Origin of the sequence: Pseudomonas sp. NPDC087804 (genome assembly GCF_044742965.1) — a bacterium.
Taxonomy (GTDB): Bacteria; Pseudomonadota; Gammaproteobacteria; order Pseudomonadales; family Pseudomonadaceae; genus Aquipseudomonas; species Aquipseudomonas rustica.
The window spans coordinates 411714-642399 of record NZ_JBIUVN010000001.1 but is presented as its reverse complement, the minus strand read 5'-3'; the positions used below and the strand labels follow the sequence as shown (position 1 = coordinate 642399).

The 230686-nt window shown below is 59.3% G+C and carries 164 protein-coding genes, 1 tRNA gene and 1 pseudogene (2 of these 166 only partly in view); 74 read left to right on the top strand and 92 right to left on the bottom strand.

Translation table 11 applies throughout. The features are described from left to right. The 3 genes from treS to ACIOMO_RS02800 form a co-directional block, all read right to left on the bottom strand. Positions 1 to 1007: the beginning of a maltose alpha-D-glucosyltransferase gene (treS, locus tag ACIOMO_RS02810; protein ID WP_401239410.1), read on the bottom strand. 1060 nt of this gene lie to the left of the window's left edge; only the first 1007 of its 2067 coding nucleotides appear in the window; its start codon is at positions 1005 to 1007; the stop codon falls past the left edge of the window. Between the two features lie 144 nt (positions 1008 to 1151). Further along, the gene (locus ACIOMO_RS02805) at positions 1152 to 2267 is read right to left on the bottom strand and encodes a Rieske 2Fe-2S domain-containing protein (protein ID WP_401237921.1); all 1116 of its coding nucleotides are present in this window, start codon (positions 2265 to 2267) and stop codon (positions 1152 to 1154) included. A gap of 87 nt (positions 2268 to 2354) precedes the next feature. Further along, positions 2355 to 2603, bottom strand: coding sequence for a CsbD family protein (locus ACIOMO_RS02800; RefSeq protein ID WP_401237920.1), 249 nt, complete (start codon positions 2601 to 2603; stop codon positions 2355 to 2357). A 243-nt stretch (positions 2604 to 2846) separates the two neighbouring features. Between ACIOMO_RS02800 and ACIOMO_RS02795 the strand changes: the two genes are divergently transcribed. Both ACIOMO_RS02795 and ACIOMO_RS02790 read left to right on the top strand, forming a co-directional pair. Next, positions 2847 to 4385, top strand: coding sequence for a cryptochrome/photolyase family protein (locus tag ACIOMO_RS02795; protein WP_401237918.1), 1539 nt, complete (start codon positions 2847 to 2849; stop codon positions 4383 to 4385). Beyond that, complete coding sequence (locus tag ACIOMO_RS02790; RefSeq protein WP_159811761.1) at positions 4382 to 4510, top strand: DUF2256 domain-containing protein; 129 nt, start codon at positions 4382 to 4384, stop codon at positions 4508 to 4510. Before ACIOMO_RS02795 ends, ACIOMO_RS02790 begins: the two co-directional genes overlap by 4 nt. Here the strand turns inward: ACIOMO_RS02790 and ACIOMO_RS02785 are convergent. After that, positions 4477 to 5103 carry a dTMP kinase gene (locus ACIOMO_RS02785; protein ID WP_401237916.1) on the bottom strand — a complete coding sequence of 209 codons (627 nt, stop codon included), beginning with the start codon at positions 5101 to 5103 and terminating at the stop codon, positions 4477 to 4479. The genes ACIOMO_RS02790 and ACIOMO_RS02785 overlap by 34 nt on opposite strands. 191 nt (positions 5104 to 5294) lie before the next feature. On the opposite strand from ACIOMO_RS02785, the gene ACIOMO_RS02780 reads away from it, so the two are divergent. Further along, complete coding sequence (locus ACIOMO_RS02780; protein WP_401237915.1) at positions 5295 to 6428, top strand: aminotransferase class V-fold PLP-dependent enzyme; 1134 nt, start codon at positions 5295 to 5297, stop codon at positions 6426 to 6428. Between the two features lie 63 nt (positions 6429 to 6491). On the opposite strand, the gene ACIOMO_RS02775 is transcribed toward ACIOMO_RS02780, so the two are convergent. The 4 genes from ACIOMO_RS02775 to ACIOMO_RS02760 all read right to left on the bottom strand — a co-directional run bounded on the left by ACIOMO_RS02775 (position 6492) and on the right by ACIOMO_RS02760 (position 14025). Further along, on the bottom strand, positions 6492 to 7058 hold the full coding sequence (locus ACIOMO_RS02775) for a DJ-1/PfpI family protein (protein WP_401237913.1): 567 nt from the start codon (positions 7056 to 7058) through the stop codon (positions 6492 to 6494). Between the two features lie 173 nt (positions 7059 to 7231). Next, positions 7232 to 8224 (bottom strand): DUF1254 domain-containing protein, encoded by a 993-nt coding sequence (locus tag ACIOMO_RS02770; RefSeq protein ID WP_401239407.1) that lies wholly within the window; start codon positions 8222 to 8224, stop codon positions 7232 to 7234. A gap of 226 nt (positions 8225 to 8450) precedes the next feature. Further along, positions 8451 to 12824, bottom strand: coding sequence for a response regulator (locus ACIOMO_RS02765; protein ID WP_401237911.1), 4374 nt, complete (start codon positions 12822 to 12824; stop codon positions 8451 to 8453). A gap of 43 nt (positions 12825 to 12867) precedes the next feature. Beyond that, a complete protein-coding gene (locus ACIOMO_RS02760; RefSeq protein WP_401237909.1) occupies positions 12868 to 14025 on the bottom strand; it encodes a two-component system response regulator in 1158 nt (385 codons plus the stop codon). 310 nt (positions 14026 to 14335) lie between these two features. Here ACIOMO_RS02760 and ACIOMO_RS02755 point away from each other — a divergent pair, with 310 nt between their 5' ends. The 9 genes from ACIOMO_RS02755 to ACIOMO_RS02715 all read left to right on the top strand — a co-directional run bounded on the left by ACIOMO_RS02755 (position 14336) and on the right by ACIOMO_RS02715 (position 22856). After that, positions 14336 to 14527 (top strand): PLD nuclease N-terminal domain-containing protein, encoded by a 192-nt coding sequence (locus ACIOMO_RS02755; RefSeq protein WP_102899049.1) that lies wholly within the window; start codon positions 14336 to 14338, stop codon positions 14525 to 14527. 197 nt (positions 14528 to 14724) lie between these two features. Continuing rightward, complete coding sequence (locus ACIOMO_RS02750) at positions 14725 to 15870, top strand: AI-2E family transporter (RefSeq protein WP_102899050.1); 1146 nt, start codon at positions 14725 to 14727, stop codon at positions 15868 to 15870. Between the two features lie 32 nt (positions 15871 to 15902). Further along, on the top strand, positions 15903 to 17393 hold the full coding sequence (locus tag ACIOMO_RS02745) for an efflux transporter outer membrane subunit (RefSeq protein ID WP_401237907.1): 1491 nt from the start codon (positions 15903 to 15905) through the stop codon (positions 17391 to 17393). Next, positions 17390 to 18508 carry an HlyD family secretion protein gene (locus ACIOMO_RS02740; RefSeq protein WP_401237906.1) on the top strand — a complete coding sequence of 373 codons (1119 nt, stop codon included), beginning with the start codon at positions 17390 to 17392 and terminating at the stop codon, positions 18506 to 18508. Before ACIOMO_RS02745 ends, ACIOMO_RS02740 begins: the two co-directional genes overlap by 4 nt. After that, positions 18498 to 19550, top strand: a complete 1053-nt coding sequence (locus ACIOMO_RS02735; protein WP_401237904.1) for a DUF2955 domain-containing protein — start codon at positions 18498 to 18500, stop codon at positions 19548 to 19550. The genes ACIOMO_RS02740 and ACIOMO_RS02735 overlap by 11 nt, the downstream gene beginning before the upstream one ends. Then, positions 19544 to 19990, top strand: a complete 447-nt coding sequence (locus ACIOMO_RS02730) for a potassium channel family protein (protein WP_401237903.1) — start codon at positions 19544 to 19546, stop codon at positions 19988 to 19990. Before ACIOMO_RS02735 ends, ACIOMO_RS02730 begins: the two co-directional genes overlap by 7 nt. Before the next feature lie 143 nt (positions 19991 to 20133). Beyond that, positions 20134 to 20670, top strand: a complete 537-nt coding sequence (locus tag ACIOMO_RS02725) for a family 16 glycosylhydrolase (RefSeq protein WP_401237901.1) — start codon at positions 20134 to 20136, stop codon at positions 20668 to 20670. A gap of 118 nt (positions 20671 to 20788) precedes the next feature. Next, positions 20789 to 21838 carry an acyltransferase family protein gene (locus ACIOMO_RS02720; protein ID WP_401237899.1) on the top strand — a complete coding sequence of 350 codons (1050 nt, stop codon included), beginning with the start codon at positions 20789 to 20791 and terminating at the stop codon, positions 21836 to 21838. A 115-nt stretch (positions 21839 to 21953) separates the two neighbouring features. Further along, on the top strand, positions 21954 to 22856 hold the full coding sequence (locus tag ACIOMO_RS02715; RefSeq protein ID WP_053120153.1) for a bestrophin family protein: 903 nt from the start codon (positions 21954 to 21956) through the stop codon (positions 22854 to 22856). A 6-nt stretch (positions 22857 to 22862) separates the two neighbouring features. On the opposite strand, the gene ACIOMO_RS02710 is transcribed toward ACIOMO_RS02715, so the two are convergent. Continuing rightward, positions 22863 to 23882 (bottom strand): LacI family DNA-binding transcriptional regulator, encoded by a 1020-nt coding sequence (locus ACIOMO_RS02710; RefSeq protein WP_401239405.1) that lies wholly within the window; start codon positions 23880 to 23882, stop codon positions 22863 to 22865. 187 nt (positions 23883 to 24069) lie between these two features. Between ACIOMO_RS02710 and ACIOMO_RS02705 the strand changes: the two genes are divergently transcribed. From ACIOMO_RS02705 to ACIOMO_RS02695, 3 genes are all read left to right on the top strand, one after another. Further along, positions 24070 to 25263 (top strand): Gfo/Idh/MocA family protein, encoded by a 1194-nt coding sequence (locus ACIOMO_RS02705; protein WP_401237897.1) that lies wholly within the window; start codon positions 24070 to 24072, stop codon positions 25261 to 25263. Positions 25264 to 25282: 19 nt separating this feature from the next. Beyond that, positions 25283 to 26335 (top strand): sugar phosphate isomerase/epimerase family protein, encoded by a 1053-nt coding sequence (locus ACIOMO_RS02700; protein WP_401239402.1) that lies wholly within the window; start codon positions 25283 to 25285, stop codon positions 26333 to 26335. 69 nt (positions 26336 to 26404) lie between these two features. After that, positions 26405 to 27637: a nucleoside permease gene (locus ACIOMO_RS02695; protein WP_401237895.1), complete on the top strand. Its 1233-nt coding sequence runs from the start codon at positions 26405 to 26407 to the stop codon at positions 27635 to 27637. Between the two features lie 36 nt (positions 27638 to 27673). Here the strand turns inward: ACIOMO_RS02695 and ACIOMO_RS02690 are convergent, their stop codons facing one another. Next, positions 27674 to 28150 carry a MarR family winged helix-turn-helix transcriptional regulator gene (locus ACIOMO_RS02690; protein WP_400748239.1) on the bottom strand — a complete coding sequence of 159 codons (477 nt, stop codon included), beginning with the start codon at positions 28148 to 28150 and terminating at the stop codon, positions 27674 to 27676. A gap of 292 nt (positions 28151 to 28442) precedes the next feature. Between ACIOMO_RS02690 and ACIOMO_RS02685 the strand changes: the two genes are divergently transcribed. Further along, positions 28443 to 29396, top strand: coding sequence for a PDR/VanB family oxidoreductase (locus ACIOMO_RS02685; RefSeq protein WP_401237893.1), 954 nt, complete (start codon positions 28443 to 28445; stop codon positions 29394 to 29396). Positions 29397 to 29432: 36 nt separating this feature from the next. Next, positions 29433 to 30506 carry a Rieske 2Fe-2S domain-containing protein gene (locus ACIOMO_RS02680; protein WP_401237891.1) on the top strand — a complete coding sequence of 358 codons (1074 nt, stop codon included), beginning with the start codon at positions 29433 to 29435 and terminating at the stop codon, positions 30504 to 30506. A gap of 57 nt (positions 30507 to 30563) precedes the next feature. Here the strand turns inward: ACIOMO_RS02680 and ACIOMO_RS02675 are convergent, their stop codons facing one another. From ACIOMO_RS02675 to ACIOMO_RS02615, 13 genes are all read right to left on the bottom strand, one after another. After that, positions 30564 to 32195, bottom strand: coding sequence for an arylsulfatase (locus ACIOMO_RS02675; RefSeq protein WP_401237890.1), 1632 nt, complete (start codon positions 32193 to 32195; stop codon positions 30564 to 30566). A 45-nt stretch (positions 32196 to 32240) separates the two neighbouring features. After that, positions 32241 to 33035 carry a cyclase family protein gene (locus ACIOMO_RS02670; protein ID WP_341637468.1) on the bottom strand — a complete coding sequence of 265 codons (795 nt, stop codon included), beginning with the start codon at positions 33033 to 33035 and terminating at the stop codon, positions 32241 to 32243. After that, entirely contained in the window at positions 33013 to 34014 is a 1002-nt protein-coding gene (locus tag ACIOMO_RS02665; protein WP_401237888.1) for an NAD-dependent epimerase/dehydratase family protein, read from the bottom strand. Before ACIOMO_RS02665 ends, ACIOMO_RS02670 begins: the two co-directional genes overlap by 23 nt. A 9-nt stretch (positions 34015 to 34023) precedes the next feature. Next, complete coding sequence (locus ACIOMO_RS02660; RefSeq protein ID WP_401237886.1) at positions 34024 to 35007, bottom strand: fumarylacetoacetate hydrolase family protein; 984 nt, start codon at positions 35005 to 35007, stop codon at positions 34024 to 34026. Continuing rightward, a complete protein-coding gene (locus ACIOMO_RS02655) occupies positions 35004 to 35585 on the bottom strand; it encodes a cupin domain-containing protein (protein WP_401237884.1) in 582 nt (193 codons plus the stop codon). The genes ACIOMO_RS02660 and ACIOMO_RS02655 overlap by 4 nt, the downstream gene beginning before the upstream one ends. Positions 35586 to 35598: 13 nt before the next feature. After that, entirely contained in the window at positions 35599 to 36846 is a 1248-nt protein-coding gene (locus tag ACIOMO_RS02650) for an MFS transporter (protein ID WP_401237883.1), read from the bottom strand. Further along, positions 36836 to 39310 carry an RND family transporter gene (locus ACIOMO_RS02645; RefSeq protein WP_401237881.1) on the bottom strand — a complete coding sequence of 825 codons (2475 nt, stop codon included), beginning with the start codon at positions 39308 to 39310 and terminating at the stop codon, positions 36836 to 36838. Before ACIOMO_RS02645 ends, ACIOMO_RS02650 begins: the two co-directional genes overlap by 11 nt. Positions 39311 to 39314: 4 nt before the next feature. Beyond that, a complete protein-coding gene (locus ACIOMO_RS02640) occupies positions 39315 to 40418 on the bottom strand; it encodes a WD40/YVTN/BNR-like repeat-containing protein (protein ID WP_401237880.1) in 1104 nt (367 codons plus the stop codon). Positions 40419 to 40478: 60 nt separating this feature from the next. Continuing rightward, entirely contained in the window at positions 40479 to 41867 is a 1389-nt protein-coding gene (locus tag ACIOMO_RS02635) for a DUF1329 domain-containing protein (protein WP_401237878.1), read from the bottom strand. A 12-nt stretch (positions 41868 to 41879) separates the two neighbouring features. After that, positions 41880 to 43577 (bottom strand): DUF1302 domain-containing protein, encoded by a 1698-nt coding sequence (locus tag ACIOMO_RS02630; protein ID WP_401237876.1) that lies wholly within the window; start codon positions 43575 to 43577, stop codon positions 41880 to 41882. 57 nt (positions 43578 to 43634) lie between these two features. Beyond that, a complete protein-coding gene (locus ACIOMO_RS02625; protein WP_401237875.1) occupies positions 43635 to 44771 on the bottom strand; it encodes an FAD-dependent oxidoreductase in 1137 nt (378 codons plus the stop codon). 134 nt (positions 44772 to 44905) lie between these two features. Further along, positions 44906 to 45268 (bottom strand): Rieske (2Fe-2S) protein, encoded by a 363-nt coding sequence (locus tag ACIOMO_RS02620; RefSeq protein ID WP_401237873.1) that lies wholly within the window; start codon positions 45266 to 45268, stop codon positions 44906 to 44908. Between the two features lie 14 nt (positions 45269 to 45282). Beyond that, positions 45283 to 46224 carry a VOC family protein gene (locus tag ACIOMO_RS02615; RefSeq protein ID WP_401237871.1) on the bottom strand — a complete coding sequence of 314 codons (942 nt, stop codon included), beginning with the start codon at positions 46222 to 46224 and terminating at the stop codon, positions 45283 to 45285. Between the two features lie 257 nt (positions 46225 to 46481). Between ACIOMO_RS02615 and ACIOMO_RS02610 the strand changes: the two genes are divergently transcribed. From ACIOMO_RS02610 to ACIOMO_RS02595, 4 genes are all read left to right on the top strand, one after another. Then, positions 46482 to 47444 carry a LysR family transcriptional regulator gene (locus ACIOMO_RS02610; protein ID WP_008077512.1) on the top strand — a complete coding sequence of 321 codons (963 nt, stop codon included), beginning with the start codon at positions 46482 to 46484 and terminating at the stop codon, positions 47442 to 47444. Between the two features lie 59 nt (positions 47445 to 47503). Next, positions 47504 to 48661 carry an alpha/beta hydrolase family protein gene (locus tag ACIOMO_RS02605; RefSeq protein ID WP_401237869.1) on the top strand — a complete coding sequence of 386 codons (1158 nt, stop codon included), beginning with the start codon at positions 47504 to 47506 and terminating at the stop codon, positions 48659 to 48661. Between the two features lie 188 nt (positions 48662 to 48849). Beyond that, on the top strand, positions 48850 to 50199 hold the full coding sequence (locus tag ACIOMO_RS02600; RefSeq protein ID WP_401237867.1) for an amidohydrolase family protein: 1350 nt from the start codon (positions 48850 to 48852) through the stop codon (positions 50197 to 50199). Between the two features lie 11 nt (positions 50200 to 50210). Continuing rightward, positions 50211 to 50657 (top strand): heme-binding protein, encoded by a 447-nt coding sequence (locus ACIOMO_RS02595; RefSeq protein WP_401237865.1) that lies wholly within the window; start codon positions 50211 to 50213, stop codon positions 50655 to 50657. Here ACIOMO_RS02595 and ACIOMO_RS02590 read toward each other — a convergent pair. Continuing rightward, positions 50612 to 51577: a LysR family transcriptional regulator gene (locus ACIOMO_RS02590; RefSeq protein ID WP_401237864.1), complete on the bottom strand. Its 966-nt coding sequence runs from the start codon at positions 51575 to 51577 to the stop codon at positions 50612 to 50614. The genes ACIOMO_RS02595 and ACIOMO_RS02590 overlap by 46 nt on opposite strands. 154 nt (positions 51578 to 51731) lie before the next feature. On the opposite strand from ACIOMO_RS02590, the gene ACIOMO_RS02585 reads away from it, so the two are divergent. Next, the gene (locus tag ACIOMO_RS02585; RefSeq protein ID WP_401237862.1) at positions 51732 to 52856 is read left to right on the top strand and encodes an ATP-binding protein; all 1125 of its coding nucleotides are present in this window, start codon (positions 51732 to 51734) and stop codon (positions 52854 to 52856) included. A gap of 24 nt (positions 52857 to 52880) precedes the next feature. On the opposite strand, the gene ACIOMO_RS02580 is transcribed toward ACIOMO_RS02585, so the two are convergent. The 4 genes from ACIOMO_RS02580 to ACIOMO_RS02565 form a co-directional block, all read right to left on the bottom strand. Further along, positions 52881 to 54224 carry a c-type cytochrome gene (locus ACIOMO_RS02580; RefSeq protein WP_401237860.1) on the bottom strand — a complete coding sequence of 448 codons (1344 nt, stop codon included), beginning with the start codon at positions 54222 to 54224 and terminating at the stop codon, positions 52881 to 52883. Positions 54225 to 54241: 17 nt separating this feature from the next. Next, on the bottom strand, positions 54242 to 56494 hold the full coding sequence (locus ACIOMO_RS02575; RefSeq protein ID WP_401237858.1) for a molybdopterin cofactor-binding domain-containing protein: 2253 nt from the start codon (positions 56492 to 56494) through the stop codon (positions 54242 to 54244). Further along, positions 56494 to 56949 carry a (2Fe-2S)-binding protein gene (locus tag ACIOMO_RS02570; RefSeq protein ID WP_053120137.1) on the bottom strand — a complete coding sequence of 152 codons (456 nt, stop codon included), beginning with the start codon at positions 56947 to 56949 and terminating at the stop codon, positions 56494 to 56496. Before ACIOMO_RS02570 ends, ACIOMO_RS02575 begins: the two co-directional genes overlap by 1 nt. 87 nt (positions 56950 to 57036) lie before the next feature. After that, positions 57037 to 57957, bottom strand: a complete 921-nt coding sequence (locus ACIOMO_RS02565; RefSeq protein ID WP_401237856.1) for an AraC family transcriptional regulator N-terminal domain-containing protein — start codon at positions 57955 to 57957, stop codon at positions 57037 to 57039. A 230-nt stretch (positions 57958 to 58187) separates the two neighbouring features. On the opposite strand from ACIOMO_RS02565, the gene ACIOMO_RS02560 reads away from it, so the two are divergent. Next, a complete protein-coding gene (locus tag ACIOMO_RS02560) occupies positions 58188 to 59396 on the top strand; it encodes an MFS transporter (protein WP_401237854.1) in 1209 nt (402 codons plus the stop codon). Between the two features lie 5 nt (positions 59397 to 59401). Here ACIOMO_RS02560 and ACIOMO_RS02555 read toward each other — a convergent pair whose 3' ends face one another. Then, positions 59402 to 60181 carry a MetQ/NlpA family ABC transporter substrate-binding protein gene (locus ACIOMO_RS02555; RefSeq protein ID WP_156316147.1) on the bottom strand — a complete coding sequence of 260 codons (780 nt, stop codon included), beginning with the start codon at positions 60179 to 60181 and terminating at the stop codon, positions 59402 to 59404. Then, positions 60178 to 61356 carry an N-methyl-L-tryptophan oxidase gene (gene solA, locus ACIOMO_RS02550; protein WP_401237852.1) on the bottom strand — a complete coding sequence of 393 codons (1179 nt, stop codon included), beginning with the start codon at positions 61354 to 61356 and terminating at the stop codon, positions 60178 to 60180. Before solA ends, ACIOMO_RS02555 begins: the two co-directional genes overlap by 4 nt. Before the next feature lie 373 nt (positions 61357 to 61729). Between solA and ACIOMO_RS02545 the strand changes: the two genes are divergently transcribed. Further along, positions 61730 to 64135, top strand: coding sequence for a glucose/quinate/shikimate family membrane-bound PQQ-dependent dehydrogenase (locus ACIOMO_RS02545; RefSeq protein ID WP_401237850.1), 2406 nt, complete (start codon positions 61730 to 61732; stop codon positions 64133 to 64135). A gap of 89 nt (positions 64136 to 64224) precedes the next feature. Continuing rightward, positions 64225 to 65523, top strand: coding sequence for a carbohydrate porin (locus ACIOMO_RS02540; RefSeq protein WP_401237848.1), 1299 nt, complete (start codon positions 64225 to 64227; stop codon positions 65521 to 65523). Between the two features lie 118 nt (positions 65524 to 65641). Here ACIOMO_RS02540 and ACIOMO_RS02535 read toward each other — a convergent pair whose 3' ends face one another. From ACIOMO_RS02535 to ACIOMO_RS02500, 8 genes are all read right to left on the bottom strand, one after another. Continuing rightward, entirely contained in the window at positions 65642 to 66826 is a 1185-nt protein-coding gene (locus ACIOMO_RS02535) for a DUF2252 family protein (RefSeq protein ID WP_159811796.1), read from the bottom strand. Positions 66827 to 66909: 83 nt separating this feature from the next. Continuing rightward, on the bottom strand, positions 66910 to 68256 hold the full coding sequence (locus ACIOMO_RS02530; RefSeq protein ID WP_053120123.1) for a glutamine synthetase family protein: 1347 nt from the start codon (positions 68254 to 68256) through the stop codon (positions 66910 to 66912). 25 nt (positions 68257 to 68281) lie between these two features. Further along, positions 68282 to 68839, bottom strand: a complete 558-nt coding sequence (locus ACIOMO_RS02525) for a helix-turn-helix domain-containing protein (RefSeq protein WP_401237846.1) — start codon at positions 68837 to 68839, stop codon at positions 68282 to 68284. A 25-nt stretch (positions 68840 to 68864) separates the two neighbouring features. Continuing rightward, positions 68865 to 70154: an NAD(P)/FAD-dependent oxidoreductase gene (locus tag ACIOMO_RS02520; protein ID WP_401237844.1), complete on the bottom strand. Its 1290-nt coding sequence runs from the start codon at positions 70152 to 70154 to the stop codon at positions 68865 to 68867. Positions 70155 to 70210: 56 nt separating this feature from the next. Beyond that, entirely contained in the window at positions 70211 to 72862 is a 2652-nt protein-coding gene (locus tag ACIOMO_RS02515; RefSeq protein ID WP_401237843.1) for an RHS repeat-associated core domain-containing protein, read from the bottom strand. A 72-nt stretch (positions 72863 to 72934) separates the two neighbouring features. Beyond that, positions 72935 to 75175: a TonB-dependent receptor gene (locus tag ACIOMO_RS02510; RefSeq protein WP_401239400.1), complete on the bottom strand. Its 2241-nt coding sequence runs from the start codon at positions 75173 to 75175 to the stop codon at positions 72935 to 72937. A 161-nt stretch (positions 75176 to 75336) separates the two neighbouring features. Next, a complete protein-coding gene (locus ACIOMO_RS02505) occupies positions 75337 to 76455 on the bottom strand; it encodes an aryl-sulfate sulfotransferase (protein ID WP_159811801.1) in 1119 nt (372 codons plus the stop codon). Between the two features lie 61 nt (positions 76456 to 76516). Next, positions 76517 to 77494 carry an ABC transporter substrate-binding protein gene (locus tag ACIOMO_RS02500; RefSeq protein ID WP_401237841.1) on the bottom strand — a complete coding sequence of 326 codons (978 nt, stop codon included), beginning with the start codon at positions 77492 to 77494 and terminating at the stop codon, positions 76517 to 76519. Positions 77495 to 77541: 47 nt separating this feature from the next. On the opposite strand from ACIOMO_RS02500, the gene ACIOMO_RS02495 reads away from it, so the two are divergent. Then, positions 77542 to 78654, top strand: a complete 1113-nt coding sequence (locus ACIOMO_RS02495; RefSeq protein WP_401237839.1) for a GlxA family transcriptional regulator — start codon at positions 77542 to 77544, stop codon at positions 78652 to 78654. Here ACIOMO_RS02495 and ACIOMO_RS02490 read toward each other — a convergent pair. Both ACIOMO_RS02490 and ACIOMO_RS02485 read right to left on the bottom strand, forming a co-directional pair. Continuing rightward, a complete protein-coding gene (locus ACIOMO_RS02490) occupies positions 78643 to 79989 on the bottom strand; it encodes an ATP-binding protein (RefSeq protein ID WP_401237837.1) in 1347 nt (448 codons plus the stop codon). The two genes, ACIOMO_RS02495 and ACIOMO_RS02490, sit on opposite strands and share 12 nt — an antisense overlap. Next, the gene (locus ACIOMO_RS02485; protein ID WP_282351685.1) at positions 79986 to 80708 is read right to left on the bottom strand and encodes a response regulator; all 723 of its coding nucleotides are present in this window, start codon (positions 80706 to 80708) and stop codon (positions 79986 to 79988) included. The genes ACIOMO_RS02490 and ACIOMO_RS02485 overlap by 4 nt, the downstream gene beginning before the upstream one ends. Before the next feature lie 147 nt (positions 80709 to 80855). Between ACIOMO_RS02485 and ACIOMO_RS02480 the strand changes: the two genes are divergently transcribed. Further along, positions 80856 to 81170: a hypothetical protein gene (locus ACIOMO_RS02480; protein WP_282351683.1), complete on the top strand. Its 315-nt coding sequence runs from the start codon at positions 80856 to 80858 to the stop codon at positions 81168 to 81170. Then, entirely contained in the window at positions 81170 to 81832 is a 663-nt protein-coding gene (locus ACIOMO_RS02475; protein ID WP_400645536.1) for a DUF3313 domain-containing protein, read from the top strand. The genes ACIOMO_RS02480 and ACIOMO_RS02475 overlap by 1 nt, the downstream gene beginning before the upstream one ends. A gap of 366 nt (positions 81833 to 82198) precedes the next feature. Here ACIOMO_RS02475 and ACIOMO_RS02470 read toward each other — a convergent pair whose 3' ends face one another. From ACIOMO_RS02470 to ACIOMO_RS02460, 3 genes are all read right to left on the bottom strand, one after another. After that, entirely contained in the window at positions 82199 to 82780 is a 582-nt protein-coding gene (locus tag ACIOMO_RS02470; protein WP_159811806.1) for a hypothetical protein, read from the bottom strand. Position 82781: 1 nt separating this feature from the next. After that, complete coding sequence (locus ACIOMO_RS02465) at positions 82782 to 83552, bottom strand: DUF2092 domain-containing protein (RefSeq protein WP_401237834.1); 771 nt, start codon at positions 83550 to 83552, stop codon at positions 82782 to 82784. 146 nt (positions 83553 to 83698) lie between these two features. Beyond that, a complete protein-coding gene (locus ACIOMO_RS02460; protein WP_401237832.1) occupies positions 83699 to 84196 on the bottom strand; it encodes a hypothetical protein in 498 nt (165 codons plus the stop codon). Positions 84197 to 84437: 241 nt separating this feature from the next. Between ACIOMO_RS02460 and ACIOMO_RS02455 the strand changes: the two genes are divergently transcribed. Genes ACIOMO_RS02455 through ACIOMO_RS02435 form a run of 5 tightly spaced genes read left to right on the top strand, consistent with a single transcriptional unit; the run spans position 84438 to position 101537 of the window. After that, complete coding sequence (locus tag ACIOMO_RS02455; protein ID WP_401237830.1) at positions 84438 to 95783, top strand: VCBS domain-containing protein; 11346 nt, start codon at positions 84438 to 84440, stop codon at positions 95781 to 95783. 25 nt (positions 95784 to 95808) lie between these two features. Beyond that, a complete protein-coding gene (locus ACIOMO_RS02450; RefSeq protein WP_053120049.1) occupies positions 95809 to 97344 on the top strand; it encodes a TolC family protein in 1536 nt (511 codons plus the stop codon). Beyond that, positions 97325 to 98098 carry an efflux RND transporter periplasmic adaptor subunit gene (locus tag ACIOMO_RS02445; protein ID WP_401237828.1) on the top strand — a complete coding sequence of 258 codons (774 nt, stop codon included), beginning with the start codon at positions 97325 to 97327 and terminating at the stop codon, positions 98096 to 98098. Before ACIOMO_RS02450 ends, ACIOMO_RS02445 begins: the two co-directional genes overlap by 20 nt. Next, a complete protein-coding gene (locus tag ACIOMO_RS02440; protein WP_401237826.1) occupies positions 98095 to 99441 on the top strand; it encodes an efflux RND transporter periplasmic adaptor subunit in 1347 nt (448 codons plus the stop codon). Before ACIOMO_RS02445 ends, ACIOMO_RS02440 begins: the two co-directional genes overlap by 4 nt. Then, complete coding sequence (locus ACIOMO_RS02435; protein ID WP_282351662.1) at positions 99441 to 101537, top strand: HlyD family efflux transporter periplasmic adaptor subunit; 2097 nt, start codon at positions 99441 to 99443, stop codon at positions 101535 to 101537. Before ACIOMO_RS02440 ends, ACIOMO_RS02435 begins: the two co-directional genes overlap by 1 nt. A gap of 1659 nt (positions 101538 to 103196) precedes the next feature. On the opposite strand, the gene aspT is transcribed toward ACIOMO_RS02435, so the two are convergent. From aspT to ACIOMO_RS02415, 4 genes are all read right to left on the bottom strand, one after another. Further along, positions 103197 to 104888, bottom strand: coding sequence for an aspartate-alanine antiporter (gene aspT, locus ACIOMO_RS02430; protein WP_401237824.1), 1692 nt, complete (start codon positions 104886 to 104888; stop codon positions 103197 to 103199). Positions 104889 to 104913: 25 nt separating this feature from the next. Further along, the gene (locus tag ACIOMO_RS02425; protein ID WP_401237822.1) at positions 104914 to 106527 is read right to left on the bottom strand and encodes a mechanosensitive ion channel family protein; all 1614 of its coding nucleotides are present in this window, start codon (positions 106525 to 106527) and stop codon (positions 104914 to 104916) included. A 72-nt stretch (positions 106528 to 106599) separates the two neighbouring features. Further along, positions 106600 to 107610, bottom strand: coding sequence for a helix-turn-helix domain-containing protein (locus ACIOMO_RS02420; protein WP_401237821.1), 1011 nt, complete (start codon positions 107608 to 107610; stop codon positions 106600 to 106602). 55 nt (positions 107611 to 107665) lie between these two features. Continuing rightward, positions 107666 to 108781: an AI-2E family transporter gene (locus ACIOMO_RS02415; RefSeq protein WP_401237820.1), complete on the bottom strand. Its 1116-nt coding sequence runs from the start codon at positions 108779 to 108781 to the stop codon at positions 107666 to 107668. A 351-nt stretch (positions 108782 to 109132) separates the two neighbouring features. On the opposite strand from ACIOMO_RS02415, the gene ACIOMO_RS02410 reads away from it, so the two are divergent. The 3 genes from ACIOMO_RS02410 to proP all read left to right on the top strand — a co-directional run bounded on the left by ACIOMO_RS02410 (position 109133) and on the right by proP (position 113577). Further along, a complete protein-coding gene (locus tag ACIOMO_RS02410) occupies positions 109133 to 110398 on the top strand; it encodes a mechanosensitive ion channel family protein (protein ID WP_282351649.1) in 1266 nt (421 codons plus the stop codon). Positions 110399 to 110603: 205 nt separating this feature from the next. Continuing rightward, the gene (locus tag ACIOMO_RS02405; RefSeq protein ID WP_212549484.1) at positions 110604 to 111881 is read left to right on the top strand and encodes an OmpP1/FadL family transporter; all 1278 of its coding nucleotides are present in this window, start codon (positions 110604 to 110606) and stop codon (positions 111879 to 111881) included. Positions 111882 to 112071: 190 nt separating this feature from the next. Then, positions 112072 to 113577, top strand: a complete 1506-nt coding sequence (proP, locus tag ACIOMO_RS02400; protein WP_401237817.1) for a glycine betaine/L-proline transporter ProP — start codon at positions 112072 to 112074, stop codon at positions 113575 to 113577. On the opposite strand, the gene ACIOMO_RS02395 is transcribed toward proP, so the two are convergent. Together ACIOMO_RS02395 and ACIOMO_RS02390 are read right to left on the bottom strand one after the other, a co-directional pair. After that, on the bottom strand, positions 113567 to 114160 hold the full coding sequence (locus tag ACIOMO_RS02395; RefSeq protein WP_401237815.1) for a nucleotidyltransferase domain-containing protein: 594 nt from the start codon (positions 114158 to 114160) through the stop codon (positions 113567 to 113569). The genes proP and ACIOMO_RS02395 overlap by 11 nt on opposite strands. Before the next feature lie 1046 nt (positions 114161 to 115206). Then, positions 115207 to 115812, bottom strand: coding sequence for a TetR/AcrR family transcriptional regulator (locus ACIOMO_RS02390; protein ID WP_401237813.1), 606 nt, complete (start codon positions 115810 to 115812; stop codon positions 115207 to 115209). A gap of 157 nt (positions 115813 to 115969) precedes the next feature. On the opposite strand from ACIOMO_RS02390, the gene ACIOMO_RS02385 reads away from it, so the two are divergent. Both ACIOMO_RS02385 and ACIOMO_RS02380 read left to right on the top strand, forming a co-directional pair. Beyond that, a complete protein-coding gene (locus ACIOMO_RS02385; RefSeq protein ID WP_401237811.1) occupies positions 115970 to 117352 on the top strand; it encodes an aspartate aminotransferase family protein in 1383 nt (460 codons plus the stop codon). A gap of 281 nt (positions 117353 to 117633) precedes the next feature. Then, positions 117634 to 119337, top strand: coding sequence for an amidase (locus ACIOMO_RS02380; protein WP_401237809.1), 1704 nt, complete (start codon positions 117634 to 117636; stop codon positions 119335 to 119337). Between the two features lie 149 nt (positions 119338 to 119486). On the opposite strand, the gene ACIOMO_RS02375 is transcribed toward ACIOMO_RS02380, so the two are convergent. Continuing rightward, positions 119487 to 119552 (bottom strand): hypothetical protein, encoded by a 66-nt coding sequence (locus tag ACIOMO_RS02375; protein WP_401239397.1) that lies wholly within the window; start codon positions 119550 to 119552, stop codon positions 119487 to 119489. Between ACIOMO_RS02375 and ACIOMO_RS02370 the strand changes: the two genes are divergently transcribed. From ACIOMO_RS02370 to ACIOMO_RS02360, 3 genes are all read left to right on the top strand, one after another. After that, a complete protein-coding gene (locus ACIOMO_RS02370; protein ID WP_401237808.1) occupies positions 119524 to 120789 on the top strand; it encodes an OprD family porin in 1266 nt (421 codons plus the stop codon). The genes ACIOMO_RS02375 and ACIOMO_RS02370 overlap by 29 nt on opposite strands. A gap of 196 nt (positions 120790 to 120985) precedes the next feature. Continuing rightward, positions 120986 to 121231 carry a type II toxin-antitoxin system ParD family antitoxin gene (locus tag ACIOMO_RS02365; RefSeq protein WP_053120009.1) on the top strand — a complete coding sequence of 82 codons (246 nt, stop codon included), beginning with the start codon at positions 120986 to 120988 and terminating at the stop codon, positions 121229 to 121231. Next, a complete protein-coding gene (locus ACIOMO_RS02360) occupies positions 121224 to 121514 on the top strand; it encodes a type II toxin-antitoxin system RelE/ParE family toxin (protein ID WP_401237807.1) in 291 nt (96 codons plus the stop codon). The genes ACIOMO_RS02365 and ACIOMO_RS02360 overlap by 8 nt, the downstream gene beginning before the upstream one ends. Before the next feature lie 64 nt (positions 121515 to 121578). On the opposite strand, the gene ACIOMO_RS02355 is transcribed toward ACIOMO_RS02360, so the two are convergent. From ACIOMO_RS02355 to fdnG, 7 genes are all read right to left on the bottom strand, one after another. Continuing rightward, a tRNA-Sec gene (locus ACIOMO_RS02355) sits at positions 121579 to 121674 on the bottom strand. A gap of 6 nt (positions 121675 to 121680) precedes the next feature. Further along, entirely contained in the window at positions 121681 to 123597 is a 1917-nt protein-coding gene (gene selB, locus ACIOMO_RS02350; protein WP_401237806.1) for a selenocysteine-specific translation elongation factor, read from the bottom strand. Further along, positions 123594 to 124997, bottom strand: coding sequence for an L-seryl-tRNA(Sec) selenium transferase (selA, locus tag ACIOMO_RS02345; RefSeq protein ID WP_401239395.1), 1404 nt, complete (start codon positions 124995 to 124997; stop codon positions 123594 to 123596). The genes selB and selA overlap by 4 nt, the downstream gene beginning before the upstream one ends. Positions 124998 to 125042: 45 nt before the next feature. Further along, positions 125043 to 125969 carry a formate dehydrogenase accessory protein FdhE gene (fdhE, locus tag ACIOMO_RS02340; protein WP_401237805.1) on the bottom strand — a complete coding sequence of 309 codons (927 nt, stop codon included), beginning with the start codon at positions 125967 to 125969 and terminating at the stop codon, positions 125043 to 125045. Between the two features lie 3 nt (positions 125970 to 125972). Beyond that, complete coding sequence (locus tag ACIOMO_RS02335; RefSeq protein WP_053120000.1) at positions 125973 to 126638, bottom strand: formate dehydrogenase subunit gamma; 666 nt, start codon at positions 126636 to 126638, stop codon at positions 125973 to 125975. Beyond that, a complete protein-coding gene (fdxH, locus tag ACIOMO_RS02330) occupies positions 126635 to 127570 on the bottom strand; it encodes a formate dehydrogenase subunit beta (protein WP_401237803.1) in 936 nt (311 codons plus the stop codon). Before fdxH ends, ACIOMO_RS02335 begins: the two co-directional genes overlap by 4 nt. A 14-nt stretch (positions 127571 to 127584) precedes the next feature. Then, positions 127585 to 130650: a formate dehydrogenase-N subunit alpha gene (fdnG, locus tag ACIOMO_RS02325; protein ID WP_282358414.1), complete on the bottom strand. Its 3066-nt coding sequence runs from the start codon at positions 130648 to 130650 to the stop codon at positions 127585 to 127587. A 288-nt stretch (positions 130651 to 130938) separates the two neighbouring features. Between fdnG and ACIOMO_RS02320 the strand changes: the two genes are divergently transcribed. From ACIOMO_RS02320 to ACIOMO_RS02305, 4 genes are all read left to right on the top strand, one after another. Beyond that, positions 130939 to 132087, top strand: coding sequence for a MalY/PatB family protein (locus ACIOMO_RS02320; RefSeq protein WP_401237802.1), 1149 nt, complete (start codon positions 130939 to 130941; stop codon positions 132085 to 132087). A gap of 182 nt (positions 132088 to 132269) precedes the next feature. Next, a complete protein-coding gene (locus ACIOMO_RS02315; protein ID WP_401237800.1) occupies positions 132270 to 133127 on the top strand; it encodes a glucose 1-dehydrogenase in 858 nt (285 codons plus the stop codon). A gap of 169 nt (positions 133128 to 133296) precedes the next feature. Continuing rightward, positions 133297 to 134640 (top strand): cation:proton antiporter, encoded by a 1344-nt coding sequence (locus ACIOMO_RS02310; protein WP_401237799.1) that lies wholly within the window; start codon positions 133297 to 133299, stop codon positions 134638 to 134640. A 187-nt stretch (positions 134641 to 134827) separates the two neighbouring features. After that, entirely contained in the window at positions 134828 to 135124 is a 297-nt protein-coding gene (locus ACIOMO_RS02305) for a hypothetical protein (RefSeq protein ID WP_159811295.1), read from the top strand. Between the two features lie 254 nt (positions 135125 to 135378). On the opposite strand, the gene ACIOMO_RS02300 is transcribed toward ACIOMO_RS02305, so the two are convergent. The 5 genes from ACIOMO_RS02300 to ACIOMO_RS02280 form a co-directional block, all read right to left on the bottom strand. Next, entirely contained in the window at positions 135379 to 135915 is a 537-nt protein-coding gene (locus ACIOMO_RS02300) for a hypothetical protein (protein WP_053119988.1), read from the bottom strand. A 74-nt stretch (positions 135916 to 135989) separates the two neighbouring features. Next, the gene (locus ACIOMO_RS02295) at positions 135990 to 137909 is read right to left on the bottom strand and encodes a PAS domain S-box protein (protein WP_401237797.1); all 1920 of its coding nucleotides are present in this window, start codon (positions 137907 to 137909) and stop codon (positions 135990 to 135992) included. 97 nt (positions 137910 to 138006) lie between these two features. Beyond that, positions 138007 to 138915, bottom strand: coding sequence for a zeta toxin family protein (locus tag ACIOMO_RS02290; RefSeq protein ID WP_401237795.1), 909 nt, complete (start codon positions 138913 to 138915; stop codon positions 138007 to 138009). Between the two features lie 161 nt (positions 138916 to 139076). Next, a complete protein-coding gene (locus tag ACIOMO_RS02285; protein ID WP_401237794.1) occupies positions 139077 to 141344 on the bottom strand; it encodes a helicase C-terminal domain-containing protein in 2268 nt (755 codons plus the stop codon). Further along, positions 141341 to 142993 (bottom strand): VRR-NUC domain-containing protein, encoded by a 1653-nt coding sequence (locus ACIOMO_RS02280; protein ID WP_401237793.1) that lies wholly within the window; start codon positions 142991 to 142993, stop codon positions 141341 to 141343. Before ACIOMO_RS02280 ends, ACIOMO_RS02285 begins: the two co-directional genes overlap by 4 nt. A 195-nt stretch (positions 142994 to 143188) precedes the next feature. Between ACIOMO_RS02280 and ACIOMO_RS02275 the strand changes: the two genes are divergently transcribed. Further along, positions 143189 to 143413 (top strand): YgdI/YgdR family lipoprotein, encoded by a 225-nt coding sequence (locus ACIOMO_RS02275; RefSeq protein ID WP_053119977.1) that lies wholly within the window; start codon positions 143189 to 143191, stop codon positions 143411 to 143413. Positions 143414 to 143524: 111 nt separating this feature from the next. Here the strand turns inward: ACIOMO_RS02275 and ACIOMO_RS02270 are convergent, their stop codons facing one another. From ACIOMO_RS02270 to ACIOMO_RS02205, 14 genes are all read right to left on the bottom strand, one after another. After that, positions 143525 to 143899, bottom strand: coding sequence for a hypothetical protein (locus tag ACIOMO_RS02270; RefSeq protein ID WP_053119975.1), 375 nt, complete (start codon positions 143897 to 143899; stop codon positions 143525 to 143527). Positions 143900 to 144185: 286 nt separating this feature from the next. Next, entirely contained in the window at positions 144186 to 146039 is a 1854-nt protein-coding gene (locus tag ACIOMO_RS02265; RefSeq protein ID WP_401239392.1) for a polyurethanase, read from the bottom strand. Between the two features lie 215 nt (positions 146040 to 146254). After that, positions 146255 to 147943, bottom strand: coding sequence for a polyurethanase (locus ACIOMO_RS02260; protein WP_401237791.1), 1689 nt, complete (start codon positions 147941 to 147943; stop codon positions 146255 to 146257). Between the two features lie 55 nt (positions 147944 to 147998). Beyond that, positions 147999 to 151085: an autotransporter domain-containing protein gene (locus ACIOMO_RS02255; RefSeq protein WP_401237789.1), complete on the bottom strand. Its 3087-nt coding sequence runs from the start codon at positions 151083 to 151085 to the stop codon at positions 147999 to 148001. A gap of 165 nt (positions 151086 to 151250) precedes the next feature. Continuing rightward, positions 151251 to 154202 (bottom strand): autotransporter domain-containing protein, encoded by a 2952-nt coding sequence (locus ACIOMO_RS02250; protein WP_401237787.1) that lies wholly within the window; start codon positions 154200 to 154202, stop codon positions 151251 to 151253. A gap of 369 nt (positions 154203 to 154571) precedes the next feature. Then, complete coding sequence (locus ACIOMO_RS02245; RefSeq protein WP_401237786.1) at positions 154572 to 155942, bottom strand: TolC family outer membrane protein; 1371 nt, start codon at positions 155940 to 155942, stop codon at positions 154572 to 154574. Positions 155943 to 155944: 2 nt separating this feature from the next. Further along, entirely contained in the window at positions 155945 to 157294 is a 1350-nt protein-coding gene (locus ACIOMO_RS02240) for an HlyD family type I secretion periplasmic adaptor subunit (RefSeq protein WP_401237785.1), read from the bottom strand. After that, positions 157291 to 159066 (bottom strand): type I secretion system permease/ATPase, encoded by a 1776-nt coding sequence (locus tag ACIOMO_RS02235; protein ID WP_401237784.1) that lies wholly within the window; start codon positions 159064 to 159066, stop codon positions 157291 to 157293. Before ACIOMO_RS02235 ends, ACIOMO_RS02240 begins: the two co-directional genes overlap by 4 nt. A 203-nt stretch (positions 159067 to 159269) precedes the next feature. Beyond that, on the bottom strand, positions 159270 to 159692 hold the full coding sequence (locus ACIOMO_RS02230) for an AprI/Inh family metalloprotease inhibitor (RefSeq protein WP_401237783.1): 423 nt from the start codon (positions 159690 to 159692) through the stop codon (positions 159270 to 159272). A gap of 92 nt (positions 159693 to 159784) precedes the next feature. After that, the gene (locus ACIOMO_RS02225; protein WP_053119957.1) at positions 159785 to 161251 is read right to left on the bottom strand and encodes a serralysin family metalloprotease; all 1467 of its coding nucleotides are present in this window, start codon (positions 161249 to 161251) and stop codon (positions 159785 to 159787) included. A gap of 475 nt (positions 161252 to 161726) precedes the next feature. Further along, positions 161727 to 162812: a polyamine ABC transporter substrate-binding protein gene (locus ACIOMO_RS02220; protein WP_053119952.1), complete on the bottom strand. Its 1086-nt coding sequence runs from the start codon at positions 162810 to 162812 to the stop codon at positions 161727 to 161729. A 55-nt stretch (positions 162813 to 162867) separates the two neighbouring features. Then, positions 162868 to 163212, bottom strand: a complete 345-nt coding sequence (locus ACIOMO_RS02215) for a cupin domain-containing protein (RefSeq protein ID WP_053119950.1) — start codon at positions 163210 to 163212, stop codon at positions 162868 to 162870. A 42-nt stretch (positions 163213 to 163254) separates the two neighbouring features. After that, positions 163255 to 164661: an NAD(P)/FAD-dependent oxidoreductase gene (locus ACIOMO_RS02210; protein ID WP_401237781.1), complete on the bottom strand. Its 1407-nt coding sequence runs from the start codon at positions 164659 to 164661 to the stop codon at positions 163255 to 163257. A 52-nt stretch (positions 164662 to 164713) separates the two neighbouring features. Next, positions 164714 to 165529 carry a helix-turn-helix domain-containing protein gene (locus ACIOMO_RS02205; protein ID WP_401237780.1) on the bottom strand — a complete coding sequence of 272 codons (816 nt, stop codon included), beginning with the start codon at positions 165527 to 165529 and terminating at the stop codon, positions 164714 to 164716. Between the two features lie 264 nt (positions 165530 to 165793). On the opposite strand from ACIOMO_RS02205, the gene ACIOMO_RS02200 reads away from it, so the two are divergent. After that, positions 165794 to 166066, top strand: coding sequence for a DUF1652 domain-containing protein (locus ACIOMO_RS02200; protein ID WP_053120469.1), 273 nt, complete (start codon positions 165794 to 165796; stop codon positions 166064 to 166066). A gap of 58 nt (positions 166067 to 166124) precedes the next feature. Here the strand turns inward: ACIOMO_RS02200 and ACIOMO_RS02195 are convergent, their stop codons facing one another. Continuing rightward, entirely contained in the window at positions 166125 to 168599 is a 2475-nt protein-coding gene (locus tag ACIOMO_RS02195; RefSeq protein ID WP_401237778.1) for a UvrD-helicase domain-containing protein, read from the bottom strand. A gap of 235 nt (positions 168600 to 168834) precedes the next feature. Between ACIOMO_RS02195 and ACIOMO_RS02190 the strand changes: the two genes are divergently transcribed. Next, a complete protein-coding gene (locus ACIOMO_RS02190) occupies positions 168835 to 169530 on the top strand; it encodes a pirin family protein (RefSeq protein WP_400748500.1) in 696 nt (231 codons plus the stop codon). Between the two features lie 142 nt (positions 169531 to 169672). On the opposite strand, the gene pgm is transcribed toward ACIOMO_RS02190, so the two are convergent. The 4 genes and pseudogenes from pgm to ACIOMO_RS02170 all read right to left on the bottom strand — a co-directional run bounded on the left by pgm (position 169673) and on the right by ACIOMO_RS02170 (position 175908). Then, positions 169673 to 171319: a phosphoglucomutase (alpha-D-glucose-1,6-bisphosphate-dependent) gene (gene pgm / locus ACIOMO_RS02185; protein WP_053119941.1), complete on the bottom strand. Its 1647-nt coding sequence runs from the start codon at positions 171317 to 171319 to the stop codon at positions 169673 to 169675. Positions 171320 to 171425: 106 nt separating this feature from the next. Next, complete coding sequence (locus tag ACIOMO_RS02180; protein WP_401237777.1) at positions 171426 to 172826, bottom strand: PLP-dependent aminotransferase family protein; 1401 nt, start codon at positions 172824 to 172826, stop codon at positions 171426 to 171428. 49 nt (positions 172827 to 172875) lie between these two features. After that, positions 172876 to 174339 carry a hypothetical protein gene (locus ACIOMO_RS02175; RefSeq protein WP_212549455.1) on the bottom strand — a complete coding sequence of 488 codons (1464 nt, stop codon included), beginning with the start codon at positions 174337 to 174339 and terminating at the stop codon, positions 172876 to 172878. Positions 174340 to 174884: 545 nt separating this feature from the next. Further along, positions 174885 to 175908, bottom strand: a pseudogene (locus ACIOMO_RS02170) (zinc-dependent alcohol dehydrogenase family protein). Between the two features lie 270 nt (positions 175909 to 176178). On the opposite strand from ACIOMO_RS02170, the gene ACIOMO_RS02165 reads away from it, so the two are divergent. The 7 genes from ACIOMO_RS02165 to ACIOMO_RS02135 all read left to right on the top strand — a co-directional run bounded on the left by ACIOMO_RS02165 (position 176179) and on the right by ACIOMO_RS02135 (position 187352). Further along, on the top strand, positions 176179 to 177093 hold the full coding sequence (locus ACIOMO_RS02165; RefSeq protein WP_053119932.1) for a LysR family transcriptional regulator: 915 nt from the start codon (positions 176179 to 176181) through the stop codon (positions 177091 to 177093). Positions 177094 to 177259: 166 nt separating this feature from the next. Continuing rightward, the gene (locus tag ACIOMO_RS02160) at positions 177260 to 177781 is read left to right on the top strand and encodes a sigma-70 family RNA polymerase sigma factor (protein WP_401237775.1); all 522 of its coding nucleotides are present in this window, start codon (positions 177260 to 177262) and stop codon (positions 177779 to 177781) included. Next, positions 177778 to 178743, top strand: coding sequence for a FecR domain-containing protein (locus tag ACIOMO_RS02155; RefSeq protein ID WP_401237774.1), 966 nt, complete (start codon positions 177778 to 177780; stop codon positions 178741 to 178743). Before ACIOMO_RS02160 ends, ACIOMO_RS02155 begins: the two co-directional genes overlap by 4 nt. 175 nt (positions 178744 to 178918) lie before the next feature. Continuing rightward, entirely contained in the window at positions 178919 to 181255 is a 2337-nt protein-coding gene (locus ACIOMO_RS02150; RefSeq protein WP_401239389.1) for a TonB-dependent siderophore receptor, read from the top strand. 230 nt (positions 181256 to 181485) lie between these two features. Next, positions 181486 to 182739 carry a multidrug efflux RND transporter periplasmic adaptor subunit MexE gene (gene mexE, locus ACIOMO_RS02145; RefSeq protein WP_401237773.1) on the top strand — a complete coding sequence of 418 codons (1254 nt, stop codon included), beginning with the start codon at positions 181486 to 181488 and terminating at the stop codon, positions 182737 to 182739. A gap of 15 nt (positions 182740 to 182754) precedes the next feature. Next, positions 182755 to 185934 carry an efflux RND transporter permease subunit gene (locus ACIOMO_RS02140; RefSeq protein WP_053119927.1) on the top strand — a complete coding sequence of 1060 codons (3180 nt, stop codon included), beginning with the start codon at positions 182755 to 182757 and terminating at the stop codon, positions 185932 to 185934. Then, the gene (locus tag ACIOMO_RS02135) at positions 185931 to 187352 is read left to right on the top strand and encodes an efflux transporter outer membrane subunit (RefSeq protein WP_053119925.1); all 1422 of its coding nucleotides are present in this window, start codon (positions 185931 to 185933) and stop codon (positions 187350 to 187352) included. Before ACIOMO_RS02140 ends, ACIOMO_RS02135 begins: the two co-directional genes overlap by 4 nt. Positions 187353 to 187542: 190 nt before the next feature. Here ACIOMO_RS02135 and ACIOMO_RS02130 read toward each other — a convergent pair whose 3' ends face one another. From ACIOMO_RS02130 to ACIOMO_RS02120, 3 genes are read right to left on the bottom strand one after another with little or no spacing between them, the layout of a single operon-like run. Further along, positions 187543 to 188490: a biotin/lipoyl-binding protein gene (locus tag ACIOMO_RS02130; RefSeq protein ID WP_401237771.1), complete on the bottom strand. Its 948-nt coding sequence runs from the start codon at positions 188488 to 188490 to the stop codon at positions 187543 to 187545. 4 nt (positions 188491 to 188494) lie between these two features. Beyond that, complete coding sequence (locus tag ACIOMO_RS02125) at positions 188495 to 188695, bottom strand: DUF1656 domain-containing protein (protein WP_053119922.1); 201 nt, start codon at positions 188693 to 188695, stop codon at positions 188495 to 188497. Then, the gene (locus ACIOMO_RS02120; protein WP_401237770.1) at positions 188685 to 190832 is read right to left on the bottom strand and encodes an FUSC family protein; all 2148 of its coding nucleotides are present in this window, start codon (positions 190830 to 190832) and stop codon (positions 188685 to 188687) included. The genes ACIOMO_RS02125 and ACIOMO_RS02120 overlap by 11 nt, the downstream gene beginning before the upstream one ends. A 161-nt stretch (positions 190833 to 190993) precedes the next feature. Here ACIOMO_RS02120 and ACIOMO_RS02115 point away from each other — a divergent pair, with 161 nt between their 5' ends. From ACIOMO_RS02115 to ACIOMO_RS02105, 3 genes are all read left to right on the top strand, one after another. Continuing rightward, positions 190994 to 192049: a tetratricopeptide repeat protein gene (locus ACIOMO_RS02115; RefSeq protein WP_159811321.1), complete on the top strand. Its 1056-nt coding sequence runs from the start codon at positions 190994 to 190996 to the stop codon at positions 192047 to 192049. Positions 192050 to 192323: 274 nt separating this feature from the next. Further along, on the top strand, positions 192324 to 193826 hold the full coding sequence (locus tag ACIOMO_RS02110) for an ATPase domain-containing protein (RefSeq protein ID WP_053119916.1): 1503 nt from the start codon (positions 192324 to 192326) through the stop codon (positions 193824 to 193826). After that, positions 193823 to 195493, top strand: coding sequence for an ATP-binding protein (locus ACIOMO_RS02105; protein ID WP_401237768.1), 1671 nt, complete (start codon positions 193823 to 193825; stop codon positions 195491 to 195493). Before ACIOMO_RS02110 ends, ACIOMO_RS02105 begins: the two co-directional genes overlap by 4 nt. A gap of 15 nt (positions 195494 to 195508) precedes the next feature. On the opposite strand, the gene ACIOMO_RS02100 is transcribed toward ACIOMO_RS02105, so the two are convergent. The 7 genes from ACIOMO_RS02100 to ACIOMO_RS02070 form a co-directional block, all read right to left on the bottom strand. Continuing rightward, positions 195509 to 198496 (bottom strand): RHS repeat-associated core domain-containing protein, encoded by a 2988-nt coding sequence (locus ACIOMO_RS02100; protein ID WP_401237767.1) that lies wholly within the window; start codon positions 198494 to 198496, stop codon positions 195509 to 195511. A gap of 136 nt (positions 198497 to 198632) precedes the next feature. Further along, entirely contained in the window at positions 198633 to 201521 is a 2889-nt protein-coding gene (locus ACIOMO_RS02095) for an RHS repeat domain-containing protein (RefSeq protein WP_401237766.1), read from the bottom strand. A 118-nt stretch (positions 201522 to 201639) separates the two neighbouring features. Further along, positions 201640 to 202017, bottom strand: coding sequence for a response regulator (locus tag ACIOMO_RS02090; protein WP_053119909.1), 378 nt, complete (start codon positions 202015 to 202017; stop codon positions 201640 to 201642). Positions 202018 to 202061: 44 nt separating this feature from the next. Further along, positions 202062 to 203276: a hybrid sensor histidine kinase/response regulator gene (locus ACIOMO_RS02085; protein WP_159811323.1), complete on the bottom strand. Its 1215-nt coding sequence runs from the start codon at positions 203274 to 203276 to the stop codon at positions 202062 to 202064. After that, the gene (locus tag ACIOMO_RS02080; protein WP_053119905.1) at positions 203270 to 203863 is read right to left on the bottom strand and encodes a chemotaxis protein CheB; all 594 of its coding nucleotides are present in this window, start codon (positions 203861 to 203863) and stop codon (positions 203270 to 203272) included. Before ACIOMO_RS02080 ends, ACIOMO_RS02085 begins: the two co-directional genes overlap by 7 nt. Then, positions 203860 to 204693: a protein-glutamate O-methyltransferase CheR gene (locus tag ACIOMO_RS02075; RefSeq protein ID WP_053119903.1), complete on the bottom strand. Its 834-nt coding sequence runs from the start codon at positions 204691 to 204693 to the stop codon at positions 203860 to 203862. The genes ACIOMO_RS02080 and ACIOMO_RS02075 overlap by 4 nt, the downstream gene beginning before the upstream one ends. After that, positions 204693 to 208184 carry a response regulator gene (locus ACIOMO_RS02070; protein WP_401237764.1) on the bottom strand — a complete coding sequence of 1164 codons (3492 nt, stop codon included), beginning with the start codon at positions 208182 to 208184 and terminating at the stop codon, positions 204693 to 204695. Before ACIOMO_RS02070 ends, ACIOMO_RS02075 begins: the two co-directional genes overlap by 1 nt. 252 nt (positions 208185 to 208436) lie before the next feature. On the opposite strand from ACIOMO_RS02070, the gene ACIOMO_RS02065 reads away from it, so the two are divergent. From ACIOMO_RS02065 to ACIOMO_RS02005, 13 genes are all read left to right on the top strand, one after another. Continuing rightward, complete coding sequence (locus ACIOMO_RS02065; protein WP_401237763.1) at positions 208437 to 208805, top strand: response regulator; 369 nt, start codon at positions 208437 to 208439, stop codon at positions 208803 to 208805. 68 nt (positions 208806 to 208873) lie between these two features. Beyond that, entirely contained in the window at positions 208874 to 210163 is a 1290-nt protein-coding gene (locus ACIOMO_RS02060) for a glycosyltransferase (protein ID WP_401237762.1), read from the top strand. 140 nt (positions 210164 to 210303) lie between these two features. Beyond that, complete coding sequence (locus tag ACIOMO_RS02055) at positions 210304 to 211152, top strand: phospholipase (RefSeq protein WP_401237760.1); 849 nt, start codon at positions 210304 to 210306, stop codon at positions 211150 to 211152. A 193-nt stretch (positions 211153 to 211345) separates the two neighbouring features. Then, complete coding sequence (locus tag ACIOMO_RS02050) at positions 211346 to 212239, top strand: phospholipase (protein ID WP_053119892.1); 894 nt, start codon at positions 211346 to 211348, stop codon at positions 212237 to 212239. Between the two features lie 67 nt (positions 212240 to 212306). After that, positions 212307 to 213212: an AraC family transcriptional regulator gene (locus ACIOMO_RS02045; RefSeq protein ID WP_159811328.1), complete on the top strand. Its 906-nt coding sequence runs from the start codon at positions 212307 to 212309 to the stop codon at positions 213210 to 213212. Between the two features lie 332 nt (positions 213213 to 213544). Beyond that, a complete protein-coding gene (locus ACIOMO_RS02040; protein ID WP_401237758.1) occupies positions 213545 to 214855 on the top strand; it encodes an ABC transporter substrate-binding protein in 1311 nt (436 codons plus the stop codon). Positions 214856 to 215009: 154 nt separating this feature from the next. Further along, on the top strand, positions 215010 to 215936 hold the full coding sequence (locus tag ACIOMO_RS02035; RefSeq protein ID WP_053119886.1) for a carbohydrate ABC transporter permease: 927 nt from the start codon (positions 215010 to 215012) through the stop codon (positions 215934 to 215936). 8 nt (positions 215937 to 215944) lie between these two features. After that, complete coding sequence (locus ACIOMO_RS02030; RefSeq protein WP_159811330.1) at positions 215945 to 216775, top strand: carbohydrate ABC transporter permease; 831 nt, start codon at positions 215945 to 215947, stop codon at positions 216773 to 216775. Positions 216776 to 216903: 128 nt separating this feature from the next. Next, a complete protein-coding gene (locus ACIOMO_RS02025; RefSeq protein WP_159811331.1) occupies positions 216904 to 218007 on the top strand; it encodes an ABC transporter ATP-binding protein in 1104 nt (367 codons plus the stop codon). 19 nt (positions 218008 to 218026) lie between these two features. Beyond that, on the top strand, positions 218027 to 219499 hold the full coding sequence (locus ACIOMO_RS02020; protein ID WP_401237756.1) for a mannitol dehydrogenase family protein: 1473 nt from the start codon (positions 218027 to 218029) through the stop codon (positions 219497 to 219499). 247 nt (positions 219500 to 219746) lie between these two features. After that, on the top strand, positions 219747 to 221243 hold the full coding sequence (gene xylB / locus ACIOMO_RS02015; protein WP_401237754.1) for a xylulokinase: 1497 nt from the start codon (positions 219747 to 219749) through the stop codon (positions 221241 to 221243). Between the two features lie 13 nt (positions 221244 to 221256). After that, entirely contained in the window at positions 221257 to 222195 is a 939-nt protein-coding gene (locus tag ACIOMO_RS02010; RefSeq protein ID WP_401237753.1) for a carbohydrate kinase, read from the top strand. A gap of 45 nt (positions 222196 to 222240) precedes the next feature. Continuing rightward, positions 222241 to 222861 carry a hypothetical protein gene (locus ACIOMO_RS02005; RefSeq protein ID WP_053119875.1) on the top strand — a complete coding sequence of 207 codons (621 nt, stop codon included), beginning with the start codon at positions 222241 to 222243 and terminating at the stop codon, positions 222859 to 222861. 143 nt (positions 222862 to 223004) lie between these two features. On the opposite strand, the gene ACIOMO_RS02000 is transcribed toward ACIOMO_RS02005, so the two are convergent. Beyond that, on the bottom strand, positions 223005 to 224306 hold the full coding sequence (locus ACIOMO_RS02000) for an OprD family porin (protein WP_401237751.1): 1302 nt from the start codon (positions 224304 to 224306) through the stop codon (positions 223005 to 223007). Positions 224307 to 224682: 376 nt separating this feature from the next. On the opposite strand from ACIOMO_RS02000, the gene ACIOMO_RS01995 reads away from it, so the two are divergent. The 3 genes in view from ACIOMO_RS01995 to ACIOMO_RS01985 are tightly spaced (at most 35 nt apart) and all read left to right on the top strand, a layout consistent with a single transcriptional unit that may run on beyond the window. After that, positions 224683 to 226737: a type VI secretion system tip protein VgrG gene (locus ACIOMO_RS01995; RefSeq protein WP_400748562.1), complete on the top strand. Its 2055-nt coding sequence runs from the start codon at positions 224683 to 224685 to the stop codon at positions 226735 to 226737. Then, positions 226728 to 227591, top strand: a complete 864-nt coding sequence (locus ACIOMO_RS01990) for a DUF4123 domain-containing protein (protein ID WP_401237749.1) — start codon at positions 226728 to 226730, stop codon at positions 227589 to 227591. The genes ACIOMO_RS01995 and ACIOMO_RS01990 overlap by 10 nt, the downstream gene beginning before the upstream one ends. Before the next feature lie 35 nt (positions 227592 to 227626). Continuing rightward, a protein-coding gene (locus ACIOMO_RS01985) for a hypothetical protein (RefSeq protein ID WP_401237748.1) crosses the window boundary here: on the top strand, positions 227627 to 230686 show its 5' portion. 237 nt of this gene lie beyond the right edge of the window; only the first 3060 of its 3297 coding nucleotides appear in the window; its start codon is at positions 227627 to 227629; the stop codon falls past the right edge of the window.

Here is a 230686-nt window from a genome sequence, read left to right as displayed (position 1 = left end):
AAACTGAAGCCGCCGGCCTTGCGAATCGCCCCGCCCAGCAATTGGTTGCCGGTGATCGACAGCGGATGGCTTTCCGACCACGCAGTGCCGTCGAGCTTGCGCTCCACACCGAGAAAACCGTTGGCATCGAGACGGAGGATTTTCGCGCCCATGACGTCGATGGCGTGCAACGCATCGCCGATGATCATCTGCTGCGCGGCAAAGGTCGGATCCAGCCAGTTCAACGATGGCTGGCCTTCCTTGAAATAATGCAAATACACCCAGCGGCGCGGCTTGCCATCGACACCCATGACGATCGACGTCGCGCTCCAGTCGGTTTCCTTGACCCCCGGCTCGAAGAAGATCACCCGTTGCAACTGGCCGACGATGTAATGCTTGTCGCGCAGCGCATCAACCTGCTGCGGGCTGAGGTTTTGCGCGTCACGCCCCTCTGCGACATCAGGCAGCAGCGGCCAGTCCTCCTCGCGGATTTCGACCATGTGATAGAGGCCCGGATAATCTTCATAGGCCATCTCGGCCAGTCGAAAATCCGCGCCCTTGCCGGTGTGTGACGGGATCACATCATCGATGACTACGGCGTTGTGCGCAGCGGCCATGCGGGTCAGCGCCTGCAGCTGCGCCTCGGTGCCGAGTTGCGGGTCGATGTCGAAACTGATGCGGTCGAAATTGCCGTCGATGGTCGGCGTGTGTTCAGTGCCCCGCAAGCCCCCGGATTTTTTCAGCGGCCCGTTATGGATGCCCTGAATGCCGATTTTCGAGAGCAGGTGCCACAAACCTTCATCGCCCAAGGCCTCCAGCACGGTGCCGTTTTCACGGGTAACAATGGAAGCGGGATACGCGGTAAACCAGACCGAGGCCAAAGCCGAAGCGTCCCGAGGCCGGGTATGGGCGTAGGGCTGCTGCCACAAGCGGCCCTGTCCCGAATAGAGTTTGGCCCGCTGCCTTGCGGCATGCAGCATGGATTGTTCGACCAACCACGCCACTTGGTTCTGTTCAACCGTCGTCATGAAAACCATTGCCTCTCGTTGGAGTGAGCCTGCGATCGGTCCTTGCATCCAGCACAGCGACACCGCCCGATTCATTTATGTATGAGGCCCGGAGGTGGATTTCGTTGCATTGGTCTTGGCGAAGGCGTCTCGATCCAGACTGGACTATTCGTGTTTGTCGGCAACGTCCACCAGCGGGATCGGTTCAATTGCCCAGGCACGGATCTGACGACGCTCGGGACTCGGCACCGCACAAGCCTTACGCCCGGTGAACGTTCGCGCAAGGCGTTCTTCATCGATGCGCCAGCCACGCTGTTCCAGTGCCTGAACGTCTTTGCGGAAGGCGATTTGCAGCGCGTCGGATTTCAACGAGACCTCTTGCTGAAAGGAGTCCGGCACGCGCTCGGGCCGTACGTTTTTCAGCACCGCATGATCCTGTTCAAAGATACGAATATTGCTGGCAATGAACCGACGATCCAGCAGTCGCGAGCGCAGGAATGTTCTGCCCATCATCCACCAGGTTCGCGTGCGGTTGGCATCAATCGGCACGTGCGCCGAGACGATGTAGATCCGCCAGCCATTGGGTAATTCGAGCTCCAGCGTTGTGCACGGCCCGGACAAATGAAAACCCGGAACGGTGACCACACTGACAAACTCGGTGGAAGATTTGCGTCTCAACAGCCCTTTGCGCGCGGGCCTGCGCATGAGCATTTGTGCGCTGCCGCTCCACGCATCGCTTTCCACATCGAACGCTTCAATCTCGGGATGATCCGGATCGCCGAAGGTCGAGCCATGCACAAAGGGAGCGTGGGCGAAGTCGAGTCCGTTTTCGATAATCCGATCCCAACTGGCCTGCCAATCGAAATGACCACTGACCACCCGAATGGCCGGATCGTCGATCCAGTTGAGCGTTGGTAGAGGCGGACGTTCCGCTTCTGGAAGATCACCTAAAAACGCCCAGATCCAGCCATAGCGTTCCAGCGTTGGATAGGCGTCGACGCGAGCCTTCGCCGGAATCCGCTGGTCTGGCTGCGCGGGTATGTGCGTGCAGACGCCATCCGCACCAAACCGCCAGCCGTGATACGGACACTGCACGCTGTTGCCAACCTTGCTGCCGGCCGACAGCGAACCGCCGCGATGCACGCACACATCTGAAAGCAGATGCGCGACGCCCGCCTCATCACGGAACGCCACAAACGGTTGCCCGAGCAATTGCACCGGCATCAATCCTTCAGTCAATTGCGACGAGGGGAGAACGACATACCAGAGGTTCGTGAGCATGGGGCGCGGGTGATTCCGTCAATTCGGTTAGCTGAGATCATAAAACGAAAGCGGCTCCGAAGAGCCGCTATGTCTGCCTTTCGTGATTCAACGACGCAGAAAGCGGTTGACCAACAGCAGCACTGCCGCACCGATGACCAGTGCAGCCACTGGTTTTTCTTTAACAAACGTCGAGACGTTGTCCAACGTGTCGCCGTAGGTTTTGGTCAGTTGGCCCGAGGCCTGACGTGCAGCGCCTTCAGCGTCCAGCCGTGAATCACCGATCAATTTCCCGACTGCGCTCTGCGCCTTGCCTGCGAGTTTTTCTGCAACGCCTTCAACTTGTTCACTTTTCATAATTCATCAAACCTTCGTCTGTAAGTGGAGAGTTCAGAATCGACCTGAGCGTGTGCCGAGAGGCTATCTGCACTGCGTTAGGGGAACGGGCGTGGTGATTGGTTCCATCGAGATGAGCGTCAGCAGCCGAAAACCCGTGTTTGCTGACCTCCTGCTGGACTCGCAAATACCTATACAGAAGACTACCATTGTATAACTAATTGCCGGCCTGGCGATGACCTCGAATTTAACGGACTCCGATTGATGAATGCGACGCGGCGCTTGTGCCTGGTCTTGGGCGACCAATTATCTTTCGACCTCGCCTCCCTGCAAGGCCTCGATCAGGATCACGATGCCGTGCTGCTGGTCGAGGTGATGGAGGAAGCCAGCCATGTCCCCCACCATCCGCAAAAAATCGTCCTGATCTTCAGTGCCATGCGGCATTTCGCCGAGGCTTTGCGTCAGCGCGGGTTGCGCGTGCACTACGTCACCCTGACGGATCCGGACAACAGCGGATCGGTGCCGAACGAATTACAGCGCTGGCACGCACTGCTTAATCCCAGTGAGATTCACCTGACAGAGTGCGGTGACTGGCGGCTCGAGCAATCGATCAAGGATTGCGGCTTGCCCATCCAGTGGCATAGCGATGCTCGCTTTCTTTGCACACGGAGCGAATTTTCCGACTGGGCGCAGGGCAAAAAGCAGCTGCGCATGGAGTTCTTTTACCGTGAAATGCGCCGCAAAAGCAGGCTGTTACTCAACGGTGACGGCAGCCCGGTCGGAGGCGCCTGGAACTTCGACGCCGACAATCGCAAAGCCTTGCCCAAAGGCGTGCGGCCCCCGCCTCCCGTGCGCTTCAAACCCGACGCCGTTACCCAAGAGGTGCTTGCGTTGGTGGCCGAACACTTCGCCAGCCACTACGGCGCGCTCGACACGTTCGACTACCCGGTGACGCACGCCGACGCACAGGCATTGTGGGAGTACTTTCTCGATTGGGGACTGGCCGCGTTCGGCGATTATCAAGACGCCATGGCCAGCAACGAACCCTTTCTGTTCCATGCGCGGATCAGCGCGGCGCTCAATATTGGTCTGCTGGATCTTCGGCAGATTTGCAGCGATGTCGAATCAGCCTATTGGTCGGGCGGCATTCCGCTCAACGCGGCTGAAGGTTTTATTCGGCAACTGATCGGCTGGCGCGAGTACGTCCATGGCGTCTACTGGCTGAAGATGCCCGACTACGCGCAAGGCAATGTCTTCGGCAACACCCGCGTGCTTCCAGAGTTTTACTGGACAGGCAAAACGCAGATGAACTGCATGCGCCAGGCCATCGGTCAAAGCCTTGAACATGCTTATGCGCACCACATCCAAAGGCTGATGGTCACCGGCAACTTCGCCCTGCTCGCGGGTATCGCACCCAGCCAGATATGCGACTGGTATCTGGCGATCTACATGGACGCCTTCGACTGGGTGGAACTGCCCAATACACTGGGCATGGTCATGCACGCCGATGGCGGTTATCTGGGTTCAAAACCCTATTGCGCGAGTGGCCAGTACATCAAGCGCATGTCTGACTATTGTCGTGGCTGCGCCTACAAAGTCAGCGAAAGCACCACCGACGACGCCTGCCCTTTCAATTCTTTGTATTGGCACTTCCTCATGCGCCACGGCGACCTACTGCGCGGCAATCAACGCATGAGCATGCTCTATAAAAACCTCGACCGCATGCCTGAAGCCAAGCAGCAGGCGCTATGGCAACGCGGCGAGTTCTTGCTCGCCAAACTGGATCACGGTGAGTCGTTGTGAAAAAGAGCGAGCTGCCGGTCAAAACCTGCGTGACCTGCGGCCTTCCGTTCACTTGGAGAAAGAAATGGGCGCGCTGCTGGGAGCAAGTACGCTACTGCTCGGAGCGCTGCCGAAGAACCCGATAGATCTCGCCAACCACCTGCGCCACGGCCTCTTCAATCGTGCCTTCATTGCGGCACAACACCCAACCCTCATCCGCCACCGCTCGCGCGAACGCCTCGGTACACGCGACGTGTTCTTCGCGCTTGTGGATCACCGTGCTGCCCAACCCCCGGGAGCGTGCCGCCGCCCTTGCCCAGGAAATATCAGGATCGGTCACGACGCCGACATGCAGATCCGGCACGCGCACGTCTCGCGTCATGTTCAGTTGGAGAATCTCTGCAAACGGGACGGTTCGGCGAAACGCCGCGTCTGACGGGTACCAACGGTCGATCAGGACGATGCTGTCCAGCGGTTGCTTGGGCAGCACATGCTGTGAAATCCAGCTGCGGCTATCCGCCAGACGCTGACAAATAGCCCACTCAAGATCCGTGGACGGGTCTCTTGCGAATTGATTGACGAGGGCCATGGTGCCCGCCCTGTCGGGATCGTTTTTTCTCTCGCACAGGCGAATGACTTTCTTGTTGTCGGCCCTCAGGGCTGTCGTCACGGCTTCCAGCAATGTGGTTTTGCCGGTGCCTTTGGGGCCATCGAGAGAAATAAACAGCGCGGGATTCATCGTTCACACGTTGGTGGAGACATTGGTGAGCACTTTAACCGTATTGATGACATTCAATCAGCTCATAGCTGTCCTTTGCCTACACTTCTTTGCCTGACCCGAGGCTGCATTTCAATCTCTGCAATCTTGTCATTTGCCAATACTTGAGGCACGGTCGAACCCACTGACATCTCTGCCAAAGGAATTACGCCATGTCGAAGCTCTATCCCAGTATCGATCCCGAGGGGTTGGTCGAGTACTCCGTGGTCTACACCGACCGCTCGCTGAACCACATGTCGCAGTCCTTTCAAGCGGTGATGAAGAACATTTCCCAGACCCTCAAGCAGGTCTACAACGCCCAAGGCGTTGCGGTGGTACCGGGCAGCGGCACGTTCGGCATGGAAGCGGTGGCGCGGCAGTTTGCGACTGGCCAGCAATGCCTGGTGATACGCAATGGCTGGTTCAGTTATCGCTGGAGCCAGATCCTTGAGATGGGCAACATCCCGGCGGCCACCACGGTGCTGAAAGCTCGCCCCGTCGATGCCGGTCACCAGGCTGCGTACGCCCCGCCGCCGCTGGACGAAGTGCTGGCAGCGATCGCCGCGCAGAAGCCGAAGATAGTCTTTGCTCCCCACGTTGAAACGTCCTCCGGGATTATCCTGCCCGACGAGTACCTGCGGGCCGTCGGCGACGCCGTGCATGCGGTGGGTGGTCTGTTCGTGCTGGACTGCATCGCCTCGGGCACGCTTTGGGTTGATATGCACAAATGCGCGGTCGACCTGCTGATCAGCGCCCCACAGAAAGGCTGGAGCGCCTCTCCTTGCTGCGCACTGGTGATGTTCAGCCCTTTGGCCCTTGAGCGCATCGAACACACGCAAAGCAGCAGCTTCGCCTGCGACCTGAAAAAGTGGCTGCAAATCATGCAAGCCTACGAACAGGGCGGCCACGCCTACCACGCGACCATGCCCAGCGATTCCCTCGCACGGTTTAACGACGTGATGAAAGAAACCCAGGCCTACGGTTTCGCCAAGATTCGCGACGAGCAACAGGTGCTGGGTGATCGGGTGCGCGCGATGTTGACCGGCAAGGGCTTCAAAAGCGTCGCCGCTGAAGGCTTTCAGGCCCCAGGTGTGGTGGTGAGTTACACCGACGATGCCGACATCAAAAACGGCAAGAAATTTGCCAACCACGGTCTGCAGATCGCCGCTGGCGTGCCGTTGCAATGCGACGAGCCGGCCGACTTCCAGACCTTCCGCATCGGGTTGTTCGGGCTGGAGAAGCTGCACAATATCGAGCGTACGGTGAGCACGCTTGAGCAGGCGCTGGATGAGGTGATGGTTGATTGAGACTTCATCGGCCTCGCGAAGCCTGCCCACTGCAGACTTTCGATTACCCGGCCGAAGTGGTCATCAATGTTCCGCTGCCAACATTGATCTGAACTGAGAAACAATCTCTGAGGACAGTCCGGCGCTTTCGAACACTGCGCAGGTGAAGCTAATGGGTGCAGGGCCGGGAGCCGTTATGATTCGGTCTGCCACCACAGCTACCGGACTGTTTCTATAAAGGGTGCTCGCTTCATAATCCACGGCATTCTGTTGCAAAAAATCGGCACTGTTCGAGGTATGAGGAACGGTGTCGAGAAGGCCAGCCCTCGCTAGTGCCGACGTTCCCCCACAGATACCGGCAATTGTTGCGCCACTTGAGCGACTGGCACGAAGAAAGTCTCGAATGTCCGGAGCGTCTGATCGCTCCCAGGCCATGCCTCCAATGAAGACGACAACGTCGGGCGTCCAGTCTAGACAATGTTGCAAACTGCTCTCGACCGTTACAGCCAACCCTCCCTGCGACTTGAACTGTCCCGTAATCGTGGCAAAAAACCTGACGTCGATCCCGTAAAACGGGGACGCAGTTCCAGCAATAAAAGCGTATTCCCAGTCCGCAAAACCGGGCGTCAGTATCAATCCAATGCGTGCCATTAGTCAGACTCCTCCATGAATAGCCGTAAAAACGGTGACAACAAACATACATCAGGAGGGGAATTTTGCCGATTTCTATGATTTACGACAGTCTGCAATCGGCCAGAAGCAGACCGTCATCAACCACCGTTTTTGCCCCATGGCAGACCAATGCAATAGCTCCATGTGACTGTTTATTTGATTGGTTGCGGATCAGGAAAATTCCAAGTGTTTGCGAGTATCTCTTGCCTTGGCCGGTAGAGGCGAACCGTGTAGTTCCAGCCCTTCATAATTGGTAAGCAATTTGTTGGATTCGAGTCGCACCCGCCGAATTGAACGGTGATTGAGCCGTCATCCGATTTTTTACCGGTAAGATTATTCAGGGTGTAGGCGTTGGCAGCATTTTTTTCAAAATATCCCTGTGCGTTGTAAACGCTGACAGACCAGAAGCCATCAACAGGCACATCCCTTACGGTAAGGCGGTAGTTCGTTTTTCCGTCGTTGTTAGTAGGGGCGAAGCTCAGATAGGTTGCATCCTTGTCCGGATTGCCCCCCCAGCCCGCAGCGGTGCCCAGCAAATGGTGAACGGGGTCAACTTCCTCTCGTGTGCCGAAAGCTTTCTTGAAATCAGTGATCGTCGATGAGAGAACCAATAGCGCATCACGCACTTTCTTCTGACTGGTTGCCTCCCAGTGAGGAAGCTCCAGAGCACCGGGACTCTTTTGGCTGGCGCTAATCGCGTCCTGCAAAGCGTGGACTTGCTTGATGTCGTCTGGGTTGTTGGGATCTACCAGCGTACGGATAGCGGTGAACACATAACGTGTACCGACATTTTCGCGGGTTAGTGTGTGGGATCCCGCGCCGTAAAAGACATTGGGGGTGTAGTGATCTTGATTGACGACCTGCAACGACATGAAGCGTTTGCCTGGGTCAGGTAGCGTGATGTTCACCGGCCCCGCATCGAGATCGAAGACCCCTGAGGTATAAAGCGTGTCGCGATTGAGGCGAATAACGGTCTGTTTATCAATAGATGCTGGTTCGCGGCGATGATAGAGCTTGCCCAGTCCCCCTTCCTTTGCCATGGATTCAATGTACGTGTCCGACTCAGCCCTCACGAAGTTATCGACTGTGACTGGCGTAACTGCTGTGTCTGTCGCCTTCTCTAAGGCATAAACCGGATCAGTCATGGCGGCGGCACCACTGATGAAGAGGGCCAGCATTGCTATCTGCTTCATACGATTCCTTTCAGTTCGCGAGTAAACACGTTCTATTTAGCAGTTACCTGCACCTCTCGACAACACATAGTCGCGATCTGTCGAATGTCCGCTTATGGCCGTTAACGGACACCCGCGAGCCGCGTCTATCGGTAACAAACGATCAACTGCAGTTAAAACCCACTAACCCAACTCATATTTACTGAAGCAGCTTCAAGGCGCGATCAAAGTCGAACAATTCCACCTGCGCCGCGGCGAGTGTCAGACGTTCTGCCATGGCGCGATCAAGTGGCATATTGCGCAGTGCCGCCAGTACGTCCAAAGCCGTCGTATCCCCCTCCTCCAATAGTCTGATCAGCCTATTCAGTTGCTCGCCGATTGCCGAGTCGTCCGGCAGGTAACCCTCCGTGGAGGCCAGTGAGTCCGCCCTAAGGTCGGTCAGAGCCGCCAAGGTCGGGAGCAAGCAATGCTCGACCTGCATCGCCAGCGTCTTCAGCACCGTAGCGGGCTCGCCATCCTGGCAGGCCTGCTCGAGTAAAGCGCTGGCATGCGCCACGTCCTTGGCGCCGATGTTGCCGGCGGTGCCGCGCAAACTGTGCGCCAGTCGTGCGGCGGCGGCAGGATCCGGATCGGTTTGTGCGGCCTGGAATTGCTCGGCAAAGTCTGTCTGGGTATCGCGAAACTTGCAGAGCAGACGTAAGTAGAGATCCCGCCGCCCCATGCAGGTGGCGAGCCCCGCAGCCAAGTCAATGCCCTCAAGACGATCTGGGAATCCATCGGCGAAACCTGCGTTCAACGATGGTTTAGCCGCTCTAGGTTTGATCCACTTTGCCATTGTGGCGAACATGCTTTCGACATTGAGCGGCTTGGAGATATGGTCGTTCATCCCGCATTCGAGCGCGCGCTCGCGGTCGCCGTCCATTGCGTTGGCGGTCATGGCGATCACTGGCAGCGTGCTGAAGCGCGGTTGCTGGCGAATTTTCCGCGTGGCCGTGTAGCCATCCATCACCGGCATCTGGCAATCCATCAGCACGCCATCGAAGTCGCCATCCTCGGCGAGGATATCCAGGGCCTCCTGGCCGTGCGTAGCGAGTCGCAAGCGGATGCCGACACTTTCCAGCAGCTCGCTGGCTAGTTCTTGATTCAGCTCATTGTCTTCGACCAAAAGCAGCCGGGCTCCGTTGAGACTGGCAACGGTACTGGCATTCTGTTGTGAACGTTCGCCAGCCCGCGTATCGCTGTGGGTGTCTCTGCCCAGCACGACACCGATGGCTTCGAGTAATGAAGACGGCGTGACCGGTTTGGTCAGTACCACCGGTAACTGGATGCCCTGGCGTTCGGCTTCTTCGCGGGCTTCTTCGCGGCCGAAAGCGGTAATCATGATCACCGATGGTGTGCGCATCAGACTGGCGGAATGCATTCTGCTCACGGCTTCCATGCCATCCATGCCCGGCATCCGCCAGTCCATCAAAACCAGATCGTAAGGCAGCGCCTTATGCTCTGCGTCGGCCAACATGCGCAGCGCCATGCTACCGCTCTGCGCGACATCCACTTCCAGGCCAAAGCTGCGCGCCATGCCCGAGAGAATTTCACGGGCACTCGCGTTGTCATCCACGACCAGAACCCGCATGCCGAGCAGTTCGCCGGCCTTGAACATACGACGCGGTTGCAGGCCTTGCTGCACGCCGAGTTGCACCTGGAAATGGAACGTGGAGCCGACTCCCGGTTGGCTTTCAACCCAGATTCGGCCGGCCATCAGTTCCACCAGCTTCTTCGAGATGGACAATCCCAGGCCGGTGCCCCCGTACTTGCGCGTGATCGAACTGTCAGCCTGACTGAACGACTGGAACAAGCGTGAACACTGCTCGACGGTCATGCCGATGCCCGTGTCGCGCACCCAGAAGTGCAGCTGCACGTGTTCGTTATGAGAAGCCATTTCTTCAACGCCGACCACGATGTCACCGTGTTCGGTGAACTTGGCCGCGTTGTTGCCCAGATTGATCAGCACCTGCCCCAGTCGCAGGGGATCGCCAAGCAGAGCCGTGGGCAGGTCAGGCGGGATCTGAAACAACAATTCCAGACCCTTGTCCTCGGTCTTCAGGCCGATCATGGCAGCGAAGCTGTCGAGTACATCTTCCAGACGGAACGGAATCTGTTCGAGACTCATCCTGCCGGCTTCGATCTTTGAGAAGTCGAGAATGTCGTTGATGATGCCCAGCAGGTTCTCCGCCGAGCGATGGACTTTTTCAATGTAATTGCGCTGGCGATTATCCAGCGAAGTACGCAGCGCCAGATGGCTCATCCCGATGATGGCGTTCATCGGCGTGCGGATCTCATGACTCATGTTGGCAAGGAACTCACTCTTCGCTTGAGTGGCCTCTTCGGCCACTGCTCGAGCCTCCGCCAGAGCCGTCACGTCGATGTTGATCCCGGTTGCGCGCAATGGCTTGCCGTCCGGCGTGCGTGAAAAACGGTTGAGCGAGCGGAACGTGCGCACCCGACCATCATTTTTGCGCACGATGCGAAAGTCGAATTCGGCCCGATCATCGCCACTCTGGACGGCACTTTCGAAGGTGCTGCTGACCCGTGCGACATCGTCGGGATGCACCAGCGCCTGCCAGTGCGCCAGCGTGCCACCGAAGCCGCCAGGCTCCAGACCAAACAGGGTTTCGAGTTGGGGAGTCCAATAGTTTGTGCCGCTGACCAGATCGACGTCGAACAGACCGATGTCACCCGACTCCTGTGCCAGGTTCAGGCGATCGCTGGCAGTGCGCAACCTGGCTTCCATCGCCCTGCGCTCACTGACATCGCGCACCGAGGCGCACACGCAGACGCCACGCCCCTCCAGACGGGGCAAGTGGGAAAGGCCGATTTCCACGGAGAACAGGCTGCCGTCCTTACGCACGCCGCTCAGATCGTCCAGATCGCCGCCCATCTGCCGGGTTCCGCCGCTGGCAATGAAGCCATCACGTAACTTGACGTGCCGCTCGCGGGCAGCCTGCGGTACCAGACGCTCAATGCTGGCGCCAATCAGCTCGCCGGGGGCGTAGCCAAACAAGGTGTCCATTTGCGGGTTGGTCATCAGGATGCGGCCATCGGCTCCCAGCACCAGCATGCCGTCCGGTGCGGCCTCGATGATGCCGCGGTACCAGGCCTCGGTGGCGCGCAGTGCGGCCTGCTGGGCCTCCAGCTCGCTGGCCTGATGTTCCAGTTGCAAGGCTTGCGCGCCCATTTCGTCTGCCTGACGGCGAGTTTCCAGGAGCAGCGCCTGGGCTGCCTCACTGCGCTCCATAATGGCCATGGCACCGGCCAGTCTGGGCAGGACTTCTTGCAGCAGCAGCGCTTCGTTCTCTTCCAGTTGACGAAAACCGGCCATTTCCATAACCCCGAGCAGGCGTTCGCCACGCAACACGGGCTGAACCAACAGGACGCTGGCGGGGGCTGCGCCCAACGGCGTGCGCACATGCCAAAACGGTTCGGGTAGACCCTCAAGCTGACGAGGTTGGCGATCCACTGCGCACTGGCCAAGCAACCCTTCCCCGAGATCGAGTTCTGTGGGCAGCGGGTGAGCACTGTCCACCGCATAACCGCCCACCAGGCGCAGGCGTGCCGCGCCTTCATAGAGAACGTAAAGCGCTCCCTGGCACATGCCCAACTGCGGCGCGATGTGGCTGAAAAAAGCCTGGGCCAACTGCTGCGGCGTCTCCGCCTGTTGCAGGCCCACTTGCAGAAGTGAGGTGTGGTTTTTCACCCAACGCTGGCGCTCAAGCTGACAAGCCTCCAGCTGCAGCGTGGCGATGGCACGCGCCAGGTCGCCGGTTTCGTTGCGAAGATCGGTGTGCGGGATCTGGCCGTCCAGCTTGCCGGACGCCAGTTCGTCCACCGCCACGCGGACGCGATTCAATGGCACGCGAATCGAATAACTGACCAGCCAGGTCAACAGCAAGGCCAGCGCCGAACCACCCAGCAGCAAGATGTAGGTGATCGCAGTACTGCGCTCTGCGTATTCCGCCAGGTTCTTCGCGGTATCGTGGATGTCGGTTTCCTTGTTTTTCTCGATCTGCGAGAGCAGCCCGTCGCCGCCCTGCTCCAGCGCAAGAAAATCCTTACTGTTGAGCAACATCAAGGCCTGTCCCAAGGAGCCCTTGCCAGCCAGTTCCAGTGCCTCATCGCCATTTTTTTGCAGACGCTGTAATAACACTTCGAATTCCACCAGGCTGCTGATGCTGCTCTGTCGGCGCAGTGTCGGACGAACCTGCTCGAGCGCTTCATGCAGTCGCTGTTGGGCCATATCCATCTGGGCTCTGGCGCTGATACGGATGTCCGCGTTGTTGGTAGCGATTGCACGTTGCATGGCGAGCAACAGATGCGGCAACTGCACCCGAACTTCCTGCACATGCTCGATACCCACCAAATCCTGCTGGTACAACTGCTGCATTTCATTTTTGAGCGAATACTGAGTGCGCAGGCTTTGCACACCCAATATCAGGATCAATATCAGCAGCGCAGCGAAGCCGATGATCAATTTACTGCGCAGAGACAGGCGCTCGAGCATCTCGAACAGTCTCTTCATAAACGGCCTCTTTCAACGGAATGTGCAAACGGATGCGTGGGGCTCAGGGACGGTCGGCGATCTGCTCAAGCAGGGCTAACTGCTTGGCCATGTCCTGGTCGCTGTCGGCAAATTGTTCAGCAATGGCGCGGAACTGCTCGGCATTGGCGAGAAACGCGTCGCAGATGTCCGGATCAAAGTGCGAGCCCCGGCCTTCGCGGATGATTGCCACCGCCTGCTCATGGGACATGCCGGGCTTGTACACGCGGCGGCTGATCAGTGCATCGTAGACATCTGCCACGGCCATCAACCTGGCGCTGATCGGGATGTCGTCGGTGGCCACGCCTTGCGGATAGCCACTGCCGTCCCACTTTTCCTGATGACCGTAGGCAATTTCCTTGGCCAAATGAAGGAAGTCGACGTTGATGCCTAATTGATCCTCGGCGTGCTGGATGGCGTCGCGCCCCAACGTGGTGTGGGTCTTCATGACCTCGAATTCTTCCGGGGTCAGGCGTCCCGGCTTGAGCAGAATGCGATCGGGAATACCAATCTTGCCGATATCGTGCAGCGGCGCCGATTTGAACAGCAGTTTGATGGTCTCGTCGTCAAGGAAGTGCCGGAAGCGCGGGTGATTGCGCAACAGTTCAGCCAGTTGTTTGATGTAGTGCTGAGTGCGGCGAATGTGGTTGCCGGTTTCGTTGTCACGGGTTTCCGCCAGCGAAGCCATGGCGTGGATCGTGACATCCTGGATGGCGATCACCTCGCGGGTGCGGCGCTGCACTTCCTGCTCGAGAAATTCGTTCTGATTGCGCAGGAAATCGGCAACGGACTTGAGCTTGATCTGCGTCTCGACCCTGGCCATGAGCACGGGGGGAATGATCGGTTTGGTAATGTAATCCGCAGCCCCCAGGCTCAAGCCGCGAATCTCGTCCTCCGTGGCGGCCATAGAGGTCAGGAAAATGATCGGTATGTGGCGAATGCGCGCATCACGTTTGAGCTGCTCGGCAACGTCATAACCGGACAGGCCCGGCATCATGATGTCCAGCAGGATCAGGTCGGGCAGTGGATCCGCCTGCAGAAGACGCAAGGCCTTCTCGCCGCTATTGGCGGCCTTGACCCGATATTTGTCCTTCAGCAACTCGGCGATCAACATCAGGTTGTCGGGGGTATCGTCGACCACCAGCACGGTCGCTGATGGATAAACGCCCTGAGTGCTATCCATGTTTGTTGGCTCCCTTGCCAGACAATTATTGAACGGGCGGATTTACGCCATTCTTGCCGGTAAGCGTAACCAGAAAAACTGTAATTGCCAGTTGATGATTTGAAGGTCGGTTTGATGAATTAAAGGAACCCATTCGCCGAAAGCACCTACTCATTCGCGCCTGTTTTCGGCCAGAAGCAGAGCCGCGCAGGTCTGTCATGCCCATTTACGCGAGAAGCAAAAAGCCTGACCCGTTTTTTTTGCAGGCCCGACACTGCGTTGCGTTTTATGGCCTATCTTGAAGCGTAACTTCACTCGCAGGACTGCATGCATGGGCTCTTTCTTGTACGACCTTATCGCCTTCGTCATTTTCGTTCTGGATATCTGGGCAATCATCAATGTGGTGAAAAGCTCGGCAGAAACACCGAAAAAAGTTTTATGGGTGGCGCTGGTCGCGCTTCTGCCGGTGATCGGCCTGATCATCTGGGCAATAAAAGGCCCTCGTAGCGAAACACGGGTATGAGCCTCCAAAACGTTCAGTAGCGGGATCACCCCGCTATGAGGGGGCATAAGGTCTCCGGTATTCCTTTAAAAAAACACTCAAGCGATCCCCCCGACGGTTATAAATCTGCGGTCATGGGGATGGTTTTCTGATCGCCCAACCTTCGAAAAATCAGCGTCTATACTGCCTCCACGCGACGAACAGCAAGGGATTAGGCAATGTTAAACACAAACATTTCTGCAAGGGCGCTATCCGGTGGTTTGCTCGATGTGTTGATTCGCGCCGGACTGATCACGGTACTGGTGCTGTTCTGCTTTCAGATCTTTGAACCCTTCCTCAACCTGATGCTTTGGGCAGTGATCCTGGCGATCACCCTGTACCCGCTGCACACCCTGCTTAAGCGCAAATTGGGCAATAAAGATGGCCGCGCCGCGACGCTGATCGTCGTGGTCGCCCTGGCCTTGCTGATGGTGCCGATTTATCTGCTGGGCACCTCAATCACTGAATCGGTCGAAGGCGCCCTGGCAATTCTCAAGTCCGACACCGTGACCATTCCGCTGCCCAACGAAAAAATTGCCACCCTGCCGCTCATTGGCGAACGGCTCTATGCCTTCTGGTTGCAGTCGGCGACCGACATGAGCAGCGTGGTGATGAAGTTGATGCCGTACATCAAAACAATCGGCTTGACCTTGCTGGGCAAGATGGCTGGAGTTGGCGTGGGCTTTCTGTTGTTTATCGGTGCCCTGATCATCGCCGGTGTGCTGATGGCCTACGGCGACAACGGCGAACGCAGCGCCATCGCCATCGCCACCCGCCTTTCCGGCCCGGAACGCGGCCGGCGCATTGCGACGCTGTGCACCGCGACCATCCGCGCGGTAGCTCAGGGCGTGGTGGGTATCGCCTTTATCCAGATGCTGCTGGTGGGCGTCGGCTTCGTGCTTATGGGAGTGCCCGGTGCCGGACTGCTCGCCATGGTTGCGCTGTTGATGGGGATCATGCAGTTGCCGGTAATTCTTGTGACGGTGCCGGTAATCGCCTATGTCTTTGCCACTGACGGCACCACGCTCGGTACCGTCGTGTTTTGCATCTACAGCCTGATCGCCGGGATGTCCGACAACGTCCTCAAGCCATTGATGCTCGGTCGCGGCGTCGACGTGCCGATGCCGGTGATTCTGATCGGTGCACTGGGCGGTATGGTCAGCGGCGGGTTTATCGGTCTGTTCATTGGGCCGGTGATGCTGGCGGTCGCCTATCAACTGTTCTGGCAGTGGATCGACGACCAGCCGCACATCGAGGTTCTGGATGAACTATTGAGCGTTGAGCCACCGCAACGTGGGTCAGCGAACGAGCTCCCGCCGGTCTGAGGCGCATGCGCTTGAAGGCATGTCCTGCCCGCATGAGCCGGTTACTGCTGTGTGCCGCCTTTGGCCTGAGTGGTTGTGTGCGTCTTGGCCCGGACTTCCAGTCACCGACCCAACCTTGGGTTGAGCACTGGAATACGCCGGCCTTGGCGCTGGCCAGCCAGCAACAGACGCAACCCGATAGCCGGCAGTGGTGGCACGTGTTTACCGACCCGGTGCTCGACCACCTGATCGCCGAGGCGGACGCGCACAATGCCGACCTCGAAGTGGCCGGCCTGCGGGTGATGGAGGCGCGCGCACAGTTGGGCATCGCGCTAAGTGGTCGCTACCCGCAAGTGCAACAGGTCAGCGCCGACAGCGCCTATGTCAAACGTCGCCAATGGGGCGGTGACAATCCGCAGGACAGCCATCTGTGGCAACACAGTGCGGGGTTCGACGTCGGCTGGGAACTGGATTTCTGGGGCCGGTTCAGCCGCGCCATCGAGTCGGCTGATGCGGCCTGGTTCGCCGCGCAGAGCAACTATGAAAACGCGCTGGTGCTGCTGCACGCGCAAGTGGCGCAGACCTACTACGCACTGCGTACCGCCGAGGCGCGCCTGCTGATCGCAAAGAACAACGCCACACTGCAGAAGCGCAGCTATGAGATTACCGAGCGCCTGTTTCTCAGCGGCAACAATGCCGAACTTGATCTGCAACAGGCCAAAACCCAGTACCTCGCGACCCTCAGCACCATTCCCGATTTCGAAGCGCAAGTCGCCAGCACACGCAATGCCTTGGCCACCCTGATCGGTCGCCCGCCGGGCGCAATGGCTGAACTGCAATCCAACACTGGCGTGGTGCCTTTGGTTGATCGTGCTGTGCTGCAAGACGTGCCGGTTGACCTGTTATTGCGTCGTCCGGATGTCCGTAGCGCAGAAGCCCAGGTCGCGGCCCAGTCGGCGCTGATCGGTGTCGCCGAGGCCGACCTTTATCCTTCTATCAGCCTGTTCGGCAGCATCGTCTGGTCCGCGAACTCCCTGGACGGCACGTCGAATACATTGGATCTGATCGGCGGCCCTAGCCTGCGCTGGAACGTGTTTGACCATGGCCAGATCACCAACAACGTGCGTGTTCAGGATGCCCGTCTGCAGCAGTTGATCGTCGTCTATCAGGACAGCGTTCGCCAGGCGGCGCGCGAGGCCGACGATGCGGCGACCGGCCTGATCAAGGCGCTGGAGCGCGACCGGATCCTCAGCGAAGCGTCGATTGCAGCCAGGCGTTCGGTATCTCTGGCCAATACCCAGTACCGCGAAGGCTATTCGGATTTCCAGCGGGTACTCGATGCCCAGGCCGCCCTCTTCGCCCAACAGGATAACTACCTGGTCAATCGCAACACGGCCATCAACAGCCTGATCGCGCTGTACAAGGCCGTCGGCGGCGGTTGGTACAGCGACCGTCCGCTGATCGATCCCGCCACCCGCCAACAGATGGAACAACGCACCGACTGGGGCAACTTGCTTGATGAAGGGAAGGAAGGTGTCAATTGAGTGACCGCCAAAACGAGAAAGAACAAGCCGTGCCCGCGCCTGCGGCGGATCCGGCAAAAAAAGCTGTCAGCGCTGTTGCCGCGCTCATTCTCCTGAGCCTGGTCTGGTACCTGATGGCCGACCGCTACACACCTTATACGCAGCAGGCACGGGTACAGACGTTTGTGGTTCCGGTGGCGGCGGAAGTCGCAGGCCGGGTCACCAAGGTCAACGTGCGCAACAACCAGGAGGTCAAGGCTGGCGACGTTTTGTTCGAGGTGAACCCGCAGCAATACCAGATCGCTGTCGACCGGGCGCGTGCTGACTTACAGACCACCCGCAGGCAGATCGGCGCCAACACTGCTGGCATCGACTCCAAGACGGCGTCGCTGAAAGCGGCCCAGGCTAACGAAGTCATGTCCCGCCAGGATCTGCAACGCCTTGAGCGTTTATACAAGGAAGACGCCGGAACCATCTCTCTGCGTCGATTGGAGGTTTCCCGTTCCACTCTGGATGCGGCCGTCGCCCATGTCGCGGCGGCGCGGGCAGAGGTCGAACGCGCCCGCGAAACCCAAGGGGGCGGCGACGAAAAAAATGCGCTGTTGCTCAGCGCAATCGCCACGGTGGACAAGGCCGAACTGGATCTGGCCAACAGCGTCGTGCGGGCCCGCTCCAACGGTCTGGTCACTGACCTGCGCACCGATGTCGGCCAGTTCGCCACCGCTGGAGCGCCCTTGATGACTTTGATCGCCATCCACGACGCGTGGGTCTCGGCGGATATGACGGAGAACAACCTCGGGCAGGTAAGGCCCGGCACCCCGGTGCGCATCGTGCTGGACGCACTGCCCGGCAGCGTATTCGAAGGCCATGTGCGCAGCGTCGGTTATGGCGTCAGTACGGGTCAGAGCACGCCAGCCGGCACCTTGCCCACGGTGCAGAACAGCCGTGACTGGCTGCGCCCGGCCCAGCGCTTTCCGGTGATCATTGAGCTTGAGCCAGGCCAGTTGAGCGATCTCAGTGGCATCCGTGTCGGTGGCCAGGCCGAGGTGATGGCGTTTCCCAACGAGGGCAATCCGCTGAACGTTCTCGGTCGCCTGTTTCTGCGTGTGATGAGCTGGATGTCGTATGCCTACTGAGCAACAGATCCGCGCCCGGCGTGCCCTGCGCCTGGCCACGGGTACGGCGCTTTGCCTGGCCGCAAGCTTCGGCTTGGCCCTGCCTATCCCTTTTATCGCACCGATGCTGGCGCTGACGATCCTGGCGGCGATGAACCGACCGCTGCCGTTCAAGGCCAGCCTGGGCCTGGCCCTGGTGCTGATTATCACCACCGGCAGCGGCTTGCTGCTGATACCGTTGTTGCAGTATTACGCGGCGGTCGGCGTGATGCTGGTTTGCCTGGGCCTGTTTCTGGTGTTCCGCTATGGCATGCGAGGCGGCAGCGCGCTGGTCGCGACCTTCATGGTGGTTGGCTTGACGATGATCAGCGCGGCCGGCGCCACCGACTTCGACCTGGCCCTGCAGGTGGTGGTCTCGTTGGTCAAAGGCATGCTGCTGGCGCTCACGGCGGTGTCGATCAGCCACTGGCTGTTCCCGGATCCCATCGATACACGACCACCCGCCCCCGCACCGACCCTGTCGGCAGATGAGGTCAACTGGCTGGCGTTGCGCGCCGCGCTGGTGGTGATGCCTGCCTTCCTGTTGGCGCTGATCGATCCGGCCAGCTACATGCCGATCATCATGAAGTCGGTCAACCTCGGCCAACAGAGCACCGTCACCAGCGCGCGATCTGCCGGGCGGGAACTGCTCGGCTCAACCCTGCTCGGCGGCCTGCTGGCGATTATCTTCTGGTTCGCCCTGGGCCTGTTCGTCAATCTGTGGATGTTCTTCCTGTGGATGCTGCTGTTCGGGCTGCTAGTGGCCCGAAAACTCTATGGGCTGAGCCCTGGCCGCTACACGCCGGGTTTCTGGCTCAACAGCCTGATGACCATGATCATTCTGCTCGGCCAGTCGGTGCAGGACAGCGCCGCCGGCAAGGATGTCTATACCGCTTTCGCGATCCGCATGGGGCTGTTCATTCTGGTCACGCTGTATGCCTGTGCGATGGTTTATCTGCTTGATAATCGCCGGCAACGTCGCAACGCCTCTAACCCAACCTCTACAGAGGATCGCACATGCTGATCAATTTCCTCGTGGGCCTGCCGGTGATCGTGCTCTGCGTGGTTTTGCAGGCGGTGTTCCTGGCCCTGTGTGCGCGGCGTTATGCGTCGCAGCGGCGCAAGATGAAGCTGTGCCACTCCAAGACAGATGACGTGCGTTTGTTGTCGATGGTCATGGTGGTGATGCTCATCGGCAACTATGTGCAAATGGCCCTGTGGGCCTTGCTGTTCCTGCTGCTAGGCGAGTTCAAAGACTTCACCAGCGCGCTGTATTTTTCTGGCGTGACCTTCTCCACGTTGGGCTATGGCGATGTGGTTCTGAGCCCGCAATGGCGCTTGCTCAGCCCGCTGGAGGCGGCTAATGGCATTCTTATGTTCGGTGTTTCCACGGCAATCATGACCGCTGCCGTCATGGACATCATCAAACATAACGCGACTGGCGAACAGGAGCGTTCGCCTTGAAACATCGCGCGATGCTGGCCTGCGCTACAGCGAAGACCGCTTCATGTGGACGCGAATCGCGGAAAACTGGGAGATCCACACGGTGTCGACGCCGGTAACGACGTGACGTTGCCAACCTGAACATCGTCTTCCGCAAAGAAAGCTTGCCCGACAAGTACGTCAAACTCGGTTTCAAGGACTACACCTCAGCGATGGTTCGCACCCTTGAACGCGGTTTTTACGGTTACTACGAAGCACGGGCCAAGCCGATGAATTCCGCTGGTTCCAGCGCTTTCTGGCTGGCGTGGACGGGCATGATGGACAACGCCACCGAAATCGACATTTTCGAAATCGGCGGCAAAACCAAAAATGCCGCCCTCGACCGTTCGTACAACATAAACGCCCACTTATGGGCCACGCCGCAAAGCAGCGAACACATCGCCGACGGCAGCATCTGGCTGAGTCCATGGCGCCTGGCCGAGGACTTCCATGTCTACGGCTTCGACTGGCAGCCCGACACCCTGCGCTGGTACGTCGATGGCGTGCTGGTGCGGGAATCGAAGAACAGCCACTTCTTCTTCCCCATGGAGATCGTCTTTGACAGTGAGGCGATGTGGAAGTGGTTCGGCATCGTCGATGACGCTGACCTGCCCTCCACCTTCGAAATCGACTACATCCATATGTGGCAACGCAGTCCATAGCCGTCTCATCAAACCGGGGGACGAATCGCCACGGCTTCAATCGCTTTCGCCTGGGGTCAAGTGTCAGTGACCAGAGTCGTCAGTTTCAATCAGCGCGAAAAAGTCTGGAGCGCCCTATATGAACAACCGACGGCTGCAGGAACTGGATTTGCTGCGCTTCCTCGCCGCTATCGCCGTCGTGATTTTTCACTATGCGTTTCGCGGCTATGCAAAAGGCGACATGTCGACGATGCCCTATCCCTGGTTGGCCGAGCCTGCCAAATACGGTTATCTGGGCGTCGAACTTTTTTTCATGATCAGCGGATTTGTCATCCTGATGACCGCGTCGAGCAACAACCTCAGCGTATTTTTCATCTCCCGCGTCGTGCGCCTCTGCCCGGCGTTCTGGGTGTGCTGCACGCTTACGTTTTTGTTCACGTTAGCCATCGGCCAGCCACGCTTCTCGGCCGATCTTTACCAATATTTGATCAACATGGCCTTTCTGAGCGAGATGCTGAATGTAGAGCCGATCGATGGGGTGTACTGGTCACTGTTTGTAGAAATAAAGTTCTACTTGATGATTTCCGTCCTGTTGAGCGCGAAGAAAATAGACAAAATCGAACCGTTCCTCGTGGCCTGGCTGCTGGTTTCTGCAACAGCGGAAATACTGGTGTTGGAAAAACTACGCTCGCTATTGATCACTGATTACGCCGCCTACTTCATCGCCGGAGCCACGTTCTACCTCGCGTGGGTCAAGGGTTTTAACACAACCCGGGTTCTGCTACTGCTGGGCGCGTTGGCGTTAGCCTGCTTTACCGCGCTGGTGTGGGCCGAATCGATCGAAACCAAATACTCGACTGAATACAACCCGCTGATCATCTGCGGTCTGATCGGCCTGTTTTTCATCCTGTTCTACTTGATCACGACCAACCGAACGCCTGCGATCAGTCGGCGCAACTGGACGGTGCTGGGCGCGCTGACGTATCCGCTTTATCTGCTCCATCAAATGATCGGCTTCATGATCTTCAACATCGCTTACCCGGCGGTGAACCCGCACCTGCTGTTCTGGGGCACCATCATCCTGATGATTGCCGCGTCCTGGTTCATCAACAAGAAAATCGAAACGCCGATTGCCCGTTTCATCAAAAGATACCTTTCAATCTCCTTCAAACGTGTCAGAGCCGATTAGCCGGCTTCCTGCACCCCTATCTATCATGCCCCCCCGCCGCCCTCATCGAACCTTGCAGCGAAAACACCGTCCGAGCTAAGGCATCAATGCTTCCCGCTCGCCACGAGGTTTCCGTTTGAAAGCTGCCATCGTCAAAAAATACCGTTTGATCATCAAGACCCTGGGCTATGTCGGCTGGGCGTTGTTCTGGCTGTTGCTGTGGGACATCGCTGTCACGGTCGACTTCATGTTGTTTCTCAACGCCAAGCTGAATTTGCCGCTGATGCCCCTGACGTTATTGGGTTCGGCATTGATCGTGCTGATCAGTTTTCGTAACAGCAGCGCTTACAACCGCTGGTGGGAGGCGCGGACGCTGTGGGGTTCGATGATCAACAGTTCGCGCAGTTTTGCCCGGCAGGTGCTGACGTTGCTGGATGATCCCGGCACCGAGGTGAATCCGGTCAAGTCGACGTTGCTGCGCCGTCACGTTGCTTACGTGAATTGCTTGGCGGCGCATCTGCAAGGTTTGCCTTGCCCTGAGGAAGTCCGGGCGTTTATTCCTGCTGATGAGTTTGCGCGAAGTGGCACCACCAATAACTTTGCCAACGACATTCTTACTGGCTCCGCTGCCTTGTTGGCGCGGGAATACAAGGCCGGGCGTCTGGACAGCATTCGTCTGGCGCGCTTGGAGTCGACGCTGGTGGATCTCTCCAACAGTCAGGGTGGTATGGAGCGGATCGCCAATACGCCGCTGCCCTACCCTTATGTGTATTTTCCGCGGCTGTTTATTTCGCTGTTCTGTCTGATCGTGCCGGTGGGCCTGGTGGAATCGCTGGGCTGGTTCACGCCGCTGGCTTCGACCGTGGTTGGTTTTATGTTGCTGGCCATCGAGCGGATTGGCACCGATCTGCAAAGTCCGTTTCGTCATAGCGAGCATCAGATTCAGATGGAAGCGCTGTGCGAAACCATCGAGAAAAACCTGCAGTCGATGCAGCGCGATTCGTTGGGCGACGTGCGCCGGCACGGAGAAATTGCTTGAACCCTGCTAAACCGGCTGCGCTTTGCTAGCCGCGCAAGGGCCTGAACTGGCGCGGCCGGTGAACTCGAACGGCAGCACGACGTGGCGCTTGGGCAACGGTTTCTTATCGATCAGCATGATCAGCATTTGCACGGCTTTCTCACCGAACGCCTCAGCGGGTTGCGAGATGGTCGTCAGGGGTGGATCGCAGTAGGCGGCCATCGGAATATCGTCGAAGCCCACCAGTGAAATATCCTCAGGCACGCGCAAACCCGCTTGCTTGATGCGTTTCAAGGCACCGATGGCCATCTCGTCGTTTTCACAGAAAAGCGCAGTTGGCCTCGTCGCCATCGAGAGCATTTTCGAGGCGCCGACGAACCCGGCATTCAGGGTGAAGTCGCCATGGCAGACCAATTCCTCGTCGAAACCGATTCCGGCTTCGCGCAAAGCGGCCTGATACCCGGCCAGTCGGTCGCGTGTCAGAGGACTGCTTCTTGAGCCTTTGATCAGTCCGATCCGCTGATGTCCGAGCGCGATAAGGTGTTGCGTCATCGCCTTGGCGGCCGCGAAATTATCCAGGCTGATGGTGGCGTGACGCCCGTCACTGATGACTTCGCAGGCATTGACGATCGGCGGCAAAACCGCGCTCGAAGCCGCGGTATCAAAGGGGTCAAACGCGCGCAGTTGAATCACGCCGTCCGCCTGGTGGGCATACACCAGTTCGGCGAATTGCCGCTCGACGGCTTCTTGCCCTTGAGTATCGCAAAGCAGCAGACGATACCCGGCCGCCTGAGCCGCCTTCTGCGCCCCACTGATCACCCGTGCGAAAAATGTATTGGCGATTGCCGGAACGAGGATCACCAGGTTGCCGGTTTTTCGCGAGCGAAACTGCACGGCCATCAGGTTCGGCCGGTAGTTGGCTTGTTCGACGGCAGCGTTGACCTTGTCGCGGGTCTCGGGGAGCACCCTCTCCGGTGATTTCAGTGTTCTGGACACCGTCGCCACGGATACACCTGCCAGTCGAGCCACCTCACGGATATTTGACACAAACGCCTCGCGTGTTCGGAAGATCGAGTGCGGCAGCTTACCGCACGTCGCGACAGGCGGAAATGTCCACTCCACATCGTCGCAGGATTTGACACTGCCGGAATTGAAGCCTAAATTTCCGGGCAGATGTAACCGGTTACATCACCACTCAATCATAGTAAACAATTAACCCACCGAGACGAGTGACATGAGTTCAGCAGGTCGAAAAATAAGAATGGGTTTTGTCGGCGGCGGTGAAGGCGCCTTCATTGCTCAGGCGCATCGGCAGGCGGCACGCCTGGATGGCCAGTTCGAGCTGGTCTGTGGTGCCTTCAGTCGCACGCCTGAAAATAACCAGCGCACCGCCGCTGCACTGGGTGTGCCTACCCAGCGCTGCTACGACACCTGGCAGGCGATGCTCGATGCCGAAAGTGTGCTTGCGTCTGAGCAGCGCATGGAATTGCTGGTGATCGTCACGCCAAACCATCTGCATGCACCGATTGCCAGTCAAGCGCTGCGCGCCGGTTTCCATGTATTCAGTGAAAAACCTGCTGCGCTGGATCTTGCTGAACTGCAGTCGCTCCGACACGACGTCATCCACAGCGATCGAATCTACGGGCTGGCTCACACCTACCTCGGCTATGCGATGGTCTGGCAGGCCCGCGAAATGGTACGCAGCGGTGTGATCGGCCGCCTGCGCAAGGTGCTGGTCGAATATCCTCAAGGCTGGCTCAGCGAAGATGTCTCCGGACGCGGCAATAAACAGGCGGACTGGCGAGACGACCCCGCGCAGTCCGGCATCGGTGGCTGCATCGGTGATATCGGCACTCACGCCTTCTCTCTCGCGGAGTTTGTCGCCGACCAGAAAATTCAACACGTCAGCGCAATGCTCAGCGCTCACTTCGATAACCGTCAGCTGGATGACGACGCCTCGATGCTGTTCAAAATGGCTGATGGCGCCAGCGGTGTATTGATCGCCAGTCAGGTCTGCGCGGGAGAGGAAAACCCGCTGAAGATCCGCCTCTACGGTGATAAAGGCGGGCTGGAGTGGCGCCAGGAAGACCCGTCCAGCCTGATCCATCGCTCGATTGACCAGCCGATCCGCCTGTTGCGCTCAGGCGTCGGGCAACCCTGGTTGTGCGCCGACGCCACATCGCGGATGCGCCTGCCCGCCGGGCATCCGGAGGGTTATCTCGAAGCCATGGCCAATCTTTATCGCGCGCTGGCGCAGTCGATTTTGCACAAAGTGCCTGGCCACGATGCGCCGGGCGTTCCCGGAGTCAACGTTGGTTTACGCGGCATGGCGTTCATCGAGACGGCCATCGCCAACCATCGGGGTGACGCCAAGTGGAGCGAAATCCCCGACACCTACACCGCAGGAGAATCCTCAGATGAACGCTGAGTTGCGACAGACCAAAGGCATGCGCGGGCCGGGTATTTTTCTCGCCCAGTTCATGTCCAGCGAGAGCCCGTTCCATACGTTATCCGACATCGCGCAATGGGCCGCCTCCCAAGGCTACAAGGCGATCCAGATACCGACCCTCGGCACGCAATTCATCGACCTTGAGCGAGCAGCCGAGAGTCAGGATTACTGCGACGAACTCATCGCCACCTGTGCGCGAGCCGGCGTGGTGATCAGCGAACTGTCGACGCACCTGCAAGGCCAGTTGGTCGCCGTGCATCCCGCGTTCGACGCCATCTTCGACGACTTCGCCCCTGAACATTTACGCGGCCAGCCTAAGGCTCGCACAGAGTGGGCAATTTCCCAGCTCAAACTCGCCGCCCGCGCCAGTCAGCGCTTAGGCTTGACGGCTCACGCGACATTCTCCGGCGCCTTGCTCTGGCCGTTTCTGTACCCGTGGCCACAACGCCCGGCCGGGCTTGTCGATGAGGGGTTTGCCGAGTTGGCGCGGCGCTGGTTACCGATCCTCGATTGCTTTGAAGCAGCGGGCGTTGATCTCTGCTACGAGATCCATCCTGGGGAAGATCTGCACGATGGCGCCTCGTTCGAACGCTTTCTCGAAGCGGTGAATCATCACCCTCGCGCGGCGATTCTTTACGATCCAAGCCATCTGCTTTTACAACAAATGGACTATCTGGGTTTCATCGATCGCTATCACGAGCGCATCCGCATGTTCCACGTCAAGGATGCCGAGTTCCGTCCCGACGCCCGCTCTGGCGTGTACGGCGGGTATCAGGGCTGGATGGATCGGCCCGGCAGATTCAGATCGCTGGGCGATGGCCAGATCGATTTCAAGTCGATCTTCAGCAAATTGACCCAATACGATTTCAGCGGCTGGGCCGTGCTGGAATGGGAATGCTGCCTGAAGGACGCCGCCCAGGGCGCCGCAGAAGGCGCGGCATTCATAGAGCAACACATGATCAAAAAGACCGAGAAGGCTTTCGACGATTTCGCCCGTGTGACGGCCGATCAGCAATCCAATCGACGACTGCTCGGCCTGGGCGATGACTGACGCCACAGCGGCTGGCCACTAACGTCTATCCAATAACGTCTATCCAATAAGAATAATAGGGTGACTGACATGCCTGGAATTAACGCGCGACTGAGCGCGATGATGTTTCTGCAATTTTTTATCTGGGGTGGCTGGTTCGTCACCCTCGGGACGTTCCTCACTACGACGCTGGCTGCCAGCGGCGGTCAGGTGGGCATGGCCTTCTCCACGCAATCGTGGGGAGCGATTTTCGCCCCGTTCGTGATTGGCCTGATTGCTGACCGCTTTTTCAACGCGGAACGCATTCTGGCGGTGCTGCATCTACTGGGCGCCGCGCTGCTCTACCGGCTCTATCTCGCTGATGATTTCAGCGCGTTTTACCCTTACGTCCTCGCCTACATGATGGTCTATATGCCGACCCTGGCATTGGTCAATGCCGTCGCGTTCAGGCAAATGAAAGATCCCGCGCTGGAGTTTTCGCGGATTCGCGTTTGGGGAACGATCGGCTGGATTATCGCCGGGCTGGTGATCAGCTTCGGCTTTGCCTGGGACTCTCAACAGGCCATCGCGGACGGAGCGCTGCGCAACACGTTTCTGATGTCCGCCGTCGCCTCGTTGATCCTTGGTGTCTACAGCTTCACTTTGCCCGCGACCGCGCCGCTCGAGCACGGTGAAAATACCGGTGGGCTCAAACAGCTGCTGGGGGTGGAGGCTCTAGGTTTGCTGAAGGATCGAGGCTACCTGATCTTCTTCATCGCCTCGATTCTGATCTGTATTCCTCTGGCGTTTTACTACCAGAACGCCAATCCGTTTCTGTCTGAAATCGGTGTCGAAAACCCCACCGCAAAAATGGCCATCGGGCAGGTGTCCGAAGTGCTTTTTATGTTGCTGCTGCCGCTGTTCATCCATCGTTTCGGCATCAAAATCGCACTGTTGATCGGGATGTCGGCGTGGGCATTGCGGTATTTGCTGTTCGCCTATGGCAGTAACGGTGATCAAGCCATGATGCTGCTGGCCGGCATCGCCTTGCACGGCGTCTGCTATGACTTCTTTTTCGTCTCAGGGCAAATCTACACCGACGCCAAAGCCTCAGAGCGCTTTCGCAGTTCCGCGCAGGGACTCATTACACTGGCCACCTACGGCTTTGGCATGCTGATCGGATTCTGGGTTGCGGGTCAGGTGACCGACCACTTTTCGACAGCGGGCGTTCACGACTGGCGAAGCATCTGGCTGTTTCCGGCAGCCTTCGCCATCGCGGTGTTTATTTTGTTCTGGCTGACGTTCACCGGGCGGAACGAGCGCGATATGAAACCTGCGATATAAATGCGAGCCACCGTTCGCTGCGTGTGCCAGCGGTGGTCAGACTTGATCGTCACTCGGGTCATAACTGTTCACATTGGGCACCTGCAGATGCAGGCGCCCAAGCAAGTCAACCAGCGTGTCGACCTCGCCCGGGGTCAATCCGCTGAGCAGACGCGACTCGCGCTCCAGTGCCACTTTAAGCACACGGTCATGCAGCTCCTTGCCGCTGGCCGTCAATCGCACGGTGTAACGCCGCGCGTCCTTGGGATCCAGCTGACTGGTGATCCGCCCCGCCGCTTCCAGCGTTTGCAATGAACGACTGACAGCGCTCTTGTCGAGCCCGATCGCCTGGCAGATTCGATTGGCGGTGATGTCGGATTCAACCGCCAGCATTGACAGCATCCGCCATTCAACCACGCCGATGCCGAAGTGTTTGCGGTAGCACTGGGAGGCTCCGGTGGCGAGTTTGTTCGCCAGGAATGTCACCAGGCCAGGTACATAACGCGACAGGTTCAGTTGTGTATCGGTAGCCATCGAGAAAACACCGTAGATCGAAGATCTGGCAATTTGGTTGACACCGCAACCAATTTATCTGAGGATTCACTCAGCCAACCATTGCGGACAATGCGCCGCATGATACGCCGTAGCACAACCTCAAAAAAATAATTATCAGGTCTTGCTTATGAACCTCCGCCAGTCGTGCCCGTCCCTGGTACCCGTGATTACCGATCCTCTCTATTTCCTCGCGCCCGGCTGATTCGTCACTCGCTCGCAGCCTTTTTTCCGTTCGTTTTTCAGCAGCCACTTCAATGTGGAGGGAGAAGTCATGCTTGAAGTCAACGTCACCCGCAAAGTCGTTGAGGCCGAGGGTATTTGCAGTTTCGAGTTGTGCGCAGCAGACGGTAGCCCGTTACCACCGTTCAACGCCGGTGCTCACATCGACATCCACATTGGCGGCGGCCTCACCCGGCAATACTCGCTGTGCAATGACTCCAAAGAGCGTCATCGCTACGTGATCAGTGTGTTGAAGGATCCCGCCTCCCGCGGCGGTTCTACCGCGATGCACGACACCATCAGCGAGGGCCAGACACTCAGTATCAGCGAGCCGCGCAACCTCTTCCCACTCGCTGATTCAGCCACGCGTCACCTGCTGTTTGGCGGTGGTATTGGCATTACGCCGATGCTGGCAATGGCCCACGAACTTCATCATCAAGGCGCGGATTTCGAGCTGCATTACAGCTTTCGATCCAGCGAACGCGCCGCGTTTATCCAATACCTGCGGCAAGCACCGTTCGCCAGCCACGTGCATTTGCATGACGACAGCGGATCGCCCCAACAGAAACTCGATGCAACCGCCCTCCTCACCGCGCCAGACAGCGCGACTCACCTCTACGTCTGTGGCCCGGCCGGTTTCATGAATTTCATCCTCGACACCGCGCAGACCGCTGGCTGGCCCGAAGATCGTGTGCACAGAGAGTTCTTCGCCGCCGCACCGGTCGATGCAAGCGCTGATTCGCCGTTCGAAGTTCAGTTGGCGAGCACGGGGCAAATTTTTTACATCCCCGCCGATCGCACTGTTTTTGAAGTGCTCGATGAGGCCGGGATTGCCATCGAATCATCCTGCGAGCAAGGCGTCTGCGGCACCTGTGTCACGGGCTTGCTCGAAGGCATTGGCGATCACCGCGACCAGTTCATGACCGCCGCCGAACACGCGGCCAATGACCGCTTCACGCCGTGCTGCTCACGTGCCAAATCGCCCCGCCTGGTATTGGACCTTTGACCTGAACCGAGCCTTGACCGCTCGCCGGAGAACATCATGACGACCGCTGCCCAACCCCTTGCACACGAAATTGCCCCGGCCAATGTGCCAAGTTTCCCACTCGATCAATGGTACGTCGCCGCCTTGAGCCGGGAACTGAAAGACCAGCCCCTTGGCCGCACGTTACTGAATAAACCGGTGGTGCTTTTTCGCACGGCGGATAACCAGGTCGCCGCGCTGGAAGACCGCTGCTGCCATCGCGCACTGCCGCTGTCCGGTGGCACGGTGGAGGAACGCGGCTTGCGCTGCGGTTACCACGGCCTGCTATTTAATGAGGGCGGTAAATGCATCGAAATTCCGGGCCAGGACAAGATCCCGAGCAAAGCCAAAGTCCCTGCTTACCCTGTCCGGGAGCAGGATCAGATCATCTGGATCTGGTTCGGCAGCGCAGAGCATCCAGAGCCGACATTCGCGCCACCGGTCTATGACGTGCACAGCAGCGGTAAGTACCTGTTCGACGGTGATGTCTACCACTACGACGCGCCCTATCAACTCATCCACGACAACCTCATGGATCTCAGTCATCTGGGTTACGTCCATTTGCACACCATTGGCGGCAACGCCAGCATTCACATGAACGCGCAGATGAGCGTGGACGGCGATGACTCGATGGTTCGCGTGGTTCGACACATGCCCGATTCCGTTCCGCCGCCGACCTACACCGCGGCCTACCCGTTCAAAGGCAACATCGACCGCTGGCAGGAGATCGAATTTCACTTCAATCACCTGCGCATCTGGACCGGCGCGATAGACGCAGGCACGGACGATCTGCACAACCCGGATCGAGGTGGTTTCCATATGCGTGGTTTTCACGGTGTGACGCCGGAAACCGACACCACAAGCCACTATTTCTGGACCATGGCCACCAACCCTGAGCATGATCCCGAAGCCGTCACAGCCAAAGTCCTGCATCAGACGCGATTGACGTTCGATGAAGACAAAGTGGTGATCGAAGCGCAGTACCAGAACATGTGCCGGTTCGGTACGCGCCCGATGATTGATATTCATGTCGACGTCGGTGCCAATCGTGCCCGCAGAATCATCGAGCGACTGCGCAATCCGACAAGTTGATGGCCGCAACACAGTGGCGGCGGCAAATGCCGTCCACTGTGTTAAGCCTCTGCCGTGCTAGCGCGGCGGAAAAGCGACGCCGACCCGCTCGGCGTACTTGAGCCACGCGGCTTTGAGCCGTTGAACCGTCTGCGGTTGAGCCGCCGCCAGGTCATGGGTTTCACCACGATCCTGGGCAACATCAAACAACTGCCATTGCGGCGGCTGCGAGTTATCGCCGAAACCTGCTGGCGGGCGCATGCCCAACAATTTGAGATTGCCCTCACGATAATAAGCATTGCCGAACAACTCTCCGGCCAGACTCTCAGCGTTGTGAGGGCTGCCCTTGCCTTCGAGCATTGGCAGGATGGAAGTGCCGGTAATCGGGTGTTTGTCCGCTTCGCTCGGCAAGGCGATACCCGCCAAATCAAGGAATGTCGGCGCCAGATCATCCACCCGCGCTACGCCTCTTTCCACACCCTGACGCCGCAGTTTCTTGGGCAGTTGGATGATCGCCGGCACACTGATTCCGCCTTCGGCCGTGGTGCCCTTGAACAAGTGGAAAGGCGCGGCACTGACTTCCGCCCAACGCAAACCATAGTCGATCTGCGAGCCGGGCTGGCCCAGATTGGCCAGGCTGTTATCCGTGTTCGCGCCGGGTGGATAGAACTGCGCGTGGTTTTCCGCCGCCGCGCCGTTGTCGGACATGAACACGATCACCGTGTTGTCGTACTGGCCGCTTTGGCGCAGATAGTCGATGACCCGGCCAATGTTGTGATCGAGGTTGTCGACCATTGCCGCGTAGATCTCCATTTTCCGCGCTTCGACTTTCTCCTGCTCGGCCGTGAGTTGCTGCCAACCGGGCAGCCGTGGGTTCACAGGCAACGGTTGCGCTGGCTGAAAGTCCTTGTCCACCAGGCCGAGTTTTTTCAGCCGGTCAATGCGCGACGAGCGCACGGTGTCGTAGCCCTGATCGAAGCGGCCGCGGTATTTGTCGAGGTATTCCTTGGGCGCTTGCAACGGCCAGTGCGGTGACGTGTAGGCGGCATAGGCAAAAAACGGCTTGCCCTCACGCTGGGTGTTTTGCAGATAGCCAATCAGCTTGTCGGTGTAAAAGTCTGTTGAGTAGAACGTCTCGGGAACCTCTACCGACTGGCCGTTTTCACGGTAATGCACTTGCTCCAACGGCGCCGGTGCAACGCTGGCGGGTTTGAAGTGCGTCGCCCCGCCTTCCAGCAACGTGAACGACTGTTCGAAACCACGCCGATCCGGGCCTTGATCGGCTTCCAGACCCAAGTGCCATTTGCCGACCATCAGCGTGTTGTATCCGCCCGCTTGGAGCAGTTCGGCAACCGAGTAGGCGCGCCCGTTCAGGAACCCTTCATACCCCGGTTTACCCCGTTGAAACGGTTGCAATGCTTCGGCCATGGTGCCCAGCCCGACAAGGTGATTGTCAGTGCCGGACAGCAACATCGAGCGGGTGATGGAACAGGTCGGCGCCGCGTACATGCTGGTAAATTGCACGCCCTGTTGGGCCAGTTCATCCAGTCTGGGCGTGTGAATCTCGCCGCCATAGCTGCCCAGATCCGAGTAGCCGAGATCGTCCGCCACGATCAGCAGAATATTCGGTTGGCTGGCCGCCAGGGCCACGCCACTGGCCATAGCCAGGGCGCAAAAAAGTGCCGTCAGCGGTAATCGCGATAGAGCCATCGGTTTTCTCTTATTGTCGTTGAAGGAATGCCTCGAACAGCCCGATCACTCTTCGAAAATAGCCACCGCACGCACAAAACCTGCAGACGCATGGCGGATCTTGTAGGGAAAGCACGACACGGTGAAGCCGCTCGCTGGCAGGGATTCGAGGTTGGCCAGTTTTTCCATTTGCCCATAGCCGATATCGCGCCCGGCCTTATGCCCTTCCCAGATGATCGAGGCATCGCCGCTGGCAGCAAAACGCTCACGGGTGTATTTGAACGGTGCATCCCAGCTCCAGGCATCCGTGCCGACCACGCGCACGCCACGCTCCAGCAGATACATCGTCGCTTCGCGCCCCATGCCGATGCCGGCATCGAGATACCCCGGCTGGCCAAACAACGCCCCGGCGCGTGTGTTGACCAGCACGATATCCAGCGGTTGCAACGTGTGCTCGATACGCGCCAGCTCCGCTTCGACCTCTTCTGCCGTGACCACGTGACCGTCGGGCAAATGGCGAAAATCCAGTTTGACCCCCGGCTGCAAGCACCAGTCCAGCGGCAACTCATCGATGCCAAATGCCGGCTCGCCGCCATCGGTGGTCGAGGCGTAATGCCACGGCGCATCCATGTGCGTGCCGCTGTGGGTGGTGATCTGCAAGCGCTCGGCGGCCCACGATTCATTGCCGGGCATCTGCTCAAGCTGCAAACCCGGAAACATTGCGGCCATTTCCGGCCAGCCTTGCTGGTGATCCATGTAATCGATTTTCGGCAACAGCGGCGGCGGGTCTGTATACGGGTTGTTATCGAGGGTCACCGAAAGGTCGACCAGACGACGTTTACGCTGGATGGGCTGTGACATGAGGCGTGTCTCCGTTCAACGGCAGATGCCGATAAGGGGCTGGGTTGAGGGCGTTGCGAATAAGCGTGGCGACGTTGCCGTCATGGCAGAAACCGGCAGCGCGGGCCTGCGGGGTTTTCAAGGGCGGCATGCGCCCGAACAGGGTTTCGAGGTCACGGTCCGCGGCAAAACTGATCAGCGCACGGCGTTGCTCGCCGTAAGTTGCCGCCAGTGCATCGATGACCTGGGCGATGGACAACTGCAGCACCGGCAGTTGCCAGACCCGCTGTTGCGCGGCGGCCTCATCCAGTTCGGCGGCGTGAATCAAGTTGTTCACGCAACAGCGGGCCGACATCCACCACGCTGTTGCTTGCGGTGACACCGGGCAGCAATAGTCAGCGCCCTCGGCAAAGGCACGCATCAAGTCGCTCATGAAAGCCGAGCGCAAACCGTTGGGTTCACGCGGGCGCGCGACAATGCCCGGCAGACGCACCGCGCGGCTGTCGACTTCAGCGCGCCGACCCAGATCAATCAGCGCGCGCTCGACCATCAACTTGTGTGTGCCGTACGACAGTTGCGGGTGCAGTTCAGCCTGCTCGTTCATCTTCGCCGGCAGATCCGCGCCGTACACTGCGACGCTGCTGGCATACACCAACACCGGAGGTCGCGCCTTGTTGCGCAGTTGATTGAGCAGTTCGAGGCTGGCCAGCAGGTTGACCTGATAACCCGATTCGTAATGCGCCTCCGCCGCCCCACCGGGGATGCTGACCAAGTGAAACACCACATCGATGCCATCGGCCAAGACCCGGCGCATCAACGCCGCATCCGTCACGCTGCCGCTGTGCCGACGCAGGCGCGGGTCGTCTGGCAGGCCTTGGACGTCAGTGTCGAGCACCAGCAACGAACGAATGACTTGCCCACGTAAGCTGCCGCGCGCGAGCAGACAGCGCAGCAGTTCGCGGCCGACAAAGCCATTGGCTCCGGTAATCAGTACACGCATGGGCGTTCCTTAGCCGTTGGCTTTGACGACGCGTTGATCGATCGCACCAAACAGCGACCGACCATCGCTGCCGGTGACGTCCATGCGCACGCGATCACCGAAACGCATGAAGCCTGTGACCGGCGCGCCCTGCTCGATCATCTCAATGGCCCGACGTTCGGCGATGCACGCCGAGCCGACGTTGCGCTCGGCATTCGACACCGTGCCGGAACCGATCAGGGTGCCGGCGCGCAAGCGACGGGTTAAGGCCGCGTGGGCGATCAGCTCACCAAAATGAAAGTTCATCTGCGCGCCGTGCGGCTGGCCAAACCACTCGCCGTTCCACTGCACTTGCAGGGGTAAATTGACGCGGCCATCGCGCCAGGCTTCGCCGAGTTCATCCGGGGTAATCGCCAGCGGGGCAAAACTGGAGGACGGTTTGGCTTGCAGAAATCCAAAACCGGTGCGCATTTCACGCGGTGCCAGCGCACGCAGGCTGACATCATTGATCTGCAGAATCAGCTTGATGTGCTGCAACGCGTTTTCCGCCGAACAGCCCATCGGCACATCATCGACCAGCACGACAAATTCGCCTTCGAAATCGATGCCCTGGCTTTCGCTCGGCAGTTGGATGTCATCGTGTGCGCCGATGAAGTCATCACCGGCGCCCTGATACATCAACGGCGTACGGTCAGCGCCTTCGATCGGGTCGAGGTTGAACGCCTTCTGCATCAGCGCGCCGTGACTGAGAAACGCCGAGCCGTCACACCATTGATAAGCACGCGGCAACGGTGCCATCGCCTGCGCGGGGTCGAAGGCAAAGGCCTCGCGGCAATCGTGGTTTTCAAGTTCACGCGCCAGGGCCTGCAACCGCGGCTCGGCTTCAGCCCAGTTTTCGATGGCTTGCTGCAAGGTCGGCGCCACCAAACGGGCGTCGATAGCCCGGGCCATGTCACGTGAAACCACCACCAGTTGGCCGTCACGGCTGCCGTTTTTCAGGGTTGCGAGCTTCATGCTTTTTCTCCCGGGCAGTCCTGCAGTTCAGCGGCAAAGCGCCCGTCCAGCAGAATAAACACCATGCGCGCCATGGCCTCGGTGCGGTTGCTCCACGCGTGATTGGTGCCGCGTTGAACCACCACATCGCCGCGCTTGAGGTGGACTTCCGTATCGTCGAGCACTAGCCAGACTTCGCCTTCGGTGACGATGCCGTAATCAAGGGTTTCGGTGCGGTGCATCAGTTTGTGCCGCGAGTTCGCCTGGCCGGTGCCGGCATGCGCCTGGCCAATCTCGGCAAATGCGGCTGCTGCAGCGGCAGCGCTGACCTGGTTCTGCACGCTGTCTGGTGGAATGTCGACGACGCGAATCACGCTGCCCTGCGGGCCAGGACTCAGCTGTAAGGGTTTGCGGGTTGGATCATCGCCATTGTCGAGCAGTGCCGGACTGCCGCTGCTGTTCCATATTTCATGAAACACCGTGCCTGGCACCGCTTGCAGTGCGAAGACGTTGGCGGTTGCGCCGAGACTGGCGACGACCGCGCGGCCGTGGGCATCATGCCCGGTGACCACGCGTTTGAAAGGGGGAAGCGTTTGCATGGAAAATCCTCGTTCAATGGCCGTTGCCGATGGAGTCGTGACCGCCAACATTGGGGCGGGTCAGCAGACCACCGAGCCTCGGCACGGACAGACAAAACAGTGCCACGACCAGTTGCAGCCAACCGATCATGGCCAACGCTTGCGGCAACGCCGTGGAAGCCCCGGCAGTGATGGCGAGTACCACCAGCGGACTGATGAATTCGCCCGCGAAAATCGCCGCGGTGAAGCACCCCGCCGCTCGCCCACGCTGAGCAAAACCGACTTGCGCCATGATCCAGGTGATCAACGTCGGCAACATCAGGCCGATGCCCAGCCCGTTGACCAAGACCGCGACCACCACTTGCGCGTGGCTGCCGGCAGCGGCCATCAACAGGCCGCCGATACCCGCGAGGCCATAGGCAATCAGCAACACATGCTGGCTGCGCAGACCGCTCAACAGACGAAAACTCAAGGCCCCGACAAGCACGCCGAGTTGATTGGCGCCCATGGTCATGCCGATCTGCTGCGGCGCATCCACATGCAACAAGTTGAGCAAATAACCGGCTTGCACCGGCACGATGAACAGGCTCAGGCCCGCGAGCAGCGATAATCCATACAGGGGCGTCAGTGCGCGCCACGGAAAAACGCGCAGGGCTGGCACCGGCAATGTTGCTGTCGGTTGCACGCGGGGTTGCGGCTCCCAGAGTTTCCACGCCATCAGCGGCAGGAAAATCAGCCCGACCGCGTACAGCGCAAACGGTGTACGCCAGTCGTCCTGGCCAAGAAAACCACCCAGCGCGATAAACACCGCAGCAGAGAGCGACGTTGCGACCATTTGCAGTGCAAACAGGCGTTCACGGCGTGCGCCGCTGTAGTAGTCGCCCATCAGCGTTGTGCAGCAGGTCATGATCCCCGCCTCCGCCAGACCAATTCCGGCGCGGCTGGCGACGATGGCCGGCAGCGAATCCAGCCACAGCGGCAACACACCGCAGAGCGTGTACAGGGCCATGCTCGCCAACAACAGCGGTTTGCGCCCGAGCCGGTCGGCGATGACCCCGGCAAACGGCGCCAGTAGTGCAATCATCAATGCCGGCAGGGTCAGCACGATCGGCACCAGCACGGTGCTGCCGGCGACCTCGGCAAAATGTGCCTGCATGCGCGGCAATACCGGTGCGAGCAATACTGCGCCGAGCACGGGCAGACAGCTGCCGAACAGCAACAGCAACGATTGCGTCAAACCGGCGCGGCGGTCGCTGTTTCCCAATGAAGACTCAACGGCCATGACAGGTCTCCCGATGACGCGATTGAACAACATCTGCCGCCACAGCTCGCGACGGCACGGCCACATCGGCTGCCTCCGCCGGCGTTTCTGCGTCGGTGTTCGTCCGCCGTGCAGGCAGCAGAAAGTACGCCAGCGCTGGCAACAGCAGCAGCGCCCCGACCATGTTCCAGACGAACATGAACGCCAGCAGCACGCCCATGTCAGCCTGGAATTTGATCGGCGAGAAGATCCACGTGGCCACACCAATGGCGAGCGTGATGCCGGTGAGCATCACCACTTTGCCGGTGGACACCAGTGCGCGGTAATAGGCTTCTGACAGGCTCGCACCCTGGCGCAGATGACCGAGCAGGATGCTCATCACATACAACGCATAGTCGACGCCAATGCCGACCCCCAACGCGATCACCGGCAACGTCGCGACCTTCACGCCGATGTTCAGCCAGACCATCAATGCTTCGCAGAGGATCGAGGTGACCATCAGCGGAATCACCGCGCACAGCGTGGCGCGCCACGAGCGGAAGGTGATCAGGCACAGCACGATCACTGCGCCGTAAACCCAGAACAGCATCTCGCGGTTGGCCTGTTTGACCACGATATTGGTCGCCGCTTCGATGCCGGCATTGCCCGCCGCCAGCAGGAACTGCACATCCTTGTCGTTATTGGCGGCGGCGAATTGCTCAACGTGCTCGACCAGCCGCGTCAGCGTTTCTGCCTTGTGGTCGGTGAGGTAGGCGTACAGCGTGAGCAGGCTGCAATCCTCGTTGTACAAGCCGCGTGGCGCACTGGCGGTGATCATATTGAGCATCGCCTGATTGTTCTGCAGCTCGTACCACTTGGCGCTGCCTTCGCTGAGGCCAACCAACATGCGCCGGTTGAGCAAGGCCAGCGAGTTGGTCGAATCCACCCCCGGCAGCGCACGCAGTTGCCAGTCCAGCGCATCGACTCTGGCGAGGATGTCGTAACGCGCACATTGCCCGGCCGGGGTCTTGACCATCACCGCGAACAAATCGCTGCTGGCGCCGTAATGCCGGGTCAGAAACGCATCGTCCTGGTTGTAGCGTGAGTCGGCCCGCAGCTCCGGCGCGCCGGCATCGAGATCACCGATCTTCAATTGCAGGCTGACCACAAAGCCCAATGCCGCCAACGCCAGACTGATGACAATGCACAGGCTGGCCCAGCGACGTTGGGTAAACAGATCGAGAAAACGCCAGAAGCCATGACGCCGCGCGCCGGCCTGATCGTTCTGCTCGCTCTTCAGACTCAATTGCGCCGCGCGTGGCGTTACGCCGACATAGGACAGCAACACCGGCAGCAGAATCAGGTTGGTGAAAATCAGCACCGCCACACCGATACTGGCGATCACGGCCAGATCCTGAATCACCTGGATCTTGATCAGCATCAGCACGGCAAAACCCACTGCGTCGCACAGCAACGCCGTGAGCCCGGCCAGAAACAGCCGTCGAAAAGTGAAGCGTGCGGCAACGACCCGGTGCATGCCGCGACCGATGTCCTGCATGATGCCGTTCATTTTCTGCGCACCGTGGCTCATGCCGATGGCGAACACCAGAAACGGTACCAGCACCGAGTACGGATCCAGCTGATAGTCGAGCAACGGCAACAGCCCCAGTTGCCAGACCACCGCCACCAGCGAGCAGAACACCACCAGCACCGTGCTGCGCAGGCAGCGCGTGTACCAGAACAGCACGGCGGTGGTGATCAGGATTGCGACGGCGAAGAACAACAGGATCTGCTTGAGCCCGGCGATCAGGTCACCGACCTTTTTCGCGAAACCGGTGATGTGAATGTCGATCTTTTCGTTCTGATACTGGCTGCGCAACGCCTCCAGTTGCTCGGACAGCACCGAGTAATTCAGCGCCTGACCGTCGGCAGTCGTGGCCAGCAACGGCACGTAAATGATGCTCGAGGTTTGATCGAACGCTACCAGTTGGCCGAGCTCGTTGGAGCGCTGCACGTTGCGGCGCAAGGCCTCGAGACTGGCCGGTGTGCCGGCATAATCGTCCGGAATCACCGGGCCGCCATCCAGTCCGTCTTCAGTCACTGCGACCCAGCGAGTTGCCGGCGTCCACAGCGATTTCATGTAGGCGCGATCAACGCCCGGCAGCAGGTAAAGCTTGTCGCTCAACGCCTGCAGGGTTTTCAGATACTCAGCGTCGTAGATATCGCCCTGGCGATTGGCGACGACGATGCGCAGAGAGTTGCCCAGACCGCTGAGTTGCTTTTGATGTTGCAGATAATTGGCGATGTAGGGTTGTTGCGTGGGAATCATCTTTTCGAAACTGGCGTTCAGCTCGACGCGCGTGGCCTGATAGCCCAAAAAGAGCGTGGTCACCAGGCACACCAGCAACACCCACAACCGGTGATTGAACAAAGTGCGTTCCACGACCGAGCCGGAGCGCGGGTCGAAACTCGCCAGGCTGGCCGTGGCGTTGTCGAATGGTTTCATAACCTCACTCCGAAGCTGTAGCGGTGGGCGACGCCAGGCGCGTCAACCCGGTAAAACCGGCCAGCACCAGGCTGCCATCGGCGGCCTGCACGACGCTGGCAATCGGTTTGCCCAGCGGTTTGCCGAAAGGCTGCAGGGTTGGTGCATCGCCCGTGGTGCGAAACATCGCGCCCGCCTGATTGACCACCAACAGCTGGCCGTCAGCGGTGCGAATCGCTTCACTGAAGGACACTGGCATCGGTACGGGCGCAGGCACGAAGCTGTTGCCGTCGTCGGTAGAAATGAACGCGTTGCCTTTCAGGCCTGCCGCCAGCAGCGCGCCGTCATCGCGTACTTGCAGGGCGAAGAAACTGCCGCTGTACGGGCTGTCGAGCGCGACGAAGGATTGTCCGCCGTCCTCGGAACGCGCCACATAACCTTGCTCGCCGGCGATGAACCAACGCTCGCCTTGTTGCGCGATGGCATACAGGTGCGCGCCCATCGGATTGTCGATCTGGCCCATCAGCGAGTGCCAGCTCACGCCGCCGTCTTCGGTGGTAAACGCGAGGCCGTAGGCGCCGACGATCAGGCCGTGACGTGCATCGGTGAACTTGAGGCTGAGAAACGGTTTGTCCGCACCTTCGCTGACCATCCGTTCGGCGGTTTGCACGCGCGCCGCCGCTGCGTCGGGGTCAGTGGCTGTCGGCACTTGCTCGCGTGCGGCGTGCAATTCCAGTTGCGCCGCGCGGTTGCCGTCCAGCTGCAACGCCCAGTTTTCGCCACCGTCGTGGCTGACCAGCACCGCACCGGCATGACCGACCGCCCAGCCCGTGTTGGCATCGACAAACTGCACCGCGGTAAGGCTGACGGACACCGGCACCTGCGCCTGCCGCCAATTGATCCCGTTGTCATCGGAGAGCAAGACGATGCCGCGTTCGCCGACTGCCACCAACCGCGCACCTGCCCGCGCCAGATCAAGCAAGACCGCTTGCCGGGCCTGCGGCGCGCGCATCGCCGGCGTATTCAATACATCGCCGACGGCAGCGGCCTGAGCCTGGCTCACGGTTAATACGCAAGGCAGCGCCAGCAGCGCTAACAACCGCCCGAGCACCTGACAGATTCTGTTCATACCGACCTCGAAACCACCTGTGAAACCGGATCGCCACACCGTGTCGCGATCCGGCCCGATTCAACGAACCCCGGCACCCGCCATCGCCGCCGGCGAGAATTCCGACGCCTTGTAGCGATCGACCACGCCGTATTGCTCAGGCAGGCCGGTGTAGACGTTCTGGATAAACCAGGCGCCGGAGGTCAGGTCGTAGAAACCCGAAGACAGCTGCGCCTGCGCTGGCAGATCCGGCAGCACGGCGGGCAGCGACCACAAGGTTTTGGCGAGTTGGCCGTTGGCGTCCCAGCGATCGCCGAGCATGGCCTGCCAGGTGTCTTCGTCGAGGTAGTAACGGCCCTTCGGCAATTGGTGACGCTTGCCCGGCGCAAGTTCGGCGTCCACCACCCACACGCGATGCAATTCCCAGCGCACGTAATCAGGATTCATGTGATGGGCCAGAAACAAGTCTTCCGGTTTGCCTGCCGTCAGGACTTTGTTGGTGTTGTAGGGGATGTATATTTCCTGCTTGCCGACCAGCTTCCAGTCGAAGCGATCGATGCGTCCCTGGAACACGCTCAACTCATCGAACGACATCACCCCGGCGGTTGCCGGCGTCGGTGTGTCGCAGCAGGCATTCGGCAACTTGCGCACGCGGCGCTGGCCGGTCAGATAGACGTGGGCCTGGGACTTGTCGCCGTTGATATTGGTGCGCCCCATGATTTGCTCACCGGCACGCAACGGCGGGCCGACGTTCAGCAGGCGGAACAGCCAGTAATCACCGGCGAAACTTTCCGGCGTGCCGTCCTGGTAGTAATACGGCATGTCCTGAATCGCCTGGCCGTCGGTGGTCATCACCTGTTTGCCATCTGCGGTCATCAGGTAATGGCGAAAGTGCATGGCCAGTGACGTGCCGCGCCAGTTGAGGATGTGGTTCCACATGGCTTCCGCGCCGTTATGCGGAATCGGGAATGGAATACCGCCAAACGCACCTTCGGGCACCGGCCCGGCGCTGCTGTCGACCAGCTTGGCGCGGGTGGCATTTTTCAGAGTGTTGTCGTACACCCATTGCGGTGCGGCGGCCGTGCGACGGGTCGGATAGACGTCGATGCGATAGGTGTCAGGAAAACGCTTGAACATTTCCTTGGTGCCATCGCTGAGCTTGGCGGCGTATTGCGCCAGATTTTTCGAGGTGATGCTGAACAGCGGTTTGTCGGCCGCAAACGGATCGCTACGTTTGCCGCCCTCCTTGAAGGCCGGATCGACCTTGGTGTAGCCGCCGTCCCAGGCTGGAATCGAACCGTCGGCATTGCCGGCGCGCTCGGCACCGAACGGCGTCAGCGATTTGTTCAATTTCGCCGCTTCGTCAGCCGTGGCTGCTGCGGCACCCTGACTCAATATCGCCAGGCTTGCGAGCAACGCGAAGCACAAGGCTTTGGGTGTGAACGCGGCATTTTTGTTGTTATAGGTCATGCGCAAGTCCTCTTAAAACGTGGTCTTGACGGAGAAGGCGAGGTAATCCCGATCCTTCAGCGATTGCTGGAAATTGAATTGGCTGGTCGCGTTGAGGTTGGTGTTCTCGGGGCCGTAGTAATGCGTGTATGTCAGGCCGGCGGTCACACGGTCGAGGTAGGTCGCGGTAATACCGATATTCATGTCACCGCCGTTATCCGCGCCGAACGAACTGACAACCGCCGACTTGCCCAGCGGGAAATAGCTCAGGCCAACGGGAATGCTGATATCCACGCCGGGGAAAAACTGCCGATAAGTCGGGGTGTAAACCATCTTGAAGCCGAGACCGTCATCGGTGGCGTTGGGGTCTAGTGCGGCACGGTTTTTCGTGACGCTGAGCAGACGGTTCCAGGCGACCTCACCGACGAATCCGGACTCCTTGGCAATGAAGTTCGGTCCGAACGAAGCGATCACGTTGAGGTTGATGTGCGCGGTGCGCCCGACGGCATAAAGCGCATCGTCGTCGTTGTCGGCAGCAACCCCCGGTAGCACCGTGACGCCGTTGGACACCAGTGGCATGTTCCAGCGCATCGAGGCTTCACCGGCAAAGCTGTAGGCATCGACGGTGGTGGAGAAACTGGCACCCAGCGCGCGGATGTCTTCCGGATAAACCCCGTAGTAATCGCCGATTTGGCCCGTGCTGAAGTTGGGTGCGCCAGTGGAAGGCCTGAGGTACAGCTTGGGGGTCTTGTCGTGGTACTGAATGGCATAGAGACCGTACTCCACGGTCTCTGCGCTGTATTTCAGTTGCAGGCCACCCTGCCCCGAATCTTTGGCATCTTTGTCTTTGCCATGGAAAAACGCCGCCGGACTGCTGGCGTTGCCACCCAGAAACGCCGGAAACGGCGCGCCGACGATCAGGCGTTCATTGCCTTCACCGATGGTGTCGCTGGTAGAGAAGTAACTGCCTGCGCCAGGCAAGCGTGTTTCTTCCCATTCCAGTTGGTAAAACGCACCGAGGGATACGTCATCGGTCACTTGGAAGGTGCCCGACAGTTGATTGACCGGACGGGTGATTTCCTTGAACTGCGTGTTCGGCACCGACTGAGCCTTGACCACGTCCACCGGGGCCATGCCACCGGCAATGCCGTTGGCGCCGAAGAACAGGCTTTCACCCCAGATCAGGCCATGACGGCCGGCGCGCACCGATGTTGCGCGGTCGGCCAGTTCACCGTTCCAGTAGACGAACGCGTCGAGGATTTCGCCGTCACCACCGTGCAAATGACGGGTGTCGTCGGTGAACTCGTCGTAGCCCACCGAACGTGCGTTGGCGCGGGACGGATCGTTATTGTCGTTGTTGCCCTGGTACTCGCTGTCGTACCACGCTGCACCGCTCAAGCGTGCGCCGAAATCCTGAAACGACAGATCCAGCTCCGAGAGGATGTCGGTGCGATTGGAGATCAGGCCTTTTTTGAACGCACGATCGCCATCGTCCTGATTGAGCGCTACCTGACCCTCGGTCAACTTGCTGCTCGGATTCTGCGTGCGCCAGGCAGCGCTGTACTTGATCGTATTGTCCCAGCGCAGCTTGAAATCCGGGTTGCCGGTATCGATGTCGAAAGCGAAAGCGGCCTGGCTGCACAGCACCAGCAGCGCAGCGACGCTCAAACCAAAGGGTGCAGACGAGCAGACCGGGCGACGCGCGAGCGCCGCAGTCGTAGAACTAACCATCGCGTTAACCTCTTGTTTTTATGGTGGTAACTGCTGTGGATGAGGCGCAGGTGTGGCTTAGATTGGCTCGGCAGTGCGCGCGAGCATTTGCTTGACCAGGCCAATGCGATCGAAGGCGCGGTCGTGTTGCATCTCCTTGTCGCCGGCCAGCACCGAGCTTTCGCTGATGTACTTGCAACGTTCGAAGCGCCGCGCCATGAAGCGCTGCAACTGCTGCTCGACGCTGGTGGTCGCGGACTGCTCGTGAGTCAGTTCTTCGCTGAGCACAATCGCGTCTTCGATGGCCATGCCGGCGCCTTGACCGAGGTGCGGCGTGGTGGCGTGGGCCGCATCGCCGATCAGCAGGACGCGTCCGCGATGCCATGGTTCATCGACGAACACCACTTCCATCGGCTTGTAGACGACCTGGCTGTTGTCAGTGATTTGCTCGCGCAGTTCGCCAATCAGCCCGGTGAAGCCTTGCAGGCGCTGGCGCATCTGCGCGGCCAGATCGGCAGGATCCATCCACGGATTGGAGGGCTCGTGGGACGTCAGAAACAGGTACATCAAGTCGCCGGCCAGCGGCACCAGCCCGGCGTTGCCGTCAGCGCTTTGATAGTTGGCCAGATGGTCAATCTGTGGCGCGCGGGGAAAGTTGTAGCGCCATACCGACTGGCCAGTGAAACGCGGGGTGTAGGCATCGCCGAAGACCAGGCTGCGCACTTTCGAGAACAGTCCGTCGGCACCAACCACCAGGTCGTAGCGGCCGCGACTGCCGTCGGTAAACAACACGTCGACCTCTGCGCCGTTGTCGTCCAGCGTTTCCACGCTCAGGCCCAAACGCACGTTGGCACCGAGTTGCAGCGCGGTTTCGCTGAGGACTTTGTGCAGCGCCAGGCGAGAAATGCCGACGTTGGCGGGGTACTGCGGGCCGGCCAGTCGCTGACCCGGAATGCGCGCCAGTTGCTGCCCGCCGGGGCCGTAGATGGCGACGTCTTCGAAGGCATAAGCGGCGTCCAGATAACCGTCGAGAACGCCGAGCTTGGCCATTTCACGGACGACGTTGCTCTGCTGAATAATCCCGACGCCATAGACTGTCCATTCGGACTTGAGCTCGATCAGGTCGACCTCGATACCTTTACGCCGCAAGGCGATGGCCGCACACAAGCCGCCGATACCACCGCCCACGATCAGAACGTTGTTCACTGCACTCATGGTGTTCTCTCTTTTTATTCTTGTGATCGATGCTGCGTCGGGCACGGCATCGTTGGATGAAGCTTCCCGGCAAAGCAGGGATTTGACTAATCGCGAGTAAGGATGCGATGTATCGCCGTACGCGATACCTCGATTTATCCCGGCAGCGGCACCCCTTCAGGCATTTGCACCAGCAGCCAGCCGTCCTTTTCGCAGAACGGCAGCGCCTCCAGCGTCTGGCCCAGACACGGGCCGTAGATACACTCGCCGGTCGCCGGCAGAAATTGCGCACCGTGGGCGTAGCAGACGATCAACTGGCCATCGGCGGACAGGAACTTGTCCTTGCGATACTCAAGGCGCACGTCCAGATGCGGACAACGGTTGCGATAGACCCGCACCTGATGGTCATGACGCAGGGCAAACACGCTGTCGCGGCCCTGCGCCAACGGATCGAACCCGCGCGCCCGGCCCTCCTCCAGTTCGTCCAGCCGACACAGTGGCTGCGCAATAGAGCCCATGATCAGCGCCGGCCTCAACCGAGTTTTGGCGGCGGCCCACCGGGGGCCCATTTTTCTTTGGCGCTGAACAGGAACAGCTGCGAGTTATCCGCCGACAGTGGCGCGCGACGGGCCTCCCAGGCGTCATCGTGCTTGTCCATGTCAGCGTCGTATTCGATGTGGCAGCCCAGCGGACTGTTGAAATACCAGAACCAGTTGGAGCCAAACAGGTGACGGCCCGGCCCCCAGAAACTGGTCCAGCCTTTTTGCTCGAAACGCGTCCCGGCCAGCAGCACTTCGGTGCCACTGCCCATGTGGAAGGTGAAATGTTCGCAGCCTTTCATGTGCGGCGGGGTCTGGATCATGAACAGGCAATGGTGATCATCAGAGCCTGCCGGGCGCATGAACGGCCCGGCGCCAATGAAGGTGTCGGTGGTGCGAAAACCCAGACGCTCGGCGTAAAAGGCTTCCGCTTTCGCCGCGTCGGGTACGAAATACACCACGTGCGACAAAGTGCGCGGGACGGCGCCCATATCGAGGGTAATGCCCGGCTGGTTAAGTGGCCGCTGTGGCGCATGGCCGGCGGCGTTGGTCAGGTCATCCGGTGCGCTGTAAGGCTTGCGCACGCTGACCTGAAACGCGATGGCGAAACCCATGTCGTCAACGCTGTGCAACACGCCGTGCTGATCGCGACGGACGGAGCGGTCACGGGCCAGCGCATCTTCGATGGCATCCAGATCGCTGATCGCAGCGACCCCGTAGACCGTCTCGCGAATCGACGGCGCCGGGCCGATCGCCGCCGGCAAATCAGGGTCGTCGGCTCGACGGATAATTACGGCGGTACCGTCCAGCGCTTCGAAACGCCCGCCGTTGCTGTCAACGCCGACCGGCGCAAGGCCATAGTCGCGCAGGCAATCGGTGCAGGCTTGAATGTCATCGACGCCAAAGATAAGGGCATCAAGGCCAATGATGTTCATGGCTTACCACTCCATTGAAATTATGATCCGGTGACTGTCGCCATGGACGCCTTACAGCGCGCCGGGCCTGACTGGAAACCGGTGGTGGTGTCGGCTGCAGGGCCGACTGCGGCGAAGATTGGCGCAAGGGCTGACACCTGACTAATCGCGAGTCGGGATGCGACCTATCGGCAAACGCGATACCTGCGACGAAGGTTGACGTGTCGATGGATTCGTTCGAATGTATTGCGAAAATAAATACAAGAACGGACCTGCCCATGCGTTTCAACCATCTGGATCTGAACCTGCTGGTCGCGCTTGATGTATTGCTCGAAGAGCAGAACATCACCCGCGCGGCTGAACGCCTGCACATGACCCAATCCGCCACCAGCGGCGTGCTCGCGCGATTGCGCACCTACTTTGAGGATGAGCTGCTGGTCCAGGTCGGACGCAAGATGCAGCCCACGCCCTATGCCACGGAACTGGCAAAACCGGTGCGTGAAGTCCTGCTGACGATCCAGTCTTCGATTACCGCCAAACCGGTGTTCGACCCGGCCACCAGCAAGCGGCATTTTCGCTTGGTGACCTCGGACTATCTGATCAGCGTGCTGTTCGCCCAGGTGATCCAGAACATTCACCAGGAAGCGCCCAACATCACCTTCGAAATGCTGGGCCCCAGCGACAATTCCGGCGAATTGCTGGTGCGTGGCGAAGTCGACCTGATGATTGTTCCCGAGCGCTACATCATTGACGGCCACCCTTCGCGCCTGCTCTTTGAGGAAGAACATGTGTGCGTAGTGTGGCAAGGCAATACGCAAGTCGGCGACACCCTGACCCTTGAGCAGTACATGCAGATGGGCCATGTCTCGGTGGGCTTTGGCCGTACCCGGCACATGAGCATCGAAGAATGGTTCATGAATCAATACGGTTTCAATCGGCGCATTGAAGTGATCACCAGCGACTTCAATACCCTGCCGCAACTGATTGTCGGCACGCAGCGCATCGCCACGATGCACCAGCGTCTGGCGAACCTCTACGCGCACTATCTGCCGCTGCGCATCCTGCCGCCGCCGGTGAAAATTCCGGTCATGCGCGAGTACATGTTGTGGCACCGCAGCGTTGACGGCGACCCGATGCACCGCTGGCTGCGCGAACGCATCAGCGAATCCATTCAGCATCTGCAACACGTGCCCATCGTATCTCGCGATACCTCGTATCCGCCGTCACGATTGGCCAATTAGTCGGGTGATCCTTAACGTGCCTTGGGAATGCCAAGGCAACCATAAGGACAACAATAATCATGTTTCGCTATTTCCCGACCAACTACGTTTGGAATCTCTCTGTCGACCTGGCCATTGAAATGGGCGCCCGCATGGGTGAAATCGAAGAGATGTGCGCCCCGCTGCAAGAGGCTGCGAAACAGCCAGACGCGGCGGGCACCCGTGCCTTTCGCGAAACCTGGGCGAAAATGGCCGACAAGCTTTGCGGTCTGGCCGAAGAAGACGAAGGCAACGGCCGGATGCTCTCGGCTGGCGAAAAATACAACCGCGCCGCCACCTATTATTTGACCTGCGAGCGCCTGCAAGCCCACGGCGCACCGGGGCGTACCGAGCTCTATCAACGCTTCCTGCAAACCTTCAAGCGCGGCATCGAACTGTCGCGAGAAAACTGCGAACGGGTGGAAATTCCGTACGAGGGCAAACATCTTTCCGGCTTGCTGGTGCGCGCCGAAGGCGTCGAGGGGCCGGCACCGATTCTGGTGCAGGTCAACGGTCTGGACTCGACCAAAGAAATGAAATACCGCGTGGGCCTGCCAGCGTGGATGGCGAAACGCGGCATCTCTTCACTGATCATCGACCAGCCGGGCACCGGCGAAGCGCTGCGCCTGCATGGCCTGACCGCACGATTCGACAGTGAACATTGGGCCAGTCGCGTGGTGGATTGGCTGGAAACCCGAAGCGACGTTGATGCCAAACGTATCGGCCTCGAAGGAGTCTCGTTGGGCGGCTATTACTGCCCGCGCGCGGTTGCATTCGAACCACGCTTCGCCTGCGGCGTGGTATGGGGCGCCAACCACGACTGGCGTGATGTGCAAAAACGTCGACTGGAAAAAGAAGGCAGCTTCCCGGTGCCGCATTATTGGGCGCATGTCTGCTGGGTGTGGGGCGCCAAGGACGTCGAAGAGTTCATGACCATCGCCGAAAACGTGCACCTCGATGGCGTGCTCGACAGGATCAAGGTGCCCTTCCTCGTGACCCACGGCGAGCAGGATTCACAGATCCCATTGAAGTGGGCGCATCGCACCTACGAGCAACTGGTCAACAGCCCAAAATGTGAACTGAAAATTTTCACTGAACGTGAAGGTGGCGTGCAGCATTCGAGCTTCGACAACAGCATCAATGCCGGGCAATACATTGCTGACTGGGTTAGTGAAACCCTAGGTGGTCGCACCGCCTGACACGTTTTTAAAGCTCACCCGAAACGCCGGGCAGCCTTGCGCTGCTCCGGCGTTTTTGCGTACCGCCCAACGCCATTCGCCGTACAGCCATCGACGCCATCAATACCCGGCCATCGATGCAATCTGTTGGTCTGCCAACCTCCCCCGCCCTAGCCTCGTCGGTACAACCACAACAAAGTGAAGTCACCATGAGCAGCCTGCACCTCAAATGTCAGACCTTGTTCGACGGCACTGGCCGCGACACGCGCCAGCAGCAGACGCTGATTGTCGAGAACGGCTTGTTCAGCTACGTCGGTCCTAGCGTTTCAGCGCCGCAGCCTCGCGCCGGCGACAACGTGGTGGATGCCGCAGACGCTTTTGTCATGCCCGGGCTGGTGGATGTGCACACCCATCTGGCCTTCGGCAATGCGCAAAGCGAAGAGGACATCGACATCTGGACCAGCGACGAATTTCGCGCGCTGCGGGGCATGTTCTTCGCCCAGCATGTCCTTGCGTCTGGGGTCACCAGCATGGTCTGCCCCGGCGACAGCGGCCAACTGAGCATCGCCGTGCGCAATGCGATCGGCGCCGGTTTGTTTGAAGGGCCACGGATTGCCGCCAGTAGCCGGGTCATCACCAATCGGCAGAGCCTCAACGACTGGTTTCCGAGTCGCATGGGCGCACCGGAGTTTTTCACCGCCCGCCTCGTCACCAGTCGCAGTGAAGCGCTGGCGGAAATCCGCAAGCAGGCCAAGGACGGCGTCGACCTGATCAAAATTGCCATGGACGGCACGCATCGCCGGCCCGATGGTGAAATCATCGCTGCATTCACCGCCGATGAAACCCGGGAAATGGTCGAAGAGGCGCATCGCCTCGGCTGCAAAGTCGCCACCCATGCCTACGGTCGCGAAGCGGTGATGTACGCCGCGCTGGCCAAGGTTGATCTGGTCTTTCATGGCTTTTACATGGATGACGCCTGCATCGAAGCGTTGCTCGAAGCTGGCAGCATTCTGGCGCCGACAATGACCTTTCCGCAAAACACCGTGGACTTTTGCCAGCCCCACGACCCGGCGATTACCACCGGATACGCGGGTTATTGCGCACGCACGCTGGAGGTCGGTTCGGCGGTACTCAAGCGCGCCAAAGCTGCCGGAGTACCGTTCGCCTGCGGCAGTGACAGCGGTTTTGCGGTCACACCTTATGGTGAATGGCACGCTCGCGAACTGGAGCTGTTGGTGACCCGTCTCGGCTTTACCCCGGCCGAAGCACTGCATGCGGCCACGGCCGTCGGCGCGCGCTGCATGCCGCGTGGCGAAACCCTCGGCACATTGGAGGTGGGCAAACAGGCGGATTTTCTGTTGCTCGATGGCTCACCGCTGCAGGACATCCGCATCCTCCAGGATCGCTCGCGTCTCAAAGCCGTGTACAAGGCAGGACAGCCGATGCGCATGGAACGCAGCCCCTACAACCCCAAGCAAGTGTCAGATTTCAACTCGTTGAAATGGACCGACCTGTATACCCGAGACCGCGTTTCCCAACTGGGCAAATGGACCCTGTGAGGACGATCGACATGCAAGCAATCGACCTGACCACCGCCACGCTTATCGCCAGCCACGCCATCGAGATCGCCCGGCAAGCCGGATTCAAACCCATGGCGGCCGCTGTCCTCGACGCGGCAGGACATCCGCTGGCAGTGCTGCGTGATCAGTACGCCAGTTTTCTGCGCCCACAGATCGCCACCGGCAAGGCCCGTGGTTGTCTGGGCATGGGGTTTGGCGGTCGTGAGCTGGCACGGCGGGCGCAAGCGATGCCAGCGTTTTTTGCTGCAATCAACAGCCTCACCGACGGTGAAGTGATTCCTGTGGCCGGCGGCGTGCTGATCCGCAATGCCGACGGCGAGCTGCTCGGCGCCCTCGGCATCAGTGGCGACACCTCGGACAATGATGAGCACTGCGCCGTGCAAGCCATCGTTCAGGCAGGACTTGAAGCCGACACCGGGGATTGTGTGACTGGCTGATCGAGTAACCCGGCCTGTTCCAATAGCAGGCTGCGAAACCACCTCATTGCCGGATCAAGATCCTGATAAGGATGCCACTGCAGCACCTGTACTGCTTCGGGAAATACCAGCGGTGCGGCGAGGATGCGCAAGTGATAGCGCTGAGCGAAACGCTGCGCCTGACGCCGAAACACGGTAGCGACCCGCGCCGTGCCGACGATGAATTCAGGGATCAGCGCAAAGCTTTCAACCGATACCGCGATGTCCCGCTCAATGCCCTGTTCCTGCAAGTGAGCTGAGTCCATCGACAGGTTCCGGCCGTCGGCGAAGGCTCGCACCACATGCTCGGCCGAGCGGTAGTCGTCGAGGTTCAGGCTTTCGACAAACCGCGAATGCTGCGCACAGACAATGCAGCACAACCGGTCGCTAAGGATGGCTTCGTGCGGATAAGCCGCGTTTCGGCGCCGCTCGGGCACGATCACCCAATCGCTACGCCGATAATCGAGCGCCTCGCTGACAACATCGTCATCGCGCGGTGCTGGCAAATCACGCAGATTCAAACGTACGCCGGGCGCGATGCGCGCAAGTTCGCGACTGACCGCCGGCATCAGCACGCCGATCACGTAATCAGAAGCCACCAGCGTGAATTGCCGCGTACAGGTCGCGGGGTCGAATTCCACCGGGGCATCGACAATCTCACGCGTCAGCGCCAATGCTTCGCGAACTTTGGGCAACAATTGCAAGCCGAGCGCAGTAGGCTCCAAACGCCGCCCCACCTGCACCAGCAACGGATCGTTGAAATGCTCGCGCAAGCGCCCGAGTGCCGAGCTGGTCGCCGACTGCCCGAGATGTAATCGCTCAGCCGCGCGGCTGACGCTGCACTCGCTTAACAAGGCATCCAGCGCCACTAAAAGATTCAGATCGAGTCGTCGATAGCGCATGGCACAGTTCCTGGAAAAGTAGCAGGATCAAACCCGACTGATGGATGCTGCGATCGGAGTGCGCAGTGTCGGACGAAAGTGAGCATACTGGATCGTTCATGCTGTGAAACGAACGCTCGGCGACTTTTCATAAGCCCTCACCAGGATTACCGACATGCGCCTCCCCGATTTCATCATTGAACATATCGAGCCTATTCTTCAGGCGTGGGAGGATTTCGCCAGAACCATCGAGACGCCCGGCGCGGCGCTGGATCGTGAAGCCTTGCGCGATCATGCCGGCCAGATGCTCGAAGCCATCGTTATAGATCTACGCACCCAACAGACACGCTCGGAACAAATCGCAAAATCTCTGGGGCATGGGCCCAGCAGCGCTGAAGAAACGCCCGCCGAAACCCACGCCGTCACCCGGTTGATGGCGGGGTTTACCATCGATCAGATGGTGTCGGAATACCGGGCGTTGAGAACCAGCGTGCTCAATCAGTGGATGGTCAAAGTGAAGTCCGGCACGCCCTTCGATGCTGACGACATGAACCGCTTCCACGAAGCCATCGATCAGGCGCTCGCCGAATCCATTGCCAGTTATTCAAGAGCCGTAGACGCGTCGCGCAATATCTTTCTGGGAATCCTCGGCCATGATTTGCGCACACCGTTAGGCGCCATTCTGCTGGGTGCGGACAGCCTGCGCCGGTCTGCCGATGTCGGAGAACGCGGTACCCGACTGGCGAACCAGATTTTCACCAGCGTGAGACGCGCGAATCAGATTGTGGACGACTTGCTGGACTTGACCCGTTGCCAGATGGGGCCAGGCATTCCTGTTAAAAAAACGGCGTTGGATCTAGCGCCGCTGTGTGAACGCATCGTCGATGAAATACGAGCGTTTCACCCTGACGCCAACGTTGTATTCACGGCGAAAGCACCGGCTGCAGGCAAATTTGATGGGCCGCGCATGGAGCAGGTGTTCTCCAACATCATCGGCAACGCTGTCCAGCATGGCGATATTCAGACGTCCATTGAAGTGCAGCTGGGGGTCTCTGATCGCTCGGCAATCTTTACCGTGCACAACCGCGGAGAGCCTATTGCCGAGGATGTACTGCCGTTTATTTTCAATCCCATGGGGCGTTTTTCGCAACGCTCGGTCGTTGATCACCCGCCTTCAGAGGGGCTGGGTCTGGGGCTGTTCATAGCTTCCGAGATCGTCGCATCACATCAAGGAACAATCGAGGTTGTCTCCAACACCGAGCACGGCACCTCTTTTTTGGTAAAGGTGCCGCTGGCCTGACGGCGAGTTCTACGTTTGACTCCTCTAGCGCATGTGCAAAATGATCGGGCTGCTGCTGGCTGGATCAGTGTGTTCACGCAACTTGCCAACGGCTTGTGCATCAACAGCGCTGGCCTGATTGCCCCATGTGCTGCGCATGAATGTCAGCACCTCGGCGATCTGCTGATCCGACAACTGCTCACGGAATGCCGGCATGCGATAGGCGTCCGGTACACCGGCAGCGACGATGCGCTGCGAGCCGTTCAAGGTGATGTTGATTGCCGAGGCGCTCTCTTTGGCCAGTGCAGAAGTGGCGCCTGCCAGCGGCGGCATCCATTGCGCTTGCCCCTTGCCGTCGAGGCCGTGGCACGAGGCACAGCGCGTCACGTAGGTGTGACCACCCGGAGAATCCAGACGCGTCGCTGCCTGGTATTGCCATGGCTGGCCGTCGCGCTCGGGGTCGCCAGGCAACGACTTGAGATAGCGGGCGATGGCCGTCAGATCTTCGTCGCTCATGAACTGCGTGGAGTTGTTGAACGCCTCGGTCATTGAGCCGTAGACCACCGCGTGGCGATTGCGACCAGTCTTGAGGAACTGGACGATTTCCGCCTCGCTCCATCGGCCCAGCCCGGTGTTGTGGTCATCACGCAGACTCGGCGCGTACCAGCCGTCCAGCAAGGCGCCCGCGAGGAACGGCGCAGCGGAATCATCCAGCGCCTTTTCGTTGAACGCCAGGCCGCGAGGCGTATGGCAACTGCCGCAGTGGCCGGCGCCCTGCACCAGGTAAGCGCCGCGATTCCACACTTCATCTTGAGACGATTTGGGCAGGTAGGATCCGGCGTCGACAAACACACCGTTCCACACGGCAATCGGCCAACGCAGGTTCAGCGGCCAGGGAATCGAGCTCGCAAGGTTCGCTTGTTTGACCGGCGCCACGCCTTTCATGAAGAACGCATACAGCGCACGCACATCGTCGTCACTGAGCCTGGCGTACGACGGATAAGGCATCGCCGGGTACAAACGGCGACTGTCAGGTGCCACGCCGTGACGCACGGCACGGTCGAAGTCGGCCAGGCTGTAACGACCAATCCCGGTTTGAGGATCCGGGGTGATGTTGGTCGCGTGAATCGCGCCCAGCGGCGTGGCCATTTCCAGGCCGCCGGCGAACGGGGCCGCGCCCGGTACGCTGTGGCAAGCCACGCAATCGCTGAGCCTGGCGACGTATTCGCCCCGAGCCAGCAGCGCCGGGTCGACGTCGGCGGCAGTGATCGTGTGATCTTCAAAAGGCGAGACAGGCTCGCGGGTGACATACCAGGCCAGCAGGCCTGCCGCGACCAGGCACGGCACTGCCAGCCAGCCAGCGGTTCTTGCGAATCGGCTGTTATTCATGGACGCTCCGGCGCTGATCAAGTGAAGGTGTGTCGGCTCATGGGCAGGCTGCGAACCCGTTGCCCGGTCAGGGTTGCCACTGCGTTCGCCACGGCTGGCGCGACGGCGGGCAATGGCGGTTCACCGATGCCGCCCATTTTTTCCCCGCTCTCCACAACACGCACATGCACCCGCGCCATCCGCGCAGGCGGCAGGATCGGGTACAAGTCGTAGTTACGCGCGCGCGGTTTGCCATCCAGCCAAACGGCCTCTTCCACCAGTGTCTGCGATAACCCCAACGCCACGGCACCATTGACCTGCGCCTCGACAATCGCCGGATTGACGATGCTGCCCGGGTCAATCGCCTGCCAGATGTCATGCACTTTGACCTGGCCGTTTTCGATCGACACCTCGGCGATCACCGCCGTGTGCGTTCCGAACGGCGAAGCCATTGCCACGCCTCGCGCACGGCGGCTGCCATCCTCGGCGGTAAACGGGCCGCGCTTCCAGCCACCTGATAACTCACCCGCCGCTTGCAGCAAGGTGGTCAAACGTTTGTTGTCGCGCAGCAAATACAGGCGCAGTTCGAACGGGTCTTTACCGCCCTTATCGGCCAGTTCATCAAGGAACGATTCGTAGAAGAAGTCGTTGAGGGAATTGCCCACGGAACGCCAATAACCGAGCATCGCCGGGCCTTTGACGTAGATTTGCGCGATGCGCTTGTTGGCGATTGCATAGGATTTGCCCGACAACCCTTCAAGCGCGGTGGGGTCGAGTTTTTCGCCCTGCTTGCCAGCGAGGGCCTCGGTCGGGCCTTCGGTGGCACTGATCGCCTCGATTGCCAGCGGCCAGCCGTCCTTGTCCAGCGCGGCGCGGAAATTCACCGCCGCAACGGGGCGGAGCACGTCACGCAGAAACTCTTCCTCGCGACTCCAGATCAGTTTGACCGGGCGACCCACCGCTTTGGCCAACTCGATCGCCTGCGGATAAGGACTGGCGGAATCGTAGAGAAAATGCCGACCGAAGAAGCCCCCCAGCAGCGGCGAATGCAAGGTGATGCGCGACGGATCCAGACCGGTGCGCTTGGCGATGTCCGCGCGGAACATGTCCGGCGCCTGATTGGGCAACCAGACCTCCAGCGAACCGTCCGGATTGAATCTGACCAGCGCCGAGGGCGGCTCCAATTGACCGTGGTTGAGGTATTGATTGTGGTAAGTGGCGTCGATCCGCGTCTTTGTATCAGCAAGAATGGTCGCGACGTCGCCTTCATGTTCATCATCTTTGGCGGGGCTTTTATCTTCAGCGAGGCGCTTGAGCCAGGCATCGCTGGAAAAGTCGGCGGGCATCGGCCGGACTTTGCTGTCGGCTGATGGTTCTTGCCAGTCGACCTGAATCGCCTCGACCGCGCGTTTCGCGTGCCACCAGCGCTCGGCAACCACTGCCACGGCGCCCGGCAGACGGTGCACGGAATGCACGCCTTGCATCGCCTGCACCTGGTCTTCATTGCGCAGCTTGCCCACCGTCATGCCCAAACGCGGGGCATGCTGAACGGCGGCGTGCAGCATGTCGTCGACCTTCAGATCGATGCAGTACACAGCCTTGCCCGTGGACTTGTCATAGGCATCAAGGCGCTTCACCGGTTTGCCGATCCAGCGGAACTGGCTCGGATCTCGTAGTGTTATTGAGGCGGGATCGGGAACCGGCAGATCCATCGCACGCCCGGCCAATTCACCATATGTCAACGACCGGCCCGACGCGGCATGCAGGACTTTACCGGGTTCGGTCGTCAGCTCGCCGACCGGCACGCCGAGTTTTTCCGCGCCGGCCTGCAACAACATGGCGCGGGCCAGTGCGCCGAGGCGGCGCATCACCGGGTAACTCATGCGCACCGACATGCTGCCGCCGGTGATGCGCATGCCGTTCTCCAAAACCACGTAGGCTTCACCGGGCGGTGCGGCTTCGACGAGGAAGGTCGCCGGGTCGGCATCGAGTTCTTCTCCGACAATTTGCGCCATCGCGGTGAACGTGCCCTGCCCGCCTTCCATAAACGGGCACAGCAAACGCACGCGGTTGTCCGGGCGAATTTCCAGAAACGCCGGGACCTGCGTGCCACGCTCGGCAGTCGCCGCAGCCGTTGCGGCCTGCACGCGGGTCGAACCGAGCGGCAGACCGAAGCCAAGCACCAACGCACCGACGGCGGTACCGGTCAGAAAACGTCGGCGCGAGACATTGATCGGCTCGTGCAGCGCGAACGCGAATGCCTCACTGGACGGATCGATACGGATGCTCATCAGGCGTCCCTCTTGCCGGCCAGCTCATGCACGGCGGCATGAATGGCGTTGTAGGTGCCGCAGCGGCACAGATTGACCATCGCCGCGTCGATTTGCGCGTCACTTGGCTGCGGGTTTTGCTTGAGCAACGCCGTGGCGGCCATGACCTGCCCCGACTGACAGTAACCACACTGGGCCACCTGGAGATCGACCCAGGTCGAGACCACCCGTTTGCCGACTTCGTCAGCCTCGATGGCTTCAATGGTGGTGATTTCGCGGCCGACCACGCCGGCCACCGGCGTCACGCACGAACGCACCACATTGCCGTCGACCAGCACGGAGCAGGCGCCGCACTGCGCCAGTCCGCAGCCGTACTTGGTGCCGGTCATGCCGAGGTCATCGCGGATCACCCACAGCAAGGGCGTATCGGCGTCGGCATCGACCTGATAGGTCTTCTGGTTGATTCGTAATTCCATGGCTCACCCGCTCTATCATCGGTTGACGTGCATTGTATGAGCGGTGACGCGCGGCGAGGCGCATCCCCGGTAAAGCGTGTCTGTGGTTTAACTTGCCGCTTCTGCTTCGATTGGCTGGCCACGCAGCAGCGCCATGTCGCGACTGGGCGCGGTACCGAACAGGCGGCCATATTCACGGCTGAACTGCGAAGGACTTTCATAACCGACCGCAAACGCCGCGCGCGAAACGTCCAGACGCTCGACCAGCATCAGCCGACGCGCCTCGTTGAGCCGCAGCCACTTCTGGTACTGCAGCGGGCTCATGCCGGTCAGTTGGCGGAAATGCAGGTGAAAAGTCGGCGCACTCATCTGCACGCGTGCGGCCAGATCGTCGATGCGCAGTGCAACGGTGTAGTTGAGTTTCAGCCAGTCGATGGCTTTGGCGATGCGATAGCCCTGACCATCCACCGCAGTGATCTGCCGCAGGCGTGAACCTTGATCGGTACTGAGGAGCCGGTAATGGATTTCGCGCAGGATCAGCGGCGCCAGCACCGGGATCGCCTCGGGTTCATCAAGCAGGGCCAACAGCCGATCAAGCGCGCCTTCCAGCGCCGAGGACACATTGCCAATGCCGGCGCCGGTGCCTGTCGATGGCTTCCGCTTGGCGGGCAGGCCACTTTTGGTGATCACCTCGGCGAGCATGCCGATGTCCAGTTTCAACACCAGACCGACACAGGGCTGCTCAGGGCTGGCGAGCAGCACTTCGGAGTTGGCGGGTAAATCCAGCGACGTGACCAGAAACCGCGAAGGGTCGTAACGATAACCCTCCCCTCCGACCCACAAGCGTTTCTCGCCACGGCCGACCAGAATCAGGCTCGGTTCGATCATGCACACGGCAGGTGGCGCTGGCTGGTCGCGGCGAAACAGCGACAGCCCGGGTATGCAGGTCGCGAAGTCACCCGGTGCGCTGATGCGCGGGTCAATCTGCAACGCTAACGGCGATTCATGGCGATGGGGGGTGTGGATCATGGTCGGTCACTCCTGTTGACCGAACTGTAGTCCGCGCAACCGAGCTTTCCTATCCACAACCCTGCATCCTCAGAGGATCAGGCAAGCATTCAAGAGGAATGCACTAGAGCAGCGGCGGATCGACCGGGAGAATGTGTCGAACTGTTACAGGGGCATGCCCTTGCAGGCATCCATCACTTCAACCCCTGCGCATCACCTCCTACGCTTTTCGCGCAACACAGGTAGTTTCCATGACAACCCCTCTTACCGATCCTTCTACAAAGAAAAGCGGCTGGAGCGCCGTGCTGGCCATGTCCCTGGCCGCGTTCGCTTTAGTTGCTTCAGAATTCATGCCGGTCAGCCTGCTGACGCCGATTGCCGCCGATTTGCACATCACCGAAGGCCAGGCGGGTCAGGGCATTTCCGTGTCCGGTGCGTTCGCGTTGATCACCAGCCTGCTGATTGCAAGCATCGCTGCTCGCGTTGAACGCAAGAAATTGCTGTTGAGTCTGACCTTGCTGATGATCGTGTCAGGCACGATCGTCGCGCTCGCGCCGGGCTACCCGTCATTCATGATCGGACGTGCCTTGATCGGCATCGCCATCGGTGGTTTCTGGTCATTGTCGGCGGCGACGGCCATGCGTCTGGTGGCGCCTGATCAAGTATCGCGCGCACTGGCCATGGTCAACGGTGGCAACGCGCTCGCAACGGTGATCGCCGCCCCGGGGGGCGCCTTCCTCGGTTCGTTGATCGGCTGGCGCGGTGCGTTTTTTTGTGTGGTGCCGGTGGCAGCGCTGGCCGCGGTGTGGTTGATGATCAGCCTTCCGTCCTTCAAGGCCGAACGCAAGGCCGGCGGCGCCAACGCCCTGCAACTGATGCGTCAGCCGCCCGTGGCCTTGGGCATGATCGCCGTCAGCGTGTTTTTCATGGGCCAGTTCATGTTGTTCACTTACCTGCGCCCGTTCCTTGAGGGCGTCACCGGCGTCAGTGTTTCAACACTGTCTTTGATGCTGCTGGGGCTGGGACTCGCAGGGTTTATCGGCACCTTTCTGATCGAAAGATTCATGGGCCGCGGCCTCTACCGCACCCTCACGGTTATCCCGTTGATCATGGCCTGTATCGCTTTGGCGCTGGTGAACTTCGGCGAGTCGGCAATGCTGACGGCCGTGCTGCTCGGACTGTGGGGATTGGTCGCCACGGCCGCGCCGGTCGGCTGGTGGACATGGCTGGCGCAGACGCTGCCGGATGATGCGGAAGCCGGTGGCGGCATGCTGGTGGCGATTGTTCAACTGGCGATCGCCGGCGGCGCCATCGTCGGCGGTTTGGCCTTTGATCTGAGCGGCTACAAAGCCACATTCGAGCTGAGCGCTGCCGTGCTGGTCGTCGCGTCCGTACTCGCGTGGCTGGCGGGGCGCGCAGCCACTGAAGTGCATTTTGCCGAATCGAACGTGACGGCCTGACGTGGTCAGAACGCCGGCACTACATCGCCGTGATAACGCTCAAGAATAAACTGCTTCACTTGCGGCGAGTTAAGCAATGCGCCGAGCTTCTGCACCGCCGGCGCGTTGGCCTTGTCGCGGCGCACGTACAGGTAATTGGCGTACGGCGATTCTGAGCTTTCGATAAAAAGCGCATCTTTGTGCGGCACCAGTTTGGCTTCCAGCGCGTAGTTGGCGTTGATCAGAGCCAGATCGACCTGATTCAACACGCGCGGCAGCATCGCCGCTTCAAGCTCTTGAAACTTCAGGTGCTTGGGATTGCTGACGATATCCAGGCGCGTCGCCATGATGTTGTCAGGGTCTTTGAGGGTGATCAGGCCTTGTTTGGCGATCAGCAACAGTGCACGACCGGAGTTGGTCGGGTCGTTGGGAATGGCAATGGTGGCGCCATCCTTGAGTTCGCTGATGTTATTGATCTTCTTCGAATAGGCGCCGAACGGTTCGATGTGTACCGCGACGACGGGCACCTGATCGCTGCTCGGGCGATCCTTTTTGTAGGCTTCGTAATACGGTTTGCTCTGGAAGTAATTGGCGTCGAGCAAACCTTCATCCGTCTGCCGGTCGGGCTGAATGTAGTCAGAGAAGACTTTGACGTCGAGCGTCACGCCTTCTTTTGCCAGCTGAGGTTTCAGGAACTCGAGAATCTCGGCATGGGGCACGGGCACCACAGCAATTTTCAAAGTTTCCGCATAGGCAGAACCCATGGCGGCGACCAGCAGTGCGACGGAGAGCGCGACACGTTTCACGATAGTGTTCCTTCGAAGCGTTTCAGGGAGAAAGAGGACAGATCCAGGTCGGTCGAGCCACGCATGCACCACTGTGCAAACGCCTCGCCCAGTGCCGCGGAATGCTTGAAGCCATGGCCCGAACATGCCGACACGAACAGCGTGTGTTGCAGCGACGGATGCTCGTCGATGATGAAGTGGCGATCCGGCGTGACGGTGTAGGCGCAGACGGCGGACTTGCTGACCTTTGCGGTCACGCCGGCGATGCGCTTGTGTACTTGCTGCTCGTACATGTCCTGCGCTTCGGCTGCTGAAACCGTGCGGTCGATGGCCTGCGGCGCCGATGCGGTGTGGTACTGCGCGGTGGCGATTTTCAAACTGCCCTCGCCGGGTAATGCGGGGAAGCCGTAGTTGATTTTGTCGTCGCCACGACCGTGGGTCAGGATAAACGTCGGTGAATGGCCCACCAGTCCGGCGTTCTCTTCCAGTTCGAACCAGAACAGTTTCTGCCGGTAAACACTGAGCAGATGTTCAAACGGTTTGCTGAGCAACTCACCGCTCCAGTTGCCTGCGCTGATCACCAGTTTGTTGGCAAACAGCGTGCGTCGGTCGGTGGTAACGGTGACACCGTCCGCGTCCGAGGTGATTGCGGTGACGGTCTCGCCTTTATAAAGCGTCGCCCCGTGCTGCTCGGCCAGTTTGAGCTGCACATCGATGCAGCGCTCCGGACGCACGAAGCCGCCACCGGGTTCGAAATAACCGATGGCCGAGTCGTGCACGTGGGCGAATTGAGGAAAGCGCTGGCGAATCTGCTCGGCGGACAAGACTTCGTGCTCGATGCCGTAGGTCTGCGCCAGCCCGATGGTGCGCAAGGTGAAGTCGCTCTGATCTGCAGGATCGAACTCGGCGCTCGACCTCAGCACCAGCAACCCGGACTGCTCGAACAGTGACTCACCCGACAACGCCTCAAGCTCACGCCAGATGCGATGCGAATTACGCACGATCGGTACATATTGCGCGCCCTCGCCAACCGAAAGCCTTGTGATTCGGGTATCGCCATGACTGGAGCCGAGGTTATGCGGCGGGTGATGACGGTCAATTCCGACGACGTTCACCCCCGCTTTCGCCAACTGGTAAACCGTGGCGGCGCCCATCGCGCCCAAGCCTAAAACCAGCACCTCACATCGCTCGGACATAAATAGTCACCGATCAAAAAGGCGCCAGTTGAGCGGTAAAGGAATCGGAATTCCAAGATTAAAAAAGCATATCCATATAGCTCGACGCGTCCACCGGAGGCTCTGGATCGGGCTACCGGGTGGTTATTCGTCGCATTTACAACCTGGCGCAAATGATTTACGCCTTGCGGCGCGACATTCAGTATCTGTCACAAATCACAATAGAGCTGACATAACAGCGTTTTTTTGCACATTTCGACAGACATTTCAGCGTCTAAGCTTCACCTCAGGCATGAGCCAAAACCGCGAACTACGCTTCACGGTGAAATTTGTGATTTAACTAGGTAGTTACCTAACTATATAATGCGCGCCTCATTTCAACGGGACACTCAACGTGAAGCAGAGTCAACGCCTCTCGGGCATATCAAAATTCATTCTGGTCGGGCTGGGCGTCGTCATCGCCCTGCTCGGCTTGGCGCTGGCTGCGGGCGGCGTGAAGTTGGTCAGCCTGGGAGGCTCGTGGTACTTCCTGGTGGGTGGCTTGGTCATGGCCGTTTCCGGTCTGTTGATCGCGCGCTTCAAGCTGAGCGGTGCCTGGTTGTTCGCGGCGTTCCTGGTCGGGACGGCGATCTGGGCTGTCAGTGATGCCGGTCTGGTGTTCTGGCCGGTGTTCTCGCGCCTGTTCATGTTCAGCGCGATCGGCTTGGTGGTGGCCTTGGTCTACCCGATGCTCAAGCGCGCCAACGGTGGCGTTGCGGGTCGCGGCGCTTACGCCGTTGCCGCTGTATTGGCGGTCGGTTTGGCCGTTGCTGCCGGCAACATGTTCGTCGCGCATCCGACCGTTGCCGCCACCGGCACTGGCCCGGGCCTCACTCCGGTTGAGCCGGACAAGGCGCAGAAGGATTGGGCGCACTACGGTAATACCGAAGGTGGCAGCCGCTTCGCTGCGCTGGATCAGATCAATCGCAACAACGTCGACAAGCTCAAAGTCGCGTGGACCTATCACACTGGCGACATCGCCGAGAGCGATGGCAACGGCGCCGAAGACCAGCTCACCCCGCTGCAAATCGGCAACAAAGTGTTCATCTGCACCCCGCACAACAACCTCATCGCCCTCGATGCCGACACCGGCAAAGAGCTGTGGAAGAACTCGATCAACGCCCAGTCGAAAGTCTGGCAGCGCTGCCGTGGCATGGCCTATTTCGATGCGACTGCCGCCATTGCCCAGCCGAGCAATTCGAGCATCATCGAAGCCAAACCGGTGCCGGCCGCCAATTGCCAGCGTCGTCTGCTGACCAACACCATTGATGCCCGCCTGATCGCGGTCGATGCCGACACTGGCGAGTTCTGTCAGGGTTTCGGCAACAACGGTCAGGTCGATCTGAAGGCCGGTCTGGGTAACGTCCCGGACAGCTACTATCAGTTGTCCTCCGCACCGTTGATGGCCGGCACCACTGTCGTGGTCGGCGGTCGCGTGGCTGACAACGTGCAAACCGACATGCCGGGCGGCGTGATCCGTGGTTTCGACGTGATGACCGGCGCCATGCGCTGGGCGTTCGACCCGGGCAACCCGCAGGATCGCAACGCGCCGGCAGACGGCAGCACCTACGTGCGCAGCACGCCGAACAGCTGGGCACCGATGTCGTATGACCCGGCGACCAACACGGTCTTCCTGCCGATGGGCAGTTCGTCCACCGATATCTATGGTGTCGAGCGCAGCAAACTCGATCACACCTACGGTGCTTCGATTCTCGCGCTGGACGCCACCAGCGGTGAAGAGCGCTGGGTGTTCCAGACCGTGCACAATGATCTCTGGGACTTCGACCTGCCAATGCAGCCGAGCCTGATCGACTTCACCAAGGACGGCAAAACCGTTCCGGCGCTGGTCATCGGCACCAAGGCCGGGCAGATCTACGTGCTCGACCGTGCCACCGGCAAACCGTTGACCGACGTAAAAGAAGTGCCGGTCAAAGCGGCGAACATCCCGAACGAACCGTACTCCCCTACCCAGCCGAAATCGGTGGGCATGCCGCAGATCGGTGCGCAGCACCTGACCGAATCCGACATGTGGGGCGCCACCCCGTACGATCAGTTGCTCTGCCGCATCGACTTCAAAGGCATGCGTTACGACGGTTTGTACACCGCGCCGGGCATGGATAAATCGTTGAGCTTCCCGGGTTCGCTGGGCGGCATGAACTGGGGCAGCATCTCGACTGACCCGGTACACGGTTTCATCTTCGTCAACGACATGCGTCTGGGTCTGTGGATTCAGATGATCCCATCGCAGAACAAAGGCCAGGCCACGTCCGGCGGCGAAGCACTGAACACCGGCATGGGCGCCGTTCCGCTGAAGGGCACGCCTTACGCCGTGAACAAGAACCGCTTCCTGTCGGTGGCCGGCATTCCGTGCCAGGCACCGCCGTTCGGCACCCTGACCGCAATCGACATGAAGACGCAGAAAATCGCCTGGCAGGTTCCAGTCGGCACGGTTGAAGACACCGGTCCGTTGGGTATCCGCATGCACCTGCCGATCAAGATCGGTCTGCCAACCCTCGGCGGCACGCTGTCGACCCAAGGTGGCCTGATCTTCATCGCTGGCACGCAGGATTTCTACCTGCGCGCGTTCAACAGCGGCAACGGTGAAGAAGTCTGGAAAGCGCGTCTGCCGGTGGGCAGCCAGGGCGGCCCGATGACTTACGTCTCGCCGAAAACCGGCAAGCAGTACATCGTCATCACCGCGGGCGGCGCTCGTCAGTCGACCGATCGTGGCGACCTCGTCATGGCCTACGCGTTGCCGTAAGCCGTCGTCACTTCATCCAGTCAAGCGCGGCACCTAAGGGTGCCGCGCTGCTTTGCTCCATTGCCCAAGATTCCAGCAGGAAGATTCACATGCAATCGGCTGTTCGTTTTTCTCGTTCCGACCTGTTCAAAGGCCTGTTGATCGGCCTTTCCTGCACCACTGCCCTGCCCGCGCTGGCCGCCGGCGAATCCGATCTGTTAACCCGCAGCACGCTCACTGGCGACTGGGGCGGATTGCGTCATCAGATGGATGAACAAGGCGTCAAATTCACCGGCGACTACAGCGGCGAAACCGCTTACAACGCTGACGGCGGCCTGCACCGTTCGGCGCGTTACTCGCAGAACATCAAGCTCGGCGTGCAGTTCGATCTGAGCAAACTGTACGGCGTCGACAACGCCGGCAAAGTGCAATTGACCATTAACGACCGCCGTGGCAACAGCGCTTCAGAAGACCTCGTCGGCAACCGTTTGCCGATTCAGGAAAACTACGGCGGCCTGTACACGCGCCTGACCGAACTGAGTTACGAGCGCAGCCTGTTCACCCCGGCGCTTAACGTCAAACTCGGCTACATGGCGATGGGCAACGATCTCGGCGGCCTCGACAGCGGCATTCTCTGCAACTTCATGAACGCCGGGTTCTGCGGTCATCCGCTGAACATGTCCGGCGGCAGCGGCTGGACCAACTACCCCAACGCGCATTTGGGCGTGCGGGTGAAATACGACCTGTCGTCCTCCTGGCAATTGCGCGTGGCGGCGTTCAACGTCGACCCGCAAAGCAACGGCAACTCCAGTCGCGCCTGGCACCTTGGGCCGAAACACACCACCGGTACGGTGGTGCCGATCGAGCTGGTGTACAAGCACGGCGGCGAATTGCCTGGCGAATACAAGGTTGGTTACTACTACGACAGCTCCGACGTGAAACGCATCGGCAGCGACGATGAAGTGTCCGGTCGCGGCGGTCATTATTTGCTGGTTGATCAAGCGGTGTGGGCTTCGCAGACTTCCACCGGCCGCAGCCTGCACGCGTTCGGTCAGTATTCAGCGGCCAGCGACGCGGCTTCGCCGTTCAGCAAGTGGTATGGCACTGGCGTGGTGTTGTACAAACCGTTCGACAGCCGCCCGCATGACACCGTCGCGCTGGGTTATGGTCGCGCCGTGCCTAACCCGCGCAGCCGTGATGTGCAGCAAGACGCCGCGCTGGCCAATGGCACCGCGTTCCCGAATCTGGACAGCGCCGAGCAATTAATCGAACTGGGTTACGGCTATCAAGCCACGCCATGGCTGACGCTGCGCCCGAATGTGCAATACATCATCGAACCAGGCGCGTTCTCGGGGCAAGACATCGACAACGCACTGGTCGTGGGCCTGCAAGTAAAAGCCTCGCTCTAACACCACACCTTGTAGGAGCTGCCGAAGGCTGCGATCTTTTGACGTTGTTTTTTAAGATCAAAAGATCGCAGCCTGCGGCAGCTCCTACAAGGGTTCAGCGTTGCAGTGTGTAAGGGGTTTAGTGTTGCAGGGCGTAGCGGCGACAGTGTTCGAGATAGCCTTTCTCATGACTGCCAACCAACTGCACAACACTCGACCAAAGCCACGACGGCGCATCCAGCGTCTTCGAGCGGCAGTTTTGCAGTTCGCTGATCCATGATGACCGCGTTGCCAGGTCCATCTGCCGTGCGTGGGCAATCCCCACCACTCGTGCCAGATACCCCGCCGCCAACATCGCATCACGCTGACTCAACTGATCGAGTTCCAGCTTCATGTCTTGCGGCAACAATTCGCGGACAAAAAAGCCATGATCAAGCACGCGCGTCGCAATCATACGGTTACCCAACCCCGGCGATAGAAACCGCGCGCCTTCTACGACACGTTTACCGTTATCGCGCGGCATCGAAGACCTGGCCGCACGCGGTGCTGCAGCCGTTACCGCTTCTTTGACATCGAGCAGGCAGAAATCCTGATCATCGCCCTCGCCCACGCCCAACAACACCGCGTAACGCTTCAATCCGAGCGAGCTGCAGCCTTTGACCCAATACGCCGAGTCGAGCAGTTTGACCCGGTCATCCTTCGACCGGCCCTTCAACGAAGTCACTAACGTATGAATATCGTCGGTAGCGCACAGGGTTTTCAGCGCCGCACGCTCTGCCCGCGAAAGCGACCAGAAGTGTTTGCCCAAGGGAATCGTCGGTTTGGTGTTCTCGATACGCTCCTGCGCCAGATGCTTCCACGTGCGCTGCACCGCACTGCGCATGCCCGCCTTGACCTGCGCCGGGCGTGGCGGTTCTTTATCGACGTCGTCGACAAAGGCTTGCTCGTAGCCGCGCATCATTTCTTCGAGCATGCGCGCGGTCGCGACACCGGGCAGATCGGAACCGCGTGCCGCCGTGGCCAATGACAGGGCAAGCCTGACCAGATCGTGCGCAGGATTGCCGATAACGGTCTGATCAAGGTCGCGGATATGGATGTCGATCTGGCCTTTCAAATCCCCGGTGGGCCCGAGGTTGCCGGCGTGGCAATCACCACAGATCCATACGGCAGGCCCGTGGGGAAGGCGCCGGCCGGGTTGGCTGTGCAGCCATTCATAAAATTGAACCGTGCTGCCGCGAACATAAGCATGCGCTGACCTCGCCATCTTGAAATTTCGCAGTTGCGAAAGGGTTTCCAGGCGTGCGGATGGACGAGGTGTTTTCATGGGGACTTCTGGCAGGGGATGTGCTCTGTTGACCCCTGCCATCCGGAAAATGTTTCAGAATGTTTCTGGTTTCTTATAAATCTTCACAAATACCAACGATACTCCCGCGCGCTGATCTCCTGCATAAACGCCAAATGATCCTGACGTTTGTTCTCGCAATACACATCCACAAACTCGGCGCCCAGCCCTTCACGCAGTTGCGGCTGCTGCTGCATGGTTTTTACCGCTTCAAACATTTCAGTGGGGAAACCGATACCGCTGTCACGGTCTTCATTCAGCGGTGCGATGGGTTCCTTGCCCGCTGCCAAGCCGTGTTCCAGTCCCACCAGAATCGCTGCCAACACCAGATACGGATTGGCATCCGCGCCGGCCAGTCGATATTCAATGCGCAGGTTTTTCGCGTCCGATTCAGGAATGCGCAAACACGCATCACGATCCTCAAAACCCCAGCTTGCCTTGGTCGCCGTGTTGACCGTACCGCCCAAGCGGCGCATCGCATTCTGGTTCGGGGCGAAGATCGGCATGCTGTGCGGCAGCAATTCCAGACACCCCGCCACCGCATGACGCAACGGCTGTTGTTGATTCGCCGCCAGCAGATTATTGCCGTCAGCATCGTAAAGACTGACGTGCACATGCATGCCACTGCCCGGGTGCTGCAAATACGGTTTGGCCATGAAACTGGCGCGATAACCGTGTTTGAGCGCCACGCCACGGGTGCTGCGGCAGAACAGCGCCGCCCAATCGGCAGCACGCAATCCATCGTCGAGATGCCCGAAATTGATTTCAAACTGACCGGGGCCGAGTTCCGCCGTGATTACCGTGGCGTCGATACCCTGCGCTCGTGTCGCCTCGACCATCTCATCCAGCACCGGCGCAAACCGCGACAAGCGCTCGATGTGCATGTTCGGCTGATCATCGGCATCGTCGGTCAGGTCATCACGAGGGAATTGCGGGAGGCCGTCGCGCAGCTTTTTATCGAACAGATAAAACTCCAGCTCGAACGCCACCACCGGGTGAATGCCTTTACGCGCCAGTCGATCGAGCACCTGCGCCAGCACTTCACGGGGTTCGAATTCGATGGGTTTTTCAGTGCCGTCCGAGGTAATCAGCATCTGCCCCAGCGGCTGCGCTTCCCAGGTCACCGGCTTCAAAGTGCCCGGCACCAAACGCCGTACGGCGTCCGGATCGCCATCGTTAAAGCAGTAATCGCCAATCTTGAACAACCCGCCCTGCACGCCCAGCAGCACGCAGTTTTGCGGCAACTTGAGCGCGCTGCCCGCCGCGACTTTTTCGAGCATGTCGATCGGGTAGCGCTTGCCGTAAAAGTGCCCCGGAATATCCAGAGAAATCAGGTCGACATAACGCACTTCGGGGTGTTGTTGGCGAAACGCGCGCACTTCAGCCAACAGGTCGGCGCAGACAGCGTCCATCGTGTTCATCCTTTATTTGTTGTTATCAGGTGTAGACCCACAGCACGCGTGTGAGCTGATCGGTGAGATTGCCGTAGCGGCAAACGGTGTGGCTGTCGAACTGGAAACTGTCGCCGGCCTTGAGCGTTGCCGGCTCTTCGTCGTCGCCCAGCCACAGCGTCAACTCGCCTTCGAGCACGTAACCGCCCTGCTCCGAACTGTCCGTCATATGTCGATCGCCGCTGCTGGCGCCCGCCTCCAGATGACTCTCAAGCATGGAGAACGAGGCGCGCATCTGCGGCGACACCAAAATGTCGGTGATGCCGTTGGCGTAATACAGCGTGCGGCGCTCGTCCGGGCGCGTGACCCACGGCAGCTCTTTGGGCTTGGGCAAACTGTAGAAATACGTGGTCGGCACGCCAAAGGTTTCGCTGATCGCGGTGAGGTCTGCCACGGTTGGCCGCGACAGGCCGCGCTCGACCTGCGAGAGAAAACCCACCGAGCGGCCGATGTTGTCGGCCAACTCCTTCAAGGTCCACTTCTTGTGCTTGCGCAGGTCATGGATGAGGATCGCCAGTGCGGCGATTTCTTCTTGCTTGTTCATGATTCAACTTCCGGAAAATGACGCATCAGACGCTGTCGCGCAGTCGATACCAGGCCTTGCCGATGGCTTCCAGCGGCGCGGCGAAATGTTTACCGCCGGGGAAACGGCCGTTGCTCAGGCCTTGGTACAACGCCAATTCATCGCTCTGACCGAGAATGGCTTCGGACACCGCGCGGGCGGCGGCCAGTGTCGGCAACACGCCATGCCCCGAGTAACCCTGAAGCCAATAGCGGTTGCCCTCGCTGCCGACATCCGGCGTGCGCTTCAACGTCAGATCGATATGGCCGCCCCAGGCAAATTCCACCTCGACGCCTTTGAGTTGCGGGAACACTCGCTGCAGAAACGGCCGAGTGGCCGCCGCAATATCCTTGGGCATGCCGCCCAGATAGGTGCAGCCGCCGCCGAACAACAAACGGTTGTCCGGTGTGCGGCGGAAGTAATCGAGGACGAATTGGTTGTCGGTCACGCAGACGTTGCTCGGCAGCAATGCCGTGGCTTGCTCCGGCGTCAGCGGCGCGGTGGCGACCTGATAAGTGCCGACCGGCAAAATGCAGGCGGCCAGTTGCGGATCGAGTTCATCAAGATAAGCGTTGCAGGCAAGGATCAACACATCAGCGCGAACTGATCCGCGCGCAGTGTTGACCCGAAAACCTGCGCCCTCCTCCTGATAACTCAGCGCTTTGCTTTGTTCGTAGATGTGGCCACCGGCACGTTCTATCGCAGCGGCAAGGCCGAGGGCCAGTTTCAAAGGATTGAGGTGTGCGCCTTGCGGATCGTAGAGCCCGGCCTGATAGCGATCGCTGGCGACCCACTCGGGCAACTGTTCACGCGGAATGAACTGCAAAGCATCGTGGCCCCATTTGTGGCTGGCCTCGTGTTGCCATTCGGTCAGCAATCCAACCCGGCGCGGCATCACCGACGTCCACAAATGGCCCGGCCGATAGTCACAATCGAAACCATGACGACCCGGCAATTCACGCAACTCCTGCGCCGCCCAACGCATACCGTCCCACAGACGTTTGGCGCGTTCATGGCCGAGCGCGGCTTCCAGCGGCGGCATGTCGCACGACCAGCCAAGAATCGCCTGCCCGCCATTACGCCCCGAAGCCGCCCACGCCACCCGACTGGCTTCCAGCAACGTCACGCGTTTACCGGCCAAGACCAGACGCAACGCGGTGTGCAGACCGCTGAAACCGGCGCCGATGATGACGACGTCGGTGTTCTGCTCGCCTTCCAGCGCAGGTCGCTCACGCAAAATATCGGCGCAACTGTGGGCGTAATAGCTGTCGACGTGCTGCGTGGATTGCTGAAACATTCGCGACCTCATGAAATTATCTTTTTATAATTTCATGAAAATCTACAGAATTAATTTCATAAGAACAACCCGCCGACGTCAAACACAGCACGTCTAGCCGTTCGCCATACTGCGTGCGCGGCTCGTGAAGTCGGGTTGCGGCTTGCTCGTCGCTGTTCTTTCTCGGCATTTGCCTGCAAGGCTTCATTGGCCCAATCCCGATATTCAGGTTTTGGCTCGACATGCACAGCAATAATGACTATGTCTTTCTTGGGATCGGAAAGCTCAATATTTACTCTCTCGACTCTGGTTGCCTGCAGGCCGAACGCGTCCAGGATTCTCTGTGTTGATCGACCATTTCCTTTACTGGCCAAAAAACGCTCGCGTATGCCTTCTGGTTTTTCGGTAGCGAGTAAAGCGTCCTCGTTGATGACGTCCCAACGCAGAATGACTTTCGGCATCACCCCGTAAAAATTATTCAGTTTTGAAACCTGCTTGTATTGATACCAAGTCACATCGGTTGCACTGAGCTCGTTGCCGGCACTGCGATAATTTGCAAGCATTCTCCAACGTCCCGGCAAATACTCATTATCAAAATAATCACGAGATTCGGGGCGATTGCCGTCTTCAGTGACGATTCTGTGCGCGTTGTCCAGACTGTAATTGTAAAAGCCGTCCTCGACTGCTTTCTCACGCTCTGCTGCTGTCTGCTCATTTACGTCACGACGCCTTAATGCTTTCGGATTCAGGTCATACCCCGAAACCATCGCACTCGGCGCATATTCTGAATACTCCTCCGGCAGCCGCCCATCCCCATCCCGGTACCGCAGCGGATTGTTCCTGACCATCCGAAACAGATTCAAACCATCAACAACACCCGCCGGATCCGGATTGATCCAGCGATTCAACCACGGCGCGTAATACCGGAATCCGAAGTAATACAGCCCTGTCGCATCACGTTCATTGCCCGAATAACGAACGGTCTTGTACGACGTCTCGACCTCGCTGCGACTCGCCCACCAAGCGGTTGCGCCGTCAGGGTAATAACCTTCCTGACTGATCAATCGCCCTGCCGCGTCCAACTCCAGACTGCTGCTGCCCAAATGGTCGCTCAAGCTGTAGCTCAATCGATCATTGGTCATCTCGGCGGGCGGCTCACTCTCCCAGTGCAATACCCTCACCCCGCTGCGCCCGGCAGAGATGCTGATGACATGCAGGACTTCGCCAGTCGCGGTATTAGTGCGCAGTTCCAGGCCCGGCAAATAGCGCACTTCGGCCTGGTGAGTTCTGTTACGAGCCTGGGTAAAGCGAGTTTTACGAACGCGCTGACCTGCACTGTCATAGGCATACCGTTCGGTGTCGTTGGCTGCCTCGGTTCGCTCGACCGGTGTGACTTGCCGCAGTTGATTACGCAGATCCCAAGCCAATGCCTGACCCGGTTGTAATTTCTGCACATTGCCGTTGGCATCGAACGCTGCGTCTGGATCACCCTGATTTTTGAAAACACCGCGATTGCTGAACGCCGCAATCTGCATCTCGCGGGTATGGGAGTGCGCGCCGACATGCTGCAGCCGAACCAGGTTGCCGCCGGCATCGTAGTTGTAGCGTTGGGTGTAATTGGCGAACTGATCGGGGCTGGATGCCGCAGCCTCTCGCCCGGTGGCTTCGATGAGTCGGGACAGACTGTCATAGCGGTAGGCACTGACGGAATCGATCCGTTGGTTATTGAAAAAACGCACCGTTTGTACACCGTCCTCAATGCTCAGGATATTGCCCACCGGGTCAGAGGTGTACGTCAGATCTTGAAGGCGAGTGCCGTCGGGCTTCAGTGCGAGCAATTGTTCCAGACGACCATCGATTGGCGAATAACGTGCCGTGGTGATGGCCGCATCGCCAGCGACTTCCCGCTCGATCTGGCCAGAGGTGTTGTAACTGATCGTTGACAGCAACACCGCCTCAGCCTGACCCGCCAGTTGCAGATTGCTTCGGTGCAATTGACCCGCCACGTCATAGGCAGAACGGCGGCAATGTCCCCGCGCATCGGTCAGGCTAAGAAGATCATTCAGTGCGTTGTAATGCTGAAGGGTGACTGCGCCGCCTCCTGGCTCCAGTAACGCATCGCATTGCGCCACAGACTTCGGCCAATCCGGAGCAGTTGCCAGCGCCAAAAAGTGCTGTGATTGCCGCAAAACTGCACCTTGCAGGCTGGCCTCATGAATGTGCAATGAACCCGCAGGATCGTCGTGACGCATCAACTGTCCGCACAAATTGCTCGCGGATGCTTCAGTGCCTGCATAACGCAAACGCTCGACACAACGCTCGCTTTCGCCGTGGACCTGTTCAAACACCGCGACCGGCCGCAAGAGCAAGTCGTACTCAAAGCGCGATTGATTTTTGCGGCCGTCCCAACGACAGATCGTCTGCCCGGAATCTTTTACCAGATTGACCCGCCAGCCGGCGTCGACGTTGCTGCTGGCCAAGTCCTGACCGGATAAAGAGCAAACCGTCGACTGGTTTGCCGGCGTCTCAACATCAGACTCAGCCAACGCCCACAATCGCGGATCCCACTGTTTCACCGCACGGCCGCCAGCGTCATGCAGCTGACGATCCACTCGCACTTCTGCCGCATCGTCGATCTGCGTTCGGCAATAATTGACCGTTCTGACCAGAAGACGTCGAGCATCAACGACCGCCAAAATCGGTGTGTTTGAGTTGAGCGTTTGCTTCATAAGCGTTGCCATCGGATGCGCGTCCCTGCGGTGATTTCTCGCAGTGTAGTCGGCGACGTGACGCTGGCCGGTTCAAAAATCGTAACGCGCCGTCATCCCCAGCGTCCTCGGTGTGCCCAACACTCCCGTATACGCGCCATTCGGCGAGTTCCACAGCGTGGTGTAGTAAGTCTTGTCGAAGGCATTTTTCAGCCACAACGACACGTCCCACTGACCTTTGCCCCAATCGCCGCGTACACCAGTGGACAGGTTGACCAGTCCATAGCCCGGCAACTGCGCTTCACTGGAATCATCAACGGTGCCGACCGCATGCGAGCGCCAGGCGTAGTTACCGTTGACGTAGGGTTGCAGGCCGCCCTCCAGATTCCATTGATAACTGGCGTTGGTGTTGAAGATCCATTTCGACGCGCCCACCACCGCGTGGCCACTGAGGTCGCAGGATGCCGGGGCGCCGGGGCGCAAAGCCACTTCGGCGGGACACGGTGCATCGTCGTAAGACAGGTAACGCACATCGTTGAACGAGCCGTTGGCGTTGATCGTCAGACCCGATACCGGCCGCCAGCTGCTGTCGAGTTCCAGGCCTCGACTGCGCACCGTGCCGGCGTTGGTCAAATAGCTGGTGAGCGAGACATCGTCATAGGCGTTGGTCTGGTAGCCATGCACCACCGTCCAGAACAGGTTGGCATTGAGCAGCAAGCGCTGGTCGAGCAGCGTGGTTTTGATGCCCAGTTCGGCGTCGTTGGCGCGTTCGCTGCCGATCAACAGTGAATCGGCACCCGCGACGGGGGCGCTGGCCACGCCGAGATTGACGCCGCCGGATTTCTCGCCGTGCGACAACGAACCGTACGCCAGCACTTGATCACTGACATGCCAGGCCAGACTGGCCAGCGCCGAGGGGCTGAAACTGTAGAGGCTCAAGTCGCCGGAATCGTAAGCACCGACCCTCGCATCTCTGACGCGCAATGCAGCGGCGCTGGCCGCATCGCCACCGAGCGGCGCGTTGCGGGTGACCTCTGCGAGTTTGCGTTCATAGGTGCCGCGCACGCCCAGGCTGAAATCCACGGTTGGCGTCAGGTGCCAGGTGCCTTGGGCAAACGTGGCGTAACTGTCGGTGTCGACATCGCCATGGCCGATGCTGGTGACGTTGTTCAGCGCGCCCTGCGGGGTACCGTTCCACGTGTCCGCCAACGGGCCGTAATCGGTGAACACGGTGTTGCTCATTTCCTGGCGGAAGTAATAGGCGCCGAGCACGTAGTCGAAATGTTCACCCACCGGTGAGGCCAGACGAATCTCTTGCGAATACTGTTTGTCGCGCGCGGATTGCCCGACGTTGTGCATCACGTCGACGTTCAGCTCATCATCATTGCGCGGGGTGAAATCCCACCAGCGATAGGCGCTGATCGACGTCAGCGTGTAATCCCCGGCCAGATTCCAGTTGGCTTCCAGCGAGGTGCCGCCCTGAAACACTGTGACGTTCTGATCGGCATCCAGATTGACCCGACGGCCGTCCACCAGCGTCGCGCCGACCGCCGCTGCACGCTGTTGGTAACGGTTGACGCCGTTGATCACCGGCCCGGTGCTGAACAGCGAACGCGTGCCGGCACTGGAATCCTCCTCGTGATAATCGGCGAGCCAGCGCAGATTGAAATCCTCGTTGGGCTGAAACTCCAGTTGCCCACGAACGCCTTGGCGCATGCCGCCGCCGAGTTCATGGCCGTCGTACTCGTTTTTCACGTAGCCGTTTTCATGAGTCTTGTAAGCGGCGATGCGCCCGGTGAGCGTGTCATTCAACGGCCCGGAAAAACTCGCTTGAGTCTGCGAGTAACCGTCCTCGCCGACCGACGTCGCGAGGGTGCCTTGCGGTGTCGCTGAGGGGCGACGCGTGGTGATGTTGAGCACGCCAGCCGTGGTGTTCTTGCCGAACAAGGTGCCTTGCGGGCCGCGCAGCAATTCGATCTGCTCGACATCGAGCAGGTCGAATACGGCCATGCCGGGGCGGCCGAGATAGACGTTGTCCAGATAGATCCCGGCGCTGCCTTCCAGACCATCGCTCGCCGGATTGTTGCCCAAGCCACGAATCGACAAGCTCGACTGCCGAGCGTGCATAAACGCGACGTTGACGCTCGGCATCGCCTGCTGCAAATCCTGCAGGCGATACAAGCGCTGTTCCTCAAGGGTTTGCGCGCCGAGCACGCTCATTGCCGTGGGCACTTGCTGTGCATCTTCGCTACGACGACGGGACTCGACCGTTACCGTTTGCAGAACATCGCTGTTGCCGGGTAAATCATTGGCGATCGCCGGCAGCAGCGGCATTAACGAACACAAGCCCAGAGCGGTCGCAGAAAAATTGCGCGAATAAAGAAGATTCATCGGTGGTTCCTGGAGCTGCATCACGCAGCTCTTTGAGAGGAATCGATACTTCGCTGCGCGTGGCCTGCGTGAGCGTGATCGTTGCGGTTGAGGTTTATGGGTTTTCAGTCACGCAGCCATGGCAGGTCTTCGCGTTGATAGCGGTGAGCGCGGAAGATCGCGTTGTTTTCCCCCGGCAGGTAGCGTCGCGAGGCGGCATCGGGGTACGTGGCGAAGTGTGGATTGACGTATTCCCAGACCACATCGCCGGCTGGCGTCACTTCAAACAACCGGCCGAAATTGGCCTCGGTGACCAGCGTGTTGCCGTTATGCAACCGCTGCGCGCCGCCCATGAACGGGGTGAAAAACGCATAGCCCGGGGTGTCGGCGTATTGCCATTCGATGCGCTGAGTCGACGGATTGATTTCGAGGATGCGCGAGTGCGGCATGCTCACGTGCGGGCGGAAGATGCCGTTGTCGAACACCAGCACGTTGCCGTTTTCCAGTTCGCTCGGGCAATGTTGCTGGGCGACCAAATCGTGGCCCAGACGCCACAACACCTCGCCGCTGCCACGTTGCACAGCGATCACCGAAGACACGCTGCGCAGGCTGAGAATCACCTTGCCGTCACGGCCCGGCGTCACCGCGTTGGTCATTGGCCAGTGATGCCGCTCGAAGGCTTCGTGCAGCGGATAGTCTTCGGGTTGCAGGTGTTCCCAGCTGCGCCATTCCCACACCGTGTTGCCTTGGCGATCGACTTCCTTGACCACGTCGGCATAAATCACCCCGCCCGGCGCCTCGCTGCCGGGAATGCCGCCGACCACGCGCTTCGCCAGTTCCGGCGGCAACGGCTCGGCGGTGGTGTAGAGCAGATGGCCGTTATCCAGCCATTGCGCATCGTGGTGATGAAGCAGATCGGTGTGCTGCCAGACCACTTCGCCGTCCGGGGTGACTTCGCTGAACGCGCCGCCGTGCCACACCGACCAGCCCGGAAACAGATCCGGCGAATCCGGGTGATTGCCGTTGTAGCCGAGGTTGCCGTTGCGCAAGATTACCGCGTCGCGACCGGGGCGTTGCGGGAGTTTCCAGCGGTGCACGACTTCGCCATCGAGGTCGATGAGGAACACATTGCCGTCCGCCGTTTGCGGTGCGAATAGCGTATAGCCGCCGGCGCTACGGGCGTGATCGACGGCGATGAGGCCGGTTTTGCGACGCTTGAGTGTGGTGGGATGCAGTTGAGGCATGACTTTTCTCCAGGCGAGTAAATCCCGGCCGCGAGCAACGCGGCACGGTCAGTTCAAAGGGTTATTGAGGGTTGGGCAGCAAGCGGTTAAAGCGGTCGTCGAAGATTTGCTCGACCTGCAGCGGTCGCGGAATCAAGCGCTCGGCGACGAACATGTCGGCCAGATGCTGCTGCGAATCGATGACGGTTTTTTCAATCGGCACATAACGCAGATCCTGATGTGCAAGCATCTCTTGCACCAGCGCGACCGGCAGGCGCGTGGTTTGCGCGAACACCTCAGCCCACGCTTGTGGATGCGCGGTGGCCCAGGCTTGAGCGCGGGCAAATCTGCCCAGCAGGTCACCGAGTTGCGCTGCCCGCTGCGGGTCGTTCAGGGTTTGCAGGCCGGCGACGGTGAAGTTCAAACCGGTTTCCGGCCAGCCGCTGCCGTCCAGCAACACTCGGGCGCCGCGAGACGTCGCTTGCCCCACAAACGGATACCACACCGCCCAGCCATCGAGTTTGCCGCTGGCGAAAGCGTTTTGCGCATCCACCGGGCTGACGTAAGCAATGTTCACATCACGCGGCGTCAGCCCGGCACGCTGCAGGGCCGCGAGTAAAAGGTAATGGCCGCTACTGCCTTTGGCCACGGCCACGCGTTGACCTTTAAGGTCGGCAACTTGCGTGACGGTGGAGCCTTCCGGCACCAGCAGTGCATTGTTGTTTTGCGCGCCACTGGCCACACCGACGATGCGCACATCGTAGCCGCCGGCCTGAGCGAATACCGGCGGCGCATTGCCGACCACACCGACGTCGATGGCCCCGGCACTCAGTGCTTCAAGCATCGTCGTGCCGGCCAGGAATGGATGCCACGACAGCGAATACGTGATGCCCTCGTCCTCGCCGGCGGCGTGCAGCAGCGCCTGAGTCAAACCGCTCTGGTCACCGACTTTCAGCCCCTCGTTCGCCGCCCAAAGCGGATGTGCGATCAACAACGCAGCGCAGCACAACAGCGCTTTCAGAGTGAGCGATGGCTTGGCAGCAGAAGGTTTTACCGGCATTGTCGTGATCTCATTTTTGCGTTGAATTCAGTATGTCGAGGCCCGCCGTGCCGCTCCATGCCAAACACCCCTCCTTTCCTGCCATCCCGGACATCGCGCCGCAGCCCGTGCGTACCGTGGTGGTGTTGGCGTTCGATGATTTGCTGTTGCTCAACGCCGCCGGACCACTGGAGGTGTTTGCGGCGATCCCGCGCGTGCTCGGCGGAGCGTTTATCGACAGCCCGCCCTACCGACTGTTGATCGCTTCGGCGCAGGGTGGTCAGGTGATGTCGATTTCGGGGATCAGCGTGAGTACGTGCTCGCTTGAGCAAATCGATCAAAAGGCGCCGCAGATCGATACGCTGATTGTCGCCGGCGGCCCGGGCATGGCGGCACTTGAGGCTGACGAGCGTGCTTGCGACTGGTTGCGGGTTCGCTCTGCAAACATCCGCCGGCTCTGCTCGATTGGCACCGGCACCTTTGCCCTCGCGGCTGCCGGATTGCTCGACGGGCGCCAAGTGGTGACGCACTGGAAATTCGCCGCTGAATTGCAGGCGCGTTATCCGGCGGTGCGCTGCCAGACCGACGCGCTGTACCTGCACGACGACAATCTGTGGACGTGTGGCGGCGCGACGGCGGGCATCGATTTGGCATTGGGGCTGGTTGAACAGGATTTGGGCGCGCAAGCGGCGCTGTCACTGGCGCGTTATTTCACGGTATTCCTCTGGCGCGGCGCGGCACAACCGCAGCTAAGCGCCTCACTCAACGCACAATCGAGTGCTTTGCGCACTGATCCGGACGTGCGTGTGGCGCGGCTGCACGCGTGGATTGCCGGGCACCTCAACGAAGATTTACGCGTGGAACGACTGGCCGAGCAATTCGGCATGAGTCCTCGGCACTTCGCCCGCGCCTATGTCGCCGCGACCGGGCAGACACCGGCGCAAGCGGTCGAACAATTGCGTCTTGAGGCGGCCTGCCGATTGTTGAAAACCAGCCATGAACCGATCAAGCGAATCGCCGAAACCGTCGGTTTTGGTCGCGAGGAACGCATGCGCCGCACCTTCCAGAAGCATCTCGCTACGAGCCCGAATGGCTATCGCAACCAGACCGACGCACCTGAGCCGTTAGATCGCCGGCAATCCTCCCGCGTCGGCATCGCGCTGGAGTGGTTAGCCCAATAGCGTCGGCGCGACGGCCAGCTCGACGCGCGCCACCAAACCTTTGCGGCGCTGATTGCGCAACGTCAGATCACCGCCCTGCTCCCGTATGATCGCTCGCGCCGCCGACAGTCCGAGGCCGACGCCACCGGTGCTGCGGTTGCGCGAAGTCTCCAGACGGAAGAACGGGTCGAAGACCTTTTCCAGCGCCTCTTCCGGAATGCCCGGCCCTTCGTCGCTGACCTCGATGCGAATCGCGTAATCATCACGGTTCAAAGTGATGCGCGGGTTGCGCGCGTACTTCACGGCGTTTTCCAGCAGATTGACGATCACCCGTTTGATGCCCAGCGGCCGGCCGTTGTAAACCAGATGCGCCGGGCCGTTGAAGTCGACCTCGATATGCTGGTCGCGGTAATCGTCGACGATGGTTTGCAGCAACTCGGACAGATCGAACGCCGTTGTCGCCTCGCGATGGGTGTCTTCGCGGAAGAACTCCAGCGCCGCGTTGATCATCGATTGCATCTCTTCGACATCGCGGATCAGTTTGCGCTGATGGTCGAGGTCTTCCATGAATTCGCTGCGCAGACGCATGCGTGTCAGCGGCGCGCGCAAGTCGTGGGAAATCGAAGCGAGCATGTGCGTGCGCTCGGCAATGAAATGCTGAATCTGCGCCTGCATGGTGTTGAAGGCGACGATGGCCTGGCGAATCTCGTGCGGCCCTTCGACCTTGATCGGCGGTGCGCGCAGGTCGGTGCCGAAACGTCGGGCGGCAATGGCGAAGCGTTGCAGGGGATTGGCCAATTGCCGAGTGGCGACCCAGGCGACGAGGAACGTTGCGATCAATCCCAGCGCGATGATGATCGCGATCCGCGTGCCGATTTCCAGGCCCCAACTCCTTTCAGGCGGGGTGAATGACAACCAGCTGCCATCGACCAATTGCACCAGCGCGGCGTAATGCGCCTGAGGATTGTCCCGCGTCCAGTCACCGGGGTTGAACGCTTCGATGTTTCGATCACCCCCCAACAACTGCTCCAGCACCGGCACCCGACTCGCTTCAACGCGGGCGCCGTCGTTGGGCAAACCAAAATCGGCGCGCTGCGCCTTCCACACCACTTGCAGCATGTCGCTGCTGGCGGCTTGCGCCAGTTGCGGGCGCAAGTCAGCGGGCGCGACCTCGATCAACCGCGAGGTGACGGCGATCTGCTCGAGCAGGCCGGTGCGTTCGATGGGCGGACGCGCCCAGATGCCGGCGACTTGAATAAACAAAGCATTCAACGCCACCGAAGCCAACATCGCCGCGACGATGGTCAGGGCAATGCGTCGCCGCAGCGTGTCGCCGCGCAGTAGCCGCCCGATCACGTGCGGCTGACCTTGGCAGTGAACATATAGCCGCCATTGCGCACCGTACGGATCAAATCCGGACGTTTGCAGTCCGGCTCGATCTTGCGGCGCAAACGGCTGACCTGCACATCGATACTGCGATCAAAGGCATCGTGACCCTGGCCGTGCGTAAGGTCGATCAACTGTTCGCGCGTGAGGATGCGCTGCGGGTGATCAAGGAACACCACCAGCAGATCGAACTCGCCGCCGGACAGCGGAATCATCACGTTTTCGGGTGAGCGCAATTCGCGGCAAGTGATGTCCAGATGCCAACCGGCAAAGGCAATCACCGGTCGCGACGGCTCAACCGGACTGGCCTGTTCACCGGCGCGGCGTTGCAATGCGCGGACACGAGCAAGCAATTCCTGCGGGGCGAACGGTTTGGTCAGGTAGTCATCGGCGCCCAGTTCGAGGCCGACAATGCGATCGCTCAACTCGGCCATGGCCGTGAGCATGATGATCGGAATGCCCATCTGCGCACGAACCTTCTGACACAAACTCAGGCCACCTTCGCCGGGCATCATCACGTCGAGAATGAGCGTGTCCGGGCGGCTTTGCGCAATCGCCGCCCACATGGCTTCACCGTTCTCCGCCACGTCCACGTCATAGCCGTGCTGGGTGAAGAACTTCTTCAACAGGGAGAGGATTTCCACGTCATCGTCGACGAACAGCAATTTGCTCACGGGTACAAAATCCATGGACCGAAAGCCGCCAATCTAAAGCCATTTGCCGCTGCGGGTCATTTATTTCAATCGAGCAACATTTCGTCCGGAGCGACATCAAGCGGACATCGTCCGGCAAAAACCCTCGGGCACCCTGTGCGCATTCCAATCCAAAGGGTTTGCATGATGGATTTCAACAGCGGCCATAACAGCAAAAGCCACACCGCCAATCGCCCATTGATTCTGAGCCAGCGTACCGGCGCGCTCGGGCACGATACGCCGATCGTTTTTCAGGAGTCATGCCTGGGGGTTTCCAACGATCAGACCCGGGTCGTCCTGCGTCGTTATTTCGAGCACTTCAGCCCGACCAATGCGCACTGGGTTGAGTACGTTCACAGCATTTCCACCGCGGACCTTATCGAGTGGGTCATGAGCCACGGTCATCTGCACATCGAGTGCTCGGACAACACCCCGTCTCACCAAAAGGAAGCACGTTGATGATGCGCATTCGCTCACTCTCGCTGGTCATGGCGACCACCCTGAGTCTGTCAGCCTGCAGCAATAACAAAGTTGAACCGAAAAGCGGATTTCTGCAGAGCTACAGCGTGCTGACGGAGCGCCACTCGCCTTCGGGTCAACCGGTGCTGAGCTGGGTCAGCCCGGCGTTGGCCAGAGCGCGCTATACCCAGGTCTACCTTGCGCCGAGCCAGTTTTACCCCAGCGCCGTCCCGACTGAACGGATACCCCTCAGCACGCTGGCCGGCGTCACCGATTACTACGACGCGGCGCTCAGGCTCGAATTGGGCAAGGTGCTGCATATCGTCAACAAACCCGGCCCGAACACGTTAATTGTCAGACCCGCCATCACCCGGGTGGCGACCAGCACCCAGGGTTTGCGCTTCTATGAATGGCTGCCGGTGACTCTGGTCGCCGCTGGCGTGAGCACGGCCACCGGGATCCGTGATCAGGACAGCGAGATCAGCACTGAAGTGTCGTTTGAGGATGGCTCGACCGGTGAAGTGGTTGCCGAAGTCGTGCGCAAAGGCACCGGGGTGCCGCTGGACAATGACAAGCAAATCCTCAAGGCCGATGACATCAAAGTGGTGCTCGATGGCTGGGCCAGTGATTTGAGCCAGTCCTATACCGCCCTCCATAAATAGCTTGCTCGCGAACGCATCCGGTCATTCAACATCGACGCTGAATGAACCGGCCCCTTCGCGAGCAAGCCCGCTCCCACAGTGGTTTTGCGGTAAACATCAAGTTTTTTGGTGTACTCAAAACCTGTGGGAGCGGGCTTGCTCGCGAAGAGTCCGCCATGGCCTGCCCAATTTGCATCGAGTAGTAGACGTTTTTGACCTCTGTAGGAGCTGCCGAAGGCTGCGATCTCTTGATCTTTAATAGCAAGATCAAAAGATCGCAGCCTTCGGCAGCTCCTACAGGGATTGAAGGGGCTTCTGCTAAAAAACCGTCGTTCCGGTTGATCGGGACGGCGGTTTTTTTGCGGGCACGCTTTGCTCTTGCAAGGGTTATGGCGCGTTGACCACCACGTAGGTCACGTCGCTGCCCTGATACTGCGGTTGATACCAGGTTGAGCCGCATTGCATGTAGGCGACGTTGTAACGGATGACCTGCGTACAACTGCTGGGCATTTGCGCAGGCGTCATTATGGAACCGACTACCGCTGCCGTCACCGCGACGGTGGCCGTCACGGCGGCGGCGGTTGCTATCGGGTGGTAATGGTCGTCGTAGCCGTAGCGACCATGGCCATCCACGTCGATGTCGACGTCACGGTGGTTATTGACGTTCACATTGCGTGTGCTGTTGTTGACGTAATTGCGATTGCCGACGTTGTTACCGGCATTGACCCGGTTGCCCGAGTTGACCCGATTACCCGCGTGCGCCCGATTGCCGGCGTTCACATTCGCCCGCTGCGGCGGGTTGATCCGTTGCGCGCGATGTACATTCGGCGCAGGGGCGCGGTTGACCGAGGCTCGCGCATGCCCTTGGGCGCGCATGGGTCTGGCGTCCGCTTCAGCGATCAGGCCGGCGGTCAGCAGCGCAGCGGTCGCCAGTGAGATGCACAAACTCCACGACATTGACTTGATCATGTCACTGCCCTCCCTGATCGCTGGCTTTCTTCATCGCGATCGCCACGTCGCCCTTGGCCGGTTTGAAGGTGAAGATCGAATCTGCAATCGTCGGTTTGAGATTCCAGTGGTACACGGCACTGTATTCAGGCGAGCTTTTTTCGTCGGTGGTGGTAATCACCAGTTTGCACGGCAACGGCTTCTCGGAGCGGGTGATCCACAGTTGCCAGTCAATGCCCTCCTGCCGAAACGCCAGGTGATCGCACAGTTGCCCCTTAATCGTCGACGGCCCGACGTACAACGCCGCTTTCAGCGCATCAATCTGCGACTGGTCGCTGCCGAACAAAAACAGATCTTCCATCGGCACTTGCACGCCGTAGTGATCCTCGATCATGTGCAGCGCCTCGGCGACCTTCGGCGGCGCATCGACGGTGGTGTAGTACTTGAGGTACGGCGAATACTGAGTGAGTTTTTTGCCGTTGTAGAAAAACTCGCGAGTGCGCACGTCGCCTTCGGTTTTGGCGTACATGCGGTCATGGCCGACGACCTTCAGGGTATTGGACGACTCGGTTTTGATTTTCTGCCCGGACTCCAGAACGGTGTCCCGCGACACATCGGCATCGACCTGAAACTTCGGCAGGCTGCGCAGGTAATTGCCCATGTCGATGAGTTTGTCGACCACCTGCGGGTTGACCGGCGGGCTGTCGTCGGTTGCCGGCGGATCGTCGGCATGCACCACGGGGCTGAGGATCAGGCTGAAGAACAGGCACAAAACAGGTGTTCCGGCTTTCATGGATCCCACTCCTGGCCCGGTCGGGCCGTCGCTCCCGGTAAATTGCGACGCTGCGATTGAGGGTTTTCGCCAAGGTTCGCGCGCCGGAAAGTTCAGCCTAGACCGCTGTCTTGCAGTGCGCCAATGGCCCGCCCTGCTCAAGCGCCTTAGCCGGGCGTCTGAATGCCGGCCAGTTTGAAGAATTCAAGTTGAGTCAGTTGAACCTGTTGCGAGAGCTCCTGGAGTTTTGCGTGCGCAGTGTTAATTTTTGTCAGCAACATCAACCCGTTGAAATTACCCTTCTTCTGGATGTAGCGCTTTACCCACAGATAGTAGACCGCCTCAGTCTCGTAGTAGCGCGCCAACGCCTGAGAAAAGCCGTTGGCGTGGGCACTGTGGGGCAGGTTATAGACCTCTGCCGTGGCCTCCCGCGCGGCTTCACTCAAGCGTTGCATCGTCCGGTACTTCAACGAGTAGTAATCGAAGGTAAATTCCCCGCTTTCGACCCTTTGTTGAACCTCATTAACCTTGTCCCGGTGCGCAAGGTATTGCGGCATGACGCGCTCGTTGTAATCGAAATCCTGATCGCCGTGGCAACCCGCCACTATCACCAAAACCAAAGCAACCAGTAGTCGAGTCGTCTTCAAAACCATTTCCTGCAGCATTCCATCTTCACGTTCACTCCTGTAAGGCCCTGCTGTTGATACCCGGAATTTCTCCGAATGGCTTTGTTGCCCGCGCCCGACCCTACACACCCGCCAACGACTTGGCCAACCCAATCCGCTTCTGCATGGGCTACAGTCTCAACAAACTGGAAAATCACAAGAAAGCCCCTACGCTGAATCTGTTCGTAAAGGACTTGATACGGACGAAATTTCTGACCACGCAGTTAGAGGTATGGAAACGATGCAAGAGTCTCCTCGTTCGCAGTTTGGCTCCCATTTGCGCCCACAACGTCAGGCCCTTGCGCTGGAGCCAAGGATTCTCTTTGACGGCGCCGCCGCGTCTGCCGCTGTCGACCAGCATCACAGCGACCCTGCTGCGCCGCCGGCAGCGGTCGATGCACAAGTCCCGCATGCCACGCCCACCGAAGCCCGCGCCACGCCAGAACAGGCGCCTTCTGCCGCGCGCAGTCTGTTGGTGATCGACAGTCGAATCGAAAACCGCGACCAACTGCTGGCGCAATTGCCCGGCAATGTCACCGCCATCGTAGTCAACGTCGGTGAAGATGGCCTGGCGGCGATCTCGGCGGCATTGGCACAATTGGGCAAGGTCGATTCGATTCAGGTGATGTCCCACGGCGCATCCGGCCAGTTCACCCTCGGCAATCGCACCATTACCTCGGACAACGTCGACTCCCTCAGCAAAACCCTCGAACAATGGCGCAGCAACCTGACGCAGGGTGCGGACATTCAACTGTACGGCTGCGACGTCGGCGCTGGGGCTGCCGGGCAAACGCTGGTCACCGAACTGGCGCGCTGGACAGGTGCCGATGTCGGCGCCTCCAGCAATGACACCGGCAGTGCCAAGGCTGGCGGCGACTGGACGCTGGAAACCAAAGTCGGCGACATCGACAAAAGCATCGCCATCAGCGGCCTGGCCATGAGCCACTTCGATGGCTTGCTGGCCGACGCTGCGCCCACTGCGACCGTCACCACCGCCGGCACCGATGTACTGATCGGCGAGCGGTTTACCTTTACCGTGAATTTCAGCAATACCTCGGGCCAAACCGGTTTCGCGCCCTTCATCAACCTGGCCATGCCGGCCACCGGCAAGGACGGCGATGACGGCGTCAACTTCATTTCCGCCACGTTCCTTGGTCAGAACCTGACCGCCCAAGTGTTGACGTTTGACGCCAATGGCAACGCGACCCACCCGCTGGCAAAAGACGCCAGCGGCAACTTTCTGATCATCAATGCCGCCAGCTACGGCATGCGCGCCGGCGACAAACTGGTGGTGATCGAACTGCCGTTTGCCAGTGTTACCAACCAGCAACCGCTGATCAGCGTGCAGGTCACCGCCAGCCTGAGCAATCTGGCTGACACCTCGTTTTCCAACGGCACGCCTGACCTGACTTTACGCGCGAGCGGTGGCTTCGAGTTCGGTAACGATGCGCTGGACAATCCGACCAACGACCCAAGCCTGATTCAAGCCGGTACCGCAGCGTTTGTCGTGCATCCGACCGTCATCACCGTCAGCGAAATCATCAATGCTCCCGAAGGCGAAACGGTCAGCGGCCCCAACTACGCGCGCACGCTGACGCTGTCGGCCACACCCGCGCCGGGGCAGACCCTGACCAATGTGGTCATCACCCAACCGCTGCCGGACAACATTCAGGTCAATTCGATTACCCCGGGGGCCGGTGGCCGTCTCGCGTCGATCACCCTGCACGACGGCACCGTGGTCAGCAATCCTGCGCAAATTGCCGTGTTGCTGGCCGCCAATGACGTGTACATCAATTCGTTCACCGTCGAGTACGCCACCCTCACCGGCAAGACCGACACCGTGGTCGCGTTTTACGTGCCAGAAGTCGATGCCAATGGTCAGCCAGTGATCAACCCGGTCACCGGTGATGCTGTGACGATCACCATGGGCCCTCCGACCGCGTCCGGGCAATGGACGCCGCTTGATCCGCGTGACGTGACCGCACCGAACACCACCATTGATTTCAGCGGCACCGGCCTGGGCACACAGTTTGTGGCCAAGTCGATCACGCTGCTGAAAACCGTGTCGATGCAAACCGATATCGGTCACGTCGGCATCAGCCCCGGCGACACGCTGCAATACAGCCTCAATGTGGCGATTTCCGACTACTTCGCCTTCGGCAAGGACTTCTTCAACGAAGGGCAATTGGTGGTGCGCGATCAACTCAGCGACGGCCAGACCCTGAGCGGCACGCCGACCGTCACCGTGACCATCAATGGCGTTGCGCAAACCATTAACCTGGTGACCACGCCAGTGGCCAACGCTGACGGCAGCACCTCGATCGTGTTCGACATCGGCCAGTCGCTGCGTAATTCATCGAATAATATTCGCGGCTGGCTCAACGGCGATCTGGCCTTCGACGACACGCTGCAAGGCGCCGTGCTCGCGGTGTTGAGCTATTCGGCCGTGGTCGGTCAGACCTACAAGCCACCGTCGGGCAACCCGCAACCGGACATCAATGAAGGCGATGAGCTGGGCAACACGGCCACCGTCGATGGCACGTTGCTGGTGGATCAGTTCAACCTGACCGGTCAGAGCGAAACCGACGGTTCCTCGACCACCAGCGTGATTCCGACCAGTACCGTCGACATCAGTCTGGTCGAGGTCAATAACGGCACACCACCCGGCAACGGCGAACTGCGTCCGGGCGATGAAGTGACGTTCGAGCTGAGCTATGACCTGGTCACCGGTGACTACGAGCAATTCAAACTCACCGCGTATCTGCCATTGCCGCTGTTCAACGTAAACGGCGTGACCTGGGGCAGCGGCAGCGATGTCGGCCAGTGGCAACTGGGCCCGGGCAATACCAATGCCGGCGGCGTCGTCAGCGTGACCAGCGCCAATGGCAATTCCGTGGTGTTCGACTTCGGCAGTTTTGCCACCAACACCACCACCGGCAGTCGCATCGTCATTCGCTTTACCGTGCGCGTCGGCGATCAACCATTTGCCGACCAGCGCTCGCTGGATGTGCTGGCGCAATCGACCCAGCAAACCACCCTCACCGATCGCACGTTGATTTCCTCGGACGTGGTGGCGATCGTCTCCGTCGCAGAGCCAGTGTTGAACATCAAACACGGCGTGGTTTCAGGCACCAACGGCACCGTCACCGGCACCACCGGCAGCTGGAATCCACCGGGCAGCACCGGCGTACCGTTCAATGGCAGCGTCACCGATCTGAGCGCCGTGGATGGCAACATCAGCAACATTGACGGCGCTGATCGCCTGCGCCTGGTCACCGCGATTGAAAACACCGGTGGCGGCGGCGCGTTCGATGTCGGCACCAGCATCACCCTGCCCACGGGGCTGAGTTTTGTTGGCGGCAGTCTGGCCGCGGCCAATCTGCAGATTTATCGCGGTGACGGCACCCTGTTGGTACTCGGCACCGATTACAGCGTCAGTGGCAACCAGATTACCTTCCTCGATGCCGGCGGACAGGCGACTTTGCTCGCCGGACGCGCCGGCACCGCCGCTGACACCAGCGGCGCCAACGTCGTGGTGATCAGTTATGACGTGGTGGTCAGCAGCACCATCGAAGCCAATCGCACCCTGCAATCGAGTGCGACCCTGAACAACTACGCGAGCGTCAACAATGGCACCGATTTCACCCCGACCGATCTGACCGATCTGGCCAACCAGCAAATCGCCGCGCCGGTGATCAGAAAAGGCTTCGCCGACGGCTCGCTGGATAACGGCGATTCCAGCGCCACACACACCACCGGCAGCGATCTGGTGGTCGGCGAAAGCATGCGTTACGACATCGTCATCAGCCTGCCCGAAGGCACTACGCAGAACCTGCGCATTCAGGATCTGATTCCACCGGGCATGCGTCTGGACACCAGCTTCAACGGCGGCCTCGGTTATCAGATCATCACCACCCGCGCCGGCAGCGGCGCACTTGGAGCCGATTTCGCCGGTAGCGTGTTGATCAGCGGTTTCGCCGGTGTCGGCGGCGCATTGGGCGCTGACGGCGTCGATGCGCGCTGGACCTTCAGCGTGTCCAGCGTTTCGGCCGACAACGTGACTGGCAACAACACCTTCGTGATTCGCCTGCAACTGGTGGCCAATAACGTCATCGCCAACCAAGCCAACGTCTCCCTGCAAAACAATGCGCAACTGACCTACAGCGACCCTGATGGCAGCACGCCGAATGGCACGGTCGCGCAGGATCGTAACGTCGCGCTCACTGGTGGCCAGCCCACTGTGACCGTGCGCGAACCAACGCTGCAGATCAACCAGGTGATCACCTCGACCTCTGGCCTCGGTGGTTACGATCAGGGCGATACGGTGACGTTCACCATTACCATCAGCAATGGGAATGGCAGCAACGATTTCACCGCGTTCGATATCAGTTTCCTCGACAACCTGCCGACCCAATTGAGTAACGTGACGCTGGTGGGCGTGTTGTATCAGAACGGTGCCACCAACAACGGCGGCGTCGATTTCCAGATCATCAATGGCCAGTTGGTGACCGCCAACGGCGCCAATATCGACATCGCCAAGGGTGGCAGCATCGTCTTGCGCCTGTCGGGCGTCGTCAACGCCAGCGCTGCCGCGCAATCGAATGTCGCCAACGTCGCCAGCGTGCAGTGGACCAGCCTTGATGGCACCAATGCCGGTGAGCGCACCGGTGTCGACGGCACACTTAATGGCGGCACACTCAACGATTACCGCAACCTCTCGACATTGATTATCCCTGTGGCCCAGGCCATCGAGATTTCCCGGGTCGGCGGTCTGCCGGACACCGCCGCGCCCTCGCCGACCACGGCAATTGTCGAGCAAGTGACGGTCGGCGAAGTCATCCGCTACCGTGTCGTGATGGTCGTGCCCGAGGGTGACAACCCCAATTACCAGATACAGATCACCCTGGCCAACGGCTTGCAATTCATCTCCCCTGACGCCTTGGTCAATGCGCTGCGCATCGCCTTTATTTCCAACGGTGGACTCAGCAGTGATGCCAACCTGATCGTCGGGGGCACGCTGAATATCGATGGCAACGAAAACAGCCCGGAAGCCCTGCCGATTACCGCCAACCTTTCAGGTGCCGCCCCGCAAGGCGTGTTCGACCCGAGCCGCGTGACCGTGATCACCAATCCCGACGGCAGCCAGGTGGTGACGTTCAATCTGGGCAACGTGGTCAACGCCGGCGACGATGACGATCTGGAAGGTGTTTCCATTGAGTTCAACGTCAGGGTCACCAACATTGCCAGCAACGTTGCCGGCGTTCAGTTGGGTGCAACAGCCCGGGAAATAGTCAACGGCGGCGGACGGGCCGTCAGCGATACGGTGCTGGAGCGGATCGTCGAGCCAAGCTTCAGCGGCCTCGACAAACAGATCGTTGCGTTCGATCCCAATCCAACCGGCACCACCGGCAACGCCACGGTGCAACTGAGTTTCACCCAGAACGGCGGCCTGCCGGCCTTCGACGCGCAAGTCAGCGACAGCTTTGCCGGCGGCAGCAACTACACGCTGGTCAGTATCAGCATTAACGGCGTGACCTACGGCCCGGGCAACCTGCCGGCCGGTGTGAGCTTCAGTACCAGCGGCGGTTTGAGCGTGAATTTCGACCAACTCGACGTCGGCGCGCAGATTCAAGTGCGCTATCAGGTCACCCTGCCCAACTCGACCATCGTCGCCAGCAGCAACGCAACACTGACCTGGAGCAGCCTGCCGGAAGATTTCACCAGTTGGGGCGGCAACAGCGTCGGCGTTGACGGCACCACCACTGGCGAACGTGACGGCAGCGCCGTTGGTCCGAACCAATACATCTTGCGTGACAACGCCGGGCTCGGCGTGATCAGCGGCACGTTGTGGAACGACACCGCCAGCCCGACCGCCAGCGCCACACCGGACGGCGCAGGCCTCGCCGGACAAACCGTGACCCTGACGTGGGCCGGTGCCGACGGCAATCTGGCGACCACTGCCGACAACCTGATTTTCTCCACCCTCACCGATGCCAACGGTCAGTACCGTTTCGGCGTGCTGCCGCTGGGCGTGTTCCGCATTGATGTGCCGGCCGGCCTGGTCAGCTATCCGCAACCGATCGGTGATTTGCGCGTGCGTGTCGACAGTGATGCCGGCACTCTTGGTCAGATCACCATCAGCCTCGGCGATGCTGCCGCGCAAAGCGCCAACGCCGGTTATGTCGAACAGAACGACGCGCCGGTCAACACCCTGCCCGGCACGCAAAACGGTCAGGAAGATATCGTGCTGGCGATCGGCGGCATCAGCGTTGCCGACGTCGACGCCAACCGCGATCCGAACGTCAACGACCGTGCGATCAGTGTGATCCTGCAAGTGACGCAGGGCACGCTGTTCCTCGGTGCAACCGTGCCGGGCGTGACCGTCACTGGCGCCAACACCGCTACCTTGACCCTGACCGGCAACCTCGCCGACATCAACACCGCGCTGGCCGGTTTGCGTTATCTGGGCAACGCCAACTTCAACGGCATCGACACCCTGACCGTGATCAGCAATGACCGTGGTAATTACGGCGATGCGGATGGCGACGGTATTCCCGGTACGGCAGCGGATGCACTGACCGACACCGACACTCTGCAAATCGTCCTCGCTGCGGTCAACGACAACCCGGTCGGCGTCAACGACAGCGCCACAGCCGTCGAGGCCGGCGGCACCAATAACGCCTCGGCCGGCGTCGACCCGCGCGGCAATGTGCTGGACAACGACACCGATGTCGACATCGCCACCAACGCCGATTCGCTGCAGGTAGTGTCGGTTGGCCCCGGCGCCGGGATCCCGATACCGAGCAACGGCGTGGTGGTCGTCAACGGTCTGTACGGCCAATTGCTCATCGGTAGCAATGGTTCCTACGAGTATGTCGTCGATAACAACAATGCCACCGTGCAGGCGTTGCGGCTGTCCGGCCAGACCCTGCAAGACACCTTCAATTACGTGCTTGCCGACCTTGCCGGGGCGACGTCAACCGCCGTGTTGACCGTAACCATTCAGGGCGCCAACGACACGCCGCTGGGCATCAATGACGACGGCGTGGCGGTTGAGGCTGGTGGCATCAACAACGGCACCCCCGGCAGCCCTGCCGCCGGCAACGTGTTGACCAACGATCAGGACGTCGACAGCGTGGCCAATGGCGAAACCCGCACCGTGACGGGTATCCGTGCGGCGGCCGAAGCGGGCTCGGGTGATTTCACGGCGGTCAGCGGGCCGACCAATATCATCGGCGCGTACGGCACGTTGACCATCAACCCCGATGGCACTTACACCTACGTGATCAACAACGCCAACACCACGGTGCAGCGCCTGAGTGCCGGCGAACAACTGATCGAATTCTTTAGCTACCGCCTCACCGACACCGGTGGTCTGGACGATGTCGCGCAACTGCGCATCACGATTCAGGGTGCTAATGACAATCCGGTGGCCAGCGATGATGCTGCTGAAGCGCAAGCCGCCTCAACCAACGGCAACGCGGTAGAAAGCGACCCGAGCGGCAACGTCATTCTCTTTCCAAGCCGCCCCGGCAGCATTGATCAACCCGGCGGCAACGGCGTCGATCAGGACGTCGATGACAACGATCGGCCCAGCAGTCAGTTGGTGGTCAATGGTGTCATCAATAAACCAGAAGCCAGCTACAACCCGGCCGTCGATGTACTGAGCGGCGTCGCTACCGGCACCACCTCGGGCAACGGCACAGTCGTGGCAGGACTTTACGGTACGTTGCGCATAGGCGCCGACGGCTCGTACTTCTACGATGTTGACAGCACCAACGCCGACGTACAGGCATTGGCCACCGGCCAGACCCTGACCGAAGTATTCACTTACCGCATCACCGACACCACCGGCCTGACTGACACCGCACAACTGGTGATCACCGTGCGCGGCGTCAACGATCCACCGGTAGCGCAGAACGTGGTGAGCATCGCCACCGAAGCCGGTGGCATCAACAACCTCACGCCGGGCGTCAATCCGGCGGGCGATGCAACGGTCAACGACTTCGATCCGGACGGCGATCCGCTGACCGTCACGCTGATCAAGGCAGGTCCGGAAGGCAGTGCTGGCACGCCGGTCGCAGTCAATCTCGGCGGCACTGTCGTTGCCGGGATCTACGGCACACTGACCATTTTCCCCGACGGCAGTTATGTCTACGAAGTCGACAACAACAACGCCGACGTGCAGGCCCTGCGCCGTGGCAGCGATCTACTGCTGGAGCGCTTCACCTACACCATCAGCGATGGCGTTGGCGCGCCCCCGGAAACCGACTCGGCGGAAATCATCGTGTTGATCCGTGGGCAAAACGACAACCCGGTAGCGAACGATGAAAGCGGTCTGGCTATCGAGGCCGGTGGCGTCAACAACTCGCTTCCAGGCCAGGATCCGGTCGGCAACGTGCTGGACAACGACACCGACGTTGACGGCGGCGAAGTGCCTGGCGATCTGCCCAACCATGACTATGACGAAACCAAAGCGGTCGCCTCGGTGCGCACCGGCAGCGAACTCGACACCGGCACCGCCGGCGCCTTGGGCACCGAACTGCGCGGCACTTATGGCTGGCTGACCCTGAATGCCGACGGCAGCTACAGCTATCGCCTCGACAACAACATGGCTGAAGTCCAGGCCTTGCGGGCTGGCAACAGCCTCCTCGACTCGTTCAGCTACGAGGTCGTCGACAGGACAGGCGCCACTGATCGCGCCACGCTGAATATCAATATTCAGGGGCGCAACGACGCGCCGGTGGCGCAGAACGATAGCGCCACGGCCGTCGAAGCCGGAGGATTGAACAACGCCACGCCGGGCGTCAACCCGACCGGCAACGTATTGACCAACGACACCGATGTGGATGGCAACGGTGAAGTCATCAGCGTGGTCGGCTTCAATCAAGGCAGCTCGGTGGGCCTGGTCGGCAGTGCCTTGAATGGCACCTACGGCAGGCTGACCCTGAATGCCGACGGCAGTTACAGCTATCTGGTCGACAACTTCAATCCACAGGTTCAGGCACTGCGCAGTAATGCCGACACCCTCAGCGAAACGTTCACCTACCAGATCCGCGACCTCGCCGGCGCTACCAGCACCGCGTCGCTGACCATCACCATTCGCGGTGCCAACGATAACCCGCTGGCGACGGATGACAGCACGGTTTCGGTCGAGGCCGGTGGCACGTTCAATGGCACGCCGGGGGTGAATCCAACCGGCAATGTGCTGATCAATGACAACGATGTCGATGCCAACGACGCGATGCTGGTCACTGGCATTCGCAGTGGTACCGAAGCGGCGGGCGGGACGTTCACCACCATTGGCGTCACGCAATCGTTCGCCGGTCTGTACGGCACCCTGACCATCAACGCCAACGGCACTTACAGCTACGTGCTCGACAACAATCTGGCGGCGGTTCAAGCATTGAAGGCTGGCGATTCGCTGGTGGAAACCTTCACTTACCGCATGCGCGACATCGCCGGTGCCACCGATACCGCGCAACTGAGCATTCGTATCGACGGCGCATGGGATGCCCCGGTCGCGGCAGACGATCTGGCTGTCGCCGTGGCCGATAACGGCAATGACAACGGGGTCAATCCGAGCGGCAACGTGCTGCCCAACGACACCGATGTCGATCAGGGTGACAGCAAAACCGTCACCGGTATCCGCTTCGGTGCTGAAGGGGCCAACGGCACCCTGACCGACGTCAATGCCGAGACCGACAACAGCAACGGCACGTTGATCAACGGCCTCTACGGTCAGTTGATCATCGGCGCTGACGGCAGCTACACCTACAACCTCGACTCCAGTAACCCGACCGTTCTGGCGCTGGGGCCACTGCAATTTCTCAACGAGCGTTTCACCTACCAGGTCACCGACAGCGGTGGGCAGAATGATCTGGCGGAAATCCACATCATCATTCGCGGACGCAACTCGGCACCGGTGGCCAATGGCGACACAGCGACGGCGGTCGAGGCTGGCGGGGTCAATAACGGCCAAGCGGGGGTCAACCCGAGCGGCAACGTCCTCAACAACGACACCGATGCTGAAAGCGATCCGCTGACGGTGATCGGCATCCATACCGGCACCACCAGCGATATCGGCACGGTCGGCACCGTGGGCACAACCTTGCAAGGACAGTACGGCACTCTGTTGCTCAACGCCGATGGCGGCTACACCTATACCGTCAATAACAGCCTCGCCGCCGTGCAAGCCTTGCGTCAAAGTGGCCAGACCCTGTCGGAAGTGTTCACTTACACCATCGTCGACAAGTGGGGTGACACCAGCACCGCCGAATTGCGCGTGACGGTGGATGGCCGCAACGACACGCCGACCGCCGTCAATGATGGATCCGTGGCCGTCGAAGCTGGCGGCGTCAACAACGGTACTCCGGGCAGCAACGCCACCGGCAACGTGCTCGACAACGACAGCGATGTCGACAGCGTCGCCAATGGCGAAAGCAAACACGTCTTGAGCGTCAGCAATCAGGCCGGTCAGTCGGCAGGCGCCGGGCAGGTATTGATGGGCCTTTATGGGCAACTGACGATCAATGCTGATGGCAGCTACACCTACGTCATCGACAATAACAACCCGGTTGTTCAAGCCTTGCGCACGGCCGGTGAAACCCTCAGCGAAACCTTCACCTACCGCATGGTCGACACCGCCGGTGCAACTGCCGACGCGCGTTTGACCGTGGTCATTCAGGGTGCCAACGATGCGCCGATTGCACGCAACGACAGCGGCTTCGCCAGCGATCAGATCGCCGGGCCACAAACCACTGGCAACGTGCTGCCCAACGATGGTGACATCGATGCCAATGACAGCCTGGTCGTGGTTGGCGTACGCACCGGCGCCGAAGCGGGTTCAGGCGCGGACGGTGTGATCGGTCAACCGATCAAAGGCCTCTACGGCACGCTCGTACTCAACGCCAACGGCAGCTACACCTACACCATCGATCAGAGCAACCCGGACGTGCTCGCCGCAGCCGGACTCGGCCGGGTACTGCGTGACGTGTTCACCTACACCATCAATGACCGCGCCGGTGCCAGCGATCAGGCCGAACTGGTGATCACCCTCGACATCGCCACGCCGTTCATTCCGGCACCGGATGGCGGCAACCGTTTCAGTCGCGACAGTGATCTGGATTCCAGCGATTTCCTGATCCCCGATCCGCAACCAGCAATCTTCATCACCCCGGTGGTCGAGCGTTACGCCGAGGTCAACGAGCTGACCAGCTACGGTGTCGATGGCAGCAATTTGCGTCTGGCCTCGGTGGGGGAATTCGAGGTTGATTCGTTGGGTAACGGCTTGGGTCTGGTGCCGGGGCAATTCGTGGCGCAAGCGGTGCGCGAAAGTCGCCGCGCCAGCGAGTTCGACCAGCTCTGGGTGCAAGGCCGGCAGGGTCGCACTAATTTGAGCGCCGACGGTTTGCTCAGTGATCCATCGTTGTTTGCGCTCGATCCGGCAAACATGACGAAACATCCGATCAACGCGGAAAAACCGCAAGAAACGCGTCACAGCAAAGGCTTCTCGGCGCAGTTGCGACACGCGGCCCAGCGCTTGCATACCAGCAATCCCAGCGGTAACAGCAGCAGATCCGAATAAATTCCAAGAATGCAAAGGAATGAACATGCGTAAAAACGCGACCCGGCTTCTCAGTACCGCCATCGCCTCCGCACTGCTGCTCAGTGCCTGTTCGTCGACGGAACCGAAACCTTCCACCGACGAGGAAAACCGCCAACGCATCATTGCCGATCAGTCGCGCATGTACTCCGGGCAGGAACCGGTCACAGCGCCGATCACCTTTTACGACGCAGCAGCCCGAGCGCTGAAATACAACCTCGACTATCGACTGAAACTGATGGAGAGCGCGCTGGCCTCAGACCTGCGCGACGTGTCCAGCCATGAAATGCTGCCAAAACTGGTGGCCTCGGCCGGTTATGCCGGACGAAACAACGACTCCGGCGGCACCTCAATCGGCATCGAGGATCGTCAGGTCAGCTTGCGGCCATCGACGTCAGAGGAACGCTACCGCGAAGTCTACGGCCTCGGTTTGAGCTGGAGCCTGCTGGACTTCGGCGTCGCCTATTACCGCACGCAACAGAAATCCGACCAGATTCTGATGGCCGAAGAACGCCGGCGCAAAGTCGCGCAAAACGTCCTGCAGGATGTGCGCAACGCGTACTGGCGAGCACTCGGCGCGCAACGTTTGATGCCGGAAGTCGACAAACTGCTGATGCGCACCCACACCGCGCTGACCTCCGCGCGAGAAGCGGAAACCCGCGGCCTGTTGCCGCGTCAGGAGATCCTCGCCTATCAACGCGCCCTCCTCGACTCGATCTACTTGCTGACCGTGCGCCGTCAGGATCTGGAGTTCGCCCAGGCCGAATTGTCGGCGCTGATGTCGCTGCCACCGGGCTCGAAAATGGTGCTGGCTGACGTGCCCGATCCACCGCTGCCGGAAGTGCGTCAGAGCATGGCGCAGCTTGAACAGCTGTCGCTGGAGAACCGCCCGGAAATCATGGAAGAGTGGTATCGCAAACGCGTCAACCAGAAGGATCTGGAGATTGCCAAAGCGCAGCTGTGGCCGAACGTCAGCGTCGATTTCGGCTACAAATACGACTCGAACAAATACCTCTACAACAACGACTGGATGAGCACCGGCCTGCAAGTGTCGACCAACCTGCTGCGCTTGCTGCAACTGCCTTCGTTGAACGCCGCAGAAAAATCCCAGAGCGAAACCGATGACACCCGCCGCGTGGCGCTGTCGATGGCGATTCTCACGCAAGTGCGCGTTGGCACCCTGCGCTATCAACTGGCGCGTCAGGAAGTGGAGTTTGCTGAAGACAGTCTGCGCGTCGACCGCAGCCTGCTCGACTATGCGCAAGCCGCAAAGACCGGCGCACTTGGCTCGGAGCTGGAAGTGATCCGCTCCGAAGGCCGTTATCTGCTCTCGCGTTATCAGCGTGAAGCGGCGTTCTCCAGTGCTCAAGCGGCGTGGGGGCGGATGTACAACTCGGTCGGCCTCGATGTGCTGCCGAAGGAAATCGACCAACACGACATCAAGACCCTGTCGCGGGAAATCCAGCGCACCCTGAACCAACAAGAACAGCAACGCCTGCTCGTCACTTCGCAAGGAACGCCGAATGCGCAAAATCGCCCTTGAACCCCGTTTCGGGGTTCTGTTGTTGGCCAGTCTGATCGTCAATGCCCACGCCGAAGACGCACCTTCGGCCCCGTCCCTGGAAAGCGCGAGCGCCATTCGTGTGTTGCTCGCTTCGGAGCTGGAAACCACACTATCGAGCCAAATGAGCGGCACCCTCGGCGAATTGAAAGCCGGGTTCGGCGAACAGGTCGGCAAGTCCGAACTGCTCGCTCGCTTCAACTGCAACGAGGCCGAAGCGCGGGCCAAAGTCGCGGCGGCAGAACTGGCCATGGCCAAACAGAATCTGGAGGCGAAAAAGCAACTGCGCCAACTCAATGCCGTTGGCGATATCGAAGTGTCGATGGCCAACACCGAAGTGCAAAAGGCCGACGGCGCGCGGGCCATGGGTGCCGCGCAAAGCAGTTATTGCCAAGTGCTCGCGCCTTTTTCCGGGCGCGTCGCCAAGGTGTACGTCAAGCCGTATCAGACCGTCACCGCCGGTACGCCATTGTTTGATTTGGTCAGCGATGGCGCGCTGAAAGTGCGTTTGAACGTGCCGTCCAATCTGCTGAAAAATCTGAAACCCGGCCTGCCGCTGCAAGTCAGCATTCATGAGACCGGCAAGACCTATCCCGCGCATGTCAGCGGGATCAACTCGCGCGTCGATGCGGTGGCACAAACCGTCGAACTCGAAGCGCGCCTCGACAACAAATATCCCGACTTGATGGCGGGCATGAGCGGCACGGCGCAATTTGATCAAGCTGCGCAACCATGACCATGAACGAGCAACTGCCGCACCCTCACCTGCTGCTCGAACTCGACGCGCTGCGCGACAAGGCCATGGCGGCCGAATCGCTCAACGCGTTGGCATTCAGCATGGCCAACGACTTGTATCCGTTGTTGCAATTTCATCAGGCGCTGGTGTTTGCCCAGCGTGAATCATCACTGGAGTTGTTGAACGTCTCGGGATTGTCCCGGCCCAGTGAAGACTCGCCGTACCTGGTGTGGCTGCGCCGCGCCAGTCGCTGGATCGCCACGCAAGTCCCTGCTGGCGAACCGGTGTGGCTGACGCAGGAAACGGTCGACGCACCGGCCGACATCGCCGAAGGTTGGGGCGAATGGTGGCCGTCGGGCGTCTGGTGCGTGCCGATCCAGGATCGCGATGAGCAGCGCCTCGGTTTGCTGCTGTTGCTGCTGGAACAGGAACCGCCGGCGGTGTTGTGGCAGCACCTTAAAGGTCTGGTCGGTACCTGGGCGTATTGCTGGGCGGCGCTGACCAAGCGCAAGCGTTTCAATCGCTGGCGGCCCAGTCGTAAGCAATTGCTGCTGACCGCGATTGTGCTCGGTGCCCTGCTGCTGTTGCCGGTGCGACAAACCGCGCTGGCGCCGACCGAAATCGTCTCGCGCCAGGCACAGATCATCAGCTCGCCCATCGATGGCGTGATCGAGAAGATCGAGGTTCGCCCCAATCAACCAGTCGATGCCGGCACGCTGCTGTTTTCCCTCGACGAAACCACATTGCGCAGTCGCGCCGAAGTGCTCGGCAAGGAAGTCGCGGTGGCCGATGCCGAGTTGCAGGCGGCCAGTCAACGCGCGTTCGACAACCCGCAAAGCAAAAGCGAATTGACCCTGCTTGAGGGCCGCTCGCAGCAACGGCGCGCAGAACTGGCGGCGGTCACCGCGCAGTTGAAGCGCACCAAAGTCCTGTCGCCGAGAGGCGGTGTTGCGGTGTTCAGCGATCCCAACGATTGGCTGGGCAAACCGGTGGTGACCGGCGAACGCATCATGCAAGTCGCTGATCCGACGCAACCGGCGATGCTGATTCAACTGGCCGTAGCCGACGCGATCGCGCTGGAACCGGGCGCCGAAGTGACGCTGTTTTTGACCGCTTATCCGCTGACGCCGCTCAAGGGCAAGATCCTTGAAACCAGCTATCAGGCACGGCCGAGTGACGAAGGCGTGGTCGCCTATCGCTTGCTGGCGAGCATCGACGGCGCACCGGAACACGCGCGACTGGGCTTGCACGGCACCGCGAAACTGTATGGCGGTCGAGTGATGCTCGGTTATTACTTGCTGCGTCGACCACTGGCGACAATGCGGGCGTGGAGTGGCTGGTAATGCTCGATCCGGCCGATCTGCCCCTGCCCCCGCTGCGTGAAGACCTGCGCCTGAGCGAGGCTGCCGATGGCAGCAACGGTGAACCGGCGTGGGTGATTCAAGACACGGTGATCAATCGTTTCTACCGCATCGGCTGGCTGGAATTCGAGTGCCTGCTGCGCTGGGGCCAATCACCCCGGCAGATCAGCGAGCAGATTGCTGAAGGCACGGCGCTCAAACCCGACGTCGAACAGATTCTCGATTTCCGTCAGTTTCTTGAACAGCATCAGCTGCTGCGTGCCGGCCCGGCGGCGCTGGAAAAGCTTAAAGCCAAAGGCGAAGAAGGCGGCTGGCTGACCTGGCGCTGGTGGCTGCACCATTACCTGTTTTTCCGCATTCCGCTGCTACGCCCGCAACAACATTTACAGCATCTGGCGAAGGCGTTGGGTTGGCTGTTTCATCCGCTCACCGGCATGCTCGTGCTCGGTTTGAGCCTGCTCGGCATCGTTCTGGTGTTGCAGCAGTGGGACACATTTACCAGCGCGGTGGTCGAGTCGTTTTCCACCGAAGGCCTGTTGAGTTTTGCCTTGGCGTTGATCGTCGCCAAGACTCTGCATGAACTAGGGCATGCCTTGGTCGCGACGCGGCTGGGCTTGCGCGTCGGGCACATGGGCATCGCATTTGTGGTGATGTGGCCGATGCTCTATACCGACACCGGCGAGAGCTGGAAACTCAGCCGTTCGCGGCAGCGTCTGGCGATTGCCTCGGCGGGGATCATCACCGAACTGTCGCTGGCCGGGTTATCGACGCTGGGCTGGGCGGTGTGCGATCCGGGGGCGCTGCGCAATGCCTTGCTGTATCTGGCGACCACCAGTTGGTTGCTGTCATTGGCGTTGAATGCCAGCCCGTTCATGCGTTTTGACGGCTACTTCATTCTTTCCGATTTGCTTGATTTCCCCAATCTGCATGAGCGTGCTTCGGCACTGGCGCGGGTGACGTTGCGGCGCAATCTGCTCGGTTTGCGCGAGGACTGGCCCGAGACGTTTCCGACCGGTCAGCGGCGACTATTGGTGACGTTTGCGATTTTCACCTGGATATACCGTCTGGTGCTGTTTCTGGGGATCGCGCTGGCGGTCTATCTGTTCTTCTTCAAGGTCTTGGGGATTTTCCTGTTCATGGTCGAACTGTCGTGGTTTATCGCCCTGCCCGTCATGCGCGAACTCGGTCACTGGTGGAAGCACCGCGCGGCGGTGCCGAGCCGGCGCAAGGTGCAACTGTATCTGGTGTTGCTGGCGATTCTGGCGGGGCTGGCGATCCCATGGCGCACGCAGATCGATGCGGTGGGTGTGGCGCGGGCAGAGCATCAGATGCGCGTTTACGCGCCCTACCCGGCGCGGCTGCAATCGATTCACGCCGATGGCCCGGTCGAGGCTGGCACCAATCTGGTGGTGCTGGATGAGCCGGACATCGCCTCGCGGGTACGCAGCAGTGAAGCCAATGCACGTAGCTATGAGGCCCGGCTGTCCGGGCTGATCGCCGATCCCGGTGGTTTGGCTGAGGATGCCGTGACCCGTCAGCGCCTCAACGTGCAATTCGAAGAAGCCCGCGCGGCGCGTTCGGAAATCGCCCGGCTGAATCTGCAAACACCGTTTGCCGGGGTGTGGCTGGACGTCAACCCGGACTGGAAACCGGGGCAATGGGTCGGTCGTCAAGAGTCGCTGGGCATGCTGGTTGACCCGCGCAGCTGGCAGGTGGATGCGTATGTCGCGCAGGATCAAGTGCACCGCATGGCTATCGGCGACCACGTACGCTTCTACCCTGACGGCCAGACCACGCCACGTAGCGGCCGCGTCCTGCAAATCGGCAGCACCCGCGCGAGCCAGTTGTCCCACCGCATGCTCTCGTCACGCTTCGGCGGCCCGGTACCCACCACGACTGCCGAGCACTCGTTGATCCCGAGCAGCGCGTTGTTTCAGGTACTGATCCAACTCGACGAACCCATGCCCACCCTGCGCGAAACCCGTGGGCATCTGAAAATCGAAGGCGAACGGCGCAGTTTGCTGGCCGATGGTGCAACGCATGTATTGGCGGTGCTAATGCGCGAAAGTGGCTTCTAACCCCCAAGCTCTCAGTCCATCCCCCTCACCACAAGCAAAGGCTGTCCTCCAGACACACCCCAACCCTTGAGAACACATCCAACCCTGTGGCGAGGGGATTTATCCCCGTTGGGCTGCGAAGCAGCCCCAAAACCTAAAATTCCAGTACATCAGACACACCGCATGCACTGGATTCACGACTGCTACGCAGCCGAACGGGGATAAATCCCCTCACCACAGGGGAATGGGGGTCACCTCAGAAAACTGCACTTCTGCGAACCCCAACCAGCCATCAACCCCATCCCAACTGACACACTACAAACCCTGTGGCGAGGGGATTTATCCCCGATGGGCTGCGAAGCGGCCCCAAAACCTGCAGTCCCGGTACACCAGACACACCGCAGGCAATGCTTTGCGACTGCTGCGCAGCCGATCGGGGATAAATCCCCTCACCACAGGGGAATGGGGGTCACCTCAGAAAATTGCACTTCTGCGAAACCCAGCCAGCCATCAACCCCATTCCAACTGACACACCACAAACCCTGTGGCGAGGGGATTTATCCCCGTTGGGCTGCGAAGCGGCCCCAAAACCTACAATCCCCGCACATCAGACACACCGCATGCACTGGCTTCACGACTGCTGCGCAGCCGAACGGGGATAAATCCCCTCACCACAAGGAGAGCTGGGTTACCCAGGAAAATCTGCACTTCTGCTGACCCCAGCCAGCCATCAAACCCAATTCCACTGACACGCTACAAACCCTGTGGCGAGGGGATTTAACCCCGATGGGCTGCGAAGCGGCCCCAAAACCTGCAATCCCGGTACATCAGACACACCGCATGCAATGGATTCACGACTGCTACGCAGCCGGTCGGGGATAAATCCCCTCACCACAGGGGAATGGGGGTCACCTCAGAAAACTGCACTTCTGCGAAACCCAGCCAGCCATCAACCCCAATTCCACTGACACACCACAAACCCTGTGGCGAGGGGATTTATCCCCGTTGGGCTGCGAAGCGGCCCCAAAACCTGCAATCCCGGTACATCAGACACACCGCATGCACTGGCTTCACGACTGCTGCGCAGCCGATCGGGGATAAATCCCCTCACCACAAGGAAAGCGGGTTACCCAGGAAAATCTGCACTTCTGCTGACCCCAGCCAGCCATCAAACCCAATTCAACTGACACACCACAAACCCTGTGGCGAGGGGATTTATCCCCGATGGGCTGCGAAGCAGCCCCAAAACCTACAATTCCAGTACATCAGACACACCGCATGCAATGGCTTTGCGACTGCTGCGCAGCCGGTCGGGGATAAATCCCCTCACCACAAGGAAAGCGGGCTACTCAGAAAAATCTGCACTTCTGCTGACCCCAGCCAGCCATCAAACCCAATTCCACTGACACGCTACAAACCCTGTGGCGAGGGGATTTATCCCCGTTGGGCTGCGAAGCGGCCCCAAAACCTGCAATCCCGGTACATCAGACACACCGCATGCACTGGATTCACGACTGCTGCGCAGCCGGTCGGGGATAAATCCCCTCACCACAAGGAAAGCGGGTTACCCAGGAAAATCTGCACTTCTGCTGACCCCAGCCAGCCATCAAATCCAATTCCACTGACACACCACAGGGAATGGGGAGCTTCAAGGTGGTGTGTAGGTAGCTCTGGGGAAATTCAGCCCGCCACCACAAAGATGATGATCGGCCCGCACACCGCCAGCAGCACATTGGAAATGGCATAACACACGGTGAAGCCAATCACCGGTGTATTGCTGCCGGACTGCTCAATGATCTTGTTCATCGAAGCCGCCTCTGTCTGCGCCCCAGCCAATGCGCCAAAAAGAATCATCGGGTGCAAGCGCAGCACGTAGCGACCGAAGTACAGCGCCACCAGCGGCGGAAGGATCGTCACCACCGCGCCGGACAGCAACAACGCCAGCCCTTGCTCTTTCATCGCCGCGAACGCCGCTGGCCCGGCCAGCAGGCCGACCACCGCACCAAACGCGGTCAGGCCGAACTCGGAAAACGCCCATTGCGCCGCCGGTGGCAACGCGCCGATTTCCGGGTGGCGCGAGTTGTACCAGCCGATCACCAATGCCGCGACCAACACCCCGCCGCCAATACCCAGCTCCACCGGGATCATGCCGATGTGCGTCGACAGCAAGCCGATCAACGAGCCCACGACCATGCCCAGCGTGTGCATGGCGATGTCACTTTTGTAATTGTTCTTGCGAATGCGCCCCAGCCGTTTGGCGATCATTTCGACGCTGGCGGTGCGCCCGGTCAACGTAATCACATCCCCCCGGCGCAACACCGTGTTCGGCAACAGCGGCAAGTCATAGCCCTGACGCGTGATGTTGTTGACGAAGCAGCCCAGGCGGTTTTCATTGGCTAAACGGCTTTTCGCCTGATGAATCGTCTTGCCGGCGAACTCCGCCGAGGTCAGCACAATGTCCACCTCACGGGTCGGAAACGACAGCGACTCAGGATGATCGATCTCCGGCCCGACCCAATGGCTCAGCGTGCCCACCGCGTCGCGCAAGGCATACACACCGACCACATCCCCCGCCATCAACACAAAGTTCTCATCACGCTCGATCACCTGCCCGGCGCGCACCACGCGCTCGACCGTCAGCGATTCGTGCAGCTTTTCGATGTCGATGATCCGCTGCCCATCGGCCTGGCCGTTACTCGCCACCTGATGCGCACGCACAACGATTCTCGTGTACGGCACAGTGATCGCCTCTTCTTCCTTGGCGATCCCCAGTTCCAGCTCCAGTTCACGCGCGGACTCGCGCAGATTCACACCGAGCAACTTCGGCGCAATGCTGCCGACAAACACGATTAAACCAATGGTGCCGAACAGGTAGGTGATCGCGTAGGCAATCGCCATGTGGCTGTTGAGTTTCGCCACGGATACCGCGTCGAGATTCAACTGATTGATCGCGCTGGTCGCGGTGCCCATGATCGCCGTATCGGTGAGCGCACCGGCACCGAGTCCGGCGGTGAAACCGGCGTCGAAATCAAACAGCCAATACATCGCCAGAATCGCCACCAATGCCGTCGCGCACAACACCACCGACAACAACACCAGTTTCAGCGTGCCGCGATTGAGGCTGCCGAAAAACTCCGGCCCGCTCTTGAAGCCGACGGCGTAGATGAACATCACGAAGAACACCGACTTCAACCCCGTCGGCACTTCCAGACCGATCTGGCCGATCAGCAAACCCATCAACAGCGCGCCGGCCACCGAGCCCAAATGAAAGCTGTCAATGTGAATGCGCCCGACAAATACGCCCAGCGCGATCGCCAGAAACACGGCGATTTCCGGATCAGCGCGTAACGCGTGAAGGACAAAATCGAGCATGGTGCGGACTCCCTTGCAGCGACGGTCACTGATCCTTCGGTTCTTGCGCCGGCGAGGTAAACCACTTCTCTCGCGGCACCCACTTCTCGGCCTGCGGATCGCCCAGATAATGCGGCGACATGATCTGCACGCCGTACTCGTTGAACACGTCCTGAATATTGGCGTGGAGCATGCTCAACAGCACCGCGCGTGGCCGTGGCTGACTCGGAATCGCCTGCGCCACCAATCGGTACTCGGGATAGAAATCCGACAGCGCGGTCTGAAACACCTGCGCCGCCGGGTCTTCGAGAATCCCCGGCGTGCGTTTGGCCGCTTCCAGCAGCATCGCTTCGACCTGCCGCCAAGGCGTGTCGTAGCCGATGGTTACCACCGTGTCGACCACGTAACCCGGGCCTTGCACGGTGCGCGAGTAGTTCTTGGTCACGGTGCCGGTGATCAGTGAATTGGGCAGCGTCAGCACTTCACCAAGCCCCGTGCGAATACGCGTGGTGAACATGCCCAACTCGGTGACCGTGCCTTCGTATTCGCCGATTTTGACGAACTCGCCCGGGCGCAATGTACGGGTATACGTGAGGATCAACCCGGCCGCTGCCTGCCCCACCACGCTGGTCGCACCGAGGGAAATCATCAGACCGATCAACACCGACAAGCCCTTGAACGCATCGGTACCGGCGCCGGGCAGATACGGATAAGCCATCGCCAGCGCAAACAACCAGATCGCCAGCGACGTCAGCCGTTGGGTCGGTTGCAGGGTTTCGTGATTGAGCCAACTGAACGTGCCCGGCGTCGACATGCGCCGCAGCATGCGCCGGGTGAACGCAGTAGCGCCGCGCGCAATAAAGAAAATCGCCAATGCCACGCCCAATCCCGGGACGGCGCCAACGATGCCTTGCAGCAGATAGTCGGCGAGTTCGAACAGGTAGTTGTTGAGGCTTTCACCCCAAGGCCGGGTGTAGGGAAACCGCGACAGAACAAAGCCCAACCACTCATAGGTCAGCAGCAAAATCACCAGCCAGCGCAGCACCAACAGTAAACGGCTGACCAAGGGATAAAGGAAATTGGCGTCGATCACCTGCACCCGCCCGACCTTCAACGCCTTGGTGTGGCGATCCATCAGTTCGGGGAGTTTTTTCAACAAGCGGCGGCGCATCCAGGCCAGCGCCCACAACAACGCGACATAGATGACAGTGGCCACCGCCGCCAAGGCCAGCGACCTGACAATCAGATCCATGCTGCGCGCTTCACGGGTCTCGGAGACCACCTGACGCAGTTTTTCAGCCGCACCTTCGGCGGCCTGCTGCACCGAGGAATATTGCAGGCTGTCGACATCGTTGGGTGAAACGATGAATGCCCGCTTGTTGCCGAGCAGCACCATGTAACTGTTCTGGATCGAATCGATGCTGATGTTCAGTTCGGCGTCTTCATCGAGCGCTTCACTGATGACCATTTTCGCCCTTTTGACCCGCGAGGCCGGCGCCTCGCCCAGAATGGTTGCGCGAAACAGCATGATGCTGCGATTCGCAACCTTGAGCTCTACCGCATCATTTTCCGCTTTTGCCGCAGCGTCGAGCGCCCAGCCAGACCCCGTCCAGAGCATCGCGAAAACCACTATTAATACAGCCAGCAGCCTGCTTCGCATGCGCCTTTTTCCTTACGCCACAGTTGTTTGTGAGGGATACGTAAGGCAGCGTAGTTGAGCGATGAACGGTTGTCAGATTTCCTCTGCCAACAGTTGTTGTGCCCGCCAGTTGCGCGGAGAAACGCCCGTCCATTGTTTGAAATGGCGGCTGAACACCGAGACGTCGGCATAGCCCAGATTCAGCGCCAGGTCGGTGATGCTGGTCTTATCGTGCAGCAGGTTCTGTTTGGCGATTTCCAGGCGTGTGTCCTGCAATAAACGACTGAAACTGCTGTTTTCTGCCTTCAGGCGTTTCTGCAATACCCGGGGCTGTAATCCCAATGAATTACTCACGGCGTCGATGTTGCATTCACCGGTATTGAGCAGGCTGCCGATGAGGTGACACACCTGCGCGCGGAGATTGTCGGGGTATTGAGTCTTGAGCGACTGCATGCGGCTGATCCAGTGTTCACGCATCAAATTCTCATCGGCCAACGGCGAGCGCTTGAGGTATTCGAAAGGAAAACTGACGCCGTCAAATGTGCTGTCGAAACGGACTTTTCCGTAGACGTCGGCAAATGACCAACCCGGCGTTTTCAAGGTGCCTTGCTGCAAGTGCAAACGAATCTGCGGGCTGTCGGCGCCCGTGAGAATTTTCACCGCGTTGAACAGGTGCGCGCCGCTGAGCTGCCTCAGTTGCTGCAGGCCGAGGTCATTGGTGAAGTCGAACTTGAACCTGATTTCGGCACGCTCGCCCCGTCGACTGACTTCAAGGTGCAAGCCACTGGCGTGCAGGTACAAGTATTGGCGGGCGAAATTCAATGCCTCGCCCACGGTGGGTTGGCGGCTGCCGGACAGGGCCACGTCGCCAATGGCGAGCAGATTCTGTCTTGATGCCAGCCGCAAACCGAACAGCGGTTCCTGACAATGACGTGCGGTGTCATCCAGCAGGTCTGCGGTTTTTTCATACGACAGATAACTGTTCGGTTCGCGCAATTGCGCCACCACCATGCCGCCGTCAAGCAGCAGACTTACCGGGTTGTGACCCAGTTCGGTCACTAGCGCGCTGTAGCCCTCGATGGCACCGCTGCGTAACAGAAACATTGCCTGCATCCTTAGCCGTAAAAAAAGTGATGGATCAGCTACTGACCGTGGGCGCTCAAGGCGAATGTTCCTCAACGGTCTGCGTCAATGGCGTGACGGCTTCGGCAGGTTGATACACCCAGCCAATAAACAGCTCGTAGCCGATCGCCAGAATCACCGGCCCGGTGAACAAGCCGATGATGCCACTGGTGATCATCCCGCCGAGCGCGCCGATCAACACCACCGGCATCGGCACGGCCACACCGCGCCCTAGCAGCATCGGTTTGAGGACGTTGTCAGAAAGCCCGGCGATGATCATCCAGATCGCAAAAATAATCGTGCTGGCACTGACACCGCCCTGAGCGAATGCATAGATCACCACCGGCAGCGTGATCAGCAGAACCGGCAATTGCATGATGCCCAGCAGCAACACCAGTAGCGCCAGCACGCCGGCTGCCGGAATGCCCATGATCACCAGCGCCACACCGATCAACAGCATCTGAATGAACGCAATCCCGACCACACCCTGCGCCACGGCACGAATCGTCGCGGTACACAGTTCGGCAATCTGCGGCCCGCGCACCGGCCCGGAGACACGACTGGTGATTGCGACGGCTGTCCGCTGACCGCGCTCGCCGTTTTTCATAATTAGCCCGGCAAAGATCAGCGCCAGAATAAACACCACAATGCCGGTGCCGACGCCGGCTACCTGGTGCAGCGCAACCTTGCTCCAGTCTTTCAGATGTGGGGCGACCTGGTGAAAGGCCCAACTCAAATCCTGCGAGGCGTGCAGCCAGATGCCATACAACGGCGCACCGATCAGTGGCCAGTTTTCGACGTTGGCCGGTGGCGGCGGAATTTCGAACTGACCATTCTCCACCGCGTGGATGCCGGTTTGCACCGAGTCCGCCACCGAGGCACCCAGCAAGCTTAACGGCAGCATCAGGATCACCAGCCCGAGAATCACCAGAATCACTGCCGCCCAACCGTCACGCCCACCCAGCTTGGCGCCGAGCATCTGGTTCAGTGGGTAGAGGGTGACCGCGAGAATCAGCGACCAGAGCATCACGTTGAGAAACGGATGAAAGATGTCGTAGCAGAACAGCACCAGAACCGTGATCAAGCCGGCGCGTATCAACACGTCCAGTAACGCCCTTGAGCTGTTGAACGTGAGCAGCGGTTTCTCTTCCATCGTGGTTCTCCTGAGAAGCACCCATTGCGGGATGTCGGTTGGCTCAGCCTAGAACACAACGCCGGGCCCAGCCGTTTTTACGCATGATTTAGCGGCCAGAGGCTTGCCCGGGCGCGGCAGAACTTATTGCGCAGCGCCTGACCCGTCAATGCCACGTTCGTGATCCATCAACTTTTGTTCGCAAAAAATCAAGTTGCTTATTCGCTTGCTGCGTAACCTTGATGGACTTGCTGAATCGCTTCTCCCGCGATTGAAAAACAACCGCCAATCGCAGCCTTCGCAACGTTTTTCCCTCAGCCGCCCCCTCTCTCACTCAAGGAAAGGGCTGCGCCGTACAGGAATATCAAACCGATGAATTTCACAGAGATTTGGCTCAATGTTGAGCAGTTCTGGCGCTCGCTGGACAATCATCCTTACGTGAACGCCACGCTGACATTGCTGGTGCTGGTGTTCGTCGCGCTGCTGTTGGGGCGTCTGGGTCGCTTTCTGATCCAGCAAGGCGTCCGGTTGCTCGGGCGTCAGGCGTCGATGCGCTGGATCAACGATCTGCACAACAACAAAGTGTTTCTGCGCCTCGGGCAAATCATCCCGTCGCTGATCGTCCAGTTCGGTTTGAACATCATTCCGGGGTTAAGCCCAAAGCTGCAAACCATCCTGGGTGACATCGCCCTGGCCTTCACCCTGTTGTCGCTGGTGATGGCCATCGGCGCCGTGCTCGACACCCTACTGGTCATCTATGCGCGCACCGAACATGCGCGCACCCGCTCGATCAAGGGTTATGTGCAACTGGCGAAAATGCTGTTGTACGTGCTCGGCGCCATCATCATTGTCGCCATTCTGATCAACCGCTCGCCGCTGTTGCTGCTGTCGGGGCTTGGCGCGATGTCGGCGGTGATCCTGTTGGTCTACAAGGACACCCTGTTGTCGTTTGTCGCCAGTGTGCAGTTGACCAGCAACGACATGCTGCGCGTGGGTGACTGGATCGAAATGCCGCAACTGGGTGCCGATGGCGACGTGGTCGACATCACGTTGCACACGGTCAAGGTGCAGAATTTCGACAAGACCATTGTCTCGATTCCGACCTGGCGCTTGATGTCCGACTCGTTCAAGAACTGGCGTGGCATGCAGCAGGCCGGTGGCCGACGGATCATGCGTGACGTGCACATTGATTCCGGTGGCGTGCGCTTCCTGACGGACGAGGAAGAACATCACCTGAGTCAGGTCAGCCTGTTGAGCGCCTATCTGGCGCGCAAACTGCCTGAACTCAAGCACTGGAACGAAGCGCAGGGCAATGTCGCGGCGCTCTCGGCCAATCGTCGCCGCATGACCAATCTCGGCACCTTCCGCGCCTTCGCCCAGGCCTATCTGGACAGCCATCCTTCGATTGCGCGAAACATGACCTGCATGGTGCGTCAGATGCAATCCACCGCTCAGGGTGTGCCGCTGCAGATCTATTGCTTCACGCAAACCACCGTTTGGGCGGACTACGAGCGCATTCAGGCGGATATTTTCGATTACCTGCTGGCCGTATTGCCCGAGTTCGGCCTGAGCCTGTACCAGCAACCGAGCGGTAAGGACTTGCGCGGTGTATTCCCGATGGCTGATGCGATCGTTTGAAACATTGAGCTTGCTCGCGAAAGCGTTGTGTCCGTGACGGCGATGGTGCATGAAATGATGCCCTCGCGAGCAAACCCGGCTCCTGCAATTCTGCGGTGAACTACATAGGGACTGACTTACTGACGATACATCCGCCTGGAGACTGGTGCGCGGGCCGATTCCCGTCTAAAACTGATGCACGTCCCTATGTATAAGGAAGTTACGGATGAGATCCACGCACTCACTGTTGATTCTTGCACTGGCCGGCTGCAGCGGGCAGGCATTGGCAGGTGGCATTCAGTTGTATGAAGCAGGACAGGAAGGGGCCGGGCTGGCAAATGCCGGGTCGGCGGCGCAGGCCACCGACCCAAGCGTGATGATGAACAACCCGGCGGGGATCGCGGCGCTCAAGGGCACGCAGGTCAGTCTGACCGGTCAGGCGCTGTTTGGCGGGATCAAGTTTGATCGCGACGGCAACAATGACTTTTCCGGCAACGAGGGCGGCAATCCGCTGCCTTTCCTGCCGGGCACCAGTCTGTTCATCAGTCATGAGGTCAATGACCGCGCCAGTATCGGTTTCGGCATGTACGGCAATTTTGGCCTGAGCGTGAAGTACGACGATGACTGGGCCGGCCGCTATTTCACTCAGGAATCGACGCTGATCGGCATCTCATTGCAACCGACCTTTGCCTACAAGATCACCGATGACCTCTCGATGGGTATCGGCCCGCGGCTGGTCTACGGCTACTACTACACAAAAATAGCCATCGACAATAACGCGCTCCTGCCCGGCACGCCGTTCCAGCAGGACGGCAACGTGCAATACAAAGACACCGACACCGGCACCGGGATCAACCTCGGCCTGCGTTATCAACTGGATCCGCGCACCACCGTGGGCCTGGCGTATACCAGCAAGGTCAAACTGGAATTCAAGGATTCGCCCTCGGTGCACGGCATTCGCAATCCGCTGCTCAATTTCGCGTTTTCCCGGGCCAATGTCGACGATCTGGAAATCGACATGAACATCCCGCAAACCGCAACCTTGAGCGTTGCCCACCAGTTGAACGAGCAATGGACATTATTGGGTTCCGTTGACTGGCAGGACTGGAGCGATTTTGCCGACATCGGCGTTTCGGTGGATACCGCCGGTGGCGATGTGTCGCGTTCGGTCAACCGTAAATATCAGGACACCTGGCACCTGTCGCTCGGTGCGCAAAATCAGCTCACGCCGAAACTGCGCTGGAACATGGGCGTGGGCTACGACAGCTCGGCGGTGAAAGACAAGGATCGCACCGTCGACAACCCGATGGCCGAAGCCTGGCGGCTGGCAACCGGCGTCAGCTACAAGATGACCGAAGACATGGACATCAACCTCAACTACACCCTGGTATGGCTCGGTGACATGGACGTTGAACAGACCAAACGCAATGGCCAGTCGCTGTCGGGGAGCTACCCTAACGCCCTCCTTCATATCGTTGGCGGCGGCGCGACCTGGCGTTTCTGATCGACATTGGCCGTTGATGAACTAGCCTGTTTGCATGGAGCTTTCAGTTCGCCCGGCACTGCCTTTTGAAGCTCGCCACGAAATAATTCAGTGAACGCTGAATTATTTCGTATCGCCATGTATCTGAACCCAAAGCGCAATGCCATCAAACAGATAGCACCGATTCAGATCAGGTACAGGGAAACCGCCCATGAAATCCAATGAACAAAGCGTCAGTCCAATCAGACTGAAAGACATCACCATTGTCGACGACGCAAAAATGCGCAAAGCGATTACCGCCGCTGCGCTTGGCAACGCCATGGAATGGTTCGACTTTGGCGTGTACGGCTTCGTCGCCTACGTCCTCGGCAAAGTGTTCTTTCCCGGCGCCGACCCCGGCACACAGATGATCGCCGCGTTGGCGACGTTCTCCGTGCCCTTCCTCATCCGTCCTCTGGGTGGCCTGTTTTTCGGCAGGCTAGGCGATAAGTACGGGCGACAGAAAGTCCTCGCCGCGACCATCGTGATCATGTCGCTGAGCACCTTCGCCATTGGCTTGATTCCCTCTTATGCGTCGATCGGCATTTGGGCGCCGATCCTGCTGTTACTGGCGAAAATGGCTCAAGGCTTCTCGGTCGGCGGTGAATACACCGGCGCCTCGATCTTCGTCGCCGAATACGCGCCGGATCGCAAACGCGGCTTCCTCGGCAGTTGGCTGGACTTTGGCTCCATCGCCGGTTTTGTTCTCGGTGCCGGTGTCGTCGTGCTGATTTCCTCGACACTCGGCGAAGACCAATTCGAGTCGTGGGGCTGGCGCCTGCCGTTCTTCCTCGCCCTGCCCCTGGGCATGATCGGCCTCTACCTGCGCCACGCACTGGAAGAAACACCGGCATTCCAGCAACACGTCGAAAAACTCGAACAAGGCGACCGCGAAGGCCTCGCCGATGGCCCGAAAGTCTCGTTCAAGGAAGTCGCCACCAAGTACTGGCGCAGCCTGATGACCTGCGTCGGCGTGGTGGTCGTGACCAACGTCACCTACTACATGTTGCTGACGTACATGCCGAGCTACCTGTCGCACAACCTGCACTACAGCGAAAACCGTGGCGTGCTGATCATCATCGCGATCATGGTCGGCATGCTGTTTGTGCAACCGGCGATTGGTTTTATCAGCGACAAGATCGGCCGCAAACCCTTCATCGTCGTCGGCAGTATCGGCCTGTTCATTCTGGCCATTCCGGCGTTCATGCTGATCAACAGCGGCAAGATCGGCCTGATCTTCTCCGGTTTGCTGATGCTCGCGGTGCTGCTCAACTTCTTCATCGGCGTCATGGCCTCGACCCTGCCGGCGATGTTCCCTACGCACATTCGCTACAGCGCTTTGGCCGCTGCTTTCAATATCTCCGTGCTGATCGCCGGTTTGACCCCGACCATCGTCGCCTGGCTGGTCGAAAGCACCAACGATCTGTACATGCCGGCCTACTACCTGATGGTCATCGCCGTGGTCGGCCTGTTCACCGGCGTCACCATGAAAGAAACCGCCAACCAACCCCTGCGCGGCGCGGCCCCGGCGGCTTCGGATCTGGCGGAGGCGAAGGAGCTGTTGAAAGAGCACCACGACAACATTGAGCAGAAAATCGAAGACATCGATGCCGAGATTGCTGAGCTGGAGGCGAAGCGCAAGAACCTGGTGCAGCAGCATCCGCGGATTAATGAGTGAGGTTGGCAATCCATTCGTGCTGCGGATGCAATCGTTGTAGATGATCTACCAGCCATTGCCGATCCTCGCCAGAGAGATTCGGCAATGCGCGGGTGAAATCGCCCTGGTCTTTGGGGCGGGTATTCTTGGCTTTGAACAGCAGCGTGGCGGCGGGTCTCAGGTATGGGATGCCGCTTGCGCTGAGGGCGACCATTTCCGCGCGTGGATAGACAATCGACGTATCGCGTTTATAGACCCACGACTGCGCACTCCCCGCCTCAAGCATTACATCCACTCGCCAGGCATTGGCCTCGGTATCAAAACCCCATACCTGAAAAATGTCGTCGCCGGGAAGAACATGCTCCGGCAGGCATTCGAACGCGCCGTTTTTGACGGTGTAGAACTTTAGCTCCGATAACGTCTGCCGGAACAATGGGAAATCCTCACGCAGAACTGTGAACTCCAGGTCACTGTGTTCACGGGTTTGCTGCCCGTGCCACAGATCCAGCGCCCATCCGCCGACCACGCACCATGGGCGCGCGAGGTGTTGCAGGCGTTGCGACAAATGTTCAGGCGTCCACGCCAACCATGCGTATTCATCCATGATTCAATAACTTCCTCGTCCTTAGAATTTGAAATGCGATTCCCTTGTGGGAGCGGGCTTGCTCGCGAATGCGGTGTGTCATTTACCACATCGGTCTTAGTTTGGTTATTGGGGTTTGGGGTTTGGGGGCATATCCGTTGCTGCGGTGATGGCTGCTGGCGGTTTCGCTCTTACAGCGAGTCACCTTTTCCAGACGCCGAAAAGGTAACCGAAAAGGCTTGGCCCCGGCGTACGGCACTTCGCTGAGGCTCAGTGTTCCCTCGCTACGGTGTCCATCCGGGGGCATCGCCTACGGTTTGCTTCGCTGCACCTCCTCTCGATGTGTGCGGCTTCGCCGCACGGCGCTACGCGCCTGATCCCCGGATGGACACCTACGCTCGGCCTGCCGAAGGGGCTTGAGATCAAAAGCCAGATCAAGATCAAAGGCCCCTCACCCTAGCCCTCTCCCGGAGGGAGAGGGGACTGATTGCGTGGATTGGGAGAGATACGCCGACGTGAAAGACCGAGTCGAACGCATATCTTGAAAATCCCACCAATCGGCCCCCTCTCCCTCCCGGAGGGAGAGGGGACTGATTGCGTGGATTGGGAGAGGTACGCCGACGTGAAAGACCGAGTCGAACCCAAATTTTGAAAAGCCCACCAATCGGCTCCCTCTCCCTCGGGAGAGGGCTGGGGTGAGGGGCGAAAACACCACAAAAACCAAAGCCAAGCACGCCCGCCCTTCACCACTCAATAGGCCGAGTGCCAGCTCGCCTGCTCTTGATCTTGACTCACCGGCCCGTCGGCAGGCTGAGTGTAGGGATTGATCCGGGGTGGGAGCGCAGCGACCGTTTGGCGCAGCCAAACCCAGCGAGAGGAGGTGCAGCGAAGCAAACCGTAGGCGCTGCCCCCCGGATAAATCCCGGAGCGAAGGAACCCGAGCCACAGCGAGGGCCGAACGTCAGGGCAAAGCCTTTTCGGTTACCTTTTCGGCGTTTGGAAAAGGTGACTCGCCGTAAGGGCGAAACCCTAATCAGCCCCACCCGCAGCAACGGATATGCCCCCAATCACCCAACCAACATCCCATGACACATCAACCCCAACACACTCCGCATATGCCGAGAATGCGCCTCCCGATCCGGCGTCACCTCAGTCGCCAACCGAATAAACGCCACATTCGCATACTGATTAAACACCGTCGCCGCCACATCAATATCAACCGAGTCGCGAATCCTGCCAACCCCCTGAAAATGCACGAGCAGCGCCTTGGTCTCCTCAATCACCGCCGCATTCCAAGGATCAAGCGCACGAGCCAATTCCCCGGTAAACAAAAACGGCGCCAACTCCCGCCACAGTGAAGCCGGCATAGCCTCCAACTGGTAATGCGTCATCAACCCCTCAAACGCACACAACGCCTCCAGCGGATCACTATCATCATCAAGACGATCCCGCGAATCACGCATCGCCTTCTCATCCGGCTGCTTCAGCAACGCCAACAAAATCTCCTGCTTGCCGCCGAAATAATTCACCACCGTCGGCGCCGACACCCCGGCCTGCACCGCGATCTGATCCAGCGTCGTCGCCGCAAACCCGTTGGTCTTGAACAGCTCCAGCGCCGCCTCGGCAATCACCTGCCGGCGCTGTTCCTTTTGCCGCTCTCGAAGTCCGCTCATGTTGCCTCTAATGATGCTTGCCAATGACCCTCAGCCTACGGCGATATTTTTTCACCGACAAATATTTTCTTTACAAAAATATTTTTAGGTGACAAAACTTTACTCGTGCAGCGCGGCAACGAACGCACTCACCCGCCCTTTTCTCTGGAGATCAGCCATGTCCGCCGAATTCGATTCGACCCGCAGTACCAGCGATTACCAAGCCGCCGATGCCGCGCACCACATTCACGCGTTCGTCGACCAAAAGGCCCTCAACGAAGAAGGCCCACGGGTGATGGTCAGCGGTGATCGCCTGGCACTGTGGGACAACGATGGCAATCGCTACCTCGACGGCATGTCCGGCCTGTGGTGCACCAACCTCGGCTACGGTCGCAAGGATCTGGCCGCCGCCGCGACCGCGCAGCTGGAACAGCTGCCCTACTACAACATGTTCTTCCACACGACCCACCCGGCGGTGATCGAACTGTCCGAGCTGCTCTTCAGCCTGCTGCCCAAGCACTACAGCCACGCGATCTACACCAACTCTGGCTCCGAAGCCAACGAAGTGCTGATCCGCACCGTGCGCAAGTTCTGGCAAGTGATGGGCAAGCCCGAGAAGAAAATCATGATCGGCCGCTGGAACGGCTACCACGGCTCGACGCTGGCAGCGACGGCGCTGGGCGGCATGAAGTTCATGCACGAAATGGGCGGCACCATCCCGGACGTCGCGCACATCGACGAGCCGTACTGGTTTGCCCACGAAGGCAATCTCAGCCCGGAAGAGTTCGGCCTGCAAGCCGCGCGGCAACTGGAAGACAAGATTCTCGAACTGGGCGCCGACAAGGTCGCCGCTTTCGTCGCCGAACCGTTCCAGGGCGCGGGCGGCATGATCATTCCGCCGGCTACTTACTGGCCAGAAATCCAGCGCATCTGCCGCAAATACGACGTGTTGCTGTGCGCCGACGAAGTGATCGGCGGGTTCGGCCGCACCGGCGAATGGTTCGCACATCAGACCTTCGGTTTCGAGCCCGACACCCTGTCGATCGCCAAGGGCCTGACCTCTGGGTACATCCCTATGGGCGGTTTGATTCTGTCGCGGCGTATGGCCGATGCACTGGTTGAGAAAGGTGGCGTGTTCGCCCACGGCCTGACTTATTCCGGGCACCCGGTGGCGGCTGCCGTGGCGATTGCCAACCTCAAGGCGTTGCGCGATGAAGGCGTGGTCGCTCAGGTGAAGGCTGATACCGGGCCGTACCTGCAAAATTGCTTGCGCGAGGTGTTTGGTAATCACCCGTTGATCGGCGAGATTCAGGGCGTCGGCCTGGTGGCCGCGTTGCAGTTTGCTGAGGACAAGGCCAGCCGCAAGCGCTTTGCCAACGAAAACGACATGGCCTGGCGTTGCCGCACGATCGGTTTTGAAGAAGGCTTGATCATCCGCTCGACACTGGGCCGGATGATCATGGCGCCGGCGCTGGTAGCGACCCGGGCGGAGCTGGATGAGTTGATCGACAAGACCCGGATTGCCGTGGATCGCACGGCGCGGGAGTACGGCGTCCTCTGATCTTCGTCACTGCACAATCCCCCTGTAGGAGCTGCGGCACGCTGCGATCTTTTGATCTTGATCTTGAAAAACAAAATCAAAAGATCGCAGCGTGCCGCAGCTCCTACAGTTGCCTACCCAGTAGCCATTGGCGGACAAAGTTAGATCCCGCCGATTACTCCGTGCGCCGCTTGGTGTTAAATAGGCGCCAGTCTTCACCTTGTCGCTTAAAGCTGTGCAACGAGAACCGATATGAACACCCATTCCAAGAAAAACACCCACATTCCAACGGCGGTGACCGCATGATCGAAGTCACCGAAGTTTCCATTGCGCAACTGCGCGCTGCGCTGGAATCCGGCCAGACCACCTCGGTCGAGCTGGTGCAAGCCTACCTCGCGCGCATCGACGCCTACGACGGCGCCGACACCCCGACGGCGCTGAATGCCGTGGTGGTGCGCAACCCTGAAGCGCTGAACGAAGCGCAAGCCGCCGATGCCCGTCGCGCCAAAGGTGAAACCCTTGGCCCGCTCGACGGCATCCCCTACACCGCCAAAGACAGTTATCTGGTCAAAGGCCTGACCGCCGCGTCCGGCAGCCCGGCGTTTGCCGATCTGCTCGCCCACCGCGACGCCTTCACCATCGAGCGCCTGCGCGCGGCCGGGGCGATTTGCCTGGGCAAAACCAACATGCCGCCGATGGCCAATGGCGGCATGCAGCGTGGCGTTTATGGCCGCGCCGAGAGCCCGTACAACGCTGATTACCTGACCGCACCCTTTGCCTCTGGATCCTCCAACGGCGCCGGGACTGCCACCGCTGCCAGTTTCGCCGCGTTCGGTCTGGCCGAAGAAACCTGGTCGAGCGGTCGCGGCCCGGCCTCGAATAATGGCCTGTGCGCCTATACGCCGTCTCGCGGCGTAATTTCGGTGCGCGGCAACTGGCCGTTAACCCCGACCATGGACGTTGTGGTGCCGTACGCGCGCACCATGGCTGACTTGCTCGAAGTGCTCGACATCGTCGTCGCCGAAGACCCGGACACCCGTGGCGATCTCTGGCGTCTGCAACCGTGGGTGCCGATCCCGAGCGTCAGCTCCGTGCGCCCTGCTGCTTATGCTGATCTGGCAGCAGATTCCAAAGCGCTGGCCGGCAAGCGTTTCGCCGTACCACGCATGTTCATCAATGCCGATCCTGAGGCTGGCACCAGCGAAGCACCGGGCATCGGTGGCCCGACCGGCCAGCGCATCAACACCCGCGAATCGGTGATTGATCTGTGGAAACAGGCACGTCAGGCACTCGAAGCGGCGGGCGCTGAAGTCATCGAAACCGACTTCCCGCTGGTCTCCAACTGCGAAGGCGATCGCCCCGGCGCGCCGACCGTGTTCACCCGTGGTCTGGTCTCGAAAGAGTTTCTTCACCATGAGCTGTGGGATCTGACCGCTTGGGCGTTCGACGACTTCCTGCAAGCCAACGGCGATCCGAAGCTCAATCGTCTGGTTGACGTCGACGGGATGAAAATCTTCCCGCACGAGCCGGGCACCCTGCCCAACCGTGAGGGCGATCTGGTCGCCGGCATGGACGAATACGTGCGCATGGCTGAACGCGGGATCACGCCGTGGAATGAAATCAGCACCGTGCCCGATGGCTTGCGTGGGCTAGAAGAGACGCGTCGCATCGATCTGGAAGAGTGGATGGATAAGCTCGGTCTCGACGCCGTGCTGTTCCCGACGGTGGCCGATGTGGGCCCGGCGGATGCCGACGTTAACCCGGCATCGGCGGACATCGCCTGGAGCAACGGCATCTGGGTGGCCAACGGCAACCTCGCGATCCGTCACCTCGGTGTACCGACCGTCACCGTGCCGATGGGCGTAATGGCCGACATCGGTATGCCGGTCGGCCTGACCTTCGCCGGTCGCGCTTACGACGATTCGAGCCTGCTGCGCCTGGCCGCCGCATTCGAATCGACCGGCAGCAAACGCCAGATCCCGCCCCGCACCCCGCCATTGTCGTAACACCATCCCTGTAGGAGCTGCGGAACGCTGCGATCTTTTAATCCTTGGTTTTTTGTAATCAAGATCAAAAGATCGCAGCGTGCCGCAGCTCCTACAATGGCCCATCAAGTCAGCACATTGGCTCAATCGCCTGCTCTGAAATCCCGCGATCATCGGTGCCACTTCAATTGCTGCTGGCCTCCGACCATGATCGATCGCGCACCCTCGCGTCTCACCCTGCTAGCCCTGCTCTGTGGTCTGTCCGGAACCGGCGCCGCCAGCGATTTCTTTGACGACGCGAAAACCGAAATCCTTCTGCGCAATTTCTACCTGAGCAACGACTACCGATCCCCCTCACCTAGCGGCAAAAACTATAAACAGGAATGGGCGCAGGGTTTTATCGGAACCTTCTCATCAGGTTTCACTGAAGGAACACTTGGCTTTGGCATAGACGCCCACGCCTTTTCCGGGTTTAAACTCGATGGCGGCAAGGGCCATTCCGGCACGGGTTTGCTGCCGGTCGACAGTGACGGCCGCAGCGAAAACAACTACTCCAGTGCCGGCGGTGCACTCAAGCTGAAAACCTCAAGCACCACTCTGGCGTTCGGCGAAATGACCGTAGAAACGCCGGTCTTCGACACCTCCGACAAACGCCTGCAACCGGAATACGCCACGGGTTTCCTGCTCAACAGCCAAGAGATCGACAACCTGAATCTAGTCGCCGGTCATTTCACCGCGTTCAAGAATCAGGACAGCTCATCGGGCAAAGGCGATTTTTACGGCTACGGCGCCAATACCGAAGCCGGCGGCATCAGTTTTATCGGCGCCGATCTGTTCGCGGACAGCCCACTCGGCGGCGCGCTCTACGCCTCCGACCTGAGCGACACCTGGCGCCAGTACTACGGCAATCTGCACTTCAAGCAATCCGGCCTGCTGCTCGACGCCAACCTCTACCACACCCGCGATACCGGCCAGGCGCTGGCCGGCGCGATCGACAACACTGCGTTCAGCCTTTCCGGCAAATACGCCTTCGGCCCGCACGCAGTAATGCTCGGCTGGCAGCGAGTCAATGGCGACACACCGTTCGATTTTGTCGGCGGTGACTCGATCTACCTCGCCAACTCGATCAAATACGCCGACTTCAACGGCGCCCACGAACGCTCCTGGCAAGCACGCTACGACCTCGACCTCGGCGCCTTCGGCATCCCCGGCCTGACCTTCATGACCCGCTACGTCACCGGCGACCACATCGACGGCACCCACGCCCCGATTGGCGGCGCGTATCAACTGCAACAAGGTGATGGCGGCAAACACTGGGAGCGCGACATCGACATGAAATACATCGTCCAGTCCGGCGCGGCAAAAGACCTCTCAGTACAACTTTCCCATGTCTCCCACCGCGCCAACGAAGCCCAGGCCGGCGACGACATCGACCGCCTCTACCTCGTCATCCAATACCCGCTCGCCTTCTGACAGAACAAATCACCCTGCCCGAAACACAATCAAAACTGTAGGAGCGGGCTTGCTCGCGAAAGCGGCGCATCAGTCGCCCGCAATGTTGACTGACCCACCGCTTTCGCGAGCAAGCCCGCTCCTACAAGAGAGCACCTTATCGCACCAATAGTATGATAAATTCCGCGCTATCGACCCTTTCACTGGAGGCCCGATCATGGGAACCGTTCGAAAAACCATCACCGTGACTGACCAACAAGATAACTGGATCAAAGCTCAAATCGACGCCGGCCATTACACCAACGACAGCGAATACATTCGCGATCTGATCCGACGTGAACAAGAACGCACTGCTGAACTTGAAACGATTCGTGCAGCGCTTCGCGAAGGTGAGTCCAGCGGCAAACCACGCCCCTTCGATCCAGAGGCATTCAAACAGAGAATGCTGACTACGCATGGCTGAATATCGCCTGACACCTGCTGCCGAGGGCGACCTCGAGGCGATCTGGAGTTATACCGCGCAACAATGGGGCTTGGATCAGGCAAATCGTTACATCGATATTCTCACCACTGCATTTGCTCAATTGACTGAGCGTCCCAAAACAGCACCTGCCTGCGATGCCATCCGTGTTGGTTATCGGCGCTGCAGCGTAGAACGGCACATGATCTACTTTCGCGTTACGGCCTATGGCATTGCGATCATTCGAATCCTGCATGATCGGATGGATGCGCAACGCAAACTTTGAACATCAAAAGATCGCAGGCTTTTGTAGGAGCTGCCGAAGGCTGCGATCTTTTGATTCTGCTAATTGGCGGAAGGCAGCCGGAGTCGAACCTGCCCGGGAACGGATGCCGTCCCCAACCGGGTTTGAAGCCCGGCCGCGCCACCGGGCGCGATTGCCTTCCTTGAACTCAGTGCGCGCTGGTGTTGGCCAGTGCGTTGTCGTAGCGGATTTGCCGTGCTTCGCCGCTGCGCCGGGTCAGGCCGAGACGGTCGAAGTATTCGAGGAACTGAATACAGCGTTTGCGTCCCAAGCCTAGCGCATCGCGGAAGGTTGTCACCTGGATCTGCGGATTTTCCTTGGCCAGTTGCAGGAGGATCGCCGCCATCCTGCGCAGTTGGCTATCGCTGAGGAACAAGTCGCGCACCACTTGATGCATCAACCCCAGCCGCGCCAGTTTGCGCAACAGCAAACGCACCACGGCATCATCCTCGCCAAGCATCTTCGCCACGTCGCGCACCCACGGCGGATCGAAGCCGCCGTTTTCAAACAGCGGTTGCAGTCGCTGCCAGAGGATTTCGTCCTCGGCATTCAGGCGCACCTGATGATCCGGTAGATGCAGCCACGGGCCGCTGGCGGTGATCGCGCCGGCGTCGCGCAATTCGTCGAGCAAACTGGCAAACGTCGAACGTTCCAGCGGCAGCGCACTGAAGCGTCTCAGGCGATCACGATCCGGGCCCATCTGATCGGGCTCCAGTTCATGAAACTTCGCCAATTGCTCCAGCAGGGTGAATTTCAGCTGCCCCCAGCGCTGCACGTTGAATAGCACCGGGCCCTGGCGCGTCTCGATCAGGCGCACATTCTCAGGCAAAGACCAGCTTGCGCGCGGTCGATTGAACTGACGTTCCAGCCGTTGCGGGCCGAGGCCGCCGGCGCTGTGATCAAGCAACGCTGGCAACACCTGCTCAAAACTTTCGCTGGCAGCCAACGCCTGCAACTGCGCCAAACGCTCAGGACTGCGGCGCTGTCGGGCCGGGGCAAACGGATCCAGCACACGCCCGCCACCAAGAGTGCGCTGAGCGCTGGAATCACGCAGGATCAGCCGATCGCCCTTGACCGCATGCACCGGCGCGTTGATCAGCAGTTGCGCGAACATCCGCTCGCCAGCACTCAGGCGCGACCCTTCAAGCAGCGCCACCCGCGCGATCACGTCCTGCGTGCCGAGATGCACATGCACCGGATGAAAATGCTCGAAAGTCCGTTCGCCCGGCAGCAATTGAAATTCGATATCCACGCGCTGAGTCGGAGCATGCAACCACTCCGGCAGCAGCCATTGCCCGCGATGGATCTGCGCCAATTCCAGGCGTTCGCCGCTCAGATTCAGCGCCACCCGTTGCCCGGCGAAGGCTTGCTCAGCCGCCTGATTCTGCGCGTGCAACCCGCGCACCTTCACCGGTTTCCCGGACGGCCCAAGCGTGAGTTTGTCGCCGACAGAGACCTCGCCCGACAGCGCCGTGCCCGTCACCACAATCCCCGCACCGGCGACGCTGAACGCCCGATCAATGGCCAATCGAAAACCACCCTCACGACTGCGTTCCAGCACTTCACGTTGCGTTTGCAGCAACAGTTCGCGCAGTTCATCAACGCCCTGCCCGCTCACGCTCGAGACAATCACAACCGGCGCCTCGGCAAACGGCCCGGCCTCCAGCAGATCGAGCACCTGACGCTGCACTTCTTCCACCCTGCCCGCCTCGACCCGGTCGCACTTGGTGATCGCCACCAACGCGCGCGGAATGCCGAGCAGTTCGACGATCGCCAGATGTTCACAGGTTTGCGGCATCACGCCGTCATCCGCCGCAACCACCAGCAACACCAGATCTATGCCTTGCGCCCCGGCGAGCATGTTATGGGTGAATTTTTCGTGCCCCGGCACATCGATAAATCCAGTCAGGCCCGCGCCCGGTTCGAGTTCGGCATACAGATAACCAAGGTCAATGGTCATCCCGCGTTCGCGTTCCTGCGGACGACGATCACCGCTTTGTCCGGTCAGCGCTTGCAGCAGCGATGTCTTGCCGTGGTCGATATGCCCCGCTGTGCCGACAATCACGGATTGACCTGCAACTGCGGCAGCTGCGCCAGCCACGCCGGTTCATCGTCGAGTTGGCGCAGATCCAGCCACAGCGCATCGTCGTCGATACGTCCGAGCACCGGGATCGGCAACGCGCGCAGTGCCGCTTCAAGATTCAACAAGCAACGCCCGCGCAGTCGCTTGGAAACGTGCGGGCGCAGACACAACGCCGCACTCGGTAAACGCGCCACCGGTTGGCTGCCGCTGCCGATCATGCCCAAGGCCTCAACCGCACTGACCTGCCAACCCTCGCCCAGCACTTCAGCCAGCGCCGGTTGCAAGCGCGAGGCCTGCGCAAAGATGTCCGCCTGCGGTCGAGTCAGCAGTCGCAAGCTCGGCAGACGCTCGGCCAGTCGATCCGGATCGCGATACAAACCCAGCACCGCTTCCAACGCGGCCAAGGTCAACTTGTTGACACGCAACGCGCGTTTCAGCGGGTTCTTCTTGATCTTCGCGATCAGCTCTTTGCGCCCGACGATCAAACCGGCCTGCGGCCCCCCGAGCAATTTGTCGCCGCTGAAGGTGACGATGTCCGCGCCATCGAGCAGCGCCTGACGCACCGTCGGCTCGGCCGGCAAACCCCAGCGCGTCAAATCGAGCAAACTGCCGCTGCCCAGATCCTCCAGCAACGGCAAAGCATGCCGATGCGCCAACTCGGCCAGCTCAGCGGTGGGCACCCGCGCGGTAAACCCTTCGATGGCGTAATTGCTCGCATGCACGCGCATGATCAAACCGCTGCGTGGGCTGATCGCTGCTTCGTAGTCGCGCGCATGGGTGCGATTAGTGGTGCCGACTTCGTGCAGACGCACGCCGGCGCGGGCCATGATGTCGGGGATGCGAAAGGCGCCGCCGATCTCGATCAGCTCACCGCGCGAGATGATGCCTTCCTTGCGCGCGCCCAGACTGTTGAGCGTCAGCAGCACCGCCGCAGCGTTGTTATTGACCACGGTGACGGCTTCGGCGCCGGTCAGTTCGCGGATCAGGCCTTCGATCAAATCATCGCGATCACCGCGCTTGCCGCTGGCCAGATCGAATTCGAGATTGAGCGGATAACGCGCGGCCATTTGCACGGCTTCAATGGCTTCGTCCGGTAACAGCGCGCGGCCCAGATTGGTGTGCAACACCGTACCAGTGAGGTTGAACACCCGGCGCACGTTACTGCGTTGTTGCTGCGCCAAGCGTTCGCCGACGCGACCGGCGAGCACTTCGAGGCTGATTTCAACCGCCGACAATTGCCCATTCAAGACGCCGGGACGCAGTTCATCAAGCAGTTGGCGCAAGCTGTTCAGCAACGACTCACGCCCATAACGCTCGGCCAAAGGAGCGCAAGCCGGGTGACGCAACAAACCATCAATGGAAGGTAACCGCAGGGACATCAGCCACTCCTGGAGACAGATCACTGCGCCAGAGTGTAGACGCTCAGATCATTCGTCTCCCGGTGCCAGCAACAGATTCGGCGCCAGACGCTGATAACCGTCCTGTGCCAGTCGCATGTCCAGCAACAAACTGGAGAGATCCGCCGACAGCGCCTCGGCGTCAGCATCGTTTTCCAGATAAACCAGTTTCAGATAACTGTTACACCCCGGACAGACCTCAGCCCGCAACGGCGCCTGATTCGCCGCGTGGCGATCATCCTCAAGGCTGAAATAATCCAGGCCCTTACTTGATTCGCAATACACGCACTTGACCCGCACCACATGCCATTCGCAGGCACACAGCGAGCAGACCAGATAGCGCAAACCGTTGTGCTTGCCACGATGACGGATCACCCCCGCCATCGCCGGCGAACCGCAGGCCGGGCACTGGCTGAGGCTATCGCCGGGTTTCAATTTCAGATCCGGTGCAGTGAGCAGCCAATGGCTCCACGCCGCTTGCAGCGCCGCCCCGAGAAACGGCACCAATTGCGCCGCCACCATCGAATACTGGCCGCTGACCAGCGCCACCGCCCACGCGCGCAACTGGCCGGAACTGGCGCCGCGCAAGGTGTCGACCGCCTCGACAACAGCAGGCTGTTCACCCGGCTGATAACGTTGCAACAAAGCCTCGAGATAAGCCTGCCAACCCTCCTCGCGCACCAACGTATCCGCCGCGAACGGCGGCAAACCATGCTGCTGACACGCCTCGATCCGTTGCTGATCAAACGGCGCGGTCAGCGGCGGATCATCGAACACCTGCTGCTGAACCCGGCATAAACCGGCGATCAAGCGCAAATACTCAGCCAACGGATGCCCCTCGGCCAACTGCTCGAGGCGATCAGCGCGCAGGGAAAACAGATTGTGCGGCGGCAGGTGCAGAAACGGCGGCGAACTGGCCGCCGCTTCGATTTCCCCAGGTTCAAGAATGGTTGGCAAAAGTCAGCCCTTTTTGGTGATCGGTCGCTCCGGCACGTCCGGCTGACGTTCGTCGCGGGTGATGTCGCGATACCACAGTTCATGGTGTTTCTTCGCCCAGGCGCGGCTGACCCAGCCGTGCATCATCGCGTCCACTGAACCCTTGATCCACAGCCCGGCGTAGATGTGAATGATGATGCTCAGTACCAGCACGAACCCGGCGAGCGCGTGCAGAAGCATCGCCCAGCGGATCACGGTGATGCCGAAAAACGCACTGAAATACGCGCGCCAGATCACCAGCCCGGTGAACAGCAACCCGAGCATGCACAGCAGTAAAGTCCAGAACAGCAGCTTTTGCCCGGCGTTGTATTTGCCCACCGGCGGTACGCTTTCTTCATCGTTGACCAGCACCCGATCAATGCGGCGCATCCACTTCCAGTCGTTGTCGATAAAGAAGTTCGCGCGCCAGAAACGGAACACCAGACCGAGGAACAGCACGAACATCGCCACACCCATAAACGGATGCAAAATCCGCGTCCATGGCCCGCCGCCAAACAGGTTGCTCAGCCAGAACAGCGACGGATGAAACAACGCCAGTCCGGACAGTCCGGCCATGAAAAACAGGATCGCCACCAGCCAGTGATTGGTGCGCTGGTTGGCGGTGTAACGCAGGATCGTCTTGTTGCTCATGGCCGCTCCTCCCCGCGTGGATCGAACGTGTGCACCGCCGGGTCGACGACGTGCACCGAAGTGTCGGGCGGTGTTGGATGTTCATCTTCTTCGACGCGGTTCGGGCCGATGCGCACGTAATGGAAGAACCCGGCCAACACCGCCGCGCCCATGGCCAGCAGACCCAGAGGTTTGCTGATGCCTTTCCACAGACCCACCAACGGACTGATTGCCGGATCCTGCGGCAGGTTGGCGTAGATCGTTGGCGTGTCGGCGTGATGCAACACGTACATCACATGCGTGCCGCCAACGCCTGCCGGGTCATACAGACCGGCGTTCTCGAAGCCACGGCTTTTCAGGTCAACGATGCGTTCGGCGGCGTGTTCCTTCATGTCTTCTTTGGTGCCGAAGACGATGGCCCCGGTCGGGCAGGTTTTTACGCAGGCCGGTTCCAGCCCGACTGCGACCCGATCCGAACACAAGGTGCACTTGTAAGCCTTGTGATCTTTCTGCGAAATGCGCGGAATGTTGAACGGGCAACCAGTGATGCAATAACCGCAGCCGATGCAGTGATCCTGATCGAAATCGACGATACCGTTAGCGTGCTTGATGATCGCGCCGGGGCTCGGGCACGCCGCCAGACAACCGGGCTCGGCGCAGTGCATGCAGCCGTCCTTGCGGATCAGCCATTCGAGGTTGCCGGCATCGGTTTCGTGTTCGGTGAAGCGCATCAACGTCCAGGTTTCCGCGCTCAGATCCTGCGGGTTGTCGTAGGTGCCGTGGTTGTGGCCGACCTCGTCGCGCAGCTCGTTCCATTCCGAGCAGGCAACCTGGCAGGCCTTGCAGCCGATGCACTTGGTGGTGTCGATCAGCTTCGCCACCGCCTCCTGATTCCGCACCGACGGCGGCACCGTGGTGGTGGCCGAGCGGGCAATGAGGTCTTGGCTGGCCATTTAAAGATTCTCCATCAGAGCTTCTCCACGTTGACCAGGAATGACTTGGATTCCGGGGTCTGTGTGTTGCCATCGCCGAGGAACGGCACCAGGGTGTTGGTCAGGTAACCGTGACGCGTCAGGCCGGTGAAACCCCAGTGCAGCGGGATGCCGATCTGATGCACGACCTGGCCGTTGACCTGCAGCGGCCGGATCCTCTTCGTCACCACCGCCACCGCTTCGATAAAGCCGCGTTTGCAACTGACCCGCACGCGATCGCCGGCAGCAATGCCCTTCTCTTTCGCCAACACTTCGCCGATTTCCACGAACTGCTCGGGTTGAGCAATCGCGTTCAACTTGCAGTGCTTGCTCCAGAAGTGGAAATGCTCGGTCAACCGGTAACTGGTGCCGGCGTACGGGAAGTCCTTGGCCTCGCCGAGGGTTTCCCAGACCGAATCGAAGATCCGCGCCGCCGGGTTGCTGGTGGCTTTCTTGTTTTGCGGATGCAGCGGGTTGATGCCGATTGGCGTTTCGAACGGCTCATAGTGCTCGGGGAATGGCCCTTCGTTCATCTTGTCGACGGCGAAGAATCGCGCCACGCCTTCGGGGTTCATGATGAACGGGTTCATCCCGGCTTCTGGTGGCACGTCGGCCTTGTAGTCCGGCACGTCGGTGCCGCCCCAGGCTTTGCCGTTCCACCAGACCAGACGTTTTTTCGGATCCCACGGTTTACCGGAAACATCTGCCGAAGCGCGGTTGTAGAGAATCCGCCGATTCGCCGGCCACGCCCACGCCCAGCCCAAATGCTGGTGCATGCCATACGGATCGGCGTTGTCGCGCCGCGCCATCTGATTGCCGGCCTCGGTCCAGCTACCGGCGAAAATCCAGCAGCCGGACGCGGTGCTGCCGTCATCCTTGAGCAAGCCGAACCCGGCCAGTTGCGAGCCAGCCTTGACCGCCACGCCTGTGGCATCGGTGAAGTCAGCCACGGCGCTGCCGTTGATTTCCTTGGCCAGTTCTTCCGGCGAAGGCTCGTCGGGGATCTTGTACGGCCACGTCAATTTCAACAGCGGATCAGGGAATTTGCCGCCCTCGGCCTGATAACGCTTGCGCAGGCGCAGGAACAGTTCGGCCATGATGCGAATGTCGGTCTGCGCTTCGCCCGGGCCATCAGCGCCTTTCCAGTGCCATTGCAACCAGCGGCTGCTGTTGACCAGCGAGCCGTCCTCTTCAGCAAAACAGGTGGTCGGCAGGCGAATGACTTCGGTCTGGATCTCCGCGCTTTTCACATCGTTGTACGGCCCTACGTTGTGCCAGAACTCCGACGTCTCGGTGGCCAGCGGATCCATCACCACCAGCCATTTCAATTTCGCCAGTGCGCCCATCACGCGGTTTTTGTCCGGCAGCGCGGCGATCGGATTGAAGCCCTGGCAGAAGTAGCCGTTGACCTTGCCCTGGCTCATCAGGTCGAACATTTTCAAGACGTCGTAGTTGGGGATGTCGAGTTTCGGCAAATGGTCGTAGCACCAATTGTTTTCGGCAGTGGCGTTGGCGCCGTACCACGACTTCATCAGGCTGACGTGGAATTTGCTGTAGTTCTGCCAGTAGGACAATTGCCCCGGGCGCAGCGGAACTTGCGTGCGTTTATGGATGAACTGACCGTAGTCCTGCTCGCTGTCGCTGGCCAATGTCAGATAGCCCGGCAGTGCATTGGAGAGCAAGCCAAGGTCGGTCAGGCCCTGGATGTTCGAGTGCCCGCGCAAGGCGTTGACGCCGCCGCCGGGCATGCCGACGTTGCCCAGCAGCAGTTGCACCATCGCCGCGCTGCGGATGATCTGCGCGCCGATAGAGTGCTGCGTCCAGCCGAGGGCGTAGAGAATCGTCATGGTCTTGCCCGGAATCGAGCAGGTGGCGATTTCGTCCCAGATTTTCTGCATGGCGTCGACCGGCATGCCACAGATCTGGCTGGCGAGGTCGATGTTGTAGCGGCTGTAATGCACCTTCATCAATTGATAGACGCAGCGCGGGTGTTGCAGCGTCGGGTCGACTTTGGCAAAGCCATCGTCGCCCATCTCGTAGCCCCAACCGGACTTGTCGGTGTAGCTGCGCTTGGCGACGTCGTAGCCGCTGAAGATACCGTCTTCGAAGCCATAGCCTTCTTTGACGATGAACGAGACGTCGGTGTAATTGCGCACGTACTCGTGCTGGATTTTGTCCTCGGTCAGCAGGTAATTGATCAGCCCGCCCATGAAGGCGATGTCGGTGCCGGTGCGGATCGGCGCGTAATAGTCGGCCACCGAAGCGGTGCGGGTAAAACGCGGATCAACCACAATCAGCCGCGCAGCGTTGTGCGCCTTGGCCTCGGTCACCCATTTGAAGCCGCACGGATGCGCTTCTGCTGCGTTGCCACCCATCACCAGGATCAAATTCGCGTTGGCGATATCAGTCCAGGTATTGGTCATGGCACCACGGCCGTACGTCGGGGCAAGACTTGCCACCGTCGGGCCGTGTCAGACACGCGCCTGGTTATCAAACCCCAGCATGCCGAGACTGCGAATCACCTTTTGGGTGATGTAACCGGCTTCGTTGGACGCCGCCGACGCCGCAAGAAAACCGGTGCTCAGCCAGCGATTCACCGTTTGCCCGTTGGCATTTTGTTCGATGAAGTTGGCGTCGCGGTCGGTCTTCATCAGGTCGACAATGCGATCGAGCGCTTCGTCCCAACTGATCCGCGTCCATTCACTGCTGCCCGGTTTGCGCGTTTGCGGGTAGAGCAAACGGCCGGGGCTGTGAATGAAGTCGAGGAGGCCTGCGCCTTTCGGGCAGAGGGTGCCGCGGTTGACCGGGTGGTCGGCGTCGCCCTCGATGTGAATGATGTTTTGCGCAACGTTCTTCGCAGCATCGCCCTGGCTGTACATGATCAAACCGCAGCCGACCGAGCAATACGGGCAGGTGTTGCGGGTTTCATGGGTGTGGGCAAGCTTGAAGTGGCGCACCTGCTCGGCAAAGGCCAGCGTCGGGGCCATGCCCAACGCGCCCAGGCTCGAGCCTGCAAGGCCGATACCGGCGACCTTGAAGAACTGACGACGGCTGAGATCCATCGTGCACTCCTGATCAGGTGGAACCCGGTACTTGTGCCGGGTTTTATCTGGACAAACACGGTTGCGGCAAACGTCTGCCGACCTTTTCACTGTAGACAAAGACCACACGTTCTGTGTGAAAACCGACCGTCGGAGGCTGCAGAGCCTTTGTAGGAGCTGCCGAAGGCTGCGATCTTTTGACTTTGCTTGTAAAAAACAAGATCAAAAGATCGCAGCCTTCGGCAGCTCCTACAGGGGTTGAGGGTTTATCATGGCGCCCATGAACAACCCGCCTTCACGAGACCGCGCATGACTTTCGATTTTGATCAGCTATTCGACCGCCACAACACCGGCAGCACCAAGTGGAGCCGCTACCCGGCCGACGTGTTGCCGATGTGGGTTGCTGACATGGATTTCGCCGCGCCGCCGGTAGTCATCGAGGCGCTGCAACAGCGCTTGTTGCACCCGCTGGTGGGTTACAGCGTTACTCAGGACAGCCTGCGCGAAGCCATCGTCGCCGACCTCTGGGCCAAATTCGCCTGGAAGGTCAAACCGCAAGAGCTGATCTTCCTGCCGGGCGTTGAATCCGGTTTCAACATGGCGTTGAAAGCGCTGGTGCAGCCGCAGCAAAACGTTGTGGTGCAAGTGCCGAACTACCCGCCGCTGCGCCATGCGCCGGGGCATTGGGGTTTGAACAAGGTCGAGCTGGAATTCAATGCGCAGGCAGACGGCACCTACTTGACGCCGTTGGACGTATTGCGTGATTCGCTAAACGGTGGTGGCGCTCTATTGCTGAGCAACCCGCACAACCCACTGGGCAAAGTCTTCGGACGCGAAGAGCTGCAAGCCGTGGCCGATATTTGCGTGGCGCAGGACGCGTGGATCATCTCCGATGAGATTCACGCCGAACTGTGCTTCGACGGCCGCGTACACATTCCGACCGCCTCGCTGAGCCCGGAAATTGCCCGGCGCACCATCACCCTGATGTCTGCGAGCAAGGCTTACAACATCGCCGGCCTGAAGACCTCGTTCATGATCGTTCAGGACGCTGCCCTGCGCGAACGCGTCAACCACGCCCGCTGCGGCATGGTCGACAGCGTCAACCCGCTGGGCATGGAAGCGACCCGCGTGGCGTACAGCGAAGGCGCGCCGTGGCTGGCCGAGCTGAAAACCTATCTGCAGGCCAACCGTGATTATCTGGTAGATGCGGTGCGCAGCCGTTTGCCGGGCGTGACGATTAATGTGCCGCAAGGGACTTATCTGGCGTGGCTGGATTGTTCGGCGCTGGATCTGGCCAACCCGCAGCAGTTCTTCCTTGAGCAAGGCAAGGTTGGCCTCAGCGCCGGTCTGGATTTCGGCGATCAGCACCAACAGTTCGTACGCCTGAATTTCGGCTGCCCACGCTCGATGCTGGAAGAAGGCATTGCGCGGATGGAGCGTGCTTTGGCTAACCGCTGACACCATTCCCCTGTAGGAGCTGCCGCAGGCTGCGATCTTTTGATCTTGATCTTAAAAAACCAGATCAAAAGATCGCAGCCTGCGGCAGCTCCTACAGGGGGGGGTATGGAAATCCGATCGAACTCACGGCAAACACCCCGGGTCAACCACCCATACCTGCCATGAGACCTCGGAGACCCGCGATGACCGACTATCCAAAACCTCCCTTTGCCAAACAAGCCCAAGCCGTCCCCGGTTCGCAAAGCAAAATGCAGCCTTATCCCGATTGTGGCGAACAAAGCTACGTCGGCTCTGGACGCCTGGCCGGCAAAATTGCCCTGATCACTGGCGCCGACAGCGGCATCGGTCGCGCCGTGGCGATTGCCTTTGCCCGTGAAGGCGCAGACGTTGCTGTCGCTTATCTGAACGAACACGAAGACGCCAAGGAAACCGCACGCTGGGTCGAACAGGCCGGGCGCCAGTGCCTCTTGCTGCCGGGCGATATCGCGCAGAAATCCCATTGCCAGGCCTTGGTCGATAAAACCGTCGAAAGCTTCGGCCGCATCGATGTGTTGGTCAACAACGCTGCGTTTCAGATGACCCACGAAACCTTCGAGGAAATCCCCGACGAAGAATGGGTGATGACCTTTGACGTGAATATCACGGCGATTTTCCGGTTGTGCCAGGCGGCGCTCAAACACATGCGCGCCGGCTCGTCGATCATCAATACCAGCTCGATCAACTCGGACATGCCCAAACCCAGCCTGCTCGCCTATGCCACCACCAAAGGCGCGATTGCCAATTTCACCGGCGGTCTGGCGCAGATGCTCGGGCCGCAGGAAATTCGCGTGAACTGCGTGGCGCCGGGGCCGATCTGGACGCCGCTGATTGTCTCGACCATGCCCGACGCAGAAGTGCAGAACTTTGGTGCGCAAACCCCGCTTGGCCGCCCAGGCCAACCGGTCGAAGTGGCGCCAATTTATGTGCTGCTGGCCTCGGATGAAGCCAGTTACATCACCGGTCAGCGCTACGGCGTCACCGGCGGCAAACCGATGCTCTGAAACCCTGTGGCCTTGCGTCACTGTAGGAGCTGCCGCAGGCTGCGATCTTTTGCTTGTGTTTTTCAAGATCAAAAGATCGCAGCCTGCGGCAGCTCCTACAGTGATATGGCAGCTACCAAAAGAATGCGGTGCGATTGCCGTCATATGGAACATTCGGAGGCGGCACAACATGAGTTTTATCGTGTGGGTCGCGGTGCTCGGCGCCGTGTTGTTGACCCTGGCACTGACCTCGTCGTACCTGCGCTGGATGCCGGTCACGACGTCAGCGGTGTGTTTGCTGCTGGGCATCGGCATCGGCCCCAGTGGCTTGGGCCTGCTGAAACTGCCTTTGGAAGAAACCTCGCTGTGGATGGAGCACCTGACGGAAGTTGCGGTGCTCTTTTCGCTGTTTGTCTGCGGGTTGAAATTGCGATTGCCGCTGCGTGACAAGCGTTGGCGAATCGCTTTTGGACTGGCCGGGCCGGTAATGGTGGTGACCATCATCGGGGTTTGTCTGCTGTTGCATTGGGCGTTGCAATTGCCGTGGGGGCCGTCGCTGCTGATTGGCGCGATCCTGGCGCCGACCGACCCAGTGCTGGCGGCGCTGGTGCAGGTCAACGATGCGCGGGACGTCGACAGCGTGCGCTACGGCCTGTCCGGTGAGGCGGGTTTGAATGACGGGATCGCGTTCCCGTTTGTGATTCTCGGACTGCTGTTGATCCATGGCGAAGGTACCTCCGCCGAGTGGCAGGGTTGGGTCTTGCGCAATGTGCTGTGGGCCGTGCCCGCGGGACTCTTGACCGGTTACTGGATGGGGCGCGGTATCGGACGCGTCACGTTGTCGCTGCGCATCCGTAATGACGACAGCACCTTAAGCCCCAACGATTACCTCGCGCTAGCGCTGATCGCCCTCGCCTACGTGGTGGCGGAAGCCATCGGCGGTTACGGCTTTCTGTCGGTGTTCGCAGCGGGCTTGGGCCTGCGCCAGATCGAAGTGAAATCCACCGGTGCCGGTCAGCCGCCCGCCGAGCATCTGGTGCAACCGGTGGTGGGCCACCAGAACATCGAGCCGCAGTACGCGGTGCATGGCGATACCGAGCGGCTGGAAAGCAGCCAGGTGGCTGCCGGCATCATGATGGGCGACATGCTTTCGTTTGGCGGTCTGGTCGAACGGGCCATGGAAGTGTTTTTGGTGACTCTGCTCGGCGTCGTGTTGATCGCCCATTGGGACTGGCGGGCGTTACTGGTCGGTGCCGTGTTGTTTTGTGTGATCCGTCCGGCCTGTGTGGCTTTGATGCCCTGGGGATCGTTGCTTGAAGGCAGCCAACGATTGTTGATCGGCTGGTTTGGCATCCGCGGGATCGGCAGTCTGTTTTATCTGTTTTATGCGCTGAACCATGGGCTGACGGATTCGGTGGCGACGCTGTGCACGGATCTCACGCTGTCAGTGGTTGCGCTGAGCATTCTGCTACACGGCATCAGCACGCAACCGATCCTGGCGCGCTACGAACAGCAAAAAAAACAAAAAAGCTGATTTTTCCTTACAGGTTTTCCATGAAAACCCATCGAATATTCTTTTTAAAAAAAATGGATCCCTGCCCGATTTTCGACAGTCACAAGCATAACCCCCCGCCGGATGAGTCCGACGGGGCCCGGCAGGTTCGGTTCCCCTGCGGCTTGAGGGCCTGAGAAAAGGAACCCCGAAGAATAAGGTTACGGTCATGAAAGAATGCTCGACTCCTGCGCAAATCAAGGCTTGCAGAGCACTGGCTCTGGAACGCAATCGTCAACTCTTCGAAAACGCCCACGCGCTCAATCGAGCGGCGAATGCGTTGCTGGAAGTGGAAAATCTGGATTTCGAACAGTTTGAGCACTATCGAGCCTTGCGCAAGAAAGCCGATTTTATGTTTGAAGACGCGATTGATCATCTGTGCGTGCTTAACGAGGATTTCCCGCCGATTCCGATGTCTTCGCAAAATTCGGCGGGGTTGCGTCGAGAGCTTGAGACGGTGGCTTGAGGCTGTAGGTCAAAAGCCCCTCACCCTAGCCCTCTCCCGGAGGGAGAGGGGACTGACCGCAGTGTTTGTTCGAGATACGCCGACCTGAAATATCCGGTCGAACTCAGGTTTGAACACAGCAAAAGATCTGCTCCCTTCCCCCTCTACCCCTTGGGGGTGAGGGCTGGGGTGAGGGGGATCGATTTAGAGCACACCGCAGATTGATTGCGAAATATGAAAAGCCCGGCCATTTCAGTCGGGCTTTTTGCTATGCATCATCCCCCAGGATTAGTCACCTGAATAAACACCGCATAACTCCCCAACACTATCCAGAACACCGCAAAAATCCACGGCGTACGCACCGAAAACAGCAGCGACTTACGATAGCCCTTGTGAGTCGACTCCATCTCACTGAACAGCGGCGACTCGTCATACGCCAAGCCCATCACCGGTTCACTGTGCAGCAAGTGACTCTGCTTGAAGTGCCAGTGATCAATAATGTCGTACGCCGCCCGAATCCCTGGCCAGGCGTTGAGCGAGCTAAGCAGCCCAAGCAATGCCAGAAACGGTGGCACCACCAAGGTGAACAACTTGCCCCACTCCGGGTTGAGATTGGCCATGCACGAAGCAAAAGCGATCACCAGAAACGATTGCGCCGCCAGATAAGCGTCAGTACGGTTGGCCAGAATGCTGGTTTCGTACTGTATTTCCCGACGGTAAAAATCCAGCCGCTCCTTGGGCGAGCCAAACATTTTCGCGTCGTGTTCGGTCAGGGTTTCTTCAGCAGTTGGATGAGTCAGTATGCGAGACAAGGACGCACGCTCCGGAGTGGAAAACAGTTAGAAGAACTCCACAGCGGACAAGTTCAGGCGGATCTCCCGACGGGTCATTTCATTGATTGGGCAATGACCTCCAGCAGATTGAGTTGCGTGAACGGTTTCGGCAAACGCGGCAGTTGTGCCGCAAAACCCTCCAGACGCTCGGCGTAACCGGTGGCGAGGATGATAGGCAGATCCGGTTTCAACAACCTTACGGCGTGTGCCAGTTGCGCGCCGCTCATGTGCGGCATGGCCATGTCGGTGATCATCAGATCGATCACTTCACCCTGATCGAACAGGTTCAACGCCTGAGCACCGGAGGTGACGCTCAGCACCCGATGGCCAAGGTCTTCGAGCAGCAACACCGTGCTGGTCAGTACCAGACTGTCGTCGTCCACCACCAATACGCTCAAGCGTGGCACTGAACTGACGGGTTCAATGACCGGCGCCGGACTGGCAATGTCCGCATGGGTCGCCACTGGCAGCCAGAGTTCAGCCGCGGTGCCCTGCCCCGGTTCGCTTTTAAGAACGAAACGCCCGCCCAGTTGCTCAATAAAGCCATGCACCATCGACAAGCCCAGCCCGGTGCCCTTGCCCAGACCTTTGGTAGTGAAGAACGGATCCTTGGCCGATGCCAGGGTGTTGGCATCCATGCCGGCGCCCGTGTCGGTGAGGCTCAGGCACACGTAGTGACCGGCCGCCAACGCATGCTGAGCTTGTTCCAGCACCACTTCGTGTTCAGCTTTGATAATGACGCTACCGCCGTCGGGCATGGCATCACGGGCATTGGTCGCCAGATTGAGGATCGCCAGTTCCAGCTGATTGGTGTCAGCCAATACGCGATCAAGTTCGAGGGGGAAGCGTGTCTCGATTTTGATGTTCGGCCCCAAGGAACTGCGCAGCAGCCCGGTGATGCCTTGCACCAGTTGCGGAATATCGACCGCCTCGGTCTTGAGTTCCTGACGACGAGCGAACGCCAGCATGCGCTGGGTCAGCGACACGCCGCGAAGTGCGCCTTGGGTGGCGTTTTCCAGCAACCGGGTGAGTTTCGGATCATCGCCAATGCGCTTCTGGACAAGCTCGAGGTTGCCGAGAATCACCGTCAGCAGGTTGTTGAAGTCATGAGCGATGCCGCCACTGAGTTGGCCGATAGCCTGCATCTTCTGCGCCTGGAACAAGGCTTCGCGGGTTTTTTCCAGATCTTGTTGGGCTTTATGGGCTTCGGTGACATCACGGGTGATCTTGGCAAAGCCGAGCAGCGTGCCGGTTTCACCGCGAATGGCATCGACCACCACGTGCGCGAGAAACCGCGTGCCGTCCTTGCGTACCCGCCAGCTACGGTTTTCGAAGCGACCTTCATGGGTGGCAATCGCCAACGCCCGTTGTGGTTCGCCGGCCGCACGGTCTTCTGGCGTATAAAAAACCGAAAAATGCTCGCCGATGATTTCTTCGGGCAGATAGCCTTTGATCCGCTGTGCACCCTGGTTCCAGTTGCTGACCCGACCTTCGGGGCTGAGCATGTAGATTGCGTAATCGGTCACGCCCTGCACCAGCATGCGGAACTGCTGTTCGCTGCGTCTGAGGGTTTCCTCGGCCATCTTGCGGTCGGTCAGGTCGCGGGTGATTTTGGCGAACCCCAGCAGTTGGCCATTGGGGTCGATGATCGGATCGATCACCACGTGCGACCAGAAATTGGTGCCATCCTTGCGTACCCGCCAACCTTCGCCCTCGAAGCGCCCTTCACGAATCGCCGTGTCGAGCGCCCGCTGCGGCAACCCGGCGGCGCGGTCGTCGGCGGTATAGAAGCGGGAAAAGTGCTCACCGAGAATCTCGGCTTCTTCGTAGCCCTTGAAACGTTTGGCGCCGGAGTTCCAGCTGGTGATGATGCCGTCCGGGTCGATCATGTAGATCGCGTAGTCGACCACTGCATCGATCAAAAGCCTGAAACGCATTTCTTCGATCGCAGCGGTCTTGGTGTTTTTGATCATCAGGTACGACTCAAGCACATTTGGTATTGGAGGAGTATGCGTCAAACCGGCGGTTTGGGAAGCGCATGTCGGTTAAACCTCGCAAGGATTTGGTCATTCAACGCTGCACGTACTTGAGAATGCGTGAATAGAGCGCGTCGTACACATAGTCAGGGATCTGCTCGGCGTATTGCCGGGTCTGCAGCAGCATCCGGTGGCACGCCTTTATAAATTCGTCGCGTTCCATATTGCCACTGATTGAAGCACTGCTGATGCGCTGGTACTCCGCATAGCTATAAGGCTCATTCGGCGTGGTCACGTTCAGTACGCCCTGCTCGTCCCTGCTGTAAAGGCTGCGTGCACGCAACACGCGATCTTGCAGAGCCCCCATTCCACGTTCGTATAAAAGGATTTGCGAGCCATCCGACAACTTTGCCGCTGCCTCAAGTGCAAACACTACTGCATGCGCCGTTGCCAGACTGGCTTTGAGTTCCGAGGGCCGGACAAATCGTTCAACTTCCTGCGTTTCCAGGCTTTTGAAGGCCCGTTTGAAGCCGGACAGAAATGCAAAAGGCTGGTAGCACGCGACGATGTGCACCTCCAGTTGATATCCCGCGTTGACGGCGATGGCAGGCAGCGCTGCAAAGTCGATCGAGTCGAAGGCGCATTCCATGATGATGTTGAGTTTCTCAGTGAAGGCTTTTTCGAAGATCTTGCCGCACAGCTCGCGAATGAACGTTTCGCTGTGCAAATAGGCGTGTAGTACGCCGTGCTTGAGCATTTCTTTATACTGCGGGTGTTTGCTGCGGTATTCCGGCAAATACAGGCGCACGTGGTTTTTGTAGTTGCCGGATGGCAACAAGGTTTTTTCCAGCAGCCAGGTCTTGCCCGAGCTTTGTACGCCGGCGGTGATCAATAGTTTGGGTCGGGTGTCAGGCGTGATTCCGGCGAACAACGTTGCGGTGATATCGCTGAGAGCGGCACTGAGTTGTTCGGGGGTATAGCGGTAGATGGCGTTAATGGTCATGGGTCGATGTCCTTATCGATAATGGACTGAACCGCTTGAGCGGTCTTATCAATAAAGTCTGCTTTTGCGAAACCATCAAACACGGCTTCAATACGGGATATGTCACTGCTTTCAAAAGGAAAAAATTCCTACAGCGCTATCAGAAACGGCCTTCAAAACAATCAGCCAGGCGAATGCTGCAGTGCCCACCATTTCGGCAGTAGCTGCTTGATCCGGCTCTCGGCAAAGCGGTCATCGATCAACATCACCACACCGCGATCCTGGCGAGTACGAATCACCCGGCCTGCCGCCTGCACCACCTTCTGCACCCCCGGGAACAGATAGGTGTAGTCATAACCGGCGCCGAAAATCGCTGCCATGCGCAGTTTCAACTGTTCGTTGACCGGGTTGAGCTGCGCCAGCCCCAGCGTCGCAATGAACGCACCGATTAACCGCGCGCCCGGCAGGTCGATGCCCTCGCCAAATGCTCCACCCAACACCGCAAAACCAACACCTTGGCTGTCAGCGGTGAACTGATCAAGAAACGCCTGCCGCTGCCCTTCGGCCATGCCCCGCGATTGCTGCCACAGGGTGATCTGCGGGTGCCGTTCGGCGAGCAAGGTTGCCACTTGTTGCAGATAATCGAAGCTGCTGAAAAATGCCAGATAGTTACCCGGGCGCTCACTGAACTGCCGCGCGATCAGTTCGACGATGGGTTCCAGTGATGCCTGCCGGTGATTGAAACGGGTCGAGATGCGACTGATGATCTGCACCTGCAATTGCTCGGCGCTGAACGGTGATTCAACGTCGATCCACACCGTATCAGCCGGCGTGCCGAGCAGGTCGGCGTAATAACGCCGTGGGCTGAGGGTCGCGGAGAACAACACGCTGCTGCGCGCAGACTTCAGGCGCGGGCCAATGAACGCAGCAGGCACCACGTTACGCAAACACAGCTGTGACAGCGGCCGTTTGCGGTCGAGGTCGCGCTTGCTGATGTCGAACAGGTAATGCTCGTCGTACAGCTCCGCGACCCGGCCAAACTGCAGTAAATCGAAATAGAAGTTCTGCAACGCGCTGTCGAGCCCTTGCGGGTGATCGTTGAGGTAATCACCGATGGCCGAGCAGCACAGGGAGATCGCTTGCAGCAATTTTTCCGGGGCTTTGTCGTAGGCCTGATACGCCGCCAGTTGCGGCGCATGCAGCGCGTTCCATTCACGGTTGACCCTTTGCAGCGATTTTTTCAGCGCTTCGGGGGCGGTTTTGCGCACGCTGCCCAAGACGAATTGATCGAGACTGGCGCTGTACATCTGCCGGCCACGCTCGACCAGGTTGTGCGCCTCATCGGCCAATACCGCGACTTTCCATTGATTGAGCTGGGCGAGACCGAACAGCAGCGCGCTGAAGTCAAAGTAATAGTTGTAGTCGGCGACGACCACGTCCACCCAGCGGGCCATTTCCTGGCTCAAGTAATACGGGCATACCGAATGTTGCGCGGCGACTTCACGCATGGCGGCTTGATCAAGCAGATTGATGCGGCTGGCGGCCTCACGGGCGGCGGGCAGACGATCATAAAAGCCTTGCGCCAACGGGCAGGATTCGCCGTGACAGGCTTTGTCCGGGTGTTCGCAAGCCTTGTCCCGGGCAACCATTTCCAGCACACGCAACGGCAACGTCGGCGATTGATCGAACAACACCTGACTGGCGTCCAGCGCCAGTTTGCGCCCGGGGGTTTTAGCGGTCAGGAAGAACACCTTGTCCAGTTGCTGCGGCGCCAGCGCCTTGAGCATCGGGAACAGTGTACCGAGGGTTTTGCCAATGCCAGTGGGTGCTTGGGCCATCAGGCAACGACCGGTGCTGATAGCCTTGAACACCGATTCGGCCAGATGCCGTTGACCGGGACGAAAATCCGCATGGGGAAAGCGCAACTGCTGCGCCGCCAGATTGCGCGCCTCGCGATGCGCCATTTCCTGCTCAGCCCAATGCAGAAACAAGCGGCATTGCTGCTCAAAGAACTCGCGCAAGGTGTCGACGCTGAACGCCTCAACCAGACAGGTTTCCTTTTCGCTGACGATGTCGAAATACACCAGCGCCAGATTGATCTCCTGCAAATCCAGTTTGCGGCACATCAACCAGCCGTAGATTTTCGCCTGCGCCCAGTGCAACTGGCGGTGATTGGCCGGTTGTTTACTCAGGTCGCCACGGTAAGTTTTGACTTCTTCCAGGCAGTTCTGCGCCGGGTCGTAGCCGTCCGCCCTGCCCTTGACCTTCAACTGCAGGAACTCGCCTTCCAGCGCCACTTCACTTTGGTAATTGTCGCTGCGCCGCGAGGCTACGGTGCGGTGGCCGGCGATGCCTTCCAGCGCGGTGGGTGACGGCGTGAAGCGCAAGTCGAGGTCGCCGGTCTTGGCGGTGAACTCGCACAGTGCCCGCACGGCAATGCTGTAGCTCAAGCGCTCTGCTCCGCCCATTGCACGTAGCACACGGCAACCGGCATCTGGTGCTGGTGGCAGAACTCCAGCCAGCGCAACTGGTTGTCCTGCAAGCGGTCGCCGGGGCCTTTGACTTCAATCATTCGATAGGTTTTGTGCTGCGGCCAGAACTGGATCAGGTCGGGCATGCCGGCGCGATTGGCCTTGATGTCGAGCAGCAAACGATTGAACCAGTGTTTGAGGTGCTCCGCGGGCAAGCAGGCCAGCGCCTGTTCCAGCAAGTCCTCATTCAGTGCACCCCAGAACACGAACGGCGACTGCACGCCCCATTTATCCACGAACCGTTGACGAATGGTGTCGGCATAACGGCCATCATCGAGCTCGGCGAAGCAGGCCTGGAACAGTTCGGTGCGACGTTGCTGGAAATCTTCATTGAGCAGATCGACCGGGCCGCGCTGGAACGGGTGAAAAAACGCCCCGGGCAACGGCGCGAAAATCGCCGGCCAGCAGAGCAAGCCGAACAGCGAGTTGATCAGACTGTTCTCGACGTAATGCACCGGGCCCTCGTCGTCATGCAGATGCGCCTGCACGTAAAACTCCACCGACAGCGCCGGATCGCTGCGAGGCAGGTGCAAATCCAGACGCTCCACGGGTTTTGCCGTTGCGCGCTTGAGCGGCGGGCCGCCGAGTTTGCGTCGCAACCTCGGCATGATGCGTTGCAGACCTTGCTGCTCAGCGGCGCTTTCCGGGGCTTGTTCGGCCAATAACGCCAGCTCCAGCGCCAGCGCGTATTCGGCGCTGCGCTCCAGCACGCGGATCATCCGCAGCCGCGCACCGGGATAGGCGCAGTCTCGGTAGATACTCAGGGCCAAGGCAAACTCGGTGATGCGCTCACAGTACTGACCTATCTGAAACAGCACTTTGCCGCGCCGACGTTGCAGCCACGGGTTGTCGAAGTGCAGCGCGCTGACCTGTTCAAAGATAGTTTCCAGCGGTTCACCGGCTTCGAAACGCAACTGGCAATTGTGCAGGAACAGGCAGGCGTCGACGTCCGCGCGGCTGCGCAGGCCTCGGGAATCGGCGCAGAATTCGACTTTTTCGTAAGTAAAGATGCCGAGATCAGCCAGGACGAATTCCGACCAATCCTGATAAAGGTTGCCGAAGAACATCAGGCGCAGGCGATCGCACAGATCCATGATGGTCAGGCTGAACAGGCGATCATTCAGAGACGGCGCCCAGTCGCGCAGGGTTCGCGGCGTATCGAACTGTTCTGCCAGCAAAGGCAGCCATTCATCCTTGCGGCCCTTGGGTCGATCAATAAAGTCACCGAAAGCCTGCAGGATTTCAGCCTTGAGCAACACATCAAAGAGCTCTGCGATCGCCAACGGCGCCTGCTCGTCGAGCCAACCGCGCGCCAGCAACGGCTGTGCGGCTGTAGCGATGTCGCCGATTTCGGCGTAAGTCAGTTTTCCCGCGCGAAAATGAATGCCCTTGCGCATCACCATCCGCACCAGCAGACCCTGCGACGCTCGCGGCAGCGCATTGAAGTCGCGGATAAAGGCGTGCTCCGCTTCGCTCATCACATCGGCATAGCGAAGCTCAAGCCAATCAAGCACTTGCCGGAAGTTGTTGAGGTAATAAAACGGATCGTCGAGGGGATTGGCAGTCACGGGAATTCAGGGCCATGGCGAGCGAGTACTGGTTATGCGTACAGATACCAGCTCAGCCCTACCCCGTGCAAACGGAAAAAGATCAATGGCATTTTTTATCCGTGAACATCGAACTTTTCACGGTGCCATGACACCAACCGCGTTAGAACACCGACAATGATCGGTACTACATCGCATGAGGAGTTTGAGGTGGCTATGAACATCAAGACGCTGGGCCTTCCATTGGCGGTTGCCGCCCTGTTGGCATTGGGCGGTTGCTCAACCCAGACCGTGGTCACGTTGCAGAACGGCACCCAGTATTTGACCAAGGACATGCCGAAGACCGAAACCAAAGACGGCTTTTATGAATTCGAAGATATTTCCGGGGCGAAAGTGAAAGTGCGCGCCGATGAAGTGGCGACCGTGCGCAAGGAGGACTAACACTCTCGTTCCCACGCTCGGCATGGGAATGCCGCAACGGACGCTCCGCGTTCGGCTCTGGAAGGGAGAGCGTCCCGGGATGCATTCCCACGCAGAGCGTGGGAACGATCATTACTCGGGAGTTGCCATGCCGGGGATGCTGTTGTCGCAACTCATGTACGTCCCGCCGCGCTTGACCACTTCGCCCTGCAAACGCTGGCAACGCTGCAGATCCTGTTGCGCCATGCGGTCGATGCTCAGATTGCCGGTGGTTGGCGGCTGCTTGCCGTCACCCAGACGGATCGTCACGAACGGTTGTTCGGGCTGGATCTGAAAGCGGCTTTTCTCTTCGACCGGTTTGTCCTCGGCAGTCTTCACCGGGTTCGGCAGTTGGTCGGTGGTAATGCCGTAGCGGCTCAAAATCGAGCTTTGAGGCAGATCGGCGCAGACGTTGGCCGAACACAGCGCCAGCCCGACGAAACCGATATACCCCTTGAAACCTTTCACGTTTGAATCTCCTGTACTCAATGGCAGCTAGCTGTAGAACGTGTGTGCACGTGCTGGCTTTAGGCCGCATTTCCTGTTTTTGCAGGGGTTTGAGTCAGAAACAGGCTGATCAGTCACATACACCATTCATTGTGGCGAGGGGATTTATCCCCGATGGGTAGCGCAGCGACCCCAAAACCTTCAGCCGAACTGTGTCTGACACAGCGCATGCTCAGAATTTGGGGCTGCTGCGCAACCCATCGGGGATAAATCCCCTCGCCACAGGTTTTGGGATAGCCCTAACGAATCAGGCGATCACGATACCGTCGGCACTCAGGCTATTCAGCGCCACGCCGACCAACGTCACCGAGTCTGTGCCAAACGTCAGCACCGTGTCCTGCCCGGCACTGGAGGCATGCGCACGGAAGTCATCCGCCGGCAAAACACCCTGCACACCGAGGAATACCATTTTGTCGTTGGAGGTAAACCCCACCACCCGATCCTGCCCGAACGCACCGTTGAACAGGAACGTATCCGCCCCGCCCCCCGATTCCATCAGGTCACTACCGGCGCCGCCAACAAATACATCGTTGCCCGTACCGCCAATCAGATGATCGTTGCCATCCAGCCCGAACAACCAGTCGCCACTCGCATGTGCCTTGAGCGTATCGACGCCACTGGTGCCTTTCACGCTCGACTCGTATGCCGTGACATTACTGCCCGCTTTCAAGCCATTGGCCGTGACGCTGTGGCTCACATCATCCTTGAACACGCCCCAGAGAAACCCCGGTTCCTTGGTCAGAATCGTGCCGATGTCGCGAGTGATGCTGATCCCGCCTTGTGCATCGCGGATGTACAGATTGCCCACGCCGTCGTTGGCGAAGTCGAAGTTCTTCACCGAGTTCTGCAGATCCAGTGAATTGTTGCCCTGCCCGCCGAGGATGACGTTGTAACCACCGCTGTCGCGGAATGTGTCGTTGCCGGCGCGTCCCTCCAGGTAGTCGTTGCCGCTGCCGCCCTGGATCAGGTCATTACCGTCACTGCCGATGATGAAGGTGCTGCCTTTGTGGGTTTCGGCGTTGCGATTGAGATCCTGCACCCAAGTATTGGCGCGCGCCGGGTCGGACAGGTTGGCGACGATGATCGTCGAGTCGCGGCTGGTCAGGTCGTAGAACTTCGACTCGATCACCCGGTTCATGCCATCGCCATACGCGGTCGGCAAGTGCGAGATCCACGTCGGAATATTCAGGATCGAGAATGGCAGCAGATTCCACGCGGTCGAGGCGTAGTGATCGTTGAAGCTGACGATGTTGTCGGTGGTCGATGCGTGCGGCGCGTCATGCACGCCGACCGAGGCGCCGGTGAAGGTCGAGCCGTCGAGGGCGCGGAATACCGGGTCGTTTTCGTAGCCGACATTGAGCACTTTGTCGGTGCTGCTCTGGGTCGGCGAGGCGTAAGCGATGTAGTTGGAATCGGCGAAGAAACCGCCCCATTTGCCACCGCTCAAATCGGCCATGCTGTTGACCGCGAGGCCGCCGAGGCTGTGGCCGCTGACCAGTACGTCGTTGCCGCTGAGGCCGTTGGCCTTGGCGAACGCCACGACGTTATTGAGCAGATTGCCGAATGCTTCGCCGACGTAATTCTTCGCGTAATCCTTGGGGCCGAATGCCGCGAGCAGATCGTTGATCACGTCGCCGATCGAATCGCCAATGAGGATTTCCCGTGGGCCGCTGGTGCCGCGAAAGGCAATGCCCAGTTCGGTGAGATGGCCTTGGGCGTCGTATTTGCCGAGAATTTCTACCTGAGCGCTGGTGTAGCCGGCCTTCTCGCCGAAGAAGGTGCCACGCGCATCGGTCTTGCCGTCGTAGCCCAATTGCGAGGCGGTGATCGGTGTCCAACCGGCCTGGTTGACCGCGTCGAGGGCGGCTTTTTCCGAGTCGGGGTTCCACGGAATGCCGGGGATGACGCCTTGTGAATCGGTGCCGCCAATCAGCGCCGTGACCAGTGTGGCTGGCAGGCCGAGGCCGAAGCCATTGTGTTGATAACCGGCAGCAAACCCGTTATCGAGGTTGTGATAGGAATACAGCGTGATCGCCATGGCGTCGCTGAACAGCGCCTTGGAATCGGCTGTGCCGAAGTTTTTGTAGTCATACACACCCATCGCCATTGCCTCTCTTTTTGTTGGAATTGTTCAGAGATAGCTCACAGCCAGAGCGCCCCTCGCAGGCCGCCCCGGAGCATTTCGATACAGCACTTCTTAATACATGCGCACACACTCCCCCTGTAGGAGCTGCCGAAGGCTGCGATCTTTTGATCTTAAAAAAAAAAATCAAAAGATCGCAGCCTTCGGCAGCTCCTACAGGGATTGATCAGGGTCTAGGCGAAGACGAACGCTGAGTCCGACAGGTTAGCCACTCCCACCCCAACCAACGTCACGGCAAAGTCGCCAATCTTCAGCACGGTATCGCCGCCGCTCTGCGACGCGTGCTGTTTGTAGTCATAACCCTGCCCCGCGCCCTCGACGCCCATGAAAACCAGTTTGTCGCTGCCCTGATAGCCATTGATCGCATCAAAACCAAACGCACCGCTGAACAGGAAGGTGTTGTTGCCACCTATCGCATTCATCACATCGTTGCCAGCGCCACCGACGAAGGTCACGTGGCCCTTGTCGCTGATCAGCGTGTCATCGCCGCCCAAGCCAAACAGCCAATCACCGTCCGCCGTGGCGTGTAGCGCATTGCCGTAACCATCGCCGTTCAGTGAATGGTTGTACTGGGTCAGTTCGTTGCCATTACTCAAACCCTTGGCCGTGACGCCCCAGGTGATTTCCTTGCTGCCCCACCACGAACCCGATTCCTTGCTCACCAGCGCGCCGATGTCGCGGGTCATGCTGATGCCGCCGTAGGCGTCGCGCACGTACAGCGTGCCGTCGCCATCATTGGCGAAGCTGAAGTTTTGCAACGGTTTCTGCAGCTCGAACGTGTTGTGCCCCTGACCGCCAAGCAGAATGTTGAAGCCGCCGTCATCGCGGAAACGATCGTCACCGCCCAGGCCTTCAAAGAAGTCGTTGCCCGCGCCGCCCTTTAACCAGTCGTTGCTCTGCGTGCCGATGATGAAAGTGCTGCCAGTGTGCGGTTCACCGCTGCGGCCCAAGTCCTCAACCCAGGTTTTGCCCCGCGAAGATTCCTCAAGATTGGAAATGATGATCGTCGAGTCTTTATGCGTCAGGTTGTAGAACGTCGAATCGATCACTCGATTCAAGCCATCGGCATAACCCAGTGAGCCGTGCGCCGACCAGCTGAGCGGATTGATGATGCTGAACGGCACCAGGTTCTGCGCGGTGGAGGCGTAGTTGTCGTTGAAGTTGATGAGGTTGTCGGTGGTCGAATCGTGCGGTTTGTCGTGTTTGCCCATCGAGGCCGTGCTGAACGTGGTGCCGTCGAGCACGCGGAACACCGGATCATTCTCGTAGCCGATGTTCAGCACGTTATTGCCCGTGCTGCTCTGGGTCGGCGAGGCAAACGCGATGTAGTTGGCGTCCTTGAAGAACCCACCCCAGTTGTTCGCGCTCAATTCTGCGACGCTGTTGACCCCGAGGCCGCCGAGGCTGTGACCGCTGAACAGCACGTCCTTGGCAGCGATGCCGTTGGCAATGGCGAATGTCGCGACAGCCTTGAGCAGATTGTCGAAAGCGTTTTTCGCGTAGTTGCTCGCATAATCCGACGGCCCGACAGCGGCCAGCAGATTGTTTTTCATGTCGCCGAAGGTGTCGCTGTAACCCAGCCCGCCGGTGCCACGAAAGGCAATGCCGAGGCCGATCAATTTGCCGGCCGCGTCGTACTTGCCGAGCACCTCCGCCTCGGCGCTGGTGAAGCCATCCTGCTCACCGAAGAATGTGCCTTGCGGCCCGACCTTGCCCTGATAACCCAGCGCCGTCGCAGTGACCGGCGCCCACGCGGTCGCCGGCAAAGGCTTGCCGGTCGGGGTGTAGGCGTACAACGTCAGGGCGATGGCGTCGCTGTACAACGCTTTGCCATCGGCCTTTTTGTAATCGAACAATCCCATGTTGTGCTCTCTCTTCCTTTAAACCGGCAGCCTTTCGCAAGGCTGCCGGTACGCTTTAGAACTGCCAGTCGAGCGTGAGGCCGACACCGTGGTCTTTCTCGTTCGAACCGATCAGCCCGTTGTAATCCAGATTCACCCGCACATCGCGATTGAGCGCCAGACCTGCACGCACGCCGACCACCGCGGCATCACGATCCATCGACACGCTCTGCACGTTGAACGCACTGTTGCCGTTGGCGAATGCGAGATGGCTGTCAGCGTCAACGCTGCTCAGGTTGTGCTGCCAGCCGAGGCTCGCACCCAGTTCCAGTTGATGCTGATCCGACAGGGCGAAACTGCGCTTGACGCGCACGCCGAGGGTCGACAGCACCACGTCGCGATTGTCTTCACCGCCCTTCAACGCCGCCGCGTCACCCTTCTCGGTGAAGCTGTCAGTGTTGAGATGCACGTACGACAGATTGGCGAACGGTTCCAGGTTCATCGGCTGCAAGCCCAGGTCGTAAGCGGCTTCTGTGAACAATTGCGCAGTGGTCGCATCGCGTTTGGTTTTCTGCTTGCCGCTGACATCGCCGATTTGCAGATCACGCTTCGCATCGATGCGGTGCCAGCTGTAAGCGCCGCCAACGGTCAGGCGCAGGGCATCGATTTCATGCCCCAGATACGCACCCAAGTGGTAGCTGTCGACCGAGGCCGACGAATGCGTGCCGCTGCCCATGCTCAAAGAGCTGTCGCTATAACCGGTAACGAAACCGAGACGGGTATCTTCAGCAATCAAGCCATCGACACCGGCGAGCAAGCCACTGATCGAGCTGGTGGAATCCGCGTATTTATTGCCGCCATCACTGGTGCCCCACGAGCCCAACACCTTGACCCAGGCGTTGCTGCCCTCGCTTTTCGGTGCATCGGCGTTGAACAGATCGCGCTCACGCAGACGCTCGCCAACCGCTTCGCGCAGGTAACGGCTGTCGTTGATCAGCAAGGTGCCAATGGCCGGGTGAATCTCGCCGGACAACTGTTGGAAAGCCTGTTGCGCCGACGCCGCGTCAGGCGACAGCAGCAGGGTTTCGAACAGCGCATTGCCGGCACCGAGACGATCCGCCGCCGCCGCGACTGAACGCTGATTCGGCGTCAGACCGACGCTGGCGAACGACGCGCCATTGCGGCCAACCTCCAGCTGTACGCCGTTTGCCGAATAGTCCAGCGTACCGCCGAGGAACGCATAGTTCGGCAACACCTGGCCGAACTGACCGGACACGCCGCCCGCTGCCTGGAGGATGTTGTATTGCGTGCCGAGCAGGCTTTTCACTTCGCTGGTAGTCAGCAATGTCGGGCTGTTTTCCAGCGACAGTGCGACGGTCGCGCCGTCGATTTGTGCGGCGCCGCCGGCAACGATGCGGTCGCTGCTGGTCGGCGAGACTTCCACCGCGTAGGTCGAACCGCGTTCAAATGTCACGTCACCCGCCACGTTCAGCGTGCCGATGGAATTGCCCGGCGCCACGGTGCCGCCGCTTTTCGCGGTCAGGACGCCGATGCGACCGTTGCCACCGAGGATGCCGCTGTCGTTCACGGTCACTTCAGAAGCCAGCGAGCCGTTGATCGCCAGTCGGCCCTGATTGACCAGCGTTGGGCCGCTGTAGCTGTTGTTGCCGGTCAGCACCAGGGTGCCGATGCCTTGCTTGGTCAGGCCACCGTGACCGGAGATGTCGTTGCGCCAGGTGTCGAGGCCGCAGGTGATGTCGTTGCACACGCGCTCGCTCGGTTTGCCCTGGTCGATGATCGCGCCGATGCCCGGCAAATCCGCGACAAACTGACCGGAACCGTAGGCGCCGTTGACGCGGAATTCCTCGGGAATGTCCTGCTCGGTGACGAACATCGACGGGCCGTCGATACCCTTGCGCAGGTTGATCATGCCCCAGCCGTACAAGGCGTCGATGCCCGGTGCGCCGAGGTCGGTGGCGGTGGTGCGCAACACAGTAGTGACCTGATCGCCGGTCATATACGGGAAGCGCTCCATCAGCACCGCCATGGAACCGGCGACGTGCGGCGCGGCCATCGAGGTGCCGTTGTAGTTTTTGTAGCTGGTGGTGAGGTTATCGGCGTTGGTGCCTTCGATGATCGAGCTGAAGATTTTCGTGCCCGGCGCTGACACGCAGAAACTCGCGGTGTAGCCGCAACGCGACGAGAACGTACTGATGACGTACGGATTGGCGCTGGCCAGATCCGGGTTCTGTTGCAGCGCGGCGACGGTGATCCAGTTCGGCGCGATCTCAGGCACGAAATAGCCGAGGCCGGCGATGGCGTCAGGGTTGTTGAGGTTGTAGTCGTTGCCGGCAGCGAAGATCGTCACGATGCCACTGCGCACGGCGGCGATGGCGCCGTCATACGCGCCGCCGGGTTTGGTGCCGAGCAGTGTGCGGATTTCGTTGAACTGCACTTGCGCGTCGTTGACGGTGAAATGCGGGTACGCCGGGTCGCGACCGCCGAGGTCAAAACGGTCGGTGATGCCGATACCCCAGCTATTGTTGATGATCCGCGCGCCGCTGGCGATCAGTGCATCCCAACCGGCCTTGTACACCGCGCCGTCGTTGCCACGGACGATACCGTCTTCCGGGCCTGGGTCACCGTTGTCGGCACTGATGATTTGCGCGGCGAACGCGACACCGTGCATCGGCCCGCCGTCACGACTGCCCGCCGCAATACCGCCGACGTGGGTACCGTGGGCGCCGAGTTTGCCGTCGGAACCGACCGAGGGCGAACCGTCATAACGGAACGCATCGCCGGCCTTCACCGGGATGTACGGGTCGGTGTATTCGCGGATGCCGCTGGTGACCAGCGTCACGACTTTGTTGCTGCCGGAAAACTCCGGGTGCGCGGCGTACACCGGCTGGTCGAAGATCCCCAGTTTCACGCCTTTGCCGGTGTAGCCAGCAGCGTAAGCGTGATCGGCACCGATCGCGCCCAGGCCCCAATCGGCCTTGAATTCAGCGCTGCGCCAACTGGAAGGATCGCCCGTGCGACCACTCTCGACGTAAGGCGCGGCGTGTGCGCTGCCCCAGGTGGTGAGTGCGCAGAGCACCGCGAGATTCAGGGTTTTCAAGGCAAAACGGCCACCCGATTGCGCGGGTGTATTGTTGTTATTCATCCAGCGACCTTCCTTAGTGATGTTGCGAAAAAATCCGTATCGTTGTGATCGTTCCCACGCTCCGCGTGGGGATGCAGCCCGTGACGCTCCGCGTCACTGGACGCGGAGCGTCCCTAGAGGCATTCCCACGCAGAGCGTGGGAACGATCAGGTGTGCGTCGATCTTTTAGAACTGCCAGTTCAGGCTCAGCCCGACGCCATGGCTTTTCTCGCGATGGGCCAGTTGTCCGTTGTAGTCGAGGTTCACCCGCACATCGCGGCTCAGCGCCAGACTCGCCTGCACGCCGACCAGTGCGGCGTCACGCACCAGCGCCGAACTCTCCACCGAATATGGCGTGCCACCGCTGGCAAAACGCAGGTGCTGCTCAGCATCGATGTCACTCAAGCTGTGCTGCCAGCCAAGATGTCCGCTGACGTCGAGGGTCTGCTGCGCCGACAGGTTGAACGTCTTGATCGTGCGCACACCGAGCGTGCTCAACACCGCATCACGCTGATCGCCAGAGCTTTTCAGCGCCGCCGCATCGCCCTTCTCTTTGAAGCCTTCGGTGTCCAGATGCACGTAAGCCAGATTGGCGAACGGTTCCAGCGCCAACGGTTGCAGGTGTAGTCGATACGCCGCCTCGCCGAACACCTGGGTGGTGGCCGCGTCGACTTTGGCTTTCTGTTTGGCGCTGACGTCGCCGTATTGCAGATCGCGTTTCACATCGGCGCGATGCCAGCTGTAGGCCGCGCCGGTGCTCAAGCGCCAGGCGCCGATTTCGTGGCCGGCGTAGGCGCCGAGGTGGTAGCTGTCGACCTTGGCCGACGAGTGCGTGCCCGAGCCCATGCTCAGCGAACTGTCGCTGTAACCGGTGACCAGACCGATGCGCGTCTTCTCGTCCAGTGCGCCATCGACACCGGCGAGCAAGCCGCCAATCGAGGTGCTGTAACCCGCCGTGTCGTGGCTGGAATCGGTTGTGCCCCACGCGCCGAGGGCTTTGATCCAGCCGTTGTTTTGCGTGGCCGACGCATCGTGCAGACGTTCGCCAACCGCATCGCGCAATTGGCGGCTGTCGTTGATCAACACCGAACCGAGAGCCGGGTAGATTTCACCGCTCAATTGTTGGAACGCTTGTTGCGCCGATGCGGCCGATGGCGACAGCAGCAGGCTTTCATACACCGAGCTGCCGGCACCGAGACTTTCAACCGCCGCCGCGACGGAACGCTGATTCGGCGTTTGGCCGACGCTGGCGAACGTCGTTGCGTTGCGTTCGATATTCAGTTGAATCGCGTTGGCGGCGTAGTCGAGATTGCCACCGATAAACAGGTAGTTCGGCACGACTGCCGCGAATTGGCCTTGAACGCCGCCGGCCGCTTGCAGGATGTCGTATTGGCGACCGAGCAGGCTGCGGGTTTCTGTGGCGCTGAGCAGCGTCGGACTGTTTTCCAGCGCGAGGCTGACGGTGGCGCCGCTGACTGTGGCCGTGCCGCCGGCGACGATGCGGTCGCTGCTGGTGGGCGATAGCTCTACCGCGTAGGTCGAGCCTGGCGCGAGCGTGACGTTCCCCGCTACGTTCAACGTGCCAATGGAATTGCCCGGCGCCACGCGAGCGCCGCTGTTGGCGGTCAAGGCATTGATCCGCCCGGAACCGCCGAGGGTGCCGCTGTCGTTGACGGTCACCGCCGAGGTCAGCGAACCGTTGACCGTCAGCAAGCCGCCATTAACCGTGGTCGCGCCGCGATAGGTGTTGTCGCCGGTGAGGATTAATTGGCCGCCACCGGACTTGATCAGGCTGCCCTGATAAATGCGGTTCGCCGCTGCAGCATCACGCGCCATGCCCACGGCGTAATCGGTCTGATCCTGCTGACTGGCGCCCGCCGCCACGCCGTTCTGCCAGCCTTTGTCCTGCAGGGTTTGCTGCCAGGCGTTGTGCTCGGCGAGGTCTTCACTCTGACGCTGGATCAGCGCTTTATCGGAGATGTCATTGCTCCAGACATCGCGCTGCCCTGCCCCCAGATTCGCGTCGAACGCACCGAGCAATTGCCCCGGCCCGCGCATCGCCCGCTCAAGGTTGGCCACGCCCCAGCCGACTCGCTCGGTCGGCGCATCGGTGACGGAGCCATCCAGTTGCGTGGCGGTGGTCAGCAGCGTTTCCAGCGCTTGCTGGTTGTTCATGTACGGGTAACGTTCCATCACCAGCGCCAATGCACCGGTCGCGTGCGGCGCCGACATCGAGGTGCCGGACTTGATCGCATAACCGCCGCCGGGAATGGTGCTGTCGATCTTCGCCCCCGGCGTGGTGATGCACCAGTATTTGGCGAGGCCGCACTGGTTGTACTTCTGTTGATTGCTTTGATCGAGCCCGGAAACCGCCAGCCAGTGGCCTTCAAGATCCGGCTGAAAGTACGGCAGCGCCGAGCGCACGCTGGCATTCGGGTAGCCGCTGTTGCCGGCGCTGAACACGTTGATCACTCCGCGCCGAGAGACGTCGGCAGCGGCATCGAGCCAGGTGCCCTGATTCCAGTGCTGGGCGTATGCGGCGTGCAGATCGGCGAGCGTGCGGTAGCTGACGTCTGGCGGCTGACTGCCCCAGCTGTTGTTGATCGCACGCACGCCGGCGTCGGCCAAAGAGTCGTAAACAGCTTTGAAATAACGCGGATCCGGTTTCGGGCCGAAGAGGAAACTGTCGTTGGCGTTGGTGTTGCCGACGTAGATTTGCGCGTTGTATGCGACGCCGTGCATGCCAGTGCCGTCGCGCGAGGCGCCCATGGTGCCGACGACGTGGGTGCCGTGGGAATCGTTGTTCGGGTTAAGTGTGCCGTCGACGTTAAACGGGGTGCCGTTCAGGTAGCTGCCGTTGGCTTGTACCGGGTGATAGCGGTCAGTGGCGAACTCGGGATGGCTAGCGTCGAAACCGGAATCGAGGGCGCCAATTTTTACGCCTTGGCCGGTGATGCCGGCGGCGTAGGCTTGATCGGCCTGCATGCGCGCAAGGCCCCAGTCGCGCTGGAATTCGCTGGTGCGCCAACTGGCGGCGTCGCCGGGTTGGCCGGTTTCCAGGTATTGGGCCTGGGCTTGCGTGGTAGAAATCACCAGCAACAGGGTGCCGACTGATGCCGGTTTGATGCGTACGTCCATGTTCACTCCTCACTTTTTTTGTTGTTATGTAGGAGCTGCCGCAGGCTGCGATCTTTTGATCTTGTGGCTTAAAAGATCGCAGCCTTCGGCAGCTCCTACAGAGAATTGCGGTGTTGCTGCCCCTCACCCCAGCCCTCTCCCGAGGGAGAGGGAGCCGATTTGTGTTGCTTTCAAATCTCGAGTTCGGCTCGAACATTCAGGTCGATGCATCGCCCGCAAACAACCCGGTCAGTCCCCTCACCCCAGCCCTCTCCCGAGGGAGAGGGAGCTGATTTGTGGTGCTTTCAAATCTCGAGTTCGACTCGAACATTCAGGTCGATGCATCTCCCGCAAACAACCCGGTCAGTCCCCTCTCCCTCTGGGAGAGGGTTAGGGTGAGGGCTGTTGCGCGACCACAAAAGCCTCATCCACCCGCGCCAGATCCTGTTCGTTCAGCGTCCCCGCGTAGTAATGCAATTTCGTCCACGCCATCAGATAGTCGTAGCGCGCCTGCGCCAGGTCGCGGCGGGTGGTGAACAGTTGTTGCTCGGCATTCAGCGCGTCGAGGTTGGTGCGTTCACCGCCGAGAATGCTCTGCTTGGTCGACACCACCAGCGCTTCCGCCGAGGACAATGCCTTCGAATACGCACGCAATTTGCTCACCCCCGACAAGCACGCACTGAACTGTCGGCGCAGCTCGATCAACGTCTCGCGGGTCTTGCCATCCAGCTCATACTCGGCCTGTTCCATGCTGCGGCTGGCCTGCCGCGTCGAGGCCGACACGCCGCCACCGGCATACAACGGCACGCTGACTTCGAAACCAATGGTGTTGGTCTCGTAGCGCTGGTTGTAGGTGTTGCCGCTTTCCGATTCGTTCTGGCGCATCGAGGCGTACGCGTTGACCTTCGGTAGATGCCCGGCGCGGTTACGTTCCACTTCATAACGCGCGACTTCCACGGCCTGACGCTGCGACGCCAGATTCGGGTTATTGCTGATCGCCATTTCGTGCCAGGTGTCGTAGTTGGCAGGCATCAGCGCGAAGGTCTGGAAGTTCTGATCCAGCGGCGCCAGCTCATCGATGTTCACCGCCGCAACGCCCACCAACGCACCGAGTTCACGCAGTGCAGCATCCTGTTCGTTACGCGCTTCGATCTCTTCGGCGGTCGCCAGCTCATAGCGCGACTCGGCTTCAAGAATGTCGGTGCGCGTGCCTTCGCCTTGGCGGAACATGTGTTCGTTCTGCTGGAACTGCTGTTCGTAGGCCTTTTTCTTCGCCTGGGCGATGTCGATCTGATCCTGAGCGAACAAGGCTTTGGTGTAGTTATCCAGCACCCGCACCAACAGTTCCTGACTCTTGCCGCGGAAGTTTTCATCGGCAAACAACGATTGCGCGACGCCCTTGCGATACGCGGCGTAGGCCTCGTAATCGAGTAACGGTTGTTGCACGGTCAGGGTCGAGCCGTAACTGCTGTAATTGCGGTCATCGGTGCGGTTGCGCGCGCGTTCATCGAGCGAAGTGGCTTTCGACGAGTTGCGGCCCTTGTTGTAGTTGTAACCGACGCGGGGCAACAGGCCAGCGCGGCCAATCGCACGGTTTTCCAGGCCGGCGTCGCGCTCCTTGATCGCGCCGAGGAACACCGGATCATTGCGCAACGCCTGTTCGTAGATCTCGAACGGCCCCATCGCCGCCACTGCACTGTTGCCGGCCAACAGCGCGAACGCTGCCGCCAGCATCGAAAGCTTATTCATACAGCCGAACATCCTTATTCTTCGGTCAACGCGGAGTTGGCCCGGTCGAGCAACGGTTTGAACAGGTAGTTGAGCAGCGAACGTTCGCCGGTGCGCACGAACATTTCTGCGGGCATGCCGGGCTTGATCACCAGACCGTTGAGTTTCTCCATGGCCTGATCGCTGACACGGGTGCGCAGCACGTAATACGGTGCGCCGGTTTTCTCATCGACCATCTGATCCGCTGAAATCAGGCTGACTTCGCCCGGTACACGCGGGGTTTTGCTCTGGTTGAACGCGGTAAACAAGATGTCCACCGGCAAGTGTGTGCCGACCTTGTCGATCAGGTTGATCGGCAAGTGCCCTTCCACTTCCAGCGTGGTGCCTTGGGGGACGATTTCCAGCAAGGTTTCGCCTTGGCGTACAACGGCGCCTTCGGTGTGCACGCCGAGATTGACCGCCACACCATCGGCGGTGGCGAGAATTTCGCTGTGCTGCAGGTCGAAACCGGCGGAGGTCAGTTGCTCGGAAAGAGTGACGCTTTTCAGCTGCGCGTCAGCCAGTTGCGTGCGGACTTCTTTCTGATATTCCTCGCCGTGCTGTTGCAGCTTCAGGCGCGATTCGAGGATGCCCTGCTCGACGCGGCCGCTTTCGCCGGTGTTCTCGGCCAGTTGCTGCTGCACTTGCGAGAGCTGGCGCTGATATTCCATCAAGCGGTTGCGCGGAATGTAGCCGTTGTCGGCCAGTGGCTGCAGGTTGCTCAATTGCTGTTGCAGCGATGCGGCTTGCGCATTGAGGTCGGTGCGTGCGCGGCGCATGCCGGCCAGTTGCGCGGTGGCGCCTTCGATGCTGGCGCGCAGTCCGGCCTGCTCGCGATAGAACGCTTCGCGGCGGCTGCTGAACAGTTGACGTTGGCCCTCAAGCACCAGCGCCAGACGCGGATCCGGATCGTTGCTCAGTTCAGCCGGAAAGGTCACTTGCTTGAGGTTGTCGCGCTCGGCCTGCCAGCGCGCCAGGCTCGCCCACGCCATGCGGTACTGCGCTTGCAGCGATTGCACGTCAGCCGCCACCTGCGTCTGATCGAGACGAAACAGCGGCTGCCCCTGCTTCACGATCTCGCCTTCGCGCACCAGAATCCGGCTGACCACGCCGCTGCTCATCGATTGCACGGCTTTGCGTTTGCCCGAGACGACCACCGTGCCCTGCACCGGAATGCCTTGATCCAGCGGCGCCAACGCCGCCCAGGTAAAGAAGCTGCCTGCGCCGACAATCGCCAGAATCCAGCCCATGCGCGCGAAGAACTTCGCATCGCGTTCCGGACGCTCGTTGAGGTAGGCGTGTTCCATGTTCGCTTCGTTTTCAGTGTTCATGCTGGCGCTGCTCATACACCCGAATTCCTTGTCGTGGGCTGATACTGCCGGCTCATGCTGAGCCCGCCCGGTGCCTGTGCAGCTTTTTCCCGTTGCTGTTCTTGCTGGCCGGACAGTGCCTTGAGCACGTCCTGACTTGGGCCGAAGGCCTGTAAACGACCGTCATTGAGCACCAATAATTTGTCGGCCTGAGCCAGCACCGAAGAACGATGCGTCACCAACACCACGGTGGTGCCTTGGGATTTGAGTTGCGCGATGGCGCTGGCCAACGCGGCTTCGCCGACGGTGTCGAGGTTGGAATTGGGTTCATCCAGCACCACCAGGCTCGGGTTGCCATACATCGCGCGCGCCAGTGCCACACGCTGTTTCTGCCCGCCAGACAGACCGCTGCCGTCCTCGCCCAACTGCGTGTCGTAGCCTTGTGGCAGACGCAGAATCATTTCGTGCACGCCGGCCTGTTGCGCGGCGGCCACCACTTTCTGCGGATCGGCCTCGCTGAAACGTGCAATGTTTTCGGCGATGCTGCCGCTGAACAGCTCGATGTCCTGCGGCAGGTAACCGATGTAAGGGCCGAGCTGGTCGCGGTTCCAGCGATGAATATCCGCGCCGTCCAGGCGCACGGTGCCGCCAAGGGTCGGCCACACGCCAACCAATACGCGGGCCAATGTCGACTTGCCCGAGCCGGAAGCACCGAGCACGCCCAACACTTCACCGGCCGCCAGATTGAAATTAGCCATGTGCAGCGTCGCCGCGCGTTGACCCGGCGGGCCGGCGCTGACTTGTTCGAAAGTGATCTGACCTTTCGGTGCCGGCAACGCCATCGCGTCGTCACTCGGCGGGAAGGCTTGCAACAAGGCATCGAGACGACGGTAAGCCAGCTTCGCCCCGCTCCACTGCTTCCACACGGCGATCAACTGGTCGATCGGGCTCAGCACGCGGCCCATCAGGATCGATCCGGCGATCATCATCCCGGCGGTCATGTCGCCCTTGATCACCAGCAATGCACCGAGGCCAAGCACCAGCGATTGCAGGCACAGGCGCAGGGTTTTGCTCAGCGAACTGATCACCGCACCGATATCGCTGGCCTGATTCTGCAAACCGAGGAACCGCGAGTGCACGCCAAACCAGCGCTTGCGCAACGCCCCGAGCATGCCCATGGCTTGAATGGTTTCAGCGTTGTGCAGATGGCTGGTCGCCAGTTGGCTGGATTTCTGCGAGAAACCGGCCGCTTCGCCCAACGGCGTTTTGGTCATGTATTCGTTGAGGCAGGCCAATGCGATCAACAGCAGCGCGCCGGCGGTGGCGAGTACGCCGAGCCAGACGTTGAACAGATAAATCACCAACAGATAGACCGGGAACCACGGCGCATCGAAAAACGCGAACAGCGCAGGCCCGGTCACGAATTGGCGGATGTGCGTCAAGTCGCCCAGCGACTGCCCGGCGTTGCCCTCGCCCTTGAACAGGTTGCGCTCGAACGCGGCTTGATAGACACGCAGGTTGAAACGGCGCTCCAACTGGCTGCCGATGCGGATCACGATAAAACTGCGCACCACCTCTAGCAGACCGATAAAGGCAAAGAAGCCGACGACCATCAGCGACAACATCGCGAGTGTGGTTTCGTTCTGCGACGACAGCACCCGGTCATAGACCTGGAGCATGTAGATGGAGGGCACCAGCATCAGTACGTTAATCAGCGCAGTAAAGCAGCCAACGCTGATCAGAATGCTTTTATAGTCAGCCAATGCCTTGAATAAGGGAGCGGTGGCTGGGGCCTTCGCCATCTTCATTGATTCTTCCTGGAAAATATTCCCGCCACTCGTTGGCGAGACTTTTATTAATTATCGGCACTTCATCGAGGTGTGCTGTTTAAGTGACCGCTTACACTTTTATAACAACTACCGGCGAATATTACGGCGCAGTTGTTCATCGAGGCGTTGCTGATAGCCCGCCCGTGGCGCTTTATATAAAAACGCTATCGTAAATTTGATAGTTACGGCTGTTGCGCCGCACGTTCGAGCGTAATGATCAGGCCCGACTTTAAAGTCGTCTGATATAGCCCATTACGTTGTCGACTGAAAAACTGAATCCTTGAACCTTCTTTGCCGGTGATCGACAAGCCATCGGGATCGGGAAACCAGCCCACCGGAGTTTCTTCCAGCCATGCGCCCAGACACGTGGAACTCAGGGTTTTGTTCGCCGCCAGTTCAACACCACACGTGTTTGACGGTTTGTCCTGGAGCTTTTGCGCATCCTCTGCATCTTCGCGAGCCGATAATGTTGCCTGCCAATGGCCGGCAAATGCCGAGGGTTCTTCGAGTCTGAGGCTGCTTGCCATGCTTGTTTCTCCAGAAATCATAAGGAGCGCTGCCGTAAACCACGACACTGCCTTGTAGGTAAAAGCCTTACTGACCATGGGAATATTCGCTCCGGCACGTAGCCTTGCCCACTGAATCATTCGATGCAAGTAAAGAAAGCGACGCTCGCACGCCGCTTTCCCCGGCTACATCACGCCACGATGTCGCTGGTCGCTGCCTGGCCAACCGTGCTGACGATGAAGTCAGCCACGCCATGCCCGGAGAAATCCACCGACAGCAAGCTGTTGCCGCCCGACGAGGTCAGCACTGCGTCGCCCACCGCACCGGTGAAGCTGCTGACGAAGTGCAGGCCTGCTCCGTTGGTGATACCGGTCAGGTCGATTTTGTCGAGACCGCTGACAAAATCGAGGATCTGATCCACCGCACCCGGTTTGGAATCCGAGCTGGCAGCGAACACAAAGGTGTCTGAACCGGCGCCGCCCCACAGCTTGTCGGCACCTCCGGCGCCCCAGATGATGTCGTTGCCGGCACCGCCCTTCAACTCGTTGGCCACGCTGTTGCCGATCAGCAGATCGTTGCCCGAACCGCCAATGGCGTTCTCGATGATCGCGCCTTTGGCAATGGACACGTTACCGACCATGCCGCCAACGTCAGAGAACGAGGCATCATTGAGGTTGATCTTCTGGTTCTGGGTAAAACCAGAGAAGTCCAGGGTGTCCTTGCCGCCCGCATCCCACACCGAGAACACCAGCTTGTCACTCGACGACGAGGCGCTGAGGAAATCGCGACCGGCGTTGGAGTTGAAGCCGTAGGTGGTGTCACCGGTACGGATGTTGGTGTTGGCACCGTAGAGTTTCTGGATGGCCGCGATATCGTCCATCAGCGGGCCAGACGCATAGGCTTCGACGCCGCCCTTGCTGAAGTTCTGGCTGGTGTTGCTCTCGCTCCAGTAACTCATGAGGCTGTAGCCGCGAGTGTCTTGGCCGTAGGAAGCGTCGTTGTAAGTCGGGTTGCCATTGCCGGCGTTGTAGTCGCCCGGGTGAGCCAGGCCGAGGCTGTGGCCGATCTCGTGGGTCAGGGTCTGACGGCCGTAGTTGTTCAGATCCGGGTTCTTGTTTTGCGTGTAGCCACTGTTGATCAGGTACCACGATGTACCGTCGTAACCGGCACCGGTGCCTGGCAGATAGGCAAACGCTGCCGCGCCGTCCTGGCCACCGCTGTAGTTACCGAAGGTCATGTGGCCGTCACCGCCCGAGGCTTTCTCGGTGAAGGTCACGTTGGCCACGTCAGCCCAGGATTGCATGGCGAGCGCTGCCTGGGCTTTTTGTTGGGTGCTGAACTGGCTGAACCCGCTGATCCCGTGCTTGTTCATCGTGCTCGACGATGCAGAAGTCAGGAACGTGTAGGTGAGTTCGATCTTGCCGCTGCCGTCCTTGTCCTGGTAGGCAGCACCGTCGCGCAGCAACTGGGTGGCGGCCTGGTCGACGGAGAAGGAGGGTTTGCCATTGACCGTGAGGTTGCCGCCACGATCGTATTGATGGCTGAAACTATTGATCTGATTCCAGGCCGAACTGGCAGCTGCCAGTGGCTGAACGGCACCAACCGGCTGGAAAGCCTGTTCGGCAGCATCAATAGCATTGGTTTTAACTTTCGACATAAACACACTTCCTTGTTTAGCAATGGAACAGTTTTTGTCCGATAGCGGCGATCCCTGGCGAGATCGTCCTATCACTCGCCCCATTGAGGGCGAAAGAAAACTGACACAATTTGAAATCTGCCGTAAAGGATTTTTTTGGAATGAAATCTGAGTGTTTCTGAAAACTGCCGTAAACAAAGCGCGCGAGGTCTAAAGAATGTTTAAAGTTGCGGGCTTTCGCCTAATTGTCTGACGATTTTATATTTAATTATTAAATATCGGTAAGTTGTATTTTGTTAGGTGCGTCTCACTTTCCCGCACTTTAACAGTGCAGTGCCAGTGTATTGATATCAACGAAACTGTCGACGATTTAACTGTAGGAGCTGACGAGTGAAACGAGGCTGCGATCTGTTGATCTTGTCTTTAACAACAAAATCAAAAGATCGCAGCCTCGTTTCACTCGATAGCTCCTACAGGCGGTTGTGCACGTCTGGAATCAGCTACCCGTGCGAATCTTGTTCCAGACCCGCGTCCGAATCCGGTCGATATTCAGCGGCATCGCCTCCAGCGCAAACAACTTGCCCATCATCTCCGGGCTCGGATACACCTTGGTGTCGTTTTTGATCGCCGGGTCGATCAGGCTGTCGGCCTGTTCGTTGCCGTTGGCGTAGTGCACGTAATTACTGATGCCGGCCATGACGTCCGGGCGCAGCAGGTAGTTCATGAATGCATACCCGGCCTTCTCGTCCGGTGCATCGACCGGCATGGCGACCATGTCGAACCAGATCGCCGCGCCTTCCTTGGGAATGTTGTAACCGATGTCGACACCGTTCTTGGCTTCCTTGGCGCGGTTTTCCGCTTGCAGGATGTCGCCGGAGAATCCGACTGCCACGCAGATATCGCCGTTGGCCAGGTCGCTGGTGTATTTCGAGGAATGGAAGTAGCTGACGTACGGCCGCACTTTCATCAGCAGTGCTTCAGCCTTTTTGTAGTCTTCGGGATTTTTGCTGTGGTGCGGCAAGCCCAAATAATTGAGCGCTGCCGGGAGCAATTCCGGGCCGTTGTCGAGGATGGCCACGCCGCACTTCTGCAGTTTTTCCATGTTCTCGGGTTTGAAGATCAGATCCCAGGAATCCACCGGTGCATCGTCGCCCAGCACGGCTTTGACCTTGGCGATGTTGTAGCCGATGCCGGTGCTGCCCCACAAATACGGGAAGCCGTGTTCGTTGTTCGGGTCGTTGACCTGCAACGCCTTGAGCAGCACCGGGTTGAGGTTTTTCCAGTTTGGCAACTGGCTCTTGTCGAGTTTCTTCAGCGCCCCGCCCTGAATCTGCCGCGCCATGAAGTGGTTGGACGGAAACACCACGTCGTAGCCGGATTTGCCGGTCATCAACTTGCCGTCGAGGGTTTCATTGCTGTCGTAGACGTCATAGGTGACGCCAACGCCGGTTTCTTTTTGGAAATTCTTGGTGGTGTCTGGCGCGATGTAGTCGGACCAGTTGTACACCTTGACCGTGTCCGCCGCCTGAGCGAGGGAAACGGCCAGCATCAGCGGTGCCAGAGCGAGGGTCTTGCGGATCATGGGTCGATTCCTGTGTAGGTTTTTTTGTTGGCAGGCAATCAAAGGGATCAAACGATCAGAAAATCAGTACATAGGTCTTGCGCACGGTCTCTTCGATGTCCCAGATACCGAGCGTGTTGGCCGGCAACATCAGTGCGTCGCCACCTTGTATGTGCAGGGTTTCGCCGCCACCGTCCGGGGTGAACGTGCAACGCCCGGAGATGAAATGGCAGAACTCCTGCGCGGTGATCTGCCGGCGCCAGCGGCCCGGGGTGCATTCCCAGACGCCGGTTTCGACGCCGTCGTCGCGCTCGACGCTGGTGGTTGAGGCGATGGCGATCGGTTCGCCGAGAGGAACGGCCACCGGGTTGGATTCGTCGAGCTGCAATGTCGCGGTGTTTTTGAACTGGGTAATGCTCATGGTCTGACCTGTCTTTTGGGCGTTCTTAAAATCAATCGACGTTTAGTGCATGAAACCTTCCATGAAACCGGCCACTTGGCTGGCGAGTTTGCGCCGCCATGGCGCGGTCGCAGGATTGGCCAGGGTCTGGTCTTCATGGACGAAGCTTTTGATGATCGCGTTGTAACCGAGCCAGCGGCACGGCTCGGGTTCCCAGGCACGCAGCGCATGAATGCCGCCGTCCGGCAGTACCCACGGCTGATGCACCAGTTCGCTGTCGCGTTCAAGAATCAGATCCGCCAGGGTGCGGCCGCCGAGGTTGCTCGCACCGACGCCCTCCCCGCCATAACCGCCGGACAGCGCGATGCCATTGGCGCGATCGCAGAGCATGTGCGGCTTGAAGTGCCGCGACATGCCGAGGTTGCCGCCCCAGGCGTGAGTGATCTGCACGTTTTTCAGTTGTGGGAACAGTTCGCCGAACAGATAACGGCGCAGTTCGACCTCATCGCGGGTCAGATCGAAGTTGTGGCGCAGCTTGCCGGCGAACTGATAACCGCCACGGGCACCGAAGATCAGGCGGTTGTCGGCACTGCGCTGGCCGTAAGTGACCTGACGGCTGAATTCGCTGAAGGCCTGGCCGCGATTGAGGCCAATCTCATCCCAAGTGGCGGCGGACAACGGTTCGGTGGCGACAATCAGGCTTTGCACCGGCAGTTGATAACGGCCGAGCGGCGGCAAGGTCACCGAATAACCTTCAACGGCCGGGACGATCCAGCGACTGCGCACGCTGGCCTTGGCGGTGCGCAAGCTGCCTGACTGCCAATGCGTGACCGGACTGTTTTCGTAGATCTTCACGCCCATGTTTTGCACGGTACGCGCGAGACCACGCACCAGTTTCGCCGGGTGAATGGTCGCCACGTGCGGCGCGTAAATGCCGCCGTAAGGCTTGGCCACGCGAATCTGCTGCGCCAATTGCTCGGGGCTGAGCCAGCGGTAGTCGTTGTCGTTCAAGCCTTGGGCGTGCAGTTTCGCCAGGTATTCACGCAGCGTGGTTTCCTGCTCAGGGTAACGTGCAGCGCAATACAACACGCCGCCCTTGCGATAATCGCAGTCGATGCCTTCACGTTCGAGGACGACTTCAACTTCATCGGGAATGCTGTGCAGCAGATCAAACGAGGCGCGGCGCTGTTCCGGTGACAGTCCGGCGAGCAAGCGATCTTCACCGAGCAGATTGCCCATCAGCCAACCGCCGTTGCGACCCGACGCGCCAAACCCGGCGGTTTGCGCCTCGATGATGGCAATGTCCAGGCCGGGGGCGAGTTTCTTCAGGTAGTACGCCGTCCACAGCCCGGTGTACCCCGCGCCGATAATCGCCACGTCGACGTCGAGATCCTGCGTCAGCTCGGGCCGCGCGGTCAGCGGCTCGTCGAGTTGATCCATCCACAAACTGATAGTGCGCCACGCCGGCATGCAAGACTCCGCCACTGAAAACCTTCGATGGCGTCGATCCTAGTGCGTGGGCTTAAGCGTTGTCTTGCGCGCGTGTCCGCAAAGAAATTTGTTTAACGTAGGCCTTCGGTGACTGGCCGGTGTGCTGACGGAAACAGCTGTAAAACGCCGACACCGAGTTGAATCCGGCAGCAAATGCTAATTCATCAATGCGCACGGGGGGCGTGGCGCCATCCAGCGAGCGCAACAAATGCTGCAACCGCGCCTGGTTTACGTAGCGATAGAAGCTTTGCCCCAACACCTGATTGAGCAGGTAAGAAATCTGATTGCGGCTGTACCCGCACTCCTTCGCCACTCGCTGCAGGTCGAGTGCGGGATCGAGATACGGTTGCTGCTTTTCGAAGTATTGCTGCAGATCTTCGGCCATGAAGCTCAGTTGCCGTGGCGACAAGCCCAGACGACTGACCGCCGGGCGCTGATTCGACGCTGAAATCCCGCCTGCCTGCGCACGCACCAGTGAGGCGTATTCGTTGACGCGCCAGATCAGTCCGTCCTTGACCGTGATCGCTTCACTGGAGCGGAACGACACCAAACCATCGCCGCCGCGCAATGTCACTTCGTATTGAATGAACGCGGTGTTGCCGTCGACGCGAATGCGGTCGCAATGCTCGAGCGCTTCGTCGGATTCTCGCGGCATGCTGACACGCACGTACTCGCGCAGGTCGTCGAGGCCGAGCACGCGATTCTGAAAGAAGTCGTTGTATTCGATGTCCGGGTGATACAGCGCCATGACGGCGTCCAGATCGCGGTGTTTCCAGCTCAGGTGATAGCGCATGACCGTGGTGGCCGTGGCCTCGGTCCGTTGTGGGCCGTCGTCGTCGGCGTGCATAAAAGGCTCGGCGAAAAGAAACCGAGCTTGCCCAACTTCGCCTCGGGCAGCAATGGCCAATCGATAGTGGCCATTTGGCGATAAGTGCATTTGGCGTGACGCACATCAAAAAACCGGTCGCAATCGCCAAATGAACTGAAAAATCTCACAGAAAATTCACATCCGGATGCTACTTTTAAGTCCTGACACTGGTTGAGCCAATGAAGGCTCTTCCCACCTACCATGAGCAAAAGGAAACGCTCGATGATGAAGGCGGGCAACAACATGAATAAAGGGTCAAGCAAAGTCACGTTCCCCAACGCTTGCCAGCTGATGCGCTGGCATTTTCATCCCATGGGTTTCGAGGCCACGATGGACGCGCCGGGCAGCATGGTCGCGCGTCTGTTTGATCGCGCCAGCGGCGAAACCCTGATCGCCATCGCCGGCATCCCGTGTGCAACGGTGATGAATGCGGCGGATGTCGAGCGGATGATTGAAGCGGTGGAGGATGAGCTTGAAGCTTTCATACCACCTGAATCTCTCAGGAGTTATGCATAAGCTTTTGATTGACAAAGAAAAGCCCGCCGTTAAGCGGGCTTTTTTGTGGGCGAAGGTTTCAGGCGGTTCGGCTTTCTGCGCGGTGATCGACAAAGAACGCCTTGCCTTTGGCCACCCGCTCGGACGCTCGCGGCATATTCACCGCTTGGCTTTCCTGTGGTTCGACGTACCAATAGCAATGGCTGACGGCGCGGGTGATGCCGACGTAAGCCAGGCGCAGGATTTCATCTTTTTGCGCGCTGTCGTAAGGCTCGCTGTCGCCGCTTTTGCCTAGACCGGCCATGCGGTAAACCTGATTTTTGTACGGCGAACTGGTCAAGTGCTGACAATCGCCGAGCAAAAACACCGCATCGGCCTGCAAGCCTTTGGCGCTGTGATAGGTCAGTTGTTTCAGGCGCCGAGCTTCGTATGGCAAGCTCGAATCCACATTAACTACAGACTGAATGTGCTGCTCTATCAATAACTTATCGCTGCTTTTTCGATAGAGCATCAAGATCGAATCGCCCTGACGGTAGTGTTCGGCGAGGCGCTGACCAAGACCTTGGTCATCTCGCTCCAGCACATTAACCGGTTGTAGTGGTTTGGGCTCGCCGCTGGACTTGGCTTTCTTGCCGGGGATCGCCGGCGCTGCGCGAACGATGTGCTCGGCGGCGTCGATGATGTGCTGGTGGCTGCGATAGTTGTCGCTGAGCATGACCCGCGTGGTGCTCGGCGACGGGAATTCCTTGTTGAACTCCATGAAATAACTCGGCGAACTGCCCCGCCAGCCATAGATCGACTGCCAGTCATCACCCACACACAGCAACGACGAGCGTTGCGCACCCCGCCCGACGTGCATGGCCGGGCCTCGGCTGCGAATCTCCGTGAGGCTCGCGCGAATCCACGAGACGATCTGCGGCGATACGTCCTGAAACTCGTCGATCATCAGGTGCGACATCGGTCGCAGCAGCTCATCGCTGAGCAACTTGAGGTTCTCCGGCGAGTGTTCGCTGAACAGCGCAAACATACGGTTGTAGGTCATCACCGGCGGCTTCTGATCCAGCAGATGATCTTCCAGCGCACGCCAGAACAGGCTCAAGGCCTCGAAAAAGAACCGATCCGGGTCTTCCTTGGCGAAACTCATGCGGCCTACGGCGTCCGGCACGTCCAGTCCCAGGTTCTCGATAAAGCCGGCGGCGGCGACGAAACAATCGAGTAGCGGCGCGGAAGCGAGTTCGCCTTTGACCTTGTAATCAAAGCCCGGACCCGCGCTGGCATCACCGGCCAACGTGGCCAATACGCGCTTCGATGATTCGTAGGAATCTATCCATATCAATGGTTTACGACAGAAAGCTTGAAACAGGGTTCGCTTAACCGCCCATTCTGCGCGGATAGAGAGTTTGGCGTTTGGCCGACAGATCTGGGCGTTTTCGCGCGGATCAAAGCCCAGTACCACCCACGCGTCGATGCTTGGAATATAGCCATGGGCATGGAATTTAGCGCCATTGATGTCGAAGGTCTGGCGGTTCGGTTCGATGCCTTTGATCGGCCAGGCGCCCGCGCGAAACCATAGATCCTCAATGGCGTCGCAGAGTTCTTCGTCGCGCTTGGCCGCCAGCTCGGTTACCGCCGCGCGCTTCTGCACATCTGGGTGATCGCGTTCCAGCTCTTTAAGCTGCAACGCCGCGCGAGACAGCGGCTGTATCAATTCGCGGAAACGTTCATCGCGAGTAAACAGGCGGTGATAACAGGCATTGAGCTGCTGACGCTGGGCGTCGTTGATGCGCAGGTCGAAAGGGTTGCTGTCGACCTCTTCATCGCTGCCCTGCGGGCGAGTGCTGAGGTTTTCGAAGGCTTGCAGGCGTTCGAACCCCGGCAGGCTGCGCACCATCGGCAAAATGCGCGAGTGAAAGGTGCGCACCAGTTCGCGCGCCTGTTTCGGGCTCAATGCCTTCCCCCAGAGCGCGAACATTTCCATCAGCTTATTGATGAAGTCTTTGCGCGACTCTCGGGTGAAGGTCACCACGGTCATCGAATCCAGCTCAAAACCCAGATAGTGCGTGAGCAGCAGAATGCGCAGCACCAGCGTGGTCGACTTGCCTGCCCCGGCGCCGGCAACCACTGAAGTGGACGGCGTTTCGCTGAAGATCATCTTCCATTGCGCGGCACTCGGTTGCGCCTTTTCGGGAAGCAACCGAGCGACATCGGCTTTGATGCGTTTCTTCAGCTCGGCGGTCAGTGGCAAACGCCAATCATCGAACAAGTGGTTGTCGATGCTCGGCGGTCGATGCTCGGTGTTGCGGCTGTCGCGAATCAGCAGAACCTGACGGCCTTCCTCCAACCCTTCAAGCTTGCCTTCGTTAAAACCGTATTCGACGCCAGCGGTGTGCCCGCTGCGAAAGCCGTCGGCCTGGCCATGCAGCCACGACGCGCGGTGTTGAGCGCGTAAACGGGTCAGGCCGTGGCCGAAGAAACGCGCGGCTAAACGCTTGAACCAAGGCATCTCGGCCAGAGGACGAAGTTCGGGAGGTAGATCGGGGGTTTGTTGCGCCACGCTGACGACTCCAGGGTGTGAGGCTGTTGGCTCTATGGTGTCTGCATTTGCCGTCGAGTTCTAGCGAAATGCTTGCAGGTCATTGGTTTAGGCGATGAATTGAAGGTTGTGCTTAATCATTTTTACGCAGTTTTCTATCGATTGATTCGATGGTAATGCCGCAGTTTTTACGCTTTTTATCGATGTTTGGCTGATGGATGATGGCCGTCATAAACCACGTTTTCAGGAGACGATCATGCTCGAACTCAGACCCTTCAGCTCGCTGGGCGGCGCCCATCACGGCTGGTTGGATGCCCATCACCATTTTTCGTTTGCCGAATACTACGATCCGCAACGCATGAACTGGGGCAACCTGCGGGTGTGGAACGACGACGTGATCGCCGCTGGCACAGGCTTCCCGCAGCACCCGCATCGCGACATGGAAATCATCACCTATGTGCGTGAAGGTGCAATTACCCACCAGGACAATCTGGGCAACAAGGGCCGCACCGAGGCTGGCGACGTGCAGGTCATGAGCGCTGGCACCGGTATTGCGCACAGCGAGTACAACCTGGAGGCGCGTGACACCAAGATCTTTCAGATCTGGATTTTGCCGACCGAGACTGGCGCACCGCCGTCGTGGGGTGCCAAGCCGTTCCCGAAAGGTCAGCGCGAAGGTTTTGTGACGCTGGCGAGCGGTAAGGACGGCGATGATCAGAGCCTGCGGATTCGCGCCGATGCGCGTTTGGTAGCAGCGAATATCAAGGCTGGGGAAACGGCGGAGTATCGTCTGGATGAAGGGCGCCGGGCGTATCTGGTACCCGCGACTGGCGTGATTGAGGTCAATGGTTTGCGGGCAGAAGCGCGGGACGGTGTGGCGGTTGCGCAAGAGCGAGTGTTGACGGTCACGGCGATTGAAGACAGCGAGATTGTGCTGGTTGATCTGGCTTAAGTGGCAGGCATGAAAAAGGGGTGACCATTTTGGTCACCCCTTTTTTGCATCTGACATACGGCCCTGTGGCTGAGTGTCTTTGTGGTGAGGGGATTTATCCCCTCACCACAGATGCATTACCTACAAAGTGTGCAGGCCCAGGTTACTTAGTGGAAATCGCCCCATCCACCAACGTCTGCGCCTCTGCCACCAGTTGCTTGAGGTGGTCGTCGCCAATAAAGCTTTCAGCGTAGATCTTGTAGATGTCCTCAGTGCCCGACGGACGCGCCGCGAACCAGCCGTTCTCGGTCATCACTTTCAAACCACCGATCGCCTGATCATTGCCCGGCGCATGACTCAGAATGCTCTGAATCTTCTCGCCCGCCAGTTCAGTCGAGGTCACTTGCGTCGGCGACAACTTGCTCAGCAAAGCCTTTTGTTCCGGATTTGCCTTGGCGTCTACGCGCACCGAGAACGGTTCGCCCAGTTCATCGGTCAATGCACGGTAAGCCTGACTCGGGTCGCGACCGGTACGGGCAGTCATTTCCGCTGCCAACAGGGCCGGAATCAGACCGTCCTTGTCAGTGCTCCAAACGCCGCCATCCTTACGCAGGAACGATGCACCGGCGCTCTCCTCACCGCCAAAACCCAGCGAGCCGTCGAACAGACCGTCGGCGAACCATTTGAAGCCGACTGGCACTTCGTACAGACGACGACCCAGACGCTTGGCCACGCGATCGATCAAGCCACTGCTGACCACGGTTTTACCCACGCCAGCATCGGCGCGCCATTGCGGACGGTTCTGGAACAGGTAATCGATGGACACGGCGAGGTAATTGTTCGGCGCCAGCAAACCACCGGACGGCGTGACGATGCCGTGGCGGTCGTGATCCGGATCGCAAGCGAAAGCCACGTCGAAACGCTCTTTCAGACCGATCAGACCTTGCATCGCATGGCTGGACGATGGGTCCATGCGAATCTGACCATCCCAGTCGACGGTCATGAAACGGAAGGTCGCATCAACTTCTTTGTTTACCACTTCCAGATCCAGACGATAGTGCTCGGCAATCGCCGACCAGTAGCGCACCCCTGCTCCGCCCAACGGATCCACGCCCAGACGCAGTTTGGCGTCACGAATGGCGTCGAAGTCGATCACGTTGATCAGGTCGGCGACGTAGGTGTTGAGGTAATCATGGCGGTGCGTGGTGCTGGCCTTGAGCGCTTGCTCGTAGCTGATGCGCTTTACGCCCGCCAGTTTGTTCGCCAGCAACTCGTTGGCCTTGGCTTCGATCCACTTGGTGATGTGGGTATCGGCCGGGCCGCCGTTGGTTGGGTTGTATTTGTAGCCGCCGCTTTGTGGCGGGTTGTGCGACGGCGTAATAACCACGCCGTCCGCCAGGCCAGTAGTACGGCCACGGTTGTAGCAAAGAATCGCGTGGGAGATCGCCGGCGTTGGTGTGTATTCATCACCTTCGGCGATCATGACGGTCACGCCGTTGGCGGCCAGTACTTCCAGCGCGCTCGCCCCGGCCGGGGTCGACAATGCGTGAGTGTCGATGCCGACAAACAGCGGGCCGGTGATGCCCTGGGCTTCGCGGTACAGGCAGATTGCCTGGCTGATGGCCAGAACGTGCCATTCATTGAAACTCAAATCAAAGGAACTGCCCCGGTGTCCGGACGTGCCGAACGCCACGCGCTGGGTCGAAATCGATGCATCAGGCTGGCCGGTGTAATAGGCCGTTACCAGTCGCGGGATATCGACCAACAATTCTGCCGGTGCCGGTTTGCCCGCAAAAGGACTGAGTGTCATGCAAAACCTCTGAGATCGAGTGGTTCAGGAAATACAGCGCAGTTTACTGGCAGTATGACCACAGCGCGATGGGATCTATCCGGCACATCGCAGAAGTTTTCTAACGTCACTCGGCGGGCGCAAGGCGCAAGGCGTCACCGACAAGCCCGACCACGCTGGCCAGATCATGATCGCTGTGACTGATCGCGCTTAAGCGCAGGTGCTGCGCGTGCTGTCGATGCAGGCTGAACAACTCGCCGGGGGCAATCACAACCTGTTGCCTGAGCAAGTCATGAAACACCTCGCTCATGTTCACCGTCCGCAGCGACCGAACCCACACCGTCGCCCCGCCCTGTGGCTCGACTATCTGCAAGGCATCGCCCAAACGCTCGCGCAACAGCTGAATCAGGTGGGTTCGGCGTTCCTTGAGTAACCGCCGCAACACCAGCAAATGCTGATCGATGCGCCCACTCGCATATAAACGCGCGATGGCTTTTTGCCGAGTGACCGACAAGCGGAACGAGCGCAGCAGAAAATGCCGCTGCAATTCGCTTCGCCACTGACGTGACAGGACGAAACCGTACGGGGCTTCGGCGCCGATGATCTTGTCGAAAGCGGAAAACACCAGCAAACGCTCGGGATCCAGCCAGTCGCGTAACCGCTGGCCATCGTGCTCGTCTGCCAGCTCACTGCAACAGTCATTTTCCAATACCCAGGTGCCCTGCTCCGCGAGTAATTTTGCAATCAATTGCCGATTGGCCGTCGGCGCGGCGCTGCCATGCGGCAGATTCAATGCCGAAGACAATAAAATCAGTCGCACAGGTTCAGTCTTGAGCAACGACGCCAGCCATTGAGGATCCAGTGCGCCATCGATCTGCAACGGCAACTCGATGACGCGTACCTCGGCCGCCTCGAACAGACGCAGTATCACCCAATCACAGGGTGACTCGACCAGAACCGTGGCCTGGCGCAATTCCAGCACGGCGATGAGTATTTCCAGCACGGCGCGTAGATCAGCGCCGATGTAGACGTCATCGGCATGCCAGCAATGGGTCGATGAAGTGGTGTAGCGCGCCGCCAGAACCGTGCGCAATTCCAGTTCACCACAGGGTTGCAGCAGCAATTGTGGCTGGCGCGGGTATTGCCGCAGCAACTCTCTTTCCAGCATCAGCAAAGGACTGTCCAGCGGTTGCAGTGACGCCGGATCGTCGGTGCTCAACACGCACATGCCCGGGCGCCGGGCGTTGACATAGACAGCCTCTAGCAGATCGCTGCCATTGGCCGGCGGCACCAGGAGCGAGCGGGCTTTTGCGTAATAACCGGACTTGGCTATCGAGTAAACCCGCCCTTCCTTCTCCAACAGCGAATACGCGTATTGAATGGTCGAGATCGACACCTTCAAGCGATCCGCCAATTGGCGCAACGACGGCAATCGCATGGCGCCAGCGGCGTCGGACTCGTTAATCACCGACGTCAGGTAGCGGTAAACCGCTTGGTAAGCAAAATCGTTTTCACGCAAGACCTTCATGAGCCCTCATCCATAGGCATTGGCGCAATATGTGCCAAAAGGCTCAAGTTCAACCTTCCGCCGACCGGTCACCCGCAACGACATCCGCCTCGCTGGCATCGGCGCGAGAGCCTGATGCTTCAGTCGATTGCGGCATGTGAATCGGCCCCATAGCGTACAAACGGCTGATCAGTTTGACCGGCAATCCGCTGACGTCGGTCATCCACTTCATGACCTGTTCCGGCGCACTCGAGCCCTGCATGGCGCGGTGCAGGTCAGGCAATGCCACCAGCATGCCGGGGTGGCACTTGCGCAGAAACCGCTCGAGCCCGGCGCCGTGATCGATGAACGGCGCAAACAACAGGCACGTGAGTTGGGTTTCACTGATTGCGAACGTCGCTTGCAGGTGATTGGCCGCTTGAATGCGCCGCTGCTCGAGGTCGAGCAAGTTGCCGAAATTGGCCAGCAACTGCTCACACACCGGTTCGGGCACCTGTTTGAGGCGCATCGTCAACAGGCTTTCCTGCAAATATTCGCTGATGCCGGCCTCGTACGTCCGCCCCTCGATCACGCACGCCTGCAAACCTTGAAGATGCGCGGCAAGCAGCGGCTCAACGTAGTCGTTGTCGCTGTGATACAGCGCCAGATCGTCGGCCTGGAACCCGAGAAAATCACTGAGCAAAGGCCAGCGCTCTTCAAGTTTTCCGACAATCATGTCGTTGATAGCGATAAAACTGGTGCGGCGACAGGCCTCAAACTTGCCCTCCGGGCGCCATGGCAGGTGCTCACCGTCCGCATGAAAATGGCGGTAGAAATCTGGGCCAAGACCGTCGAGCAACGGGAATAAAGCATCAAAACCACCGTGCTCAGCAGGCAAACCACCGATTTCGGCCTTCAGCGCAGCGCGATTCAACCCTTCGAGAAACTGCTGTTGTCGGCGCGGTGTTTCAGCACCAATCATCGCATCGACGCCATTGTTCCAGCGGGCGATCTGGCTGTAGAACTCCGCCGTAGCCAGGTAGGCGTCGTCCCACAGTTCAAGGGGCTCATCCCATGTGCGGCGATGGCCGACCATCAACAGATTGACGCGATTGGCTTCACGACTGTCCTCGCTGGCGGGCGTCTGATAATCGAACGGCAGCACCTCGCGATGATCCACCATCAACAGTTCAACCCGAGGATCGTCATACAGAAACAGTGCGCTGTAGCTTCGGTGCATGTTCTGCAAGGCGAAAGGACTTGTGCCGTTCCAGCGCAGGTTGGCCACGCGCAACTGGAATGTCGCCGGTGAACGACTGGCCAGGCTCAACTGCGCGGCCCGCAGCAGGGCCAGCGTGTAACAGCTGTCCCGGGAGCCCGACTGGACGACCAGCACCTTGAAATGACCGATGTTTTCCATGCCGCCAGCGGCCACCAGCAGTCGCTGCATCAATAGCTGCAACGCCGTACGTTCTGCGCGTGAGAAGAAGCTCAGCAAACGCTGCAGGACTTGCTGGTAGACATAATTCATTGCCTGATCATGGATCGTGCTCATCGGTATTTACCCGGTATCAATAGTTTCATGCTGCGCAGACTGAATGCTCGGTCGCACAACAATTCATCAATAAGTAATAGACGCTCAAATGCTAACACTTACGCAATCGTAGTTATTTGAAACACTTGAACAGTTAAGACCCCACCAACGCCCACACCACGGGCTTCAACCGATTGTTAAATAACGGTATTTTTTTGTGGAAAATATTCCTAGGAAACTTCCCACAACAGCCCACGACAATTGAGTACAAGAAAAAAGGACGCAACTTCGGAATAGCCCTACAACAATTAAACAGAAATTGACACGACCAGCAGAAGTAGCCGTTTGATATTGCACAGGGCAAATAGAATGCACAGCCATGGCTCATTCCTTGAGATGAAAGTAATCATTCAATTATCAGGGCTTATATAGCGATTAGAAGATACAGATCGAGAGCAAAAACCAGTTCAGTTGCTGAATGGCCCTACACGCATCACGCGCAGGCAGTCTCTTTTTGGGGGATAAACGCAAAGAGTCCGTGGGGCCACGGACTCTGTTCAGCAGTGTCAGGCCGGTTCGACCTGCAGGGCGACCCGTTCGCGACATGGGCATTCATCCATGTAGCGGTGTGCTTCGACAAACTCATCGAACGGGAACACCCGAGTCTTGAGCGGTAGCAGCACACGATCAGCGGTCAGCTGGTTGATGTCACGCAAGGCACGTTGCAGCGCCACGGAATCCTGCGTGATGCCCAGCTCCGGTTTGCCAGTGAAGTTGCCGATGCAGTGCACAAAGAATTGAATGTTCTTCTGGAACGCTGCACACGCCGGGAATGGCGTCTGGTTGCCACCTTGCAGACCGTACAACACCAGGCTGCCACGCGGGGCGAGAACGTCCACCGAGCAACGACATCTGCGGGCCACCCAGGCCATCGAACACTACGTCAACGCCACGGTTGTCGGTGATCTTGTTGATCCGCATCAGCAGATCTTCTTCCTCGGTGACGATGACTTTCTCGGCACCCAGCGACAGCAGATATTCACGTTCTTCCGCGGTTTTGGTCGCGGCAATCACGCGTACACCCAAGGCTTTGCCCAGTTGTACAAAAGACGGCCCGGCACAGTGGCTGGCGTCAGTGACCAAGGCGAATTGCCCCGGTTTGACCCGCGCCAGATCGGCGTAGGCAAAATAGGCAATCAGCAGCGGCGTGTAATGCACGCTGGCTTCTATCGGGCTGAGGACGTCTGGATAACGGGTCAGCGCGGTACGCGGCAGCAAGATCTGCTCGCCGTAAACCGGATAATCGTTGGCGCTCTCGGCCGGAAAACTGGCCACCTTGTCGCCTACCGACAGATCATCGACACCGTCACCGACGGCGGTGACCACACCGGCCATCTCGTGACCGAGGCCTGCAGGCAAACGTGCCTGAGACGAGGCCAGGTTCTGACGCCAGAGCGTGTCATACCAGCTGATGCCGATCGCTTCGACACGTACCTGCACTTCGCCAGGACCTGGCTGAGCGGCCGCATGCTCTTCGCATTTGAGCACCTCGGCGGGACCAAACTTGTGAAAACGGATCGTGCGGGACATCGCAAACCTCGTCAAAGTAACCTCTAATGCCATGAACTCTATCTGGGCTTTTAACCCAAGACTATCAGTGGCTATTAATAGTCGACATGCCTGTCATTGATTCCGCAGTATGGGCGGCATTGGCACAATCCAGCAAAAAATCACTGCCACCGGCTCGGTAAAGCTGAATTTTCCGGTGCAGAGTACCAGCCTTTCCCCGTAAGATTCATGCCGGCCATTGTTCTCATATGGCCGCTCTCGTCAAGCTTGATGACTCTGCCAGGACTCCAGATGAATCGTAATGACCTGCGTCGTGTCGACCTGAACCTGTTGATCGTATTCGAAACATTGATGCACGAACGCAGCGTGACCCGGGCGGCGGAAAAGCTGTTTCTCGGTCAACCGGCGATCAGTGCGGCGCTCTCGCGCCTGCGTAGCCTGTTCGATGACCCGTTATTTGTACGCACCGGGCGCAGCATGGAGCCGTCTGCCCGCGCGGTGGAAATCTTCGCCCTGCTCTCGCCGGCCCTCGACTCGATTTCCACGGCCGTCAGCCGCGCGGCAGAATTCGACCCGGCGACCAGCACCTCGGTGTTCCGCATTGGTTTATCCGATGACGTCGAGTTCGCCCTGCTGCCGATGCTGCTTAAACGCCTTCGCGCTGAAGCGCCCGGCATCGTCTTGGTGATCCGTCGCGTCAACTACATATTGATGCCGGGCCTGTTGGCTTCCGGCGAAATCTCCATTGGCGTCAGCTACACCACCGACCTGCCGGCCAACGCCAAACGCAAGGTTTTGCGTCGCAGCGCGCCTAAATTGCTGCGCGCCGATACCGTGCCGGGGCCGTTGAGTCTGGATGATTACTGTGCGCGGCCGCATGCGCTGGTGTCGTTTGCCGGCGACCTCAGTGGCTTTATTGATGAAGAACTGGAAAAGCTTGGCCGCAAACGGCATGTGGTGCTGGCCGTGCCGCAGTTCAACGGGCTCAGCACGTTGCTCGCGGGCACTGACATCGTCGCGACCGTGCCGGATTACACGGCGGAAGCGCTGACGGCGGCTGGCGGGGTGCGAGCGGAAGATCCGCCGTTGCCGACGCGCACGTTTGAGCTGCACATGGCTTGGCGTGGGTCGCAGGATAATGATCCGGGTGAGCGGTGGTTGCGGTCGCGGATTCAGATGTTCTTTGGTGATCCGGACAGCCTCTAGAACCCACCGTCGATGGTGACGTCGTCGCTGACACCTCAGCGACGTTAGCCTCTTTGCGCCAACCTCTGCTGCGAAAATTCCTACGCACACTTCTTGCCGCCACACCCAGCCGATATATATGATAAGGATTATCATTTGTACCATCCTTATCCGGCGCCCTCCTACGATGCTTCCATCTCCACAAACCAGTTTCTGCGATGTCGCTGTGCTCTATCGCCAGCAGCACGGTTGGTTACAGAACTGGCTACGGCGTCGGCTCAATTGCTCGCAGAGTGCGGCTGATCTGGCACAGGACACGTTCATGCGCCTGCTGGCCAAGGAGCAAGTGCCCGAGTTGCATGCCCCGCGCACCTTTCTGGCGAAGGTGGCACAGAGTGTTCTGTGCAATCACTACCGCCGACAAAAACTCGAACGCGCTTACCTTGAAGCACTGGCAGCGATGCCCGAGCAGGTCGCGCCGAGCCTGGAAACTCAGGCCATTCTGCTGGAAACCCTGATCGCCCTCGACGCTGCGCTCGAAGGTCTTGAGCGCCCGGTGCGTGAGGCGTTTCTGTTGTCGCAGATGGACGGTTTGAGTCACGGTGAAATTGCCGCGCGGCTCGACGTTTCGATCACCACGGTCAAGCGCTACATCATCAGGGCCGGGGCGATGTGCATCATGCTCGACGATAGCCTCGACCTGCCATGAACCGCGAAGATACTTTGGCGATTTCCGGCGACGTCGCCGAGCAGGCCATGCACTGGCACCTTGAGTTGCAGGAGCCCGAGGTCAGCGAAGCGACGCTCGCGGCGTGGATGCGCTGGCGTCAGGCGCACCCGGTGCACGAGCACGCCTGGCAACGGGCGGAAGTGTTCGCACGACGCATGCGCGACCTGCGCAGCCCCGACCAGCGTCCCCTCGCCCACGCCGCCCTGCGACCCACGCTGTCACGGCGTTCGGCGCTCAAGCAGTTGAGCGTTTTGTTTGCGGCCGGTGCCGGTGCCTGGGCCATGAAAGACACGGCGTTGGTGCAAGACTGGCGCGCGGATTACTACAGCCAGGTTGGCGAGCAAAAGAGCTTTACGCTGGCCGATAACACGCAAATCCAGCTCAACACCGACAGCGCAATCAACGTGGTTTTTGAACGGGAATCGCGGCGCATCAAGTTGCTGCGCGGCGAGCTGCTGGTCACCCGCGCCGATGGCCGATTGTTGTCGGTGGACACCGCTCAGGGTCGACTGGAATCCGCACTCGCGCGCTTCAGCGTCAGACAGCGCGCCGGTTTCACTCAGGTCAGCGTTTATCAGGGCACGTTGGCGATCAACCCTTCCCGTATGCCGCATCAGCCCATCGCACTCAAGGCCGGCGAACAAATCAGTTTCAGCGCCGGGGAGATTTTCAGCAGGCAAGTCATTGCACTTACCACGCCGGCCTGGAGTCAGGGCATGCTGGTCGCGCAAGGCCAACGTCTGGCCGACTTCCTCGAAGACCTGAGCCGTTATCGCCAGGGCCATCTGGCCTGTGATCCGCGTTTGGCCGACCTGCGGGTTTCCGGCACCTTCCCCCTCGGCAACACCGAGAAAATCATCTTCGCCGTCGCCGACACTTTGCAGCTCGATGTGCAGCAATTCACTCGCTACTGGGTGACGTTGAAACCGCGCACCGCCTGATACTGAAAAATATTCGCATTTGGGTGGTCCGATTTCGATTCTCGCGAGACTTAAACCCCAGACATTCAATTCAATGGGGAAGCAACTCGTGAATCTCACCGCACGCAAACGCCAGGGCTGGCAATTCTCGATCAAACAGAAACTGGCCGGCGCCGTGGTTCAAGGCATCGCATGCATGGCTGTGACCGCACCACTGCTGATCGCGCCGAACTGGGCCGCCGCCGAGCAAACGCAAGAAGATTTCGATATCCCCGCTGGCGCGCTCGCACCGGCGTTGACGCGTTTTGGCCAAACTGCGCACATCCTGTTGTCCTATTCGACATCGCTGACCGAGGGGCGCAGCACATCCGGCCTTAAAGGTCGTTACGACGTCGACCAAGGCCTGGCGATTCTGCTGACCGGTTCCGGGCTTGAAGCCAGTCGCGGCGCCAACGGCAATTATTCGCTGCAGGCCAGCACCGGTGATGCGCTGGAGCTGGGCGCGGTGTCGATTTCCGGCAAGGCGCCGGGTTCGACCACTGAAGGCACCGGGCTCTACACCACGTATTCCTCCAGCAGCTCGACGCGGCTGAACCTGACCCCGCGGGAAACACCGCAATCGATGACGGTGATGACCCGTCAGCGTCTCGATGACCAGCGCCTGACCAACCTGACCGATGCCCTCGAAGCCACGCCGGGCATCACCGTGGTGCGCGACGGTCTCGGTTCGGAAAGCGATTCCTACTGGTCGCGCGGTTTTGCGATTCAGAACTATGAGGTCGACGGCGTTCCCACCAACACGCGCCTCGACAACTATTCGCAAAGCATGGCGATGTACGACCGCATAGAAGTCGTGCGCGGTGCCACCGGTTTGATCAGTGGCATGGGCAACCCGTCCGCGACGATCAATCTAATCCGCAAGCGACCGACTGCCGAAGCGCAGGCCAGCATCACCGGTGAGGCCGGCAACTGGGATCGCTACGGCACCGGTTTTGATGTGTCGGGGCCGCTGACGGAAACCGGCAATGTGCGCGGACGCTTTGTCGCCGATTACAAAACCGAGAAAGCCTGGATCGACCGTTACAATCAGCAGTCGCAGCTGATCTACGGCATCACCGAGTTTGATCTGACGGAAGACACCCTGCTGACCATGGGCTTCAGTTATCTGCGCAGCGATATCGACTCGCCGCTGCGCTCCGGCCTGCCGACGCGTTTCAGCACCGGTCAGCGCACCGACCTGCAACGTTCGCTAAATGCTGCGCCAGACTGGTCGTACAACGATCATGAACAGACCAGTTTCTTCACTTCCATCGAGCAGCAACTGGGCAACGGCTGGAGCGGCAAGATCGAACTGACCCACGCCGAAAACAAGTTCGACGAACTGTTCAACTTCGCTATGGGTGACCTGAATACCGACGGCAGCGGTCTGTCGCAACTGCCGGTGCGCTTCTCGGGCACGCCGCGTCAGGACAACCTCGATGTGTACCTCACCGGCCCATTCAGTCTGTTCGGGCGCGAACACCAACTGATCACCGGCATGACCCTCTCACAGTACAAAGAAAGCACGCCGAGCTGGGGCGGTTGGCGTTACGACTACAACGGCTCGCCGGCGGGCGCTATCGACAACCTGTTCACCTGGGACGGCAACTCGGTTAAACCGGACTTCGCCGTCAGTGGCAAATCGTCGATCGACGAAGATCAATACGCGGCGTACCTGACCTCGCGTTTCAGCGTCAGCGATGACTTGAGCCTGATTCTCGGCAGCCGCGTGATCAACTGGAAACGCGACACCTCGGATCGCCCGTATGGCGGCGAAGAAAGCGAAGTCAATCGCGAAGAAAACGGCGTGTTCATTCCGTACGCCGGCGTCGTTTACGACCTCAACGACACCTGGTCGCTGTACGCCAGCTACACCAAGATCTTCAACCCGCAAGCCTCGTGGGTCACCGACGAAGACAACAAACCGCTCGACCCGATGGAAGGCAAAGGCTACGAGATCGGCATCAAGGGCACGCACCTCGATGGCAAGCTCAACTCCAGCCTGGCCGTGTTCAAACTGGAGCAGGACAACCTGGCGATCTGGCAACACGACAACGTCTACAGCTCCGAGCAGGACACCACCTCCAAAGGCATCGAGATGGAGTTGAACGGTGAACTGGCCGAAGGCTGGCAGGCCTCCGCCGGCTACGCGTATTCAGTGACCACCAACGCCGACGACGAGCGCATCAACACCAACCTGCCGCGCAACAGCTTCAAGACCTTCACCAGCTATCGCCTGCACGGCCCGCTGGATAAAGTCACGATTGGCGGCGGCGTGAACTGGCAGAGCAAAGTCGGCGCCGACCTGCATACGTTCAGCCAGGGCAGCTACGCGGTGACCAACCTGATGGCCAAGTACGACATCAGCCACAACCTCAGCGCTTCGGTGAATCTGAACAACGTGTTTGATCGCGAGTACTACAGCCAGTCCGGTCTGTACGGGGTTTACGGCGCACCGCGCAATATCATGACGAGCTTCAAGTACAACTTCTGATCCGCTCTGAAGTGGCGCGCCCTCTTTATGGGTGCGCCATGCGCCGGCAGCGCCTCGCATGAAACTTTCATTAAGGATATTGATAGCACCCTAACGAAAGGTGCATGCTAGAGGGCTCGCTACGGTCTTATATCATTCCGAATGATAGTTACCTTTGCTTCATTCGATTCGTGCCATCACAGCCTGCCGAGCATCATCCGCCCATCTTCAATACATTGGCGGATGCATCCATGGAACAGTCACTCAAACATTTGCGCTTCCCGTTGGCCATGCTGGCCATCCTGGTGATGAGCGCCTGCGGCAAGACTCCGGAGACTGCCGCCACCCAGCCTGCTGCCAAAGTCAGCGTGGCCAAGGTGATCGAACAACCGGTCAACGAATGGGACGAATTTACCGGCCGCCTCGAAGCACCGGAAACCGTTGAAATCCGTCCACGGGTCTCCGGCCAGATCGACGACGTCGCTTTCACAGAAGGTGCCCTGGTCAAGAAAGGCGACCTGCTGTTCCAGATCGATCCGCGTCCGTTCCAGGCCGAGGTTCGCCGCCTCGAAGCCCTTGTCGCCCAATCCCGCGCCAACGCCACCCGCAGTGAAAACGAAGCTGGCCGTGGCGAACGTCTGCGTGCCAGCAACGCGATCTCTGCCGAACTGGCTGACTCGCGTACCAGCGCTGCTCAAGAAGCCCGCGCCGCCGTCGGTGCCCTGCAAGCGCAACTGGATCTGGCCAAACTCAACCTCAGCTTCACCCGCGTGACCGCGCCGATCACTGGCCGCGTCAGCCGTGCCGAGATCACCGCCGGTAACCTGGTGACCGCCGACACCACGCCGCTGACCAGCCTGGTTTCCACTGATCGCGTTTACGCCTACTTCGATGCCGACGAGCGTGTGTTCCTTAAATACACCCAACTCGCTCGCAACGGTCAGCGCGGCGCGACCACCCCGGTGTACATGGGCCTGTCCAATGAAGACGGCAACCCGCACCTCGGTCAGATGAACTTCGTCGACAACCAGGTCAACCCGAAAACCGGCACCATCCGTGGTCGCGCGGTGTTCGACAACAGCGACGGCACCTACACCCCGGGTCTCTACGCACGACTGAAACTGGTCGGCAGCGGCACCTACAACGCCATGTTGATCAACGACGAAGCGGTCGGCACCGACCTCGGCAAGAAGTTTGTGCTGGTGATGGATGCGGACAACAACACCGTGTACCGCGCCGTCGAACTCGGTCCGAAAATCGAAGGCCTGCGCATCGTTCGCACCGGCCTGAACAAGGACGACACGATCATCGTCAAGGGTCTGCAACGGGTTCGCCCTGGCTCGCCGGTTACCCCGGAAGTGGTGCCGATGGCCAGCGAACAGACCATCGCGGCACTCGCTCAACAACGTCAAGCGCTGGAAGCCAGCAACCTGCCCAAAGTCGCCCCTGCCAAGGGTGCGTCCGGTGCGGTTGTGAAGCTGGCCGCCACGACCCCACGCGGTTAAGGGACGACAACTCCGATGAATTTTTCCCAATTCTTCATTTCACGGCCGATCTTCGCAGCGGTGCTGTCGCTGCTGATCCTGATCGCCGGTGCGATCTCGCTGTTCCAGCTGCCAATCAGCGAATACCCGGAAGTCGTGCCACCGACCGTGGTGGTGCGTGCGAACTTCCCGGGCGCCAACCCCAAAGTCATCGGTGAAACCGTGGCGGCTCCCCTGGAGCAAGCCATCACCGGCGTCGAGAACATGCTGTACATGTCCTCGCAGTCGACCGCCGACGGCAAGATCACCCTGACCATCACCTTCGCCCTGGGCACTGACCTCGACAACGCGCAGGTGCAGGTGCAAAACCGGGTGACCCGTACCGAGCCGAAACTTCCCGAGGAAGTGACGCGCATCGGTATCACCGTCGACAAGGCCTCGCCCGACCTGACCATGGTTGTGCACTTGACCTCGCCGGACAAACGCTACGACATGCTTTATCTGTCGAACTACGCGATCCTCAATATCAAGGATGAGCTGGCGCGTCTGAACGGTGTCGGTGACGTGCAACTGTTCGGTATGGGCGACTACTCGTTGCGGGTCTGGCTCGATCCGAACAAAACCGCTTCACGCAATCTGACCGCGACCGATGTGGTTACCGCGATTCGCGAGCAGAACCGTCAGGTCGCCGCCGGCCAATTGGGCGCGCCCCCTGCCCCGAATGCCCAGAGCTTCCAGCTGTCGGTCAACACTCAGGGCCGTCTGGTCACTGAGGAAGAGTTCGAGAACATCATCATTCGCGCTGGCGACAATGGTGAAATCACTCGCCTCAAAGACATCGCTCGCGTCGAGCTGGGTTCCAGCCAATACGCCCTGCGCTCGTTGCTGAACAACCAGCCTGCCGTGGCGATCCCGATCTTCCAGCGCCCAGGTTCCAACGCCATCGATATCTCGAACGAAGTTCGCGGCAAGATGGACGAGCTGAAGAAAAGCTTCCCGCAAGGCATGGATTACAGCATCGTTTATGACCCGACGATCTTCGTGCGCGGCTCGATCGAAGCGGTGGTTCACACCCTCTTCGAAGCACTGATCCTCGTGGTGCTGGTGGTGATTCTGTTCCTGCAAACCTGGCGCGCCTCGATCATTCCGTTGGTGGCGGTGCCGGTATCGTTGATCGGTACGTTTGCGGTGATGCATCTGTTTGGCTTCTCGCTGAACGCGCTGTCGCTGTTCGGTCTGGTACTGGCCATCGGTATCGTGGTGGACGACGCCATCGTGGTGGTGGAGAACGTTGAACGAAACATCGGACTCGGCCTGACCCCGGTCGAAGCGACCAAACGGGCGATGCGTGAAGTGACCGGCCCGATCATTGCCACGGCGCTGGTGCTGTGTGCGGTGTTCATTCCGGCGGCGTTTATCTCCGGCCTTACCGGGCAGTTCTACAAACAGTTCGCACTGACCATTGCCATCTCGACCGTGATCTCGGCGTTCAACTCGCTGACCCTGTCGCCAGCGCTGGCCGCTGTGTTGCTGAAAAGCCACGACGCACCGAAAGACCGCTTCTCGAAAGTGCTCGACAAGATCTTCGGTGGCTGGCTGTTCCGTCCGTTCAACCGCTTCTTTGACCGCGCCAGCCATGGCTACGTCGGCACGGTGGGCCGGGTTATCCGCAGCAGCGGCATCGCCCTTCTGCTGTACGCAGGCCTGATGGTGTTGACCTTCTTCGGTTTCTCCAGCACCCCGACCGGTTTCGTACCCGGCCAGGACAAGCAATACCTCGTCGCTTTCGCGCAACTGCCGGACGCTTCGAGCCTGGATCGCACCGAAGACGTGATCAAACGCATGTCCGACCTCGCGCTGAAACAGCCAGGCGTGGAAAGCGCTGTAGCGTTCCCGGGCCTGTCGATCAACGGTTTCACCAACAGTCCGAACGCCGGCATCGTCTTCGTGACCCTGAAGCCGTTCGACGAACGTAAAGACGCGAGCATGTCCGCCGGTGCGATCGCCGGTGCCTTGAACGGCCAGTTCGCCAACATTCAAGAGGCGTACATGGCGATCTTCCCGCCACCGCCGGTACAAGGTCTGGGCACCATTGGTGGTTTCCGTCTGCAAATCGAAGACCGAGGCAACCTGGGCTACGACGAGCTGTACAAAGAAACCATGAACATCATCAACAAGAGCCACAACGTGCCGGAACTGGCAGGCCTGTTCACCAGCTACACCGTGAACGTGCCGCAGGTTGATGCTGCCATCGACCGTGAAAAAGCCAAGACCCACGGCGTGGCCGTCAGCGACATCTTCGACACCCTGCAGATTTACCTGGGTTCGCTGTATGCCAACGACTTCAACCGCTTCGGGCGCACCTATCAGGTCAACGTTCAGGCCGAGCAGCAGTTCCGCCTCGAATCCGATCAGATCGGTCAGCTGAAAGTGCGCAACAACAAAGGCGAAATGATCCCGCTGGCGACTTTCATCAAGGTCAGCGACACCTCGGGCCCGGATCGCGTGATGCACTACAACGGCTTCATCACCGCTGAAATCAACGGTGCTGCTGCTCCCGGCTACAGCTCCGGCCAGGCCGAAAAAGCCATCGAGAAACTGCTCAAGGAAGAACTTCCGAACGGCATGACCTACGAGTGGACCGACCTGACCTACCAGCAGATTCTGTCTGGCAACACCGCGCTGTTCGTGTTCCCGCTCTGCGTATTGCTGGCGTTCCTGGTGCTCGCCGCTCAATACGAAAGCTGGAGCCTGCCGCTGGCGGTGATCCTGATCGTACCGATGACCCTGCTGTCGGCCATCACCGGCGTGATCATCTCGGGCGGTGACAACAACATCTTTACCCAGATCGGTTTGATCGTACTGGTCGGATTGGCGTGTAAGAACGCGATTCTGATCGTCGAGTTCGCCAAGGATAAACAGGAAGAAGGCCTCAACCCGCTCGCCGCAGTACTGGAAGCTTGCCGTCTGCGTCTGCGGCCGATCCTGATGACCTCCTTCGCGTTCATCATGGGTGTAGTGCCACTGGTGTTCTCCAGCGGTGCCGGTGCCGAGATGCGTCATGCCATGGGCGTGGCGGTGTTCTCCGGGATGCTCGGGGTGACCTTCTTCGGTCTGTTGCTGACGCCAGTGTTCTACGTGCTGATCCGTAACTTTGTTGAGCGCGGCGAAGCCCGCAAAGCGGCTAAGGCCCTCAAACTGGAGGCGCAACAATGAGTCTGAAAGTCTTCCTGCCGAGCCTGCTGGTGCTGGCCCTCAGCGCCTGCGCCGTCGGCCCCGACTACAAGACCCCAGCCACGGAGGCGGCCAACATCACGGCCGTCACCGACGGCGCCGCCGGGCAAAAGAACTTCGACCGTTCGAAATTCGAAGGCATCTGGTGGCAGCAATTCGACGATCCGACCCTCAACCAGTTGGTGACCCAATCGCTGCAAGGCAACCGTGAACTGCGCGTGGCGTTCGCCCGCTGGAAAGCCGCTCGGGCAATCCGCGACGATGCCAGCAACGATGCAATGCCGACCATCACCAGCCGCGTCAGCAGTGATCTGGCCAAGGGGCAAATCCCCGGCCAGACCACCGACCGGGTCAACAGCGAACGCTATGACCTCGGTCTGGACATGGCCTGGGAGCTCGATCTGTTCGGACGCATCCAGCGCAATCTGGAAGCCAGCGACGCCGATCAAGAGGCTGCCAAAGCCGATCTGTACCAACTGCAAGTCACCATGATTGCCGAACTGGTCGACGCTTACGGTCAACTGCGCGGCGCTCAGTTGCGGGAAAAGATCGCCGTGGCCAACCTGAACAACCAGCAGGAGTCGCGCAAGATCACCATCAGCCTGCGTGACGCCGGCGTTGGTGATCAGCTCGACGTCGAACGTGCCGATGCGCGTCTGGCTTCGGTAGAAGCCAGCGTGCCGCAATTGCAGGCCGAACAGGTTCGGCAGAAAAACCGCATCGCCACCCTGCTGGGTGAGCGTCCGGACAAGCTGACCGTCGACCTCAGCCCAAAAGACTTGCCGGCGATTGCCAAGGCCCTGCCAATTGGCGATCCGGGTGAACTGCTGCAACGTCGCCCGGACATCCTCAGCGCAGAACGCAACCTGGCTTCGGCCACGGCGCGCATCGGCGTGGCGAAAGCCGATCTGTTCCCACGGGTCAGCCTCAGCGGTTTCCTTGGCTGGACGGCCGGGCGTGGTTCGCAAATCGGTTCCTCGGCGGCCAACGCCTGGGCACTCGGCCCGAGCATCACCTGGGCTGCGTTCGACCTTGGCAGCGTGCGAGCGCGTTTGCGCGGCGCCGATGCCGAAGCCGAAGGCGCACTGGCGACTTACGAGCAGCAAGTGCTGCTGGCCCTGGAAGAATCGGAAAACGCCTTCAGCGATTACGGCAAACGTCAGCAACGGCTGATCTCGCTGATTCGTCAGAGTGAGTCGAGCCGCAAGGCTGCTGACCTGGCGGAGATCCGCTATCGCGAAGGCACCACCGACTTCCTCGTGCTGCTTGATGCTCAGCGTGAACGTCTGAACGCTGAAGACACCCAGGCGCAGGCTGAAGTCGATTTGTATCGCGGCATTGTCGCGATTTACAAAGCCCTTGGCGGCGGCTGGCAACCGGAGACTGTTGCCAGCAAGTAATCGATTGTTAAAGAGCTCCTTTGGTTGGCCGCAACCAACCAAATTTTTTGCCCCGCGTATCATTCGGTCGCGGGGCTTTTTTGTGCCTGCCGAATCAACATGTAGGAGCTGCCGAAGGCTGCGATCTTTTGATGTTGCTTTTGGATGGGCAAGATCAAAAGATCGCAGCCTTCGGCAGCTCCTACAGGGGTTAGTGTGATTCCAGGATGGTTACGGTGGCTGTGGTGCCCGCTCGCAAGCGGTTCTTGCCAGCGTAATCCGCGTCAATCTCGATCCGCACCGGCACCCGTTGCGCGAGTTTTACCCAGGTGTAACTCGGGTTGATGTTGGCCAGCAGTCGACTGCCCGGGGCGTTTTCGCGGTCGGCAATGGCGTAGGCGATGCTCTGCACCGTACCGCCGAAGGTTTCGCCGCTCATCAACTGCACTTTGACCCGGTCACCCTCTTCGATCCTCGGCAGTTTGGTTTCTTCGAAATAACCGCTGATGTAAAAAGAATCACTGTCGACCAGCGCCAACAGCGCGCCACCGGCCACGGCGTAATCACCCTGGCGGGTCAGTAGATTGGTGACGAAACCGCTGACCGGGGATTCGACACGGGTGCGCTGCAAATCCAGTTCCGCTTGGCTCAGTGCAGCAATCGCCAATTGCACATTGGCCTCGGCCAGCCCGAGATTGGCCTGATTGCGCAACAGATCGGCCTGGGCCACGGCGACGTCGGTGCTGGACTTCTCCCACTCCTCACCGGAAATGGCAAAACCCTGTTTCAACGTGCGCCGCCGACGTTCTTCGCTTTGGCGCTGTTTGAGCAGCGCCTCACTGGCAACAATCGAGGCTTTCGATTGGCCCAGCGTGGCTTTGGACACCTCGACCTCACGTCGCGCATGTTCCACCGCCAGTTTGTAGCGTGCCGGGTCAATCTCCATCAGCAATTGGCCTTTTTCAACGTGCTGGTTGTCCTGCACCGCCAGACTGACGATGCGCCCGGACACATCAGCCGACAATGTCACCACATCCGCCCTCACCCGGGCATCCCGTGTCCACGGCGCGCGGGTGTAATACTCCCAAGCGAACCAGCCGAGAACGATCGCCAATATCACCACCGCCACGGTCATCATTCTTGCCAACAACATTTTCAAGGGTTCAGGCTCCCATCAACAGAATCAGCGTGGCACAGACACAGGCATACAAGGCGCCTTCGAACAGGGCTTCATGCCAGACCAGGCGCAACACACCCAGACGACGCAGCACCCAATCCAGCAGCAGGAATATCGGAATCGCCAGTAACAGCGCCTGGGCAATGGGCGGCAGGTAGACGCCGCCAACTTCGAAATCAATGGGCAAGGATCGGTTCTCCTTCAACGGTTCCTGCTTGCAGATATTCGCCATGACGTTGCAGGAATGACACGACGATCAGCAACGCCACACGCATACGGAACACCGACCCTAGATGTTCGTGACTGGCGACGTGCAATTCGTCCAGCTCATCGCCTAATGCGTGAAGTCGTTCCAGCAATGGCGCCAGTTGCACATCATCACGCGCGGCGACAAACCGCCCGGTGTGGCGCAACGCTGAAGACAAATGCTGGCTGAACGCAGGCGTCACCAGCGTGTTGTTCTGTGCTTGCAGCCGTAGTTGCTGCATCGCCACCCCCAGCGCCAGACACGCCAGCGTCACTTCGTAGAGTTGCGGCATCGCTCGGTCATTCACCGCCGGCAACAGCCCTTGCATGCTGGTCAGACGATCGACCATGCGGCTTTCGAAAGCGAATTGCTGTTCATCGGTGGCCGGCAGCTTGGTCAGTTGATAGACCTGCTCGCGCGCTTCGTTATAGAGGCGACGCAGGCGCCACGCCGGACGAAACGGGAAAATCCACGCGTAGACAATCAGCGCCAGCATCGCCGCGCTGACGTAAGCGCCGGCGAATTCAAACCATTGAATTGCGCTGTTCTGCCCGGTACCAGCGTTCTGCGGGCCGAGCATTAGAAAACTCGACAAACCCAGCCCCATCGCGATGCCCGCCGTGGCCGGACTGGATAAACCCACCGCGATCACATACAGCAACGGCGCGAGCACCAACGCCAGCATTTCGAAGTTGCTGATCGCCGGCACGATCATGAATTGATAGAGCGCCGAGACCAGCAACGCCACGCCCAAGCCACGCGCATAACTTTGCGCGGCCATCAGCGGTCGCGGGAACGTCGCCATCAGTGAACACAGGATGCCGACCAGAATCATCCCGCCGCGAGCGCCGTCCCACGCCGTTTCGATCCAGATCAGCCCGGAGACCAGCAAAGCGGTAAACGCTCGAATTGCGTTCATCGAGGCCAGGGTGAAATCCAGATGCAGCGGGCTCTGCTGACCGCGAAACATGCAACTGGCCTCACGCCCTTCCTGGATCGCATCGCTGAGTTCAAGAATCTGCTCCAGTTGTTGCATCAACCGCGCTTGCTCCCAGCGCAGCGCCCACGCCAGTGAGCGCAGAGTGGCGCTCATGTCCTCGGTCAATTGCTCGGCCTTATAAGCCATTGCATCGAACTGTTGCTGCAACGTGACGAAGTGGTGCCGGGCCTCCTCAGGCATGGCACGGCCCTGCTGCGCCAATTGATCGAGAAACGCCAGTTCATCGGCGCGTAATCGCTGGATATCCAGCGGTAGATCACCTTCCCAACGCTCGGTGAGCAATTGCCGCTGGTGACGCAGTGCGGTCAGCCGCGACGTTAGCAACATCAGTTGATTGCCCAGTAACAGCACCAGATTGTTAGCGCTGCGCAGGCGCGGTGCATCGAAGTATAAATGCCGGCGCAGGCCCTCCAACGCACTGATTTCAGCGAGCACCTGCATTTGCCGACGCTGAAAATCGGCTTCGCTTTCTTCCGTGCGAATCACGGCTGCGGCATGGCCTGCGACCAGTTTGATCACTTGATCAACCTTGGCGAAATAACCCTTGGCCACCGCTTCGGGCCTCGCCGTCAGCAGGCTGACCACACAGACGCAGGCTACCGCCAATAACGTTTCAGTGACTCGGGTGACGGCCAGCAGAAACGTCCCGTCCGGTTCGGGAATCGCCAGCAACGCCACCACCACCGCTGTATACCCGCTGAGCACGAATGCCTGCGAACTGGTGTAACGCAACAACGTGCCGCCCGCCGTACACAGTGCCAACCACAACGCGAGCGTTGTAATGAATGGCAGCGGTGCCTGAGGGAAGATCGCCATGATCAGCACTGCCACCGCCGCACCCAGCGTGGTTCCGATCACCTGGCCAAAACTGCGTGCCAGCGCCATCCCCGCCAGCGGCTGGCTGACAATCACCACCGCCATGATTGACCACTTCGGCTGGTCAAGATCGAACAAAAACGCCAGATACAACGTCAGCAACCCGGCGGCGATGGTGCGCAGGCCAAACAGCAGCACAGCCTGACCGGGGTGGATCACCGCTTTGAAATAATTGAACAGGGCTTGCATGGGCACACTCATTAAAAGCAACTCCTGCAAGCGTAGACACTGCATCGCAAGCCGGGCGAGTAATGCATTCGACGCGTGTTGTAGGACGTTTCACAAGGACAAGGTTTGACTCCCGCGCCGAGCTGACCGAAGCTTGCCGCTCTGCTCAAGTCAGCACGTTTCCGGATACCTGCATGCCCCAGTCCCGCCGCTATCTGCTCATCAGCCTTGGCCTCGCATTGATTGTGATCGTCGCCTGGTTGTCACTGCGCAGCACCACTCCGGTTGTCCCCGAAGCGATCAAGCATGGCTACAGCGAAGCTTTGTCGGCGGCGCGTGCCGGTCAGCCGGGGGCGGCGCGGCAGTTGTATCAGCAATTGGGGCGTCCCGATCTGTCGGTGAAACGCCGCGTGTGGCTGCATGCGGAATTGCCCAATTACCCAAGCCCGCAGGCGTTGAAACTGGCCGATGCGGATTTGCAGAGCGAAGCGGCCGATGTTCGCCTGGCGGCGATCAAAAGTGTCGTGGGCCTGGTACCCGGCGGCCAGCGCAGCCTATTGCTCGGGCCGCTGCTGGATGACGAAGATCAATCTGTACGCTTTGCCGCAATCAATGCCCTGCTCGGTTTGACCCCGGATGAGCTGGGGTTGTACTTCGCGCCGCTGGAGCAAGCGATCGACGGCTGGGAGCAAGTCCTCAAGGAGCAACCACCGAGCGCTGCGACCTACGCGCAACTGGCGCGCCTGCACTTGCACAATGCCGAACTCAAGCAAGCGCAGGACGCGCTGGAAAACACTTTGCGCCTGGAGCCGGGCAACTTGCCGGCGCTGGTCATGCAGATTGATGTGCTCGACCGTCAAGGCCAGAGCGACGCTGCCCGACAATTGCTTGCGCAGCAGCTCAAAGCCCAGCCCGATTCGGCGTATCTGCAACATGCTCTCGGCCTATGGTTGCTGCACCATGATCAGCTCGAATTTGCTTTGCTCGGCTTATCCAAAGCCGTCGAACTTGAACCCGACAACAAGGATTATCGCTACGACCTCGCGACCACCCTGCACAGCGCCGAAGAACTGGAAGCCGCGCAGAATCAGTTGCAGGAAATCGTTCAGCGCCATCCTGCCGACCGCAAGGCGCGGGTGTTGCTGATCAATTACTGGAAAGAAAGCGGTCAATTACAGAACGTGCAGGTTTTGCTGGCTCAGCTGGAACAACTCAATCCGGATGATCCTGCTTTGCAACAGGGCCTTTAAACCTCAAGCACACTGACCGAATTCACCACTGCCTGTGGCGAGGGGATTTATCCCCGTTGGGTCGCGCAGCGGCCCCTCTTCACCAAAAGCAGGGCCTGCTGCGCACGCCAATGGGAATAAATCCCCTCGCCACAAAATCCTGCCTCAGCTTTTTGTGTTCGCCGTAAACTTTCAAGAAGAAAGAGCGGAACTGCCATCACGGCCCAAGGTCAAGTAATCAGGCAGCTCAATCGAGTCAGCTGCCTCGCTTCCCCTAGTCATGAGAGGGCATTTTTTGTCTACATCTAACGAGTTGATCAGTGCAAAAGCCGCCACCGGCATTGTGGGCCTGGATGACATCCTGGCCGGTGGCTTATCGCGCGGGCATGTTTTCCTGCTGGAAGGAGAACCTGGAACCGGTAAAACCACGGTCGCTTTGCATTTTCTAATGGCCGGCGCGAAAGCCGGCGAACGCTCGTTGTACATCACGCTGTCGGAAACCGAGAATGAATTGCGCCAGGGTGCGCTCTCCCACGGCTGGGAGCTGGATGAGAACATCAAGATTTTTGAGCTGACGCCACCGGAAAGCCTGCTCAATGCCGAGCATCAGCAGAGCTTGCTGTACTCCTCCGATTTGGAGTTGGGCGAAGCAACCAAGCAGATTTTCGAAGCGGTCGAACGCTTCAAACCGACCCGCGTCGTGCTCGATAGCCTGTCGGAGATCCGTTTGCTGGCGCAAAGCTCTTTGCGCTATCGCCGGCAGATTCTGGCAATCAAACATTACTTCGTGCGCTACAACGCTACCGTACTGTTGCTCGACGATTTGACCACCGAGTCCCTCGACAAAACCGTGCACAGCGTGGCCCACGGCGTGATTCGTCTGGAAGAGCTGACCCCAAACTATGGCGCCGAGCGCCGCCGCGTGCGGGTGGTCAAATACCGCGGTCAGAAGTATCGCGGCGGTTTCCACGACTTCACCATCATGGGTGACGGCGTTCACGTATTCCCAAGGCTGGTCGCCGCCGAACACCGTGGAGAATATGCACGCCTGCAGCTCACCAGCGGCATCAAAGAGCTGGACGCCCTGCTCGGCGGTGGCATCGAAACCGGTTCCAGCACACTGATTCTCGGCCCGGCCGGTACCGGTAAATCGCTTATCTCGATGATCTTTGCCGCTGCGGCAGTGACGCGTGGCGAGAAAGCTGCGTTGTTCATTTTCGATGAAGAACTGGGTTTGCTGTTCGAGCGCATGAGAAATATCGGCATCGACCTCAAGGCCCTGCAAGCGACCGGCAATCTATTGATCGAACAGGTAGACGCCGCCGAACTGTCGCCGGGCGAGTTTTCCCACCGCGTGCGACGCTGCGTCGATGAAGGCGAAATCAAAACCGTGGTGATTGACAGCATCAACGGCTATCAAGCCGCGATGCCGGAAGAAAATGCCTTGGTGCTGCACATGCACGAGTTGCTGCTGTACCTTAACCGCAAAGGCGCGGCGACGTTTATGACCGTCGCCCAACATGGTCTGGTCGGCGATATGCAAGCGCCGGTCGACATCACTTACCTGGCCGACACGGTGATTCTGTTGCGTTACTTCGAAGCCCTCGGCAAAGTCCGGCGGGCGATTTCCATCATCAAGAAACGCACCGGCAGCCACGAATCGACCATTCGCGAATACCGCATTTCCACGCAAGGCATGACCATTGGTGAACCGCTGGAAGCCTTCCAGGGCGTGCTTCGTGGCGTACCGACTTACCTCGGCGCGAGCAAACCGCTGCTGCAGGAAGATAACTTGTGACGGTGACTACGCCGCTGGCCGAACGGGCGCTGATTCTGGCGCCCGTGGGTCGCGACAGCCAAATTGCGCTGATGATCCTCAATGAAGCTGGATTTGGTGGTTTGATCACGCCGGATCTGGCGACGCTGTGTTCGCAACTGGAACCTGGCGCCGGGTTGTTGTTGATTGCCGCGGAAGCGTTGCGTGGCCCGGAGCTGGAGGTGTTGTTCCAGCATCTGGAGCAACAACCGGCCTGGTCGGATCTACCGATCGTGCTGCTCACCCATCACGGCGGACAGGAACAAGGTCCCTCCTCACGCCTGAGCACTTTACTGGGCAATGTGAGCTTCCTTGAGCGCCCTTTCCACCCGGCCACGTTGGTCAGTATGGTCTCCGCCGCCCTGCGCGGTCGACGACGACAATATGAAGCCCGCGACCGCTTGATCGATCTGAGTGAAAGCGAACGGCGTCTGCAATCGACACTGGAAACCCTCGAACAACAGGTCGAGGAACGCACCGCGCAACTTCGCCACAACGAAGAAGCGTTGCGCCAGTCGCAAAAAATGGAAGCGGTCGGCCAGCTCACGGGCGGTATCGCTCACGACTTCAATAATATGCTCACCGGGATCATCGGTAGCCTTGAGTTGCTGCGCCGGCGACTTGCGCGTGGACGTCTGGATGATCTCGACAGCCTGATCGATCTGGGCGTGACCTCTGCCAACCGCGCCGCAGGCCTGACCCATCGGCTGTTGGCGTTTTCTCGTCGGCAGTCGCTTGATTCCAAAGCCGTACAGATGAATACCCTTGTGCTGTCGATGGGCGAGCTGCTGCAACGCAGTCTCAACGAAAGCATCCAGCTGGACATGCGCCTGAACGACAAATTGTGGGTCGCCGAGGCCGATCCGAATCAACTGGAAAGCGCCCTGCTCAACTTGGTGATCAACGCCCGCGACGCCATGCCCGAGGGTGGCAAATTGATCGTCGAAACCAGCAATCAGGTGCTGCATCGCGAATTCACCGAGGCCTACAGCAACCTTGAGCCCGGCGATTACGTGATGCTCAGCGTCACCGACAATGGCAGCGGCATGCCGCAAAGCGTGATCAACCGCGCGTTCGATCCGTTCTTCACCACCAAACCAATCGGCCAGGGCACCGGGCTCGGTCTGTCGATGATTTACGGCTTCAGCAAACAGTCACGCGGGCATGTTTCGATCGACAGCGAAATCGATCAAGGCACCACGGTGAAACTCTACCTGCCGCGCTTCCGTGGCGAAGAACTTGAGCAACCCGACACCGATATCCAGCAAGCGCCGGATGCAATCAACGGTGAAACCGTGTTGATCGTCGAAGATGACCCAGCCGTTCGCGTGCTGGTCAGCGCGGTTTTGAGCGAGCTGGGTTATGCCTTCGTCGAGGCCGGGGATGCCGATGGTGCTGTGCCGATTCTGAATTCGGCGCAGCGTATTGATCTTCTGATCAGCGATGTTGGCCTGCCCGGCATGAATGGTCGGCAGTTGGCCGAGATTGGTCGTCAATATCGGCCGGGGTTGAAGGTGCTGTTTATCACTGGATATGCCGAACACGCGGCCGTGCGCGGCGGGTTCCTCGATCCGGGAATGCAGATGATCACCAAGCCGTTCACCTTTGACCTTCTGACGGCGAAGGTCAGGGAGATGATCCGGCAGTGACGTTTTATCTACCTATCAGACCCTGGAACTCCTCAAAGGCACCCTTTCAGCAGAGTTGCGGCGCACGGAAGTTCGTTGACGAGTTTGCCTGTCAGCAGCAGCCTTTATGTTCTTTTCTGAATCCGCGCTGGGTGTCGTGACAGTCGAAACGGCACTCACGCCAGTCCAGCCAATACCCTTCAAGACATACTCACCGCCCAATGCATTGGCCTCACTGACGACTTGAAGATTGTAAAGACCGGCCTTTATAGCACTCGGTAAATTTTCACTTCCGAGCTTAATAAGTCCTTCGTTGATAAGGGCGTTACCCTCATTAGTTATGACACCCACGGCGAGGTCGTGCCCAATTGCTTTCAAACCGTTAGGAAGATCCTTCCAGTGTGCGACGAGGTCTCCATGTTTGCTTCCGTAATAACTGGCTGGAACTATCGACGAAGCGAGCACGCTCGTAGTGATGACGCCTTTGGTCGCGCCATTGACCATGGGAAACACCCCTTCCGGCAAACTGTCGGCCAAAACATTCTCTAACACGCCCTCGACTACATTGTTGATCACACTGCCGCCGCTATCGACGAGTTGCGATACAACCGTGGCGTCTCCGTTATATTGAATCTTGGGACCAATGGGGCTGAACAACCTTGTGCCGAGCTCGCCGGAAAAATCTTTGGAAACACCAACCAATACGGCTAACGGGTCGGAAAATATAGCGGTTGTATAACCAATTGCGAAGCCAGGTAGGGCACCTGACGCGAACGCTACGGCTCGACCGAGACTCGAACCAGAATCGGGATAATAAGAATCATACGCCAGCTTCGCGAGTGAACCTCCTGAGTAAGCCCAAGCCACGCCGTTTAGATTCGCTGAGAGAGACATCAAGACGCTTTTCGAAGCGCCACTTAATACAGCGCCTGCTGCCTTGCCGGCACCGTACCTTATTAGCCCTTTTACCGCCCCGCGCGCGCCCGCAGTCAACGCGGCCTTACCATATTCAAACCGGGTAACCGGGTGGGTGACAGGCGTTTCCTCCAGCCCTTGAGCGTCGACGAAGCCGATCGGATTCCCCCCCACCATCCGATACAGATTCAACCCGTCGTGCGTACCTCCCGGATCCACACTTAGCCACCGCTGGCGCCAGGGCATGTAATAGCGAAACCCGTAGTAATACAGTCCGGTTGCATCCCGTTCCTGCCCGGAATAACGCACCGTCCGGTAACTCGCTTCGACTTTGTCGCGCCCGGCGTACCAGGCGGTACCGCCGTAAGGATAGTAACTTTCCTGGCTGATAAGCCGAGCGTCGGCATCAAGCTCCAGACTGTTGGAGTTGAGATGATTCGTCAGGGTGTAGCGAGCTTGATCGTCGGGAATGCCCACCGGTCGACCTTTTTCCCAATGCAGAATCTGCACGGTGCAGCGCCCGGCCGCGACGCTGATGACGTGCAAAATTTCTTCCGGCGTTGTACGAATTTCCACCCCGGACAAGTAGCGGGTTTCATGGGTACGGGTTCGGCGGGAGCTGTAAGCCGTGCGAATTTTTCGCACGCGCTGCCCCTCACCATCATAGATATAGCGCTCCGCGTCGTTCGGTTCTGCATTGCGAATCACTTGATCGACCTGGCGTAACTGGTCACGTCCGTTCCACAACAGGTTCTGACCTTTTTGCAGGACATTGAGATTGCCATTGCCGTCGTATCCTGCGGCGATATCACCCTCTCCCGGACGCACATCGGCCGCGGTATACGGCAAACTGCGGTTGCTATAGGCGGCGACAGCGGTGCGCTCTGTGCGTTGACCACTGTCAGCAATGTGCTGCAGCGTCAGCAGATTGCCGCCGCTGTCGTAATCGAACGTCTGCTGATAATTTTCCAGTTGAGTGGAATCCGGTGGCGATATGAACTCCGGCAACTGTGGCCCACCCAACCCGTTGACGCATTGCCGGCCAGTGGCCGCGATCAATTCATAAAGCGTGTTATAGCGGTAGGTATTGAGAGGAGCGACACGCTGATTGCGGAAATAACGGATCGGCTGGGCAGCATCGCTGATGCTGAGAAGGTTACCCACTGCATCATAGGCGTAGGTCAGTTGCTGTAGCGGCGGTTCGTTGGCAACTTGCGCGATCAAGCTGATGATCTGTCCACTTTGCGTATCAAAAACACTGCGCGTTACGACCCCGTTTCCCGCCGATTGCTGCTCGATCTGACCAGTGGCGCTGTAGCGAATGTCGCTCACCAATGAGGTATAACCGCCAGCGCCAGACAACTTCAAACAGGTTTCGAATAGCTCCCCTGCCCGAGTCTGACGCAGTAATTGTTCATTGCCCAACGTATCAATATGGCGAATCTGCTCACCCGCCGCGTTATAACTGTTACGCGTGGTCGCGCCTTCAACTTCCAACAGGACGTCGCGCCCGGCGGGATCTTCCGGCCAGTCGGGCAACTCCAGCGCGTCGAGAAACCGCCGCGTCTGCGCAAGTGGCGAACCGAAGACACTGCACTCATCGAGAGAACGTGTACCCGCCCCGTCATCATGACGAATCAGTTGCCCGCTAACGTTGTGCAGGGCGGATTCGGCGCTTGCGTCGGCCCAGCCATAACATTCGCTGCGCCGGATCTCCTCACCCGCCTCCTGCTCAAAAAGGAACGCTGGCCGCAGCAACTCATCGTAAGCCACGCGGCGGTGATTAAGCTTCTGACCCCAGCTTTCCAGCGCTTGGCCGCTGGCGCCGGCCAGGCTCAGACGCCAACCGGCGTCAGCGTTGACCGACAGCAACGAGGTGCCGGACAAGCTGGACAAGGTCGTCTGGTTAGCAGGCTGCGTGGAGTCATTTTGAAACAGCGTAAACAGTCGGGGATCGCGGCTATGGCAGGTACGGGTTTGCCGTTCATAAATGTTTTGGGTGATACGTGCCTGAGGCGCATCCGTCTCCGATTGCCGGCAATAGGCAACCGAGCGAACGGCCATACCGCTGGAGTCGATCACAGCGAGTGCGGGTGTGCAACGATCCATGTTCGCCATCCCTCAGGTTTGGTTCGCCCGCGTGACACGTGGCAGGCACGAAGATTTGTGCATCCTTTATTCGCCGTTACATCGTCCACGTCAACTGTCAGAACTGTCAGGTAGAACCCGTAAAAACGCGGGAACATCATCTAGGAGTCAAAGTCCCGTAACTTCGCGGCGGCTTTCCATTCAACACGGACGGCGACGTCAACATTTTTTCAAGGCCCGATTTCATGTCTCGCTTGTAGGCATTTCGCGTAACCTGAAATGCGGAGCTGACGCCAAAACTCAAGACTCCCGTTAGCGCGCCCTCACCCACCGCCTCAGGATTGGCTGTGGATTGCACTAACTGGTTGATCATTCGAGGCCCAGCGTCGAAGAAATCGCGAGCGGCCACATTACAGATTTCTTTTATTGTCGAGAACTCTGGCGCCCCGTCCTGAGCCTCTGCATAGGGCGCGTCTTCCGGAAAAAAACTGCGCGCAACACTCATGCTCATAGCGGCAGCACCTTTGGTGACCGCAGGGTAGAGCAGATTTTGAACCAGGTTTACCTCTGTTCCAACGGGAGCATCGAACACTTTATTTTCAAGAATCTTCGCGGCGCCTTTTGTGATGACTACCGCCGCTATCTCCGCCTTGATTCCCGAGCCTGGAGGCACGCCCGCCCAAGCGTTGTTCGGTACGTTGGGGGGCATTTGAGCGACACCTTCAAAACCGACATTACCGAACAACTTAGTAATCTGTGTGATGGCCGCCATATTCGCTCCCGGGCTCAAAATTTCCTCCAGCACAATTGGCGCAACTGTGAATAACCCGCCACCGACCGCTCCAGCCGTACGCTCGAGATACCGCCGCGGATTGCCGATTCCTTCAGATTGGTTTGCACTGACCCACGAAGCGCCTGCGATCGCTCCGTTGATGACTGCTGACCCCGCCCCGACAGCAACCAGCAAACCACTTGCCGGATTCCATTTTGTCAACGCTTGGGCAAGGAGGATCTTCATGCCGGATCCCACCAGTTTCGCGCCGAAGTCCACGGCCCCGGCCCATCCCGCCGCTTTCACCGTGTCCCATCGTGACAGTCCCTGCAAATCGACATACCTCACAGGATTACCCGCGACCATGCCGTACAGATTCAAACCATCCTCGATACCCACCGGATCCGCACTGGCCCAACGTTGTCGCCAGGGAATATAGTAACGCCGACCAAAGTAATAAAGCCCCGTTGCGTCACGCTCCTGGCCTGAGTAACGAAGGGTTCTATAGCTGGCCTGTATTCTGTTCGCTCCCGCCCACCACGCCGTTGCGCCGTAAGGGTAATAGCTCTCCTGACTGATCAGCCCTCCGTCACCGTCCAGCTCCAGAGTGCTGGAACTCAAATGATCCAACAGGTTGTAGCGATGTTGATCCGGCGGATTGTCTGCGCTTCGTACCTGCTCCCAATGCAAAACCTGAACTCGGCAACGTCCAGCCTGGACACTGATTACGTGCAGCGTTTCTTTGGGGCTTGTGCGGATTTCCAGTCCAGGCAGATAACGCGTTTCATGAGTCAGGGTGCGCTTGGACGTCACTGTGCTACGGATCTTTCGTACGCGCTGCCCGGTACCGTCATAGACATAGATTTCGGCATCATTCGCGGCCTCCTCCCGGATGACCTGATCCACTCGACGCAATTGGTTTTGCGTCCCCCAAAACAACGTTTGCCCACGTTGCAATGCCTTGAGGTTGCCATTGCGGTCGTAGCCCTGACCGATAACCTCTTCAGTCGGTGGCAAATCATTTACAAAAGGCAGGCTGCGGTTATTAAGTGCGGCCACAGCGGTACGCTCGGTACGGCTACCGCTGTTGGCGTGGTGCAACAAAGTGTGCAAGTTGCCGCCCGCGTCGTAGTGGAAATCCTGTGTGTAGTTTTCCATTTGGTTCGCATCAGGCGGTGAAACAAACTGAGGGAGCTGAGGGCCACCGAGAGCACTGATTTTTTGTCGCCCGGTTGCGCTGATCAATTGACCCAAGGTGTCATACCCATAGGTGCTGGTAGCGGCGACGCGCTGGTTGCGAAAGTACTGAGCGCCAAAGGCTGCATCGGTGATTCTGACGGGGTTACCAACGGGGTCGTAGAGGTAATGAAGATCCTGCAAGGGCGTGGTATTCGCAGCGTGCGTCCTCAGCCTGATCAAGCCGCCGTCCGCCGGTTCGTAACAACAGATGGTCACCAAAGCATTGGCGTTGGTCTGCTGTTCGATTTGACCGGCGGCGTTGTATTGAATATCGCGAAGCAGCGTAAGTGGATTGCCCGAGCCCGCCATTTTCAAGCAGGTTTCATACAACTCGCCGGCCTTCGTCTGACGCAGGATTTGCTCATTGCCCTTGGCATCCGTAAGGCAAATCGGCTCGCCGACAGCATTCAGCGCTGATTTCGAAGTGGCGCTTTGCGGTTCGAGCAAAAGATCCCGTGCGTTTTCTTCACTTGGCCAGTCAGGCCGTTCCGGTGAACTGAGAAAACGCCGCGACTGCTCAAGCACTGTTCCGGACACGCCAAATTCACGGAAATGCAACGTTCCAGCCTCGTCATCGTGACGAATCACCTTGCCGCAACAATTTCTGGCAGCAGATGCCGGACTGGCATCCGCGTAAGTGAACCAAGCGGTACGGCACTCTGCCTCGGAATGAGCCTGATCAAAAATTTGCTCGGGTCGCAAAAAATCGTCGTAAACCAGACGCCTTTGGTGACCTACCTGATCCCAGTGAAGGACGGCGTGTCCGGCTTCGGCAAGCAAATTCAGTCGGCAGCCGGCATCGTTATTGTCAGATAACAACGGGGTGCCCGAGAGGCTGTACAGCATGCGCTGACTGGCGACTTCAGAATGACGCCCCGCCATCAAGAAAAGGCGCGGATCACGTATTCGCGTCACACGCCCGGCAGGGTCAAACATTTGATGGGTAATGCGCGGCTCGGCCGGATCCGTCGGAGCGCGCCGATGATAAGCGACCTTGCGCAGCAACCGACCGCAAGGGTCAATGGCGCTGAGCACTGGTGTCTCTCGATGCATGAAGCACGACCCCGACGTGGATATCGAGGTCGTTATTGAGCAATGGCGTCAGTCAAGTCAACTGTCAGAAATTACAGGTACGCCGCCAACCGCCCTGTTTTCAGGCCAATAGCTCCTGAATTTTCTCCTGCAAGACATCCAGATCAAACGGTTTTTCCAGAATCGGCGCCTTGCGCGTGATCGGGCTGCCGGTTTCGCGGATCTCCTGCGGGTAACCGCTGATGAAGATCACTTTTAGATCCGGTCGCAATTTGACGGCTGGCTCGGCGATCTGCACGCCGGAAATACCGCCAGGCAGACGGAAGTCAGTGATCAGGACATCCAGATGCGGCTTGCTCGCCAGAATCTCGAACGCCTGCTCGCCGCTTTCCGCTTGCAACACGCGGTAACCCTGACCCGACAGGTAATCGGTCAGAACCATCAAGATAACCGGTTCGTCCTCGACGACGAGTACTACATCTTGTGCATCTACGCTCATGGGAAGCCTTTGTTCGGTCAATAGCTGCTGATACGACCGTGCGGTCAATCAGAGGTTGCGTCAGATTTGCCGTTTTCCTCGATCGGCAGACAAACGCGAAACAGGGCGCCCTCGTTGATTTCACTCTCGACGACGATTGAACCGCCATGGGCGGCGACGATCTGCTCGGAAATGAACAGACCCAGCCCGAGCCCGGCGACTACCGTCTTGGCGGACACCCGTTCGAACTGTTGGAAAATTCGCTTCTGATTCTCGGCGCTGATGCCGATGCCATTGTCCTCGACCTCGATGCGCGCCTCATCGCCTTCGCGGTAAACACGCACCTTGACCGGGCTGCGACCGCCGTAGCGCAGGGCGTTGGTGATCAGGTTCGACACCACTTGCTCGATGCGGAACTCGTCCCAGTGACCTTCGACCGGCTCTGGCGCCGTGAACGATACTTCGGTTTCCGCCGCGTCAATCTGTTGCGCAAAGTTCTGCAACAGATTGCTGACTAACTGCACCAGATCGAAACGGTTCGGCCGAATCGAGAGCTTGCCGGTGCGGATGCGCGAAACATCGAGCATGTCTTCGATCAAGCGGATCAGGCTTTTGATCTGCCGCTCGTCGCGATCGACCATGGCGTGCATCTTGTCGAGGGTGAACGCCGACGCGTTGTCCCGTGCCAGGTGCATCTTGCGCAGCTGCGTTTCGAGTATCAGGCCATTGAGCGGCGTACGCACTTCGTGGGCGACGATTGACATGAAGTCATCGCGCATCCGCACCGCCTGCTCCAGCTCCGACTGAGTGCTCTGCAACTGTTGCAACAGCGCTTCCTGCTCCCGACGGGCCTGCTCCAGCGCTTCGACCTGCTGTTTCATCGCCTTGCTCTGGCGGTACAGATCGACGAAAACGTTGACCTTGCTTTTCACCGCATGGATATCCAGCGGCTTGTGCAGGAAGTCGACCGCGCCGCTCTCGTAACCCTTGAACGCGTAGTTCAATTCACGACCGGCGGCGCTGACGAAGATAATCGGGATGTTCTTGGTTTTCTCGGTGCCGCGCATCAACTCGGCGAGTTCGAACCCGTTCATCCCCGGCATCTGCACGTCGAGGATGGCCATGGCGAATTCGTGCTGCAGCAGCAACGACAACGCTTCGTCCGCCGACAACGCCTTGTAGACGGTGCGGTCTTCGCGTTTGATCAAGGCTTCGAGCGCCAGCAGGTTTTCCGGCAGATCGTCGACGATCAGCAATTTGGCTTGAATATTACTCAGCATGCGATTCGTTCCAGCTCGACAAGCAGACGGCCGATGCCGTTAAGGGTTAGGACATGATCGGGCTGCTGAATGTTCAGCGCAGCCTGAGGCATGGTGGCGACTTGCGCCTCTTGCGGATCCTGGACAATGGTCAGGCCTCCGCGACGTTTGACTTGTGCCAGCCCGCGCGCACCGTCGTGATTGGCGCCGGTCAGCAATACAGCGGCCAGCTTCGAGCCGTAGGCATCAGCGGCGGACTCGAACAGGTAATCAATCGAAGGCCGCGAGTAATGCACACGATCCTCAAGGCTCAACGACAGGCTGCGATCCTGCTCCACCGACAGGTGATAGCCCGGCGTGGCGAAATACACGGTACCAGCGGCAATGTCCTGCTTGTCGATCGCCTCGTGCACCGGCATGTCCAGACGCCGCGCGAAGACTTCGGCCAATTGGCTGCGACGCTCTTCGGGCAGGTGCAGCACAACGATAATCGGCAGCACAAACCCGCTGCGCAGTGGGCCGAGCACGCTCAGCAACGCCTCAACGCCACCGGCGGAAGCACCGACCACAATCGCCTCGACGCGAGGTAAAGCCACGGCCTCGTTCATGTTTTGCGGTAAATCCGTTCTTGTTTGACCAACGGCTCGAACTGATTGGCATAGCTGGAAAAATCCAGCGTCTCTTTACTGCCGAGCACCAGAAAACCACGATGGCACAGCGATTCATGGAACAGCCCGAAGGCGCGATCCTGCAACTTCTTGTTGAAATAGATCAGCACATTGCGGCAAGAAATCAGCTGGGTTTCGGAGAACACGCTGTCGGTCGCCAGGCTGTGGTCGGCAAACGTCACGTTCTCGCACAGCGTTTTGTCGAATATCGCGTAGCCATACGCGGCAGTGTAGTACTCGGCAAATGAACGCTGACCGCCGGCCTGCTGGTAGTTGGCGGTATAGGCACGGACGTTCTCCATCGAGAAAATGCCCTGCTTGGCCTTGTCCAGCGAGCGCGGATTGATGTCCGTGGCGTAAATGATCGTGCGATCGAGCAGGCCTTCTTCGCGCAGCAGTATCGCCATCGAATAGACCTCCTCACCCGTGCTGCAACCGGCGATCCAGATTTTGATCGACGGATAGGTGCGCAGCAACGGCACCACTTCCTTGCGAATCGCGAGGAAGTGCGAAGGATCGCGAAACATTTCGCTGACCGGGATCGTCAGCAGTTGCAGCAACTGCATGAACGCGGTTGGGTCGTGCAGAACCTTTTCCTGCAACGCCGAAATGGTCGCGCACTCGAACTGGCTCAACGCGTGCTGCACCCGGCGCTTGATCGAAGCGCCCGAGTAATCGCGAAAATCGTAGCTGTACTTGAGGTAGATCGCCTCAATCAGCAAACGTAATTCGATTTCGCTGTTTCGTTCGGCTGGACTGCTGCCTTCCACTAAATACGTTCCATCTTCGGTAACCACACACGAATCAGCGAGAACAGGCGATCCAGGTCAATGGGCTTGGCCAGATAATCGTTGGAACCCGCTTGCAGGCAGCGCTCCTGATCGTCCTTCATGGCCTTGGCCGTCACCGCAATGATTGGCAGTTTGCGCCAGCGCGGATCCTTGCGGATTTCAATGGTGGCTTCGAAACCATCCATTTCCGGCATCATCACGTCCATCAACACCAGATCGATGTCCTCGACTTCATTCAGTTTTTCAATCGCTTCGCGGCCATTACGGCCGATCACCACGACTGCGCCTTTTGTTTCCAGAGCACTGGTCAGGGCGAAAATGTTACGCACATCGTCGTCCACCAGCAGGATTTTGCGGCCCTCGAAGACCTTGTCGCGGCTGCGCGCGGTCTTGAGCATCTTCTGCCGTTCATGGGACAACTGCGATTCGACTTTGTGCAAAAAGAGTGTGACCTCGTCGAGCAAACGCTCAGGCGAACGCGCACCCTTGATGATGATCGAGCGCGAATACTTGCGCAGATCGGCCTCTTCATCGCGGGTCAGGTTGCGCCCGGTGTAAACGATGACCGGCGGGAACGAGCAGATGTCCTCAGTGGCCATGCGTTTGAGCAGATCGTTGCCAAGCATGTCTGGCAGCTTCAGGTCGATGATCATGCAGTCGTAAACCGTCTCGCGCAGCCGCTCCAGGGCGTCTTGCGCCAGACCGACGGCGGTGATTTCGATGTCCTCGTCACCAATCAATCGCGCAATGCTTTCGCGCTGCAAATCGTCGTCTTCAACCAACAGCACGCGTTTGACCTTTTGCGTCAGCTTCGCTTCGAGACGCGCGAACACGTCTTTCAGCTCTTCGCGGGTGGTCGGTTTGACCGCGTAACCGATGGCGCCCATGTGCATCGCGGCTTCAACGCGGTCTTCGACCGAAATCACGTGCACCGGGATGTGGCGGGTTTCGGCGCGCTCTTTCAGACGCTGCAGGACAGTGAGACCGGAGTGATCGGGCAGGCGCATGTCGAGCAGGATGGCGTCCGGAATAAACTCTTTCGCCAGGTCATAGCCTTCATCCGCGCCGTGAGCAACCAGGCACTGATAGCCCAACTCGTGGGCCAGGTCATAAAGGATATGGGCGAAATTCGGCTCGTCTTCCACCACCAGAATGCAGCGTGTGGCGAATGGAGCTTTATCGCGGTCATCGGCGAAGCGCGGAATATGCACCGGGGCCAATGGCGAGACGATCGGCGCCAAAGGTACAGGCGCGGTCGGCGCTGGCGGCGTAAACGTTAAAGGTGCAGTCGAGATTTCGCCCGACTCGCTGTACTGCAGCGGCAGCAACAGGGTGAACACGCTGCCCTGCCCCGGCGTGCTGCTGACGCTGATCGAACCGCCGAGCAACGTTGCCAGATCGCGGGAAATCGACAGGCCCAACCCGGTGCCGCCGTACTTGCGGTTAGTGGTGCCGTCGGCCTGACGGAACGCTTCGAAAATGCTTTCCTGCTGATCCGCCGCGATGCCGATCCCCGAATCACGCACAACAAACGCGATCTGGTCATTCGGCTGGCCGGCAATGGTCAGGCTGACCGCGCCTTTCTCGGTGAACTTGACGGCGTTGGACAGCAGGTTTTTGATCACCTGTTCCAGACGCTGCCGGTCGGTGAACATCATGCCTGGCGTGCCCGGCTGCAAATCGACGGTGAAGGTCAGCTGTTTGTCTTTGGCCATCGGTTCGAACACGCCACGCAGGCCATCGGCCAGACGCGCAACACTGGTGTTCTCCGGGATCACTTCAAGCTTGCCGGCCTCGACCTTGGAAATGTCCAGAATGTCGTTGATCAGGTTGAGCAGATCGTTGCCAGCCGAATAGATCGACTCGGCGAACTTGACCTGTTCGGCGCTGAGATTGTCCTGCGGGTTTTCCGCCAGCAGCTTGGCCAGGATCAACGAACTGTTCAGCGGCGTGCGCAGTTCGTGGGACATGTTGGCGAGGAATTCGGATTTGTATTTGCTTGAACGCTGCAACTCTTCGGCGCGCTCTTCGAGCTGTACCTGCGCCTGATTGAGGGCGGTGTTCTTCTCATCCATGGCGTCGCGCTGCTCGGCCAGGGTCTGCGCCTGTTCGGCGAGCTGCTCGTTGGTTTGCTCCAGCTCGACTTGCTGGGTTTCCAGATGCGCCTGGGATTCCTTGAGAATCCGCGATTGTTCTTCCAGCTCTTCGTTGGCGGTTTTCAGCTCTTCCTGCTGCACCTGCAACTCTTCGTTGAGCTGCTGGGTCTCGGCCAGCACTTCCTGCAAACGCTGACGGTAACGCGCGGCCTCGATGGAGGTACCAATGTTGCCGGCGATCAACTCCAGTAATTCGATGTCGCGGTCATTGAGCGGGCGCAGGAAACCGAGTTCGATCACGCCATTGACCCGATCATCATCGCTGGTCGGCACCACCAGCACACTGTGCGGCAAACCCTCACCCAGCCCGGAGCTGACTTTGAAATAGTCGACCGGCACTGAATCCAGACGGATCAGACGCGACGTTTGTGCCACTTGGCCCACTATGCCCTCGCCGCTGTAAATCGATTGATCCTGTTCTTCCTGCTCGCGGGAGAAGCCGTAAGTGGCCACGCGTTTGAGCCCGCCGTGTTCTTCACGGACATAAAGAGCGGCTACGGCGGTACCGAGGTATTGCGCGCAGAACTGCAGAATGTTGCGGCCCAGCAGATTGAGGGTCAGTTGCCCCAGCACTTGCTCGGCCAGTTCGGTCTGACCGTTGCGCAGCCATGCCTGCTGCTCCAGACGTTCGGCGCTGGCCTGTTGTGCGGCGAGATTGGCGCTGTAGTTTCCCGACAACGTCATCAGGTCACGACGGCCAATGTAGGCCAGCAAACCACTGATACCGGCGATAAACAGCAGGTACAGGCTGATGCTCCAGATCGTCGTACGGCGCACGTCCTCATTACGCGTAGTGCGCAGGACTTGCTCGGTTTCAATCACGTCTTCGAATTGCTTACGGATTTCGTCGGTCAGGCGCTTGCCCCGCCCAGCCTTCACCGCGCCCCGATAATCGCCGCTGGATCGCTGCAGATCGATCATGGATTGCGCGTAATTGGCCCATTCAGTCTGCAAGGCCTCAAGGCGACGCAAACGATCGGTTTGCACCGGATTGTCGATGGTCAGTTCGGTCAGGGTTTTCAGCGCTACGGCAATGCGCGGCTTGGCCGTCTCGTACGGATCAAGGAAATGCTCGTCACCGCTGAGCAGGAAGCCGCGCATGCCGGTTTCCAGGTCAACGGTGAGTTTCACCGCTTCGTTGGCGTTATTGATCACCCGGTCGGTGTGTTCCACCCACTGGATGACCGACAGCAAATAAGTGATCAGCGACACGAAAAACACGGCACTGAGCACACCGACGCCCAGCGGCAGACCGATGTTGCGGCTCAGAAGTTTGCGAAACCGTTGCTCATCAACCGAAGACGGAGTGGACATGGGGCAGCCTTGTCGAACTGTTGAAAACCCGAGAGTTTGCCCCAAAACCCCGGCATGGATCCATTTTTCTCATCGGTTTTGGCGCATTTTTCTACATTTGCCAGCGCTATCACAGCGACCAACCGGTATCCTTGCCGCTATTCTTTTTTGTATCCGTTCGGGAACTTGTGGCTATGCGCCACTTACTCATGCAAGAGCCCGGCATTTTTGATCGACCGGCGCCCCCGAATTCACCCCTTGAGAGCCTTTATTATGCCCGCCACCTCCGCCACCATCCTTGTCGTAGAAGACGACGACATCGTGCGTATGCTCATCGTCGATGTGTTGGAGGAACTGGAGTTCAGTGTGCTCGAGGCGGACGGCAGCGAGCAGGCGCTGGAGAAACTCGCGGATAGCGGTCAGCACATTGATCTGATGATGACCGACGTTGGTTTGCCCGGCATGGACGGCAAGCAACTGGCCACTGAAGCGCGCAAACTGCGCCCTGCTCTACCGATCCTGTTCGCCAGCGGCTACGCCGAAACCATCGAGGTTCCGGCGGACATGCACGTGATCGGCAAACCTTTCTCAATCGATCAACTGCGCGACATGGTCAAGGCTGTCCTCAACCCGGGCAACTAAGATCCAGGCTGGCTGTGGTTTAATTGCGCCCCGTTTTTGGCCACAGCCTGTCTCAAGGAAATACCCGCATGCACCAGCCCCACCCCACCAAAGTCCTGGTTATTGGCTACGTCTGGCCGGAACCACGCTCTTCGGCTGCCAGTGGGCACGTCATGCAAATCCTTGAAACGTTCTTGCAGCAAGGTTGGGAGATCACGTTCAGCAGCCCTGCCGGCCCAGGCGAGCACAAGGCTGATCTGGCCGAACTGGGCATTCGCGAAGTGCCTATCGAGCTAAACAGCAGCACATTCGATACCTTTATTACTGAGCTCGCGCCGGATATTGTCCTGTTTGACCAGTTCATGATGGAAGAACAGTTCGGCTGGCGTGTTGAAAAGCACTGCCCTGATGCTCTGCGTGTGCTGGAAACCTCCGACCTGCAAAGCCTGCGGCATGCCCGTCATCAGCGTCTTAAAGATCGCCTGAAGGCCAGCGCCGACGAAAACGACTTCAGCGAACTGTTCGCGCCGGCGCTGCGCGAAGAGTTTGATCTGATGGCCAACACCGATCTGGCCAAACGGGAAATCGCCTCGCTGTATCGCTGCGACCTGAACCTGATGATCTCCGAAGTGGAGATCCAGCTGCTGCAAGACCAGTTCGGCTTGCCGGCAGATTTGCTGCACTGGTGTCCGCTGATGATCGATCCGCCGACTGCCACACCTCGGACTTTCGATGATCGCGAACACTTCCTGAGCATTGGCAACTTCCGTCACGCGCCCAACTGGGACGCGGTGCTCTGGATGAAGTCGACCGTCTGGCCCTTGATCCGCGCGCAATTGCCCAAGGCGCAACTACACCTTTATGGTGCCTACACGCCGCCGAAAGCCACGGCGCTGCACAATCCTGCGCAAGGCTTTCATGTGATGAACTGGGCAGAGGATGCGCTGCAAGTAATGTCCGAGGCCCGCGTATGCCTGGCGCCGCTGCGTTTCGGCGCCGGGATCAAGGGCAAACTGGTCGATGCAATGCTCTGTGGTACGCCAAGCGTAACCACGCCGATTGGAGCGGAAGCCATGCACGGCGATCATTCGTGGCCAGGGGCGGTCAGTGTTTCGGCGCAAGCACTGGCGGAGGAAGCGGTTCGGCTATACCGCGATGAGGCGCACTGGCAAAAGGCGCAATCGGCGGGATACTTATTATTAGCGGATCGTTATCAACACGCTGTTCACGGCCCGGCACTGATCAACAAATTACTGCATTGCACAAACAACTTATCGCAACTTAGAACCAACAATTTCACTGGCAGCATGTTGCGCCATCACTTGCACAAGAGCACTCAATACATGTCGCAGTGGATTGAAGCAAAGAACTCGAAATAGCCGCAACTCACACACTTCGCATTACTCCGACGCTTGGCGCAGCCTGCGCCAAGCCTTATAAAAACCCTGCACTTTTCGCACTAATGCAACCAGCATTAATGTGCGACTTAAATAACCCACCGATGCAGGGACGCAAACACATGGACAATTACCCAAACAAAAACTGGATGACTGCAACACGAGAAGTTGATCGACTCACGCTTAGCGAGTTGACGCTACCCGGTACTCACAACGCCGGTTGTGACTGGCAAGCATCCTATGCACTGATACCGGGAAAACACTGGCTTGCCTGTCAGCACCAGTCTTTCGCCAGCCAGCTGAATCACGGTTCCCGGGCGCTGGATGTGCGCTTGTGTTACGACGCCGGGGCCAAGGAGGGATTTGATCGTTTTCGCTTTCACCATAACGAATATCTGTCGTCGCGCACCCTGGAAAACCTCGTCGTAGAAGTCCGGGACTTTCTGTCCGTCAATCCTGACGAGTTTATTATTCTAGACTTCAAAAACTTCAAAAATGGCAAAGGCGCGTTTGATTTCGCCTTGTTCAACAGACTGATCGTGCAAGCGCTGGGGCCGCGCATGATTCCTGCCCGTAACAAGCACCTCACGCTTGGCGATCTGAAGAGAATCAGCCCGCTGCAACGTGTGCTGGTCTGTGCGCCTCGATACAGCGAGCTCGACGCCAGCCTGTTTCATGACGAAGTGCAAAGTAAATGGTCTGGGCTGTCCACCCCGAATGTCAGTGACCTACGCAATTTCATCACTGACGTGATGAGCAATCCGCCTGGCGATTACAATAACTGGACACTTTCCGCCACCTGTTACAGCGGTACGGGCGGCCCTGTTGATATACACAAAGACCTGGATTTAATGTTTGACCCGCAAAAAAGTGACTGGGCGCGAAAGTGCAACATCATTAATGTCGACTTCATTGAAGAATCACAGATCGTTAACTTCTGCCGAGTCGTCAATCTGCTCAAGGGACGTTGAGCGCTAGCCGAGTAATATTAGATCGCTATATTTGTGCAGATATGTCAAACACTGGCAAAAGTACTGACAGGCTCTAAGCTGGTTCATGAAATCCGGTAACCACCGGGAAACGGCGGATGTGCAACACCGTCACATCCGCATCATGAATGTATTGCGCCATGGAATGGTGTGATAACAACGACAAGGATGGCTCATGAACAGCATTGCAACAGGCGTACTCGACAAAAACACCTGGATGGGCAACGTACTGGATATCGGGCGGCTGAGGTTGACCGATATCGTCTGGCCCGGCACACATAACAGCGGTATGGATCGCAAAGCCCCCGATTACGACAGCGTATTCGGCAACTGGACAACCTGCCAGAACGATTCCTTTGCCTGGCAATTGGCCAATGGCGCGAGAGCGTTTGACCTTCGCCTCGGCTACACCGCTCACTGGCAACAGCCGCAGTTCTACTGCCACCACAACGGTTATTCATCCGGTCGCACCCTCGATGAACTGATGACGGCGCTCACCACATTCCTTGATCGGAACCGCGATGAATTCATCGTGCTCGATTTTCATGAGTTGGGCGACGCTGAAAAGCCGTTCGATTTCCAGCGCTTCAATGACCTGATCATGGCGCGCCTCGGCTCGCGCGCCATATCGCCCTCGGACAGCCTGCTAACCATCGACCAGTTGAAACGCAACAGCACGCAACGCCGCATCATCATGGCGGCACCTGCCAAACGTGAACTGGACGAGGACTACTTCTGGTTCCGGATCAAACACAAATGGAGCGGCAAACGCTTCACCGATACCACGGATCTGCAAACCCACATCCGCACGTCGCTGGAAGGCGCACCCTACCCCCTGTCACTCTGGTCGCTATCGGCGACCAGCTATTCGGTGCTCGGCGGCCCGCAGCGCATCAAGAACCACATCAACGACTGGTTTGACACCACGCGAGACTGGGTCACCCGTTGCAGCATCATCAGCACTGATTTTTTCGAGGAGTCAGACATCGTCCGCCTGTGCTGGAGCGCCACCAGCATGAAAGCGGTTTACGGCGAGGCACTGCATTCCAGAATCCAGGCAAATCCATGACACGGGTAGTAGAACCCGGTTAGAAAGGGGCATGATTGGCGTGCGATAACAAAAAAAGCGCCCAGCCATGTCCCGAACAGCCCGAGTGACCGACCCCTCTTACGAGTTGATGGATGACCACAACGGGTTGTCCATCATTTACCGCCAGCACGGTTTCCCTTGCCCATTGGTGCGTTGGCATTTTCACAAGGAATACGAACTGCACCTGATTGTTGCCAGTTCCGGCAAGGTGTTCATTGGCGACTACATCGGTAACTTTTACCCGGAAACGCTGTTTCTCACCGGCCCGAATCTGCCGCACAACTGGATCAGCCAGGTCGCGGAGGATGAAGTCGTGGAGAAGCGCGACATGCTGGTCAACTTCACAGACGATCTGTTCGAAAGCGGCAATCAGATTTTCGCCGAGCTGAAAACTCTGGCACCGTTGCTGGAGCGTGCGCAGTACGGCATCGAATTCCGCTGCAAACGCACCATTCGTCAAGCCATGACATTGATGCAACGAATCGCTGACACCAAAGGCATCACGCGGCTCGGGCATTTTTTCATTCTGATGGAGCTGCTGGCAGCCAGTGATGACTTTCAGTTGCTGTCCGGCGCGACGACCCCGCAACTGGCTGACGAGCACAACATCGATCGCACCAACCGCGCGGTCGATTACATCTTCACGCACTACGCCCGCGAGATAACACTGGAAGAAGTCGCCGAGCATCTGAACATGAAGCCGACCTACTTCAGCCGGGTGTTCAAGCAAGCCACGGGGCGCAATTTCATTGAGTTCGTCAATCGACTGCGCATCAGTAAATCGTGCGAGTTGCTGGCCGATGGCGATAAACCGGTGACGGAGGTGTGTTTCGAGTCGGGGTTCAACAATATCTCCAACTTCAATCGGCGTTTTCAGCAACTCAAAGGCATGACGCCGTCGCACTATCGCCGCCTGGCGGTACAGCGCCTGACCGAACAAAACCACGGCTGACACCAACATTCCCTTGTAGGAGTGAGCCTATTCGCGATTGCGGATTGTCAGCAAAGATATAAGTGACTGACACACCGCTATCGCGAGCAGGCTCACTCCTACAGTTCCGGGTTAAACCTGTACACATCCGATCGAGCCGCACCGCTGAAAACCCCTTCCCTGCGTTTACTCCTTCAAACCCCAGTGCAAAAAAGTATTGATTCCAGTGCTAGGGATGATTTGTCAGCCCGGCCATTGAAGGCTGTAATCAGTGCACATTCTTCCTGCAGTCGGAAGACACAAAAACAATAACTGTCCTTCTGCCCCCGCCGGGCGCAGAAAAGGAGTGCACGATGCAACCCACTGCAAAAGCTCTGCTTGCCCTCACCTGCATGACCCTCAGCAGCGTCAGCCTTGGCGCCCAGACCCTGACCATCGCCACCGTCAACAACAGCGACATGATCCGCATGCAGAAGCTCTCGAAAACCTTCGAGACCGAGCATCCGGACATCAAGCTCAATTGGGTGGTGCTCGAAGAAAACGTGTTGCGTCAACGCCTGACCACCGACATCGCCACCCAGGGCGGCCAGTTCGACGTGCTCACCATCGGCATGTACGAAGCTGCACTGTGGGGCGCAAAAGGCTGGCTGGAGCCGATGAAAGATCTGCCGGCCAGTTACGCCCTCGACGATGTGTTCCCGTCAGTGCGTGAAGGTTTGTCGGTCAAGGGTTCGCTGTACGCCCTGCCGTTCTACGCCGAAAGCTCGATCACCTATTACCGCACCGATCTGTTCAAGGACGCCGGGCTGATCATGCCGGAGCGGCCGACCTGGGAAGAGATCGCCGGCTTCGCGGAAAAACTCACCAACAAAGATAAAGAGCAGTACGGCATCTGCCTGCGCGGTAAGGCCGGTTGGGGCGAGAACATGGCGCTGATCAGCACCGTCGCCAACGCTTACGGCGCGCGCTGGTTCGATGAGAAGTGGCAGCCGGAATTCAACGGCCCCGAATGGAAAAACGCGCTGAACTTCTACGTCGACACCATGAAGAAGTCCGGCCCGCCGGGCGCTACAAGTAATGGTTTCAACGAAAACCTCGCCCTGTTCAACAGCGGCAAGTGCGCGATCTGGGTTGATGCCAGCGTCGCCGGCTCGTTCGTGACCGACAAGACTCAAAGCAAAGTGGCTGATCATGTCGGCTTCACTTTCGCCCCGCATCAGGTGACTGATAAAGGCTCGGCGTGGCTGTATTCGTGGGCACTGGCAATTCCGACCAGTTCCAAGGCAAAAGACGCCGCGAAAGAATTCAGCGCCTGGGCGACGTCCAAAGAGTATGGCGAACTGGTCGCCAAGACCGATGGCATCGCCAACGTTCCACCGGGTACTCGCGCCTCGACCTACAGCGATGCGTACATGAGCGCCGCGCCATTCGCCAAGATCACGCTGGAATCGCTAAAGGCTGTCGATCCGAGCAAACCGACGCTGAAACCGGTGCCGTACATCGGCATTCAACTGGTGACCATTCCTGAGTTCCAAGCGGTGGGCACGCAGGTCGGCAAGCTGTTCTCGGCAGCGCTGATCGGCCAGACCACGGTGGATCAAGCCCTCGCTGCCGCGCAGCAATCCACTGAACGCGAGATGAAGCGCGCCGGTTATCCAAAGTAACCCGCACCGCTCGCTCCTGCCTTTTGTAGGAGTGAGCCTGCTCGCGATAGCGGTGTATCAGTCACCGACTGTGTTAGATGGAAAACCGCCATCGCGAGCAGGCTCACTCCTACATTAGATCTCCATAGGTCTGTATGACTCGGTTGTGATCGCCATGAATACTTCAACTGCCAAAGCCCACATCGACTTGTCCCAGCCGCAGCGCAAAGTGCGCGTGCGCAATCCCGGCTGGTTTCTGGTCAGCCCTTCGGTGGCCCTGTTGCTGCTGTGGATGATCGTGCCGCTGGGCATGACCATTTACTTCTCGCTGATCCGCTACAACCTGCTCTACCCCGGTGAAAACGAATTCGTCGGGCTGGAGAATTTCACTTACTTCCTGACGGATTCGGGGTTCATGCCCGGTGCGACCAACACCTTGTTGCTGGTCGGCAGTGTGTTGCTGATCAGCGTGGTGCTCGGTGTGCTCATCAGTGCGCTGCTCGAAGCGAGCGAATTTCTCGGTCGCGGCATCGTGCGCGTCATGCTGATTTCGCCGTTCTTCATCATGCCCACGGTCGGTGCGCTGATCTGGAAGAACCTGATTTTCCATCCGGTCTCGGGGATCCTCGCCTACATCTGGAAACTGTTCGGCGCGCAACCGGTGGACTGGCTCGCTCACTACCCGTTGCTGTCGATCATCATCATTGTCTCGTGGCAGTGGCTGCCCTTCGCGATCCTGATTCTGATGACCGCCATGCAGTCCCTCGACCAGGAACAGAAAGAAGCCGCGCGCCTCGACGGTGCCGGGCCGATCGCGATCTTCTGGCACCTCACCCTGCCGCATCTGGCCCGACCGATTGCCGTGGTGGTGATGATCGAAACGATCTTCCTGCTGTCGGTGTTCGCCGAGATATTCACCACCACCAACGGCGGCCCCGGCTATGCCTCGACCAACCTCGCTTACCTCATTTACAACCAGGCGCTGGTGCAGTTCGACGTCGGTATGGCCTCGGCGGGCGGCTTGATTGCCGTGGTCATCGCCAACATCGCCGCGATCATTCTGGTGCGGATGATCGGCAAAAACCTGACTGACAAAGCCTGAGGCCCGCCATGACTCTTCAACAATCCCGCCGGCTGCAAAGCCTGCTGCTCGGCACCCTGGCCTGGGCCATCGCGATCGTGATTTTCTTCCCGATCTTCTGGATGGTGATGACCAGTTTCAAAACCGAAATCGACGCGTTCGCGACGCCGCCGCAGTTCATCTTCACGCCGACGCTGGAGAACTACCTGCACATCAACGAACGCAGCGACTACTTCAGTTTCGCTTGGAACTCAGTGGTGATTTCCTTCAGCGCCACCGCGCTGTGCCTGTTGATCGCGGTGCCGGCGGCGTACTCGATGGCGTTCTACGAAACCCAGCGCACCAAAGGTACGTTGCTGTGGATGCTCTCGACAAAAATGCTGCCGCCGGTGGGCGTGCTGATGCCGATTTACCTGTTGGCCAAGACGTTCGGCCTGCTCGACACGCGCATCGCGCTGATCGTGATCTACACGCTGATCAACCTGCCGATCGTGGTCTGGATGGTTTACACCTACTTCAAGGACATCCCCAAAGACATCCTCGAAGCCGCCCGTCTCGACGGCGCCACGTTATGGCAGGAAATGGTGCGTGTGCTGCTGCCGATCGCCAAGGGTGGCCTCGCCTCGACTGTGTTGCTGTCGCTGATTCTGTGCTGGAACGAGGCGTTCTGGTCGCTGAACCTGACCTCGTCGAAAGCCGCGCCACTGACCGCGTTGATCGCCTCGTACTCGAGCCCCGAAGGCTTGTTCTGGGCCAAGTTGTCGGCAGTGTCGACGCTGGCCTGTGCGCCGATTCTGATCTTCGGCTGGATCAGCCAGAAACAACTGGTGCGCGGCCTCTCCTTTGGCGCCGTGAAATGAATATTGAAAAGCAAAAGATCGCAGCCTTCGGCAGCTCCTACATAAAGCATGCAGCCCTCCCCTGTAGGAGCTGCCGCAGGCTGCGATCTTTTGATCTTAAAAAAACAACAACGCGGAGGCCCATCATCATGGCCAACCTGAAAATCAAGAATCTGCAAAAAGGCTTCGAAGGTTTTTCCATCATCAAAGGCATCGACCTTGAGGTGAACGACAAGGAATTCGTGGTCTTCGTCGGCCCGTCCGGTTGCGGCAAGTCCACCCTGCTGCGACTGATCGCCGGGCTGGAAGAAGTCAGCGGCGGCACCATCGAACTCGATGGCCGCGACATCACCGAAGTCAGCCCGGCCAAGCGCGATCTGGCGATGGTGTTCCAGACCTACGCGCTGTACCCGCACATGACCGTGAAAAAGAACATGTCGTTCGCCCTAGATCTGGCAGGCGTACCGAAAGCCGAAGTCGAAAAGAAAGTCGGCGAAGCCGCGCGCATCCTCGAACTCGGGCCGATGCTTGAGCGCAAACCGAAACAGCTCTCCGGCGGCCAGCGTCAACGTGTCGCGATTGGCCGCGCCATCGTGCGCAATCCGAAAATCTTCCTCTTCGACGAACCGCTGTCCAACCTCGACGCCGCCCTGCGCGTGCAAATGCGTCTGGAGTTGCTGCGCCTGCACAAAGACCTGCAAGCGACGATGATTTACGTGACCCACGATCAGGTGGAAGCGATGACGATGGCCGACAAAGTCGTGGTACTCAATGGCGGCAAGATCGAGCAGGTCGGCTCGCCGCTGGATCTCTATCACCAACCGGCCAACCTGTTTGTCGCGGGCTTCCTCGGCACGCCGAAAATGGGTTTCCTCAAAGGCAAGATTGCCCGCGTCGATGCGCAGAGCTGCGAAGTCTCGCTGGACGCCGGCACCCGTGTCACGCTGCCGTTCAACGCCGCCAACCTCAGCGTCGGCAGCGCGGTAACCCTCGGCATTCGCCCGGAACATCTGGAACTGGCACAACCGGGCGACTGCACCCTGCAAGTCACCGCCGACGTCAGCGAACGCTTGGGCAGCGACACCTTCTGCCACGTCACCACCAGCGCCGGCGAAGCCCTGACCATGCGCGTGCGCGGTGATCTGGCCAGCCGTTACGGCGAGCAACTGAGCCTGCACCTCGACGCCGCCCACTGCCATTTATTCGATGCCGAAGGCGTGGCGCTGACCCGTCCCCTGCGCGCTGCAGCCTGATTTTCAAGAGACTTGCCCAATGAAACTCAACCAACAGAATCTCCATGGCCTGGCGCGCGAAGTAAGACTGCCGGCCTACAACCTCAGCGACACCCGCCAAGGCATCGCCCACATTGGCGTCGGCGGCTTCCATCGCGCGCATCAGGCGTACTACACCGATGCGCTGATGAACACCGGCGAGGCCCTCGACTGGGCCATCTGCGGCGTCGGCTTGCGCGCTGAAGACCAGCGCGCACGCGACGACCTAAAAGAGCAGGATTACCTGTTCACCCTGTTCGAACTGGGTGACAGCGACGACACCGAAGTGCGGGTGATCGGTTCGATCCGCGATATGTTGCTGGCGCAGGACAGTGCGCAGGCGCTGATCAACAAACTCGCCGATCCAGCGATTCGTATCGTCTCGTTGACCATCACCGAGGGCGGTTATTGCATCGACGACAGCAACGGCGAATTCATGGCACATCTGCCGCAGATTCAGCACGATCTGGCGAATCCGCAATCGCCGAAAACCGTGTTCGGTTTCCTCTGCGCGGCGCTGGCCAAACGCCGTGGGGCGGGCACTGCGGCGTTTACCGTGATGTCTTGCGATAACCTGCCGCACAACGGCGCGGTGACGCGCAAGGCGCTGCTGGCCTTCGCCGCGTTACTCGACGCGAATCTGTGTGACTGGATCGATCAGAACGTCAGTTTCCCCAACGCCATGGTCGACCGCATCACGCCGATGACCAGCACCGCGCATCGCCTGCAACTGGCCGACAAACACGGCGTGGACGATGCCTGGCCGGTGGTTTGCGAGCCGTTTGTGCAGTGGGTGCTGGAGGACAAATTCGTTAACGGTCGGCCGGCGTGGGAAAAGGTGGGCGTGCAGTTCACCGACGACGTTTCGCCGTACGAAGAGATGAAGATCAAATTGCTCAACGGCAGTCATCTGGCGCTGACGTATCTGGGGTTTTTGAAGGGTTATCGGTTTGTCCACGAAACCATGAACGACCCGCTGTTCGTGCGTTATATGCGCGCTTATATGGATCTGGACGTTACCCCGCAACTGGCGCCAGTGCCGGGCATTGATCTGAGTGAATACAAGGACACGCTGGTCGCGCGGTTTTCCAATCAGGCGATTGCCGATCAGCTTGAGCGAGTGTGTTCGGATGGCTCGTCGAAGTTTCCCAAGTTCACCATACCGACGATTAACCGGTTGATTGCCGATGATCGCGAGACCAAACGTGCGGCGCTGGTGGTGGCGGCCTGGGCGCTGTATTTGAAGGGGGTCGATGAGAATGGGGACACGTATTCGATTCCTGATCCACGGGCGACGTTTTGTCAGGCGTTGGTGGCGGATGATGGGTTGATGACTTGGCGGTTGTTGGCGGTGGAGGAGATTTTTGGCACGGCGATACCGCGTTCGACGGCGTTTGTGGCGGCGTTTGAGTGGTGCTGTGAGAGTTTGCGGGAAGTGGGCGTGACGCGGACTTTGCAGCGGATTCTGGACTGAAAAGCCCCTCACCCTAACCCTCTCCCGCAGGGAGAGGGAACTGACCGAGTGGGTTGTAAAAGCTCCGTCGACCTGAAAGTCCGGAGTCGAACTCAAGCTTTGAACAGCTTCTGAGTGAGATATCCGGAGTCGACCTTGCCTCTGAACAGCCCCCGATCGGCTCCCTTTCCCCCTCGCCCCCTTGGGGGAGAGGGCTGGGGTGAGGGGGTAAGCTCTTGATCTTCACCACACCCCGAGTGGTCCACACATGACAACCCAAAACCTCTTCCTCGGCATCGACTGCGGCACCCAAGGCAGCAAAGCCATCATCCTCGACGCCGCCAGCGGTCAAGTCCTCGGCCAGGGCGCCGCCAATCACACGATGATCAGTGGCGCCAACGGCCGCCGCGAGCAGCACACCGATCAATGGCTGGAAGCCTTCGCCCTCGCCACCCGCCGCGCACTCCTCGCGGCAAACGTCGATGGCCAATCAATCGACGGCATCGGCGTCTCCGGCCAGCAACACGGCCTGGTGCTGCTCGACGACCAAGGCCAGGTTCTGCGCCCGGCCAAACTCTGGTGCGACACCGAAACCAGCGCCGAAAACGATCGCTTGCTCAAGCATCTAGGCGATGAACAAGGTTCGCTGGAACGCCTCGGCGTGGTCATCGCGCCGGGCTACACCGTGTCTAAATTGCTCTGGACCAAGGAACAGCATCCCGACGTGTTCGCCCGCATCGCGCGCATCCTGCTGCCCCACGATTACCTCAACTTCTGGCTCACCGGCCGCGCGTGCAGCGAATACGGCGACGCCTCCGGTACCGGCTATTTCAACGTGCGCACCCGTCAGTGGGATTTGCAGTTGCTGCGTGACATCGACTCCAGCGGCCGCTTGCAAGCAGCGTTGCCCGAACTGATTGACGCCCACCAAGCCGTCGGCACCATCCTGCCGTCAATTGCGGAGCACTTGGGCATCAACCCCGCTGCATTGGTCGCAAGCGGCGGCGGCGACAATATGATGGGCGCCATCGGAACCGGCAATATTCAGCCCGGCGCGATCACCATGAGCCTCGGTTCATCCGGCACGGTGTACGCCTATTCCGACGTACCGAAAGTCTCCCCGGATGCCTCCGTCGCCACCTTCTGTTCCTCCAGCGGCGGCTGGTTGCCGCTGATCTGCACCATGAACCTGACCAACACCACCGGCGCGATACGCGAGCTGTTCGACCTCGACCTCGAACGCTTCAACGCTCTCGTCGCCCAAGCCCCGATCGGCGCCGACGGGGTGAGCATGCTGCCGTTCCTCAACGGCGAACGCGTCCCCGCCCTGCCCCACGCCACCGGCAGCCTGCACGGTTTGACCATGGACAACCTGACCCAGGCCAATCTGTGCCGCGCCGCCGTCGAAGGCACGACCTTCGGTTTGCGTTACGGGCTGGATTTGCTACGGCAGAATGGTTTACAAAGCCGCAGCATTTGCCTGATTGGCGGCGGCTCGAAAAGCGCGGTGTGGCGACAGATCGTCGCCGACATCATGAACACCCCGGTGATCTGCACCGAACACAGCGAAGCCGCTGCCCTTGGCGCAGCGATTCAAGCAGCGTGGTGCAAATCCTGGTCGAACGGCCACGAAGAAACGTTGGCCGATCTGTGTCAGCGTTGCGTCAAACTCGATCTGAGCAGTGAAACCCTGCCGATCGCCGCCAACGTCGCGGCGTTTCAGCAGGTCTATGAACGCTATCAACAGCATGTCGCAACCCTATAAAGAGCAAACAATTATGTATTTGGTGTGTGGCGAAGCCCTGTTTGATTTCTTCAGCGAAGACGATGCCAGCGGTCTGGCTTCGAAAGTGAATTTCAAGGCGATTGCAGGCGGCTCGCCGTTCAACGTCGCCGTGGGTTTGCGCCGTTTGGGCGTGGACTCGGCGCTGTTCGGCGGTCTATCCACCGACTACCTCGGCCGCCGCTTGCAGCAAGTGTTGCAGGACGAAGGCGTGCGCCCGGATTACCTGGTGGATTTCGCCGCGCCGACCACCCTGGCGATGGTCGCCGTCGGTGCCAACGGTTCGCCGCATTACAGCTTCCGTGGCGAAGGTTGCGCGGATCGGCAACTGAGCCTCACGCATCTGCCAACGCTGGGCCCGGAAGTGCGCGGCCTGCACATCGGCTCGTTCTCCTTGGTGGTGCAGCCGATTGGCGACACCCTGCTGGCACTCGTCCAGCGTGAAAGCGGTAAACGCCTGATCAGCCTCGACCCGAACGTGCGCCTCAATCCAGAACCGAACATCGAGTTGTGGCGCGAACGCATCGCCACGCTGGTGCAACTGGCCGATCTGATCAAAGTCAGCGACGAAGATTTGAGCCTGCTGTACCCCGAGCAGGATCCGCAGCGGGTGATCGAGAGCTGGCTGGAGCACCGCTGCCAAATCGTCTTTCTCACCCGTGGCGGTGAAGGCGCAACGGTGTTCAGTCGCGCGCATGGTTCGTGGTCAGTACCGGCCTGTTCGGTGAAAATCGCCGACACCGTTGGCGCTGGCGACACTTTCCAGGCCGCGCTGATTACCTGGCTGACTGAGTACGGTCTGGACTCGGTAGAAGGCGTGCAGCAACTGGCGCGCGAGCAGATCGACGCGATGCTGAAATTCGCCGTGCAAGCCGCCGCGCTGACGTGCAGCAAAACCGGCCCAGACTTGCCTTATCGTCATCAACTGTCCTGAACGCGTAGACTGTCGCCTTTTTTGCGCATGACGGGATAACGGCTTTTGAATTACGGAAAGACGCTTGGACTACTGACACTCGCAGGGTTATTGACCGGTTGCGGCACTTCACCGCCGCGTTCGCCGGAAAATCTCTGCGATATCTTTCGTGAAAAAAGCGACTGGTACGACGCGGCGCAAGTCACGCAAAAACGCTGGGGGGTGCCGATTCAGGTGCCCTTCGCGATCATGTACCAAGAGTCCGGCTACCGTTACGACGCCAAAACCCCGCGCAAATATCTGCTTTGGGTGATTCCGTGGGGCCGCGTGACCACCGCGTCGGGTTATGCGCAGGCGAAAGATGAAGTCTGGTCGGATTACCAGAAAAGCACCGGCCGCAACTGGGCCGATCGTGAAGACTTCGACGACGCCATCGACTTCATCGGCTGGTACATGGACAAGACCACCACGATCAATGGCGTCTACAAGTACGACGCTTACAACCAGTACCTCAACTACCACGAGGGCTGGGGTGGTTTCCGCAACAAGACTTATGCGAGCAAAGCCTGGCTACTGCCGACGGCGCGCAAGGTGCAAGCCCGCTCGAATATGTATGCCCAGCAATATGCCGGGTGTAAGGAAGAGCTGAATCGCGGGTTCTGGAGCCGGTTCTGGCATTGGTTGTAGTGGTGACTTTAAGGGCCTCATCGCGAGCAGGCTCACTCCTACAGGGGATCTTCTTCGGACACAAAACCTGCGTCCACTGAAGATCCCCTGTAGGAGTGAGCCTGCTCGCGAAAGCGCCCGATCAGGCACTACAAATCCCAACCCTACAACGCCGAAAAGCTATAACTCACAATCACCCGCGTCTCATCCACATCCCGCGCAAACTGCTGGTAGTTGGTGCGATACGTCGCATTCCTCAACCGCACGCTGACATCCTTGAACGTCCCCTCCTGAATCACATACTTCAACTCGCTGTCACGTTCCCACTCTTTGCCTTCCTGATCACTGCCCAGCACTTTGATGTGATCACCGTTGACGTAACGGGTCAGGAAGCTCAAACCATTAATGCCAATTGCCTTGAAGTCATAGTCATAACGCAACTGCCACGAACGCTCCTGCGCTGCGGCAAAATCGTTGACCTGCACATAGTTGACCAGATAAGGATTACTGCCATCGAGGTACGGCATCGAGTTATCGCCGTTCATACGCTGCCAACCCGCGCTGAACGTATGACCGCTGTGTGCGAAAGACAGCAAACCGCTCAACGCACGGTTATCGATGGAACCGGCCTTCGCATCGCCGCTGTCAGCACTCTTGAGCAAGCGCAGATCAGCCTTTAATACACCGCCCGCCAACGGCTGATTGGCCAACAACCCAACAAAGTGCTGACGGTAGATGTCTTCCAGTTCCGCGTAGTGATATTGGCCGGTCAGACGATCATTGATCTTGTAATCGAAGCCGTACATGTCGAAATGATCGGCCGTGGTGTTACATGCGTAACGCTTGTTCTTGCAGTGCACGCGGATGTCTTGCGAATCGATGGAATCGCGGGCGGTGTACTTGTCCAGACGCGCCGCCATAAAGGTCAGATCCTTCACCTCTTTCGAGGTCAACATCGCGCCGTTGAACATCGTCGGCAGCAATCGCCCGTCGTTGTACTTGAGCAGCGGCAGATCCGGCCGCAACGCGCCGTACTTCAACACCGAATCAGAAACGCGCACTTTGGCGGTCAGGCCCATCTTCGCGTACTGATCTTTCGAACCGCGCGGATCCTCACCGCTCGATGGCAGCAAACCACTGTTGCTGCTGTCAGCACTGGAATCGAGTTTGAAACCGAGCATGCCCAGCGCATCAATACCAAAGCCCACCGTACCCTCGGTGTAACCCGATTGCAGATCGAGAATAAAACCCTGAGCCGACTCTTCACGCTTCGACGCGCCCTGCTCGGTGGAAGTGTGCCCATCACGGAAGTCGCGGTTGAAGTACACCGTGCGCGATTCGATTTTCGCCGTGGTGTCTTCGAGAAAACCGCTGGCCTGAACCGGCGCGGTAAAACCGGCGCACAGCACAAAGGCTCCGAAGCCAAACGACTGGCGCGGGGTGATGAGGGGAAATGGGGGACGCATGAAAAACTCCAACACTGCAGCGTTTGCGCAAGCGCGCAATAAGCCAGAAATAGCTCCCGATCCGAGTCAGAAAATTGAGCCGGACAGAAGTGGAAACACGGGGGTGAACGACAATGATGGCAGATGGCTTTGACGGGCCAAAGACGACTTTAGTCTGAATCTGAGCGACAATTTCCTGTGCGCCCGGTCGGATAGATGCCCTCGCTGCACGCGCTTTTCAGTGCAGCGAAGCGCCCGGTTTTATTGAGCGAAAGTCCCCAACTAAGGGTTTCCCCCATACCGACAAGGGCCAACGTCTACGGCATTTGCGCCTTGAACGAGGCGGTTGAATGCTGCACCATCCGGGCTCTGCTTATTCAAGGACGGAATTCAAGGCATGTTGGACGCCAACGCAACCCACATTACCCTCACGCTCGAAGGCGCCTCCGCTGACCTGCAAGTACTCAGCTTCACCGGTCGCGAAGCCCTCAATCAGCCCTTCCGTTTTGACCTCGAACTGGTCAGCGCCCGCCCTGACCTGAAACTCGAAGAGCTGCTGCACAAACCCGGCGTTCTGACCTTCGGCGCCACCGGCGAAGGCATCATCCACGGCCTGGTCTATCGCATCGAGCAAGGCGATTCCGGCAAGACGCTGACCCGCTACAGCATCAGCCTGGTGCCGCAACTCGCCTACCTGCGCCACAACCACGATCAGCAAATCTTTCAGAACCTGACCGTGCCGAAAATCATCGGCCAGGTGCTCGAAGCACGCGGCATTCTTGCCGACGCTTATAGCTTCCAGCTCGGCGCCGAGTACCCGCAACGCGAATACTGCGTGCAGTACGACGAGTCCGACCTGCACTTCATCCAGCGTCTGTGCGAGGAAGAAGGCATCCACTTCCATTTCCAGCACAGCAGCAGTGGCCACAAACTGGTGTTTGGCGACGATCAGACCGTATTCCGCAAACTGAAAGCCGTCAGCTACCAGCAAGACTCCGGCATGGCCGCGGAAAAACCAGTGATCAAGCGTTTCAACCTGCGCCTGGAAACCCGCACCACCCGCGTCAGCCGCCGAGATTACGACTTCGAGAAACCGAAGATCCTCCCCGAGGCCGCGAACAAAACCGAGTTCAGCCCGGATCTCGAAGACTACGATTACCCCGGTCGCTTCACCACCCGCGAGCGCGGCAAATTCCTCACCACCCGCGCCCTCGAACGCCATCGCAGCGACTACAAACTCGCCGACGGCAAAGGTGACGAGCCAACCCTCACCAGCGGCCATTTCCTGACCCTCGCCGAACACCCGCGCGCCGAATGGAACGACCTGTGGCTGCTGCTGGAAGTCTTCCACGAAGGCAAACAACCGCAAGTGCTCGGCGAAAACGTCACCAGCGACGTCACCGACCACAAAAGCGATTTCCATCAGGGCTACCGCAACAGCTTCCTCGCGACCCCGTGGGACGCGCACTACCGCCCTGCCCTCGAACACCCGAAACCGAAAGTCCTCGGCAGCCAGACCGCCGTCGTCACCGGCCCCAAAGGTGAAGAAATCCACTGCGACCAATACGGCCGCATCAAAGTGCAATTTCACTGGGATCGCGAAGGCCAGTCCGACGACAACACCTCCTGCTGGATGCGCGTCGCCAGCGGCTGGGCCGGCGCAGCCTACGGCGGCATCGCCATCCCGCGCATCGGCATGGAAGTCCTCGTCACCTTCCTTGAAGGCGACCCCGACCAGCCCTTGGTCACCGGCTGCCTGTACCACAAGGAAAACGTCGTCCCCTACGACCTGCCGGCGAACAAAACCCGCAGCACCTTCAAAACCCTCAGCTCGCCGGGTGGCAAGGGCTACAACGAATTCCGCATCGAAGACAAAAAAGGTGCCGAACAGATCTACCTGCACGCCCAGCGCGACTGGGACGAAAACATCGAACACGACCAGAAAATCCGCGTCGGCAACGAACGCCACGACACCGTCGAAGCCAACACCTACAGCGAATTCAAAGTCGAAGAACACCGCATCACCCACCTCGACCGCAAAAGCGAAATGCGCGCGAACGACCACCTGACGGTTGCGGTGACGCAGCACGTCAAGGTCGGCACAGCGCAGTTTGTTGAGGCCGGGACGGAGATTCACTACAACGCTGGCGAGAAAGTTGTGATGGAAGGCGGCATGGAACTCACGGCCAAGGCTGGGGGGAGTTTTGTGAAGGTGGATGCCGGGGGTGTGACGATCAGCGGGGCCGAGGTGAAGGTGAACTCTGGCGGTGGGCCAGGTGCGGGTACGCCGGCAGCGCCTTTGTTGCCGGGGCCGATGAAAGTGGCGGATGCGGATAAGGCGGGGAAAGTCCTCGTACCGCTGCCGAAACGTTTGAGCGAGTCCGGTATCACACCGTTGTGCGGCAAACAAAACAACGGCGCTTGCAGCCGTAAGGATTGCACATGCATGTAAAAGCGCTGAGCGCCCTCCTCGAAGCCCCGCGCCATTCGTTCGAGCAATTGCCACGTGAAAGCTCCGGCCAGAGCCTGTGCTTCATCATCGACCGCGCCCGTCAACCTGAGGCCATGAGCCGCCTCTACCGCATCGGCGAACCGATGAACTCGCAAGGCCTGTTCATCGGCACCGACTTCGCGGAAATGGCCACTGATGGCCCGCTGTGGCTGACCGCACCATGGGGAAGCCGCCTCGCCCATGAAGCGGCAAAACTTTGCGAAGAAAACTACGCCGGCATCGCGCTCACCACCGCCGCCCCGGACAAAGCACTGGCCCACGCCCGCTGGCTGCTGCGCGCCAATGACGGTTCCGGCGGCCAAAGCCTGCTGAGCTACCACAAACCGAGCCTGTGGGCCGCGCTGGCTTACACCGCCGTGGAAAACTCACAGCAACTGTTCGGCCCGTGGCAACACGTCTACACCCCAGCGCCAGTCCACTTCGGCCGTAACCGTGGTCACTGGCTGAGCTGGCGCTCCGTCTCGGAACTCGAATGGCTCGGCGACGTCTCAGCGTTCAACCTGCCATCGGACGCGCCGAAGGTTCAGGAACATTTGGGTTGGATCTACTGGACGGACGCGCAATACGCCGCCTACGGCGAGCCGACCGATGAAGAACTGCCCAACCTCGTGGCAAACCTCAACGTGCTGGTGGCCCACAACATTTACGAAGGTCGTCATTTACTGAAACTGGGGCCGATCACTAACGGCCCGCTGCTCGAAACGCAGCCTCAGGCAATGGCTATCCTGCAATCCAGGGAAGAGTCGTTCATCAAGGTTCAGCAGCTGCAGCAACTGGCTACCAGCGCCGCTTGATGACCCCGTCCGCGTAAAGAATGAATGGAATCGAAATGGAAACTGATCTCTCAGAAGCACCCAAGGTAGAACTCAACGGCCCAGCTGCCACCGCATCGACCCCTGCCGCACCGGTCGAGACCAAACCGACTCTGGAACTTGATCCCCAACCTGAAGCGCCTGCCAGTTGCTCCAACGCGTTCGACAAAGTCAAAACAGCTTGCTCGACGTCCTACGGCGAAGTGATCTACGCCACCAAAGAAAAGATGTTCTATCTGTTGCCTGAGCGCGCGGCCAGCTCGATCAAAGAAGCAATGAGCGAGCTTGAGCAACACATCAGCGCAAGCAAGTCACCAGAAGAACGCCTCAAGGGCATGAACAGCGCAGGACTGCTGGAGTATTTCCTGGAGCCCAAGCTCTCTAACTTCCTGCAAGGCGAACAAAAAAGCCGAATGCTCGAAATCGAGGCTCAAGAACCTGATATCGCTCAACCGACAATGGCCATGCGCCTTAAAGCTGTTGGTAGAGAAGCCCGAAACAGTGCTGCGCTGGACAAATTGCCGGATCAAAGCGAGTACGCCCGCAATCGGGAATTGGCCAACCAACAACAAGCTAGCTTGCTTGAAGCCAACTCCGAAGGGCAAAAGCTGCAGCGGCTCTACAGCGAGTGGAAGAAGCTGAAGACCGTCGCCATCGCTCAGGCCAAGATCGCCGGTTACACCTACGAAAGCGGTAATCTGTTTTCCCCCGGTGCACTTGAAGCAAGAAGTCGCGTACAGACTTACTTGAAGGCGCGTGCAGCACTTACAGCCAGCGGCAAGCTCACCACGCTGAAAGAGGAAGACTTCCAGAAAAACAAGAAGGCCTATCTCGACGCCACAAACTGCGTCATCGACGGCAAAGCCCGGATGTGTGGTTATTTGGCGGATGTCGCCAGTGAGCGCAAAAAAGTCGAAAAAGACTTCGCCGCCTATATCGAGTCGATCTTGAAGGTCGCCGATTACGGTCTCGCTGTCCCGGAATTCGCACTCATTCCAGACACTGGCAACATCAGCGCCGGGGTTGAGAAGTTCAAGGCCTACCTTGAAATGGAGCAACGGCAGATCACGCTCAGTGAGCAGATCCGCACAAAATACAAAGCATGGATTGATGCCAGCGGACAAAACGTCGCGCCGCCGGCCGGTATCGTCGAGGTCGAGCGAGCCGAATGGCATCGCATTCAACAAGACCGCATCAAGCTGCGCGATGATGCGGAGGCCGCCGTAGCCGCCGCTCTGCCACTGCGGCACCTGCTCTGGGAACCTGAACAGTTCCAGCCAAAACCCGAAGAGCGCCTGGTCAAAGCAGGATTTCCGCTGCGTGAAGTCGCGCTTTTCAACAGCCCCAACAGCCCCGTCAAACACCTGAGCATGCTCAATCTCGAGGGCATCACCAAAGTATTGAAAAAAGACGCCAGTGAAATCGGCGCCTCAATGGCCAAAGATGCGCAGAAGCTCCCCGGCAACAGCAGTGGTCAGGCCGCGACGGACACAGACGACAACCCTTTCCATGAATGGTTACGGCGCGAAGGCGCCATCGCCATCAAAGACCAGCAAAGTGACTGGTTTGATGAGAAAGGCTGGTTTGACGTAGAACTCTTTCACGCTTATCTGAAATCGAAAAATTACAAAGTCGACACTTTTGAGGATGCCGGTGCCCGCAAAGATTGGGGCCTTCGCTTGCGTCAGTTGCTGTTCAAAGAAGAAGTCAGAAGCTCGCTGCGCCTGTTCGACAACAGCCCGCAAGCACAACTCGTTCGTGCACTGACACCGCCGCAATCATCGATTCACACCGGCACGAAAGTGACCGGACCGGCATTCAGCGTGACCGACAACTTCAAAGCTTCCGCCAAAGCCGAGGTCAGCTTGGGTATCGACCTCGCCCGTGGCGAAGTTGAACTGATGAAAATGGATCTGCCGGGTAGAGATCAGGCGAAAGACATCCTTATTCCCTACCTCGATTACGAGAAAAACCGCAAAAACCTCAACCTCGGTCGATTCTCGATCCATTTGGGCGCACGCGCCTGGGGTTATACCGGCGCCACCCTCCTCCTTTCATCCAGCGTTCAATTGGGTCGCGCAAACGTGCAGGGCGGACTAAACCTTCCGGAAATCACCGATGCAAAACGTCCGGACACGACTAATGCAACCGCTGCAACCGTAAGAAGCGAACCGGTACTGGAAGGCAACGCCGCCAAGGTTCGGGTAGAAGATGGTGCCAAAGCCCAATTCAACCTCTTTGCGGGAGTGCAGGCAGGTATTCTGCTGACAGGCGCCTTGAATTGGGCGCCACCAAAGGAGATCGCCGCGTTACGCACTGCGCCAACACCGGGGATGGGCAACAGCGTCAACAGTACAAAAGCCAGCGAATGGTCGAGCTTGGCCAGACTTACCGCAGGCTTTACCGCCGCGTACGGCCTCGGTACCAGCGCCGACATCGGCGTTTCACTGCATGAAGGTCGCTTCATCATGCGGTTCAAAGCATCCTTAATTGTCGGAGCAGGCGCTGGTGGCGAATTCCAGTTTGAAGTGGGGTATGACGGGGTGACTGACCTGATCAACCTGTTACGTCGCGAAATGCATAAAAATCAGGACAAGTCGCTGATGTTTGTGACTGACGATGCCGCTGACTATATCGACAAGCTGAACTTCCTCGGGGCTGCAGGTATGGAAGTGGCGATGGCGTATATGCAGGGCATCGATGTGGTGATGTCTTTGTATGAAGCGCTGACTGGAGGGGGTAGAGGGGCGATTATTGCACATACAATTATGACCTATCGGAATCAAGCAGAGCTTGATCAATGGATCCTTACCGCTACCCCAGGTGCTCTAGGCCCAATGCTTATGACTTTAATTAAACCACCAGAAGAATTCAAAATTGCAGAATACGGAACAGTAGGCTCAGGTTCAAAACCTGTCGAAAAAACATACTCGAAAGATCAATGCCACTTATTCCAACAGCAAGCAATCGAGCGAATATTGAATTTAATCGTACGGCAAGCCCAATTGCAGGGTACGATTCCGCTTGCACAAGCGCAGTTCGAAGAAGCATGTATGAGCATGAATCGCTTTGGAACG

What these genes read in the sequence shown, in the direction of transcription:
- ACIOMO_RS02805 (WP_401237921.1), bottom strand. Translation starts at nt 2,267, where the DNA reads ATGCTCACGAACCTCTGGTATGTCGTTCTCCCCTCGTCGCAATTGACT.
- ACIOMO_RS02800 (WP_401237920.1), bottom strand. Translation starts at nt 2,603, where the DNA reads ATGAAAAGTGAACAAGTTGAAGGCGTTGCAGAAAAACTCGCAGGCAAG.
- ACIOMO_RS02795 (WP_401237918.1), top strand. Translation starts at nt 2,847, where the DNA reads ATGAATGCGACGCGGCGCTTGTGCCTGGTCTTGGGCGACCAATTATCT.
- ACIOMO_RS02785 (WP_401237916.1), bottom strand. Translation starts at nt 5,103, where the DNA reads ATGAATCCCGCGCTGTTTATTTCTCTCGATGGCCCCAAAGGCACCGGC.
- ACIOMO_RS02780 (WP_401237915.1), top strand. Translation starts at nt 5,295, where the DNA reads ATGTCGAAGCTCTATCCCAGTATCGATCCCGAGGGGTTGGTCGAGTAC.
- ACIOMO_RS02775 (WP_401237913.1), bottom strand. Translation starts at nt 7,058, where the DNA reads ATGGCACGCATTGGATTGATACTGACGCCCGGTTTTGCGGACTGGGAA.
- ACIOMO_RS02770 (WP_401239407.1), bottom strand. Translation starts at nt 8,224, where the DNA reads ATGACTGATCCGGTTTATGCCTTAGAGAAGGCGACAGACACAGCAGTT.
- ACIOMO_RS02765 (WP_401237911.1), bottom strand. Translation starts at nt 12,824, where the DNA reads ATGAAGAGACTGTTCGAGATGCTCGAGCGCCTGTCTCTGCGCAGTAAA.
- ACIOMO_RS02760 (WP_401237909.1), bottom strand. Translation starts at nt 14,025, where the DNA reads ATGGATAGCACTCAGGGCGTTTATCCATCAGCGACCGTGCTGGTGGTC.
- ACIOMO_RS02755 (WP_102899049.1), top strand. Translation starts at nt 14,336, where the DNA reads ATGGGCTCTTTCTTGTACGACCTTATCGCCTTCGTCATTTTCGTTCTG.
- ACIOMO_RS02750 (WP_102899050.1), top strand. Translation starts at nt 14,725, where the DNA reads ATGTTAAACACAAACATTTCTGCAAGGGCGCTATCCGGTGGTTTGCTC.
- ACIOMO_RS02745 (WP_401237907.1), top strand. Translation starts at nt 15,903, where the DNA reads ATGAGCCGGTTACTGCTGTGTGCCGCCTTTGGCCTGAGTGGTTGTGTG.
- ACIOMO_RS02735 (WP_401237904.1), top strand. Translation starts at nt 18,498, where the DNA reads ATGCCTACTGAGCAACAGATCCGCGCCCGGCGTGCCCTGCGCCTGGCC.
- ACIOMO_RS02730 (WP_401237903.1), top strand. Translation starts at nt 19,544, where the DNA reads ATGCTGATCAATTTCCTCGTGGGCCTGCCGGTGATCGTGCTCTGCGTG.
- ACIOMO_RS02720 (WP_401237899.1), top strand. Translation starts at nt 20,789, where the DNA reads ATGAACAACCGACGGCTGCAGGAACTGGATTTGCTGCGCTTCCTCGCC.
- ACIOMO_RS02705 (WP_401237897.1), top strand. Translation starts at nt 24,070, where the DNA reads ATGAGTTCAGCAGGTCGAAAAATAAGAATGGGTTTTGTCGGCGGCGGT.
- ACIOMO_RS02700 (WP_401239402.1), top strand. Translation starts at nt 25,283, where the DNA reads ATGCGCGGGCCGGGTATTTTTCTCGCCCAGTTCATGTCCAGCGAGAGC.
- ACIOMO_RS02695 (WP_401237895.1), top strand. Translation starts at nt 26,405, where the DNA reads ATGCCTGGAATTAACGCGCGACTGAGCGCGATGATGTTTCTGCAATTT.
- ACIOMO_RS02690 (WP_400748239.1), bottom strand. Translation starts at nt 28,150, where the DNA reads ATGGCTACCGATACACAACTGAACCTGTCGCGTTATGTACCTGGCCTG.
- ACIOMO_RS02685 (WP_401237893.1), top strand. Translation starts at nt 28,443, where the DNA reads ATGCTTGAAGTCAACGTCACCCGCAAAGTCGTTGAGGCCGAGGGTATT.
- ACIOMO_RS02680 (WP_401237891.1), top strand. Translation starts at nt 29,433, where the DNA reads ATGACGACCGCTGCCCAACCCCTTGCACACGAAATTGCCCCGGCCAAT.
- ACIOMO_RS02675 (WP_401237890.1), bottom strand. Translation starts at nt 32,195, where the DNA reads ATGGCTCTATCGCGATTACCGCTGACGGCACTTTTTTGCGCCCTGGCT.
- ACIOMO_RS02670 (WP_341637468.1), bottom strand. Translation starts at nt 33,035, where the DNA reads ATGTCACAGCCCATCCAGCGTAAACGTCGTCTGGTCGACCTTTCGGTG.
- ACIOMO_RS02665 (WP_401237888.1), bottom strand. Translation starts at nt 34,014, where the DNA reads ATGCGTGTACTGATTACCGGAGCCAATGGCTTTGTCGGCCGCGAACTG.
- ACIOMO_RS02660 (WP_401237886.1), bottom strand. Translation starts at nt 35,007, where the DNA reads ATGAAGCTCGCAACCCTGAAAAACGGCAGCCGTGACGGCCAACTGGTG.
- ACIOMO_RS02655 (WP_401237884.1), bottom strand. Translation starts at nt 35,585, where the DNA reads ATGCAAACGCTTCCCCCTTTCAAACGCGTGGTCACCGGGCATGATGCC.
- ACIOMO_RS02650 (WP_401237883.1), bottom strand. Translation starts at nt 36,846, where the DNA reads ATGGCCGTTGAGTCTTCATTGGGAAACAGCGACCGCCGCGCCGGTTTG.
- ACIOMO_RS02645 (WP_401237881.1), bottom strand. Translation starts at nt 39,310, where the DNA reads ATGAAACCATTCGACAACGCCACGGCCAGCCTGGCGAGTTTCGACCCG.
- ACIOMO_RS02640 (WP_401237880.1), bottom strand. Translation starts at nt 40,418, where the DNA reads ATGAACAGAATCTGTCAGGTGCTCGGGCGGTTGTTAGCGCTGCTGGCG.
- ACIOMO_RS02635 (WP_401237878.1), bottom strand. Translation starts at nt 41,867, where the DNA reads ATGACCTATAACAACAAAAATGCCGCGTTCACACCCAAAGCCTTGTGC.
- ACIOMO_RS02630 (WP_401237876.1), bottom strand. Translation starts at nt 43,577, where the DNA reads ATGGTTAGTTCTACGACTGCGGCGCTCGCGCGTCGCCCGGTCTGCTCG.
- ACIOMO_RS02625 (WP_401237875.1), bottom strand. Translation starts at nt 44,771, where the DNA reads ATGAGTGCAGTGAACAACGTTCTGATCGTGGGCGGTGGTATCGGCGGC.
- ACIOMO_RS02620 (WP_401237873.1), bottom strand. Translation starts at nt 45,268, where the DNA reads ATGGGCTCTATTGCGCAGCCACTGTGTCGGCTGGACGAACTGGAGGAG.
- ACIOMO_RS02615 (WP_401237871.1), bottom strand. Translation starts at nt 46,224, where the DNA reads ATGAACATCATTGGCCTTGATGCCCTTATCTTTGGCGTCGATGACATT.
- ACIOMO_RS02610 (WP_008077512.1), top strand. Translation starts at nt 46,482, where the DNA reads ATGCGTTTCAACCATCTGGATCTGAACCTGCTGGTCGCGCTTGATGTA.
- ACIOMO_RS02605 (WP_401237869.1), top strand. Translation starts at nt 47,504, where the DNA reads ATGTTTCGCTATTTCCCGACCAACTACGTTTGGAATCTCTCTGTCGAC.
- ACIOMO_RS02600 (WP_401237867.1), top strand. Translation starts at nt 48,850, where the DNA reads ATGAGCAGCCTGCACCTCAAATGTCAGACCTTGTTCGACGGCACTGGC.
- ACIOMO_RS02595 (WP_401237865.1), top strand. Translation starts at nt 50,211, where the DNA reads ATGCAAGCAATCGACCTGACCACCGCCACGCTTATCGCCAGCCACGCC.
- ACIOMO_RS02590 (WP_401237864.1), bottom strand. Translation starts at nt 51,577, where the DNA reads ATGCGCTATCGACGACTCGATCTGAATCTTTTAGTGGCGCTGGATGCC.
- ACIOMO_RS02585 (WP_401237862.1), top strand. Translation starts at nt 51,732, where the DNA reads ATGCGCCTCCCCGATTTCATCATTGAACATATCGAGCCTATTCTTCAG.
- ACIOMO_RS02580 (WP_401237860.1), bottom strand. Translation starts at nt 54,224, where the DNA reads ATGAATAACAGCCGATTCGCAAGAACCGCTGGCTGGCTGGCAGTGCCG.
- ACIOMO_RS02575 (WP_401237858.1), bottom strand. Translation starts at nt 56,494, where the DNA reads ATGAGCATCCGTATCGATCCGTCCAGTGAGGCATTCGCGTTCGCGCTG.
- ACIOMO_RS02570 (WP_053120137.1), bottom strand. Translation starts at nt 56,949, where the DNA reads ATGGAATTACGAATCAACCAGAAGACCTATCAGGTCGATGCCGACGCC.
- ACIOMO_RS02565 (WP_401237856.1), bottom strand. Translation starts at nt 57,957, where the DNA reads ATGATCCACACCCCCCATCGCCATGAATCGCCGTTAGCGTTGCAGATT.
- ACIOMO_RS02560 (WP_401237854.1), top strand. Translation starts at nt 58,188, where the DNA reads ATGACAACCCCTCTTACCGATCCTTCTACAAAGAAAAGCGGCTGGAGC.
- solA (WP_401237852.1), bottom strand. Translation starts at nt 61,356, where the DNA reads ATGTCCGAGCGATGTGAGGTGCTGGTTTTAGGCTTGGGCGCGATGGGC.
- ACIOMO_RS02540 (WP_401237848.1), top strand. Translation starts at nt 64,225, where the DNA reads ATGCAATCGGCTGTTCGTTTTTCTCGTTCCGACCTGTTCAAAGGCCTG.
- ACIOMO_RS02535 (WP_159811796.1), bottom strand. Translation starts at nt 66,826, where the DNA reads ATGAAAACACCTCGTCCATCCGCACGCCTGGAAACCCTTTCGCAACTG.
- ACIOMO_RS02530 (WP_053120123.1), bottom strand. Translation starts at nt 68,256, where the DNA reads ATGGACGCTGTCTGCGCCGACCTGTTGGCTGAAGTGCGCGCGTTTCGC.
- ACIOMO_RS02525 (WP_401237846.1), bottom strand. Translation starts at nt 68,839, where the DNA reads ATGAACAAGCAAGAAGAAATCGCCGCACTGGCGATCCTCATCCATGAC.
- ACIOMO_RS02520 (WP_401237844.1), bottom strand. Translation starts at nt 70,154, where the DNA reads ATGTTTCAGCAATCCACGCAGCACGTCGACAGCTATTACGCCCACAGT.
- ACIOMO_RS02515 (WP_401237843.1), bottom strand. Translation starts at nt 72,862, where the DNA reads ATGAAGCAAACGCTCAACTCAAACACACCGATTTTGGCGGTCGTTGAT.
- ACIOMO_RS02510 (WP_401239400.1), bottom strand. Translation starts at nt 75,175, where the DNA reads ATGCCGCTGCTGCCGGCGATCGCCAATGATTTACCCGGCAACAGCGAT.
- ACIOMO_RS02505 (WP_159811801.1), bottom strand. Translation starts at nt 76,455, where the DNA reads ATGCCTCAACTGCATCCCACCACACTCAAGCGTCGCAAAACCGGCCTC.
- ACIOMO_RS02500 (WP_401237841.1), bottom strand. Translation starts at nt 77,494, where the DNA reads ATGCCGGTAAAACCTTCTGCTGCCAAGCCATCGCTCACTCTGAAAGCG.
- ACIOMO_RS02485 (WP_282351685.1), bottom strand. Translation starts at nt 80,708, where the DNA reads ATGGATTTTGTACCCGTGAGCAAATTGCTGTTCGTCGACGATGACGTG.
- ACIOMO_RS02480 (WP_282351683.1), top strand. Translation starts at nt 80,856, where the DNA reads ATGATGGATTTCAACAGCGGCCATAACAGCAAAAGCCACACCGCCAAT.
- ACIOMO_RS02475 (WP_400645536.1), top strand. Translation starts at nt 81,170, where the DNA reads ATGATGCGCATTCGCTCACTCTCGCTGGTCATGGCGACCACCCTGAGT.
- ACIOMO_RS02470 (WP_159811806.1), bottom strand. Translation starts at nt 82,780, where the DNA reads ATGATCAAGTCAATGTCGTGGAGTTTGTGCATCTCACTGGCGACCGCT.
- ACIOMO_RS02465 (WP_401237834.1), bottom strand. Translation starts at nt 83,552, where the DNA reads ATGAAAGCCGGAACACCTGTTTTGTGCCTGTTCTTCAGCCTGATCCTC.
- ACIOMO_RS02460 (WP_401237832.1), bottom strand. Translation starts at nt 84,196, where the DNA reads ATGCTGCAGGAAATGGTTTTGAAGACGACTCGACTACTGGTTGCTTTG.
- ACIOMO_RS02455 (WP_401237830.1), top strand. Translation starts at nt 84,438, where the DNA reads ATGCAAGAGTCTCCTCGTTCGCAGTTTGGCTCCCATTTGCGCCCACAA.
- ACIOMO_RS02450 (WP_053120049.1), top strand. Translation starts at nt 95,809, where the DNA reads ATGCGTAAAAACGCGACCCGGCTTCTCAGTACCGCCATCGCCTCCGCA.
- ACIOMO_RS02445 (WP_401237828.1), top strand. Translation starts at nt 97,325, where the DNA reads ATGCGCAAAATCGCCCTTGAACCCCGTTTCGGGGTTCTGTTGTTGGCC.
- ACIOMO_RS02440 (WP_401237826.1), top strand. Translation starts at nt 98,095, where the DNA reads ATGACCATGAACGAGCAACTGCCGCACCCTCACCTGCTGCTCGAACTC.
- ACIOMO_RS02435 (WP_282351662.1), top strand. Translation starts at nt 99,441, where the DNA reads ATGCTCGATCCGGCCGATCTGCCCCTGCCCCCGCTGCGTGAAGACCTG.
- aspT (WP_401237824.1), bottom strand. Translation starts at nt 104,888, where the DNA reads ATGCTCGATTTTGTCCTTCACGCGTTACGCGCTGATCCGGAAATCGCC.
- ACIOMO_RS02425 (WP_401237822.1), bottom strand. Translation starts at nt 106,527, where the DNA reads ATGCGAAGCAGGCTGCTGGCTGTATTAATAGTGGTTTTCGCGATGCTC.
- ACIOMO_RS02420 (WP_401237821.1), bottom strand. Translation starts at nt 107,610, where the DNA reads ATGTTTCTGTTACGCAGCGGTGCCATCGAGGGCTACAGCGCGCTAGTG.
- ACIOMO_RS02415 (WP_401237820.1), bottom strand. Translation starts at nt 108,781, where the DNA reads ATGGAAGAGAAACCGCTGCTCACGTTCAACAGCTCAAGGGCGTTACTG.
- ACIOMO_RS02410 (WP_282351649.1), top strand. Translation starts at nt 109,133, where the DNA reads ATGAATTTCACAGAGATTTGGCTCAATGTTGAGCAGTTCTGGCGCTCG.
- ACIOMO_RS02405 (WP_212549484.1), top strand. Translation starts at nt 110,604, where the DNA reads ATGAGATCCACGCACTCACTGTTGATTCTTGCACTGGCCGGCTGCAGC.
- proP (WP_401237817.1), top strand. Translation starts at nt 112,072, where the DNA reads ATGAAATCCAATGAACAAAGCGTCAGTCCAATCAGACTGAAAGACATC.
- ACIOMO_RS02395 (WP_401237815.1), bottom strand. Translation starts at nt 114,160, where the DNA reads ATGGATGAATACGCATGGTTGGCGTGGACGCCTGAACATTTGTCGCAA.
- ACIOMO_RS02390 (WP_401237813.1), bottom strand. Translation starts at nt 115,812, where the DNA reads ATGAGCGGACTTCGAGAGCGGCAAAAGGAACAGCGCCGGCAGGTGATT.
- ACIOMO_RS02385 (WP_401237811.1), top strand. Translation starts at nt 115,970, where the DNA reads ATGTCCGCCGAATTCGATTCGACCCGCAGTACCAGCGATTACCAAGCC.
- ACIOMO_RS02380 (WP_401237809.1), top strand. Translation starts at nt 117,634, where the DNA reads ATGATCGAAGTCACCGAAGTTTCCATTGCGCAACTGCGCGCTGCGCTG.
- ACIOMO_RS02370 (WP_401237808.1), top strand. Translation starts at nt 119,524, where the DNA reads ATGATCGATCGCGCACCCTCGCGTCTCACCCTGCTAGCCCTGCTCTGT.
- ACIOMO_RS02365 (WP_053120009.1), top strand. Translation starts at nt 120,986, where the DNA reads ATGGGAACCGTTCGAAAAACCATCACCGTGACTGACCAACAAGATAAC.
- ACIOMO_RS02360 (WP_401237807.1), top strand. Translation starts at nt 121,224, where the DNA reads ATGGCTGAATATCGCCTGACACCTGCTGCCGAGGGCGACCTCGAGGCG.
- ACIOMO_RS02335 (WP_053120000.1), bottom strand. Translation starts at nt 126,638, where the DNA reads ATGAGCAACAAGACGATCCTGCGTTACACCGCCAACCAGCGCACCAAT.
- fdxH (WP_401237803.1), bottom strand. Translation starts at nt 127,570, where the DNA reads ATGGCCAGCCAAGACCTCATTGCCCGCTCGGCCACCACCACGGTGCCG.
- ACIOMO_RS02320 (WP_401237802.1), top strand. Translation starts at nt 130,939, where the DNA reads ATGACTTTCGATTTTGATCAGCTATTCGACCGCCACAACACCGGCAGC.
- ACIOMO_RS02315 (WP_401237800.1), top strand. Translation starts at nt 132,270, where the DNA reads ATGACCGACTATCCAAAACCTCCCTTTGCCAAACAAGCCCAAGCCGTC.
- ACIOMO_RS02310 (WP_401237799.1), top strand. Translation starts at nt 133,297, where the DNA reads ATGAGTTTTATCGTGTGGGTCGCGGTGCTCGGCGCCGTGTTGTTGACC.
- ACIOMO_RS02305 (WP_159811295.1), top strand. Translation starts at nt 134,828, where the DNA reads ATGAAAGAATGCTCGACTCCTGCGCAAATCAAGGCTTGCAGAGCACTG.
- ACIOMO_RS02295 (WP_401237797.1), bottom strand. Translation starts at nt 137,909, where the DNA reads ATGATCAAAAACACCAAGACCGCTGCGATCGAAGAAATGCGTTTCAGG.
- ACIOMO_RS02290 (WP_401237795.1), bottom strand. Translation starts at nt 138,915, where the DNA reads ATGACCATTAACGCCATCTACCGCTATACCCCCGAACAACTCAGTGCC.
- ACIOMO_RS02275 (WP_053119977.1), top strand. Translation starts at nt 143,189, where the DNA reads ATGAACATCAAGACGCTGGGCCTTCCATTGGCGGTTGCCGCCCTGTTG.
- ACIOMO_RS02265 (WP_401239392.1), bottom strand. Translation starts at nt 146,039, where the DNA reads ATGGGTGTGTATGACTACAAAAACTTCGGCACAGCCGATTCCAAGGCG.
- ACIOMO_RS02260 (WP_401237791.1), bottom strand. Translation starts at nt 147,943, where the DNA reads ATGGGATTGTTCGATTACAAAAAGGCCGATGGCAAAGCGTTGTACAGC.
- ACIOMO_RS02255 (WP_401237789.1), bottom strand. Translation starts at nt 151,085, where the DNA reads ATGAATAACAACAATACACCCGCGCAATCGGGTGGCCGTTTTGCCTTG.
- ACIOMO_RS02250 (WP_401237787.1), bottom strand. Translation starts at nt 154,202, where the DNA reads ATGGACGTACGCATCAAACCGGCATCAGTCGGCACCCTGTTGCTGGTG.
- ACIOMO_RS02245 (WP_401237786.1), bottom strand. Translation starts at nt 155,942, where the DNA reads ATGTTCGGCTGTATGAATAAGCTTTCGATGCTGGCGGCAGCGTTCGCG.
- ACIOMO_RS02240 (WP_401237785.1), bottom strand. Translation starts at nt 157,294, where the DNA reads ATGAGCAGCGCCAGCATGAACACTGAAAACGAAGCGAACATGGAACAC.
- ACIOMO_RS02235 (WP_401237784.1), bottom strand. Translation starts at nt 159,066, where the DNA reads ATGAAGATGGCGAAGGCCCCAGCCACCGCTCCCTTATTCAAGGCATTG.
- ACIOMO_RS02230 (WP_401237783.1), bottom strand. Translation starts at nt 159,692, where the DNA reads ATGGTCAGTAAGGCTTTTACCTACAAGGCAGTGTCGTGGTTTACGGCA.
- ACIOMO_RS02225 (WP_053119957.1), bottom strand. Translation starts at nt 161,251, where the DNA reads ATGTCGAAAGTTAAAACCAATGCTATTGATGCTGCCGAACAGGCTTTC.
- ACIOMO_RS02220 (WP_053119952.1), bottom strand. Translation starts at nt 162,812, where the DNA reads ATGATCCGCAAGACCCTCGCTCTGGCACCGCTGATGCTGGCCGTTTCC.
- ACIOMO_RS02215 (WP_053119950.1), bottom strand. Translation starts at nt 163,212, where the DNA reads ATGAGCATTACCCAGTTCAAAAACACCGCGACATTGCAGCTCGACGAA.
- ACIOMO_RS02210 (WP_401237781.1), bottom strand. Translation starts at nt 164,661, where the DNA reads ATGCCGGCGTGGCGCACTATCAGTTTGTGGATGGATCAACTCGACGAG.
- ACIOMO_RS02205 (WP_401237780.1), bottom strand. Translation starts at nt 165,529, where the DNA reads ATGCACGCCGACGACGACGGCCCACAACGGACCGAGGCCACGGCCACC.
- ACIOMO_RS02200 (WP_053120469.1), top strand. Translation starts at nt 165,794, where the DNA reads ATGAATAAAGGGTCAAGCAAAGTCACGTTCCCCAACGCTTGCCAGCTG.
- ACIOMO_RS02190 (WP_400748500.1), top strand. Translation starts at nt 168,835, where the DNA reads ATGCTCGAACTCAGACCCTTCAGCTCGCTGGGCGGCGCCCATCACGGC.
- pgm (WP_053119941.1), bottom strand. Translation starts at nt 171,319, where the DNA reads ATGACACTCAGTCCTTTTGCGGGCAAACCGGCACCGGCAGAATTGTTG.
- ACIOMO_RS02180 (WP_401237777.1), bottom strand. Translation starts at nt 172,826, where the DNA reads ATGAAGGTCTTGCGTGAAAACGATTTTGCTTACCAAGCGGTTTACCGC.
- ACIOMO_RS02175 (WP_212549455.1), bottom strand. Translation starts at nt 174,339, where the DNA reads ATGAGCACGATCCATGATCAGGCAATGAATTATGTCTACCAGCAAGTC.
- ACIOMO_RS02165 (WP_053119932.1), top strand. Translation starts at nt 176,179, where the DNA reads ATGAATCGTAATGACCTGCGTCGTGTCGACCTGAACCTGTTGATCGTA.
- ACIOMO_RS02160 (WP_401237775.1), top strand. Translation starts at nt 177,260, where the DNA reads ATGCTTCCATCTCCACAAACCAGTTTCTGCGATGTCGCTGTGCTCTAT.
- ACIOMO_RS02155 (WP_401237774.1), top strand. Translation starts at nt 177,778, where the DNA reads ATGAACCGCGAAGATACTTTGGCGATTTCCGGCGACGTCGCCGAGCAG.
- ACIOMO_RS02150 (WP_401239389.1), top strand. Translation starts at nt 178,919, where the DNA reads ATGGCTGTGACCGCACCACTGCTGATCGCGCCGAACTGGGCCGCCGCC.
- mexE (WP_401237773.1), top strand. Translation starts at nt 181,486, where the DNA reads ATGGAACAGTCACTCAAACATTTGCGCTTCCCGTTGGCCATGCTGGCC.
- ACIOMO_RS02140 (WP_053119927.1), top strand. Translation starts at nt 182,755, where the DNA reads ATGAATTTTTCCCAATTCTTCATTTCACGGCCGATCTTCGCAGCGGTG.
- ACIOMO_RS02135 (WP_053119925.1), top strand. Translation starts at nt 185,931, where the DNA reads ATGAGTCTGAAAGTCTTCCTGCCGAGCCTGCTGGTGCTGGCCCTCAGC.
- ACIOMO_RS02120 (WP_401237770.1), bottom strand. Translation starts at nt 190,832, where the DNA reads ATGAGTGTGCCCATGCAAGCCCTGTTCAATTATTTCAAAGCGGTGATC.
- ACIOMO_RS02115 (WP_159811321.1), top strand. Translation starts at nt 190,994, where the DNA reads ATGCCCCAGTCCCGCCGCTATCTGCTCATCAGCCTTGGCCTCGCATTG.
- ACIOMO_RS02100 (WP_401237767.1), bottom strand. Translation starts at nt 198,496, where the DNA reads ATGGATCGTTGCACACCCGCACTCGCTGTGATCGACTCCAGCGGTATG.
- ACIOMO_RS02090 (WP_053119909.1), bottom strand. Translation starts at nt 202,017, where the DNA reads ATGAGCGTAGATGCACAAGATGTAGTACTCGTCGTCGAGGACGAACCG.
- ACIOMO_RS02085 (WP_159811323.1), bottom strand. Translation starts at nt 203,276, where the DNA reads ATGCTGAGTAATATTCAAGCCAAATTGCTGATCGTCGACGATCTGCCG.
- ACIOMO_RS02080 (WP_053119905.1), bottom strand. Translation starts at nt 203,863, where the DNA reads ATGAACGAGGCCGTGGCTTTACCTCGCGTCGAGGCGATTGTGGTCGGT.
- ACIOMO_RS02070 (WP_401237764.1), bottom strand. Translation starts at nt 208,184, where the DNA reads ATGTCCACTCCGTCTTCGGTTGATGAGCAACGGTTTCGCAAACTTCTG.
- ACIOMO_RS02065 (WP_401237763.1), top strand. Translation starts at nt 208,437, where the DNA reads ATGCCCGCCACCTCCGCCACCATCCTTGTCGTAGAAGACGACGACATC.
- ACIOMO_RS02060 (WP_401237762.1), top strand. Translation starts at nt 208,874, where the DNA reads ATGCACCAGCCCCACCCCACCAAAGTCCTGGTTATTGGCTACGTCTGG.
- ACIOMO_RS02055 (WP_401237760.1), top strand. Translation starts at nt 210,304, where the DNA reads ATGGACAATTACCCAAACAAAAACTGGATGACTGCAACACGAGAAGTT.
- ACIOMO_RS02050 (WP_053119892.1), top strand. Translation starts at nt 211,346, where the DNA reads ATGAACAGCATTGCAACAGGCGTACTCGACAAAAACACCTGGATGGGC.
- ACIOMO_RS02045 (WP_159811328.1), top strand. Translation starts at nt 212,307, where the DNA reads ATGTCCCGAACAGCCCGAGTGACCGACCCCTCTTACGAGTTGATGGAT.
- ACIOMO_RS02040 (WP_401237758.1), top strand. Translation starts at nt 213,545, where the DNA reads ATGCAACCCACTGCAAAAGCTCTGCTTGCCCTCACCTGCATGACCCTC.
- ACIOMO_RS02035 (WP_053119886.1), top strand. Translation starts at nt 215,010, where the DNA reads ATGAATACTTCAACTGCCAAAGCCCACATCGACTTGTCCCAGCCGCAG.
- ACIOMO_RS02030 (WP_159811330.1), top strand. Translation starts at nt 215,945, where the DNA reads ATGACTCTTCAACAATCCCGCCGGCTGCAAAGCCTGCTGCTCGGCACC.
- ACIOMO_RS02025 (WP_159811331.1), top strand. Translation starts at nt 216,904, where the DNA reads ATGGCCAACCTGAAAATCAAGAATCTGCAAAAAGGCTTCGAAGGTTTT.
- ACIOMO_RS02020 (WP_401237756.1), top strand. Translation starts at nt 218,027, where the DNA reads ATGAAACTCAACCAACAGAATCTCCATGGCCTGGCGCGCGAAGTAAGA.
- xylB (WP_401237754.1), top strand. Translation starts at nt 219,747, where the DNA reads ATGACAACCCAAAACCTCTTCCTCGGCATCGACTGCGGCACCCAAGGC.
- ACIOMO_RS02010 (WP_401237753.1), top strand. Translation starts at nt 221,257, where the DNA reads ATGTATTTGGTGTGTGGCGAAGCCCTGTTTGATTTCTTCAGCGAAGAC.
- ACIOMO_RS02000 (WP_401237751.1), bottom strand. Translation starts at nt 224,306, where the DNA reads ATGCGTCCCCCATTTCCCCTCATCACCCCGCGCCAGTCGTTTGGCTTC.
- ACIOMO_RS01995 (WP_400748562.1), top strand. Translation starts at nt 224,683, where the DNA reads ATGTTGGACGCCAACGCAACCCACATTACCCTCACGCTCGAAGGCGCC.
- ACIOMO_RS01990 (WP_401237749.1), top strand. Translation starts at nt 226,728, where the DNA reads ATGCATGTAAAAGCGCTGAGCGCCCTCCTCGAAGCCCCGCGCCATTCG.